This window comes from Methylomonas defluvii, assembly GCF_033949435.1.
GTDB classification, from domain to species: Bacteria; Pseudomonadota; Gammaproteobacteria; order Methylococcales; family Methylomonadaceae; genus Methylomonas; species Methylomonas defluvii.
Map to the genome: position 1 here is coordinate 1 of NZ_JAXARY010000005.1, position 230,686 is coordinate 230,686.

At 51.9% G+C, this 230,686-nt stretch carries 197 protein-coding genes, 1 other RNA gene and 2 pseudogenes (1 of these 200 cut by a window edge); 75 read left to right on the top strand and 125 right to left on the bottom strand.

Annotated elements, in window-relative coordinates; genetic code table 11:
* Positions 1 to 44: 44 nt before the first annotated feature.
* Positions 45 to 860 carry an oxidoreductase gene (locus tag QLH52_RS06760; RefSeq protein ID WP_319961014.1) on the bottom strand — a complete coding sequence of 272 codons (816 nt, stop codon included), beginning with the start codon at positions 858 to 860 and terminating at the stop codon, positions 45 to 47.
* 104 nt (positions 861 to 964) lie between these two features.
* Here QLH52_RS06760 and QLH52_RS06765 point away from each other — a divergent pair, with 104 nt between their 5' ends.
* Positions 965 to 1,408 carry a winged helix-turn-helix transcriptional regulator gene (locus QLH52_RS06765; RefSeq protein ID WP_319961015.1) on the top strand — a complete coding sequence of 148 codons (444 nt, stop codon included), beginning with the start codon at positions 965 to 967 and terminating at the stop codon, positions 1,406 to 1,408.
* Positions 1,409 to 1,550: 142 nt separating this feature from the next.
* On the opposite strand, the gene QLH52_RS06770 is transcribed toward QLH52_RS06765, so the two are convergent.
* The 13 genes from QLH52_RS06770 to QLH52_RS06830 form a co-directional block, all read right to left on the bottom strand.
* On the bottom strand, positions 1,551 to 3,035 hold the full coding sequence (locus tag QLH52_RS06770) for a cobyric acid synthase (RefSeq protein WP_319961016.1): 1,485 nt from the start codon (positions 3,033 to 3,035) through the stop codon (positions 1,551 to 1,553).
* Entirely contained in the window at positions 3,025 to 3,738 is a 714-nt protein-coding gene (gene bluB / locus QLH52_RS06775; protein ID WP_319961017.1) for a 5,6-dimethylbenzimidazole synthase, read from the bottom strand. The genes QLH52_RS06770 and bluB overlap by 11 nt, the downstream gene beginning before the upstream one ends.
* Positions 3,735 to 4,457 (bottom strand): adenosylcobinamide-GDP ribazoletransferase, encoded by a 723-nt coding sequence (locus tag QLH52_RS06780; protein ID WP_171696961.1) that lies wholly within the window; start codon positions 4,455 to 4,457, stop codon positions 3,735 to 3,737. The genes bluB and QLH52_RS06780 overlap by 4 nt, the downstream gene beginning before the upstream one ends.
* 2 nt (positions 4,458 to 4,459) lie before the next feature.
* Complete coding sequence (locus QLH52_RS06785) at positions 4,460 to 4,873, bottom strand: TM2 domain-containing protein (protein ID WP_033157528.1); 414 nt, start codon at positions 4,871 to 4,873, stop codon at positions 4,460 to 4,462.
* Between the two features lie 175 nt (positions 4,874 to 5,048).
* Positions 5,049 to 6,089 (bottom strand): nicotinate-nucleotide--dimethylbenzimidazole phosphoribosyltransferase, encoded by a 1,041-nt coding sequence (gene cobT, locus QLH52_RS06790; protein WP_319961018.1) that lies wholly within the window; start codon positions 6,087 to 6,089, stop codon positions 5,049 to 5,051.
* A 7-nt stretch (positions 6,090 to 6,096) separates the two neighbouring features.
* Complete coding sequence (cobU, locus tag QLH52_RS06795) at positions 6,097 to 6,624, bottom strand: bifunctional adenosylcobinamide kinase/adenosylcobinamide-phosphate guanylyltransferase (RefSeq protein ID WP_319961019.1); 528 nt, start codon at positions 6,622 to 6,624, stop codon at positions 6,097 to 6,099.
* Complete coding sequence (locus QLH52_RS06800) at positions 6,617 to 7,060, bottom strand: universal stress protein (protein ID WP_319961020.1); 444 nt, start codon at positions 7,058 to 7,060, stop codon at positions 6,617 to 6,619. The genes cobU and QLH52_RS06800 overlap by 8 nt, the downstream gene beginning before the upstream one ends.
* A gap of 8 nt (positions 7,061 to 7,068) precedes the next feature.
* Positions 7,069 to 7,578: a hypothetical protein gene (locus QLH52_RS06805; protein ID WP_319961021.1), complete on the bottom strand. Its 510-nt coding sequence runs from the start codon at positions 7,576 to 7,578 to the stop codon at positions 7,069 to 7,071.
* Positions 7,579 to 7,580: 2 nt separating this feature from the next.
* A complete protein-coding gene (locus QLH52_RS06810; protein ID WP_319961022.1) occupies positions 7,581 to 9,467 on the bottom strand; it encodes an ATP-binding cassette domain-containing protein in 1,887 nt (628 codons plus the stop codon).
* 291 nt (positions 9,468 to 9,758) lie between these two features.
* Complete coding sequence (locus QLH52_RS06815; protein WP_319961023.1) at positions 9,759 to 12,056, bottom strand: PKD domain-containing protein; 2,298 nt, start codon at positions 12,054 to 12,056, stop codon at positions 9,759 to 9,761.
* 475 nt (positions 12,057 to 12,531) lie between these two features.
* The gene (locus tag QLH52_RS06820) at positions 12,532 to 15,639 is read right to left on the bottom strand and encodes an efflux RND transporter permease subunit (RefSeq protein WP_319961024.1); all 3,108 of its coding nucleotides are present in this window, start codon (positions 15,637 to 15,639) and stop codon (positions 12,532 to 12,534) included.
* On the bottom strand, positions 15,636 to 16,814 hold the full coding sequence (locus tag QLH52_RS06825) for an efflux RND transporter periplasmic adaptor subunit (protein ID WP_319961025.1): 1,179 nt from the start codon (positions 16,812 to 16,814) through the stop codon (positions 15,636 to 15,638). Before QLH52_RS06825 ends, QLH52_RS06820 begins: the two co-directional genes overlap by 4 nt.
* Positions 16,811 to 18,109, bottom strand: a complete 1,299-nt coding sequence (locus tag QLH52_RS06830) for an efflux transporter outer membrane subunit (RefSeq protein WP_425257146.1) — start codon at positions 18,107 to 18,109, stop codon at positions 16,811 to 16,813. Before QLH52_RS06830 ends, QLH52_RS06825 begins: the two co-directional genes overlap by 4 nt.
* Positions 18,110 to 18,521: 412 nt before the next feature.
* Here QLH52_RS06830 and QLH52_RS06835 point away from each other — a divergent pair, with 412 nt between their 5' ends.
* A complete protein-coding gene (locus QLH52_RS06835; protein ID WP_319961026.1) occupies positions 18,522 to 19,265 on the top strand; it encodes a methylenetetrahydrofolate reductase in 744 nt (247 codons plus the stop codon).
* A 261-nt stretch (positions 19,266 to 19,526) separates the two neighbouring features.
* On the opposite strand, the gene trpC is transcribed toward QLH52_RS06835, so the two are convergent.
* The 3 genes from trpC to trpD all read right to left on the bottom strand — a co-directional run bounded on the left by trpC (position 19,527) and on the right by trpD (position 22,921).
* The gene (gene trpC / locus QLH52_RS06840; protein WP_319961027.1) at positions 19,527 to 20,324 is read right to left on the bottom strand and encodes an indole-3-glycerol phosphate synthase TrpC; all 798 of its coding nucleotides are present in this window, start codon (positions 20,322 to 20,324) and stop codon (positions 19,527 to 19,529) included.
* 380 nt (positions 20,325 to 20,704) lie between these two features.
* On the bottom strand, positions 20,705 to 21,403 hold the full coding sequence (locus QLH52_RS06845; protein WP_319961028.1) for a cold shock and DUF1294 domain-containing protein: 699 nt from the start codon (positions 21,401 to 21,403) through the stop codon (positions 20,705 to 20,707).
* A gap of 510 nt (positions 21,404 to 21,913) precedes the next feature.
* The gene (gene trpD / locus QLH52_RS06850) at positions 21,914 to 22,921 is read right to left on the bottom strand and encodes an anthranilate phosphoribosyltransferase (protein ID WP_319961029.1); all 1,008 of its coding nucleotides are present in this window, start codon (positions 22,919 to 22,921) and stop codon (positions 21,914 to 21,916) included.
* Between the two features lie 376 nt (positions 22,922 to 23,297).
* Between trpD and QLH52_RS06855 the strand changes: the two genes are divergently transcribed.
* Complete coding sequence (locus QLH52_RS06855; RefSeq protein WP_205451866.1) at positions 23,298 to 24,143, top strand: hypothetical protein; 846 nt, start codon at positions 23,298 to 23,300, stop codon at positions 24,141 to 24,143.
* Positions 24,144 to 24,209: 66 nt separating this feature from the next.
* Here QLH52_RS06855 and QLH52_RS06860 read toward each other — a convergent pair whose 3' ends face one another.
* From QLH52_RS06860 to trpE, 5 genes and pseudogenes are all read right to left on the bottom strand, one after another.
* Positions 24,210 to 25,454: a TIGR03862 family flavoprotein gene (locus QLH52_RS06860; protein WP_319961030.1), complete on the bottom strand. Its 1,245-nt coding sequence runs from the start codon at positions 25,452 to 25,454 to the stop codon at positions 24,210 to 24,212.
* A gap of 298 nt (positions 25,455 to 25,752) precedes the next feature.
* Positions 25,753 to 26,022: a DUF2442 domain-containing protein gene (locus QLH52_RS06865; protein ID WP_101053800.1), complete on the bottom strand. Its 270-nt coding sequence runs from the start codon at positions 26,020 to 26,022 to the stop codon at positions 25,753 to 25,755.
* Positions 25,982 to 26,199: pseudogene (locus tag QLH52_RS24605) on the bottom strand (DUF4160 domain-containing protein). The gene QLH52_RS06865 and the pseudogene QLH52_RS24605 overlap by 41 nt, the downstream one beginning before the upstream one ends.
* Positions 26,196 to 26,786 (bottom strand): anthranilate synthase component II, encoded by a 591-nt coding sequence (locus tag QLH52_RS06870; RefSeq protein ID WP_319961031.1) that lies wholly within the window; start codon positions 26,784 to 26,786, stop codon positions 26,196 to 26,198. Before QLH52_RS06870 ends, QLH52_RS24605 begins: the two are co-directional and overlap by 4 nt.
* Positions 26,783 to 28,291 carry an anthranilate synthase component I gene (trpE, locus tag QLH52_RS06875; RefSeq protein ID WP_319961032.1) on the bottom strand — a complete coding sequence of 503 codons (1,509 nt, stop codon included), beginning with the start codon at positions 28,289 to 28,291 and terminating at the stop codon, positions 26,783 to 26,785. The genes QLH52_RS06870 and trpE overlap by 4 nt, the downstream gene beginning before the upstream one ends.
* Before the next feature lie 185 nt (positions 28,292 to 28,476).
* Here trpE and QLH52_RS06880 point away from each other — a divergent pair, with 185 nt between their 5' ends.
* Positions 28,477 to 28,665: a hypothetical protein gene (locus tag QLH52_RS06880; RefSeq protein ID WP_319961033.1), complete on the top strand. Its 189-nt coding sequence runs from the start codon at positions 28,477 to 28,479 to the stop codon at positions 28,663 to 28,665.
* A gap of 344 nt (positions 28,666 to 29,009) precedes the next feature.
* Positions 29,010 to 29,198, top strand: a pseudogene (locus QLH52_RS06885) (IS110 family transposase); the annotation flags it as partial.
* A 161-nt stretch (positions 29,199 to 29,359) separates the two neighbouring features.
* On the opposite strand, the gene QLH52_RS06890 reads toward QLH52_RS06885, so the two are convergent.
* The 11 genes from QLH52_RS06890 to mmoX form a co-directional block, all read right to left on the bottom strand.
* The gene (locus tag QLH52_RS06890; protein ID WP_319961034.1) at positions 29,360 to 29,938 is read right to left on the bottom strand and encodes a hypothetical protein; all 579 of its coding nucleotides are present in this window, start codon (positions 29,936 to 29,938) and stop codon (positions 29,360 to 29,362) included.
* Positions 29,938 to 34,119: an RHS repeat-associated core domain-containing protein gene (locus tag QLH52_RS06895; RefSeq protein ID WP_319961035.1), complete on the bottom strand. Its 4,182-nt coding sequence runs from the start codon at positions 34,117 to 34,119 to the stop codon at positions 29,938 to 29,940. The genes QLH52_RS06890 and QLH52_RS06895 overlap by 1 nt, the downstream gene beginning before the upstream one ends.
* A 647-nt stretch (positions 34,120 to 34,766) precedes the next feature.
* Positions 34,767 to 36,554: a sigma-54-dependent Fis family transcriptional regulator gene (locus tag QLH52_RS06905; protein WP_319961036.1), complete on the bottom strand. Its 1,788-nt coding sequence runs from the start codon at positions 36,552 to 36,554 to the stop codon at positions 34,767 to 34,769.
* Between the two features lie 212 nt (positions 36,555 to 36,766).
* The gene (gene groEL / locus QLH52_RS06910; protein WP_319961037.1) at positions 36,767 to 38,449 is read right to left on the bottom strand and encodes a chaperonin GroEL; all 1,683 of its coding nucleotides are present in this window, start codon (positions 38,447 to 38,449) and stop codon (positions 36,767 to 36,769) included.
* A gap of 20 nt (positions 38,450 to 38,469) precedes the next feature.
* The gene (locus QLH52_RS06915; RefSeq protein ID WP_319961038.1) at positions 38,470 to 38,910 is read right to left on the bottom strand and encodes a hypothetical protein; all 441 of its coding nucleotides are present in this window, start codon (positions 38,908 to 38,910) and stop codon (positions 38,470 to 38,472) included.
* Positions 38,879 to 39,916: an aromatic/alkene monooxygenase hydroxylase FAD-binding subunit MmoC gene (gene mmoC, locus QLH52_RS06920; protein ID WP_171696933.1), complete on the bottom strand. Its 1,038-nt coding sequence runs from the start codon at positions 39,914 to 39,916 to the stop codon at positions 38,879 to 38,881. The genes QLH52_RS06915 and mmoC overlap by 32 nt, the downstream gene beginning before the upstream one ends.
* Position 39,917: 1 nt before the next feature.
* The gene (mmoD, locus tag QLH52_RS06925; protein ID WP_051670140.1) at positions 39,918 to 40,178 is read right to left on the bottom strand and encodes a soluble methane monooxygenase-binding protein MmoD; all 261 of its coding nucleotides are present in this window, start codon (positions 40,176 to 40,178) and stop codon (positions 39,918 to 39,920) included.
* Positions 40,179 to 40,333: 155 nt separating this feature from the next.
* On the bottom strand, positions 40,334 to 40,831 hold the full coding sequence (mmoZ, locus tag QLH52_RS06930; RefSeq protein WP_033157498.1) for an aromatic/alkene monooxygenase hydroxylase subunit gamma: 498 nt from the start codon (positions 40,829 to 40,831) through the stop codon (positions 40,334 to 40,336).
* 9 nt (positions 40,832 to 40,840) lie between these two features.
* Entirely contained in the window at positions 40,841 to 41,266 is a 426-nt protein-coding gene (gene mmoB / locus QLH52_RS06935; RefSeq protein WP_033157497.1) for a methane monooxygenase regulator MmoB, read from the bottom strand.
* A 9-nt stretch (positions 41,267 to 41,275) separates the two neighbouring features.
* On the bottom strand, positions 41,276 to 42,454 hold the full coding sequence (gene mmoY, locus QLH52_RS06940) for an aromatic/alkene monooxygenase hydroxylase subunit beta (RefSeq protein WP_319961039.1): 1,179 nt from the start codon (positions 42,452 to 42,454) through the stop codon (positions 41,276 to 41,278).
* A gap of 28 nt (positions 42,455 to 42,482) precedes the next feature.
* Positions 42,483 to 44,066, bottom strand: a complete 1,584-nt coding sequence (gene mmoX / locus QLH52_RS06945) for an aromatic/alkene monooxygenase hydroxylase subunit alpha (RefSeq protein ID WP_319961040.1) — start codon at positions 44,064 to 44,066, stop codon at positions 42,483 to 42,485.
* 339 nt (positions 44,067 to 44,405) lie between these two features.
* Here mmoX and QLH52_RS06950 point away from each other — a divergent pair, with 339 nt between their 5' ends.
* Both QLH52_RS06950 and QLH52_RS06955 read left to right on the top strand, forming a co-directional pair.
* On the top strand, positions 44,406 to 45,281 hold the full coding sequence (locus tag QLH52_RS06950) for a fumarylacetoacetate hydrolase family protein (protein ID WP_319961041.1): 876 nt from the start codon (positions 44,406 to 44,408) through the stop codon (positions 45,279 to 45,281).
* Positions 45,282 to 45,354: 73 nt separating this feature from the next.
* Positions 45,355 to 45,804: a hypothetical protein gene (locus tag QLH52_RS06955; RefSeq protein ID WP_319961042.1), complete on the top strand. Its 450-nt coding sequence runs from the start codon at positions 45,355 to 45,357 to the stop codon at positions 45,802 to 45,804.
* A gap of 21 nt (positions 45,805 to 45,825) precedes the next feature.
* Here QLH52_RS06955 and QLH52_RS06960 read toward each other — a convergent pair whose 3' ends face one another.
* Complete coding sequence (locus QLH52_RS06960) at positions 45,826 to 47,712, bottom strand: potassium transporter Kup (RefSeq protein WP_033157492.1); 1,887 nt, start codon at positions 47,710 to 47,712, stop codon at positions 45,826 to 45,828.
* 225 nt (positions 47,713 to 47,937) lie between these two features.
* Here QLH52_RS06960 and QLH52_RS06965 point away from each other — a divergent pair, with 225 nt between their 5' ends.
* From QLH52_RS06965 to QLH52_RS06975, 3 genes are read left to right on the top strand one after another with little or no spacing between them, the layout of a single operon-like run.
* On the top strand, positions 47,938 to 48,729 hold the full coding sequence (locus QLH52_RS06965) for an energy transducer TonB (RefSeq protein ID WP_225892962.1): 792 nt from the start codon (positions 47,938 to 47,940) through the stop codon (positions 48,727 to 48,729).
* A gap of 15 nt (positions 48,730 to 48,744) precedes the next feature.
* Positions 48,745 to 49,425: a MotA/TolQ/ExbB proton channel family protein gene (locus tag QLH52_RS06970; protein WP_101053835.1), complete on the top strand. Its 681-nt coding sequence runs from the start codon at positions 48,745 to 48,747 to the stop codon at positions 49,423 to 49,425.
* A gap of 4 nt (positions 49,426 to 49,429) precedes the next feature.
* Positions 49,430 to 49,840: an ExbD/TolR family protein gene (locus QLH52_RS06975; RefSeq protein ID WP_033157489.1), complete on the top strand. Its 411-nt coding sequence runs from the start codon at positions 49,430 to 49,432 to the stop codon at positions 49,838 to 49,840.
* Between the two features lie 83 nt (positions 49,841 to 49,923).
* Here QLH52_RS06975 and rimK read toward each other — a convergent pair whose 3' ends face one another.
* The 9 genes from rimK to QLH52_RS07020 all read right to left on the bottom strand — a co-directional run bounded on the left by rimK (position 49,924) and on the right by QLH52_RS07020 (position 56,296).
* On the bottom strand, positions 49,924 to 50,814 hold the full coding sequence (rimK, locus tag QLH52_RS06980) for a 30S ribosomal protein S6--L-glutamate ligase (protein WP_033157488.1): 891 nt from the start codon (positions 50,812 to 50,814) through the stop codon (positions 49,924 to 49,926).
* An 18-nt stretch (positions 50,815 to 50,832) separates the two neighbouring features.
* Positions 50,833 to 51,507, bottom strand: a complete 675-nt coding sequence (mtnC, locus tag QLH52_RS06985; protein WP_319961043.1) for an acireductone synthase — start codon at positions 51,505 to 51,507, stop codon at positions 50,833 to 50,835.
* Positions 51,504 to 52,061 (bottom strand): 1,2-dihydroxy-3-keto-5-methylthiopentene dioxygenase, encoded by a 558-nt coding sequence (locus tag QLH52_RS06990; protein WP_205451830.1) that lies wholly within the window; start codon positions 52,059 to 52,061, stop codon positions 51,504 to 51,506. The genes mtnC and QLH52_RS06990 overlap by 4 nt, the downstream gene beginning before the upstream one ends.
* A complete protein-coding gene (locus QLH52_RS06995) occupies positions 52,058 to 52,684 on the bottom strand; it encodes a methylthioribulose 1-phosphate dehydratase (RefSeq protein ID WP_319961044.1) in 627 nt (208 codons plus the stop codon). Before QLH52_RS06995 ends, QLH52_RS06990 begins: the two co-directional genes overlap by 4 nt.
* Positions 52,685 to 52,717: 33 nt before the next feature.
* An RNA gene (gene rnpB, locus QLH52_RS07000) (RNase P RNA component class A) lies at positions 52,718 to 53,067 on the bottom strand.
* A gap of 612 nt (positions 53,068 to 53,679) precedes the next feature.
* Positions 53,680 to 54,159 (bottom strand): hypothetical protein, encoded by a 480-nt coding sequence (locus QLH52_RS07005; RefSeq protein WP_319961045.1) that lies wholly within the window; start codon positions 54,157 to 54,159, stop codon positions 53,680 to 53,682.
* A gap of 21 nt (positions 54,160 to 54,180) precedes the next feature.
* Positions 54,181 to 54,834, bottom strand: coding sequence for a hypothetical protein (locus QLH52_RS07010; RefSeq protein ID WP_319961046.1), 654 nt, complete (start codon positions 54,832 to 54,834; stop codon positions 54,181 to 54,183).
* 92 nt (positions 54,835 to 54,926) lie between these two features.
* Entirely contained in the window at positions 54,927 to 55,373 is a 447-nt protein-coding gene (locus tag QLH52_RS07015; RefSeq protein ID WP_319961047.1) for an NfeD family protein, read from the bottom strand.
* Between the two features lie 2 nt (positions 55,374 to 55,375).
* Positions 55,376 to 56,296, bottom strand: a complete 921-nt coding sequence (locus QLH52_RS07020) for an SPFH domain-containing protein (protein ID WP_192392570.1) — start codon at positions 56,294 to 56,296, stop codon at positions 55,376 to 55,378.
* Between the two features lie 101 nt (positions 56,297 to 56,397).
* Between QLH52_RS07020 and QLH52_RS07025 the strand changes: the two genes are divergently transcribed.
* On the top strand, positions 56,398 to 56,661 hold the full coding sequence (locus tag QLH52_RS07025; RefSeq protein WP_033158303.1) for a hypothetical protein: 264 nt from the start codon (positions 56,398 to 56,400) through the stop codon (positions 56,659 to 56,661).
* A 109-nt stretch (positions 56,662 to 56,770) separates the two neighbouring features.
* On the opposite strand, the gene QLH52_RS07030 is transcribed toward QLH52_RS07025, so the two are convergent.
* Genes QLH52_RS07030 through QLH52_RS07040 form a run of 3 tightly spaced genes read right to left on the bottom strand, consistent with a single transcriptional unit; the run spans position 56,771 to position 60,578 of the window.
* Entirely contained in the window at positions 56,771 to 58,723 is a 1,953-nt protein-coding gene (locus QLH52_RS07030) for a transglutaminase TgpA family protein (RefSeq protein WP_319961048.1), read from the bottom strand.
* Positions 58,724 to 58,725: 2 nt separating this feature from the next.
* A complete protein-coding gene (locus tag QLH52_RS07035; protein ID WP_319961049.1) occupies positions 58,726 to 59,676 on the bottom strand; it encodes a DUF58 domain-containing protein in 951 nt (316 codons plus the stop codon).
* Positions 59,673 to 60,578, bottom strand: a complete 906-nt coding sequence (locus tag QLH52_RS07040; RefSeq protein ID WP_319961050.1) for an AAA family ATPase — start codon at positions 60,576 to 60,578, stop codon at positions 59,673 to 59,675. Before QLH52_RS07040 ends, QLH52_RS07035 begins: the two co-directional genes overlap by 4 nt.
* A gap of 146 nt (positions 60,579 to 60,724) precedes the next feature.
* On the opposite strand from QLH52_RS07040, the gene QLH52_RS07045 reads away from it, so the two are divergent.
* From QLH52_RS07045 to mltB, 4 genes are all read left to right on the top strand, one after another.
* Positions 60,725 to 61,066: a TraR/DksA family transcriptional regulator gene (locus tag QLH52_RS07045; protein ID WP_020483882.1), complete on the top strand. Its 342-nt coding sequence runs from the start codon at positions 60,725 to 60,727 to the stop codon at positions 61,064 to 61,066.
* A gap of 116 nt (positions 61,067 to 61,182) precedes the next feature.
* Positions 61,183 to 62,220 (top strand): type IV pilus twitching motility protein PilT, encoded by a 1,038-nt coding sequence (locus QLH52_RS07050; RefSeq protein WP_101053853.1) that lies wholly within the window; start codon positions 61,183 to 61,185, stop codon positions 62,218 to 62,220.
* 15 nt (positions 62,221 to 62,235) lie between these two features.
* Positions 62,236 to 63,369, top strand: a complete 1,134-nt coding sequence (locus QLH52_RS07055; RefSeq protein WP_171696916.1) for a PilT/PilU family type 4a pilus ATPase — start codon at positions 62,236 to 62,238, stop codon at positions 63,367 to 63,369.
* Positions 63,370 to 63,386: 17 nt separating this feature from the next.
* Positions 63,387 to 64,568 (top strand): lytic murein transglycosylase B, encoded by a 1,182-nt coding sequence (gene mltB, locus QLH52_RS07060; protein ID WP_319961051.1) that lies wholly within the window; start codon positions 63,387 to 63,389, stop codon positions 64,566 to 64,568.
* A gap of 500 nt (positions 64,569 to 65,068) precedes the next feature.
* On the opposite strand, the gene QLH52_RS07065 is transcribed toward mltB, so the two are convergent.
* The 7 genes from QLH52_RS07065 to QLH52_RS07095 all read right to left on the bottom strand — a co-directional run bounded on the left by QLH52_RS07065 (position 65,069) and on the right by QLH52_RS07095 (position 74,759).
* Positions 65,069 to 65,623 (bottom strand): hypothetical protein, encoded by a 555-nt coding sequence (locus QLH52_RS07065; protein WP_129871319.1) that lies wholly within the window; start codon positions 65,621 to 65,623, stop codon positions 65,069 to 65,071.
* A gap of 215 nt (positions 65,624 to 65,838) precedes the next feature.
* Positions 65,839 to 66,375, bottom strand: a complete 537-nt coding sequence (locus tag QLH52_RS07070; RefSeq protein WP_033158295.1) for an REP-associated tyrosine transposase — start codon at positions 66,373 to 66,375, stop codon at positions 65,839 to 65,841.
* 89 nt (positions 66,376 to 66,464) lie between these two features.
* Positions 66,465 to 66,875, bottom strand: a complete 411-nt coding sequence (locus tag QLH52_RS07075) for a hypothetical protein (protein WP_165385903.1) — start codon at positions 66,873 to 66,875, stop codon at positions 66,465 to 66,467.
* Positions 66,853 to 67,749, bottom strand: a complete 897-nt coding sequence (locus QLH52_RS07080) for an MBL fold metallo-hydrolase (protein ID WP_319961053.1) — start codon at positions 67,747 to 67,749, stop codon at positions 66,853 to 66,855. Before QLH52_RS07080 ends, QLH52_RS07075 begins: the two co-directional genes overlap by 23 nt.
* 22 nt (positions 67,750 to 67,771) lie before the next feature.
* Positions 67,772 to 70,549 (bottom strand): DNA polymerase I, encoded by a 2,778-nt coding sequence (gene polA, locus QLH52_RS07085; protein ID WP_319961054.1) that lies wholly within the window; start codon positions 70,547 to 70,549, stop codon positions 67,772 to 67,774.
* Between the two features lie 323 nt (positions 70,550 to 70,872).
* Positions 70,873 to 72,099: a PepSY-associated TM helix domain-containing protein gene (locus QLH52_RS07090; protein WP_319961055.1), complete on the bottom strand. Its 1,227-nt coding sequence runs from the start codon at positions 72,097 to 72,099 to the stop codon at positions 70,873 to 70,875.
* Between the two features lie 143 nt (positions 72,100 to 72,242).
* Positions 72,243 to 74,759, bottom strand: coding sequence for a TonB-dependent siderophore receptor (locus QLH52_RS07095; protein ID WP_319961056.1), 2,517 nt, complete (start codon positions 74,757 to 74,759; stop codon positions 72,243 to 72,245).
* 200 nt (positions 74,760 to 74,959) lie between these two features.
* Here QLH52_RS07095 and QLH52_RS07100 point away from each other — a divergent pair, with 200 nt between their 5' ends.
* Together QLH52_RS07100 and QLH52_RS07105 are read left to right on the top strand one after the other, a co-directional pair.
* Complete coding sequence (locus QLH52_RS07100) at positions 74,960 to 75,199, top strand: CopG family ribbon-helix-helix protein (RefSeq protein ID WP_319961057.1); 240 nt, start codon at positions 74,960 to 74,962, stop codon at positions 75,197 to 75,199.
* Positions 75,196 to 75,480, top strand: coding sequence for a type II toxin-antitoxin system RelE/ParE family toxin (locus QLH52_RS07105; RefSeq protein WP_033158290.1), 285 nt, complete (start codon positions 75,196 to 75,198; stop codon positions 75,478 to 75,480). Before QLH52_RS07100 ends, QLH52_RS07105 begins: the two co-directional genes overlap by 4 nt.
* 2 nt (positions 75,481 to 75,482) lie before the next feature.
* Here QLH52_RS07105 and QLH52_RS07110 read toward each other — a convergent pair whose 3' ends face one another.
* The 8 genes from QLH52_RS07110 to QLH52_RS07145 form a co-directional block, all read right to left on the bottom strand.
* Positions 75,483 to 76,442 (bottom strand): FecR family protein, encoded by a 960-nt coding sequence (locus QLH52_RS07110; RefSeq protein ID WP_319961164.1) that lies wholly within the window; start codon positions 76,440 to 76,442, stop codon positions 75,483 to 75,485.
* A 141-nt stretch (positions 76,443 to 76,583) separates the two neighbouring features.
* Entirely contained in the window at positions 76,584 to 77,099 is a 516-nt protein-coding gene (locus QLH52_RS07115) for an RNA polymerase sigma factor (protein ID WP_205451792.1), read from the bottom strand.
* A gap of 161 nt (positions 77,100 to 77,260) precedes the next feature.
* A complete protein-coding gene (locus QLH52_RS07120) occupies positions 77,261 to 78,511 on the bottom strand; it encodes a dicarboxylate/amino acid:cation symporter (protein WP_319961058.1) in 1,251 nt (416 codons plus the stop codon).
* A gap of 556 nt (positions 78,512 to 79,067) precedes the next feature.
* Positions 79,068 to 79,391 carry a ferredoxin FdxA gene (fdxA, locus tag QLH52_RS07125; protein ID WP_033158287.1) on the bottom strand — a complete coding sequence of 108 codons (324 nt, stop codon included), beginning with the start codon at positions 79,389 to 79,391 and terminating at the stop codon, positions 79,068 to 79,070.
* 148 nt (positions 79,392 to 79,539) lie between these two features.
* Positions 79,540 to 81,645 (bottom strand): elongation factor G, encoded by a 2,106-nt coding sequence (fusA, locus tag QLH52_RS07130; RefSeq protein ID WP_319961060.1) that lies wholly within the window; start codon positions 81,643 to 81,645, stop codon positions 79,540 to 79,542.
* Positions 81,646 to 81,864: 219 nt separating this feature from the next.
* On the bottom strand, positions 81,865 to 82,803 hold the full coding sequence (locus QLH52_RS07135; RefSeq protein WP_319961061.1) for a ketopantoate reductase family protein: 939 nt from the start codon (positions 82,801 to 82,803) through the stop codon (positions 81,865 to 81,867).
* Positions 82,800 to 83,492 carry a DnaA regulatory inactivator Hda gene (gene hda, locus QLH52_RS07140; protein WP_319961062.1) on the bottom strand — a complete coding sequence of 231 codons (693 nt, stop codon included), beginning with the start codon at positions 83,490 to 83,492 and terminating at the stop codon, positions 82,800 to 82,802. Before hda ends, QLH52_RS07135 begins: the two co-directional genes overlap by 4 nt.
* An 11-nt stretch (positions 83,493 to 83,503) precedes the next feature.
* Positions 83,504 to 83,848 (bottom strand): DUF2069 domain-containing protein, encoded by a 345-nt coding sequence (locus tag QLH52_RS07145; protein ID WP_033158283.1) that lies wholly within the window; start codon positions 83,846 to 83,848, stop codon positions 83,504 to 83,506.
* Positions 83,849 to 83,953: 105 nt separating this feature from the next.
* On the opposite strand from QLH52_RS07145, the gene QLH52_RS07150 reads away from it, so the two are divergent.
* The 3 genes from QLH52_RS07150 to QLH52_RS07160 all read left to right on the top strand — a co-directional run bounded on the left by QLH52_RS07150 (position 83,954) and on the right by QLH52_RS07160 (position 85,293).
* Complete coding sequence (locus QLH52_RS07150; RefSeq protein ID WP_319961063.1) at positions 83,954 to 84,520, top strand: YceI family protein; 567 nt, start codon at positions 83,954 to 83,956, stop codon at positions 84,518 to 84,520.
* Between the two features lie 94 nt (positions 84,521 to 84,614).
* Complete coding sequence (locus QLH52_RS07155; RefSeq protein ID WP_319961064.1) at positions 84,615 to 85,058, top strand: GNAT family N-acetyltransferase; 444 nt, start codon at positions 84,615 to 84,617, stop codon at positions 85,056 to 85,058.
* A 52-nt stretch (positions 85,059 to 85,110) separates the two neighbouring features.
* Positions 85,111 to 85,293, top strand: a complete 183-nt coding sequence (locus QLH52_RS07160) for a hypothetical protein (protein WP_319961065.1) — start codon at positions 85,111 to 85,113, stop codon at positions 85,291 to 85,293.
* Positions 85,294 to 85,479: 186 nt separating this feature from the next.
* On the opposite strand, the gene QLH52_RS07165 is transcribed toward QLH52_RS07160, so the two are convergent.
* The 3 genes from QLH52_RS07165 to QLH52_RS07175 form a co-directional block, all read right to left on the bottom strand.
* Positions 85,480 to 87,837: a TonB-dependent siderophore receptor gene (locus tag QLH52_RS07165; RefSeq protein WP_319961066.1), complete on the bottom strand. Its 2,358-nt coding sequence runs from the start codon at positions 87,835 to 87,837 to the stop codon at positions 85,480 to 85,482.
* A gap of 103 nt (positions 87,838 to 87,940) precedes the next feature.
* Complete coding sequence (locus tag QLH52_RS07170) at positions 87,941 to 88,897, bottom strand: FecR family protein (protein ID WP_033158279.1); 957 nt, start codon at positions 88,895 to 88,897, stop codon at positions 87,941 to 87,943.
* A 110-nt stretch (positions 88,898 to 89,007) separates the two neighbouring features.
* On the bottom strand, positions 89,008 to 89,532 hold the full coding sequence (locus tag QLH52_RS07175) for a sigma-70 family RNA polymerase sigma factor (protein WP_033158321.1): 525 nt from the start codon (positions 89,530 to 89,532) through the stop codon (positions 89,008 to 89,010).
* 462 nt (positions 89,533 to 89,994) lie between these two features.
* On the opposite strand from QLH52_RS07175, the gene QLH52_RS07180 reads away from it, so the two are divergent.
* On the top strand, positions 89,995 to 90,582 hold the full coding sequence (locus QLH52_RS07180) for a Uma2 family endonuclease (RefSeq protein WP_033158278.1): 588 nt from the start codon (positions 89,995 to 89,997) through the stop codon (positions 90,580 to 90,582).
* A 70-nt stretch (positions 90,583 to 90,652) separates the two neighbouring features.
* On the opposite strand, the gene QLH52_RS07185 is transcribed toward QLH52_RS07180, so the two are convergent.
* The 15 genes from QLH52_RS07185 to QLH52_RS07255 all read right to left on the bottom strand — a co-directional run bounded on the left by QLH52_RS07185 (position 90,653) and on the right by QLH52_RS07255 (position 112,961).
* A complete protein-coding gene (locus QLH52_RS07185) occupies positions 90,653 to 93,034 on the bottom strand; it encodes a TonB-dependent siderophore receptor (RefSeq protein ID WP_033158277.1) in 2,382 nt (793 codons plus the stop codon).
* 259 nt (positions 93,035 to 93,293) lie between these two features.
* Positions 93,294 to 94,286, bottom strand: coding sequence for a FecR family protein (locus tag QLH52_RS07190; protein WP_033158320.1), 993 nt, complete (start codon positions 94,284 to 94,286; stop codon positions 93,294 to 93,296).
* 69 nt (positions 94,287 to 94,355) lie between these two features.
* Positions 94,356 to 94,883, bottom strand: a complete 528-nt coding sequence (locus QLH52_RS07195; protein WP_033158276.1) for an RNA polymerase sigma factor — start codon at positions 94,881 to 94,883, stop codon at positions 94,356 to 94,358.
* Between the two features lie 180 nt (positions 94,884 to 95,063).
* Complete coding sequence (locus QLH52_RS07200) at positions 95,064 to 96,305, bottom strand: PepSY-associated TM helix domain-containing protein (protein ID WP_319961067.1); 1,242 nt, start codon at positions 96,303 to 96,305, stop codon at positions 95,064 to 95,066.
* A gap of 423 nt (positions 96,306 to 96,728) precedes the next feature.
* Positions 96,729 to 99,095: a TonB-dependent receptor domain-containing protein gene (locus QLH52_RS07205; protein ID WP_101053886.1), complete on the bottom strand. Its 2,367-nt coding sequence runs from the start codon at positions 99,093 to 99,095 to the stop codon at positions 96,729 to 96,731.
* A 129-nt stretch (positions 99,096 to 99,224) separates the two neighbouring features.
* Positions 99,225 to 100,235: a FecR family protein gene (locus tag QLH52_RS07210; RefSeq protein ID WP_319961068.1), complete on the bottom strand. Its 1,011-nt coding sequence runs from the start codon at positions 100,233 to 100,235 to the stop codon at positions 99,225 to 99,227.
* Between the two features lie 89 nt (positions 100,236 to 100,324).
* Positions 100,325 to 100,831: an RNA polymerase sigma factor gene (locus tag QLH52_RS07215; protein ID WP_319961069.1), complete on the bottom strand. Its 507-nt coding sequence runs from the start codon at positions 100,829 to 100,831 to the stop codon at positions 100,325 to 100,327.
* 268 nt (positions 100,832 to 101,099) lie between these two features.
* Positions 101,100 to 102,323, bottom strand: coding sequence for a PepSY-associated TM helix domain-containing protein (locus QLH52_RS07220; protein ID WP_319961070.1), 1,224 nt, complete (start codon positions 102,321 to 102,323; stop codon positions 101,100 to 101,102).
* A gap of 251 nt (positions 102,324 to 102,574) precedes the next feature.
* Complete coding sequence (locus tag QLH52_RS07225; RefSeq protein WP_033158271.1) at positions 102,575 to 105,010, bottom strand: TonB-dependent siderophore receptor; 2,436 nt, start codon at positions 105,008 to 105,010, stop codon at positions 102,575 to 102,577.
* 366 nt (positions 105,011 to 105,376) lie between these two features.
* The gene (locus QLH52_RS07230; protein ID WP_319961071.1) at positions 105,377 to 106,348 is read right to left on the bottom strand and encodes a FecR family protein; all 972 of its coding nucleotides are present in this window, start codon (positions 106,346 to 106,348) and stop codon (positions 105,377 to 105,379) included.
* 182 nt (positions 106,349 to 106,530) lie between these two features.
* Positions 106,531 to 107,052, bottom strand: coding sequence for an RNA polymerase sigma factor (locus tag QLH52_RS07235; protein WP_033158269.1), 522 nt, complete (start codon positions 107,050 to 107,052; stop codon positions 106,531 to 106,533).
* 368 nt (positions 107,053 to 107,420) lie between these two features.
* Entirely contained in the window at positions 107,421 to 108,635 is a 1,215-nt protein-coding gene (locus tag QLH52_RS07240; protein WP_033158267.1) for a sialidase family protein, read from the bottom strand.
* Positions 108,636 to 108,674: 39 nt separating this feature from the next.
* Positions 108,675 to 111,203, bottom strand: coding sequence for a TonB-dependent siderophore receptor (locus QLH52_RS07245; RefSeq protein WP_319961072.1), 2,529 nt, complete (start codon positions 111,201 to 111,203; stop codon positions 108,675 to 108,677).
* Positions 111,204 to 111,380: 177 nt separating this feature from the next.
* Positions 111,381 to 112,373 carry a FecR family protein gene (locus tag QLH52_RS07250; RefSeq protein ID WP_319961073.1) on the bottom strand — a complete coding sequence of 331 codons (993 nt, stop codon included), beginning with the start codon at positions 112,371 to 112,373 and terminating at the stop codon, positions 111,381 to 111,383.
* Positions 112,374 to 112,445: 72 nt separating this feature from the next.
* Entirely contained in the window at positions 112,446 to 112,961 is a 516-nt protein-coding gene (locus QLH52_RS07255; RefSeq protein WP_319961074.1) for an RNA polymerase sigma factor, read from the bottom strand.
* 419 nt (positions 112,962 to 113,380) lie between these two features.
* Between QLH52_RS07255 and QLH52_RS07260 the strand changes: the two genes are divergently transcribed.
* Positions 113,381 to 115,789 (top strand): TonB-dependent siderophore receptor, encoded by a 2,409-nt coding sequence (locus tag QLH52_RS07260; RefSeq protein WP_205451752.1) that lies wholly within the window; start codon positions 113,381 to 113,383, stop codon positions 115,787 to 115,789.
* Between the two features lie 499 nt (positions 115,790 to 116,288).
* Positions 116,289 to 117,029: a monofunctional biosynthetic peptidoglycan transglycosylase gene (mtgA, locus tag QLH52_RS07265; protein ID WP_033158262.1), complete on the top strand. Its 741-nt coding sequence runs from the start codon at positions 116,289 to 116,291 to the stop codon at positions 117,027 to 117,029.
* 7 nt (positions 117,030 to 117,036) lie between these two features.
* Here mtgA and yjgA read toward each other — a convergent pair whose 3' ends face one another.
* Both yjgA and QLH52_RS07275 read right to left on the bottom strand, forming a co-directional pair.
* The gene (gene yjgA / locus QLH52_RS07270) at positions 117,037 to 117,681 is read right to left on the bottom strand and encodes a ribosome biogenesis factor YjgA (protein WP_319961075.1); all 645 of its coding nucleotides are present in this window, start codon (positions 117,679 to 117,681) and stop codon (positions 117,037 to 117,039) included.
* Position 117,682: 1 nt separating this feature from the next.
* Positions 117,683 to 117,865, bottom strand: coding sequence for a hypothetical protein (locus QLH52_RS07275; RefSeq protein WP_319961076.1), 183 nt, complete (start codon positions 117,863 to 117,865; stop codon positions 117,683 to 117,685).
* 483 nt (positions 117,866 to 118,348) lie between these two features.
* Here QLH52_RS07275 and rdgC point away from each other — a divergent pair, with 483 nt between their 5' ends.
* Positions 118,349 to 119,257 carry a recombination-associated protein RdgC gene (rdgC, locus tag QLH52_RS07280; protein WP_319961077.1) on the top strand — a complete coding sequence of 303 codons (909 nt, stop codon included), beginning with the start codon at positions 118,349 to 118,351 and terminating at the stop codon, positions 119,255 to 119,257.
* A complete protein-coding gene (locus tag QLH52_RS07285; RefSeq protein ID WP_319961078.1) occupies positions 119,257 to 120,222 on the top strand; it encodes a L,D-transpeptidase family protein in 966 nt (321 codons plus the stop codon). The genes rdgC and QLH52_RS07285 overlap by 1 nt, the downstream gene beginning before the upstream one ends.
* A 66-nt stretch (positions 120,223 to 120,288) precedes the next feature.
* On the opposite strand, the gene QLH52_RS07290 is transcribed toward QLH52_RS07285, so the two are convergent.
* Complete coding sequence (locus QLH52_RS07290; protein WP_165385904.1) at positions 120,289 to 120,567, bottom strand: Lpp/OprI family alanine-zipper lipoprotein; 279 nt, start codon at positions 120,565 to 120,567, stop codon at positions 120,289 to 120,291.
* Between the two features lie 84 nt (positions 120,568 to 120,651).
* A complete protein-coding gene (locus QLH52_RS07295) occupies positions 120,652 to 121,206 on the bottom strand; it encodes a L,D-transpeptidase family protein (RefSeq protein WP_240348124.1) in 555 nt (184 codons plus the stop codon).
* A 72-nt stretch (positions 121,207 to 121,278) separates the two neighbouring features.
* Between QLH52_RS07295 and QLH52_RS07300 the strand changes: the two genes are divergently transcribed.
* Positions 121,279 to 122,913, top strand: coding sequence for an alpha-D-glucose phosphate-specific phosphoglucomutase (locus QLH52_RS07300; protein WP_319961079.1), 1,635 nt, complete (start codon positions 121,279 to 121,281; stop codon positions 122,911 to 122,913).
* A gap of 46 nt (positions 122,914 to 122,959) precedes the next feature.
* Here the strand turns inward: QLH52_RS07300 and QLH52_RS07305 are convergent, their stop codons facing one another.
* On the bottom strand, positions 122,960 to 125,071 hold the full coding sequence (locus tag QLH52_RS07305; RefSeq protein WP_319961081.1) for a hypothetical protein: 2,112 nt from the start codon (positions 125,069 to 125,071) through the stop codon (positions 122,960 to 122,962).
* Positions 125,072 to 125,366: 295 nt separating this feature from the next.
* Between QLH52_RS07305 and QLH52_RS07310 the strand changes: the two genes are divergently transcribed.
* Together QLH52_RS07310 and QLH52_RS07315 are read left to right on the top strand one after the other, a co-directional pair.
* Positions 125,367 to 125,573: a cold-shock protein gene (locus tag QLH52_RS07310; protein WP_033158255.1), complete on the top strand. Its 207-nt coding sequence runs from the start codon at positions 125,367 to 125,369 to the stop codon at positions 125,571 to 125,573.
* 213 nt (positions 125,574 to 125,786) lie between these two features.
* On the top strand, positions 125,787 to 126,053 hold the full coding sequence (locus QLH52_RS07315) for a hypothetical protein (protein WP_020484270.1): 267 nt from the start codon (positions 125,787 to 125,789) through the stop codon (positions 126,051 to 126,053).
* Positions 126,054 to 126,279: 226 nt separating this feature from the next.
* On the opposite strand, the gene QLH52_RS07320 is transcribed toward QLH52_RS07315, so the two are convergent.
* Complete coding sequence (locus QLH52_RS07320; protein WP_319961082.1) at positions 126,280 to 126,960, bottom strand: zinc ribbon domain-containing protein; 681 nt, start codon at positions 126,958 to 126,960, stop codon at positions 126,280 to 126,282.
* A gap of 261 nt (positions 126,961 to 127,221) precedes the next feature.
* Here QLH52_RS07320 and mutY point away from each other — a divergent pair, with 261 nt between their 5' ends.
* The 3 genes from mutY (at position 127,222) to QLH52_RS07335 (ending at position 129,242) form a co-directional block, all read left to right on the top strand.
* The gene (mutY, locus tag QLH52_RS07325) at positions 127,222 to 128,289 is read left to right on the top strand and encodes an A/G-specific adenine glycosylase (RefSeq protein ID WP_319961083.1); all 1,068 of its coding nucleotides are present in this window, start codon (positions 127,222 to 127,224) and stop codon (positions 128,287 to 128,289) included.
* Positions 128,273 to 128,542, top strand: coding sequence for an oxidative damage protection protein (locus QLH52_RS07330; RefSeq protein WP_205451726.1), 270 nt, complete (start codon positions 128,273 to 128,275; stop codon positions 128,540 to 128,542). The genes mutY and QLH52_RS07330 overlap by 17 nt, the downstream gene beginning before the upstream one ends.
* A 154-nt stretch (positions 128,543 to 128,696) precedes the next feature.
* A complete protein-coding gene (locus tag QLH52_RS07335) occupies positions 128,697 to 129,242 on the top strand; it encodes a globin family protein (protein ID WP_319961084.1) in 546 nt (181 codons plus the stop codon).
* Between the two features lie 57 nt (positions 129,243 to 129,299).
* Here QLH52_RS07335 and QLH52_RS07340 read toward each other — a convergent pair whose 3' ends face one another.
* The 4 genes from QLH52_RS07340 to aceE form a co-directional block, all read right to left on the bottom strand.
* Positions 129,300 to 129,746: a hypothetical protein gene (locus QLH52_RS07340; RefSeq protein WP_033158250.1), complete on the bottom strand. Its 447-nt coding sequence runs from the start codon at positions 129,744 to 129,746 to the stop codon at positions 129,300 to 129,302.
* A gap of 95 nt (positions 129,747 to 129,841) precedes the next feature.
* Positions 129,842 to 131,257 carry a dihydrolipoyl dehydrogenase gene (gene lpdA, locus QLH52_RS07345; protein WP_319961085.1) on the bottom strand — a complete coding sequence of 472 codons (1,416 nt, stop codon included), beginning with the start codon at positions 131,255 to 131,257 and terminating at the stop codon, positions 129,842 to 129,844.
* Positions 131,258 to 131,267: 10 nt separating this feature from the next.
* On the bottom strand, positions 131,268 to 132,563 hold the full coding sequence (locus QLH52_RS07350) for a 2-oxo acid dehydrogenase subunit E2 (protein WP_319961086.1): 1,296 nt from the start codon (positions 132,561 to 132,563) through the stop codon (positions 131,268 to 131,270).
* A gap of 13 nt (positions 132,564 to 132,576) precedes the next feature.
* Positions 132,577 to 135,249 (bottom strand): pyruvate dehydrogenase (acetyl-transferring), homodimeric type, encoded by a 2,673-nt coding sequence (gene aceE, locus QLH52_RS07355; RefSeq protein ID WP_033158244.1) that lies wholly within the window; start codon positions 135,247 to 135,249, stop codon positions 132,577 to 132,579.
* 284 nt (positions 135,250 to 135,533) lie between these two features.
* Between aceE and QLH52_RS07360 the strand changes: the two genes are divergently transcribed.
* On the top strand, positions 135,534 to 136,145 hold the full coding sequence (locus QLH52_RS07360; protein ID WP_033158243.1) for a VPLPA-CTERM sorting domain-containing protein: 612 nt from the start codon (positions 135,534 to 135,536) through the stop codon (positions 136,143 to 136,145).
* A gap of 62 nt (positions 136,146 to 136,207) precedes the next feature.
* Here QLH52_RS07360 and QLH52_RS07365 read toward each other — a convergent pair whose 3' ends face one another.
* Together QLH52_RS07365 and QLH52_RS07370 are read right to left on the bottom strand one after the other, a co-directional pair.
* The gene (locus QLH52_RS07365) at positions 136,208 to 138,361 is read right to left on the bottom strand and encodes a retention module-containing protein (protein ID WP_319961087.1); all 2,154 of its coding nucleotides are present in this window, start codon (positions 138,359 to 138,361) and stop codon (positions 136,208 to 136,210) included.
* Between the two features lie 112 nt (positions 138,362 to 138,473).
* Positions 138,474 to 140,078 carry a protein adenylyltransferase SelO gene (locus QLH52_RS07370; RefSeq protein ID WP_319961088.1) on the bottom strand — a complete coding sequence of 535 codons (1,605 nt, stop codon included), beginning with the start codon at positions 140,076 to 140,078 and terminating at the stop codon, positions 138,474 to 138,476.
* 110 nt (positions 140,079 to 140,188) lie between these two features.
* On the opposite strand from QLH52_RS07370, the gene bamE reads away from it, so the two are divergent.
* Both bamE and QLH52_RS07380 read left to right on the top strand, forming a co-directional pair.
* Positions 140,189 to 140,533 carry an outer membrane protein assembly factor BamE domain-containing protein gene (gene bamE, locus QLH52_RS07375; protein WP_319961089.1) on the top strand — a complete coding sequence of 115 codons (345 nt, stop codon included), beginning with the start codon at positions 140,189 to 140,191 and terminating at the stop codon, positions 140,531 to 140,533.
* 12 nt (positions 140,534 to 140,545) lie between these two features.
* Positions 140,546 to 141,487: a peptidoglycan DD-metalloendopeptidase family protein gene (locus QLH52_RS07380; RefSeq protein ID WP_319961090.1), complete on the top strand. Its 942-nt coding sequence runs from the start codon at positions 140,546 to 140,548 to the stop codon at positions 141,485 to 141,487.
* Here the strand turns inward: QLH52_RS07380 and QLH52_RS07385 are convergent.
* Positions 141,484 to 143,724 (bottom strand): PAS domain S-box protein, encoded by a 2,241-nt coding sequence (locus QLH52_RS07385; protein ID WP_319961091.1) that lies wholly within the window; start codon positions 143,722 to 143,724, stop codon positions 141,484 to 141,486. The two genes, QLH52_RS07380 and QLH52_RS07385, sit on opposite strands and share 4 nt — an antisense overlap.
* A 149-nt stretch (positions 143,725 to 143,873) precedes the next feature.
* Positions 143,874 to 145,073: an MFS transporter gene (locus QLH52_RS07390; RefSeq protein ID WP_319961092.1), complete on the bottom strand. Its 1,200-nt coding sequence runs from the start codon at positions 145,071 to 145,073 to the stop codon at positions 143,874 to 143,876.
* Between the two features lie 156 nt (positions 145,074 to 145,229).
* On the opposite strand from QLH52_RS07390, the gene QLH52_RS07395 reads away from it, so the two are divergent.
* On the top strand, positions 145,230 to 146,015 hold the full coding sequence (locus QLH52_RS07395; RefSeq protein WP_319961093.1) for a dienelactone hydrolase family protein: 786 nt from the start codon (positions 145,230 to 145,232) through the stop codon (positions 146,013 to 146,015).
* On the opposite strand, the gene QLH52_RS07400 is transcribed toward QLH52_RS07395, so the two are convergent.
* Positions 146,016 to 146,711, bottom strand: coding sequence for a TetR/AcrR family transcriptional regulator (locus tag QLH52_RS07400; protein ID WP_319961094.1), 696 nt, complete (start codon positions 146,709 to 146,711; stop codon positions 146,016 to 146,018).
* 136 nt (positions 146,712 to 146,847) lie between these two features.
* On the opposite strand from QLH52_RS07400, the gene QLH52_RS07405 reads away from it, so the two are divergent.
* Positions 146,848 to 148,017 (top strand): efflux RND transporter periplasmic adaptor subunit, encoded by a 1,170-nt coding sequence (locus QLH52_RS07405; protein WP_225892967.1) that lies wholly within the window; start codon positions 146,848 to 146,850, stop codon positions 148,015 to 148,017.
* Positions 148,017 to 151,079, top strand: coding sequence for an efflux RND transporter permease subunit (locus tag QLH52_RS07410; protein WP_319961095.1), 3,063 nt, complete (start codon positions 148,017 to 148,019; stop codon positions 151,077 to 151,079). The genes QLH52_RS07405 and QLH52_RS07410 overlap by 1 nt, the downstream gene beginning before the upstream one ends.
* A 19-nt stretch (positions 151,080 to 151,098) precedes the next feature.
* Here the strand turns inward: QLH52_RS07410 and crp are convergent, their stop codons facing one another.
* A complete protein-coding gene (gene crp, locus QLH52_RS07415) occupies positions 151,099 to 151,752 on the bottom strand; it encodes a cAMP-activated global transcriptional regulator CRP (protein ID WP_033158235.1) in 654 nt (217 codons plus the stop codon).
* 128 nt (positions 151,753 to 151,880) lie between these two features.
* On the opposite strand from crp, the gene QLH52_RS07420 reads away from it, so the two are divergent.
* The gene (locus QLH52_RS07420; protein ID WP_319961096.1) at positions 151,881 to 152,300 is read left to right on the top strand and encodes an OsmC family protein; all 420 of its coding nucleotides are present in this window, start codon (positions 151,881 to 151,883) and stop codon (positions 152,298 to 152,300) included.
* A gap of 4 nt (positions 152,301 to 152,304) precedes the next feature.
* A complete protein-coding gene (speD, locus tag QLH52_RS07425; RefSeq protein WP_033158233.1) occupies positions 152,305 to 153,084 on the top strand; it encodes an adenosylmethionine decarboxylase in 780 nt (259 codons plus the stop codon).
* 61 nt (positions 153,085 to 153,145) lie between these two features.
* On the opposite strand, the gene QLH52_RS07430 is transcribed toward speD, so the two are convergent.
* From QLH52_RS07430 to apaG, 3 genes are all read right to left on the bottom strand, one after another.
* Positions 153,146 to 153,466 carry a periplasmic heavy metal sensor gene (locus QLH52_RS07430; protein ID WP_319961097.1) on the bottom strand — a complete coding sequence of 107 codons (321 nt, stop codon included), beginning with the start codon at positions 153,464 to 153,466 and terminating at the stop codon, positions 153,146 to 153,148.
* A gap of 75 nt (positions 153,467 to 153,541) precedes the next feature.
* The gene (locus QLH52_RS07435) at positions 153,542 to 154,375 is read right to left on the bottom strand and encodes a symmetrical bis(5'-nucleosyl)-tetraphosphatase (protein WP_319961098.1); all 834 of its coding nucleotides are present in this window, start codon (positions 154,373 to 154,375) and stop codon (positions 153,542 to 153,544) included.
* A complete protein-coding gene (apaG, locus tag QLH52_RS07440) occupies positions 154,375 to 154,752 on the bottom strand; it encodes a Co2+/Mg2+ efflux protein ApaG (RefSeq protein WP_020484295.1) in 378 nt (125 codons plus the stop codon). The genes QLH52_RS07435 and apaG overlap by 1 nt, the downstream gene beginning before the upstream one ends.
* Positions 154,753 to 154,823: 71 nt before the next feature.
* Here apaG and QLH52_RS07445 point away from each other — a divergent pair, with 71 nt between their 5' ends.
* From QLH52_RS07445 to QLH52_RS07460, 4 genes are all read left to right on the top strand, one after another.
* The gene (locus QLH52_RS07445) at positions 154,824 to 155,345 is read left to right on the top strand and encodes an ankyrin repeat domain-containing protein (protein ID WP_319961099.1); all 522 of its coding nucleotides are present in this window, start codon (positions 154,824 to 154,826) and stop codon (positions 155,343 to 155,345) included.
* A gap of 63 nt (positions 155,346 to 155,408) precedes the next feature.
* Positions 155,409 to 156,779 (top strand): UDP-N-acetylmuramate:L-alanyl-gamma-D-glutamyl-meso-diaminopimelate ligase, encoded by a 1,371-nt coding sequence (mpl, locus tag QLH52_RS07450; RefSeq protein ID WP_319961100.1) that lies wholly within the window; start codon positions 155,409 to 155,411, stop codon positions 156,777 to 156,779.
* A 3-nt stretch (positions 156,780 to 156,782) separates the two neighbouring features.
* Positions 156,783 to 157,070 (top strand): Rdx family protein, encoded by a 288-nt coding sequence (locus tag QLH52_RS07455; protein WP_101053946.1) that lies wholly within the window; start codon positions 156,783 to 156,785, stop codon positions 157,068 to 157,070.
* Positions 157,039 to 159,084 (top strand): serine/threonine protein kinase, encoded by a 2,046-nt coding sequence (locus QLH52_RS07460; protein ID WP_319961101.1) that lies wholly within the window; start codon positions 157,039 to 157,041, stop codon positions 159,082 to 159,084. Before QLH52_RS07455 ends, QLH52_RS07460 begins: the two co-directional genes overlap by 32 nt.
* Before the next feature lie 143 nt (positions 159,085 to 159,227).
* On the opposite strand, the gene QLH52_RS07465 is transcribed toward QLH52_RS07460, so the two are convergent.
* From QLH52_RS07465 to QLH52_RS07475, 3 genes are all read right to left on the bottom strand, one after another.
* Positions 159,228 to 163,271, bottom strand: coding sequence for a hypothetical protein (locus QLH52_RS07465; RefSeq protein ID WP_319961102.1), 4,044 nt, complete (start codon positions 163,269 to 163,271; stop codon positions 159,228 to 159,230).
* A 259-nt stretch (positions 163,272 to 163,530) separates the two neighbouring features.
* Positions 163,531 to 163,917: a diacylglycerol kinase gene (locus tag QLH52_RS07470; protein ID WP_319961103.1), complete on the bottom strand. Its 387-nt coding sequence runs from the start codon at positions 163,915 to 163,917 to the stop codon at positions 163,531 to 163,533.
* Between the two features lie 3 nt (positions 163,918 to 163,920).
* Entirely contained in the window at positions 163,921 to 164,556 is a 636-nt protein-coding gene (locus tag QLH52_RS07475) for a phosphatase PAP2 family protein (RefSeq protein ID WP_319961104.1), read from the bottom strand.
* A 347-nt stretch (positions 164,557 to 164,903) separates the two neighbouring features.
* On the opposite strand from QLH52_RS07475, the gene QLH52_RS07480 reads away from it, so the two are divergent.
* Positions 164,904 to 165,209 (top strand): hypothetical protein, encoded by a 306-nt coding sequence (locus tag QLH52_RS07480; protein WP_171696865.1) that lies wholly within the window; start codon positions 164,904 to 164,906, stop codon positions 165,207 to 165,209.
* 108 nt (positions 165,210 to 165,317) lie between these two features.
* On the opposite strand, the gene QLH52_RS07485 is transcribed toward QLH52_RS07480, so the two are convergent.
* From QLH52_RS07485 to QLH52_RS07495, 3 genes are all read right to left on the bottom strand, one after another.
* Positions 165,318 to 166,022: a DUF2490 domain-containing protein gene (locus QLH52_RS07485; RefSeq protein ID WP_319961105.1), complete on the bottom strand. Its 705-nt coding sequence runs from the start codon at positions 166,020 to 166,022 to the stop codon at positions 165,318 to 165,320.
* A 384-nt stretch (positions 166,023 to 166,406) separates the two neighbouring features.
* The gene (locus tag QLH52_RS07490) at positions 166,407 to 166,841 is read right to left on the bottom strand and encodes a hypothetical protein (RefSeq protein WP_033158222.1); all 435 of its coding nucleotides are present in this window, start codon (positions 166,839 to 166,841) and stop codon (positions 166,407 to 166,409) included.
* A gap of 174 nt (positions 166,842 to 167,015) precedes the next feature.
* Positions 167,016 to 168,578: a bifunctional aminoglycoside phosphotransferase/ATP-binding protein gene (locus QLH52_RS07495; RefSeq protein ID WP_319961106.1), complete on the bottom strand. Its 1,563-nt coding sequence runs from the start codon at positions 168,576 to 168,578 to the stop codon at positions 167,016 to 167,018.
* 316 nt (positions 168,579 to 168,894) lie between these two features.
* On the opposite strand from QLH52_RS07495, the gene QLH52_RS07500 reads away from it, so the two are divergent.
* From QLH52_RS07500 to QLH52_RS07525, 6 genes are all read left to right on the top strand, one after another.
* Positions 168,895 to 169,722: an undecaprenyl-diphosphate phosphatase gene (locus QLH52_RS07500; RefSeq protein ID WP_033158221.1), complete on the top strand. Its 828-nt coding sequence runs from the start codon at positions 168,895 to 168,897 to the stop codon at positions 169,720 to 169,722.
* A gap of 60 nt (positions 169,723 to 169,782) precedes the next feature.
* A complete protein-coding gene (locus QLH52_RS07505) occupies positions 169,783 to 170,766 on the top strand; it encodes a calcium/sodium antiporter (RefSeq protein WP_319961107.1) in 984 nt (327 codons plus the stop codon).
* A 2-nt stretch (positions 170,767 to 170,768) separates the two neighbouring features.
* A complete protein-coding gene (locus QLH52_RS07510; protein ID WP_101053973.1) occupies positions 170,769 to 173,435 on the top strand; it encodes an MMPL family transporter in 2,667 nt (888 codons plus the stop codon).
* 116 nt (positions 173,436 to 173,551) lie between these two features.
* Positions 173,552 to 174,397: a flagellar motor stator protein MotA gene (gene motA / locus QLH52_RS07515; RefSeq protein ID WP_033158218.1), complete on the top strand. Its 846-nt coding sequence runs from the start codon at positions 173,552 to 173,554 to the stop codon at positions 174,395 to 174,397.
* An 11-nt stretch (positions 174,398 to 174,408) separates the two neighbouring features.
* Complete coding sequence (motB, locus tag QLH52_RS07520) at positions 174,409 to 175,380, top strand: flagellar motor protein MotB (RefSeq protein ID WP_171696860.1); 972 nt, start codon at positions 174,409 to 174,411, stop codon at positions 175,378 to 175,380.
* Between the two features lie 76 nt (positions 175,381 to 175,456).
* On the top strand, positions 175,457 to 176,170 hold the full coding sequence (locus QLH52_RS07525; RefSeq protein ID WP_319961108.1) for a class I SAM-dependent methyltransferase: 714 nt from the start codon (positions 175,457 to 175,459) through the stop codon (positions 176,168 to 176,170).
* Positions 176,171 to 176,249: 79 nt separating this feature from the next.
* Here QLH52_RS07525 and QLH52_RS07530 read toward each other — a convergent pair whose 3' ends face one another.
* The 11 genes from QLH52_RS07530 to pyrF form a co-directional block, all read right to left on the bottom strand.
* The gene (locus QLH52_RS07530) at positions 176,250 to 178,085 is read right to left on the bottom strand and encodes a polysaccharide biosynthesis protein (RefSeq protein ID WP_319961109.1); all 1,836 of its coding nucleotides are present in this window, start codon (positions 178,083 to 178,085) and stop codon (positions 176,250 to 176,252) included.
* Positions 178,082 to 179,113 carry an MraY family glycosyltransferase gene (locus tag QLH52_RS07535; protein ID WP_319961110.1) on the bottom strand — a complete coding sequence of 344 codons (1,032 nt, stop codon included), beginning with the start codon at positions 179,111 to 179,113 and terminating at the stop codon, positions 178,082 to 178,084. Before QLH52_RS07535 ends, QLH52_RS07530 begins: the two co-directional genes overlap by 4 nt.
* 6 nt (positions 179,114 to 179,119) lie before the next feature.
* Positions 179,120 to 180,073, bottom strand: a complete 954-nt coding sequence (locus QLH52_RS07540; RefSeq protein WP_033158214.1) for an NAD-dependent epimerase/dehydratase family protein — start codon at positions 180,071 to 180,073, stop codon at positions 179,120 to 179,122.
* Positions 180,074 to 180,143: 70 nt separating this feature from the next.
* Positions 180,144 to 180,602 (bottom strand): DUF411 domain-containing protein, encoded by a 459-nt coding sequence (locus tag QLH52_RS07545; RefSeq protein ID WP_033158213.1) that lies wholly within the window; start codon positions 180,600 to 180,602, stop codon positions 180,144 to 180,146.
* A gap of 10 nt (positions 180,603 to 180,612) precedes the next feature.
* Positions 180,613 to 181,032 carry a secondary thiamine-phosphate synthase enzyme YjbQ gene (locus QLH52_RS07550; RefSeq protein ID WP_033158212.1) on the bottom strand — a complete coding sequence of 140 codons (420 nt, stop codon included), beginning with the start codon at positions 181,030 to 181,032 and terminating at the stop codon, positions 180,613 to 180,615.
* 275 nt (positions 181,033 to 181,307) lie between these two features.
* A complete protein-coding gene (hemE, locus tag QLH52_RS07555) occupies positions 181,308 to 182,372 on the bottom strand; it encodes a uroporphyrinogen decarboxylase (protein ID WP_319961111.1) in 1,065 nt (354 codons plus the stop codon).
* A 21-nt stretch (positions 182,373 to 182,393) separates the two neighbouring features.
* The gene (locus QLH52_RS07560; RefSeq protein ID WP_319961112.1) at positions 182,394 to 184,034 is read right to left on the bottom strand and encodes an AAA family ATPase; all 1,641 of its coding nucleotides are present in this window, start codon (positions 184,032 to 184,034) and stop codon (positions 182,394 to 182,396) included.
* Complete coding sequence (gene aroB / locus QLH52_RS07565; RefSeq protein WP_319961113.1) at positions 184,024 to 185,106, bottom strand: 3-dehydroquinate synthase; 1,083 nt, start codon at positions 185,104 to 185,106, stop codon at positions 184,024 to 184,026. Before aroB ends, QLH52_RS07560 begins: the two co-directional genes overlap by 11 nt.
* A complete protein-coding gene (locus QLH52_RS07570; protein WP_319961114.1) occupies positions 185,078 to 185,632 on the bottom strand; it encodes a shikimate kinase in 555 nt (184 codons plus the stop codon). The genes aroB and QLH52_RS07570 overlap by 29 nt, the downstream gene beginning before the upstream one ends.
* Before the next feature lie 696 nt (positions 185,633 to 186,328).
* Positions 186,329 to 186,589: an endonuclease domain-containing protein gene (locus QLH52_RS07575; RefSeq protein ID WP_319961115.1), complete on the bottom strand. Its 261-nt coding sequence runs from the start codon at positions 186,587 to 186,589 to the stop codon at positions 186,329 to 186,331.
* A gap of 237 nt (positions 186,590 to 186,826) precedes the next feature.
* Entirely contained in the window at positions 186,827 to 187,552 is a 726-nt protein-coding gene (gene pyrF, locus QLH52_RS07580) for an orotidine-5'-phosphate decarboxylase (protein ID WP_319961116.1), read from the bottom strand.
* A gap of 301 nt (positions 187,553 to 187,853) precedes the next feature.
* On the opposite strand from pyrF, the gene QLH52_RS07585 reads away from it, so the two are divergent.
* The 15 genes from QLH52_RS07585 to QLH52_RS07655 all read left to right on the top strand — a co-directional run bounded on the left by QLH52_RS07585 (position 187,854) and on the right by QLH52_RS07655 (position 204,211).
* A complete protein-coding gene (locus QLH52_RS07585; protein WP_319961117.1) occupies positions 187,854 to 189,275 on the top strand; it encodes an undecaprenyl-phosphate glucose phosphotransferase in 1,422 nt (473 codons plus the stop codon).
* A gap of 552 nt (positions 189,276 to 189,827) precedes the next feature.
* Positions 189,828 to 190,133, top strand: a complete 306-nt coding sequence (locus tag QLH52_RS07590; RefSeq protein ID WP_064037222.1) for a hypothetical protein — start codon at positions 189,828 to 189,830, stop codon at positions 190,131 to 190,133.
* Positions 190,130 to 190,639, top strand: coding sequence for a hypothetical protein (locus tag QLH52_RS07595; protein WP_319961118.1), 510 nt, complete (start codon positions 190,130 to 190,132; stop codon positions 190,637 to 190,639). The genes QLH52_RS07590 and QLH52_RS07595 overlap by 4 nt, the downstream gene beginning before the upstream one ends.
* Positions 190,626 to 191,036 carry a VanZ family protein gene (locus tag QLH52_RS07600; protein WP_319961119.1) on the top strand — a complete coding sequence of 137 codons (411 nt, stop codon included), beginning with the start codon at positions 190,626 to 190,628 and terminating at the stop codon, positions 191,034 to 191,036. The genes QLH52_RS07595 and QLH52_RS07600 overlap by 14 nt, the downstream gene beginning before the upstream one ends.
* A 377-nt stretch (positions 191,037 to 191,413) precedes the next feature.
* Positions 191,414 to 192,406 carry an acyltransferase family protein gene (locus QLH52_RS07605; RefSeq protein ID WP_319961120.1) on the top strand — a complete coding sequence of 331 codons (993 nt, stop codon included), beginning with the start codon at positions 191,414 to 191,416 and terminating at the stop codon, positions 192,404 to 192,406.
* A 479-nt stretch (positions 192,407 to 192,885) separates the two neighbouring features.
* Positions 192,886 to 194,403 (top strand): lipopolysaccharide biosynthesis protein, encoded by a 1,518-nt coding sequence (locus QLH52_RS07610; RefSeq protein WP_319961121.1) that lies wholly within the window; start codon positions 192,886 to 192,888, stop codon positions 194,401 to 194,403.
* Complete coding sequence (locus QLH52_RS07615; RefSeq protein ID WP_319961122.1) at positions 194,400 to 195,551, top strand: glycosyltransferase family 4 protein; 1,152 nt, start codon at positions 194,400 to 194,402, stop codon at positions 195,549 to 195,551. The genes QLH52_RS07610 and QLH52_RS07615 overlap by 4 nt, the downstream gene beginning before the upstream one ends.
* A 34-nt stretch (positions 195,552 to 195,585) precedes the next feature.
* A complete protein-coding gene (locus tag QLH52_RS07620) occupies positions 195,586 to 196,806 on the top strand; it encodes a glycosyltransferase family 4 protein (RefSeq protein WP_319961123.1) in 1,221 nt (406 codons plus the stop codon).
* Positions 196,807 to 196,811: 5 nt separating this feature from the next.
* A complete protein-coding gene (locus QLH52_RS07625; RefSeq protein ID WP_319961124.1) occupies positions 196,812 to 197,444 on the top strand; it encodes an acyltransferase in 633 nt (210 codons plus the stop codon).
* A gap of 113 nt (positions 197,445 to 197,557) precedes the next feature.
* Positions 197,558 to 198,745 (top strand): O-antigen ligase family protein, encoded by a 1,188-nt coding sequence (locus tag QLH52_RS07630; protein ID WP_319961125.1) that lies wholly within the window; start codon positions 197,558 to 197,560, stop codon positions 198,743 to 198,745.
* A gap of 27 nt (positions 198,746 to 198,772) precedes the next feature.
* Positions 198,773 to 199,651, top strand: coding sequence for a glycosyltransferase family 2 protein (locus QLH52_RS07635; protein ID WP_319961126.1), 879 nt, complete (start codon positions 198,773 to 198,775; stop codon positions 199,649 to 199,651).
* Between the two features lie 8 nt (positions 199,652 to 199,659).
* Positions 199,660 to 200,607, top strand: coding sequence for a glycosyltransferase family 2 protein (locus tag QLH52_RS07640; protein ID WP_319961127.1), 948 nt, complete (start codon positions 199,660 to 199,662; stop codon positions 200,605 to 200,607).
* A 73-nt stretch (positions 200,608 to 200,680) separates the two neighbouring features.
* Complete coding sequence (locus QLH52_RS07645) at positions 200,681 to 201,814, top strand: glycosyltransferase family 4 protein (RefSeq protein WP_319961128.1); 1,134 nt, start codon at positions 200,681 to 200,683, stop codon at positions 201,812 to 201,814.
* Positions 201,815 to 201,960: 146 nt separating this feature from the next.
* Positions 201,961 to 203,121, top strand: coding sequence for a glycosyltransferase (locus QLH52_RS07650; RefSeq protein WP_319961129.1), 1,161 nt, complete (start codon positions 201,961 to 201,963; stop codon positions 203,119 to 203,121).
* Between the two features lie 19 nt (positions 203,122 to 203,140).
* Positions 203,141 to 204,211, top strand: a complete 1,071-nt coding sequence (locus QLH52_RS07655) for an acyltransferase family protein (RefSeq protein WP_319961130.1) — start codon at positions 203,141 to 203,143, stop codon at positions 204,209 to 204,211.
* Positions 204,212 to 204,458: 247 nt separating this feature from the next.
* Here QLH52_RS07655 and QLH52_RS07660 read toward each other — a convergent pair whose 3' ends face one another.
* Both QLH52_RS07660 and QLH52_RS07665 read right to left on the bottom strand, forming a co-directional pair.
* Positions 204,459 to 206,555, bottom strand: a complete 2,097-nt coding sequence (locus QLH52_RS07660) for a right-handed parallel beta-helix repeat-containing protein (RefSeq protein WP_319961131.1) — start codon at positions 206,553 to 206,555, stop codon at positions 204,459 to 204,461.
* A gap of 308 nt (positions 206,556 to 206,863) precedes the next feature.
* Complete coding sequence (locus QLH52_RS07665) at positions 206,864 to 208,984, bottom strand: right-handed parallel beta-helix repeat-containing protein (RefSeq protein WP_319961132.1); 2,121 nt, start codon at positions 208,982 to 208,984, stop codon at positions 206,864 to 206,866.
* 805 nt (positions 208,985 to 209,789) lie between these two features.
* Between QLH52_RS07665 and QLH52_RS07670 the strand changes: the two genes are divergently transcribed.
* The 3 genes from QLH52_RS07670 (at position 209,790) to QLH52_RS07680 (ending at position 212,119) form a co-directional block, all read left to right on the top strand.
* Positions 209,790 to 210,005 carry a hypothetical protein gene (locus QLH52_RS07670; protein WP_319961133.1) on the top strand — a complete coding sequence of 72 codons (216 nt, stop codon included), beginning with the start codon at positions 209,790 to 209,792 and terminating at the stop codon, positions 210,003 to 210,005.
* A 345-nt stretch (positions 210,006 to 210,350) separates the two neighbouring features.
* The gene (locus QLH52_RS07675) at positions 210,351 to 210,971 is read left to right on the top strand and encodes a hypothetical protein (protein WP_319961134.1); all 621 of its coding nucleotides are present in this window, start codon (positions 210,351 to 210,353) and stop codon (positions 210,969 to 210,971) included.
* Positions 210,972 to 211,339: 368 nt separating this feature from the next.
* The gene (locus QLH52_RS07680) at positions 211,340 to 212,119 is read left to right on the top strand and encodes a WecB/TagA/CpsF family glycosyltransferase (RefSeq protein WP_319961135.1); all 780 of its coding nucleotides are present in this window, start codon (positions 211,340 to 211,342) and stop codon (positions 212,117 to 212,119) included.
* A gap of 262 nt (positions 212,120 to 212,381) precedes the next feature.
* Here the strand turns inward: QLH52_RS07680 and gltA are convergent, their stop codons facing one another.
* The 5 genes from gltA to QLH52_RS07705 form a co-directional block, all read right to left on the bottom strand.
* Positions 212,382 to 213,677: a citrate synthase gene (gltA, locus tag QLH52_RS07685; protein ID WP_033158189.1), complete on the bottom strand. Its 1,296-nt coding sequence runs from the start codon at positions 213,675 to 213,677 to the stop codon at positions 212,382 to 212,384.
* 347 nt (positions 213,678 to 214,024) lie between these two features.
* Positions 214,025 to 215,131, bottom strand: coding sequence for a HupE/UreJ family protein (locus tag QLH52_RS07690; protein ID WP_225892970.1), 1,107 nt, complete (start codon positions 215,129 to 215,131; stop codon positions 214,025 to 214,027).
* A gap of 17 nt (positions 215,132 to 215,148) precedes the next feature.
* A complete protein-coding gene (locus tag QLH52_RS07695; protein WP_319961136.1) occupies positions 215,149 to 215,775 on the bottom strand; it encodes a hypothetical protein in 627 nt (208 codons plus the stop codon).
* A gap of 69 nt (positions 215,776 to 215,844) precedes the next feature.
* On the bottom strand, positions 215,845 to 216,222 hold the full coding sequence (locus QLH52_RS07700) for a copper resistance CopC family protein (protein WP_033158186.1): 378 nt from the start codon (positions 216,220 to 216,222) through the stop codon (positions 215,845 to 215,847).
* A gap of 23 nt (positions 216,223 to 216,245) precedes the next feature.
* Complete coding sequence (locus QLH52_RS07705) at positions 216,246 to 217,472, bottom strand: sialidase family protein (RefSeq protein ID WP_319961137.1); 1,227 nt, start codon at positions 217,470 to 217,472, stop codon at positions 216,246 to 216,248.
* A 456-nt stretch (positions 217,473 to 217,928) separates the two neighbouring features.
* Between QLH52_RS07705 and QLH52_RS07710 the strand changes: the two genes are divergently transcribed.
* From QLH52_RS07710 to QLH52_RS07730, 5 genes are all read left to right on the top strand, one after another.
* A complete protein-coding gene (locus QLH52_RS07710; RefSeq protein ID WP_319961138.1) occupies positions 217,929 to 219,155 on the top strand; it encodes a PepSY-associated TM helix domain-containing protein in 1,227 nt (408 codons plus the stop codon).
* Between the two features lie 151 nt (positions 219,156 to 219,306).
* The gene (locus QLH52_RS07715) at positions 219,307 to 221,601 is read left to right on the top strand and encodes a TonB-dependent receptor plug domain-containing protein (RefSeq protein WP_319961139.1); all 2,295 of its coding nucleotides are present in this window, start codon (positions 219,307 to 219,309) and stop codon (positions 221,599 to 221,601) included.
* Positions 221,602 to 221,857: 256 nt separating this feature from the next.
* Positions 221,858 to 223,405, top strand: a complete 1,548-nt coding sequence (gene istA / locus QLH52_RS07720; protein WP_425257184.1) for an IS21 family transposase — start codon at positions 221,858 to 221,860, stop codon at positions 223,403 to 223,405.
* Positions 223,383 to 224,213, top strand: coding sequence for an IS21-like element helper ATPase IstB (gene istB, locus QLH52_RS07725; protein ID WP_482194189.1), 831 nt, complete (start codon positions 223,383 to 223,385; stop codon positions 224,211 to 224,213). The genes istA (QLH52_RS07720) and istB (QLH52_RS07725) overlap by 23 nt, the downstream gene beginning before the upstream one ends.
* A 317-nt stretch (positions 224,214 to 224,530) precedes the next feature.
* Positions 224,531 to 225,475 carry a DNA cytosine methyltransferase gene (locus QLH52_RS07730; protein ID WP_319961142.1) on the top strand — a complete coding sequence of 315 codons (945 nt, stop codon included), beginning with the start codon at positions 224,531 to 224,533 and terminating at the stop codon, positions 225,473 to 225,475.
* Here QLH52_RS07730 and QLH52_RS07735 read toward each other — a convergent pair.
* The 3 genes from QLH52_RS07735 to QLH52_RS07745 all read right to left on the bottom strand — a co-directional run bounded on the left by QLH52_RS07735 (position 225,472) and on the right by QLH52_RS07745 (position 228,911).
* A complete protein-coding gene (locus QLH52_RS07735) occupies positions 225,472 to 226,386 on the bottom strand; it encodes a hypothetical protein (RefSeq protein WP_319961143.1) in 915 nt (304 codons plus the stop codon). The genes QLH52_RS07730 and QLH52_RS07735 overlap by 4 nt on opposite strands.
* Before the next feature lie 2 nt (positions 226,387 to 226,388).
* Complete coding sequence (locus QLH52_RS07740) at positions 226,389 to 227,465, bottom strand: ParB/RepB/Spo0J family partition protein (RefSeq protein ID WP_319961144.1); 1,077 nt, start codon at positions 227,463 to 227,465, stop codon at positions 226,389 to 226,391.
* Positions 227,466 to 227,966: 501 nt separating this feature from the next.
* A complete protein-coding gene (locus tag QLH52_RS07745; protein WP_319961145.1) occupies positions 227,967 to 228,911 on the bottom strand; it encodes an NTP/NDP exchange transporter in 945 nt (314 codons plus the stop codon).
* Between the two features lie 82 nt (positions 228,912 to 228,993).
* On the opposite strand from QLH52_RS07745, the gene istA (QLH52_RS07750) reads away from it, so the two are divergent.
* Together istA (QLH52_RS07750) and istB (QLH52_RS07755) are read left to right on the top strand one after the other, a co-directional pair.
* Positions 228,994 to 230,541, top strand: coding sequence for an IS21 family transposase (gene istA / locus QLH52_RS07750; protein WP_425257184.1), 1,548 nt, complete (start codon positions 228,994 to 228,996; stop codon positions 230,539 to 230,541).
* Positions 230,519 to 230,686 carry the beginning of an IS21-like element helper ATPase IstB gene (gene istB, locus QLH52_RS07755; RefSeq protein WP_482194189.1) on the top strand. 663 nt of this gene lie beyond the right edge of the window, so the window shows 168 of its 831 coding nt (coding positions 1–168); its start codon is at positions 230,519 to 230,521; its stop codon lies off the right edge, out of view. The genes istA (QLH52_RS07750) and istB (QLH52_RS07755) overlap by 23 nt, the downstream gene beginning before the upstream one ends.

A 230,686-nucleotide genomic window follows, 5' to 3' on the forward strand; every position in this document is an offset into this window, starting at 1 on the left:
TCTATCGCGGGTTCGTAGCCAGTCACTTTTTCATCTTCCACGGTTCAAGTCGTTGTATTCTCCATTACAAATCCAGTTAGGGACAGTATCAATACAGGGAAGTTATTTTTGGCGAAATCCTTAGCGAGACCGCCAGCGGTATATCGGAGCTTGGGACGAGTCGCTCTGGCTGCTTTCAGCACCACATCGGCCACGACTTCCGGCTCGTCGGCAATAGCCATCACTTCCTCCAGCACCTTGTCCAAGACCACGCGGGTTTCGTGATACTCCTCAAGCCGCGAATCGGGCGCCAGCAGGTTCGCGTCGAACTTCGTCTTTGTGTATGCGGGCTCGATGACAGAGACTCGGATGCCTCTGGTACGCAACTCGTGATCCAGCGATTCCGAATAGCCTTCGATCGCGTGCTTGCTCGCGGCATAAATGGCCATATACGGCATCGGCAATACGCCAAGCACGGAGCCGATGTTGATGATGCGACCGCTGCCTTGGCGCCGCATATGGGGTGTAACGGCGCGAGTCATGCGGACAATGCCGAAGAAGTTCGTATCGAAAACCGACTGGGACTGTTCGATCGAACTTTCTTCCGCTCCGGCAGGAGCAACCCCGAAGCCTGCGTTGTTCACAAGCAGGTCAATGCGTCCTTCCCGTTGCATCACCTCGCTAACGGCGGCTTCGACGGAGGCATCACTAGTCACGTCCAGAGACAGCATCTGAAAAGGATGTCGATTCGTCTGGACGGCCCGTCTGCTGGTCCCGTAGACCTTGTAGCCAGCGGCCGTCAGCCGCAGAGCGGTTGCTTCGCCGATGCCCGAGGATGCGCCGGTAACCAGCGCGACACTAATATTTTGCTTAATACTCATAACTCAAATCTCCTTGCGGGGTGGATTGTCTATCATCTAAGTGTTACTATCATTTCGGTAGTCATGTTACTACCAATTTGAAAGCAAGTCACTACCAAAATTGTATGAACGATAAAAATATTTGTGATGACCCTTGTCCAATCGCGCGCTGCCTGGCTTTTCTGGGCGACGCATGGAGTCTTTTGATTCTGCGGGATGCCCATTTCGGCCTCACCCGCTTTGACCAGTTTCGGAAAAACCTGGGAATCGGACCCGCGATCCTGACCCGCAGATTGGCGACTCTGACAGCGGAAGGCTTGTTGGAAAAAAGGCTTTATTCGGAACGCCCGCCGCGTGAGGAGTATGTGTTGACTGCCGCCGGCCGCGATTTTCTGCCGGTGCTGTTCACGATGGGTGCCTGGGGACGTCAATATCGCGGCGAGGGCCGGCTGGTGCGCATCTTGGATGCCGAAACGGGGGCAGAAATCAGACCGGTGCTTGTGGATGAGGTCACCGGGATAAAGATCGGGAATCGGCCGATACGCATTGTCGAGCCGGATGGCGACTAGGGGTTATTGCCGCTTTGGCCTGCGCTTTTATTTGGTTGCCCAGTTAAAACGGCAACAGCCCTAATCAAACAAAGGGGTTTATGCAAAAAATCCGCTGCCGGAAATTGCGTATATTTCAGCCATTAGCCGCAATGGCTGAGCGTCAGCAAGCGCGTCGGGTAGATGCCGCCAATGCTTCCAGCAAGGTGAAATTGCAATGCGTTGCTAGGCAATCGGCCAGACGCTCGATGCCGGCTTCGCGCACCGCATTGAAATCCAGGGCTTGCGCTTGCCGATAGCCTGCCCAATGCAACAGCGCATCGCAGGCTGAGGGCAAATCGAATAAACCGTGCAGATAACTGCCCGCCACCTGCCCGTCTGCCGAAACGGCGCCATCGTGACCATCCGCTAGCGAAAATAAGGGTTGTGCCAGCGCCGGACCACTACTGACGCCCAGATGAATCTCGTAGCCGGCCACCTGTGTAGTTTGCCCATAAAACGTGCCGGTAGTTTGTTTCAAGCATTTTTCCGCTTGCAAAACCGTCTGCATATCCAACAAATCCAGACCGGCAGCACTACCGGCCGGACCTTCCAGCCCCAGTGGGTCGTCTATGCTTTTGCCCAGCATCTGAAAGCCGCCGCAAATCCCCAGCAGTTTGCCGCCGTAACGCAGATGGCGGGCAATAAATCTGTCCCAGCCTTGCTCCCTAAGACGGGCTAAATCACCACGCACCGATTTGCTGCCGGGTAGTACGATCAAATCGGCACCGATTACCTGATCCGGACTTTTCGCAAAGCTGACCTGAACCCCGGGATGCAATTGCAGTGGATCGAAATCGGTATGATTGCTGAAGCTGGGCAAATGCGGTACGACGATGTGAAACGCGCCGGTTTGGCCCTGTTGGGCATGCCGAATGGATAAAGCATCTTCGGCTTCCAGATAAAGATCGTGCAAATACGGCAGCACGGCCAACACCGGCTTCCCGGTTCGCTGTTCCAGCCAATCCAAGCCGGGTTTTAACAACGCAATATCGCCCCGGAAACGGTTGATGACAAAACCGATCACGCGCTGTTGTTCGCTTGCCGACAGCAGTTCCAGCGTGCCAACCAAGTGGGCAAACACGCCGCCGCGATCAATGTCGGCGATCAGAATCACCGGACAATCCACTGCTTCGGCAAAGCCCATATTGGCGATATCGCCTGCGCGCAAATTGATTTCGGCCGGACTGCCGGCACCCTCGACGATCAGCATCTGGTACTGAGCGCCCAAGCGTTGCCACGATTCCAGAACCGCTTGCTTGGCGATTTTTTTATAATCGTGGTATTGGCTGGCTGATTGGTTTTGCAGGACTTTGCCGTGAATGATCACTTGCGCGGTGGTGTCGGTATTGGGTTTGAGCAGCACCGGATTCATATCGCTATGCGGCGGCAAACCGCAGGCTGCGGCTTGTGCGGCTTGGGCGCGGCCGATCTCGCCGCCGTCTATGGTTACCGCGCTATTCAATGCCATGTTTTGCGGCTTGAATGGCGCGACGGCGATGCCTTGACGCCGGTAATAACGGCACAAAGCCGTCACCAAAGTGCTTTTGCCGGCATCGGAGGTGGTGCCTTGCACCATCAGGGCGTGGAAAGGCGGTTTAGGATGCATCGGGCCAGCCGTTTTCGTAGACAAATGCCGATAAGGGTTGCGGCGTTGCCCAGTTTTCCAGTTCCAGCATCGGTTTGGAATAGAACTCGGCGACATGGCCCAAGCAAAGCACCGCAATCGGCCGGCTGCCGGTGGGCATTTTCAATAGTTGCGCCAATGCATCCGGATCGAATAGCGATACCCAGCCCAGCCCCAGGCCTTCCGCGCGGGCTGCCAACCATAGGTTTTGAATCGCGCAGGCCGCCGAGGCCAGATCCATTTCCGGCAGTGTGCGCCGACCGAAAATGTGTTGCTCGCGCCGGTCCGGCAAAGCGACGATCAGCAATTCGCCGCAATCGAGTATGCCTTCCACTTTAAGCTTCATGAATTCGTCGTGCCTTTCGGCGAGGGCTTCGGCGGTAAGTTTGCGTTCCTGTTCGACCAGCGCGTAAATATCGTTACGTATGCGGCGATCAGTAATGCGGATAAAGCGCCAAGGCTGCATCAAGCCGACGCTACCGGCCTGGTGCGCGGCTTGTAATAGACGTGCCAGGACTTCGGCATCGACCGGATCGGAAAGAAAATGCCGCATGTCGCGGCGTTCGGCGATGGCGCGATAGACGCCGGCGAGTTGTTGGTCAGGGAAGCGGTGCGCAGCAGAGGCGTCTTGTGGTGCCGATTTGTGCTCGGGAGTTGCCGGCGAACGTGGCGATTGCTGTGTCATTGCAGCATGGCAACCATTAGCACGGCGGCTTCCGTTAGCTCGACCGCCGCACCGTAAACGTCGCCGGTTACCCCGCCCAAGCGCGAGACCGCGGTTTGCCGTACCCAAAATAGTACACCACCGGCGAACAGTACAGCCGGTAAACCTAAAAACACCGCGGCAGTCAGGACGCTAATCACCAACACCGCTTGGATATGCGCTCTTGGCAATTGTTGCAATAGTGCCTCGGCCAGGCCTTTTGGGCGAATATAGTCGGTTGTCAGCATCAAACCCAGAATTGCGGTTCGGCCTAAAACCGGGGCCAGCAGCAAGGGGGCGAGGCGAGTTTGCTCGAACATGGCGGTCAGTGCAGCAAACTTCAGGACTAAAACCAGCACCAGCAAACTAACCGCAATCGGCCCGGAGGCCGGGTCTTTCATGATTTGCAGGCTACGCTGTTTGTCGCCGTAGCCGCCGACCCAAGCATCGGCGCAATCGGCCAAACCGTCCAAATGCAGGCCGCCGGTCAGTAATACCCAGCCGGTCAAGACGATAGCCGCCAACAGCATGGGCGCACTGCCGGCAAACAGTATCGGCGGCAGGCTTAGGAGAACACCCAGTAGCAGGCCGACCGCTGGATAGTACAAAACCGAACGCCCCAGCAAGGGAGCGCCAGCCGCGTCACGACAGCTAACAGGTATGCGGGTCAGGAATTGCAAGGCAAGCAGAAAAGCATCCACGATTATTTAAGATGACGTCCCTTGGCATCTTTGTAGATATGGCCGGTTGCAATCAACACGCCTTCGATGAAGCCCCACATGACGCCAAAACCGCCGGTAACCAGCGTGACTACGGCTTGGGTGAAGCCGAGGAAATAGAAGCCCAGATAAATGCGATGCAAGCCGATCGCGCCGAACGCAATCCCCAACAAAGCCGCGACCAACTTGCTTTTGACTGGCTTGGCTTCCATCAAATATGCGCCGACCAGGCTGACGTCGGTGACTTTATCTTCGTCGTGATCGAAATCTACATCGTCGCCGACTTTGGGCGGCGCTTCCGATGTCCATTGATCCAGGTGGAATTCGTAGAATTGACCTTCGTATTTGATCACGCCGGTCTGGCATCTTTCATCGTAACTTTCTATGTGTCCTAGCATGTTGTTTACCAAATCAGTTGTATGTTTTTATTATTATGTGCACCTGCCGTTAGGACAGTTGCCGGTCGCAAAGCAAGCTCGACGTCAGCCCAGCTTATTTTTCGCGGCTAATGATACGGGAAAGCCCAAGGCCCCGCCATTGCGCCTGACGCAGATTGCCAACGTAAAACCTATTTCAGGCAGTAGAGACTTGCGCTTGACTGAATGTGGCCATTTCATTGTGTAAACGACAGGCCATTTGCAGTAAGGGTACCGCCAACACCGCGCCGCTACCCTCGCCCAGGCGCATCTGTAGATTCAACAACGGCTGAGCGTTCAAGGCTTGCAGGATGCGGGCATGGCCTTTTTCCGCAGAACAATGGCCGTAAAAAAACCAGTCCACGCAGCCGGGATTGATTCCCACCGCCAGCAACGCCGCGACACTGCTGATAAAGCCATCTATCAACACCGGCAAACCTTGCTGGGCGGCGCTGATATAGGCTGCGGTGAGAGCGGCGATTTCAAAACCGCCCAAGGTTTTTAAAATATCCAAAGGCGTCTGCAAAGCAGCTTGGTGGTGCTGCAAGGCCGAGTCGATAACACCGGCTTTGTGGTCGATTTGTCCAGCGTTCAAACCGGTGCCGGCACCGGTAATCTCGGCGGCCGGTATCCGCAAACTGGCGGCCGCCAAAGCGCTGGCGCTGGTGGTATTGGCGATGCCCATTTCCCCGCCGATAAACAAATCGGCGCCGTTCGCCACCGCCCGCTCGACGGCAGCCCGGCCGGCGGCCAAGGCGATAGTTAACTGTTCGTCGTTCATCGCCGCTGTCCGGGAGAAATTGGCGGTGCCGGCACCGGCTCGATGGCTGATTACATTGGGTAAGGCCATTGGCTGCAATAGACCGACATCGACGACTTCGAAATAGGCATCGACATGCCGGGCCAGCACATTCACCGCGGCACCGCCGGCCGCGAAGTTTTTGACCATTTCCATCGTTACCACTTGCGGAAATGCCGAGACGCCTTCCTCGGCAATGCCGTGATCGGCGGCAAATATGCTGATATGGATTTTTTCCAGTTTAGGCATTGCCCGGCGCTGCATCGCCGCCAACCTGACCGCGCAATCCTCCAGCAACCCTAGGGAGCCGGGCGGCTTGGTTAATTGCGCTTGCCTGCTTAAAGCTTGTTGGTAATAAGCGGCATCAGGCGCGGCAATCGGCGCGGATAAACTGTTCATAATCAAATTACAGGGTTTTGAGGATTTGCGGCAAACCGGCGGTGACCAGCACCACCTTGTCGCTGATTTGCGCGAGTCTTTGATGTAAAAAGCCGGCTTCATCGACGAATCGGCGGGTCATGGCGTCGGCGGCTACAACACCCAGGCCCACTTCGTTGCTGACCATAATCACCCGTTGCCTGCCGGTCGCCAGTACGGCGCATAAGGCATCGGCTTGTTGCTGATAGCGCTGTTCTTGTAGATTACCTTGTTTATCGAATAACACATTGCATAACCAAAGCGTCAGACAGTCCACCAGCAAGCAATGTTGTTTGCCGGCATAGTCGCCAATCACATCCGCCAAGGCGATGGGTTCTTCAACGGTTAACCAATGCGGCGGCCGGCGTTGTTGATGGTGCTGGATGCGGCTGTGCATTTCGTCGTCACCGGCTTCAGCGGTGGCGATGTAGACCACGGGCAGGCCGGAGGCCAAAGCCTGTTGCTCGGCATAGCGGCTTTTACCGGAACGGGCGCCGCCCAAAACCAGCTCAATCATCCGCTAACCGCACCGCCAGTACGTCGCATTTAGCGTGATGCAGCACGCCGTTGGCAGTAGAGCCGAGTAACAAAGCAAAACCATGGCGGCCGTGCGAACCTACGACAATCAAGTCGGCCTGAATCTCTTCGGCTACCCGGACGATTTCCAGTTTGGGGCTACCCATTTCCAGATGTTGCCGTTCGGTAGGGACATTCAGTTTTTCGCCCAGCTCGTGCAGGCGTTTCTTGGTGGCATCCATCAGTTCCTGGGTCAGATCCACATCGAAGGGAATGATGGGGCCATAGGCCGGATCGGTAATCGGCAAATTATCGACCACATGTACCAAGCTCAGTTGGGCAGCGTTTTGCGCGGCGATTTGCCTGGCTTTTTCCGCAACTTGACCGCCATGTTCAAAAAAATCGGCCGCCAATAAAACATGTTTATAAATCGACATAATTCCTCCTAATCGCTAACGGCGATCTCGGTAAACAACAAAGTCATGACCTGTGTGGAAATCAGTATATATAAAAAAGCCAACGCCAAGCCGAACATCAACGGCCTATCCAGGGCATGCCGAAAAATATTGCCGTTAACCAGCCAATGCCAGCCCATCAGAGCTATCATCGCGATATAGGCCACCTGACTGATCTGGGTATACAGACTGGCGACCGCCGGAATGGCGCACAGACTAATCACCACATCGGAACCCAGTAATGCCGTCAGAGTTTGCGGAAAACGGGCGGTTTTCCCGGAAAAATAGAGTAGCGGATAGCAAAAACCTATCATCAACACCGTCTCGGTTGCAATTTGCAGCAGGGCATGCGACCAATCGCTATCCAGCAGCAAAATCAATAGATTAACCAGCAAATAGGGTATGAACATCAGCCGCATTAACCAAGGCGACGCCGGCACATCCTGCGGGCCTTTGCGCATAATGCAAATCTCAAAAAACAACACCATCAGTTGGTACATGATCACTCCGCTTGTTGTAGGTTTTCCTCCGCTGCCAGCCAATCCATTTCTGCCTGTTCCAGCGCGCTATCGATTTGGCCTTTCCGGCTCAGTAACTGCTTTAATTGTTCCTTATATTCCTCGGCATAAATGGCCGGATCGGCCAATTGTTCTTCCAGATCGCGCTGTTGCTGATGAAACTTTTCCACCGCCGCTTCGGCTTTTTTCACGGCGTCCAACAATGGTTTTAAACGCTGCCGACGCTCCGCATCGAGTTTACGCTGATCCTTGCGCGACACCCCGCCGCCATTCTCGTTGGCGACCGGTTCGTCGCCCGCTTTCTTTTGTTCGGCCAACCATTGCTTGTAATCGTCCAAATCCCCGTCGAACGGCTGGATTTTGCCGCCAGCCACCAATAACAGTTGGTCGGTCACGGAACGCAGTAAATGCCTGTCATGCGAAACTACCACCAGAGCACCCTGGTATTCCTGCAAAGCCACGCTCAGCGCGTGGCGCATTTCCAAATCCAGATGGTTGGTCGGTTCGTCCAACAGCAGCAAATTCGGATTTTGATAAACTAACATCGCCAGCACCAAGCGGGCTTTTTCGCCGCCGGAAAACGGTCCGACCGGATCGTTGACCTTGTCGCCGCGAAAATCGAAGCCCCCCAAAAAATTGCGCAAATCTTTCTCAGTCGCTTGTTTATCCAGCTTTTGCAGATGCCAGAGCGGGCTTTCTTCCAGGCTTAGCAATTCCAATTGATGCTGAGCGAAATAGCCGATATGCAAATCCTGAGCGGTTTGTAGCTTACCAGTCAATGCCGGCATTTGCCCGGAAAGTACTTTGATCAGGCTGGACTTGCCGGCGCCGTTGGGCCCGAGCAGGCCGATACGGTCGCCTGGCGCAATCGACAGGCTGGCGTTTTTAATCACCACTTTATCGCCGTAGCCGATGTCGGCTTCTTCGATTTTCAGCAGTGGATTGGGCATTTTCTTCGGCGGTGGAAAACTAAAACCAAACGGTGAATCGACATGAGCCTGAGCGATCAACTCCATGCGTTCCAAAGCCTTGATACGGCTTTGCGCCTGTCTGGCTTTGGTGGCTTGCGCTTTAAACCGGTCGACAAAACTTTGGATATGGGCAATTTCGCGCTGCTGCTTTTCGTAGGCGGTTTGTTGTTGAGCCAGTTTTTCGGCGCGCATGCGTTCGAAGTCGGAATAATTGCCCGTGTATATTTCGGCTCTGTTTTGCTCGATATGCACGATGTGGTCGGTGATGGTGTCCAGAAAATCCCGATCATGGGAAATCAACAGCAGCGTGCCGGGGTACTTGCCGAGCCAATCCTGTAGATAAATCACTGCGTCCAAGTCCAAGTGGTTGGTGGGTTCGTCCAAAAGTAAAACATCGGAACGACACATCAGCGCTTGCGCCAAATTTAAACGCATACGCCAACCACCGGAGAATGAGCTGACCGGCCGGCTTTCTTGCTCGGTGCTAAAACCCAGACCGTTTAACAAACGCGAGGCCCGAGCTTGCGCCGTGTATCCACCGACATGATCCAAAGCAGCATGCAGCTCCGCTAATTTGATGCCGTCATGCGCTTGTTCGGCCGTATGTAATTTTGCCTGCAACGCACGTAACTCTCTGTCGCCGTCCAGCACATAATCGATGGCTGAACATCCCAAGGCCGGGGTTTCCTGGGCGACATGCGCGATTTCCAGATTCGGCGGCATGGAAAAATCACCTTCGTCGGCATGTAATTCACCGCGCAATAATGCAAAAAGGCTGGATTTTCCGGCACCATTGGCTCCGGTCAGACCAATTTTTTGGCCTTTATGTATCGTGAAAGAGGCCTCGCTAAACAGCAAACGGTTGCCGCGACGGATGGCGATGTTTTTGAAATTGAGCATGATGGTCAAAAGTTGGCTGGGTGCGACGCCGCACAATAGGGGAATTTTAGCGCGGCAGGGGGTTGCGCGTCTTTTGCAGTTTACTTGACGACGCATAGCCGGCTATTTGCGGGCTTGGTGTTGAGCCGGGCAATAGAAGCTTTTGGGAGAGGAGGAATAAGCCGCTAGGGGATGTAAGCGGGAGCGGCAATGTTTTTAAGGCTATCCCGATTTCGGATGAATTATCGTCAACCGGGACAACTCCGGAATACGTCGGGGACGGCCAAGAACCAGCCGCCCCCGAGCATTAAATTACCAGGACAAACTGCGTGAAATAGCGCCACTACCATCGTACAAGTAGCCATTTTTAACTACCTTGGTGACGGTGAACGCGCAAGTACCCTTGCTGTTGCTAGGTAACAGGGCACTGCTCAAACTGGTCGAGCCCTTTGTACCGGTAATGGAATAGCTTGCCCCGGTCACATTAGTTTTGCTGGTGCCCGAGGTGACTGAGCCACTCCAAGTACCATAAACGCCGGCACCGGTAATGGTCGATGTTCCGGATTTAACGGTAATGTTGGCGACGCATTGCGATTTACCTCCGCTTAACAATTTTCGAGTCATCACGGTACTGGCAACTTTCATATTCATCGCTACGACACTTTGCGCCGCTTGAATACTTTGTGTAGTACTGGTTTTCAAACCGCTGCTATCGGTAACGGTTAGTGTTGCGGTATAGGCGCCAGGGGTATTGTAGATGTGGCTGACCGATGTGCCAGTAGTTGCCGCAGAACCATCGCCGAAATTCCAGGCGTATGAAGAGATCGAGCCGTTTTTAGTGCTTGAGCCGGCACCATTCAACGTAACATTAAGCGGAGCGTCGCCGACAGTTGGCAGGGCCGTGATCACCGCTGAGGGTGGCACCAAAGCTACAACCGGGTAATTGCCGGTAATTTGGTATTGACCAAGGCTGCCGTAGTCAGAGTAGCCCGTAGTTAAATCGCCTTTGCCTACCCCTTCGATTTTCAGGAAATATTTTCCGGCGTTGAGCGAGACGTTTAAGGATGCCGCCAAGCTGTCCACCGGATTGGCTTGGGCCACCGTTTTGCCTTGCGCGTCAATTAACGTTAACAACACATCCAAATTGGGCGCTATTGCATCGGGTGTAACATTGAACTGCGCGCTGCCCCCGCCGGTTGAAAATACGAAAACGTCGACGTCCGTTGTGCGCTCGATGATGCCACTTTGTGAAACCGCACTGGCGTCGCCGGCTAATGGTGCCGCACTGGCAGTTGTATCCGGGAAGTCATCGGGCCGCACAGACGCACCCGCAGCGTTTATTACTGCAAGATCATCCTGTAGATTGTTGGCGCCCGGATACTCGCCTTTACTCCATTGTGCGACAGGTTTGTAGTAGCCCACTCCCATGATCGGCGCCCAGCCGGTAGCACCGCTACCATGGCCGGCATAGTAGCCGGTGCTGGCATTGCCATCATGATTGAGGTTTAAGTTATGCCCTACTTCGTGTGAAATAGCTTCTGCAACATATTTGGGATAACCGTTGCCCAGTTTGTCGAAGAATACCCAGGCGGGCCGATAGCGTTCCGGGTAGGCGGCTGAATAATATGAAAACACATTAACGTAAGCCACGCCGCCGCATGTCTGGTTGCAAAGTTCCGGCATAGACCGGGTAACCACGGCTCGAGTGCCGTACTGAATGTCACTGGTGCTACTGCGCCTCAAGGCATCCAAAGTGGGCTCCTGGGTCGTCACGTCAACATCGAATGGGGCGTAGTCTTCCGCTACCCGTTGCCATATTTCCCGAATGTTATTTAATTCCGTAGTGCTGAAAGCGCCCGGGTTGCCATCTATATCATAGGCTTGAGCGGTAAGCGTAGTCATACTCCAGGCCGTGTTGGTCGCGACGTGACCATTGAAATCCAAATAAATAACGCGATTGGAACCAGGCTTGCTGTGCAGGGCGAATGGGTCGGCAGTTGCCGTACTGGCTACGCCGCTACCTGCGCTGGTGACCGTGGCGGTTTCTTGCTCGCCTTGTCCTTGAGTGATTTTGGTATGCTCGTCGATATAAAGCAGGCGGCCGCTTTCATCGATCCAGGCCGACGCATCGGTGCGCAATATATCTTCCAGGCGTTCGCTGGACATGTCGTAGGCTTTCGCCACATCCCCCAGCTTGTCGCCCAATGCGTCGATAGCTGCCTGACCGTTCTTTTTGCCTGTTAGCGTAATTTGCGGAAATGCCATTTCAGTTTCCGCTTCGGCCAAGTCGGTAATCTTGGCTGATGAACTTTGCGATTTTGCCCTGACCACGTCGAAGGGGTTTTCCATGCCCGACCCGTTTAAACCCGAGACAAATGCTTGAACCCGGCCATCGGCAAGCAGGGTCAGCCCGTAGTTATAACCGATCAAAGCGCTTTCGGCTTCTTGTTGCGAAGAAAAGTACAGTGGCTCTGCAGATATGCCGGCGGCTGAAGCGGGTAATTCGGTACTCAAATCATTTTCGATGGTCGCTTTCTGCTCAATCGGCGGCGTGGCGCAACCCACTAAGGTAGTGATGACGGCGGATGCGATGAATGTCTGTTTGTTCATGGTGGACTCCCGTGTATGGAAAGATCACTGTACCCATTCTCAAAATCGGCAGGCACAGGCGAGTAATACTGACGACAAAGTAAAGAACAATGTGCCCAAAAATTCTGAGATCAGAGTGGCTATTTTAAAAAGAACGGAAAAAACTGAACGGCGCCGACCTTTCCCAAGGTAACTCATAATAATACCTAAGCGCCGCTCCCCTGAAAGCGCGGGCCCTTTGCAATCACCTTACTAGATCCGCGCATACACAACGATGACAAATGTTTTCAGACCTCCCTAAAGCTATGTTTTGGTAAATGAAAATACCCGTCACTGCCACCGTACCTCGCAGCATAACACCGGCTTGATAGGATTGCCTTACAACGCGAATCCGCCGCTAATTTAGTAAGCGGTGGCAACATCGCTACCTGCCAAAAACCCCCGCCACCAATGTATCAGGCCAAACTTCCCGCTTTGGTTTTTACCTAGATACCACCTATCGTCTGGCCCCCAAAATCGCATAGCAAACCGGTGTCAAAATCAAGCTGGCTGCCATCCCGATCAACAGGCCGGCCGACAGCGACAAAGTCATCGGAATCAGGAACTGCGCTTGCTGGCTGGTTTCCAGTAAGGTCGGCAAAAAACCGGCAAAGTTGGTTAGAAAGGCCAGCAAGATCGGCCGAAAACGGGCGATACAGGCGGCGCTGATCAGCTGTTCCACCGGGGTATCCTCGTCGCCGTGCTGACGAATATAATCCAGCAGCACCAGGCTATCGTTTACCACCACGCCGCTAGCCGCAATCATGCCCACTAACGATTCCATCGACAAGGGCAGTCCGGCCGTCCAATGCGCCAGCACAGCGCCGCTCCAGGCCACCGGCGCGGCCAACAGAAAGATCAGCGGTTTGCTGTAAGATTTAAACGGCACCGCGATCAAAGCATAGATCACCAACAGCGCGATCAAGGTATTTTTACCGAAGGCCGCCAGCATCGCTTCCTGTTCCTGGCGCTGTTGGCCGATTTGCACATTCAATCCGGGAAACGCCTGCTCCAGATCCGGCAAAGCACTGTTCTCCAGCTCGGCGTAAATGCCGTTGACATCGGCCTTGGTCGGATCGACGCGGGCCTGCACCTTCAACACCCGATGCCGGTCTTCGCGATTCAGCCGGGAATAGCCTTGCACCAGCTTGATCTCGGCCAGATCGTTCAGCGGTACGCTGCTGCCGTTCGGCAGGCGCACCGGTTGCGCCTTCAACGCATCCAGCGATTGCCGTTGTTCCAGAGGATAGCGCACCATCACTTTCACTTCGCGGCGGCCGCGCAGGAAGCGGTGTACCTCCTCGCCGTAATAACCCTGGCGGACTTGTTCGGCCAGTTGTTCCAGGCGCAAGCCCAGGCGCTCGGCTTCCGGCTTCAGCGCTAGCCGTACTTCCGGTTTGCCCGGTTCGGAAGAGTCGATCACATCGTAAACCCCGGGAAACGTCGCCAATGCCGTTTTGAGTTGCTCGGCGGCGGGTTGCAGCAGGCTTGGGTCGCCGGCGCCCAGTAGCAACTCTATGTCGTAAGGCACATCGCCTTCTTTATAAATAAAATCCACCTTGCCCCGGCCAATATCGCCGATCCGTTGCCGCCAGTCGCGGATGAAGTCTTCAACTTTCAAACGCCGGCGGCCTTCTGCCGAGAATTCCAACCAAATACCGGCGCCATGCTCCCAAATAATCGTTTCCACACCGACGATCACACTGTGGTCGTTGGCATGAGCGGCTTGCATGTTTTGCCGGCTTGCTGGATCCACGCCGTCCAGTTCGTCGCGTAAAGCAAACAGGGCTTTTTCCACTTGGGTCGCCAGTGCTTGAGCCTCGCTGTAGGGCGCACTCTGCGGCAATTGCATCGATACCCAAAAACTGTCCTTGGTGACATCCGGATTAATCGACTGCCGCACCCGGTCGCTCAGCACCAAGGCCGTGCAAATTGCCAGCAGGGCGATGAACAAGGCCACGGTCAAATAGCGCCAAGCCAGTGCCGTTTCCAACAGCGGCTGGTAAACACGCACGACGAAACGATCCAAGCTCTGATTCATTCGCTCGCGCAAGCGTTGTAAACGGCCGGGTTTGGCCTGGGTATCGATGTCGCCGACCAGATGCGACGGCAAAATCAGCAAGGCTTCGATTAGCGAGAACACCAGCGTCAAGATCATCACCAGGCAAATCGGCCGCATCAGTTGCCCTGCCCAACCCGGTAAAAATAGGCCGGGCAAAAACGCTACCAGTACGATTAATACCGACAGGCTCACCGGCAGCGCTACCTCCTGTACCCCCTTTATCGTCGCTTGCAGCGGCGAATACCGGCCTTCTATCTGCCGGCTATGCACACTTTCGCCGATGATGATGGCGTCGTCCACCAAGATGCCCATCGCCAGCAAGAAACCGAATAAGGACAGCATATTCAAGGAAATATCCAGGGCCGGCATCAGCCAAAACGCACCCAGCACCGAAGTAAAAATGCCGACGCCGGCCCATAGCGCCACCCGCAGCCTTAAGAACAAGGTCAGCACCAAACAGACCAGCACGAAGCCGCTCAAGCCATCTTCCAATAGCGTGCCGATGCGCTCGTCGTAAGCTTGTGAATCGTCCCACCAGGTAATCAGACGCAAGCCGTCCGGCAATTGCCCGCGCATCTCTTCGACATACGCTTTGACGCGCCGCGCCACCGCCACGCTGTCCTGTTCGGCGTGAATCTCCCAACCCTGCGCAGTTTCGCCATTGTGATGCCAGGCCCATAAGCGTTCTTCCAGGCCGTCCTTGATGGTGGCGATTTGCTCAAGCCGCACCCGGTTGCCGTCCGGCAAAGTCTTGACGATCAACGCGCCGACGGCGTCGGCATCGCGGGCCCGGCCGCTGACGCGCAGTTGCAGTTCGCCGTCAGGATTCTTGATCAGGCCACCCGGCAGATCCACCGAGGCCTTACGCAAGGCTTGCGCTACGTCGTCCAGCGTCAGCTGATATTTGCGTAATTGGTGCGGCAACACTTCGATGTCGATTTCATAGGCCAGCTCACCGTAGTTACGCGCGCGGCTGACGCCCGGAATCGCCGCCAGTTGTTCCTGAATCCGGTCGCCGTAGCGTTGCAGGGTGGCGGCATCGGTAGCGCCGTGCAAGGCCAGCCAGATCACACCGTCGTCGTCGTCCCGGCCAGCCGGCAACACCTGGATTTTTTCCAGCTGTTTCGGCAGGCGCGGAATGGCTTCCACCCGGCTTTGCAGGGTTGCCATCATCTGATTTCGGTCATGGTCCGGCAGAATTTCAACTTCGATCTTGCAGTTATCGCCCCTAATCTCGCCGTGCAGATGTTTAACGCCCGGCACATCATGGATCGCTTCCTCAATCGGTACGCATACCGATTCCTCGACTTCCGAAGGACCGGCGCCTGGGAATACCGCGTCGATCACGATGATATTGGGGCTGAAGCGCGGAAATACTTCTTTATCGATACCGAGCACACCCAGCACGCCGCCGGTCAGAATCAGTAGCATCAACAGATTGGCGGCGACCGGATTGCCGGCGAACCAAGCCAATAAACCGAAACGCTGGTTGGTGGGCATCATGGGGCAGCGTCAGGCAGCGCTTCGACTGCGGTGACTTTCATGCCGGCCACCGCCACCGGCAGTTCCGACACCACCACCCGCTCGCCAGGGTTCAAGCCGGCGCTGACGACGACACGCTCGGCGTCGTGGCGCAGCACTTGCAGCTGGCGGATTTCCAAGCGTTGCTCGGCGTCGACCAATTTGGCTTGTTGCAAACCGTTCAAAGCCGTGCGCGGCAAGCTAAACAAACCTTCCCGGAGCACGCCTTCGATCTCGGCTTGCACGAATAACCCGCTCAGCAAGGGCGGCCTATCCGCGCCTTCCCGGAACGGCTCGGCGACTTGCGCGACCAGATAAAGCTGGCCGCTGTTGTCGTCCAGCGCCGCTTCGCTGCGGACGATGCGGCCTTGCCAGCTATGCGGTTTGCCGGCCAGTTCCGCGCGCAAGGTCACCGCCGGCCAGTGGCCGGTCTTACCATGTTGCCCCAAGGGCAGTTCCAAAAAGGCCAGTTGCTCGGTGCTGATCGGCAGACGTACTTCGGCGACATCGCTGGCATAAATCCGTGCTATCACTGCGCCTGATGGCAGATATTGACCCAAACCTGCTTGCTTGCTGAGCACCCGGCCGGCAAACGGTGCCCGCAATTCGCAGCGGCTGCGATTGAGTTTGGCCTTGGCCAGATCGGCTTCGGCGGCCTTGAGCTTGGCTTGCGCCTCGGCCAATTGCGGCTTACGCAGCGCCAACGCTGTCGGCTCGCCTTCGCCCAACGCTTGCCATTCGCTGTGTGCCTGCTCGACTTGCGCCTGTTCGTTGATCAAGACCCGCTGGGCCTCGGCCAGCTGGGCTTCGGCGGCAACGATGGCGTAATCGTAATCGCGCGGGTCTATGGTCAGCAGCAATTCGTTGGCGGCAAAGAAACCACCGGCAGCCATCGCCGAATGTACCTGCGCTACTTTACCGCCCACTTCGGTGACCAAGTCAATAGTCTCGCGCGGCGCGACCACGCCTTGGGACATGACGTTCAGCCGCAAGCTTTGCGGCTCGACACGAACCACATTGACCTTGGGAATCGTCGGCTCGGCATTTTGCTGAACGGTTTGCGGCTTGCCGGCGATAATCGCCCAGGCCGCGCCGGCCGCCGCCAGCAATACCAGAATCGGTAACAGGATTTTTAAATTGAGTGCTTGCGGATTCAAACGCCACCGCCTAATGCCAGATAGAGGTTGATACGATTGTTTAATAATTGCCGCTGTACGGCCAGGTGAGCGCTTTGCGCATTGAGGGTGCTGCGGTAGCTGTCGAGTAAAGTCAGGATTTCGATCAAACCCTGCCGGTAGGAATACACCGCCAGCTTACGGCTGGCCTCGGTTTGCTCGACGGCTTCGCGCAAGGCCTGTTCCTGGGTGCGCAGCCAGGCTTCGGCGGCCAGCGCTTGCTCGACTTCGCGAAAGGCGTTTAAGGCCACACTTTGGTATTGGTTAAACGCTTCCTGGACTTTAGCTTCATTAAAGCGAATTTCGCCTTGCAGCCGGCCGCCGGTCAATAGCGGCTGGGCCAGGCCGGCGGCTAAATTCCAGGCCGCCGCGCGCGGGTCGATGATCTCGGTCAAGGCCGCGCTGCTGGAGCCGCCGGCGCCGGTTAGCGTCACCCGCGGCAGCAAGGCTTTTTCGGCGCTTTCCAGGCGCGAGTCGGCGGCCCGCAAGCGTTTGAATGCGGCGATGACGTCCGGGCGGCGTTCCAATAGCTCGGCCGGCAAACCGGCGCTCAAGGTTTCCGGCGGCTGCGGTAATTGGAATGTCGCGTCGAATTCTTGTTTAGCTGGATCATTACCCGGATACCGGCCCAGCAAGGTTTGCAGGCGCTTACCGATTAATTGCGCATCATTTCTAGCCTGCGCCAGTTGCGCTTGGGCATTTGCCAGATCGGTCAGCACCAAGCGCAAATCCAGGCCGCGGGTCAAACCTCTGTTGAAACGGCCGCGTACCAGATCGACAATGGTGCCGCGGTCCTTGACCGACTGTGCCGCCACCGTCGCTTGCCATTGCGCTTCAGTGAATTCGAAATAGGCTTGGGCAATCCGTGCGGCCAGCGATAATTGCGCGGCGCGATAATCGTCGCCAGTCGCTTCGGCTTCGGTTTCCGCCGCTTGTTGTCCGGCCTTGATTCGGCCCCAGACATCCAGCTCCCAGCTCAGATTGAACAGCGCCGTAAACGCGCCGGATTCGCTGCTTTCGCCACCCATATTGGACTTTGCGCGTTGATAGCCGGGTGTTAACGACAATTGCGGCCAGCGGCCGGAACCGGCGATAACGGCTTGTTCGCGTGCCGCATCGACCCGGGCCGCGGCACTTTTTAAATCAAAGTTATCGGCCAGGCCGTTGTTTACCAACCTGGTCAAATGCTCATCATTAAAGGCCGCCAACCAGCTCGTTGCGGCTGCTTCGGCAAAATGGCCGTTGCTGCTCCAGTGTGGTGGTGCCTGAAAAGCCAAAGCATTTGGGTCCCGAGGCGCGGGTGCATCACAGCCAACGGTCCATAGCGCCGATAGAGCTGACAAAATCCATAACATCGGGCGGCAAGGTTTGGCGGGCATTAGGGCGGGAATGGCAGAAAAAATCCGATGAATAGAGGCGCGGTTATTGAGTAAGACGTTCAAACAGGCCAAATCCCCACCGCAAGCGAAAAATAATAGAGGCAATCCACTCGCCGCGATAGCTTGGGACTGACTAATTGTTCAGCAAGCCCGCTGGGTCGAAATTATTCCGCCTCTTGGTGCTTAAGCTGCGTTAACCCACTCAAAGAAATCGGCCATGTCCGCCGGGCTTTGTTTTTACTGCGTTACAATCCATACTTTGCGCATCGCGCACGTTTCCCGTCAAATCTTTTAACTACCCAGCCACACGATGAATATTTCGTTTGAAATCGTCCCGCGCAGCCTAGAGGCTTTCGACGAGCAATACGCCTTTGTGCAAACTTTGGACAAAGGCATCAACATCATTAATGTCCCGGACATCCAACGCTTCGATACCCGCAGCTGGGAATTGGCAACCCGCGTTGATCGAAGCAAATACCGCTTTATTCCGCATTTTCGGGCGATAGACTTCAAAATCGACAGCGGCGAACTCTACCGCATCATCGAAGAATACGCGCTAGACAGCGTGTTGTTGGTGTCCGGTGATCCGCCGGAAGGTTTGAAGCGGTCGTTTTACAATACCGATGTGGTGGATTTGATTCGAGCTGTGCGCCAGCGTTTCCCAAATCTGAACATATACGCCGGCTTCGACCCGCATCGCAGCGGTGTGCAGGATGAATGCAATTACATCCAACGCAAGGTCGATGCCGGCGCCGGCGGGTTCTTCTCGCAGCCGTTCTACGACAGCCGCATGATCGACATCTACGCCGAGCACATGCAAGACCTGGAAACCTATATCGGCATTAGTCCCATCACCAGCAAGGCCTCCATGAACTATTGGGAAGTGAAAAATAAGGTGAAGTTTCCGAAGCGTTTTCGGCCGGATTACGACTGGAACGTTGAGTTTGCCAATGGCGTGATTGCCTCGGCGGCGGCGAATGGTTTGAATGTCTATTTCATGCCGATCCGGATTGATTTGGCGCGGTATTTTGGGGCGATTAAATTGGGCGGGTAATGTTGACACCAGCAATAGTTCCCTCTCCCACTGGGAGAGGGTTAGGGTGAGGGGATAAATTAGAAAAAGCTTTATTCTGATCCCCTCATCCCAACCTTCTCCCGGTGGGAGAAGGGGCTGACGCTGGCGTTAGGTATCGCGTGGGAACGCCGCCATGGACGCTCTGTGTCGTCCGGTAAATACTTTGTTTACTATCCCTAAACCCGGTTGAATGCCGCTTCCAGCATCGGCAGCCGGCATCAATCTAAGCCAAGAGTTAACCTAAAAAAACAACTCGCGCATTTTTTGCCCCGGCGATTCGGCACGCATAAACGCTTCGCCAACCAGGAAAGTATAAATACCGTTGTCCTGCATCAATTTCACATCGGCAGGGGTATGGATGCCGCTTTCGGTGACAATCAGTTTGTCGGCCGGGATGGTGTTTTTCAAATCCAGCGTGGTTTGCAAGGACACTTCGAAGGTGCGCAGATTGCGGTTGTTGATGCCTATCATATTGGTGTTGAGCTTTAGGGCCCGTTCCAATTCCTCCGCGTCGTGCACTTCGGTCAATACGTCCATGCCCAAGCCGGTGGCGGTGTCGGCCAATTCCTTCAGCATCGCGTCGTCCAGTGCTGCGACGATCAACAAGATACAATCGGCGCCCAAAGCTCGCGATTCGTGAATTTGATACGGGTCGATCATGAAGTCCTTACGAATCGCCGGCAGCGGGCAGTTTTGCCGCACCATTTGCAGATTGGCTTCCGAACCCTGGAAAAACTCCTTATCGGTCAGCACCGACAAACAAGTCGCGCCACTAAACGCATAATCCACGGCAATTTCCACCGGCTTGAAGTTCTCGCGGATCACGCCCTGGCTGGGCGAAGCCTTCTTGATTTCGGCGATGATTGCCGGCTTTTTCTGATCGGCTTTGCTGCGCAGCGCCGAATAAAAGCCGCGTGGGCCTTGCACGGTGCCGGCGAGTTCTTCCAGCAGCGACAGCGGCGTGTTGCTCTTGCGGCGGGCTACTTCTTCGGCTTTTTTGCTTAGGATGGTTTTTAGGATGTCGGGTGTGTCGGTCATGTTTCTTGTTTAGTTTGTGTCGCTGTCGCGACGGTTATTTTAAAGTCGGGTCTCGGCCCGACAGCCGAGATACTTTCTTTTGTTTGGCCAAAAGAAAGTATCCAAAGAAAAAGCCACCCCAATGCCGCTTTGATCCTGCGCGCCGAAGGGTTTGAACGGGGTTGCCTGAAGGGGCTTCCCAGCCCCTGCATGCAACGCGACGCATCCATGCGTCGCCCCTAACGGGCTGCTCACTCGGTACATCCATGTACCTCGCCCTTCGGGTGCTGCGCATGCAAATCGGCAATCCTGCCGATTTGTCCGTCCAAATCCTCCGGTGCTCGACGCGGCATAGGGGAGAAAACAGACCGGTGATGTCGAATCGTAAAATCGGACGCAGGCTAATCTGACCAACGGATTTCCGCCACTCGTTTCTTATGGCCACTGCTGGCTTGTAAAAGGCCGACGTATTTACTAATCGAGGTATTTATCGCAATAGCGTCGATTTGATGAAGTAAAACTCCACCATCAGTGGATAATAACCAATTTAAAGAGCCACAATTCATCAAAACAGTAAGCCAAAAAACGATTCGAAAAGGTTGTTTCTTGGACTTATGCCGAAGTGTGGTTTGCGCTACCAAAGCCCCAGGCCAACCGCCGATAACAGAAGATAAATGCAAAGTGCTTTCCGGTGTCCGCCAATTACCATGCCTCGCCGCATGCTTATCCAGCGCATAGAGAAAAAATGTTATTACGCTGGCTAATAAATACAGGACAAAAATCAGTATCGGTATTTTTCCTAAATAAGCCCAATATCCCGCAAATACCAAAAACCCAATTGCAGCTAGGAAGTAAAACGAGCTAAGGAAAGATGGAATGGGCAAAGTTAATTTTGCAACTTCGAATTTTACTTGCTGGGCTTGTGGCCTGCCTTCCGCATCAACCCTAATTTCAAATGTTACGACATCTCCAATAACTGGTCTTCTGGATTGATTGTAAAACCCTTTAATATGAATGAAAATCTCTGGGCCGCTCTTGGGTTGAATAAAACCGAAACCCTTTTCATCATTCCATTTTTTGATTACTCCTTCTAAACGCATATTTTTGCTTGCCTATATATCGGTGATTCTGAGTTTAGAGCCAAAGGATTTGCTGAACAAACTGAAGCGCATCGGTCGCGAACGATGCGCCTCCTGACGTCGGCAGCATCCTACATCAGAACTCTTACCCAAGCTTTGAAAATTATCTGCCGCCTTCAGTTTTCAAGGCGCGAGGTTGGTCCCCTATGCCGCGCCGAGCACTGGAGAGTTTGGGCGGATCAGCCCGAAGGGGCGACGCAGGGATGCGGCGCGTTGCATGCAGGGGCTGGGAAGCCCCTTCAGGCAACCCCGCTCAAATTCTCCGGAGCGCAGGATCAAAGCGGCGTTGGGGTGGCCTTTTCTTTGGATACTTTCTTTTGGCCAAACACAAATTCGTCTGGAACGAATTTGAACAGCCGATAGGCTGGCCCGTAGGGCGAAAACCAGGGATGGTTTTCGTAGCGAAAGTATCTCGGTTGTCGGGCCGAGACCCGACACTAAAACAAATCCGTCGCGACAGCGACACAAAACTCAAGAATACCCAATCAACGCCTCAAACTTCCCCAACGCGCTGCCATCCGCCAACACCTGATGCGCGCGGCGAATGCCGGCATCCAGCGAATCGGCCAAATCGGCGGCGTAAATCGCCGCGCCGGCGTTTAATGCCACAATGTCGCGGGCCGGGCCGGCTTGGTTGTTCAATACCGCGCGCATAATTGCCAGGCTATCGGCTGCGCAAGTAATCGACAAGGTTGCCAGGCTGGCGCGCGGCATGCCGAATTGTTCCGGGGTGACGGTATAGCTGTGCACGATGCCGTCGATCAGTTCGGCGACATCGGTGGGTGCGGCGATGCTGATTTCATCCAGGCCGTCGCGCGCATGCACCACCAGCACGTGCTTGCTGCCCAGTTTTTTTAGCACTTCCGCAACCGGTACCAGCCATTGTTTGTCGAACACGCCGATCAATTGATGCGGCGCATTGGCCGGATTGGAAAGAGGGCCGATCAGATTGAACAATGTGCGCACGCCCATTTCCTTGCGCGGACCGACCGTATGCCGCACCGCGCTGTGGTGCTTGGCGGCAAACAAAAAGCCGACGCCGATGTCGTTGACGCATTGCGCCACTTGTTCGGCAGGCATATCCAGATTAATGCCGGCGGCTTCCAGTACATCGGCGCTGCCGCAGTTGCTGGAAACCGAGCGATTGCCATGTTTGGCCACCTTGCCGCCCGCCGCCGCGACCACAAAGGCCGCCGTTGTCGAAATATTGAAAGTGTTGGCACCGTCGCCGCCGGTGCCGCAGGTGTCGATCACGTGCTCGCCATGCACCGGCACTTGCCGGACCAGCTCGCGCAGCACGCTGACCGCCGCGGCGATTTCCTCAATGGTCTCGCCCTTGCAACGCAACGCGATCAAAAAGCCGGCGATTTGTGCGTCGGTCAGCTCGCCTTGCATCATGGTACGCATCACATCGCGCATTTCCTCGGTGCTGAGGTCTTGTTTATCCAGAAGTTTTTGCAGCGTGGCTTGGATTTGCATGGAGTGAATAGCCGGTGTTTTGGTCAAGGTAGGGATGATAACAAACGACGGCTCATATCGAAAACCTTGCGGGCCGTCAATCCCTCGCGAGCGAGGTCGCTTGCTTACACGATCTCGAGAATGGGTAGATAAAAAGGCGATTTTATTGCAAGCCAGCTTATAAATTTCAAGTTTTATTGACGTAGCACATTGATTAAGCCTTTATGTTTTTATGGTAATTGACGGTGGTTAACTTAGCTGTTAAATGACGGTCAAGACTAGCATTTTAAATAAGCGGCTTGTCGCAAAGAGCTAGTCTTGATCAGCATGGCAACGGTTTTTGGCCGTTTGGCCGTGCAATGAAAATTTGTGCTCGTTAATCAATGGAGACATTACCATGAAATACCTTGCCAAGCCGATTCGGCGACCTTACTTTAAGACTAATCTGTTCAGCATTCTGGTGCTATCGCTTTGCCTTGCCCAATCTGCTGAGGCGGCGACGGTTTCTGCGAGTGCGGTCATCGACTGGAGTACCTTTAAAATTACCGCCATTGATATTGGCAATGGCCTGCCAACATTGACCTGGAGTAATCAGTACGACAATAGCCAAGTGAATAATGGCTACTACAATAACGCCTATGATAGCGCGGCAAATTGGAGCTCAGGGACTTCGACTACCGAGTCACTGTCCACATCGACCTATAGCAGATCTGCTTCCAGCGCTACATCGATTAATCAAATCAACGCCAATGCCGCTCTAAACGGTTCTTTTCCGTATCAAAGTTTATCGGCCAGCAGCAGTAGCCAGCGATCCGGTAGTTTTACCGTACAAGGCAGCGGACTGTTAATTTTCGAAGCGAATTACAGTTTGATGGGGGACCTGGGTGCCTCAAGTAATGCGTCGGCAAGCTCCAACGCAAGCTTCAATTTGAGTTACTACAATGGCGGAAACTCCGGGTCAGTCAACCAAAATGTCAATCGCTATCTATCGACCGGCTCCGGGGCCGTGACGGAAAACGATATATTGTCTGTTGCTTTGGTCTTTAAAGACGGTTGGAGCGGAAGTTTTTCCGCGAATACCAGTGCATCGGTTTACGGGTACGACTACGGAACCGGAGGCGGCGGCAGCGTGCCTCTACCGGGGGCTTTCTGGCTATTTGGCAGTGTATTGGCCGGAGCCGCCTCGTTGCGGTCGGCTAATACAATGCGCAGAATGCGGCCATTTGCAGAAGTCGCACGCTAAACAAGATGTTGAAGGGGTGGCGCCGGCTACCCCTTTTTTGCGTCCGGCTATGGAGTGGGGAGTTCTTTAAAACTTTTGATGCCGGTTTAGCCAGTCACACACGCCCAGTCCGGCACTGCGGCCGGTAGCAAAGCAAGCCGAGAGCAAGTACCCCCCGGTCGGCGCCTCCCAATCCTGCATCTCGCCGGCGACAAAAACGCCGGGTAGCGCGGTAAGCATCAGATTTTGATCAAGGCTGTTAAAACTCACGCCGCCGGCGCTGCTGATCGCTTCGGCGATGGGCCGGGTGGCATTGACAGTGATGGGCAAGGCTTTGATCGTCTTCGCTAGAATGGCTGCATCGGCAAATTGCGCCTGACTGAGCACTTCGCGCAGCAAGGCTGCTTTGACGCCGGAAATGCCAACCCGGCTCTGCAAATGGCTGGATAAGGACCGGGAACCCCTGGGGCGGCTGATTTCGGCCAGCACCCGTTCCGCATCGCGTCCTGGCAGCAGGTCAACGGTGAAGGTAGCGCTGCCGTGAACATGCAGATATTCGCGCAGCCGCCGCGAAAATGCGTAAATCAGGCTGCCTTCCACGCCGTGCGTGCTAATCACCATTTCGCCCAGCCTGCGTTCGGCGTAGCCCTGCGTGTCGGTAAATGTCAGCGCTACCGATTTGAGCGGCGCGCCGGCAAACTTCTCGCGCAGATGCTCGCTCCACGCTACTTCAAAGCCGCAATTTGCGCTTTGCAAGGGTGCAATTTCCACTCCGCGCGCCTGTAACCAAGTCACCCACGCGCCATCCGACCCTAGTTGCGGCCAGCTGGCACCGCCCAAGGCCAACACGGTTGCTTGCGGCTTGACCGAAATTTCGCCATCCGGATTGCTCAGGCGCAGCGCGCCATCGTCATCCCAGCCCAGCCAGCGGTGGCGCATATGAAAATGCACACCGTTCGAACGCAAGCGGTGCAGCCAGGCGCGCAGCAAGGGCGCGGCCTTCATCTCCGTTGGAAACACGCGGCCGGACGTGCCGACAAAAGTTTCTATGCCCAAGCCTCGCATCCAGGCTCTCAGGGCCTCCGGAGAAAAGGCGTTCAGCATCGGTTCCAGTGCGGCACGCTGTGTGCCGTAACGAGACAAAAACGACTCGAACGGTTCCGAATGGGTAATGTTTAATCCACCCTTGCCGGCCATCAAAAACTTACGCCCGGCGGAGGGCATCGCGTCAAACACAGCGACGCTCAAGCCGGCCTGGCTTAGCACTTCGGCGGCCATCAAGCCGGCAGGGCCGGCGCCGATGATGGCAATAGAGTGGTTAAAGGAAGTCAATGCGTGGCTAGGCTAAAGTTTCATGTTCTAACCAACCTTTCCTTGCCAATATATGCCCAGGAGCGCTCCGACACCGACTAAGCTCACGCAATATCCCGATGTAAAAGGTTCGATGGCATATGAAAGAAAAAATGCCAAGCTGATCGAGATTAGAACGCACAATACAAATCGCCAATGTATTGCCGCCCAAATCAAGGAAAAAAGCTCATCCATGTTTTACGAAGTAGTGCCTTAGTAACAGGTGGTTTTTGAATTGACGGTCATTACGAATTGCAAATCGAGATGTCATGCAGTTTATTTAGGACTGACTACTGGCTTGCAATGGAAATCTCTCCGGATGTTTGATCATCTCCACAGTCAAGTCTATATCCATGTCAGGCCAGTAAAAATGATTAGGTGAAGGCTCTTCAACACGGAGAATGGCATTGATGGGCTGATTTTTAAACCACGGAAAGTCATCATAAGACATGAATAACTCTTCGGTCCGAGTCAGCAACCATACGCCGTGACTGGATATGTGTGTCACTTCAGCCGGGGAAATGTTGTTGCCAAGCGCTAATGAGTTCATCGTAATGTTTCTCCACTAAAGATTCGATTTCTTTTATCTGCTTTCTGGAATATCGATAATTTTTAGCCAAAATTTGGCCTCGCCGTCTTCGGAAACGATGTGAACGTGCATTCTGGGCTCTTCCCGAGAGAAGAAAAAGAAGCGGTAACCCGCTTCTTTGAAAACCGTTGGACTCATCTCACCAAAAAATTCCGCAACATGTCATGCCCATGCTCAGTCAGAATTGACTCGGGATGGAATTGCACGCCTTCAATATCCAGCGTTTTATGGCGTACGCCCATGATTTCGTCGATGTTGCCGGCCTCGTCCTGAGTCCAGGCCGTCACTTCTAGGCAATCCGGCATGGTCGCTTGTTCGATCACCAGCGAATGGTAGCGGGTGGCGGTGAACGGGTTGCTCAGGCCTTTGAACACGCCCAAATCTTTGTGATACACCGGCGATACTTTGCCGTGCATGATCTGCTTGGCGTGGATGATGTTGCCGCCGAAGGCGTAGCCTATGCTCTGGTGGCCCAGGCAAACGCCCAGAATCGGATACTTGCCGGCGTAACGGTGGATGGTCTCCACCGAGATGCCAGCTTCCTTGGGTGTGCACGGCCCAGGGGAAATGACGATCTTGTCGGGACGCAGGCCCTCAATGTCTTCCACCGTCACTTCGTCGTTGCGCACCACCACCACGTCGGCGCCGAGTTCGCCGAAATACTGCACCAGGTTGTAGGTGAAGGAATCGTAGTTGTCGACCATCACCAATCTGACGCCGCTCATGTTTGTGCTCCTTTAGATTGAGCCGCGCTGCTCAGGAGGCCGGCTTCGGCCATGCTGACGGCGCGGAACACCGCGCGGCCTTTGTTCATTGTTTCATCCCATTCGTTGCGCGGCACGGAATCGTAAACGATGCCGGCGCCGGCTTGAATGTGTAAGGTTTGGTCTTTGATGACGGCGGTGCGGATCGCGATCGCGGTATCCAGGTTGCCGGACCAGGAGATATAACCGACTGCGCCGGAATAAATACCGCGCTTGACCGGCTCCAGCTCGTCGATGATTTCCATGGCCCGGATCTTCGGTGCGCCGCTGACGGTGCCGGCCGGGAAGGTGGCCGCCAACACGTCGAAGGCATTTTTACCTTCCTGCAATTCGCCTGTGACGTTGGAAACGATGTGCATCACGTGCGAGTAGCGCTCGACGATCATCTTGTCGGTGAGTTTGACGCTGCCGATTTTGGCGACTCGTCCGGTGTCGTTGCGGCCCAGGTCGATTAGCATCAAATGCTCGGCGATTTCTTTTGGGTCGGCCAGTAGTTCCTTTTCCAGCTCCAGATCCTGCTCGTGGGTTTCGCCGCGTTTGCGGGTGCCGGCGATTGGTCGCACCGTCACTTCGTTGTCTTCCAGCCGCACCAGAATTTCCGGCGACGAGCCCACTACATATAGATCGTCCAGGTTCATGAAAAACATATACGGCGACGGATTCAAGCACCGCAAAGCCCGATACAAATCCAGCGGAGCGGCTTCAAACGGAATCGACATGCGCTGCGACAACACCACCTGCATGCAATCGCCGTCGGTGATGTATTGTTTGGCTTTTAACACCGCGTCTTCGTAGCCTTGTTGGGTAAAACCGGAGACAAAATCGTGTTCGTGCACGTGCTTAACGGCAGGATGTGCTTGCGGATTGGCTTGCAGTTCACGCAGCTTCACCACCAGTTCGTCGAGTCTGGCCTTGGCGTTTTCGTAAGCTTGGGCTTGTGCCGGATCGGCATGGGTCAGCAATAGCATTTTGCCGGACAGGTTGTCGAATATCAGCAAATCTTGCGACACCATCAACAAAATGTCCGGCGCGCCGATAGGGTCCGGCTTGCCGCTGGGCTTTAAACGCGGCTCGATATAGCCGATGGTTTCATAACCGAAATAACCGACCAGACCGCCGTTGAAGCGCGGTAAACCCGGCACATCCGGCACCTTGTAGTTTTGCCGAAATTCTTCTATCCATTCCAGCGGTTGAGCGTGCTCGAAAGTCTGGTTGTCGTGGCCGTCTTTTTCGACCGTGATGCGGTGGCCGCTGATTTTGATACGGGTTTTGCAAGGCAAGCCGATGATCGAATACCGTCCCCACTGCTCGCCGCCGTGTACGGACTCAAACAAATAGGAATAAGGGCCGTCGGCCAGCTTTAAGTAAGCGCTGAGCGGCGTGTCCAGATCGGCCAGCACTTCGCGGCAGATCGGGATGCGGTTGTAGCCTTGTTGGGCGTATGCGGTAAATTCGGCGGGTGTCATTATTATTCTCTTGAAGCAACCGGTTGTGCGACTCGCGATTGTAACGCACAACGCGCCCAGCAGCGACCCGCGCGGCTGAAAACTGAGCCTACTGCGAAATTGTAAACTGCTTGGACGTCCAAAATTAAACTGGCCGCACGTTGACAGCCTTATATTTTGCACCTCTATCTATCGGGCTGATAAAAATGGAGTTGTTACAGCGTGACATTGAGGTGTTGGAGCAGGAAAGGCATCAGCGTTTGGGACAAGACGCGGCAGCAGCTGATCAAGGGCCTTCGGCAGCTGATAGCCCTGTCGGCAAGGTTAAAACATTGGCGGTGAATAAAGAGTTTGGCGAATCCATGCGCATTTCGGGTATTGCACTTCGGTTTTGAATCTGCAGTTTGTGTCGAGCCATGCAAGGCGCAACGGTCGCGAACGATGCGCCTGTCGGCAGCATCCTATAGATCAGCGCACGTTATCGCGTTGGAACCAAAACTATAGCAAGGAAGATTTGATTGACGGGCAAGGCCGTAAGACATACGGCGCAATACGGCTTCGCCTATTGACGCCCTACCGATTGCGACTTACGGCCTTAAGAAGGCTCCAAGGCTATGGCTATTTAATTCCAGTGTTGGGCAATGAGATTACCACCTCTCCTGTCGATTGTTCTTTTACTTGTCGAGCAGGTGGGACTGTGGGATTTTCTGGATATGTTTTGCCGTTAAATATGAGTTCCGCGTTCTATATGCCGGCCATGGTGACGCTTTATAAAACAGCCTGGGGTAAACAATTCCGTGGACGATTAGCCGGTGCTGGTAAACCCAATAAGCTGATTATCGGGGCCATGATGCGTAAATTGATTCATGTGGCATTCGGTGTCTTGAAATCCGCAAAACCCTTCGACTCGGCTATTCATCTGGCTTGACTTGGATAACAGTATCTACGGCCCTGAAATCCGCAAAACCCTTCGATTCGGCTATTCGTTTGATTTGATTTGGATAACAGTATCTACGCGGGCTTGCTTATGAGAGACCAGCGGTCTTGCAGTCATGAGCGGAACCCGCCAAAAGTTCCGCTTTATGCCTGTTACAAGCGACTATTCGGTGACCAATGAATATAACCTTCTCCATCATAGGCGCCAACAACAACTTCTAGTATATTTTTGAACGAATCGTATTTTGAATTCATAACACAATCTTTAATATCAATAGAATTTTCTAACTCAAAAACAACGCACAAAAAATGCCACGAAACACCAGTTCCTCTAATTAAATCTCTCAATTTTAATTCCGTGGCTTCTGTATCAACAACCCAATGATAGACCTCGTCATTATTTGTAAGACATGAACCGTGGCCAGCTACATTTTCCGCACTTCCCATTACATCATCAAACATTGCAATAGACGGAGAATTTAACTTCAAAGCTCTTAGTATTCTATCCGGCAATGAGTTGTCAGAGCCTTTGCCAAATCCCCAAGAAAAATCAACAACATTTTCGACATTTAAATCTGCAGGAACAACAGAAAAAACACCGCCAACGCTTAAATCGACTTGAGTTTTTACAAACTGGCATAAGGAATTATCAATATCAAGAACATTTAATATGTGCTTAATAGCTTTTTCCCTCGCCAAGCCTAAGATTGATTGAACTGATGAATTTTTCATTATTTCGGCCATATCGTTCCATCAGGCCCAATTCGATAGCCAGGGCCATTTCTATCATTAAAATCCCAGTGTGGGCCAATATCTCCACCATGATCTAAGTCAGGATGCAAACTTTCCGGGCCATTTGGATTTTTATAGCCGCCTTTATCGCCACCTTGTGGTGGTTTGCCTTTCCAAGGCCATTGATTGCCATTCTTGTCTACGGGACATTGACCGGGTTTATCAAAATCAAAGTCTGGAATATTTTCCGGCAAATCAATTGGTACTGATGGACCTTCATCTCCAGAACTAAGTGAATCAGCGATCATTGCGCCGCCAAGTACAACCGTTGCAGCATCAACAAGCGCCTGAACAGCTGGTATTACAAGAGGCGCTGCAACTGCAACCAATCCTTGAGGATCGGTATATCTCAGAGGATTGTTATAAACATAGGCATAGGTATTAATGCCCCCCGCCAACCCAATCGGATCGGATTGCAGGTAGCGCCCGAGGTTAGGATCGTAGAAACGGGCGATATTGTAATGCAGGCCGGTTTCTTCATCGTAGTATTGACCGGGGAAACGCAGATTCTGGGTGATGAAGGCCGTGGTCGGCGTGGCCTTGCCGAACGGATCGAAATCTGCTGCCCAACTGATGTTGCCCGTGCGGTCCGTGGTTTTTTGGGGCGTGCCCAACCGGTCGTTGTGGTAATAATGGATAGGCCAGGGTGTCTGGTTTGGATCCGAGTCCACGTCATAGTTGATCCGCGCCAGTGGCTCGCCTTCCAGGTAAACATAACTGTGCGAGAAGGCCGTCCCTCCCCACTTGGTTTCATCCAGCAGCGTTCCGCTCAGCACGTCATAATCAAACGCGACGTTACCGCTGTTTGTCAGTTTCATGCTGCGATAGCCGAAGGCGTCGTACTTATTAGCCTGAACCGAGACTAGGCTTCCGCCCGCCTCATCCTTGATGGCCGTGACCAAATGGTCGGTGGCCTGGTAAAAATGCCGGCTGCCTTTCTGGCTCGCGTCGCCGTTCGCGTCGTACTGGTAGCTGGCCTGCTGCGCGCCCGTGAGCGCCAGCAGTTTCTGGCTGCCGAGGTCGTAGGTATACGAGGTCTGTGCGCCATTCCGCTCGCTGCTCAGACGGTTGCCTACATCGTCATAGCTAAAGGCATGGGTGTTCACGCCGGTGGCGCTGGACAGCCGGTCCAGCGGGTCGTAACCGAAATTTCGATGACGCCCCGAGGAGCTTAATTCGTCGGCCACACTGTCGAGGTTACCGTTCAAGTCATAGCCATAGGTGGCGGCCATGACGCCCGGCACGGTGCGCCCGGTTTCCCGGTAGTCTAAGTCGTAGCGACGGCTGATCTGTTTGCCATTGCCGTAGGTGAGCGATTTGACCGGGCCGAACGGCAGATGGGTGATGTGAGTTGCTAGCGGTGTTGTTATGTCGTAGACCCAGCTAACGGTACCATCATCCCAGTCGTGCAGCGATACCGAGTCGACTTGGCCGGCCGCATCAAAGCCATAAAGAACTTCACGGTATCCCGAATGCGATATTTTTTCTACTTTGCCATCGGCGTCGTAGGCATAGTAAATAAAGTTATCGTAGGTATGCGGCAAACCCTTGGCGGTGATGGAAGTCAACCGTCCTGCCCGGTCGTACTTGAGAGTCCGGTTACCGCTGGAGCCCGAACGCAAGGCGCGCGACAGCTTGCCCAAGTTGCCGTTTTCGTCGTAATAAAACTGCGCGCCGCCGTCGCCACTTTTAATCCGATTCAGCGCATCGTAGGTATATGTTACCGACACCTTGGCCACATCCGTTTTACCGATCCGGTTACCGGCACTGTCGTAGCCGTATTGAGTAATCCCGGTATTGGGACTGTCCAGTTGCATCAGGTCGCCGAGGCCGTTGTAGCTGTAGACGGTGTCGTGGTTGTTGGCATCGGTGACTTGGGTGAGGCGGTCTTGGCCGTCGTAGCGATAGTCGGTCAAGCCGGCGAGAGCATCGGTGTTGCGGATCAGCCGGTTCAGGCTGTCGTATTGGTGCTGGGTGGCATGGCCGTTAGCGTCCGTGACCTGGGTCAGGTTGCCGTTGGCGTCGTATTCGTAGCGTGTGGTCTGGTTGTAGGCGCCGATGTCTTGGGCCAAGCGGTTCAAGGCGTCGTAGACGCGACTGCGGGTTTTAACCACTGCGCCGCTGCTATCGAGAATTTCCTCTTTGGTGCGGTTCCCCATCGCATCCAGCGTGTAATGAATCTTGCCGCCCAGGGCGTCGGTGATGTCGGTCAGGCGGTGCGCAGCGTCGTAGGTAAACGTATGGGTCACACCGGCTGCCGAGGTAGTTTGAGTCAGGTTGCCGGCTTTGTCGTAGGTGTAGGCGGTGGTGTTGCCGTCGACGGTTTTTTGGGTCAGGCGGCCGCGAGCGTCGTAAGCAAAGCCAATCACCAAGCCATTAGGATCGGTCAGGCTGAGCAGGCGGCCGTTAGCGTCGTAGGCGGTAAAGGTGGTGGTGTGGCCGAGAGCATTGGTGATTTTCCACAGGTCGCCGGGATGGTGAGTGGCCGTGGTATCCGAGTAATAGCTATAGGCGGTGATGTCGCTAACGTCGGTACGCGGGCCGTCGGCGCTCAGCACTTGGCCGAGGTTGTTGTAGGTATAGCTCCACCTGCGGTTTTGCCCGGTCGCGGTATCGGTGACGGCTTTGCTTAGCAGGTTGCCGCCCGCGTCGTAATTGAAGGCGGTGCGCCGGCCGGCCTCGTCGATTTGGGTGGGCAGGTGGTAGTTGGCGTGCCACTGGGTACTGCGTTTGCGTTCGATGCTGTTCGGCGCCGGCGTGTAAGCACTGAGGTTGGCCGGGCAACTCGAACTGGGCGCCAGGCCTTCCACCCGGACGGTTTCTAGGTTGCGGCTAAGATCGTAGGCATAACAGCTCAGGTTGCCGTTGAAGTCGGTGCGGCTGGCGAGGTTGCCGTTGGCGTCGTAACTTTGGGTGTGGGTTGCCCCAACACTACCGGCTCCGGCGGGCTGGCTAATAGCGGTTAGTTTCTGAACGTTTAAGATAGTCTGAAAAGTGTAATGCCGGCTGGCATTGAAGCTATCGACGACATCGGTGCTATTGTCGTTGTTATAGCTCAGCGCTACTTGTTCAACGTCGCCGGCATGTTTGGATAAATTGGCGCGGCCTTGGCTGTCGTAAGCCCAAGTCGCATAACGGTCGCCGTTCTCGTCGGTGATGCCGGTCAGGGCATGCGGGAGGGCGGTGTTTTCGTAATGGTAAAGTTTGAAGCTGCCATCCTGATAGATCACTTTGCTGAGATTGCCGGCGCTATCGTATTGATATTGGCTACTCAGGCCGTCCGGGTAGGTGACGCTGCTGATTCGGTTAGCGCTGTCGTAAGCCAGTTGCAGACTGTGGCCGAAGGGGCCGGCGACGCTAGCCAAACGCTGGCTGCCGTCATAGCTGTATGTGGTGGTTCGACCATTGGCTTCGGTGCGGGACACGATGCGACCGGCGGTATTGTAGCGTTCCACCGCACCCAGTTGATTGGTCAAGCTGTAGCCAGTGCTATCTTGGGTTAGCCGCAATTGGCTGTCGGCATCGCCTTGCCAAAGGCCATTGCTCAAAACAAACCATTCGGCGCGGCCGTCTGCTTGATGGTCAATGATTTGATTTCCCAAGAATTCCAGTGAAGACACCAAACCGTGACTCCAACCAAATCCTAGATATCCCGCAATGAGTTTTTCATTACTGTTGTAGTGCCTGGTAAAGCTCAATCCGATGACTTTATTCTCAAAATCCAACTCTTGTTGGTATTTATTACCTGACGCGGGATCGCATGGATTCCCAACACAGAGCGCTGGCACCCCATTATTTTTCCTCGTGTCCCGCGCGTAATATGTCCCCCTTACTGTGCCACCGCCTCCGCACGTACCACGCAATGTCAAATAGACGAAATCCCCGGTTACCGAGCCGTTAGCGCTGTAACTTAAGGTGTAACTGCATCCTGGAAATGCCCAAGACCAGTCACGTTGGTATTGGGCCCAAAAATAATCCAAAACCTGTCCAGTGGAAGGGAGCGGGGGATTATCACCGTAGCGATAATCAAATCTGTAAGGCGCTCCAAAAAAAGCAAGCCCAGACTGACTAGCCAACAAACCCATAATTAAAAGAAAACCCTTGAAGTGATGGTATTGCATTAATTTTCCTGATTAGCTAGATACTTCAGCCGCCCGAAGCCATACTTCCGGACGAGGCCCAATAGTGGCGGCAGCCACCAGCAGACGTGTTGGAAGCGTTTTAAATTGGAAGCGCCGATTGAAGTGATACGCAAAAGCTGCCAAGTAGCGAGTTGTGTTTTCTGCTGATATTAATCCAAAAATATTTCCAACAATTTTGTTCGAGCGATCACCAATAGCGCTTACCACCAAAGGCTTTCTGCCGGGTGTCCGGCCGAATTCAGACAACAGCCTTGTATCTGAGCCGTTTTAGGAAGCACAACATCCAGTCCCTAATATTTACTGTCCACTCAGCTTAGCCGCAAAAACTAATTTCAAGAGTGAGGTTACCCACTAACGGGTATTTTTGTGACTGAATCTACACCAGGTCTATTATTATCAGAGCTTCAGCCAGCCCAACAAACAGAGAAAAGTCATGGGCAACAGCTCTGAAAACTAACCAAAAAACATATTAGCCAGTTGACTATCGGGTAAAACGGGACATGCAAGGGAGAATCAATGCGGAAGCTGAAAGGCAAAAATACTACCGAAAACTGTCATTTACGCACCTGTCAGCCGGAGAATGTGCAAATGGATGCAATTACGCGCCTCTCGAATCAGTGTGCTTCTTACCCGGCCTTAGAATGCTCCCGCCAATCGATTTTATCCAGACCGAAGCGCTCGATTTTCCGATATAGCGTGGTACGAGTTATCCCCAGGTTTTTCGCAGCCAAGGAAATGTTGCCCGCGCATTCCCGCAAACTGGCTTTAATGCCGTGCAACTCCCAGTCTTCCAGTGTCATGGTACGGCCCGCAGCCGCCGATATTGGGTAAGTTAGCGTGTTGTCCAAAGCGTTATTGTCGTTCCCCGGCAGCACTTTACCCAGCTCTTCGACAAAATCCAGCGGCAAATCCTCGCGGGTAATCAGCGTGTCGCCGGCGGTGTATAGCGTCGCCCTGATGACGTTGATCAGTTGGCGAATATTGCCCGGCCACGGGTGTTGCTCGATCAGGGCAATCACGCTGGGGCAAATACTGATTGCCTGCGGGTTGGGTAGATTAGCCAGTTCGCGCTGCAAGATGTGGTGAATGATGTCGAGTTTGTCTTCGCGTTCGCGCAAGGGCGGCAGATGAATTTGCGCGCCGTTCAAACGGTAATACAAATCGCGGCGGAAGCGTCCGGCTTCGACGGCTTCCAACAAGGGTACGTTGGTAGCCGCGACGATTTGCACATCCACCTTGATTGGTTTGCTGCCACCGACTGGCGTGAACTCCGAGGTTTCCAGGACACGTAACAGCGTGGACTGCAAATCCAGGCTCATATCGCCGATTTCGTCCAGAAACAGAATACCTTTGTCGGCTAACAGAAATTTCCCCGGTTTGCCGGCACTGCGCGCGCCGGTAAAGCTGCCGGCTTCGTAACCGAACAGCTCGCTTTCGATCAAGTCATGCGGAATTGATGCACAGTTGATCGCAATCAAAGACTGATTTTTCCGCGGTCCGGCCTGTTTCAGCAGATTGACGAAATGATCTTTGCCCACGCCCGATTCGCCGGTAATCAGCATGGGAATCTTATGGTGTTGCAGCTTCACGGCCTTATCTACCAAGGCGGTCAATTGCTCTGACATTGCCGATTCGTATTGGCTGGGCGGCCTTTTGGCGGGTTTGAACGGGATTTTTTCCAACACCCGCGCTTGCGCAACCGGACTCTGGGTTAAGGGCAGATTGGTATTTAGGAGTACGCACAACAAATGCAAGAATGCGAACAAGGAGTTCATGCTTTCCTGTCTATCGCTGATCAAGCCGATCACGGCTTGCACGTTGTCGTCCTCATCCAGCAAGGGGTAACCGACCGTGGTGAAGGGGTGCAACAGGCTGACAAAATGCTCCATGCCCTGAAAGGCAATCGGTTTTTTCAATTGCGCGGCGGTGCCGATGCCGTTATTACCCAACACCGCTTCGCTCCAGCGGCTGTGCTTTTCGTACAAACTCAGCATGAAAGGGCTGGCAAACGGATTTTCGCCCAAGACTTGTAACAGGTGTCCGTCGGCATCGGTCAATACCAGCATGACGCCGGCTTCTTTCAAAAACACGTCGAACTGATGCCCCAAATGCCGGAGCATTTCGGCAATATCGTGAGCGGCACGGTTGATGCGCGGCTCCGGATCGGTGGTGAAACGCCAATGATCCCAGCGCGCGTAATTGCCCAATGGCAATTGGTATTCTTCCAGACAGCGGCGCCAGGATTCCGAGACTTCCGGGCGTACCCAGTCCGTGTGATCGGGCACGCAACGGCTCTGTGCCATCCAGCGCCAGGCCTGTATCGGGCGGTCAACTTCAAACGCTAGTGAGGTTTTGAACGCGCAGGCTTCTTTGATGATTTTAACGTTGTGGGGCAAGTGCAAGGCAATATCCATTTTTCCTCTTGTATTTTGGTGCGCCAATTTAGTATCGGCACAAAACAAAAATATAAAAAACAGAGGTTTAGCTGCTTTTTACGGCGATGTTGTCCAAAATAACAAAATCAAAAAAAGAGGCAATGCGACATAACGTCACATTGCCTTACTCCATTGCAGAATAATGGATAGCTCTAACTTTCGGAGAGAGGAGGTTGAGGTAGAAATAACAATTACATACGGGGATCTTCGCGGGTGGCGGCAGCCCATTCCGGCGAATAACCGGCCATGATGGACAAGTCCGGCACGTTCATGATCACCGTCTCGCTGCTGATCAAAGTAGCCACCACGCTCACTGCATTGCGCAAGGCGGTGCGCAACACTTTGACCGGATCGATAATCCCAATATCCAGAAAATGCCCGTAGTTTAAATACTGCATATCCACGGCAAATGCCGGGTCAGCCTGGGTAGCTAAGCGCATCAGCACGTCTTCGTTGTTCAGGCCGCCATTGTTCAACAATTGCCGGAGCGGCGCGCCCAGTGCCTGCTTGACGATGGCGATGCCTTGTTGCTGCTCGGCATTTTCGGCAATCACTTCGTCCAGCACCGTGGTGCAACGCCACAAACCGATACCGCCGCCGGGTAACACGCCTTCTTGCAGCGCAGCCTTGGCGGACAAATAGGCATTTTCGATGCGCACCAGCCGCTCTTTGATTTCCACGTCGGAGATACCGCCGACCTGGAAGCTGCCGGTCTTCCCGGATAGGATAGCGATGCGCTCTTCCAGCTCTTCGGCTTCGTGTAAATTGCCGGTGGCGGAACCTTCGCCGGGTTTACGGGCGCGAACCAGTGCCAACTCGCGCCTTAAGGCCTCTATGCGTGCGTTCACGGGTTCGCGCGTACCCGCCGCGCCGATGATCGTCGTATTACCTTCCGAGATGACCGCGCGCTGCGCCTGACCCAGTTGCGCCAGCGTGACGTCTTCCAGCCGCATGGCCCGCTCCTGCAAAATAGCGGTGCCGCCGGTCAACAGGGCCAAATCGCTCAGCCTGTTGATGCGTTTGTCACCGAAGCCTGGCGGCTTGACCGCCACCACTTTGAAAATGCCGCGCACATGATTCAGCAACAAGCCCGTTAACGCTTTCTCGGCGACCGCTTCGGCGATGACCAAAAGCGCGCGGCCTTCCGCCGCGACGTCTTCCAGCAGGGGTACCAGATCCATGAAGTCGCTGATTTCCCGGTCGTACAACAGAATGTAGGGCTGCTCCAAAACCGCTTCGGCGCGGGTTTTATCGGTGATGAAATAGGGCGACAAAAAGCCCTGCTCGTAATGGATACCTTCCACAATCTCCAGTTGGTCTTCGCGGCCATTACCCAATTGAAAGGTCAAGGTGCCGGTTTCGCCAAGCTCGGCCAGGGCCTGTTTCAGGAGCTTGCCGACACCGGCTTCGCCTTTACTGGCGACCCGCGTAATCTTTTCGACCCAGTCTGCCGCGCTGTCGGTGACAGCCGATTTTTGTAAATGCTGCTCCACCAAGATCAGCGCCAACTCCATGCCTTTTTGCAATTGCAGGGGATGAAAACCGGCCGCGACGCTTTTCAGCGCTTCCTCCGCCAGGCTTTGCGCCAGCACAATCGCCGTGGTGGTACCGTCGCCCACTTCGCGAGACACCGCGCCGGCGACGTCCCGCAACATGCGGGCACCCAAATCGGCAATCCGGTCTTCCATGATGATGGCATTGGCAACAGTAACGCCATCTCGGGTAAAGACGGGCATGATGCCGTCGGTTCGGTGTTGAATCATCACGGCAGGGCCGGCGCTACCCAGCGTAACGCTCGCCGCGCGTGCTACCGCATTGATGCCTTGCAGCAGACGTTGGCGAGCTTCCGGGTTGTAAATAACGTGTTTACTCATTTCTAGGGTGTCCCCATTGGTTAGAGGTGCGAATTTAATTTCATCAAGGTTTGCCCTACCTGGGCGCGGGTTTGACGAGCACGTTGCGCATTGGCCCAAGTACGAATCAGGATTTTGTCCCAGTAATCCAGGCTGCGTTTAAAGTCCTGCTCTTCTTCATCCGTGAATTCCTGATTCCAGAATGCCTTTAATTCCTGAACTCTGGCATCGCCCAATTTTTCAAAAATCTCCTGCTCATCTATCACCAGTTTTCTGATCGTTTCGTCTAGTTGCACCGCCATACCAACCAGAAACTCTACATCGTCGGCTTTCATAGTCGCCTCAGCGTGGTTGCGCGATTTTTCGATAGGAAAAAAAGGCTGATTTGGATCGGCAAACAGGGTGGCTGCGCAGGGAAACGGCAGCGCAGCACCCTGTTTGCCCGTGGCGTTAAGGCGAACCGCTAGGCAGGAATTTTTCAAGGTAGATACGTTCCTTAGGGATGCCCATTTCGGCGCACACCGCAAAGGTGGCGTCGACCATGCCCGGCGGCCCGCACAGATATAAATCCGGCTTGGCGCCGGTATCCTGCAAATCGCGGCGCAGGATGTCGACCACACTGCCTTTTTCGCAATGCCAGTCGTCCGAACATTTCCAGACGCAGTTTCTCAGCTCCAGCGTCGGCATTTGTGCGGCCAGTTGATTCAGTTCATCCAGATGGAAAATTTCGGCTTCGGTGTTTACCCCAAAATAGATGATGCACTTTTGCGGTTCTTCCCATTCGTGCATCCGCCGCACCATCGATAATATCGGCGCCAGTCCGGTGCCGCCGGCCACAAAATAGCGCGGGGTAAAACCGTTTTCCTTCAAACCGAAAACGCCGGACGGGCCTTTGACGTTTAATTTCTGACCCAACTTGGCGTCGTTTTTTAAATATTCTGAAAATTTGCCGCCATCGACGATGCGAATCAAAAACTCCAGATCGCCGGTTTTATTGGACGTGTTGGCGGGGGAGTATGAACGGGTGATGGTGGTGCCGGGAATTTCCAAATCAAAAAACTGCCCGGAGTCGAACTTGATGGTTTGATCGTCGCCCGTGCGCCGCAGCAGCAGTTTCACCACGTTGATGGAAATTGGCGTTAGCTCAATGACTTCCGCTACAAACGTCAAACCTTCCGGTGAGAATGAAATCCGGTCGTAGGTATAAGGTACTTCGACTTCCAAATCGCTCACGGGGTAGCAACGGCATAACAACACTTCGCCGGCCTCTTCTTCTTCGTAGGGCAAAGCCTGCGAACTGCATTTGCCCAAAACGTAATCGCCTTCCGCGCAAAATCCTTTGCAAGTCGCGCAACCGCCTTCCCGGCAAGAAGACATCAAATATATATCCTGCCGCACCGCTGCCGTGATGACATCCTCGTCTTCGTAACAATCAAAGCAAACGGATTCCCCGTCTTGCGTAATGATTTTAATTTGATGGGCGCTCATGTCATTCTCCCAGGCATTGGTTTTTGGCCGACACGCTGAAAAACGCCAATACGTGCTCAACCGCACGCCGCGATGCGTCCAGGGTTAGCGAGCAACCTTCCTGCACCAGTTTTTGGTCGCGGTAGATGGTCCAGCGCCACATGAACTCGAGATCTTCGCAGAAGGCAGCGTAGGGCGCGGTGTCGTATAGCGTGGTGAGTTTGTCGGCTTCACTGGGAAAAGCGGGCGCAACCGCCGACTTAAAATTTGAGAAAAAATCCATAATACTGATTCTATGAAATGGTTCGTTGAGATCGAAGCGCACACACAGGCCCTCTCGCTCACGGCGATGTAAGCGACGAGTAGGTTTTGTCCGCTATCGGTTTGTTGGCTATAAAGGATGCGCCACGCGCAAGTGCGGCGCATCCTGCCGAACGATTACTGCAAGGTGACCACTTTCACGCCGCGTTTCTGACGCAATGCCTCTAACGGCAAGGCGTAGTAGTCGGTGTTGCGCAGTTCCATCAACTTGGTCCCCAACTGGCGGTCGGTGTCCAGAAACACATTGACCGGCATCACAGGCGGTTTGCAGGCCAGTCTGAAGTTGATGTGAATGCGCTCTGCTTCGTACATGTCCGTGCATGCCTCCATTTTGGCAATTACTTCATTTGCCACTTGCTGGGCATTGGCGCCGCAGGTGCAGTTGTTGAGCAGTTGAGTGTCGTTGAATTCCTTGTGCTTCAACAGCGCCAGCTTTTCTTCGATTTTCAACTCGATCCACAAGCCATCCAATTCCAGCGACCAATCGGTTTTGAACGGACTCATGTGCTTGGCGCGGAAGTCGGTAATGAAGGCGTGCGCCTTTGCCAGGGTATCCAGCGTGGCAATTTTGGCCATCCAGGCATTACGGGTGGGGTTGTCATGAATATTTGCCATGGTGTTCTCCTACGCCGCAGCCAAGTCTTTCAGTTTCACGTCAAGACCCATCAACTCGGAAGTGATGGTGAAGGTCTCGCCCAGGGTATAAGCACGGCCGATGGTGGACGACACATCCACCAACAGGTCGTAAACACTGTAGTGCTTGCCCAGTAATTCCGAAACTTCGACGCAGTCGATCTCGATTTTGCCGGTCGCTTTCAGCCACCAGAAACCGGCGCGGTCTTCCACCACCAGCGTGGGGTTGTCCGCCTTGTGCGAACCTTGCAGAATTTCTTCCACCACGGTGTTGAGTTCATCGGATTTTTTCAGAACCAGCACCACTTCGTGGCTTTCGTGCACGACCTGGTTATCTTCGGCAAAGTATTCATCGGCAAAGGCTTTGCCGGTTTTTTGCATAATGCCTGCGTTGTAAGCATTTGAACTTTTCGACATGAGTTTTCCTTATTTGAGTCCGCTTAACACGGTTTTGACGAGGGCATTGGTATCGACTTTAAAGTTGATCGGATCGGCAAAATCGCGTTTCCAATCGGCAAACACCCTAACCAGCGCCGCTTCGATGGCGGCTTTGTCGCTGACGCCTTTGATTTCCGGAATGGTGGCGTAAATCGCCATGAAATCCTTCAGTGCATCGACGGTTCTGGGCAGCCACTTATTGGCCCAAGCCCGCATCAACCGGTTGTTGTAATCGCCGAATTCCACGTCGGCCCCCAGACAGGTATGGAACATGTCGGTGGTGATGCCTTTGGTTTGCGAGAAATACAACTGCATTTGATTGATAAAGAACGGGGTCAAGTTATCGCCGTAATAAGACGACAAACGCATAAAGAACTCTCTGCGTACAAATTGCCCGAAGATGGGGTCGCAAATCATATGGCCGGAGAACAAGATTTCATTCCAGTCATAAGTGGCTTGCCAAATATCCTGGACCAGTTCCCTGGCGCCTTTGAAAATCGCCCCCTTAGTCCATTCTTGTTTGGGAATGTCGGTGGACTCGGGGAAACCCGGTACCAATTTAGACAAAAAGGTTCTTTCCGCTTGAATCATTTGCGCGTTGTCTACCTTGTCCAAACCGATCATCGCGCTGCTCATCCGCAAGGTGTCGCCCAAGCAATCGCGCACCACGGAAGAATGCGCATTGAACAATCCATACTCGTAAAAACCGAAAGCGCCGAGATAATCGCCCAATACTTCATCGCGCCAAACCGGATCGATCGACCGTACGTGGCCGTCGGCGGAATAGGCTTTCAGGAAGCGGTCGGTATAACGCCACTCTTCGGCTTTATCCTTGACATACAGCGCATGCCAACGGAAAGCCGGGTCGCGGTGCGCCAGCCAATCCGAGCTGCGCATTTCGGTGGATTCGTTACTCCAGGACGGACGACCGCCATGGAATTTTTGGGTCCAATCGCCCCAGTCCAAGCCGCCGGGAATCCAGTCTGGTGTCGGCTGGCTATAGCAACACAACACTTCATATTCATTGATCCGCTTACCGCGCGGCTTCATGAAGTAATTCATTTTGCGCTGGGTTTCCAGAGGCTTGTCCGGCACTGCGGCCATGATTACTGCGGCAATTTCCGGGTCGGTCAGGCCACGTCTGCCACCATTCACTTCTATGGTCATAAGTTTGTTCCTTAAAGAGTTGAAACGATTAGAGGGCTTTCAATGGATCGGAAAACACGCAGTTAATCCGTTTGATGTCGTCCAGTGTCCACAGCTTGCCGTCTTTATTGGTGTGTGGCTGGCTGATCAGGGTTTTGCCGTCGCTGCGCACGCCAAAGCCTTCGGCAATCACATCCGACAATTCGCGACCTTCGTATTGTTCGAAGATGTTTTGGCATTCATAGCGCTCGGGTTCCGACAGCCACATTCTTTCGCCCCATTGGTCGCTGAAGGAGTGTTTTTTGCCGTTGTATTCCAGAACGCGCAATGTGCTTTCGCCTTTGCAATAGCTGGGGCAGAACGGTACTTGAGAAACCCGGTCGATATAGATCGGATGGTTGTTTTCGATGAACCATTGGATGGGCAGGAAGCCGCTGCTGGGATCTTCGCAGCCGCGCGCGCGCCATTCGTCGTAGACTTTACCGTACATGTCGTACCAGCCTGGGTAGTTGGCTTCATACCATTCCGCTTCTTCCTGGGTTGGCAAGCTCAAACGGAAAAAGCCAGTGGGCCACAAGGCATAAGCGATCAGGAACAAATCGTGATGCGCCCAGTAAGCGTCTTTTTTCGCATCGCGCAGGCTGCGTGGCGATTCCACGCCGTATTTGCCTAGACGGCCGATCCAGATGCCGCCCCAATCTTCGTACACCCAACGGTTCCAGGTTTTCACCCAAGGCTCGACTTTGAAATGACTGCCGTACTCGAACATCATGCCCAATACCGGTGTGAAGTATTTTTGTTGGGTCCAGAAAGCGTTGTTCAAATCGGTATTCAGATATTTCGAAGCCGCTTCGTCGTTGGCGATGGACACCACGGTTTGATATCCGTTAGCCATATGGCGCAGCTCGTCGGTTTCGATGGACAGGAACACGGTCGGAGTCATCTCGTCGCCGTTGGCGGACGCCCACTCGGTCACGGCCACGATCAATGGATTGGTAAAGCAGGCTTCGCCGACCAATTGCAGGTTGATGGAGCATTCCACCGCATCGCCGGAAATAAAGCCGTCCGAGAATACCCGTTTCATGCCTTTCCACAGCGGACCAATCGCTCGAGTGCGGCGGGCATCGTTATGACCGGCGGCGTCTTGGCCTTGTTTGGCAAAGTAATAGTTGATGTAAGCACATTGGTTGGTGTGACGAATTTCGTCCAGCACTTGGCCCAAGTAACCGTTTTTTTGTTCGGGCGCGGTCGCGGAATCCCACAGCATGCCGGTGGCGGCAATGGCGTTGTATTCGCCCACTTCCAGGAAGTTGGAGATGATCTTCATCGATTCATTCCATTTCGGATGCACGCGGTTCGCCGCATCCACCCGCGTCAACACGTCTTGCAAGCTGCCGAATTGACGCTCGTCCTTCACCGATTCCATGCGGGCATATTCTTTCGCGATCAGCTTGAATTGCTCCTTGGTATCGTTGGCCATTTTGTATTTGGTCGAATACTTGGTGCGATTTTTATCAAAATCCCAGGTAAAGCTCTGCATCCAGCGGTGAACTTCCTGCGCACCTACACTGACGGGCGCCGGATTGGCGGCCAACGCATCGGTTGCGGCTTTTGTGGCGGTACTTATAGCCATATTGAATCCTCGTTGTGGTGTTATAAGAATGGCGAGGCTGTCGTCATTAAGCTAAGCGGTGACTTTCCGTTGCCTTAAAGCGCTGATTGGCCTGGACTGACGCCAGCCTCGGTGGTCAGATTGCAACACGTGTGCCAGTATTGCGTTATTTGATTAAGCCTTTTATTAACAATGCCTTAGATGGCATTGCTTATGGCTCTGAGTCGGCGCTTTTTAAAGAATGAGCGTCCAATAACTGGACAGTGCTTAGAAATAAGACGTCCAGTTCGCGGGTTTTGCTGGGCGACACCGGCACTGCGATACAATGCGGATTTTGTTTGGATGAAGAGTTGATTCGGTATGAAACTACTGAGCTATAAATACAATGGTCAAGTACAAATTGGTGCACTGGTTGGCGCGCAAATCGTCCCGGCCGGCGCGGATTTGCCCGGCAATATGCTCGATTTTCTGGCGGCTGGAGAGTCGGCGAAATTAGCGCTGCAAAAGCAGATTGCTGCCGACGGCGAACGCATCGCTCTCAGCGACGTGCAGTTGTTGGCGCCGATTCCACGTCCCGGCAAGCTGTTGGGCGTTGGTTTGAATTACGCCGATCACATCGGTGAAACCGGAATGGAAAAACCGGAATATCCAACCTTTTTTACCAAGCAAAGTACCTGCGTCATCGCCGATGGCGACGCGATTCATCTGCCGCTGGTGTCGGACAAGGTTGATTACGAGGGCGAGTTGGCGTTTGTGATTGGCAAGCGCTGCAAACAGGTGCCTGTCGAGCAAGCGCATGAAGTCATCGCCGGCTACACCATTTGCAACGATGTGACGGTGCGCGATTGGCAGCAACGCACGCCAACCTGGACCTTGGGCAAATCTTTCGATACTCATGGTCCACTGGGGCCATGGATGGTGACGGCCGACGAAATCGCCGATCCGCATAATCTCAGTTTAAAAACCTGGGTGGGCGACGAGTTGCGGCAAAACGGTAGTACCGGCGACATGATTTTTAATTGTTACGAGTTGATTGCTTATCTGACACAAGTGATGACGTTGGAGCCGGGTGATGTTATCAGTACCGGTACACCGGCTGGGGTGGGAGTAAAAATGAAGCCGCGCGGTTATCTGAAACCGGGACAAACTGTGCGTATCGAGATAGAAGGCATCGGCGCGCTAAGCAATCCGGTGATTGCCGAGCCGGAACATTTTTTGGTCGGCGCCTCAGGTTAAGCATCGATTAAGTCTGACTCGGATATGCTAAGCCCAACTTTAGATTAGAGGGCCAACCAGCCAAGAGGCAGTCATGAAAACCATACAAGTCGCCATTCTCACCATCGCCGCATTAACCCTGTCGGGTTGCGCGACCGGCTATTATCAGCGTGCCTATGTGGGTTACGGTGGCGGCTATTCATCGCCCAGCTATTCGCAAAATTATGGTCGCGGCTATACCAGCCCGAGCACCAGCATCACGTATGGCCGTTACTATGTGCAGCCCAGTTATCGCTCGGAGCATCATCACGACGATCACCATGACTGGCATCAACCTGCGCCGCATTTCGATCATCGTGTTGGCGGCTGGCAAGGACGAGACTTTGGGCGTCGGGACTTTGATCGTGAACGGCATGCCGAACAAAGATCCCTCCAACAACAATCGATGCCGGAGCGGCAGGAACGCGGTTTCGGGCGCAGGGACAGTGACGGCGACCATCAGCGCGGCGGCTGGGGCGGCCGTTTCGGCAGACGCGGAGACTAAGCGCGACTAGGCAGTGGATTTCTACAATTCGATGCGGATTCCCAGCTCGATCACACGTTCGACGGGGATTTTGAAATACTCTATCGCACTACTGGAATTATGCGTTAAGAAACTGAACAAGGAGCGCCGCCATTTCGGCATCGGGCTTTTGCGGCGGAACGACAATTTTTCACTACCGATAAAAAACGATACGGTTTTTTGATCGATATCCAAGCCTTCGTGGCAGCAAAGTTGCAGGGCGCGGCGCACGTCCTGTTCCTCCTGAAATCCAAAATACAATTTCACCCGGTAAAAGCCACCGCTATCGCCGAACATGCGGATTTTTACCCTATGCGCTTCATCCACGTAAGGTTCCTCGCGGGTCACGATGGTCAGCACGATGAGTTTTTCGTGCATCACATGGTTGTGCTCCAGGTTGTGCAGCAAGACCTGCGGCACACCGTGTACGCTGCGGGCCATATAGATTGCCGTGCCGGGTACCGTAACCAGGGGCCGGTCTTTCAAACGTTCGTCCAAGTCCTCGAACAATACCCGTTTTTCGTCCAGGTACCGGGCTAACAATTCCTTGCCTTTGATCCATGTGGTCATAATCAAGAAAAACACCGTACCTACCACCAGCGGCAACCAGCCACCGTGCGGGATTTTCAGGCTGTTGGAAGACAGAAACAGCAGGTCGATAATCAAAAAAGTCGACAGAAAAGCAATGCTGGTGGCTTTGTTCCATTGCCAGAGGGCCTGGATGACGATAAAGGCCAGGATGGTATCGACAATCATCGTGCCGGTTACGGCAATGCCGTATGCCGATGCCAATGCGGACGACGATCTGAAGCTGAGAACTAAAATAAACACCGAGACCATCAGCAGCCAGTTGACGGCAGGCAAATAGACTTGGCCCATTTCGTCGCCGGAGGTGTGGCGGATGTTCATTCTTGGGCAGTAACCGAGTTGTATGGCTTGCCGAGTTACCGAAAACGCCCCGGAAATGACGGCTTGCGAGGCGATCACGGTGGACAGTGTTGCCAGGACCAGCAGCGGATATAGGGCCCAATGCGGCGCCATCAAATAAAACGGATTTTCGACGGCCTTGGGATTGCCGATCAACAACGCGCCTTGGCCAAAGTAATTGAGCAGCAAGGCCGGAAATACGAAATAGAACCAGGCGCGCCGAATTGGTTTCAAACCGAAATGTCCCATATCGGCATATAGGGCTTCGGCGCCGGTTATCGCCAACACCACCGCGCCCATGATTAAAAAGCCTTTCCAGCCCAATTCTATTAATAAGCTGACCGCGTAATAGGGGTTGATCGCCATCAATACATCCGGATGCTGGACAATACTGATGCCCCCCAAAAGACCCAGCGTGGCAAACCAGAAACACATAATGGGCGCAAACATTCTGCCGACTTTGCCGGTGCCTTTGGTCTGGATAAAAAACAGCACGCTGAGCACGATGATGGTGATCGGCAAAACGTAATGTTCCAGGCGCGGCGCCACGATTTGCAAACCTTCCACGGCGCTGAGTACCGAAATGGCCGGGGTAATCATGCTGTCGCCATAAAACAACGAGGCACCAAGCAGGCCGATGGTGACGATGAACGCTTTGCGTTCCGGATTATCTTTGGACCCCTGCAAGGCCAGCGCCATCAAGGCCATGATGCCGCCTTCGCCCTTATTGTCGGCGCGCATGATAAAAATGGCGTATTTGGTGGTGACCACCAAGGTGATAGCCCAAAAAATCAAGGACAGCACCCCGAGCACATGGGTGGTATCGGTCGGCAAGCCGCCGTGAAAAACCTCTTTTACTGCATACAAAGGACTGGTGCCGATGTCCCCAAACACGACACCTATCGCGCTTAAAGCCAGTGTGTTGACTTGACCCTGGGGATGATCGGATTGTTTTACGGACATATGGAATCAATCGGAAATACAAGACGGGAGTGGAAATTATGCCACAGATTGTAATTTAGCCCGAAACCGTCATCAGCCAGTGGGGATTTTGACGGCTGAAACGTCTTAGTAAGGAATGGTTAGATAGTGTTGTTTCCTGTAAGGATGGCTGTCGCGCTAAGACGTATTAATTTACAATGCCCGGCTAAATTCGAATCGCGCTTAATTTTGTATTCAACAGTTTATATGTATTTATTTAAAAACCACGAGGATGCTTTGCAAAATAAAGAGTTAGCGTCGTTCGGCGGTTATCTGCCGGCAGTGGCAAGCGGTTCCGGCTCATTTTGGCGGACGCTATTGGGAGAGGAACGGCCCGCCAGCATGCTGAGGCTGTTAACGCTATTAGTCGCGTTGCTGCATGTTTGGGGTTTGCAGCAATTGCTGAAACCCGAGGAAAAAGTCACGCCGGCGCAACCTTTGATGATGGAAGTATCGATGATTGCGATGTCAGCACCTAAGCCCGCCGCCGCCCCGCCGCCTCCCGCCCCGCCGCCGCCCAAAAAAGAGCCGCCGCCGAAAAAGCCGCAGCCCAAGCCGGTTCCCAAAAAAGCGCCGCCCATCGTGCAAAAGGCGCCCGAATATGCGCCGGTTGAGCCGGTTTCCGAGCCGCCGCCGACACCGGTAAGCAATACAGCGAGCAGTGCGCCGGTAACGACTACGACGACCAACACGACCGCGACCAACGCCGAGCAGTTTACCGAAGCCAATTTTCGGGCAAACTACGCCCACAACCCCAAGCCGGAATATCCGATGATAGCGAAAAGCCGCGGATGGCAGGGCAAGGTGATGTTACGGGTACAAGTCTCGCCGGAGGGTTTAAGCGATTCGGTGGCGGTCGAGCACAGCAGCGGCCACGAGATGCTAGACGAATCGGCGGTGGAAGCCGTGAAAAAATGGAAATTCATTCCGGCCAAACGCGGCGAAACGCCGGTGGCCAGTTCGGTGATTGTGCCAATAATTTTTACTTTGCGTGAATAGAAATCGGAGAGATTAATGCCCTACCATATAGCCCCGGAAGCGGTTATCGACGCTACCCTTTACACATTGCTAGTGTTTTCGTTGATAACGTGGACGTTGATTTTTTTCAAAATCTGGCAGTTTGCCAAGAACAATTACTATAACAAACAGTACAACAATGCTTTTTGGGACGCTACGGATTTAAAGGCCGCAGAGCAACTGCCTCCAGAAACTGCACGCGGTCCCAAAGCCCGGGTTGCAGCCTGCGGCTTTGCCTGGTTGGCGGAAATGACTCATCCGGAAACCTGCACCAGCCTTAAGTTTCGTGGCTCTCCACAAGACTTGCTGGAACAAACCTTACGTAAACAGACTCAGGACGAGCAACGCCGAATGGAAAGCGGCTTGACCATGCTGGCCAGTATCGGTAGCACCGCGCCGTTCGTCGGCCTGTTCGGTACCGTGCTTGGCATCATGCACGCCATGCACGACATCAGCGCCAGCGGTTCGGCCAGTTTGGACGTAGTGGCCGGGCCAATCGGCGATGCGTTAATTGCTACGGCTATCGGTATCGCCGTAGCCGTACCAGCAGTGTTGGCCTATAATTTCTTCCAGCGTCGCGCCAAGCACCATCGGGCTTCGCTGGAAAATTTCGTCGAGGGTTTTCTGCATATCGCCTTCGGCGACTCAAACATCAATACCAGTAAAAACAAGGATTAATTACATGGGATTCAAAACAAACTCAGACGACGATGGGCCGGTTAGCGAGATTAATGTTACGCCGCTGGTAGATGTGATGTTGGTGTTGGTGATTATCTTGTTGGTCACCGCACCGTTGTTGACCCAATCGGTCAACGTGGCTTTGCCGAAAACGGCCTCCACGACCCCGGATTTGGAAAAGCAGCCTATGCAACTGGGTATCGACGCGCAAGGTGCCGTAACCCTGAATAAAAACGCCGTGGCCGATTTAGCGGCGTTGGATACCACGCTGAGGAACGAATTGGCCGGCAACCCCGAGCTAATCATTCACATTTATGCCGATCAAGGCGTTAATTACGGCAAAGTGGCGGAAGTGATGGCGACAGTACAGCATGCCGGGATTTCCAAGTTGGCATTCGTGACATTGGAAAAATAATCCATATCGGCTGGGTTTCTCGCCCAACCCGCGATCCCCCTCCAACGCTTTAACGATTCTGTTGACTAAATCCGGGTTACCGATTACCCGGATTTATTTTTCCCGACATGCTTTTCAATATATTCAATCATCAAGCCGGCAATATCCTTGTCGCTGGTTTTTTCTATGCCTTCCAAACCAGGCGAGGAATTGACTTCCATCACCAGCGGTCCGCGTTTGGAACGCAGCAAATCCACGCCGCAGACGTTGAGCCCCATGATTTTCGCGGCGCGCACTGCCGCCGAGCGCTCCTGCGGGGTCAATCGGACCAGCGTGGCCGTGCCGCCACGATGCAGATTGGAACGAAATTCACCTTCACGGCCCTGGCGTTTCATTGCCGCGACCACTTTGTCGCCGATAACAAAGCAGCGAATATCACTACCCGCCGCTTCCTGAATGAACTCCTGCACCATGATGTTGGCGTTTAGACCCATGAACGCCTGAATCACACTATGCGCGGCGTTATGGGTTTCGGCCAGCACGACGCCTATGCCTTGCGAACCTTCCACCAGTTTGATCACCAGCGGCGCGCCGCCGACTTCGGCGATTAGATCTTCGATATTGTCCGGATTATGGGCAAACGCGGTAATGGGCAAATCGATACCCTTGCGAGCCAGCAACTGGCTGGACGCCAGTTTGTCGCGGGAGCGGCTGATCGATGCGGAATTGTTGAGGACGAAGGTGTTCATCACCTCGAATTGCCTAAGCACCGCCGTGCCGTAAAAGGTGATAGACGCACCGATGCGGGGAATGACCGCGTCGTAACCCACCAGATTTTCACCCATGTAATGAATGGACGGCTTCATGGAAGTGATGTTCATATAACAGTGAGTCGGGTCCAATACCCTGGCCTCATGGCCGCGAGCGGCGGCGGCCTCCAGCAGCCGGACGCTGGAATACAGCGTCGCGTCGCGCGACAGGATCGCTATTTTCATAGGTAAACAGTGCCAGGTTTACAGATGAATGCCATCAAAATCGCTGACTTGCACATGTTCAGTGTCGGAGTCGGGATTCTGGTCGCGCACCAGCCAGCAAGTGGCGAAGCCGGCCTGGCGGGCGGCGTCCAATTCGTCCTTAATATCCGACAAAAACAGGATTTGTTCTGCCGGCAAGCCAAGCTCGGCGGCAATTCGCTCATACGACGTTGCCTCTTTCTTGCCACCGATGTGTGTATCGAAATAACCGGAAAATAAAGGGGTAAGATCGCCGAAGTCGCTGTACCCGAACAACAGCTTTTGCGCCTGCACCGAGCCGGAGGAATAGACATACAGCTTGTAGCCCAGGCCAAACCAGTTTCTCAAGTTGCGCACAGCGTCTTCATAGACATGGCCGGTGAAATCGCCATTGCGATAGCCTTCCAGCCAGATCAAGCCCTGCAAGGATTTTAACGGCGTAATCTTTTGATCGGTGTCTATCCAGTGGATGAGCTGTGCAATCAGTGCATCGTCATCCAGTTCACCGCCGGCTAACTGGTTGGCATCGGCCAATAATAGCTTGATCTCGGCTTGCTCTTGATGGCGGCTCACAAAATCCGGCAAGCGGGCGCGGGCGTACGGAAACAACACATCTTTGACGAACGACAATGACGATGTGGTTCCCTCAATGTCGGTAACGATAGCCTTGATCATAAGCTGGCGACGTATTGGTCCAGCGTCGGAAAACTTTCTGCAATCGGATTGCCGGTAAACTCCGCTACCCAACCGTCTTCGGTGGTGAACAAGCGTATGCATTTAAACGCCGGATTTTCCCCCATATCGAACCAATGCGTGGTATTGGCCGGCACGCTGATCAGATCGCCTTGCTCGCACAACACGGCATAAACTTGATCGCCGACGTGCAGATAAAACAGCCCTTTGCCTTCCACGAAGAAGCGTACTTCAAAATCGCTGTGGGTATGCTCGGCTAAAAACTTCTGCCGCAAGGCATCTTTATTGGGATGATCGGCGTTCAGGCTGATGACGTCCACCGATTGAAAGCCATATTCTTGTTTGAGTTTGTCTATCGAGCTTTGATAGGCCTTTAGTACCGCATCGGCATCATCCGTCTGCGAAAATTCGCAATCGGCCTGCCAGCGCTCGAACTGTACGCCTATGCCTTGCAGCTGCTCGGCGATGGCTGCAAAGTCGAGAAACGTATGGCCTTGGTGCGGTTTATCGGCAGGGTAAAGGGTTAATGCGCTCATAATCGTGTTACTCCATGTAGGCGAATTTCAACGTCGAATAAAAATTCCAGGGCTTCCAGGTGGCGCAAGGCATCATCTACCGATGCGCCCCAAGTATAAAAACCGTGGCCGGCAATAATATAGCCGTAAACGTCGTGCGTGTGATGGTCCAGGTAATTGTCCACCTTGTCGGCCAACCGGGGAATGTCCTGATCGTTAGCAAAAATCGGGATGGAAATGCGGGTCTCATGGGTATTGATGCCGGCAAACGCCTTGAGCAGTTCGTAATCTTTCAGCACGATCTCATGCTTGAACAAGCGCGCCGTCAAAGTGGCGTTGATCGAATGGGGATGCAGCACCGCCTGGACGTCGGGAAAACGTTGGTACAGTGAAGTATGCAATAGTGTTTCTGCTGAGGGCTTCTTGCCGTCCAGGGAATTGCCTTTGCTGTCGATCAACATGATGTCATCGGTTTGCAAGCGGCCTTTATGGCGGCCGGATACGGTAATCGCGATATTGCCGTCGCTGAGTTTGGCGGAAAAATTGCCGCTGGTGGCGGGCACCCAGCCCTTGCCGTCGATGAAGCGGCCGGCGGCAATCAACTGATCTGCCTTGCGGAAAAATTCGTCGGTTTTTGCTGTCATGGAGTATTTTGCGGATTGCAAAAGAAAAAGAAGAGAAAGAGTTGGCCTGTAAGCCGGGTTCTGTCTTGAACAGCCATTCATCTAGGCGTCAGATCACTCTGACGCTCAAGCAATCTACCCAGGAGCAGCGCGGGCCACGCCAATGCTCCTCTATTTGATCTTGCTCCGGGTGGGGTTTACCCTGCCACACCTGTTACCAGTTGCGCGGTGCGCTCTTACCGCACCATTTCACCCTTACCGGGTTCCGAAGAACCAGGCGGTATAATTTCTGCGGCACTTTCCGTAGGCTCACGCCTCCCAGGCATTACCTGGCACCCTGCCCTATGGAGCCCGGACTTTCCTCCCTTTTATTTGCATAAAACGGCGACTGTTCGGCCAACTCTGTTGTGGATTATACAGGCAAAGCCGGGAAATAGGAGTAATTGCACACTTTAGCTACTCAGAGAGGAATCAGACGGGATGCGATGGATTCGGCAGCCGTAAAAATCGAGTATTGGAGATCGAGAAAGTTTGCTTGATGGGTGATCTCATCTTACCCGAATGTAGGAGTGCTCTAAAGGCTGGAGCTTCCGGCCAATTTGATCCGTAGAACATGTATAACCCACTGACTACAACTTGGCTCAAATCCAACTAAATAATGGTTGGATCCATAGTCTAAATGCGTAACAAGCTTCAAATCACTGGACGGGGGTTTCTCCCGTATGCCGCGCCGAGTACCGGAGCTTTCGGCGGGATTAGCCCGCAGGGGCGACGCATGGATGCGGCGCGTTGACGAAGGGGCAGGAAGCCCCTTTCGTCAACCCTCGCCGAAAGCGAGGAACGCAGGGAACAAGCGGCATCCGGGCCGCCTTTTCTTTGGATACTTTCTTTTGGCGGAGCAAAAGAAAGTATCTCGCCTTCGGGTGCGAGAACCCGATTAAATTAAGCCGTCGCGGTAGCGACACGCATTATTTTGCAAAATATCAAATCCACATGGGCAAAAAATACCCGGCGAGCTATAGGCTATCTGTCCATGGCAATATCTTCTCGTCTTTCGTTTTGTATTGCCAAGTAATAGGTGTATTAGGAAAATACTTCTTTAAAAAGGGCCGTACGTTTGGGCTACCATAATAGGTTAAGCTCCTATCATGATTCCATGACCCTATTGGCTCATAGAACTTAAAATGCACCGAAGCGTTAACGTTAGTGAAAGCCAACACGTCAATAGCCTCTACATTTTCAACCGAAAAAGAAACCCAAGTTTTTAAAGAACTAATAATATTTCCGTTCGTGCTCTCCAAATATATATTAATATTTACCAACATTATTTTTTGAGTTTGAATATTTATAGCCATAGCTGATTGAGTAGGCCCAACCACAACTTCAGTTGCGTTGAATCCGCTCAAAATATCTAAGCGCCTTTTTCTTGCCAACAACGTTGTAACAGTTAACCAAGCAATCAACAAAACGAAAAAAAATTCAAACAAATTAATCATTAGCTTCTTAAGGTTTTAAGGTTAATTAAAGTCATATCGGTTTTCCATAAAATCCATTAACTCACATACAACATTCTCAACGCAATCCATAGATATTTTGAGAAAATCATATGAAACATTAATCTGCGATGAACTCAAATCGAGGCCAACGGCCTTCAGTCCCCTGATCTCCTTTGCCTTATCCTCTGGCATAGAGGATAGGTTAGCGTTAGCATGAACGATACAGTTACGAACTTTATTAAGTTTGTTTAACTCATCCCTACTTGAATCTGATATTTGGAAATCGAACTCCAGCACATGCTTCATGTATTTATTAAACTTTGAAACGAGGGATTTCCCATTAAGGTCTCTGAGATTTAATGCCTTTGATTCCTTAGATTGAGCATAAGAAAGTAACTGAGTTATTGAGTTTTCAAAAAGCGTATAAATTGAAACAACCAGCGGCAACCTAATCAATTTAGGAAACTCCTCTTCAGCAATATCGTAAATGTATCTGTATTCGTAATATTCAGAATATTCGTATTTCTTTAACTCTTCATCCAAATACGCATTACAAACGGCCTTGATCCCAAACTCCAATTGGCTGATATATTCCTGCATCACGAGAAGCTCTACCTTGATCTCAATACCTGGATATCCAATATCCATATTCAAAAAGCCATTCGGTGAGCTCATGTTGTTACGAACGCATACCAAGTAATTACATAACTTTTCATTTATTTACCTCAAAACTTGCTTGTTTGACATAAATATGTACAGTAAAAAATTCACTCACAAACCTCCACCTCAAACACCGTCCCCTTAACCGCCACTACCTTAACCTTAGCCCCAAGCGGACTATCCTCCCCATGCACCTTCCAAACCGTATCGTCGGCCTTAATCTTGCCCTGACCATTCTCGATAGGCGCGATCAGAAAAAAGGTGCGTCCAATGTACTGCGCACCGCGTTGATTTAATAAGGGATGATCGGTGGCATCCACGGCGCGGGTGCGGGCGTATTTACGCCAGCCCAATACCGACAACACCGCCAGTAAGGAAAACATCAATAACTGCACGTTGAACGGCGTGGCCGGCACTAACAGCACTACCGCGCCGACGATGAACGCCGACACCGCCAGCCAGAGAAAAAAGAAGCCGGTAACGACAATTTCCAGGGCTAAAAAGCCGACCGCCAGCACCCACCAGTACCAAAACACGATATCTTGCTCCAACATGATCAGGCCTTTTTGTTTAAGGCTTCTTTAGCCAGTTCGCCGATGCCGCCCAGCGCGCCGATGACGCTGGAGGCTTCCAGCGGCATGAAGATCAGTTTGCTGTTGTTGGCCGAGGCGACGTCTTTTAAAGACTCGATATATTTTTGCGCGACGAAGTAATTGATGGCTTGTACATCGCCTTTGGAAATGGCTTCCGACACCATCATCGTGGCGCGGGCTTCCGCTTCTGCCAGACGTTCGCGGGCTTCGGCGTCGCGGAATGCGGCTTCTTTGCGGCCTTCCGCATCCAAAATCGCACCTTGTTTCAAACCTTCGGCTTTCAGAATTTCCGCTTGCCGCAAGCCTTCGGCTTCCAGAATCTGTGCGCGTTTTTCCCGCTCGGCTTTCATTTGCCGGGCCATGGAATCTACCAAGTCCTTGGGCGGGGCGATGTCTTTGATTTCGATACGGGTGACTTTAATCCCCCAAGGCGAGGTGGCTTCGTCGACCACGTTCAGCAGGCGAGCGTTGATTTCATCGCGGCGCGATAACAGTTCGTCCAGGTCCATGGAACCCATTACGGTACGGATATTGGTCATCACCAGGTTGATCACCGCTACGTCCAGGAAATTGACTTCATACGCCGCTTTGGCAGCATCCATGATCTGGTAAAAAATCACCCCATCCACCCGCACCATGGCGTTGTCTTTGGTAATGACCTCTTGCGACGGCACGTCCAGTACCTGTTCCATCATATTCAACTTGCGACCGATGCGGTCGATGATCGGCATGATGATATTTAAGCCAGGCGTCAAAGTCGCGGTATATTTACCGAAGCGTTCGACGGTGTATTCCATGCCTTGCGGAACAGATTTGACGCTCATGAACACCATCAAAACCGCAAATACCAACAACATTATTGCGAATAAACCAAAGCCGCCCATAGCGCCTCCTAAATTATGAAAATGAATTGTGTATTGCCAACGGTCACGCGGCTAATAATAATGTATGTCTCTTTAACTTGCTGGAAACAGGGTTCCGATTCATGAATACTTTGATCTACTACAGTTTTAACGTGATGATTTTGGCGGCGATTATATTGGTCGTCGGTCTGATTAAACCGAAGTGGATATTGTTGTGGATGGATAAACCCGGCCGCCTGCCTATCATCGCGATTGCCGGTGCCATATTCATGGCCGGCGCGGTGATGTTCGGCGAAGGCAACAAACAAAAACAACAGGAACAAGCTGCGGCCGCGGCCAAGAATCCAGCCCTAAAAGGGGCTGAAGAAGTGCCGGATTTACATTAGTTAGTCAAATGAGTTCGCGCTGCAAATTTCGCTTTTTTGCCCCCCTCTCTCCACTGCCCTTGATGCCGATGGTGTAGTTATGCCGAAATTTGCGGTGGGAATGGTTTGGTTAAACCCTAAAGCTCGCGACCAATTTTTTTAGAATCCGCAAATCGCTGCCTTGGAAGTCGGCTTGGTAGCGTAAGCGAATATAAATCGCGGTGATCCGCTCAATGGCTTCGGCCAAATCCGGGCGCAGTTTTTTGGCGCGTTCCGCAACGGTTTTCGGGCCGTCGCCAATTTCAACTCTTAAGCCGGCTTTACCCAACTTGGCGCAAAACTGCCGGTACAACACTAGGGCAGGGTCTTGGCGGCGCAGGTTGGGCCGCAGCAAGCGCCAAGCCAATACCCCGCCGATACCGGCGACGCTAATCAACAGCCAGTAGCCAAGCTTGACGAAATTATCGACGCCTAAGCTCTGTAAAAACGCTCTCTGATTGACCGTGTCGTAATTGATGATCCAGCGTTGCCAGTTGTAATCGACGCTTTGCCAGAGTTGCCGGCCGCGTTGCAGCCAGGACAAGGTCTTGGCGTCGAGTTGGATCGGGCTGAAATTCACCGCGCCGCTGGCAATTTGTAGATCCACATTCACCCCGCGTTCGATGCGTTCCGGAGCAATGGCGGCAGTCGGATCGAATCTGACCCAACCGCGCCCGTCCAACCACGCTTCCGCCCAGGCATGCGCGTCGGCCTGCCTGATCTCCAGAAAGCCGCCGACGTCGTTGATCTGTCCGCCCTGATAACCGCCGACCACCCGGGCCGGAATCTCCGCCACCCGCAGCAAATACACGAAGGCCGTGGCGTAATGGCTGCAAAAGCCTGCGCGGCGCTCGAACAAAAAGGTCTCTATGGGTTTATCCGGCATCGCCTCCGGACTAAGGGTGTAATGAAAATCTTCCTGGCGGAAATGTTGTAACAAATTACCGATGAACAATTCGGGCTGTGCTGGCTGTCCTTGTAACTGCTTAACCAGTTCGACCACTCTGTCCGATGGTTTGCCAGGTAGTTGCAGGTTTTCCCGGCGCTCGAATTTGCTGATACCGCCGGTGTTATAAACAGGCGACGAGCTGAGTCGATACTCGGCGCGGTCGCCGGGGTTTTTGTTAGTGATTAATTGGTATAAACCGTTGCGGCGTAACCCGCCGCCAAACTCGGTGGGCATCTCGAGTGCAAAAACCCAATTCTGTTTTTGCGGTTCCATCATTAAGGTGTAATCGTAAGTCGCGCCAGTAAAAACTGGTTGATCCGGATTATTCTCCCGGCCTAACACCGGCGGTGCTCGCCAACTTGTGCCATCGGTATTAGCATACACCGGTCCGCGCCAATAGCGCTGGGATGGCGGCGGCAGATCCCCATCGAATTTGACCCGGAAAACCAGTTCCGGCGACAGACTTAATTCGGCAATCGAGCCGGGTTCCAAGGTATTGCTCAGACCACTCTTGGCGCGGGTATCGTCGTCCAGCCAACTCCAATGCGGTGCTTCCAGGCGCGGAAACAACACAAACAAAACCAAGGCCAGCGGCAAACTTTGCAGAATAATCGTCGCCGACGTTCTTAAGGCCGCCATAGTTTGCGGCGTGTGGCTGTTTTGCGTAATCAAAGTAGCCAGCAATACCCCGCACACCAGCAGGATATACACCGCCATCAAGATACTTTCTTCGTACAAAAACTGCGTCACGGCAACGATGAAAGTCAGATAAACGATCACATACACATCGCGCCTGCCGTGTATTTCCAGCAACTTCAAACCCAAGGCCACGACGAACAAACTGGTACCGGCATCCCGGCCAAATACCGAGTGTTGCTGACTGTAAAGCAAGCCAATACCTGTCAACATCAACAAAAAGACGACAACCCGGTTCGGTAAATAATGAGGTCGCCAGATGCCGAGCAAGCGCCAAAGCAGCAGTAGCGTAAAAAAACCGAACAATAGCGGCGGGATATGCCAGGCATGCGGCAACGTGATTAGCCCTATCGAACCCAGCATAAACAACATCAAGCGCGTGGAAGGCAGAAACGGCATGCTCAAAACAGCGCCAAGGCTTGCAGACAGTTACGATAATGCGCGGCGCCGTTGTCCGGCGGCAGACGCAAGCCAGGCAGCAGCAAGCCGTAGCGTAACCCGGTCTGTTCGGCGTCCACCAGCCAACGGCATAGCTGACTGAGGCGCTCTTCGGTGTGATGGCCCGGTGCCTGTTGATAATCCAGCCACAACTCGCTGGAACTGGCACCGCTGTAGTATTTGCTGTGCACACCCTGGCCTTTGGCGAAAGCTTTCCAATGAATTTGCCGAATAGCATCGCCGCGCTGATAGACTCTTACGCCATCAAACTCATCGCCGCTACGGCGGTTTTGACCTGGTCTATCCTGACCGCCGTCGCTGTCCGGAAACGGCAGTTGCTGACTGGCCGGCTTGGGATACACCAGCAAAGGACTATCGAAACGCAAGGGCGCCCAAGCCCGAAACAAGCCCAGAGGGTAGGTGCTGGAAAGGGTTAGGGTGCCAGGCAGCTGCCAACCGCGCTGCCGGGTGGGTTGATACAGTGTGACGGTTTGGCTTTGCTCGGCGGCTAAGCTGATAGACAGCTCGGATTGCAAAGTCAGATCGACAGCAAAACGCGGCTGTGAACCCGGATTGCTGATCTGGAAACTAAACGGTCCGGCTTGGCCAGCAAACACTGCTTGCTGGCGGGCGGGTTGGATTGTTAATCCCGCCAAGGCTTTGAAGCTGTGCAGGATGGTCACAAAAAAAACGCTGGCCAGCAAAAACCCCAGTAAATAAGCCAGATTGTTGTTGTAGACAAAGCCGATCAGTACCTGCAACAAAATCAACAACACAAAAGCGAGACCGCGTTGCGTCGGCAAAATAAACACCCGCCGCTGGGTCAGCACAATCGGCCCGGCGGTTGGAGCCTCGCCGCTAAAAAAGCGCGACAGGTTAAGGCGCTGTTTTAAAGATAAGGCCGCTTCGTTCAAAGTACCGGCACATGCTTGAGAATAGGGGCGACGATGGCCGCCGAGTCGTTGGCGCCCACGTTCAAACGATGCCCGGCCACCGCCGGCAATACCGCTTGCAAGTCTTCCGGCAGCACGGCCTTGCGCTTATCGATCAGCGCCCACGCCTTGGCGGCGGCCAGCAAACCCAGGCCCGCGCGCGGTGAGAGACCGGCGGCAAAGTCCGTGGATTGGCGGCTGAAGGCCAGAATGGCTTGCAGATAATCCAGCAAGGCCGGCGACACATGCACCTGATCCGCCTCCTGTTGCAAGTCCGTTAATTGCGCGGGCAGTAACGCGACTGGCAATTCGTCGATCAATACATGCCGGGGCTGGCCACTCAGCAACTCGCGTTCGGCCTGCCGGCTGGGATAACCCAGTTCAATGCGCATCAAAAACCGGTCTACTTGCGATTCCGGCAATGGGAAAGTGCCGATTTGATGGGCCGGATTTTGGGTGGCTATGACGAAAAACGGTTGCGGTAAGGGATAGGTACGGCCTTCGACCGTCACCTGCCGTTCTTCCATCGCTTCCAACAAGGCACTTTGCGCCTTGGGTGTGGCCCGGTTGATTTCGTCGGCCAGGATCATTTGTTTGAAAATCGGCCCCGGATGAAAACTGAATAGCTGCTGATGGGCATCGAATACCGAGGACCCGACGATGTCGGCCGGCAAAATATCGCTGGTGAATTGAATCCGCTGATATTCCAGACCAAACAAGCGCGCCAACGTGTGAGACAGCGTAGTTTTGCCGACACCGGGAATATCCTCGATCAGCAAATGTCCCCTGGCTAACAGACAACAAACCGCCAGGCGAATTTGTTGATGTTTACCGAGAATGACTTGATTGGCAGCGGCGAGTAAGCGATCGAGAGCAATGTCCATTGTGCAAAAGGCAAGAAAGGTCAATGACTCGAGTATAGATCAGCTTGGTTGCACCTGCTATCGGCTTCATTGTATAAACCAGGGATTGACTATCCGGCCGGCAGAAGCCGGTTATTAAACCATGCAGCCTTGCTGCGGAGAGTGCCATGAAAGACTATGCAGATGTACGCGACCAATTATTGAATATGCTGGAAGACCTGGACGACAGACTGGGAAAAATCACCGAAGACGTCAGACACACCGACAAACCGCTGGCCCAGGACTTTTCCGAACAGGCCGTCGAAACCGAAAATGACGAGGTATTGGACGCACTGGGCAACGCCACGCGCGACGAAGTCGAAAAAATTAAACAAGCCATTTCCCGTATCGATGCCGGCACCTACGGCATTTGCCTGAGCTGCGGCGAACCCATTAAAAAGGAACGCTTGGCTGCGGTGCCCTACGCTAATCAATGCATTCGCTGCGCCGAAAAAAGCCAGCACCGCTAAGCCGATATACCTCTCGCCGGCATAAGGATTGATGCCATGGACGAATAAGCCGGCCGGTTTTGAATTGTGTACTATCCTTGCCGACGATCATTCCTTTTATTGCCGGGACATAAATCATGGATATCGCCGAACTATTGACCTTTTCCGTCAAAAACAAAGCCTCCGACTTGCATCTTTCCGCCGGCTTACCGCCGATGATCCGGGTGGACGGCGATATCCGCCGCATCAATATCCCGTCCTTGAATCACAAGGAAGTCCACGCGCTGATTTACGACATCATGAACGACAAGCAGCGCCGCGATTACGAAGAATTTCTGGAAACCGACTTTTCTTTCGCGTTGCCCGGCGTGGCGCGCTTCCGGGTGAATGCCTTCAATCAGGATAGAGGCGCCGGCGCGGTATTCCGGACCATTCCGTCCAAGGTTTTGACCCTGGAAGACCTGGACGCGCCGAAATTTTTCGCGGAACTGTGTACCAAGCCGCGCGGCCTGATTCTGGTGACCGGTCCGACCGGTTCCGGTAAATCCACCACGCTGGCGGCGATGGTGAATCACATTAATACCAACGATTACGCACATATCCTGACCGTCGAAGACCCTATCGAGTTTGTCCACGAAAGCCAGAAATGCTTGATCAACCAGCGCGAAGTACATCGCGATACCTTAGGTTTCAACGAAGCCTTGCGCTCGGCATTACGGGAAGACCCGGACATCATTCTGGTGGGTGAGATGCGGGATTTGGAAACCATCCGCCTGGCATTGACCGCCGCGGAAACCGGGCACTTGGTATTCGGCACGCTGCATACCACATCCGCAGCGAAAACCATAGACCGGATTATCGACGTATTCCCCGCCGCCGAAAAAGACATGATCAGGGCCATGCTGTCCGAATCCTTGCAGGCGGTTATCTCGCAAACGCTATTGAAAAAAGTCGGCGGCGGCCGAATCGCCGCGCACGAAATCATGGTCGGCACTCCGGCGATTCGCAACCTGATCCGCGAAGCCAAGGTGGCGCAAATGTATTCCGCGATCCAAACCGGCCGCAAAGACGGCATGCAGACCCTGGATCAAAACCTGAAGGAATTGGTCGACAAAGGCTTGATTACTGCGAAAGGCGCGATGGTTAAGGCCGTCAACAAAGATATGTTCCGTTAATTTTAAGGAGGCATCATGGACTTTAAAGCCCTGTTGGCCCTGATGGTGGAAAAGAAAGCGTCGGACTTATTCATCACCGCCGGCCGGCCGCCGTCGATGAAAGTCAACGGCAAGGTCGTCGAAGTGTCCAAAACCGTTTTAACTAGCGAACAGACCATGATGCTGGTGCTCAGCATTATGTCGCAACGCCAACGCGACGAGTTTGAAAACACTCACGAATGCCAGTTTGCCTTAAGCGCCCACAGTTTGGGCCGGTTCCGGGTCAGCGCCTTCACCCAACGCGACTCGGCTGGCATGGTGTTACGCCGTATCGAAACCACCATCCCCAGCGCCGAGGAATTGCACCTGCCGCCGGTGTTGAAAGAACTGATCATGTACAAGCGCGGTCTGGTGATGTTTGTCGGTGCCACCGGCACCGGTAAATCCACCTCGCTGGCGGCCTTGATTCGGCACCGCAATGAAAACAGTAGCGGCCACATCATTTCCATTGAAGACCCTATCGAGTTTATCCATCCGCACAAGGGCTGCATCATTACCCAGCGCGAAGTGGGCCTGGATACCGAATCGTTCGAAGTGGCTTTAAAAAACACCCTGCGGCAAGCGCCGGATGTGATTCTGATCGGTGAGGTCAGAAGCCGGGAAACCATGCAACATGCCATCACCTTCGCGGAAACCGGCCATTTGTGCGTTTGCACCTTGCACGCCAATAACGCCAACCAGGCCATCGACCGTATCCTGCATTTTTTCCCGGAAGAAATGCACAGCCAGCTGTTCATGGATTTGTCTTTGAACCTGCGCGGCATCGTCGCCCAACAATTAATTCAACGCGCCGACGGCAAGGGCCGCTACCCGGCTATTGAGATTTTGCTGAATACCCCGCTGGCATCAGACATGATCCGCAAGGGAGAGGTGCATAAACTAAAAGAGTTGATGAAAAGCTCCCGCGAGCATGGCATGCAGACTTTCGACCAAGCGCTTTACGATCTGTATACGGCGGGTAAAATTGGTTACGATGACGCCTTGCACGCTGCCGACTCCCGCAACGAGGTGCGCCTGATGATTAAACTGGGGGCCGAGAACGTCAACTTCGAAACCGCCGGCATGACCCTGGCCGAAAATGACGACGAGGGAGGCAGTCTTTTTAAATAGCCCTGGATATAACTCGCTTGTATACATTTAGTACTAGTAAAGTCTCGCTACAAAGTGCCGGTTCGGCACTGTTAATTGCACTGTTGGTCGGTTGTGCCTCGCAGCCGCCGGCCGGTGATAAAGCCAATAATCGCGTCCGCACACCCACCCAACAAACAGCACCCAACCAGTCGCGCCAAGCCACCCCGGATTTGCGGCCGTTCGCCAGCGTCGGCGGCTATCACGCTACAGCCGTCACCGGTGATTACGCCGGCTATCCGGCTTTGAACCAGTTCATCGAACAGATGGTGCAAAAGCACGGCTTTAACCGCGAATATCTGCAAGGCCTGTTCTCGCAAGCCAAACGCAAGCAATGGACGCTGGATTATCTGGCCAAATCCGATCAGGGCATGAAAGGCAAACCCAGCAAAGGCGGCTGGACCCGCTACCGCGCGCAATTTCTGGACGACCGGCATATCAACGCCGGCATCAGCTTCTGGCAACAGCATCATATGGCCCTGCAACGCGCCAGCCAGCAATACGGCGTACCTGCCGAATACATCCTGGGCATTATGGCGGTGGAAACCACCTTCGGCAGCTTCGTCGGCAACCATAGAATCATCGACGCCCTGACGACATTGGGTTTTGATTACCAGCGGCGCGGCGAATATTTCCGCAGCGAGCTGGAAAATTTTCTGGTGATGAGCCGCAGTGAAGGCCTGGACCCCGGCAAACCGGTCGGCTCGTTCGCCGGCGCGATGGGCCTGGGCCAATTCATGCCCGGCAGTTTTCTGCAATGGGCGGTGGACTTTAACGGCGACGGCCGCCGCGACCTGTGGAACCCGGAAGACGTAATCGGCAGCGTGGCCAATTATTTTGCTCAGCACGGCTGGCAGCCAGGGCAACCCATCGTCTCGGCTACACGCGGCAGTTTCAGCGGCATAGACAGCCTGGAACCCGGCGCTGACCATGCTTATTCTTTGGATACCTTGGTTAAAGCAGGTGTGGAACCGGCTGACACATGTGCTTGCGATTATCCGTTGCGGCTGTTGTTGCTCAGGCATCAAAGCAAAGACGAATACTTGCTGGGACATCCTAACTTTTATGCGATTACCCGCTACAACCAGAGCACGCACTATGCGATGGCGGTGCATGAGTTGGCGTTGGCGATTAAGAGGGGGTATCAGAGGGTGGCTGTTAATCGGTCTGATGCTGGGTAGGATTTTTGTGTCGCTGGCGCGACGGCTTGATTTAATGTCGGTTCTTGGACCGACAACCGAGATACTTTTCTTTGCTTGTCCAAAGAAAAGTATCCAAAAGAAAAGACACCCGGATGCCGCTTTGATCCTCCGCTCCTCGCTTTTGAACGGGGTTGCCGAAAGGGGCTTCCTGCCCCTTCGGCAACGCGATGCATCCCTGCATCGCCCCTGCGGGCTATTCCGCTCAAAAGCTCCGGTGCTCGGCGCGGCATACGGGAACAAAACCATCCCGATTTCACGATACCCCGTAGGTACGATTAGCGGAGCGTAATCGTACGCAAGACTCACATCCCCCCGATTACGCTTCGCTAATCGGGGCTACGATGCTATAGATAAGTGTCAATCCTTTAGTCTCCATCGGGTAAAACCAGCTGGATTTAATGAGTTGGCCTTTTTGGTCATCGGTTACCGTTGTCATAGTTTTCCGCTGTTTGTATGTAAGTTAAAATTTAAAGTAAGCTTCATGGTTCCATGTATTTTCTAAGGCCCTGTAAATCATCGGGTATATTGGATACATTGGTGCCACATTCATCTTGATTGTTTTCACCGCAAAGCAATTGTTTTAGATTGCTATATTTACTCATTTTTTTTTCAAAAAATTGAAAAAAAATAGAGTCTTGAATAGTAATATTAATGAATTTATCTTTATAGGCGATAAAAACACGCCAAGGTACACTTACACTTTCCTTTGCCCGCTCAAGCTTTTTTGAGGCATCAAATGGAAGCGATAAAAATACATCCACCAGTTCATTCAACTGCTCTGCTGTCATCTGTGCATAGCGGTCTTCGGATTCACTACCAAAATCAGTTTTGTTGCGGTGAAAATGGACTTTGCCATCGGGATATATTTTGATAACGGAAGTAGGAACGCCGCCCCAGGTATGCGTCAACTCGAAAACAGGCTCGGGATTAGTTTCTGCCAAGCTGTTTTGGCATGACAATAAGGTGAAACAGAAGGCTGCAAGGCGCAATAACCAACAGGCATTGCGCTGTATTTTCAAACTATTCAAAATCATATAAAACTCCATCAATTACCGTTATCACGCGCAATAGGGGCCAGGTCTTGCATTAACGCATTATTATTTTTCATGCGGATAATCTCCAGGTTTTATCATTTGCCGCATTGCCAACGGCGGAGGCGTTGACTCCTGTCCATCCGTTGAGCCGATCAACGGTATTATCTCGTTCCCACGCGCCGCGTGGGAATGCAAACCAGCCGCGCTGCGGTCAGCTAAAACCAATCCCGATAAACCGGCAACAATCCATCCTGCCCCGCATAATTCCGGGCACTCGAATACCGCCAATGCTCCGGTAAATCGACATAGCCGCGTTTGACCGGATTCAGGTGGATATAGTCTAATTTCTGCCGCAAGACGTCGGGGTTGTCGATCAACTGCGGATGACTACCTTCTTCCCACAACTGATAATCCCGGTCGGTTTTATGAGCCTTGCGAAACCAGTTCAATTGCTTCAATAAGCGCTCGGCGTTAATGGCTTGCAAATAATCGATCAGCTGGCGCGCGGTGTATAATTTGAAGTGGGCCAATTGATGGGATAAATCGTCAACTTGTACCAGCAAATGCAAGTGATTTTCCAAAATGACGTAGCCGTAAATTCGCCAATTGTGCTGCTGTTGACGGTAAATCAAGGCGTCCAGCACGATTTGCACGGTAGCCGGGCGCGTGAATAACGGTATCCAGTTAAGTACGGTACAGGTTATGAAATGCGGCTGCTGGGATTGGAGAATGCGGTAACGACTGCGGCCCATGGGTTTGACCTCGTTTGCTTGCTTTGTCGTATGTTACCGCTGGCGCGGATAGTCTGCGTTCCCACGCGGCGCGTGGGAACGAGGAAATACTAAATAACATCCAAAGCGAGGTACGGTTTTCTCCCGTATACCGCGCCGAGCACCGCAGCTTTTGAACGGAGCAGCCCGTAGGGGCGATGCATGGATGCATCGCGTTGCCGAAGGGGCAGGAAGCCTCTTTCGGCGACCCCGTTCAAAAGCGAGGAGCACAGGGAATAAGCGGCATCCGGGTGGCCTTTTCTTTGGATACTTTCTTTTGGCGAAGCACAAATTCGCCGGGAGCGAATTTGAACAGCCGTCAGGCTGGCCCGAAGGGCAAAAACCAGGGATGGTTTTCGTAGCGAAAGTATCTCGGCTGTCGGGCCGAGACCCGACTTACAAATAACCCGTCGCGCCAGCGACACAAAAAAACCAAACTCCAGCAAAATCAGGCTTAACTTATTCGGACTGACCAGAGTCATCCAACAACTCAAACTCCTCCCCCTCCCGAGCCAAACAAACCGAAACCTCACCAGCCTGCAACAGCGATGCAAAAATCGCCTCCAAATCCGCATCACTCCGCGTCGGCTCATGATGCGTCAAAAATAACTGTTTAGCGCCCGCCTGCGCCGCGAAATTCATCGCCGAACGATAAGTGCCGTGGCCCCAACCATGCCGGTTGGCGTATTCGGCGTCGGTGTAGGAACTGTCCATAATCAACGCATCGACCCCGGCCATCGCCGCAATCACTTCTTCGTGCTTTTGTTCTATTAATTCCTGCATGGCCGGGTAGCCGGGATGATCGGGCTGATAAGGATTAAGCTGTGGCTCGTAATCGCCGGTAAAAAATAAGGAGCTGCCGTCGGCGTCATCCAGACGATAGCCAAAGTTGTAAACCGGATGATTCAGTACCGTCGGCGTCACCCGTACGCTACCCACGGTAATCGGCGCGCCGGCTTTCAGTGTGAAATAACGCACCTCGGCCTTTAACTGCGCTTCGCTGATCGGGAAGTAACTGTGCTGCAACTGCACATGCATCGCCCGCTCGATGCCTTGATGCGTCAAAGGTTCCAGGCCGCCGTAGATGTTGATGATATTGCCGGGCTTGAACATCGGCAGGAAAAACGGCAAGCCCTGGATATGATCCCAATGGGTATGGGTAATCAGGATATGCGCGGTCAAGGTTTGTTGGGACAGGCTTTGCGCCAGCGCATGGATGCCGGTACCGGCATCCAAAATGATTAAATCGCCAGCGCTACTGGTCACTTCGATACAAGTGGTGTTACCGCCGTATTTGACGGTGCTCGGTCCCGGCGTAGCGATTGAACCACGCACGCCCCAAAATTTGAATTTCATGGCCTGACAGCCTCTGTAGCACTCAATGCGCTTCGTCCCAGTTCTCGCCGCTGCCTGCCTCCACTAATAGAGGCACGTGCAGTTCAGCAGCGCCGGACATGATGCCGCGAATGGTTTCCATATGTTCGTTCAAGCGCGCTTCGGCTACTTCGAATACCAGTTCATCATGTACTTGCATGATCATTTTAACGTCCGGATTATCCGTGCTTATCCAGGCATCGCAAGCCAGCATCGCCCGTTTGATGATGTCGGCAGCGGTGCCTTGCATCGGCGCATTGATGGCGGTGCGCTCGGCATATTGGCGCATCGCGGCGTTGCGGGAGTTAATCTCCGGCAAATACAAACGCCGGCCGAAGATAGTTTCCACGTAGCCTTGCTGTTTGGCCAGTTCCCGGGTGTTGTCCATATATTGCTTCACGCCGGGATAACGGCTGAAGTACAGATCGATATACGCCTGGGCCTGGTTGCGCGGCAAGCCCAATTGCTGGGCCAGTCCAAACGCCGACATGCCGTAAATCAAACCAAAATTGATGGCCTTGGCCGAACGGCGCAAATCGTGAGTCACCTGATCCAGTTCCACTTCGAATACTTCCGCCGCCGTCGCGCGATGCACGTCCACACCTTGCGAAAACGCCGCCAGCAGGCCGGCATCGCCGGACAAATGGGCCATGATCCGCAGTTCGATCTGCGAATAGTCGGCCGCGACAATCTTATAGCCGGGTGGGGCGATAAAAGCCTGCCGAATCTTGCGGCCTTCTTCACTGCGAATCGGGATGTTTTGCAGATTGGGGTCGGATGAGGACAAGCGCCCGGTCGCGGCTACCGCTTGATGATAAGAGGTATGCACCCGGCCGGTGCGATCATTGATCTGCTGCGGCAATTTGTCGGTATACGTGGATTTGAGCTTGCTCATGCTGCGAAAATCCAGAATCAGCTTGGGCAAAGCGTAATCCACGGCCAGTTCCTGCAACACCGATTCATCGGTAGACGGCTGGCCTTTCGGGGTTTTCTTCAGCACAGGCAGGTTCAAGCGGTCGTACAAGATTTCCTGAATCTGCTTGGGTGAACCGAGATTGAACGCCGATCCGGCTAGATCGTGTGCTTGCTGTTCGATGCCTATCATCCGGTTCGCCAGCTCCAGGCTTTGTTGGGCCAGCATCGCGCTGTCGATCAACACGCCGTTTTCTTCGATGCGCGCCAATACGCTAATCAGTGGCACTTCGATCTCGTTATACAACTCCCACAAACGAGGGTGTTGTTGCAATTGCGCGGACAGGGTTTGATGCAGGCGCAAGGTGATGTCGGCATCCTCGGCGGCATATTCGCTGGCTTGCTCGATAGCCACTTCGGCGAAGCCGATCTGCTTGGCGCCCTTGCCGGCCACATCTTCGAAATGAATGGTATCCACCCCCAGGTAATGCTTGGCCAGATCGTCCATATTGTGTTTGGTCGCGGTGCTGTTCAGCACGTACGATTCCAGCATGGTGTCGTGTTGAATGCCGCGTAGTGCGATGCCGTGGTTGACCAACACATGGCTGTCGTATTTCAGGTTTTGGCCCAGCTTGGCTTTTTTTGGATCTTCGAGTAAGGGCTTCAAGGCATCCAAGACGCTTTGCCGGTCAAGTTGGGCCGGTACGCCGGGATAATCGTGCGCCACCGGCAGATAAGCGGCCTGCCCGGCGTCTACCGCAAACGACACGCCGACGATTTGCGCGTCGCTGTAATTCAGGCTGGTGGTTTCGGTGTCAAAGGCAAACAGCTCGGCTTGCCGGAGTTTTTCCAGCCAGGTATCGAAATCGGTTTGGGTGAGGATGGTTTGGTAGTTTCTGGTAAGCGCGGCCTTCGGCTCATTCTCCTCCGCGGGTAAAGGCTGAAATGAGGGGGGGCTACTTTGATTTCCCCTCACCCCTCCCTCTCCCGCTGGAGAGGGGGTTGAACCGTCGCCGTTCAAAGTTTTTAGCCAGCTGCTGAAACCCAAATGGCCCAACTGATTTTTCAGCGCGGCGATGTCCGGCTCCTTGCGTTTCAAATCGTCCAGACTGTAATGCAAGGCCACGTCGCACTTAATGGTGGTCAGTTCGCGGGACAAGGGCAGTTGGCCCAAGGCTTCGCGCAAGTTATCGCCGATTTTGCCCTTGATCTCGTCGGCGCGGGCGATCAGATTATCCAGCGTTTCGTACTCCTGCAACCATTTTGCGGCGGTTTTTGGCCCAACTTTCGGCACGCCGGGAATGTTATCCACCGCATCGCCCATCAGCGCCAGATAATCGATGATTTGCTCCGGCTTTACGCCGAATTTGTCCTGCACACCCTGAATATCCATGCGGGTGTTGGTCATGGTGTTTTCCAGCGTGATTTGCTCGTTGACCAGCTGCGCCATGTCCTTGTCGCCGGTGGAAATAATAACCTCAAAACCTTGCCGCGCGGCGTTTTGCGCCAGACTGCCCAGCACGTCGTCGGCTTCCACGCCGTGTTCGATAATCAGCGGCAAACCCAAGGACCGGATCAAGTCGTGCAAGGGCGCAATCTGCACCCGCAAATCGTCGGGCATCGGTGGCCGATGCGCTTTGTATTGATCGTACAAATCATGTCTGAAAGTCTTGCCTGGCGCGTCGAACACCACGGTAATATAGGGCGTGTTGTAGTCATTGATCAGCTTGCGCAGCATATTGGACACGCCGTAAACAGCGTTAGTCGGTTCGCCCTGGGCATTGGTCAACGGTGGTACGGCGTGAAAGGCGCGAAATAGAAACGACGAGCCGTCGACCAGGATCAATTTGTTGGGAGAGGAATCGGACATGTAAAGTCAACAAGCAAGAATTAGGGTTCCCGCAACGATACAGGGCCACGCTGATGGCTGCAAGTGCGTTATTACCAGTTGGCGCCGGGATGCTTGACTGCTAGGCCGGCTATCGACGATGTTGCATCACACCGTTTGAAAACCGCTTTCTTCGTGAGTTCAGCCATGGCATTACCGCAAACCCAACGCAGAATTAGCCCGGAAGAATATCTTCGGGGATAACTACAGCCCACAATCAAACTCAATTAATCGATGGTGAGGCTTATGCGATGGCGGACGCCAGCGAAAACCATAACTTACTCGCTGGCATCGGCCTCTTAAGCTTAATCCTGCAACACCGTTTTTTGCAGTCTGGCCCGGCGCTTTTTCAGCCAGATCACTACGCCCGTCACCGATAGCATCACGATCACCAGCCCCAGCAGGCACACAAAAATCCGGTAGGGCATGCCGAAGACGTTAGCCATGTGCAAGGCCCCCAACCAGTTAGTCACTGTGTTGCCGGCATACTGGCCGCGGGGCAGTAACAGCAATTTTTTAGCTCCGGTGGTTGCGTCGATTACCAAACGGGTAGTGCCGTGCTTGTCTTGTATATCCAGGCTAGTGCGCACCTGATAAACATAAAACCCTTTGGCCGGGTTATAGCGAAAGCCTGACGGAGACTGAATCACAAATCCTTGCTCACGCGCCGCTTGGTCCATCTGCTCGACGGCTATCCGGTAAGCGTCAGACCAGGCAATTGCTGGCTGCTCCAAGGGTTTGTCCGGATCAGGAAAATCGATCCAGGGTTCGTGATAATCGGTGAATACCGCCCGGGTGACCGGCGCGTAAACAGTATCCGCCAGATTCATATAAACGCTGGACCAGGCGAACACCAACAGCATGGCCCACACCCACAAACCACCGGCACGATGCAAATCAAAGTTTATGCGGAAGCGGGAACCGCGCGCTTTGATTTTCCAGGCCGGCGCCCAGCGTTGCCAAAACGAACGCGGCTTTCCGTGGACAGCCGGCGAGGTGTGTCGTTTTGCAACGGGCAGTGTCAGATAAAATCCCACGAAGCAATCCAAGGTCCACACCAGTGCGGTAATGCCCAAAATCCAGCCGCCGATTTCATCCAACGCCAGAGCATAATGCAGCTTGTAAACAAAGGGCATCAGGTTGATCCAGCCTTCGGAAATCGCTCCCCAAGTGCGGCGGCCCAGTTCTTCGCCGGTATAGGGATTGAGGATCAACTGGGTGAAGCCGAGTTCATAAGGTTTACCGTTAGCAGGATTGCTAAGGGGCTCCAGGTCAACATTCGCGGCATCGTGCTCCAGCCATATTGCCGCGACGCTAGCTTGCGGCACCAACTGTTCGGCCTTGGCTTTCAGCAACGGCGGACTCAAGCGCGGCGAAGCGGATGCCGGAGCGAATAACTGCGGACTGATCAGCTGTTCCAATTCGCTGTAAAACGCCAATAGACTGCCGGTCAAACCGACGATGATCAAAAACACCGTCATCGCCAAACCGGCATAACGGTGCACAACTACCCAAAAGGGGCGGATTTTCATAGCAGCTCCAGGATTTCCATTTCAAGCCGGCAAAGTGCCGGCCATCAGCGGATAAGACGTATCAGACAGTGAAATTCCCACCGGGCTAGCCTAAAAATTTTTGGATCGGGGTTGGAAGCCCGGAGCCGCTATGGCGTGAGGCATCAAAACTCTACCCGCACCGAACCCAGAAACGTCAACGGTTCGCCGGGGCGAATATTCAGCCGATTGCTGGAATGGTCGTAATAGGTTTTGTCGAGTAAGTTGTAGACATTGAGTTGCGGGGTGATTTTGGTGCCACCGTGTTTGAAACTGTAACTAATGCTGGCATCCCAACGCGCATAACCGGGCAATTGAAAGCTGTTGGCGTTGTCGCCCTGCCGTTGGCCGCGGACATAAACGCCGGTACCGAAGTTCAAGCCCCGCAAAAGGCCGTTGTCTATGTCATATTTGGCCCACAGACTGCCAGAATGGCGCGGTGCCGTGGGCAGTTGGTGGCCGGTGTTGCCCGAGTTCGTGGCAATGGCGTTGCCGTCAGCATCATAGATCGCCGCCGAATCCTTGGTGATTTTGGTATCGGTATAGGCATAAGTGCCGATCAAACTCAGGTTCTCGGTAACCCGGCCGGTTATGTCGAGCTCCACGCCACGGCTACGGGCTTCGCCCACCGCTACGCTAAACAAGGGGTTGTTGGGATCGGTGGCCAGCGTGTTTTGTTTAGTCAGATGAAAATAGGCCAGTGTGGAACTCAGGCGGCCATCGAAAAATTCGGTTTTAATACCGCCCTCGAATTGGGTCGCGGTCTGCGGTCCGAACGGTTGGCCGGACGCGGAGCGGCCGCCATTATTACTGCCTATGGACTCCACGTAATTACCGTATAGCGCCAGCCATTGCCAAGGCTGGTAGAGAATGCCAACCCGCGGGCTGAAAAATTCGCTACGGGTATTTTTCATCGAGATTGCGGCATGCGAATTCGACGATTCGCCGCTACCATTTTCTGCCCAGTCGTGACGGCCGCCGCCCAGAATATGCAGCTTATCCCACAAGGTGATTTGGTCCTGAAAATAGACGCCGTACCAGTTATCTTGGGATTTATAGTAAAAGTTTTTCGCGCCGGCCAACGCCGATAGATCGACGCCGTACGCCGGGTTGTTGATATTGATATCCAGGTCCGAATAAGTATCGGCATAGCCCGAAAATCCGCCGCCGTCCTGACTGTTAAAGCGATTTAAATCGAAGCCGACCAGTACGTCATGGTGGGCAAATCCGGTATCGAACTTGCCGGTCAAATCCAGATTGGTGCTGTAGGTCATCCGGTGTATGGGTGTATGCCACAGGCCGCGAGAAAGCGTTTGATTGTCATCAGCCAAGCTATCCGCCCAGAGTATCGATTGATGATATTGCGCGTCGATGTATTGGAAGCGGTTTTTCAACTTCCAGTCTTGGTTGAACTGATACGACCAATCGAAACCCAACAGCACCTTATCCTGAGTATTCGGGTTTTGGCGATTGAACACTGCATCGCCCAGATAGCGATTAATCGGGAGATTGGCCGGACGGTTGCCGATAGCCGGAATGCCGCTATCGCTACCGTCTTCCACCCAGGTATCGTGCTGATATTCGATGTCGAGATTGGTTTCGAAACGGTCGTTGGGACGCCAGGTTAGCGAAGGCGCGACAAACACATGCTCCTGATGCGCGAAATCCCGAAAGGTATCGTTGTCTTTGTATGCGATATTCATCCGATATAACAGCGATTTGTCCGCCAAGAGCGGTCCCGTCGCATCGACCGTGGTGCGGAAGAGGTCGTAAGAGCCGAATTGTTGTTGTACGGAATAATAAGGGGTGTCGAGCGGACGCTTGGTCGCCAGGTTGACCAAACCGCCGGGTTCGATGCGGCCGAATAAGATCGATGCCGGCCCTTTCAGGACCTCCACCCGATCCAGATTGGCGGTTTCCAGGTTGGTGATATAAGGTTGGCGCAGCCCGTTACGATAGGTGCTTTGCCCGGCATCGAAGCCTCGGATCGTGGCGTTGTCGTAAAAACTATAGCCCCCCGATTGCACGCCGCTGACGTTTTTTAAGGCATCGCCGACCGAAATTGCTTGTTGATCGTCCAGCACCGCGCGCGGAATCACTTGGATCGACATCGGCGTTTCCATGATGGGGGTATCGGTTTTGGTCGCGGTACTGGCGATGGGCCGATTGTAGTCGCGGCTATAAGGGTCCGTGAGGTCATACGCAGCCTTACCGGCCACCGTCACCGTCGGCAAAGTATTGGCGCCAGATTGCGGCTCGGGTGCGGCGGCTTTTTCCAAAGTCACCGTGCCGTTGCGGCTGGATTGCACCGCCACGCCGGTGCCCGCCAGCAATTTTCGTAAAGCCTGCTCCGGCGCATATTGGCCGGATACGCCAGGAGAAATAGCGCCGGCGGTCAATTTGCCGTCGGCCACCACTTGAATGCCGGATTTCAGCGAAAACTCCACCAAGGCCTTGTCCAGAGTCTGCGAGCGAATCCGGTAGTCGGCCGCTTGCTCGGCCAGGGCTGTCAAGGCCGGTTCCGCAGCTTGCGCGGCAGAGGATGCCGCCAGCGAAAGCAGCAACAGGCCGCCGGGCAGTCGCGCAGGTGTCTTGAATTTGCGCCGTGGCAAGCGGGTGGCGATAGGTCGTTGATCAGGCATTTGCATCTCCGCAAGATAAATCGTCGTCAGGGTTGCTGGGCAATTCGGCCCATTAACCATCAAGGACGATGGCTTAGCGCATATCCCTAGGCAAAATTAAAAATATTTCACCTCTACGCCACGCTGTATTTATTGTGTTAAGAAACGCGAGTCATTAAACTGGTATTCACGATGTTTTTCGAACAACGGAAGAAGCCGCCATGCCTGTTACCTTACAAGTAAGTCCCGAACTAAAAGCCCAATTGAGCGCGCTTGCCAAGCAAACTCATCGAGATGAAACGGAGCTAGCGAATCAAGCCATCGGCAATTTCATTGCGTGGGAAAATGGCATGCTGGATAAAATCAAGGAAGGGCTTGCTCAAGCGGACCGTGGAGATTTCGTTGACGACGCTGAAATGGCCGCGTTTTTTGAACAACATTCGTTGCCATCAATGAAATGAGACTCCGCTATACCCGGCGAGCCAAGACCGATTTGAGCGAGATATACGACTTTGTGGCTCAAGACAACCGCAATGCTGCAACACGAATTATTACCAAAATTCACGACACGCTGAATAGCTTACTCGCAAATCCTTTCATGGGCCGTCCGGGCCGTATCGACGGCACCCGAGAACTGATCATTACGCATTTTCCGTTCATTGTTGTTTACCGTGTACAGGATAAGGACATTCATGTGCTTGCCATTATTCATACGGCCAGACTTTGGCCGGACACACTCTAACTTTATCCCAGCAACACCCAATAATCGGCAATGCGCCGGGCCCGAATGCCGAAGGTTTGCTCCAGCGCGGATACCGCATCGTCCAACTTGTCGATATTAAACACCGCCGTGATTGGCCGATTTTCCAATTGCGGGTCCGTGACGATCAAACGGCCGGGGCGATAACGATTGATTTGCGCCACCACTTCGGCCAGCGGCGCTTGCACGAAGACCATTTGCCCTTGGCGCCAGGCCAATTCGCGCGCTATGTCGGCCGTGTGCTTGGCGGAGAGCCGGGCGCCTCGATAATGCGCCGACTCGCCGGGCGTCAAGGGTGTGATCTGGTCGGGGTGACTTTCGGTGCTGGTTTCCACCCGGCCCTCGGCGACGGTGACGGCAACATTTTCCGAACGGCGGCCGACGCTGAACGCGGTGCCGGTGACTCGGGCGCGGGCGTCGCCGGCCACCACCCAAAACGGCCGTTGCGGCGCGCGCGTTACTTCGAAAAACGCTTCGCCGCGCAGCAGCGTAATCCGGCGTTCAGCGGCGGTCATTTCGATGCCGACCGCGCTGTCGGTATTCAACAGCAGCCGGGAGCCGTCGGCCAACGTTACTAGGCGCTGTTCGCCGGTGGCGGTGTGATAATCGCTTTGCAGGTTTTGCAGAAGTGTCGATTGCGGGAGCACGGCGATCAAGCCCACACAAGCGGCCAAGGCCGCTGCCATGCTAGCGGTTCGCCGGCGTCGAGGACGCTTGGCGGTCAAGGGTGCCGCGGCTTGCCGGCGAACGGCCTTGGCGGGGGCTTCCAAATCCGCGAATAACGCTTGCACCGTGTCCCAGGCCTCCGCATGCAAGGGGCTGGCGGCCAGCCACGCGGCAAACCGTTCTCGCTCGGCGGCGCCGACATCGTCCGCGCGCAGCCGAAAGAACCAGGCATTGGCTTCGGTAAAGATGCGGTCGGAAGAGGATGCAATCGGGTTAATGGTGGGACTCCGGGTAGTCGGCGGCTAAAAGCTCGGTTGAAAGGGATTGTAAAGCAAAGCCCGAGCCGCTTCGACCGGGTATATTTTCAGCATGGATACTTGAATGGGGAGCGGCTGCGCCGAGAGCTATTTAAACAGCGCTCAAGTATTGGTCAAAAAACTTCGGCACAGCAGCAGCGCTTGGCGCAGATGATATTCGACGGTGCGTTCGGAAATATCCAGTCGCGCGGCGATCTGTTTGTAGCTCAGTTCGTCGGCGCGGTATAACAGAAAAATTTCCCTGGTTCTGTCTGGCAAGCTGGCGATGGCTTGTTGCAATTGTTCTCCCAGATATTGCCTGGCAACGATGTCTTCCGTGTGCGGTTTCGAGTCGGCTATGTCGGTATCCAGCGGCACCATCTCGCGATGTTGCTGGCGTTTGATGCCGCGCAGATGGTCTCGCGCCAGATTGGCGGCGATGGTAAACATGAACGCATTCAAATCCAGAATTTGCCGGGGCTCTTGTTTCAAAAACCGCAGATAGGTTTCCTGCGCCAGCTCCTCGGCCACTTCCCGCGAGCGGACCTGCCAATACAGATATTTTTGTAGTTGCGGGTGGCTGGCGTTGAAAAAATCGGCCAATTCCTGACTGGTGACGGCGTTGTGTGGTTGTGTCATGCCAAATCGAATTCATGCGAGAATTCAATTTTCAGCAAGCTACATGCCATGGCGGCGGAATGCCGGCAATATGAGGTGTTCCGGTAGCCGGGGTCGTTAAATTGGGGCTAAAAACTAAGGCATATGGCCAATCCTATGGGCGATATGACACAGTTGGTTTGTTAGTTTCGCTGCGGTTCGGGTTGGTCGACCAAGGCTGCAATCACCAAATCGCCGCTCACGTTCAAGGTGGTACGGCACATATCCAGAAAGCGGTCCACGCCCAAAATCAAGCCCATGCCCTCGGCCGGAATGCCGACCTGCTGGGTCAATATCATGATCAGCGGCAGCGAGCCGCCGGGCACGCCGGCCGTGCCAATGCCGGCCAATATAGACATCAATACCACTTGCACCTGCTGCGCCAGCGATAAATCGACACCATAAACCTGCGCCAGGAACAGCACGGTAATGCCTTCGAACAAGGCCGTGCCGTTCTGGTTGGCGGTAGAGCCTATCGTCAACACAAAGCGCGCCACTTCCGGCCGCAGTTTTAAATCGTGTTCCGCCAGTTCCAGCGAGCGCGGCAATGTGGCATTCGACGACGCTGTGGCAAATGCGTAGAGATAGACATCCCGGCATTGCCGAAAAAAACTCAGCGGCTGGATCAGAGTAAAAAAGCGCAGTAGCATGCTGTACACCACCACTTGCTGTAGCAGCAGACCGGTTACCACCACCAGCACGTAAAACCCCAAGGAAAACAATATGTGATGCCCGAATTTGAAAGTCGATTGAAACACCAGCGCAAACACGGCAATCGGCGCCAGTTTCATCGCGGTATCGACGACCAACAAGCAGGCGGCATAGGTTTCTTCCAATAAGCCAACCCAACGCGACGGCTTGTCACCATTGGTCGCCGCCAGCGCCGCGCCGAAGGCCAAGGAAAAGAACATCAACGACAACATCTCGCCTTCCAGTGCTTGAGTGGCACTGGCGAACGGATTTTTGGGGATGATCTCCAATAAGGATTGCACCACCGGCTTGGCTTGCGCCACGTTTTGCTGGATTTTATTCACGCCGCCGCTATCGCCCAACATCTGCGAAATATCCAGCCCCACCCCAGGCTGGGCCAGATTGACCAACGAAATCCCCACCGCCACCGACGCCGAACTGGCCAATAGGGTAAAAAACAAAGTACGCTGGGCCACCCGCGCCAATCCGTTATGATTGCTAAGTTGATACACCCCCAGCATCAAACCACTCATCACCATTGGCACCACGATCATGAAAATCAGCCGCAAAAAGACTTGACCGATGGGTTCCATCAAGTAGCGGTTAAAGATTTGCAATGCCTCGCTGTTGGCAAAGCCGTGGCAGACCAGTCCTGCGCACGCGCCCAGCACTAAACTCAGCAGTAATCGGTGGTGGTTTTTCATGACGGAATTAGAACAGTTAGCGGGGATGCTTTGATCTTAGGGGTTTTGTGGATGCTTTGCTTGATTTCTCGCCATGATGGGTTTTGGGTCGAATGAAAATGCTCTGACAATCGACACCACCCCCGCAGTTATTCGAGTCCGCATTTAGCGAGGTTAATGGCGGTGAACATGGCACCTGAATGACGGGAAACAACAAACCAATAAAACTAACGGGAGAAGTACCAAGCAGTCAGATGGAGAATGGGATCGGAAGGGGGCATAAATGGTGGTAAAAGTACCGCCGCTGTAAGTGACTCCGTAGCGAGTGTCGATGTGAATTATTAACTGCTAATAATGTAATCTTGGCGGGGTGTCACGAGCAGCCTAACGCGAGCAAAGTGCAATCCAATGACTACATCTTTTCAATGGCGAAAACGCGAGGGTCGTAGTGCGTAACCACGAAATACTATCGCTAACTTGCGGGATTAAGTGCTAGTGACTAGCGAGTGCTTTAACGCTGGGTTGAGCCCATGCCGGAAAGGCATGGGCTCGGTATTTCATTAATCAATGGCAGTTCTTACTTTTCCAACAACGCAAATTTACCGGGTTTGCCGTTCCATTCGTCGGCGTCTGGTAGAGAGTCTTTCACTTCCGTAATGATAGGCCATTGTTTGGCCAGTTCCGCGTTCAGCGCTGCGAAGTGTTCTTGGCCCTCGGGCAGTTCGTCTTCCGCGTGGATGGCGTTGGCTGGGCACTCGGGTTCACAGAGGGTGCAATCGATACATTCGTCGGGATCGATAACCAGAAAATTGGGACCTTCATGAAAGCAATCGACGGGGCATACGTCAACGCAGTCGGTAAATTTGCATTTGATGCAGTTTTCGGTGATTACAAAAGCCATATTGTTCTTCCAAGGTTAGGTAAATGAACAAGCTGCCGTGCATGGCGGAAGCTTTATGGTTAAAAATGCACCTGCCGCTTAACGCGGCAGGTGGCTGATCGGCAATATTAAGCAGAATAAGGGCCGACAAGATCAGCCCGTATCATGCTTATTTGTCTTTGTTACGTTCCTTAACTTCCTTGATCACCTCTTCCGCGACATTGCGTGGGCAAGCGGTGTAATGCGAGAACTCCATGGAGAACTGGCCGCGACCGGAAGTCATGGTGCGCAAATCGCCAATGTAACCGAACATGTCGCTCAGCGGCACGTCGGCTTTAATACGCACACCGGTAACACCGGCATCTTGCGATTTGATCATGCCGCGGCGACGGTTCAAGTCACCGATTACGTCACCGACATGCGCATCAGGTGTGAATACGTCCACTTTCATGATCGGCTCCAGCAATTGCGGACTACCTTTTGGGATCGATTGACGGTACGCGGCACGGGCAGCGATTTCGAAAGCGATGGATGAGGAGTCAACCGCGTGGAAAGCACCGTCGGTCAGAATGACTTTGAAGTCCAAGCACGGGAAGCCTGCCAACACACCTTTGTCGATACTGGCTTTAAAGCCTTTTTCGACAGCAGGCCAGTATTCGCGAGGTACGTTACCACCGGTCACTTGTGATTCGAATACGAAACCGCTGCCTGCTTCGCCTGGCTCGATGACGTAATCAATTTTCGCGTATTGACCGGAACCGCCCGATTGTTTTTTGTGGGTGTAGCTGTCTTCGATGCGTTGGGTAATGGTTTCGCGGTAAGCCACCTGTGGTTTACCTACGTTGACGTCTACACCGTGGGTACGGCGCAAGATGTCGACTTTAATGTCAAGATGCAGCTCACCCATACCTTTGATGATGGTTTCGCCGGATTCTTGGTCGGTTTCAACGCGGAAAGAGGGATCTTCTTGCACCATTTTGCCCAGCGCAATACCCATTTTTTCGTTGCTGCCTTTGTCTTTCGGTGCAATCGCAATGGAGATAACGGGATCCGGGAATACCATCGGCTCCAATGTGGCCGGTTTGTCGGGATCGCACAGGGTGTGGCCGGTTTGCACGTTTTTCAAACCAATCAACGCGACGATGTCGCCGGCTTGTGCGGTTTCGATCTCATTACGGTCGTTGGCGTGCATTTCCACCATCCGGCCCACACGTTCGGTTTTGCCGGTGTAGGTGTTCAATACCGAGTCGCCTTTTTTCAGCTTGCCGGAATAAACACGGACGAAGTTCAAGGCGCCGAAACGGTCGTCCATGATTTTGAAAACCAGCGCGCGGAACGGACGTTCTGGATCGACAATCGCGTGTTCGCCGGTTGGCACGCCTTCGATATCGGTTTCAGGCTGTGGGTTAACTTCGGTAGGATTCGGCAGGTATTCGATAACGCCATCCAACACCAATTGCACGCCTTTGTTTTTGAACGAAGAGCCGCAATAGGTCGGGAAGAAATCCATCGCGATGGTGCCTTTGCGGATGCAGCGTTTGATTTCTTCGATGGTAGGTTCTTCGCCTTCCAGATATTTTTCCATGATCTCGTCGTCTTGGTCCGCGACTGAATCGATCAGTTTCGCGCGCCATTCTTCGACTTGTTCCACCATGTTGGCTGGAACATCTTGGATTTCGTATTTCATTGGATCGCCGGAGTTATCCCAAACCCAGGCTTTGCGGGTCAACAGGTCGACCACGCCGACGAAATTATCTTCTTCGCCGATAGGCAAGGTCATGACGACCGGTTTTGCACCCAGTACGTCTTCGACTTGCTTGATGACGCGATAGAAATCCGCGCCCAATCTGTCCAGCTTGTTGACGTAAATGATACGAGAAACTTTCGAGTCGTTCGCATAGCGCCAGTTGGTTTCGGATTGAGGTTCAACGCCGCCGGAACCGCAGAATACGCCGATGCCGCCGTCCAATACTTTCAAGGAACGATAAACTTCGATAGTAAAGTCAACGTGGCCCGGGGTGTCGATGATGTTGAAGCGGTGTGGTTCAAATTGCTTGGTGCTGCCCGCCCAAGAACAGGTAGTGGCCGCTGACTGAATGGTGATACCGCGCTCGGCTTCCTGAGCCATGAAGTCCATGGTTGATTCGCCTTCGTGAACTTCACCGATTTTGTGGATTTTTCCGGTCAGCTTCAAAATCCGCTCGGTGGTCGTGGTTTTACCGGCATCGACGTGAGCGAAGATGCCGATGTTTCTGTAAAGCGATAGATCAGTCATGGTTATACTCTAAAAATGGACATAAAAACTTTTAAACCCCAGCACCATTGCCACGGTTGGTTGTGGATCACATAGCTGCTAGTCTAGCGAAGTATGCGGCCGGTCTTCGCTTTGCAAGGTCTGAGGCGAAATTCACACGGCTTCTTCAAAGACAGGGTCAATGAAAATCTTCACATTCTAACCGAAAAATAACAAAAAGCAGAATGTCAATTGTGTGAATTAGCTAAGAAGGCTATTAGAACGGATTTGCAGCTCCCGGAGTTGCATCAATACATAAAGCGACTGCAGGCAAGGACAGTCTAAACCTTGCCGCTGGGCGGCGCGCACCGCGTTGCCGAGAATGGCTTCGGTTTCCATGGTCTGTCCGCGTTCGAAATCCAGTAGCATGCTGGTTTTATAGGGCGGCATATCACGGGTCAGAGCAATGTGATTTTCGATAATATTGGCCGGTAGCGGGTGGCCGCAAGCCGCGGCAATACTGCAGACTTCCTGCATCACGCGGCGCACAAAATTTTCCTGATTCTGCAATATCGCCTGAGTTGCCAATCCGCCGGACAGTACCGATAGCGGATTAAACGGTGCATTCCACACACACTTTTGCCAGCGGCTGGCGACAATATCTTCACTAATCGCGCATTCGATGCCGGCTTGTAGGAACAAATCGCGCAAATGCGATGTTTTAGGTTCGTGGCTATCTGACAGATTACCCAGAATCAACTTGCCGTAAGCCAAGTGGCTAATCTCGCCGGGAGTCAGCCGGTTACAGCAAATAAATGCCAAGCCGCTGATTAACAGATTGTCCGGGAAAGCTTGCTGCAGCTCCTGTTCAATCTCGACACCGTTTTGGATCAGCACAATTACTGTTTGCGGAGCGACTGCATCACGAATCAGCGCAACTCGATCAATGTCCAAGGTTACCTTGCTGCATAAAATCAGGTAATCGGCTTGACCATCGTAGTTCGCGGCATCGCGCAATACCAGGCTAGGCATGAATTGCCAGCAGCCCAGAGCATGGCTTTTTATACGATACCCATGCTGTCTGATGACATCATAATCGGAGCGGCACACCACTGAGACTTCCGCGCCAGCCTTAGCCAACAGGCCACCGTAAAAGCCGCCGATAGCGCCGGCACCCACGATCAATACCTTGTTGTTCATGTTTCGTCAGCCAGGATCTGCTTTAAAAACGGAATGGTTAATTTGCGTTGCGCGGCCAAGGTGGCGCGGTCGATTTTTTCCAGAAGTAACCATAGCGCTGCTAAATCGTGAACATAATGATTCAGCAAAAATCGCCCCACTGCCGGCGGAATGTCGAAGCCCAAAAAATGGGCTTTATAAGTCAGCGCTTCGATTAGCTGATCGTCGCGCAAAGGCTGGATTTTTAAGGTCAGTCCCCAAGCCATCCGGGTTTTCAGGTCGGGTAAGTCAAAGCCCAAAAACTTTGGCGGGCAATCGGCAGCCAGCAGCAATTTATGATTGTTCTGCCGATGCGTATTATAAAAAGCAAACAGCGCGTGTTCCCAGTCGAGGTGGCCGGCCAGCGCTTGCATATTGTCGAAACAGACCAATTCCAGATCTTCCAGGCCGTCCAACAAGGTCGGTGCCGGCAAATGGTCGATGTCAAAAGCCAGATAGAACGGGTCTTTACCCGCCAGTTTGGCTTGCTGGCAACAGGCCTGCAACAAGTGGCTTTTCCCGCTGCCGGCATCGCCCCAGATAAAAATTTGCTGTTCCTGGCCGTTCTCTGCCAGGGCCTGCAACTGCGTGACGATTTCGGCGTTATTGCCGGGAAAAAAACTGGCAAAGGTCTGATCGTTCTGAAACTCGAATTGTAACGGGACTTGCATGCCGCTGGTGCTCAGGCTTTTTCCGCTTTGTAGACATACAGGCCGGCGCCGAAGCACAGCAGCAGGCTGAACAACACTTCCAGCAGCGCATAAGGCCGTTCTATTTGATTGACATAGGCTTCAGCGGCGCCATGCGCGAAATACGGTAGGCTCAAATAACACATCCAGGTGCAGCTTTTCAGGTTGCGGTTTAATAAGCCTTTAAACGGCAGCAATAGCGGTCCGGCCGAGATTAACAACAGCAAAGCAGTGGGCAACTTGTTCGATGGTGACAATAGCGTATGCCAAGCCATCATTAACAAAAACAGGCCGAAGAAGCCCATCAAGGCCGCGTAATAGTAATAGATTCGTTGCATGAGAGCGGCAAATGGCCAGAGTGATAGAGTTAAGCTGATCTATTATCACAAAGTCTCTGCAATAATGCAGTGTCGCTCGTTTTTTAACCCACAAAGGAGATAGTCATGATTCGAAAACTTTGCTCCATAACCGCTGCCGGCTTGCTGAGTTTTAGCGTGCTGGCCGCCGATAGCTATACCATCGATAGCCATCACACCTTCCCCAGCTTTGAAATCAGCCATTTGGGTTTTTCCACGCAACGCGGCCGTTTTAACGAAACCAGCGGCAAAGTAACGCTGGATACCGCAGCGGGCAAAGGCAGCATAGACATCAGCGTCAATACCGCGTCTATCAGTACCGGTTTGAAGGATTTGGAAGAGCATTTGCGCGGTAAGGAGTTTTTCGATAGCGAGCAATATCCGCTGATGGTCTTTAAATCTGACAAGCTCAGTTTTCAAGGCGAAAAATTGGTCGGTGCGGATGGCATTTTGACCTTGCACGGCATCAGCAAGCCGGTGCATTTGGACGTTGAGCACTTTTACTGCGGGATGAATGTCATCAGATTAAAGTACACCTGCGGCGCCGATGCGGTCGGCACGATAAAACGCTCGGAGTTTGGTATCGACAAATATGTGCCGGCAGTGGGCGATGAGGTCAAGGTGCTCATCCAGGTTGAAGCTGTTAAGGATTAAGTTGCCCAGCGCTTTGCTCAATGCCGAGCCAATCTTTACCTCGCGCCGAAATCGGGTGTTACACAACGCTTTTAATGCTTAGCCGGGGACGGGGATGGAAATAAGCTTAGCCAATGCGGCCGACATCCCGGCGCTTTGTCAGCTACTAGGCGAATTATTCAGTCAAGAAGCCGAGTTCCAGCCCGATTATGCGGCTCAACATCGGGGCTTGGCGCGCATCATCGCCGACCCAAACATCGGTCATATTCTGGTGGCGCGGCATGAATGCCAAATTGTCGGTATGGTGAATCTGCTTTACACCGTCTCCACCGCGCTGGGCGAACGGGTGGCCTGGCTGGAAGATATGGTCGTGTCAAGCGAGGTTCGCGGCCTAGGCCTGGGTAGCCGGTTGTTGGAACACGCGGTCGCGTTTGCCCGCCAAAATGGCTGTCGCCGGCTCAGTTTGTTGACCGACGCCGATAATCTGCATGCTCAGCGTTTTTACCAGCGACAAGGTTTCAGCGCGTCTCAAATGTTGCCCATGCGCTTGGTTTTTTGAATAACAGTGCCGCATTGCGCAAAAATGGCCCGTTTTTGTGGTCGGGGGCAACGTGCGGATGGGTAATGATGTTTATCCCGCTTTATCCCTGGGTTGCAGAAAAATGGCTGGCGACGATGTTTTTTCCATGTCGCCGGTGATCATCAAGGACGTGCTGCCGGCCCTGCTCAACAACTCGCCCGGTTTGTCGCCGATTACTACCCGGCCCTCAGCTCGAACGGAATGTTCGGGATAAATAGGGCCTGGTTAAGAGGATTTCGCTAAAAAATAACGTCCCGAATGACTTTTCCCGCCAAACCGTTCATGCTCGATTCGCATGGATGCAGGAGTGAGAGCAAGTGTCGAGAATTCAGTCGATACATGAACGGTTTGGGGTGGTGGATGCGCGGAGTTTTTCGTCCATCCTTATCCTTAGCGGCTTTTAGAACTCATATTTCAACGAACCCAATACGCTGATGGGTGAGCCGGGAATACTGGTGTGGCGTCCGCCCGACGTATTTGCGTAGTAATCCTTATCCAAAACATTATTGATGTTCAGCTGCAAAGTAAGCTCGTGTTGACCAATGCGAGGGCTATACGACGCCATCGCATCCACACGAGCATAGCCGGGCAACGAGCAGGTATTGGCGGTGTCGCATGGCCGGCTACCAACTGCAACAGCACCTAAGCCCGCTTTAAAAGTATCGGTAAACTGCCAGGTACCCCACAGGCTGCCCTGGTGCTCGGGTACATTCTCCAAGCGATTGCCTTTTAGTCCGCTGAAGCTTTGCACATAATTAACTTGGGTATAGGCATAAGTCCCCAACAAATGCAGTTGCTCGGTAATTTGCCCAGCCAGATCCAACTCAATACCTTTACTGCGGATTTTGCCGGCCAGAATCTGGTAGTCGGGATTGGCTTCGTTAGGATCGTCGGTTAGCAGATTGCTCTTGGTTAAATGAAAAAACGCCAGGGTCGATGAAAAGCGCTTGTCCTGCGACTCTGTCTTCAGGCCGATTTCATATTGCTTACCAATCTGCGGCGCAAAACTGGTGCCGCCGACGCTCACGCCATTGTTGCCGCTGAAAGATTTAGTGTAACTGCCGTAAATCGACAGCCAATCCTGGACTTGGTAAAGAATACCGGCTCTCGGGCTAAAAGCGTTGTCTTCCCGCTCTATCCGTCCGGCTTTGGCCGCATCCAGGGACGTAGTCGAGGCGATAGCGCCGGTGGTGACGTTGTCGTAGCGACCGCCCAACAAAATGTGCAGCTTATCAAATAGCGTTATCTGGTCCTGGGCGTATGCGCCCACCCACGATTCCTCGCGATAAAAGAATCTGTTGTAGGTCGACAAAGCGGCAAAGTTTACTTGCCCATAAACCGGATTGTATATGTTGATAGAAGCAGCCGAGCCATTTGCCGATGGTGCCTCGGTCGTGGCGTGAAAGCCGTCGACACCAACCAACAGGTTATGCTTGCTGCCCAGGAGGTCGAATTTACCGTTCAAATCGATGTTGCCGGAATGGGTCCTTACATCTTGTACACCCACGGAGGCGGAACGATTAAGAATGCGGTTGTTAGCCTGTAAGCCACCGTTGAAAATGGCCGGACCGCTTAGCGACCAATCCTTAAACAGATAACGCTGGGTGATTTTCCAATCGTCGTTAAAGCGGTAAGTCCAGTCGTAGCCCACCAGCGTACTTTCCACGGTTTGGCGCTGAAAGCCATCTTTTAGACTGCGGTCGAAGGGAATGGCTGCCGGGCGGTTGCCAATCGCGGGAATGCCGAAATCCGCGTTGAAATTATCATGTTTATATTCCAGCTCAAGATTGGTTTCGAATTTTTCATTCGGCCGCCAGGTAACGACCGGTGCCACAAACACGCGCTCGTTGCCGACAAAATCCCGGAACGACTGATTGTCCGTGTAAGAGCCATTGAATCGATAGAGCAGCGTTTTGTCGTCATTAATTGGTCCGGTGGCATCGACCAGGCTGCGATATTGATCGTAAGAGCCGAACTGTTGTTGCAGAGAATAGTAAGCAGTATCCAGCGGTTTCTTGGTCACATAATTCACCAAGCCGCCGGGCTCGATCCGGCCGTAAAGCACTGCGGCCGGGCCTTTTAATATCTCCACCTGCTCGATATTGGCAATATCGTAAATGTCTTGGCGATTGAACAAGCCATTGCGGTAGGCATCGCCAAAACCGGAACCGGCAAGGCCGCGAATGATGAAGTTGTCGTACAAAAATCCCCCGCCCGTGCGGCCCAATACGCCGCTGACATGGCCGTTTACTGCGTCGGGCAAGGTCATGGACTGTTTGTCCGCCAGCACGGCTTTAGGCACTACCTGAATCGAAACCGGGGTTTCCATGATTGGTGTATCGGTCTTGGTGGCCGTCGTGGCATTGGGGCGGTTGTAATCGGTATTGTAGGGATCGGTGGCGTTGTAAACCGTCTGACCGATAACATTCACCGGTTGTAACATCGTCGCGTCCTTGCCCGCCGCCTTGATCGATACCGAACCGTCACCGGCAATCGCAAAACTCAGGCCGCTGGCCGACAGCAGTTTACTGAGTGCTTCGTTTAGCGTCATCGTGCCTCGTAACGCCGGTCCGTTGCGGCCTGTCACACTATCGTGAGCGTAAAAAATTTGTACGCCGGATTGCGCCGCCAGTTTTGGCAACGCCGCCGCCAGTTCCTGGGCCGGGATGTCAAAGCTGTAGGTAGTTTCGGTTGCCCGCACTTCGCAGGCAGTGGCCAATAAGGCGCCGAGCAACGCTGGTTGTATTAAAAACTTCATCCATCTTCTCCTTTTGCTTGGGTTTCCAGAATGAAACGTACCAAGCCGAAAAAGACGCCAAAAATTATGGGAGGGGAAAACGCGCTGTGTGGTCTTAGCGGCCTCAGCGTCCGGCCAATATTACCTGTCCCGGCGAAGGCCGCTGAATATTGACCGGCAGCGTCATCGCGATCACATTCAGCGCGCCGTCGAGATTACCGATATGGAAGGTGCCGCTGACCCTTAGCTTGGCCAGGCTCGGGTCGGCCAGGGTCAAGCGCGTGTCGTGAAAGCGTTCCAGTTCGCTTAATACCTCATCCAGCCGCCGGTTTTCGAACACCAGTTGGCCGCGTAGCCAGGCTGTGATAGTGGCCGGTTTGTCTTGGCTTTCCAGAAAGTCGCCGCGCTGATCGTAAGCGAGTACTTGATTGGCGCTGATTTCCCGGCTGCCGCTCGTCACAATCTTTACCGCGCCTTCCAGCACCGCGACAGCGACCTGCCGATTTTGCAAGCGCACGTCAAACTCGGTGCCAATATCAACGATACTGCCATGGCCGGCCTGCACCTCAAACGGCTGTTGCGGGTTGTGGGCCACACTAAAAAATGCCTCGCCCTTGATCAATTCAACCGAGCGCCGCCAACGGTTGACTCGCAGAGTCAGCTCGGTATCGCCGCTCAGTTCCAAACGCGAGCCGTCGGCCAGGTGTACGGTTTGGCGGCTGCCGCGCTCGGTTGCATAGTGGCGAGGGTAGCCGTACCAGCCGTACTCGGAAAAAGTCGCTATGCCCAAGCCCAATAGCAGCGAAGCGGCTAACGCCAGCGTGCTAAGGCGGCGCGTTCGCTTGTGAGGTGCCCGGTAGCTCAGCGCTTGCCGACGCACCGGAAAATCCCGGCCCTTATAGCGATCCAGTTTGTTCCAACGGCTGGCCAACTGCTGATAAATGCGTCGCCGGTCTTCGCCTAGCGCCAGCCACTCTGCGAAGGCCTGGCGATCTGCAGGCGTGCAGGTAGCCGAATCCAGCCGCAGAATCCACTCTATGGCTTGTTGCTGCAAAACGGTTGAGGTCTGGATGTTGGGCATGTTAAACAGAGGACATTAGGTTGCGCTTGCCGAGCATTATCACGTAGCCGCCCAACATTTAAAATCCGGCAAATGAAGCGGTGAGAAAAACCGCTGCCCCGCCCATGCGCTTAGTCATCCAACGAAGCAAAGCGCAGCAGAACGTGTTGCGCGGCGATCCCGAGCAAACGCACGGAATTACGTTCGGAAACGCCCAGTCGCCGGCCAATTTCCTTGTGTGACAATCCTTCCAGCCGGTAAAGCACGAAAACGTTGCGGGTTGCCTCCGGCAATTCCTGCAAAATGCTGTTTAAGGCATGCAACTCCTGCTGCGAGGCTAATTTATCTTCCGGTAATGGCTCGGGAGTCGGTATGGCATGCAGTACCTGGTCGTCGCCGTTGATTTCGGCATGAAAACGGTCGCGGACGTTTTGCCGGCGATGTTGATCGACGCTGAGATTGGCGATCGTTCGATATAGAAAGGCTCTGGCATTATCGATTGACTCCGGTTCGGGGTGCTGCATCAGCCGCAAATACGCTTCCTGTACCAAATCGTCGGCAAACTCATTGCCGCTACGCAGGCCGGCAAACACCCGGAGTTCCTGGCTATGCCGCTGAAATAGCCGATCAAACAGCGATGGTTTGGATTTTGGCACTAACAAGACTCGGTGACGAAAAAGATAACGGTTAGGCAAACTACCAAGCTGGGCTGGACTTAACGGCATGGCAGCCGGACCAATTCCGGTTTGGTGGGGTTGATCGAACGGAATACCTCGCAAAAAACATTCCATCCGGCCGGATTCAAATCGATAGACAGGTTTTGGCTGCGATTAAACCGTTTGCAAACAGTAGCTTGAGTTACCCGTAACGGTGGTTGCTTGTGTTTGGGCGGCGGGAGTTTTTGTGGAACCGGGTGCGTTAGATCACGCAAAATGGCTTTTAGATACGCCAAATCACACAGGCTTTTTCCGCATTATCAATTTCAGGGGCAATTGCCGAGCGCGGCATGCTCAAACCTGAGCAATCCTGCTGCCGTTAGTCGAGAATTCCCCCTTGTATTCCCAGGCCAGGTCCCTAACAATATCTTCAAGCAACGCAAGCATAGTTGGGAGCGAGTCATGGCGTTACAGCAAGAGCAAGACAGTTTTTATCTGAGCGAAGAGGAGTATCTGACCACGGAGATCCATTCCGACGTTAAGCGCGAATATATCGACGGCCGGATTTATGCGATGGCCGGGGCCGGCTATAACCACAACTGTATCTCGGCCAATATTTTGGGCGAGTTCCGAAACCATTTGAAAGGCACGCCCTGTGCAACGTTCATGGCCGACATTAAAGTGCGGATGGGTAAGGATTACGTTTATCCCGATGTACTGGTGGATTGCAGCAAAATGGCCGGCGACGATGTTTTTTCCACTTCGCCGGTCATCATCGTCGAAGTACTGTCGCGCTCGACCCGCAAAACCGACACCACCACCAAACTGCTGCGCTACATCAATTTGCCGTCCTTGCAGGAGTATGTGTTGATAGAACAGGACATCGTTTCGGTGCAGGTGTTGCGCCGGAACAAGCACTGGCTGTCGGAATATTATTTTTTGGGCGATGCGGTGACTTTCGAATCCATAGGTTTGACCTTAAACGTGGAAGACATTTACGACCGAGTCGATAACCGTGATATGAACGAATTCAGGCAAGAAAAGGGTTGATCCGTCGTCGGTGTGGGCGTCATAAACGTAAGTCGGGTTAGCGCGATAGAGCGTAACCCGGCCTATGTGACTAAAACTCCACCTTTACCGAGCCCAAGAAAGTCCGGGGCGCACCAGGCATGGTTTGGTAAATAAAATTACCGTAACCGTTGCTGGATGCGATGTATTCCTTATTCAAAAGATTTTCTATGTTGAATTGCCAGGTTATACGGGAAGGTCCGGCTTTGTGCTGGTACTTCAACATCGTATCGACGCGGGTATAGCCGGGTATTTCGAAGCTGTTATCGACATCCCCTGAGCGCTTGTCAACCACGTATACACCTGCCCCGGCGCTGAAGCCCTGTGCCCCCAGACCTGAAAAATCATAGGTGGACCATAAACTGGCGGTATTTCTGGGGATATTCTCCAGGCGATTGCCGGCTTTGCCCACGCCGCTGAACGGAGACTCGTTGCCGCTGGTGACAACTGCGCCGATGTAGGTATAAGTGCCAATGATGTTCCAGTAATCGGTCAACTGCCCTTGCAAGTCGAACTCGATGCCTCGACTGCGTGCCGCGCCGATTGTGGCGTAAAAGCTGTTGTTAGGGGCCGGCAGTTGCGATTTGATATTGCTTTTGGTCAATTCGAAGAACGCCAGATTGGCGCGCAATTGTCCATCCAACCATTCGCCTTTCAAGCCAAACTCCATTTCCTTGGATTTTTCCGGGGCGAAGGCGGAACCGTCGATAGGCCGTCCGGCATTAAAGGCGTTGAAGCCATTAACGTAATTGACGTAAGCACCCAGCCACGGCACGGGTTGGTACAACAAGCCTATGCGCGGACTAAAGTTGTCGTCGTCGGTGTGATTAGTGGAAACGCCTTGCGCATCGTAATTGCTGTGCATGGCATTATCGAAGCGTCCGCCCAGCAATAAATGCCATTGATTCCATAACGAAATTTGGTCTTGAACGTAAATGCCGTACCACTCATTGACAGTATCGTTCTGTCCTCCTAGCGGCAGGTCCAGCAACTCGGTATATCCGTATTGCGGGTTGAAGATATTGATATGGGGAGCGGTCGCATAAGCGCTAAACAGATTTCTGTTTTTGGAATGGTAGTAATCCGCACCCAGCAAAACAGCATGTTTCAACGCTCCCGTCTCGAAGTGACCGGTTATATCCACGGTGCCATAGTGATTTTGAAAATCGTCGCTGGTTTTGATAAACCCTCTAGCCAAATTTCCCAAAAGATCGGTATTTTCATTCGAAGAAGTCTGCGCGGTTAAAAACGTTTGGTTATGGGTTGAATATTTTGCCCGCACTTTCCAGTCTTGATTAAACTCGTGGGTCAGGGTTAAGCCGCCGGTATAAGCCTCTTTGTCGGCAAAGTCGGTCGGTTCGTTGCCGGAAAAGTGAAATGGAATTTTGCCGGGGATTGCTCCCGACTGCTGCAAGCTGTAAGGGATGCCGGAATCGGCGACGTCTTTAACGTTCTGATACATAAAATCCAGATCCAGCCGGGTATGGTCGGTAATGTTCCAGCTTAGGCTGGGCGCTACAAAGTCGCGGGTGACCGGATGATTGTCCCTAAACGTCGCGCTGTCCAAATGCTCGTAATTCAGACGATAGGCCAATGCACCGTCTGCGGTGATTTTATTGGTGGCATCCAGCAGGGTGCGGTAAGTATCGAAGGAACCAAATTGCTGTTGAAGCGAATAATAAGCATCGGTACGGGGCCGTTTGGTGACGATATTGACCAGACCGCCCGGTTGGGCGCGGCCGTACAACATGGCCGAAGGCCCTTTAAGCACCTCAATGCGTTCGGCGTTAGCCAGTGAAATAGGCGTGTTGGGAGTTAAAACGCCGTCACGATAAATATTATTGGTGTTGGCGAAACCGCGAATATAGAGATTTTCGTCTTTGTCGTTGCCGAAGCCCCAGCCTTTCGCAACGCCGCTGACGTTTTTCAGGGCGTTTTCCAGACCGATGGCTTGCTGGTCGTCGATGACGGCTTTGGGTAGCACTTGTACGGAAATCGGGGTATCGAACAGCGGCGTATCGGTTTTGGTCCCGGTCACGGCGTTGGAGACTGAGTAATCCTTGTTGTAAGGATCGCTCGGGTCACTCGTGCCTTTGACTAACACAGCGCCTAACGTTGTCGCATCGCTGCCGGAGGATGCTGGTTTCAACGTCACAGTACCATCTGCGCCAATACTATAAGTCAAGCCGCTGCCGTTTATTAACTGACGGACCGCTTCCTCGACGCTAAATTCGCCTCGCAGCGCCGGGCTGGTCTTGCCGGCGGCGGATTGTTCGGCATACAGCATCGCTCTGCCGGATTGATTTGCCAGTTGTTGAAGCGCGGAGGCCAAACTTTGGGCGGGAATATCGAAATGGCGTTTGTCGTCCTCGGCGTAGGCTTGCGCCGAGATCAGCGCGATTGCGGTCGCCAGGCGTTTTATCGTCAATGTCATGCTCCATGTCTCCATTGGTTAAGGGGTCATGGGCATAGACGCAGTCGATCAAAAAAGCCGCCAGCAAAACGATAGTTTATTTTGTGACGACCGGCGTTAAGGGCGAATGATTGAGTCGGCCTTAGGTATGGCAGCTATTCCCGTTTGGGCTAGGCGCTTTGGCTGTGCTCGGGGCTGGTGTTGTCAACGCCCGTTGGGTCACGTCTTAAACGGGTATGTAGCCAAGCTGCATAAAGGCGAACAGTTTTCAAACCCCGAGTCAATCATTCGCCCTGCGCGATGATGCCGCTTCCAGCACGATTTCGCGCTCGCCGACATGTTTGACTTTGACCGGCAATAACATGGCAACCGCGTTCAGCATATTGTCCAGTTGCTCGGTGCGGAAGCTGCCGTTGACGCGCAGTTCGGCCAGTTTAGGATCGGGCAGGCGGATTTGTACGTCGTGATAACGGCCGATTTCCGCCAGCGCTTCGCCAAGAGGCCGGCCGCGAAAAATCAGCTGGCCCTGCCGCCAGGCGGTTACGGTGGCGATGTCGGATTGCAAGGCTTCGACGAAGCGCTGGTCATGGCTATACGCCAACTGCTGACCGGCGTGCAATTCGCGGCTGCTGCCTTGGCCGGTCATTTCCACCAAACCGTCCTGCACAGCGACGCTGACCCGGTCGGATTGTTTGTAGACATCGAATGCCGTACCGATGTCGCGCACGCTGACATTGCCAACATGCACGGTGAATGGCCTTTCGGCATCGTGAGTCACGTTAAAAAAAGCCTCGCCGCGCACCAGATCGACATGGCGCTGACGACGGTTGAAATGCACTCGCACCTCGGTGTCGGTGTTGAGTTCCAGGCTGGAGCCGTCTGCTAGCGTCACGGTCTGTCTTTGGCCCTTGCCGGTGCCATAGCTATGGGGGAATCCGTACCAACCTTGCGGCGAGAATAACGCCAGGCCGACGCCCAGCAAGACAATCGCGGCAGCGCTATAGCTTGCCCAACGCAGCCAAACCGGCTTGCGAGTAGGCGGCCGGTAACGCAAGGCCTGGTTGCGCGCCAGGAAGGCCTGTTGTTTGAAGGGTTCCATCCAGGCCCATTGCGCTTCAACCTGTTGGTAAGCCTGCCCATGCAGTGGATCGGCTGCCAGCCAATCAGCAAATTCCTGGCGGATTTGCGGGTTGCCGGGCGCATCGCGCAGACGCAGCAACCAGCTTATCGCTTGCTCGCGGGTCGCTTGGCTGCAAGATTGAATGCTGGTCACGCTGGTCTTCTGTTCAATTGAGTGGGGCAGCAGTTTACCGGACATAGGCATAGACGGGCTAGACGGCAATTACCGCCAAGCGTGCTCCGGTTCTTCGCTGAGCTTGGCGCTGATGTGCTGCATTGCCAGCATCACGTAACGCTCGGAGCAACGTACCGAAATGCCCAGGCGCTTGGCGATTTCGGCATGGGAACAGCCTTCTATGCGGTATAACACAAAGGCGTGGCGGCGCAATTCCGGCAGTTCGTCCAACCAGCTGGAGAATTTCTCCAATTGCTGATGAGTTTGCCAATAATGCTCGGGCGAAAGGCTTTGGTCGGCAACATGCTCGATGTCTGCGTCGGCTTCATCGAAGCGTGCGCGCGTTGCGCGGCGGCGATGCCGGTCAACCGTTAGATTGGCGGCGGTCTGAAATAAAAACGCCCGGGGGTTTTGAATGGTTTGCGGATCGGGATATTGCGATAAGCGCAGAAAAGTCTCCTGCACAATGTCGCTTACATCGGGCTCTCGCGGCCAACGGCCGCGTAAAAAGCTGCCGATTTCGTGCGCGTGTTGCAGAAACAGCGTGTGCAGAAATCCGGAAAGGTCTTTGGGCATTGGCGATTGTTTGCGGAGGGACAGCTGGCGCGAAACCAGCAATGTTCAGGCCATGACGCTGAAAACGATCTGAGGTAGCGGTTTGCGCCGACCGCTACGCTAGCTTGCGTCGGTGCTTGGTTATACCCACTGATTGAGCGCTGTGTGATATGCCGCAGTTTTTGAAAAAGTCGCGGCATATCACACGGCAAAATTTTTGCGGTTATTTTGGCCGGCTCTACGCTTTTGCCGCCAGCGGATCACGCCGGTGACGAATAGAACCGGACAGGCCAGACCGGTGATAAACACCAAAATCCGCCCGGTCATGCCGAAGGCCTGGCCGGAGTGCAAGGGCCATTGCCAGTGGGTGAAGATTTCACAGGCGGTAGCAGTCGGCAGGCTGGGGTCGTCCAGGTCCAGAATCTTGCCGCTGTAACGGTCGATCACCGTGCAGCGGCGCTGCAAAATGCTGCCTGGCGCATCGACGCCGTCCTGGCACACCGTATAGGTTTTAGTCGGTTCCGCAGCCCCATAAATCCAGTGCGGACGGCCTTGCGGATACTGCTTAAAGGCAATCGCCACCGCCTCGTCCATGCCGATGGCCGGTGCATTTGGATAAGGCGGTTTGGATTGAAACCCGTAGCGGTAAGTCACCGGCGAGAACAGTTCCAGCACCGGCACCACGTTATGCGGCAGCACCATGTAAATCCCTGAGAACAGCACCGGCACCATCACCAGTGCTGTGTAAAAACCGCTGGTTTTATGCAGATCGTAATTGAAGCGCACCTTGCCGGGCTTGGCTTTAATCGTCAGCGCTTGCCGCCATTTGCCGGTCAGCGGCCACCAGACGATGAGACCGGACAGGGCGGAAATGATCAACAATGCCGCCGAGACGCCGACGATGACGGTGCTGATGTCTTCGGACGGAATCAACAACGCATAATGGAGTTCAAACATTAAGTCTATGAAGGTATTGGGTAACCAATCATCCGAGTTCCTTATCAAGCGTTTGCCGGTAACGCGGGCGGTATAAGGATCGACATACACTTGCCAGTTTTGCACGACATTCTGGCTAATCAGCAGGGCATAAGAGCATTGAAAGGCGGCCTGCTGGTTACGGGGATAGGTGGCGAAGGTGGGTTTAGCAGGCGGCGGCATGACAGTTCGTGCGGCGGCGAAAATCTCCGCCAAAGGTTCGTAATCTGCGGTTTGACTGGGAGGAGCAACCGTCAGCAGTTCGCTGTTTAACCACTCGTCTATTTCGGCGTGAAACACCAAAATGCTGCCGGTGATGCCATAAATCGAAAGCAAAAACCCCAAAGTTAAACCCAGCCACAAATGCACTCCCAGCCAGCGTTTGCGGCGGGCTTTCAGGCGGGACAAGGCCGAATTTTGCGGATTCGCCGGAATGGTCGAGCGCGGTTGTTGGGAGATGGCGGTCATGGCGATAGTGAAAAGGTCAGGTAAACAGTGCGAAAACAAAAGGCGCCGATGCCTGAATAAGACGTTTAGGCCCCGGAAAATCCCAGTTCCATTTTGCCAGGACAGCGTAGGTTGGGGTGACGATAGGAACCCCAACACAACAACCTCAAAATCATCCTTCAGCTATCGGCAACAGAACATCAAAGATACCGGTAATTTAGAGTCCAAAAATGTTGGGGTTCGTTACCTCACCCCAACCTACAGATAACGCCTTACCCGACCTATGTGACTGGCCGCCTTTCTTGCATAAGACGTTTAGGCGTAGGAAATCCGCATCGTATCGACCGGGTTTGGCGGGAACTGTGTGCCATTCCCGCCGCCATTTCGGGCCGGAGCGGCATGCCCCGCCCCGCTTAGGCCTTAAAATTGGCAACCCGCCAGTGCTTAAAACCGGTATTCCACGCCACCGAATACCGAGCGGGTCGCGCCGGGATTGAACTGGTCCAAATCGGCACCATTCGCATTGCCTAGAACCCACACCGACGACGCATAATGCTCGTCGGTCAAATTTCGGCCATCGACGAACAACTTCCAATGTTTGCCGTCATCCCAACCCATGCGTGCGCCCAACAGCGCATAAGGTTTGGCGGCCAGGGTGTTGGCGAAGTCCGCATAATTGGAACTGACGATGCGGGCATTGGGGCCGATGTAAAAGCCGCTGGGATGCTGGTACAGCGCTTCGACGAAAGCATTGTGTTCGGGAATGCCGGGCAAGCGGTTATTGCGAAGCGCGGGGTCGCTGTCAAACGTAAAGTCATTCCAGGTGTAGTTGCCGCTGAGCCGTAAGTTATCGCCCGACGCCGCCAGATTTAGCGGTAAAGTGGTTTCCAAGCCGAGTTCGACACCACGATGCAAGGTCGTGCTATCGGCGTTGGTGGAGGAAAAGGCCGTTGGATTTCTGGGATTGGAAACAATCAAGTACTCGTTGTTAACCCAGGACTGATAAAAAGCCAAGTCCCATTTCAAGCGCTGGGCTTGCCCGCGCGTGCCAATTTCCACGGTGCTGGCAGTTTGCAGATTTCGTTTGGGTTGGAGATAAATGTTGGCAAGATCGGCCATTTTTGGCGGTTCAGCGCTACGGCTGACATTGCCGTAAATCTGTGCTTCGTCGGTGGCTTGCCAAGTAAAGCCCAGCTTGGGGTTAGCCGTGAAGAAATCTTGATTGGCTTGGTTGCTGGGTCTGGCGGCACTAGCCACATAACCTTCGTACCGTTCGTAATTCACATCGCGATAATTCAATTGAATGCCGGCAATCAAGGTAAACCTGTCGGTCAAACTCAATTGATCTTCCATAAACGCTTCGACATTCAGCCAGCGGTCACGCTCCGCCGTCAACAACGGCCCAAGCTGTCTGCCGACGATGCCGTAGTTTTTATCGTTGATAAATTGCCATTGGGTCAGACCGCCCCAAACTACCCGGTTATTTAAACCCAATAACTGGCCGTTGATCTCATGCCGCCAGTTAAAGCCGACATCCTGCCACTGGTCGTGATTGCCGCTATCGGTATAGTCGTAACGATAGTTATTGATCGAGTAATAAGTGCCGACATCGAGTCGATCGCCGCCATGCAATTTTACCGAATGCTTTAGATCGAAGCGGTAAGATGAAAAGCCGTTAGGTAAGGACCAATCGTTGGGGTTTTGCTGGGGATTTTGGTCGATTTGTCGCTTGCTCAGCGTTGCCGGCCACAAGAAATTATGGTTTTGCGCATCGAAATACAAACGGGTTTCGTGATTTTCGTTCCAGCGGTAGCCGACATTGCCATGGCCTAAAAACTGCTCTTGATGATTGTTTTCCCGGGTCGTATCGGTATTGACGTAGGAAAACGTGCCGAAAACATCCAATCCGTTTTCAAACGCTTTACCGCCGCTGAAATAAGGTCGGTAATAATCGTTGGTGCCGCCGACGATGCCGATTTTCAACCCATTGGCGGTATACCCGGTCGGCGTGATGTAGTTGATGGCGCCGCCCAAATTGCTGCCGCCGTATTCCAAGGCATTGGCACCGCGATAGACTTCGATATGCTCGATAGCATAAAGATTGAGCGCCTCGACATCGAACGTCCCGTTGGCGTGAGTAAACGGCATGCCGTTGCGCAGAAATTTTATTCCGCGAATCGGCGAAATATCGGAATTGCCGTCCGAACCGCGGATGGAGATGCGCGATCCACCGGTCGCGCCGGCACTAATGTCGCCCACATAAACGCCCGGCGCCGTCGCCAAGGCATCGCTGACCGACAAGGGCGCGCCTTCTTCGATCCGCTTGCCGTCGATCACCGACGTACCGCCCGCCACGCGATTCAGTTTGATTTGCGATTCTTGGAGCGATGGCGTAGTCAGGCTTGGGCTTTCGCTTGCTAAGGCTTTACCCGTCACCGTCATCGTCGGCAAGGTTGTCGTACCGGCGGCGGACTGCGGTTCCACCGCCGCCGCCTTTTCCAAGGTGACGGTATTGCCGTTGCTGAACCGGTACTGCAGCCCGGAGCCGCGCAGCAAGTTCCGCAGAGCCTGTTCCGGCGTATAACGGCCGATTAATTCCGGCGCGGTGATGCGCTCGGCAATGTCGCCTTCATACAGCACTTGCAAGCCGGTGAGTGCGGAAAACCGGATCAGCGCGGAGGACAGCGCTTGGGAGCGAATATCAAAGGTTTGCGCGGTTTGCTCGGCAGACAGGATAACAGTAGGCGTCAATAGGCCGGCAGCAAGTGCTACGTAGAGTGGGGCACGGCAAGTGTGTGCGGGGTATTTCATGCGTCTATCTCCTTTGTCGATGGCAGGTGTTACCGACAAAGACGACGCGGGTTCGGGCTTACCCTTAGTGCCGAGAAAAATATTTTTATATTCGTTGGCTAACGGCGCAAGGCGCGCCCATCTATTACGTCAATACAACAACACCCAATCGCCCGGCATCCGCAAGGCCTTGGCTTGCAGCGTGGTGGTCAGCGCGGCCAGCACAGCATCGGGGTCGGCGTTGTTGAAGACACCGTTGACCACCCGCTCGGCCAACCGCGGATTGACCGCGACAATCCGGCCGCTGCGATAGCGGTTAATTTCTTCCAATACTTGCGTCAAAGGTTGGCGGTGAAACACAGTTTGGCGTCGTCGCCAGGCCAATGCATCGTCGTTGTCGAGCCGAGCAACGGCTTGCAGCCGGCCTTGCCGGTATTCGGCTTGCTCGGCGGCGTGCACCAACGCCTTAGCACTATCGGCGTCAACTTCTACGGTGCCTTCGCTAACAACGACGCGCAACTCGTCGGCTTGTTTACGAACGCTGTAGGCGGTACCGACGGCGCGCGCGGTCGCCTGACCGCCGTCGACGACGAACGGCCGTTGCTTATTAGGCGCGACTTCGAAATAGGCTTCGCCGCGCAACAATTCGATCTCCCGCAAGTTGTCGCTGTAACGGACCGCCAGTGCCGTATCGGTGTTCAAAGTCAGCCGAGAGCCGTCTTCCAATTCGATACTGAGTTGCTGACCGGCTGCGGTATGGTAATCGCTGCGCCAGTTTTGCCAGTGCTCCGGTAAGCGCCAGCCGGCCACCAGCAACAACAGCCCCAGGCAGGCTGAAGCAAAACGCAGCAGGTTTCGGCCGCTCGCCGACGATTGTAAGCGCCCCACACCCAGCGCCCTTCCGGTGGAAAAAGTCTCGGTTTTAAATTGGGCGGCATCCGCTTGCAGGCGTTGTTGAACCCGCTCCGCCGGCTGTTGCAGCAGGCTCCATAGCTTGTGGGATTTATCGTAGGCTTCGGCGTGCCGAGGATCGGCGTGGTACCAAATTTCAAATTGGCGGCGCACATCGTCGCTGACGTCATCCGCTTGCAAGCGGGTAAACCAGGCGAGTGCCTGGTCCGAGAGCGAACCGGAAGGCGCGGATTGGAGCTTATCGGACATGGTTGGGAGCGCGAAGCGTTGAGCCGAGGCAGGCATGATGCCACGATTTTAGAACGGGGTTAAGTTGCATGATACAAACGCACGGCGCATCAAAGGAAATCGATGCGGTCTTTCAAATGCTTCAAGGCCTTGTACATATGGGCCTCCACGGTACGCGCCGATATGCCCAGCTCGGCGGCGATTTCGGAATAACGCTTGCCTTCCACTCGGCACGACAAGAACACCTTGCGGCATTGCGGCGGCAGTTCGTAGATAAGTTTTTCGAACAATTCCATTTGTTGTTGCCCCTCCAGCATGCTGTCCGGTTGCGGTTGTCTGCAAACGAGGTCTTCCTCGACCAAGCCGCCGTCGCGTTGCTCGTGTCTGGCCCGGCTGCGCAAATGGTCCAGGGCCAGATTGTCGGCGATGCGGAACACAAACGCCCGCTGGTTGACGATCTCGCCGTCGGCGGAATAGCGGGCGATGCGCAGATAGGTTTCCTGAATCAAATCGGCCGCGGTTTCCGCGCAATTGACCTTATGCGTCAAAAATTGCTGGAGCTCCTTCTGATAGAGCAGAAAGCTGGCCAGTAAATCGGAATCGGTAATTGCATCCATGAACACATAGTCGGCAATGAAACGTCTTCCGCTGCAGCAACTTTTAAGCCACTAACCTGGGAAGTCAGTGTTGTACGGCGCTTGATCCGTCAGTCGGCGGGATTGATGCCAAAACCCTCGAAAGCGCGACGAGCAAAGTGCGGCATATCACGCACTTTTAAATTGCGCATCCTGCTTCTAAGCACGCCTTGCGGAGCGGCAAATTCAGGCACCTCGTGTCGGTCGAAAATATTGACCACTCGTTTCGGCACCTGATAACGGATCGGAATCAGCCCTTCCGTACTTGCTTGGTCCTGGATTTTTGCCGCCAGCGAATCACCCCGGTGACGAATAGCACCGGGCAGGCCAGTCCGGTGATAAACACCAAAATCCGCCCGGTCATGCCGAAGGCCTGGCCGGAATGCAGCGGCCATTGCCAATGGGTGAAGATTTCGCCGGCCGTGGCGGTCGGCAGGCCGGGGTCGTCCAAGTCCAGAATCTTGCCGCTGTAACGGTCGATTACCGTGCAGCGGCGTTGCAAGATACTGTCGGGTGCATCGACGCCGTCCTGGCATACAGTGTAAGTCTGGCTGGGATTCGGCGCGCCGTAAATCCAGTGTGGCCGGCCTGTTGGGTATTGTTTCAATGCAATAGCCACGGCTTGATCCATGCCGATGGTCGGCGCATCCGGCGTAGATGGCGTGGAATGAAACCAGTAGCGGTAAGTCACCGGCGAAAACAATTCCAGCACCGGCACCACGTTATGCGGCAGCACCATGTAAACCCCGGAAAAAAGCACCGGAATCATCACCAACGCGGTGTAAAAGCCGCTGGTTTTATGCAGGTCGTAATTGAAGCGCACCTTGCCGGCACCGGCTTTAAATACCAGTGCTTGCCGCCATTTGCTGGTCAGCGGCCACCAGACGATTAGGCCGGTCAGCGTGGAGATGATCAATAATATGCCGGACAGGCCGACCACTACTGTGCTGATGTCTTTGGGCAACAATAAGGCATAGTGCAACTTGAACATTAGGCCGATGAAGGTGTTGGGCAACCAATCGCCGGATCGTTCCTGGAGCTGTTTACCGGTGACTTTCGCGGTGTAAGGATCAACGCCTACTTCCCAGCGTTCCACCGCACCGTTGGCATCCGCCACCGCGAAGCGCAGCTTGAAGCTCGCAAACTCGTTACGCGGATACGTGGCGAAGTTGTGTTTGGCTTGTGGTGGCATGGCAGCTTTGCCGGCCGCGAAAATTTCAGCCAGGGGCCGATACTCGGCATGTTCCGGCGGTTGTACCGTCAACATCTCGGGATGCAACGATTCGTCGATCTCGGGATAAAACACCAAGACGCTGCCGGTGATGCCGTAAATAGACAGTAACAAGCCAAGCGTCAGCCCCAACCAAAGATGCACGGTTAGCCAGCGTTGGCGGCGGGCTTTGAGGCGGGCAAGCGAATGGTGCTCTGGTTCGCTGCGAACGATAAGGCCGGATTGAGGATTGGTTACATTCATCGCAGTAACAGATTTGAGTTGAGAATTTGAAGAGTCAGGGCTTTGTATCCAAGCTCACCAACCCTTGTTTTTATGTGTTTCATTTGGATAAGACGTTTCCCGGCCAAAATTCCTCACGCGCTACGAGTTAGACCGGCAAGGCGTTAATCGGAATTTCTCCAAGCCAAATACCTTTACCTTGAAACCAAGCCGATCATGGTTTGAACTGGCTCACCATGATCGGCTTGATAGGATTACCGAGCCATCCGGCGTCAGAACTCCACGCGGATCGAGCCCATGAAGTTGCGCGGCGCGCCCGGCTGAGTCAAATAGCTGTTAAATGCCGATGTTTCGTAAATCGTCTTATCCAACAGATTATTGACGTTCAACTGCGCGGTCACTTTAGACTTGCCTATCTCCCAGGAATAGCCGAGCAAGGCATCGACTCTGACGTAGCCCGGCATTTGCCAATTATTCAAATTATTACCTTGGCGCTCGCCAACCAGATACGCGCCGGCGCCAACATTTAGGCCACGCAAAGCGGGATCTTGAAATGCGTATTTGGCCCAGAAGCTGCCCGAATTTGCCGGCACGTTCCATAGCTTGCGGCCTTGATTACCGCTGTTATCCTGTGTGATGACTGCGTCGGTATAGGCGTAAGTCGCGATCAAGTTCAGGCCATCGGTAATCTGGCCCGATATGTCTACTTCGATACCACGGCTGCGGGCCTCGCCGGTTTGCACGGAAAACCGGGTATTTACCGGGTCCGGCGTCGCGATGTTTTGTTTGGTCAATTCGTAAAAGGCAACGGTGGTCATCAGCCGCTTATCGAACCATTCGGTTTTGAATCCAACCTCGTGCTGCTGCGCGGTTTCGGCATCCAGCGGTTTGCCGGTTGATGCCAACGCGCTGTTCGCCCCGCCCAGCGATTCCGTATAATTTCCGTACAGTGATAGCCAGGGCCAGGGTTGATAGACCACACCCACGCGCGGACTGAAAGCCTCGTTTTTAACTTCAGTCTCACTGTTTCTGGCAGCTGCGATGGAAGTCGAGGCTGCGCCGCTGCTGCGCGTTGCCCAATCGTAGCGCCCGCCACCCATGATATGCAGCTTGTCAAACAGGGTGATTTGATCCTGAAAGTAAGCGCCGTACCAATATTGTTCTAAGGTGCTGAAATTATTGAAACCCCGGCTGGCAGCGGATGGAACCTGTCCGTAGACCGGATTAAAAATATCAACCACCGGCCTATGGCTGGCGGGAGCGGGCGCACCAAAGAACCCCTGACCTTCAAAGTCTTCCCAAAAGTAATCGAATCCCGCCAATACCCGATGCTCGGTTCCAAATAGTTTGAATTTGCCGGTGAGATCGATACTGGTCGCGACGGTATCGGTAATGTCGATGGGCCTATCGGTCACATTTCTTACCGAGGTGCGATTATTCGCGGGATTGACCGGTCCTGGGAAAAATGAAGAATTGTTGATTTGGTAATCCAGCTTGTAGTAGTGAAAGCGATGCTGGATTTTCCAATCGTCGTTGAATTGGTGCGACCAATCAAACCCGATCAAAAACTTGTCGAATACCGATTTTTCATTATCCGAGCCAAAACCGTAGTAACGGCTGATCGGTACATTGGCCGGACGGTTGCCCTGTACCGGCAAGCCGGTATAACTGGTGCGGGTATCGTAGAGATACTCCAAATTCAAATTGATTTCGGTGCGGTCGCTGGGCTTCCATGTGAGGGACGGCGCGAAAAACACCCGTTCCTGATCCATTTTATCGATGAAAAATTCATTGTTTTGATAGGCCAAATTGACTCTGTAAAGCAAGGAACGGTCTTGGTTGATCGGTCCGGTTGCATCGGCTGTAGTACGGAACATATCGTACGAACCAAACTGCTGCTCCAATGCGTAATAAGGGGTATCCAACGGTTTTTTGGTAACAATGTTGATCAAGCCGCCCGGCTCGATCCGACCATACGCCGCCGCAGCCGGACCTTTCAGAACTTCCAAGCGTTCCAGATCGGCAACCTCTTGTACGGCACGCCGGATGCGCAGTCCGTTCCGATAAACCGTGGTGGTGCCATCGGTCTGAAAACCGCGTAACTGAAAGCCTTCGTACATCGGGTCGGTCGCCCAGTTTATGCCGCTGACATTTTTCAGCGCATCCTTGATTCGAATTGCCTGTTGGTCTTTCAATATCTGCTTAGGAATGACCTGTACCGACATCGGTAATTCCATGATCGGCGTATCGGTTTTCGTGGCGGCGCTGGCGTTGGGTAGGTGATAGTCCGAGTTATAGGGATCGTTAGGGTCCGACAGGGTTTTGCCCAGCACCGTCACACTCGGCAAAGTTGTCGTACCGGCTGCCGATTGCGGTTCGATTGGCTTTGCCGACTTTTCCAGCGTCACGGTGCCATCGGTCGCGGTTTGTGGTGTCAGACCGGTTCCGCTCAACAGTTTGTCCAGCGCCTGTTGCGCTGTAAAGCGGCCTTGTACGGCGTTGCCGCGCAGGTTGCCGGCCAATTGAGAGCTGAAGAACACCTTGATGCCGCTGGTTTCGGAAAATTGCAGCAAGGCATCCGCCAACGGTGCGGCCGGGATGGCAAACTCGATGGCAGTTTCCGCCGCACACCAGGGGCTGGCGCTCATCGCGACGGCAAAAACGGTTAAACAGAACGGGTTAAAGGGCGGTATTGTGCGCTGACTCATTGGGCATCCTGGCTTGTGATTGTGATGACGGCGGTTGGCGAGGGAAGGTGTTCCGTCGGCGTATCCGCAGGGGTTCCAAAGCAAAGACGAAGGGAGGGATGGGTTTTATAACCTGGCTGAGAAAATATTTTTGGCCGAGGGCGCAGCGCAATGCCCTCAGCGACCGGATGGGGCCTAGGCTCGGCGCCACGCCGCTCCGTAAAAGCTATGAAATTCACCCGGTCAATAATCCCGTGTAGGCAGTACTGGCGAATTTATCCAGGGCTTATTGGCAGGGGCTAAAAATTATTAATCCGGCCCAAAAATGCCGTTCACCTTTATGCCCCTGAGGGTGCGAACGGCATTTCACCGATAAATAGGGCCGGGTCAATAATGGCGGTGCAGAACGATTAATGCGTCGGTCAGACGGGTTTCGCTAACCGCCAAGGTGGTCTCGATAACCGTCAACGCCGCTTCCGGGTCGTTGGCGTCGAATACGCCGGTCACCAAATGCGCGGCCAAGTCGGGATCGGCGATGACGATTTTTCCCGGACGGTAGCGGTTTAGATCGTCGATGACTTGTTGCAGCGGCTTTTCCTTAAACACCAGGCGCCGCTCCTGCCAAGCGGCGGCTTGCCTGAGATTGGCCTGTTCCGGCGCGCCGCTTTTACCGTCGAGCGACGCGACGCGCTGACCCTCCGGCAGGCGCTCGATGGTCGCGCCGTCGGCAAACGCAACGCGCACACTGTGCTCGTAAACGGTGACTGCCAGGTCGCCTTGCCACTGTTTGACGTCAAATGCCGTGCCCAAGGCGCGAACCCTACCGCCGCCGGCAACGACCTCAAACGGTCTTGCGGCATCGGCGGCCACTTTGAAATAGGCTTCGCCGCCGTGCAATCGAATCACCCGCTGCTGTTCGGAAAAATCCACCGACAGCGACGAAGCGGTATTCAGAATCACCATCGAGCCGTCGCTGAGCTGAATTCGGCGCTGCTCGCCGGTGCCGGTGCGGAAGTCGGCAAAATAGCCGGCGTTAAACGCCCAGCCCAAACATAATGCCAGCATCAGGCAGGCGGCAATGGGCCAGCGCCATAGACCCGCCCCGGCCGCAGCTGCTCTGCCGGCTTTTTGTACTGATCGTTCGATTCGGCGAACTTGGGCCGGATGCAAGGTCTCCACGCGCCGAAAAAAAAGCTGTGTTTGTTGCCAGGCTTCCAGGTTCTCTCGGCTGGCCGCCAGCCAGGCCAGCCACAATTTTTCCTGCTCACTGTCGTAGAACGGCGATTCGCGCAGGGCCAGCCAGTATTCGGCTTGCTCTTCGGCGCTGGCGTCGGGAAAAGGCGGGAAGGAAGGGTTCATATCGAAAGTGGCTGTGCTGTCAACTCGGTGTCCTGATTATAAAACGCTTGTTGGTAAACTCAGGCCCGATGGGCAAAAACTATTAATTCGGCCCAAAATGCCGCTGGCCCTGCGGGTGTTGAAGGATTCAGGGTCAAAGGCGTTCCGGAAGTTGTTATCGACGGTTTGATAAACAAACCCGGTCAATCCAGATCGCCAACCTTCGCTCGGCAGTGGCGCATGGCCTGGGTCAAATATTTAAAGATCATGGTTTGTGATATGCCCAGCCTTTGTTCCACCTCTGCGTAACTGCAATGCTTGAGTTTGAGCAAGATAAACACTTCTCGGCATTTGGGCGATAAATCATCCAACGCAGTGACCAGTTGCTCTAGTTGTTGTTGCGACATGACAGTCCGTTCGGCGGATAGCGCAGATTGTACGCCTACTTCAGCCTCGTCATTTTCGGCGGCTTCCAGATCTGGGCCGGTATGGCGGCTGTGGCTGCGCAGATAATCGGTAGCCAGATTGGCGGCGATGCGGAAAATGAAGGCGCGGGGATTTTCCACGCTATCTTTGCCGCCGTAACCGGCATAGCGAATGAAGGTTTCTTGAAAAATATCCTGCGCCGTATCCGTACAGCTGATGCGTTGCGATAAAAACCGCAACAATTCGTGGCGATGCTTGTGCATCAGATCGGCAATGTCGGCGGCAGTCAATTCAAGCATGGGATAGTTTAGGTAGGCGGCCAAATAGGGTGTTGATTAAACCGGCCCTATTTGTCGCGGGTATGCCGTTCGGGCTGGCTCAGTACCTTAAGAGCGCTAAGGCGAGCGACATTAAGGGCTGGGTTAATAAGCAAGCAATATTTGCACCCAAACTTAGAAAAGAGAGGTTTTTTAGCGTGAGATTGTCCGGAAAGCCCGCCGGGCTTGAGGGACGGCGAAAATCGCTAAAGGCAATTGGGAGAAGTCGGCGGGCAATACGCGGCGAAACAACTGGATAAACTGTGTCATATGCCGCGTTTGGGAATGCTGGCGAAGGGCTCGGGACGAGCGGAATATCTCAAGGTCAATCTGCTCTTTTAGGGGCTTGTTTAGTCGAGGGATAAACTGACCAGGCGTACTTTCTTCTGAAGCGGATCGGTCCAGGCCACAAAAGCTTGCTTGCCGACGCGGGCCAGCGCCAGGTATTTGCTGGGCCATTTCGGGAAGCTGCCGCGATATACGGTGGTTTGCCGGCTGATTTTGCCCTTGCTGGTCACTTTCGCAACCCTTAGCTCATCGTCGGGACCATTGCGGCCGCGCCAGCTGACCAAGGCCGAGCCGTCGTCCAGCAGCAAGGCGTTGGTATAGCCGCTGGCGTCGGCATCCAGCTCGATAGGCGAATTAAAATGCGCGCCTTGGTCAGTGGAGAAAGCCAATTTCACCCGGCCTTTGCCGTCGGCGGCAGTGAACCAAGCCGCCACACCGGCGGTGGGCGTCAGATCAATGGATGGCCCATTACTGGGGCAACCGCCGATCACCCAGCCGTCCGCATGCACGTTAGCGATTTGCGGATTGCCGCCAGCCTGCCAGCGCACCGCGCTGATGTCGCGAATTTCCCCGGTGGCATGATCACGGTAGACCGTGACCAGTTGCTCGCCTTGTGCGTCGGTATAGCTGCGGCAGCAGGAGCAGACATCGTCATCCAGCACGATCTCCGGGCTGGCTTGCCAGTTTTTGTCGATGACGCTTGCCATCAGTTGATAGCGGTTGGTTTTTTTATCAGCCGCCGGGTCGTGGCTGGCGTGGCGCATGTCGGTCCAGACCAGCGCCAGCCGTGCATCGGGAAGCGCGGCCAAAGACATTTGTGCGTCATAAATTCGTGCCGCGTCGCCGTATGGTTTTAACGCCGGACTCCAACTCAAGCCACCGTCGATAGAACGTGCCAGTAAGATGTCCGCCGCATAACGATCAGTAGCACCTTGCCGATAAGGCATCCAGGCCGCCGCCAGGCTACCGTCGCTCAAGCCGATCACCACCGGCGGATCGGCCAGCTTGCCTTTCACTTGGACGACGGCGAGCGGGATGCTCCAACCCCCTTCTTCCAATATCGCAAACTTGGCGGTACTGGTTTCGGCGTCGGTTTCCACCCAGCTGACAATCAAATGCTCATCGGCGGTCTTGGCCAAATGGTGCTGCTGGCTGAAACCGGCCACCGGCAGGTCCAATTCGCGGAACGGCAGCGGTTTGGCCAATAGCGATTGGCTGATGCCGGCAAACAGCAACAGGCCGGCAAGGGTGTTTGTAATCAATTTGGCGTGGCGCATGATGGTTCTCGACGGTGGCGGACAGGTGGGCAATTTACCTCAATATTCCACCCGAATCGAGCCGATAGCCGTCAGCGGCGCACCGGGATACACGCCGAGGGCCGGCGCGACGTTGGAATCGGGGTCGGTGGACTCGTAATATTCCTTGTCCAGCAAATTGCGGATGTTGAACTGGGCGGTGATGCGGGAACCGCCGACTTTTTGCTTATACGCCAAAAAAGCGTCCAGCCGCACATAGCCCGGCATTTGGAAAGTGTTGGTATTGTCTCCCTCGCGTTGGCCGGCAGCAACACCGCCAAAACCCGCGCTCAAACCGTCCTTGGCGGCGTAGCCATTCATGTCGTAACGCAGCCACAGGCTACCGGAATGCTCCGGCACGTTGCTCATTCGATTGCCCTGAGTGCCGCCGCTGTAGTCCTTGATGATCCTCGCATCAGTAAACGCATAGCTGCCGATCAAACTGAATTTGTCGGTCAAATACCCGGTGGCGTCCAACTCAATGCCTTGGCTGCGTTGCAGGTTGGCGATACGGTCGAAAGGATCGGGGGTTGCATTATTGGCAACCAGAATATTGTCTTTTTCCAGATGGAAATACGCCAAGGTTGCCAATAGCCGTTGGTCGAACAATTGGGTTTTCAAGCCCACTTCGAATTGTTCGCCGATCTGCGGATCAAAACTGCGGCCATCAGCGGCTGGCGCGTTGTTAGCGCCGAACGAAGTGGTCCAGTTGCCGTAAAGACTGAGTTCGTCCATGGCCTCATAAAGGATGCCGACTTTAGGGCTGAAACCTTGGTCCTCACGTTTGAACTGGTTAATACGGCTCTCGGCGGTGGCGAAGTCAAAGCCGTTGCCGCGCCCGGTTTCAGTCCAGTCGTAACGGCCGCCGCCCATGATGTGCAGTTTGTCCCACAGCGTGATCTGGTCCTGAAAGTAAGTGCCATACCAGTTGTTGTAGATTCTGGCGTGGTTGCCAACCCCGCTATTGGTCGCGCTACCGAAGGTGTTGGATGTCAAAAATGCGGTATCAAAGGTGGATTGCGGAATGCCGTAGCTGGGCTCCGGATTGTATATATTGATAGCCAGCGCTGGGTTCGCTACTTGCCAGCGGCCGTTGACATTGTAATTGTTATAAGTCCGGTAGTAATCAAATCCCACCAGAACCTCATGCAAAATGTCACCCGTCTTGAATTTACCGGTCAAATCCAGATTGGTGGCGTAATGCTCCTGATCGGTAAACTGTTGAAAGATGTTGCGCTGCATCAAGCCGGTGGTTTGATTCAGCGCCGCCGCGGCATTAAAGGCCGGGCCCGGATTGACGAAGGTGGTATTGCCTTCCGCCAAGCTGGCCAGGAAACGATTGTGTATCGCCCAGTCGTCGTTAAAACGGTGGTTAATTTCGCTGCCGACTTTGACGCCGGATTGCTCGCCGTTCGGTGTATTCGGATCGCCCAGGTTGCGGCTGATCGGAATCGGCGCCGGGCGATTGCCGATAAACGGAATCCCAAAGTCGGCCGGCGCGGTTTTATCAGTGCCCTCAATATCAACGGTCACATCGGTGTCATCGCTGGGCCGCCAAGTGATGCTGGGGTTGAACACCATCCGGTCCACCGACACAAAGTCACGAAACGAACCGTTGCTTTGGTAAGCGCCGGAAAAACGATATACCAGCGATTTGTCGCTGGTCAGCGGCCCGCCGGCGTCCCATTGGGTCCGGTAGTGGTCGTAGTTGCCAAACTGCTGTTCCAGCGAGTAGTACGCCGTATCCAGGCCGCGTTTGGTGGTGAGATTGATCATGCCGCCGGGTTCGGTGCGGCCGTAAAGTTGTGCCGGGCCTTTGATTACTTCGATGTTTTCCAGGTTGGCGGCGTCGAAGTCGCCAAAGAAAGCCTCGCTGGCCATCAAGCCATTACGGTAAACGTTGCCGTTACGAAAGCCGCGAATAATGAAACCGGTACCGCCACCCAGGGACGGATTGGCGCGCACGCCGCTAACGTTTTCCAAAGCGTCCTTCACCTTGGTGGTTTTTTGGTCGTCCATCACCGCTCGCGACACCACTTGCACGGATGTGGGGTTCTCCATCAACGGCGTGTCCGTTTTAGTGGCAGCGAAGGATTTTGTCACCGCATAGTCCTTGCTGTAAGGATCGGCGGCGGTGCTGCGAGTGCGATTGCCGGACACGGTGACCGCCGACAAGGTTGAAACATCGTTGTGCGAGTCCGGCGCTTTTTGCAGGGTAATGGTGCCGTTACTGGTGGCACCGGCTACTACGCCGGTGCCGGCCAGCAGTTTTTGTAAGGCTTGCCGGGCCGTCAATTGGCCGCTGACACCGGGCGATTTCAAGCCCGCCGTCATTTCCGCCGGATAACTAAGCTGTATGTTGGCGGCGTCGGCAAAGGCATTTAATGCGCCGCTTAAGCTTTGTGCGGGGATGTCGAAAGCGATGTTTTGTTCGGCGGCAATGACGGCAGGTGTGCCGAGCACAGCGGCGATTGTCAGCGACAAAGGCCAACGATTATATTGGGTCGGCTTGCCTTTGCGGTGGGCTTTGCGGAACGGATAAGATGCCATTAGATTCTCCCTTAGCGAATGAATTGATCCCCCGAAAGATTGGGGTTGCAATGGAGACGGGCGAAATGCGTTTTCCCTCAGCTTGACGGTAAAACTATTTTTTGAAGCTAAGAAGATATGGCTGAATGGCGGCGAGCTTTGTCGGGCGATTTGGCTAGGCAATAAGCTTTGTGATGCTCAAGCGATCACCACCAGCCACGGTGTAAATCGGTAAATCCGGATTGGCAGGGTTTGTTGTAACGACTCCAGGGTTTTATCGGTGTCGCGAATATCGAAACGGCCGCTGACTTTCATGTCCTGCAATACCTGATTGCGGATTATCAGGCTACCGCGCCGATAGCGGCCAATTTCCGCAATCACCTTCTTGAGCGGCACATTATCGAACGAGACGCTGCCTTTTAACCATGCCGTGGCATTGTCGGCGGGCTGGTGGCGGATTTCGCCTTGGTGGCGAGCGCTGACCTCCATGCTGTCATTGGCGTTCAAGGTGGCCGGATTTTGCCGATCCCGGCTGACTTCCACCACCCCATTCACCACGCTGACCGTGTCGCTGTCGGCGTCTTCCTTAACCACGAAACGTGTACCCAGTACCCGTGTGTTGCTGTAGCGGCCATCCACTTGAAAAGGATGTTGAGCGTCGTGTTGCACCTCAAAAAACGCTTCGCCCCTGGCTAGCTGGACATAGCGCCGGCCATTACGCATGTTAACGTTAAGCGCGGTACCGGAGTTTAAAGTGACTTGGCTGCCGTCGCTGAGCTGTACGGTTTTTATTTCGCCGACGGCGGTGCAGTAGTCGGCCTGCCAGCAGCTTAATGCCGGCTGATAAATAAGCGCGGGGATGACTAGGCAGGCGGCTGCGGCTAACAACGGTTTGGCGCCGGGGGCGATATCTAAACGCCGCCTTGGGCTGTTGACTGGTTTACTATTCAGCGAAATCTGTGGCGACAGCGTGGCGGCGTCCAGCGTGGCGTGGAAATCGGCATCCTCCCAAAATGCAGTGATTTCGGCATAGGCCTCGCGGTGAGCAGGGTCGGCTTGGTGCCAGATTTGAAATAGCCGGCGTTCGTCTACCGTTACCGACTCGGCACGCAGCCGGACAAACCACATTATCGCCTGCTCGCTAATGGCATCGGGCTTATCAGAGTCTGCGGGCGGTTGGTTTTCAGTCATGGCTGCATTATAAGACGCTGGGCTAGGCGTATACCTTGGAGAAAAGGTAAGACGGTTTAGGCCGTAAAAACCTCAGTCGGTCCGATACGGGCGGCCAAAATGACTGCCTAGCTGTTTGCGGCAATACATTAAGCCTTTGAGGATGTGTTTCTCAACGGCGCTCTCGGAAATATCCAGAAAATTAGCCACTTCCCGATAACTCAAGCCATGAATTTTATGCAGGATAAATGCATCACGGCAGCGCGGCGGTAACTCGTAGATGGTTTGGTGCAACAGGGTGCGCCATTGTTGATCGGCTAATTCGGCTTCTACTCCGGCCAGTTGCGGCTCATCCAGATGCCGCGCCGCTTCCTGATGACGCTCGACGACTTTATGGTGGCGCAGGTGATCCATGGCCAGATTGCTGGCGGTGCGGTATAAAAATCCGCGCGGGTGGTCTATGGAGGTATCGTTGGCGGTGCGGGCCAAGATCAGATAGCTTTCTTGCAGCAAATCTTCCGCGGTTTCCGGGCATTTGACTATTCGCAGCAAGTGGTGCAGCAGCTCCTTGCAATGCAGTCGATACAGCGAGCTGATGTCCGGGGTCATGAGGTGGGGCTGGGCTTTAGTCGTTTGAGAAGCTCTGTCCTATGCCTGATTCGTGCCAGTAATGATTCAAATGCCGGCCAAGGCGCCGAATATCCTGATATTGCTGGCTTGGAGCAAAGATCGGCGGTTCGCATTCGCGCTACCCGCACAGATTTAACCGGTGTTGAATAGGTTATATGGCGCATCTGGCGCGGCATATAACCTATTTTTGATGGTGGCCGGTACGATACCGGAAAGCAAAATAGGGGGACTGATTAGCGGCTTAGCGAAATGCCGAGAAAAGCGTTCGATGTGTCGGGACCTGTAATGTCAGCGGCAGCCACTTAGTTGCCATGAATTTTTGTGCCTCACCTCCTGTTTTATGCCTGTCGTGCGTCAAAACAACGATAGTCATTATTTAACAACAGCGAGGGAAATTCATGGCGTTGAAACAAACATTTAGCGGTGGCCTGTTTGGACATGCTTCGGCACTGGTATTGGGGGCTGTGTTGGCGGTTTCCGGTACCGCGGCGGCAGATAGTGTCAGTCGGGCTTTCAGTATCCCCGCAGGCTCTCTGTCTACCGCGCTGAATCGCTTGGCGGAATCGGGCGGCTTGCAACTGGTCTACGACACGGCAATCACCGAGGGTCTGCAAAGCAAGGGCCTTAGCGGCCATTACACCCCGGAAGCCGCGTTGCAACGGTTGCTGGCAGACAGCGGATTGAGTTACCGCATGGCTGAGAACGGCAATATAGTGATCGAAAGGCAGTCTCTGAATTACAAACAGGACCCTACGGCCTTGCCGGCGGTGAATGTGGTTGGCAAAAAGGTATATGACCCTAACGACCCTTTCAGCCAGTTCTATGCGGTGCCGAATGCATCAACGGCGACCAAAACCGATATTGCGATCATGGACACCCCGGTATCTATCCAGGTCGTCCCCAAATCGATCATGAACGATCAGCAGGCGATCCGCATCGAAGACGCCTTGACGCAAAACGTCAGTGGGGTGCAGCGGGCTTACGGTACGGCGGATATGTACGAAAGCTTCATTATTCGCGGCTTTGCTTCCGACGATCAAATGTACCGCAATGGTTTCAGGCGCTCGATGGGCAAGTTCGATCCGGCGAATATCGAACAGCTCGAGGTGTTGAAAGGCCCGGCATCCGTGCTTTATGGAAGGTTGCAACCCGGCGGTATGGTTAATTATGTGACCAAAAAGGCGTTGGATGTGCCTTACTATTCCTTGCAGCAGCAATTTGGCTCCTTCAGTGAATTTCGTACCACGGTGGATGCAACCGGGCCGCTGGATAAGGATAAAACCCTGTTGTACCGGTTTAATGCCGCTTACGATGAAGGTAATTCTTTCAGAGATTTTGTTGATCACGAGCGGGTATTTATTGCGCCGAAATTGACTTGGCGGCCCAACGACCGCTTCGAAGCCAATGTCGAAATAGAAAAACGCCATGAAAATTACACGGAAGATTATGGTGTGCCGGTATCGGGCAATCGGCCTATTACAAACCGCAGATCCTTATTTACCGGCGATCCGGCCATTAAACCCAGCCAAGACACTACGCTGATTTATGCGGATTGGAGCTTCAAATTTAATGATGACTGGGGGCTAAGGCATAAATTTCAGTGGGACGAGACCGACATCGTATTCGGCGGCGTTGCGCCTAATAGTAAAATTAACGCGGATGGGCATACTCTGGATCGATTTGGCATCCTCGGCACCAGTAACCGCCGCTCTTACTCAACCAGCCTGGATCTCACCGGAAAGTTTCAAACTTTCGGCCTCAAACATAATGTTTTAGTGGGGGGCGATTGGTTCTTTTTTAACCAGGATGCGCCGGACAATAACTTTAGTTACGGCACCATACCGACATTCGATATCAACAATCCCCAATACGGCAATTTCGACATGGCGGCTCTGCGCGCCGAGCCCGCCAATTGGTTTTGGCGCTCGCGCGACGATTGGTACGGGGTGTATTTTCAAGACCAAATTACCTTGTGGGATAAGCTGCACATCATGGGCGGCGGGCGTTACGATATGGCAGGTTACGGCGGCTACGGCGGTACCTCCTGGGATGAAACCAAGGCTGGATTCAGCATGCAACACGAAGACAAATTCAGTCCGCGGGTAGGTATCGTTTACCAGCCTTGGGATTGGTTGTCTGTATATGGCAATTACGTTGAATCATTCGGTACGAATAACGGCCGTTCCGCTACCGGCGGCAATTTTGCACCGCAAGCGGCCGAGCAGTATGAAATCGGTTTCAAAACCGAGTTTTTCGATAAACGCCTGTCGTCAACAGTGGCGTATTATCATTTAACTAAAAATAATCTGATGACTTTCGACTTGAGCACGCCGGACCCCACCGATCAAAAAACTATCGGCGAGGCGCGTAGTCAGGGCATTGAAGTGGATATTAAAGGTCAGATCACCGACGAATTCAGCTTGGTGACGACCTACGCTTACACCGATGCAAGATATACCAAGGATTACAGCGGCTTGCAGGGCAATCGGTTGTTGAATGTGCCTGAGCATCAAGCCAGTCTTTGGGGTACTTATCAATTCACTGAGCACTTCAAGGCCGGTCTCGGCGGTGTAGTCGTCGGCAAACGCGAAGGCGACAACACCAATACCTATCAATTGCCAGGCTATACCCGGCTGGACGCCATGATGGCCTATGTGCAACCTATAGGTAAAACCCGTCTGACCGCGCAAGTCAATGTCTATAATCTGCTGGATAAGGAATACTACACCGGCTCAACTTCTTGGTTGCCTACCGCCAACGTTGGTGCCCCTATTTCCGCCATGGGATCATTGAAATTGGAATATTAATTCAATACGGGTTGATGGTGCTGCTGATAGAGCAGTGCCGTTAGCCCCTTTCGAATATCGTCGTGCAAGAGCTTTATTTGGGATAGAGGATGGGCGTATGGACAACTCAGTCTTGCGGCTCACGCTACGTTGAGTTGGATATTTACTGATTATTTGGAGCAGGCAGGAGGTGTAGAGGGCTTGGCGTCATCCCTGCCCGGATAAAAGCGGTTTTCCGCGCTTTTATCCAGGTATCCTTGGCGTCTTGTTTTCCATGTTCACGGGGGAGAGAACTTAAACATCCTTGACACCGGTCTTTATATAACAATATCCATGCCAAACTCTGGAGGCTACGTGATCCAGGATTTTTCGCTAAAATCGACGGCCATTCTGTTAATTTCTATGTTATTTGCCTCAATAAAGGCTTTGCTTTGCGGCATTTCCCGCAAAAGCCGCAGTTAGTCAATTCCGTGTTCAATCATGGATAATAAACATCCCAGTCACAACGCTCGAATCGCTCGTGAAGCATTTCCGTCATCCGGCCCGCTATCGCCAATTTTGGCGCCAACCCAAAACGGCGCTTTCTTTGCCGCAACGTTGCAAGCGCGGATTGGTTTATGCGGCGCTGTTTTTTGTGCTCAGTTCGCTGCTGCTGGTAGGCGTATTGCGGTACCTGCCCGCGCCGACGTCGGCATTCATGCTGCATCAGCATGTTGACGACCTGGTCGAAGGCCGACACTATAGAGGCATTGATCAGCGCTGGGTCAGTCGCCGGCATATTTCGCCGCACGCCTTTGCTGCGGTGGTCGCGTCCGAAGATCAATTGTTTTATCAGCATAACGGCTTTGATGTTGACGCCATCACCAAGGCTTTTAACCAATATTTGCGCGGCGGTAAACTGCGTGGGGCCAGTACGATCAGTCAGCAAGTCGCGAAGAATTTGTTTTTAAGCCCGGCTAAAAACTTCGGCCGTAAGGCCTTGGAGATCTGGTTTACGTTATTAATAGAGGCTATTTGGGACAAGCAGCGGATTCTGGAAATGTATTTGAATATTGCCGAGTTCGGCGATCATTTATTTGGTATAGAAGCGGCCAGTCGCCGTTATTTCGGTATTTCCGCCCAGCAGTTATCTGCCAATCAGGCTGCGCTGTTGGCGGCGACATTGCCGAACCCAATATTGCTAAAAGCCGATCAGCCCAGCGCTTATGTACATAAACGCCAAAGCTGGATCTTGGGCCAGATGCGGGTATTGGGGAATTGATCGCGTGTTAATCCTCGGCATCCTGATTATCCTGCGCGTCCTCGTCAGAGAGCGGCAGGCCGGACGCATCGGCAATCAGTTCTTTCAGGTATTTGTATAACAAGCGCGCCGACTTAGGCGGTTTGGCTTCCTTGGCTTCTTTTTGCGCGTTGCGCTGCAATTGGCGCAAATGTTGGCTATCCGCGCCCGGAAATTCTTCCATAAATTGGGTCAGTTGCTGATTGCCATTGGCTGCCAGCAACAAATCGCGCCAGCGTTCGGCCTGATGATGTTCTCTGACCGCATGGGCGCTGCGATTTTTCATCCGCGCCAATTTTTCATGAATCGCGGCGGTATCCAGCTTTCTGAGCTGCGCGGTGATGTATTTCAACAAGCGCTTTCTGGCGGAGTTTTGCCCCATTTTGCCGGCGTCGCGCAGGGCTTGTTCTATGCTCTCGGGTAATTCGAATTCGGCAATATGTGCAGGGGATAGTGCGCAAATTTCCTCAGCCATCGCAAACACTTCGGCTATTTCTTTTTTAATGCGAGTCTTGTTGGGACGTACTGCGTAAAATTCGACTTCCTCGTCTTCGCTTTCGCCGTCGTCCTCATCGTGGGGTTCGTCGTAATAATCTTCTTCTTCGAATTCTTCTTGGTAATCTTCGTCGTTCATGTCAAACCATTGCTATTAATAAAAGCACGAACATCACCACCATCAGCAGAGGCCCAATAACGCTGGGCCAATCGGATGGTGTTTGTTTGCTGCGCGCTATTGCGGCTTTGATGCCTGGCTGCATCCAGAGCAAAATCAGCAGCGCCAGGGCGCCGAGTATCAGGTTTTCCCAGGTTGACAGCATGATGTGACCGCTTTGTTGTGAGTGAGGGACTTTGCTATGCGGCATTCTAGCAAACCTTGCCACGCAATAAGACATTGCTTGCTGCGACACATTAAAAGTTGTTTGTCTGGATTTGTCGCTAAGCGATTATTGCAGTTGGGTAAATTCAGTTATTCACAGAAGCTGTGGATAACTCTGTGTATTAAATGTCGAAAGCCTTTGCTGGTCCCCGGTAGCTCTGGGCTGCGGTCAAATTGTATATTATTAGGTCACTATCATTAGTTAATAATAATCAATGATTTACAAATGATACTTTGTATTTCAACGAGTTATTTTGTCAAGCGTTTTCTGGTGTTGTCGTAAACAGTTTTATGTGTATAACTTGTTTACACGCCAAGCAAATTTGCGGCCAAAATGTGTTTTTTGGCGAGTCTTTAAACGGGCTGGCTTATATGGTGTGCGTAAATTTGCGATAATGGCCGGTTTTTAAAAAAGAGTCATTTCATGTGGTTTAAAAATCTTGCAGTCTACCGTTTTACCGAGCCATTTACTTTGGATGCTGTTGCTTTGGAGCAAAAACTGCAACAACAGCCGTTTCGTTCCTGTGGCAGTCACGACGAGTTTAGTTTCGGCTGGACCGCGCCACTGGGTAGAGCTTCGGATGCGCTGGTGCATGCCAATAACGGCTTCTTGATGCTATGCGGCAAAAAAGAAGAAAAAGTGGTGCCTGCATCGGTGATCAACGAAATGTTGCAAGAGCGAATCAATGAAATTGAAGAACGCGAGGCGCGCAAATTACCCGCGAAAGAGCGTAGTCGGATTAAGGATGAATTGATATTCGAACTTTTGCCGCGGGCGTTTTCGTTTTCCCGCAAAACCTATGCTTATATCGATAGTCAAGGTGGCTGGCTGGTCGTGGATGCGGCATCCGCTAAAAAAGCCGAAGATATGCTCAGCCAATTGCGTAAATGTCTGGGTTCCTTGTCTATCGTACCGCTCACCGCCACCGCCAAGCCGGCTAGTGTGATGACGCAATGGTTGATCGACAACACCTCGCCTAAAGATATTTTGATCGAAGACGAATGCGAGCTGCGTTCGCCGGAGGAAGAAGGTTCGATTATTCGTTGCAAGCGTCACGACTTGGCCTTGCCGGAAATCAAGAATCATTTGGATAGCGGCAAGCAAGTGATTAAGTTGGCGATGAGCTGGGCCGAACGCATTTCGTTTGTGTTGGATGAGAATTTGGCGGTCAAGCGGCTAAAGTTTCTTGATCTTATTCAAGAGCAAGCCGCGGATATTGAGGCATTCGACGAGGTCGAGCAGTTTGATGCCGATTTTTCTATTATGACGGCGGAACTTGCTCAGTTTTTGCCGCGTCTGCTTGAATTATTTACTGCTGAAGGTAACGCCTAATGAAAACCCGTTTGTTATTCAGTTTGCTGCTGACAGCCAGCACTGTGGCGTCTGCGCTGACGCTGCCGGCACCGGATAGGCCGGGTGACAGTTTGATAGGCAATCCGCCGCATGAGGTCAAATATGTCGCGGCCAAGCAGGAAGACACGCTGATTGACATCGCCGTCAACTTCCGACTGGGACAGGACGAAATCGTGCTGGCCAATCCCCATGTTGACCGTTGGTTGCCGCGCGAAGGCACGCAGGTGCGGATTCCCAGTAGCTTTATACTGCCCAATGCGCCGCGCCAAGGGATTGTGATCAATCTGCCGGAAATGCGTATTTATTATTTTCCGGATTCTAGCAGGGTCGTAACCTATGCGATCGGCATCGGCCGGGAAGACAACTGGAAAACACCGCTAGGTAAAACCCATATAGCCGGTAAAACCGAAAATCCTTCTTGGACTCCGCCAAAATCGATCATTGCCGAGCACTTGGCCGATGGTGATGTATTGGAACCTTATTATCCACCCGGCCCCGATAACCCGCTGGGTCTGTTTGCGTTTAAACTTGGCATACCAGGCTATCTGATTCACAGCACCAACAAAACCAACGGTGTCGGCATGCGGGTAAGTCACGGCTGCATTCGAATGTATCCGGCCGACATCGAGCAGTTTTTTCCGATGGTCAAGGTTGGTACTCAGGTCAATATTGTTAATCAATCCATTAAGGTGGGCTGGTATCACGACACGTTGTATATGGAGGTCTATCCGGAAATGGAAGAAACGCCGGCTACTTATGAACAGCGCTTGCATACGGCATTGAATTTGATAGAGCAAGCCAACGGTGGGCAAATGCCGGTAATCAAAGGTTCTGTTTTAAAAGCGGCAGTAGAAAAAGCGACGGGTATTCCGGTGGCTATTTATGAGCGTCCTACCCAGACGCCTCCTGTCGTGCAAGGCCAAGCTGCTCCGGCAGCAAAATAGAGGCAACAAAAAAGCCCGTGGCCTTGCGGCTCACGGGCTTTTTAAAATCAACAACAGCAATAATGCTTATTTGTGTTGTGATTTTTTGAACATACGGTCCAATTTGCTGTTGGTGTCTTGAGCATATTGAGCAGCACGGTTAGCAGCAGCTTCAGCAGCAGCAGCTTTTGCAGCAGCTTCAGCAGCAGCGGCTTTAGCAGAAGCAGCGTCAGCAGATGCAGTAGCAACTTTGCCTTCCAAAGTGCCTACTCTTGCGTCCAAAGCTTCCAGGTCTGAAGTGCTCGCGCAACCGGTTGCCAAAGCTGCAATTGCAACAACTGCTGATAATGTAATAGCTCTCATCATGGTTTTCCCCTTGATTGTGGTTTCAAAAAATAATAAATGAAAAACGGTGGTAATTGTCCAACATTTTTTTGGATTTTACCAACATTATTTCACCGTTACGAGTGTCCCTTTTTCTACCCATTGACTTAACTGATCAATTTGATCATTAGTCAACGCGATACATCCGTGTGTCCAATTCATGGATCTGTGGATGGACAGACTACCGCTGCCCAAGCCATGAATACCGATTTGCCCACCGAGATCGGTATTTTGCGGCGGAATTTGTCCGGCAGAATGCGCTCTGGCAATAGCTTCGTAAGTGTCGAGATCGATTTTGCCTTTTTTCAAGGCATTATCGGCATTGTCTACATTGGGGTAGGTTAGACCGAAGAATTTACGGAAAGCGCTTCTTTCGTTGATCCAGCCGATCCGATAGTTACCGAGCGGCGTGATGTCATCGCCGCGATGATTCTTTTCGCCGGCGCCATTGCGGCCAATAGCGATATTTTCCAGCACGGCAACTGTCTTGTCGCCCTTCCTGACTTCCATGCTTTGCGTCTGTGTATCCACCAGCAACCAAACATCCTGGTCAGCGAAACTGCGCGCCGATACGGTGCAGCCCACCACAATCAAAACACCTAATAATTTTTTCTTTATCATGGCAATCTGTAAATAATCAAAGTTTTGGTGTAATTTAACCCTTTCGAAACGAGGTATTACAAAGGGTAGCATATGACAACAACAATCACCAAAACGACTCCCTACGATGATCAAAAACCCGGCACATCGGGCTTACGCAAAAAAGTCAAAGTCTTCCAGCAACCCAAATATCTGGAGAATTTTGTCCAATCCATCTTCGACAGTCTGGAGGATTTTCAGGGCAAAACCTTGGTGATTGGCGGCGATGGCCGCTACTTTAACCGTAAGGCTATCCAGATCATTATAAAAATGGCGGCAGCCAACGGTTTCGGTGAGCTCATTATAGGCCAAGGCGGCTTGTTGTCCACTCCTGCCGCATCAAATATTATTAGGAAATACAATGCTTTCGGAGGTATTGTTCTATCAGCTAGTCACAATCCCGGCGGCCCTGAAGAAGATTTTGGGATCAAGTACAACGTCGGCAACGGCGGCCCGGCTCCGGAAAAGTTTACCGACAAACTGTACGAGAATACCAAAACCATCACCGGTTACAAAAAAGCCCGTTTCGGCGATATAGATTTAGACCTTATCGGTGAAGTCGAGAAAGGTGGCGTGAAAATTCGAATTATCGATTCGGTAGCCGATTACGCTGAATTAATGGCCAAGATATTCGATTTCGACCTGCTCAAACAAAGCATCCATAACGGCTTTATCACCTTGCGTTTCGATGCGATGCACGCCATCACCGGGCCATACGCCAAGCATATTCTGGAAGACACCCTGGGCGCGGCGCCCGGCTCGGTATTTAACGCGGTACCGCTGGAAGACTTCGGTGGTGGCCACCCCGATCCGAACATGGCTCACGCTCACGAACTCTGCGAAATCATGTTCGGCGCCGATGCGCCTACGTTTGGTGCGGCATCCGACGGCGATGGCGACCGCAATATGGTGATGGGCGCGAACATATTTGTTACTCCCAGTGACAGCTTGGCGATTATGGCCGCCAACGCCAAGTTGATTCCGGCTTATGCCAAAGGCATTAGCGGCGTAGCCCGCTCGATGCCGACCAGCCAGGCGGTTGACCGTGTTGCCGATAAACTAAGTCTGCCTTGCTACGAAACCCCAACCGGCTGGAAATTTTTCGGTAACTTGCTGGATGCCGATAAGATTACTATCTGCGGCGAAGAAAGCTTCGGCTCCGGCTCCAATCATGTCCGTGAAAAAGACGGATTGTGGGCTGTGTTGTTTTGGTTGAATTTAATCGCGCGCAAACGCGAATCGGTGGAAGACATTGTCCATGAACACTGGCAAAAATACGGCCGCGACATTTATTGTCGCCACGATTACGAAGCGGTCGATTCGGAGATCGCCAACGGCATTGTCGCGCATTTGCGTAGCCAGTTAAGCAGCTTGCCTGGTAAAAGCTGGGGTGATTACGAAGTCAAATTTGCCGACGAGTTCAGTTACACCGATCCGGTCGATGGCAGTGTCAGCAGCAACCAAGGCATCCGTATCGGTTTTGTGAACGGCTCGCGCATCGTGTTCCGGCTGTCCGGCACCGGTACGGTTGGTGCGACTTTGCGTATTTATTTGGAACGTTACGAGCGTGATGTCAGCAAGCACGATCAAGACGCACAAGTGGCGTTGGCGGAATTAATAACCATCGCCGAACAGCTCTGCGAAGTTAAAAAACGTACCGGCAGAACCGAGCCTGACGTTATCACTTGATCGAACCTGGCGGAATAATACGTTAGGTCTGGCTGAAGCGCCTGACCTAACGGCTCTGCCCGTAAGCATCCCGTAAAATCTGCTCCTCAGTTCGACCGCCCTCCGCCAATGCCTGAGCTCTGTCGATGGATAATCCCAGGCCGTGTCCGGCGCCTATGCCTGCAAATTGCCAGGTCTGACCATCGGCAGCTGTTACCGAATCAGGGCAAGAAGGTAGCTTCAGGGTATTACGAAAAATCTCGCAACTGAGCAGCTCTTCGCTGGTCGGATAAAATAAGCGGATAAACAACTCGCCGTCCTTGCGCCGTTCGCGGCGAATATCCAGAATTTGATTTTCCGCAAATGCCCGGCTGAGCTCCGCGCTTGAGAGCTGCCGTTGCCAGTGCTGATCACCGCCGTTGGCAAACGGCAACCAGTTCAATCCGGATTTGGCCGCCAGTTGGTCCAAAAGCGTCAGTAACGCAATATCGGTGTGGCTGCTGCGTCGCGGCTTGTCCTCAGGCAACTCGCCGAGATAGACCATGCAATGCGTGGTGTCGCAAAGTGAGCTTGATTCATTGTGCCTATGGCTGCCGTGACTGCCGTTCCAGGCAATCACAGCCCGCATCGCTTCGCGTGCACTGCCTGCTAAATTTTGGGCCTCGGCAGCCAATACGCCATCGACATAGCTGTCGACATCAGTTTCCAGCACGGTTACTCCGTGTTCATCAGTTTGTCGTAGAACACCTTTTACAATCCGCTCTGATCGGCTGGCCCGCGCGGTCGAAGTGATTCTAAATTGTCCGCAAATTGTAAAACGCCGGTATTGGTCCGCGACCAGCGGACACTCCGCTTCCGCATTCCAGCTGGCAGGATTGGTAGAGCTTAACAAGCTAACCCTAACTGCCGCAAAGCGGCTTGGATAGTCGCGTTGCCAAGTGCTTAGTAAGGCGGCAGCTTTGCTTAATATTGCTGCGCCACTGACGCCGCGTTGCCGAAATATCGCCAGAAATACCGGGTGCGTAGCTGGCCAGGCTAGCATTAAGTGGCCTGCCAAGGGGTGGCCGTCAACAGTCGATACCGTGCCGGTTTTTGCTAGAACTTGAAGTTGGCGCAACAATTTTTTATCGGTTTCGCGTTGCCCCGCCAAGGTGGAGTTAGGCAGGATACCGTTTTGACTCAGGCCTCGAAAATATTCAGGCTTGGATAGCAAGGCCGCCCGCATTGTCAGTGCCAGTTCGGGCAAGTTGGCCTGTAAAGCAAAATCGCCGTCGGCGTTACGTTCTCCCAGGTAAGATCGCCAGGTCTGCAGGTCCGATGGTTCAGTTTGCGCCGGAAGTTTTAGGTCTTTAATGGGCGACAATAACAGACGATAGCGTTCGCCTTGAAATTGCTCGCGGCGCCGCAAAAGCTTTTCAGTATCGCTCACCGCCAGTTCTGTACCTAGCAAATCAGGATCGGCTTGCGCTAATGCCGCGGTATACGGAATTTTCAACAACGAACCCGGGGGTAAGCGGCTGACTTGGTCGCCGCCGCTTGTCAATATCCGCCCGGACAGTAGGCTCATCAAGAGGAAGGAGCTATCCCCCGCATCGTCGAATGCCTGACCGAGCATTTCATTTAATTTTGCCGACACGGCACACGGTTCGCTTGGCCAGCCGGTATTGACCAACATTCGGGCCAATGCCTCGCGGTCATTGCTATCTAACTCGGCGCCTTGCCTAACCCGGTTCTTGATGCGTTGCAGTTCAAGCGAGCCGGGCCAGTCTCCAGGTGCTAGGCTCGCCAATTCGCCGCTAAAATACATCGCCCCCGCTTCTTCAGCCCAAGCCGGTAAGCGGCCGCCACAGCTACGATGACTGGCTTCGTGAAATAGTTCGTGACGCAGATATACCGCCTCGCTCAGCCCGCCTTGCGGTTGTTGCCGCAGATAAATACTGCCGGGCCGCCAGCCGCCGGCATGGCTGCCGCTGAATGCTCCACTGGTCAACGCGGGAAACACCCGCACCGGATCGCCCTCGCTAGGTATCTTGTAGCCCTGCGCCGCTAGTTCACTAACGGCAATAGTCGCGGTTTGCCGTAATTCAGCTTGCTGGGTTAGCGCCCCAAAAAACAAAATCGCCGCGCCAACATCAAACAAGTATTGCCGTCTGATGCATCGCTTTGTTGAAGCATTCATTGGTAGTTAAAGGTTTATGCTGAGCATGAGGAATCCCGCAAATCGCCGAATAGCGAAGATAAGTCCAGAAGTATCTAAATATTGGATTTTACGATTTAAATTGACAATCAGTCGAATCAGCCTAGAATGCAAGTCAGCTAGAAAATACGATTTACCCTTTGTCTACCAGCTCGATGTCTCTTCAGTAGTCCTTCGTCCTAGTTTTTCATTAAGTAATTTCCACATTTACCAGCGTGACCCGCCTTACTTTAGCTAAGGCATTATCTAAATTTTAATAGGACTTATTATGTCTACAATGACAACTGGCGTCGTAAAATGGTTTAACGCAGACAAAGGCTTCGGCTTTATCGAACAAAAACAAGGCCCTGACGTTTTCGTACATTTCAAAAACATTTTGAACCCAAACAACAGCTACAGAACGCTGGACGAAGGTCAGCATGTACAGTTCAAATTGGGCCGCGGCCCTAAAGGCCCACAAGCCGAAGAAGTAACCATCGTTTAAAGATTAAGCCGTAGTTGCCAATTGGTACCTACGGCTTTTTTGTTAGATAGAGTGGAAATCAACCGCGGTTTCCACTTTCGTTCTTCCCCCCGTTTCATTTCAACGCACTGGATTGCTTTTAAAAGCTTCTAGCAAAGCATTCAGCAGACTAAACTTTAATTGTCCGCATTGGTCCAAAGTCTTTGTAATTTTAATCAAGTAAAGAGGTGGGGCATGTCGTTAAAAAACGAATTTGAAAGTTTGCTCGTTAATCTGGATTCGGTTCGCGAGGAACTGCAACTGAAGTTGCATCTGGCTTCAATGGATGCCAAGGATGAATTTGCAGAAGCGGAAAAACAGTGGTTGCAGATTAAAAGTAAAGCCGCTGAAATTGCCGACGAATCGATAGAGACTTCCGAAGAGTACATCGCCAAGGCCAAAATCGTTGGAGAGGAGTTGAAGGAAGCTTATCAGCGAGTAGCCAAGCGCCTTTCCGAGTGATCTGCCAAAACTCAAAAAGCTGGCAAATTTAATTTGGTACCAGCCTTGCCGCTAGTGCGGGCTGGTTCATAAGGCGATTGCCTTTGGTATGAAATAAGTTGGGAACAGGTAGCCGCCAATTGTGCTGACTATGGCGGCTTGGAGCCTATCAACGCAACGGCGATTTTTGCCGTGTGGTTAAGCTATTGAATTAGCATTGCGACTTCAGCTGTAGATCTAGTTTTCCTCAGCTGTCCGTAACTGTTGTATTGCCAAGCTTAGATCCGCAATTTTGGCAATATTGTTGATCAACCGAAACCTTCGCTTCGCACGCGGGACATGTATTGGATGATTGGGTTTTATGTCCGCAGGCATTACAAAAATGAGTATTTGCGCTAATGTCGGCGCCGCATTGCTGACAGGCCGGGTTTTGCTGGGGGAGAAGCCGTGATAACATTTTAACCAGCTTGGCAACGGTATCGACCAAGTAAGTTGCATGGCTATACGCCCTGACCACAAACCAAATACTGACACTTACGATCAGAATGATCGCGCTACTATGGTAAATCGTTCTACCCAAGCTATCGACGAACGGCGCCAATAACTCCCAAAACAATGCCTGTACGGTAATCAAAATCAACAGAGCGGTTAGCGGCTCGGCGATACCTTTGGCAAATGACAACGCACCGCCGCTGTTGGGAATGGCCTCTATCACGTAGCCGGCAAAAAAATAAAACAAGATTAATGCTGCCAGCCTGGCAAAAAACCAGACTACGGCCGCGGCCTTGAATACGCCGGCCACTTCCAATTCCGTCATTACCGGTACTAGCGTAATTAATTTGCCTATTGTCAGAATGCTGGCAATCGTAATGAATAGCTGGGCGGCCCGCTGCCATGCATTGCTTGATGAGGAAATCAAAGAAAACATAGGCGTTTCAACTCCAGTTTGTAGGGGACTGCATTTGAATCAATCATTAGCTCGTTGAATGGGCGTGATTCCTTAGGTAGAGAATATCACACAAAAAAGCGGATAACCCTCAGTGCTAAACTTTAGAAGTTCAAACACTGTCTGGCTGTTTCCGGCTCAGAGACCACAGACGAAAACCGGTTTTTTGCCTTATCTAAATCCTTTACGGTACTATTCAGAGGCAATGCGTAATTGATTTTTTCCCTTCTCCCAAACGGCATCATGTCCCCCGAACAATTCCAACAAAAACTCTTTAGCTGGTTTGATAATCATGGCCGTAAGGATTTGCCATGGCAACGGGACATTAATCCTTATCGAGTGTGGGTGTCGGAGATTATGTTGCAGCAAACGCAAGTAGTCAGCGTGATTGCATATTTCAATCGCTTCGTCGCCAGGTTTCCGACGGTGCAAAGCCTGGCAAGCGCAGAACTGGACGAAGTCTTACAGCACTGGTCCGGGCTTGGCTATTATGCGCGCGCCAGAAATCTGTACAAAACCGCGCAAATCGTTGCCGGCAATGCCGGCGTATTCCCGCAAACCGTCGCAGAGCTAAGTGCCTTGCCTGGCATCGGCCGCTCCACTGCGGGGGCGATACTCAGCATCGCTTGCGGGCAAAGCCAGCCCATATTGGACGGCAACGTCAAGCGCGTGTTGGCGCGGTTTCATGCCGTGCATGGCTGGCCAGGTGACAATAAAGTGGCTGCGCAGCTTTGGCAAATTAGTCAGCGCTATACGCCGACGCAAAGAACCGGCGACTACACCCAGGCAATGATGGATTTGGGCGCTACGCTCTGCACCCGCAGTAAGCCGCTATGCGAGATCTGCCCCGTTGCAGAAGGCTGTCAGGCTAGGCAGTTGGCCTTAGTAAAACAGTTACCAGGCCCCAAGCCTCGCAAGGACGTACCGGTCAAACAATTATATTTTTTGCTGTTGCTAGACAAGGAAAACCGGATTTTACTGGAAAGGCGGCCGCCGACCGGTATTTGGGGTGGGCTATGGAGTCTGCCGGAATTTGATGATCCGCAGGCTTTGCAAGATTGGTGTCTGCAACGCCATTACCAAATGCACGCCTTGCAGACTTTGCCAGACCAGCGCCACAGTTTCTCGCATTATCATCTGGATTACACACCGATCCTGGCAAAGTTGGAAAACCCCATAAACAATGTGATGGAAGGCGAGCGGGCGGTTTGGTATAAAACCGCCGAGATTACTACTTTAGGTTTGCCGGCGCCGATCAAGCGTCTGCTGCAACAACATGTCACAGAGGATCAAAATGACGAGAATGATTAAATGCGTAAAACTGGGCGTTGAGGCTGAGGGTCTGGATGCGCCACCGTTTCCGGGTGTCAACGGCCAACGCATTTTCGAGCATGTGTCGAAACAGGCCTGGAAGGACTGGTTAGCGATGCAAACCATGATAATTAACGAGCAGCGGCTGTCCAGTTTCGATCCGGCTGCGAAAAAAATATTGGAAGCCGAGCGCGAGAAATTTTTGTTTGCCGGTGGTTTCGAGTTGCCGGAAGGCTATGTGCCGAAAAAATAGTGCCGTTTGGGCTTTAGGTGCTTTGTTAGCTGGTTAGTATTTGTAAAGTTGCGTGTACGGCTTTTGTATAGTGATAATCCGGTTAAAAGGTTGACAAAAGCGCCGTGACTGGAAAGCTCAGGATGTATATTAAAACTATCATCCGGAGAAAAATATGAACGCAACTGTAGCACCTCATATCCATGCCTTGCGCGCCGCTCTCAGCGACCACGTCCTGATGGGTAAAATAGTCGATGTGTTTTATGCAAAAATGCTGGACGACTATCGGATTAACCGCTTCTTCTTTACCCGCCCGGCTGCTGAGCAGGCTGATGCGCTAAAAGCCTATTTGAAAGCTTACTTCAATAGCTTAAATAGTGACGATGATAGAGTATTAGAGGCATTGGATGGGTATTTTACGGCAGCGTTTGCCCGCACCAACGCCAAACCGAGTTTGGTTACCGGCAACGATTTTGCCTTCCTGCTGGATATCGTTGGCGGGCAAGAGATAAGAAGCATCACGTTGTTAACGCCGGCTCATAGTTTTTTGATCAAGCTCGGTCCTGAAGATTTCCATTACGACATCGTGATGGAGCATTTGGCCGCTTCTTTAAAGCAATTGAATATCGCCGAAGATTTGGCTTATCAAATCCTGGCTTTGGCGGAGAAGGGTAGAGATGGCTTGTTGGCTAGAGGCGTAGAAGTTAAGAAAGCCGCTTGAATAGCGTTTTAGTGGTTCGGGTTTCGTTCGCTTAGGCATTGCCTAAGCGAACAATCACTAGCTGTCTTCCTTGATCATGGCAACAAGAAAATCTACGAAGCTCTGAATGGCTAAGCCGGTGCCCACTGCGGTTGCCATGTTTGCCAGTAATTTGCTGACAACACCTAAAAGTCTTTCAAGCAGTTTGTGGCCGCCGATAATTTCTATTCCGTACAGCAAAAACTCGCCTAAAAAATGATTGATGACGGCGAGCTTTAGATTTAGCTGGGTTCCCAATAAGCCTTGCGCTAACAAGGTGTGGGTTTCCGCACGTTGCAAGCCGTCTTTTAGCGCCGAAAAGTTCGGATTTAGCTCGATCCAGGCTTTTTTATAATCGTCGCGAAATTTCGGCTGAAAATACTCGCCGTTATTTATCACCTTCTCTAAAAACTGCTGCAGAGCATCAACGAAATTCAATAACCTTTTTCTGTCATCTTCGCCAGCCCCAAAGACAAATTTTTCCACTCGCTGTTCCTTCTATATGACGTCGGCGTTCTCACCAAAAAATGGCAGGCTGACGTTGAACCCACTCACGAATTTTGCGTTTAGCAAAATAAGCACTATTTCTTTACATACAGGTCGGTAATCGTCCCCTCTATCATTTCCGCCGCAAACGCAAAGGTTTCCGATAAAGTGGGATGTGGGTGGATGCTGAGGCTAATGTCTGTCGCATCTGCACCCATTTCCAAAGCCAACACAGCTTCTGCCACTAATTCGCCCGCACCTGGCCCGGTAAAGCCGGCGCCGAGAATACGGCCGGTGGTTTTGTCGGTCAGGATTTTGGTAATACCTTCGCTACGGCCCAGCGCCAAAGATCGGCCACTGGCGGCCCATGGGAATACGGCTTTGTTGAATTCCACGCCTTGCTGCTGCGCCTGGGTTTCGGTTAGGCCCATCCAAGCTACTTCCGGATCGGTGTAAGCGACCGAAGGAATGGTTAGTGCGTCGAAACCGGCTTTGTGCCCGGCAATGACTTCGGCGGCGATTTTACCTTCGTGAGTGGCTTTGTGGGCCAGCATCGGATTGCCGACGATGTCGCCGATCGCAAAAATATTGCTTACGTTGGTGCGGCCTTGCTTGTCCACCGGGATGAAGCCACGCTCGTCAACATTGACACCCGCCTTATCGGCGTCGATCAGTTTGCCGTTGGGACGGCGGCCCACCGCCACTAAGACCGCATCGAACACTTCGGATTCCGGTGCGCCTTTGCCTTCCATCGTGACTTTAATGCCGGCATCGGTAGCTTCCATCGCCTTAACGCTGGTTTGTAGCCATAGGTTTTCATACTGCTTTTTGATTTTGCGTTGCAGCGGTGTGACCAAATCTTTGTCGCAGCCGGGGATAATCTGATCCATCAATTCCACGACACTGATTTTCGAACCCAGCGCATGGTAAACAGTCGCCATTTCCAGGCCGATAATACCGCCGCCGACGATCAATAGTTTTTCCGGTACTGATTTCAATTCCAGTGCGTCAGTGGAATCCCAAACCCGAGGATCGTCATGCGGAAAGCTGGGGATTTTGGTCGGCTGCGAACCGGCGGCGATGATCGCGTTGTCGAACGTGATGGTTTGCACGCCGGCCTCACTGGTCACCGTCAAACTGTTGGCCGAGGCAAATTTACCCACGCCATTGATTACGGTGACTTTGCGTTGCTTGGCCAATTTGCCCAAACCTTGATTCAGGCTTTGGCTGACGCTTTGTTTCCAGCCTCTGATTTTATCCAGATCGACAGCCGGTTTGCCAAAACTGACGCCGTGTTCTGCCATCGCCTCGGCTTCGTGGATGATTTGCGCGGCATGCAGCAAGGCCTTGGACGGGATGCAGCCAACGTTCAGACAAACGCCGCCTAACACAGGATAGCGTTCGACCAGCACCACTTGTTTGCCCAAATCGGCAGCGCGGAACGCCGCAGTATAGCCACCAGGGCCGCCGCCCAGAACCAGTACTTCGGCATGCGTGACAGAATTGCTCATATCCCTACTCCTACAATAACAGCCGGCGAATGTCGCCCAGATAAGATTTCAATGCTTCCATAAAACGCGCACCCTCTGCGCCGTCTATGACGCGATGGTCGTAGGTAATGTCCAATGGCAGCATCAATTTCGGTTCGAATTCCTTGCCGTTCCACACCGGTTGTACCTTGGAGCGGGTCACACCCAAAATCGCCACTTCCGGCGCGTTGACGATGGGGGTAAACGCGGTGCCGCCGATGCCGCCCAGGCTGGAGATGGTCATACAGCCGCCTTGCATATCGGCAGGTTTCAATTTGCCGGTTCTGGCCAGTTCGCTTTTTTCGGCTAGCTCGTTGGATAATTGGAAAATACCTTTTTTATCGACATCGCGAATCACCGGCACGACTAAGCCGTTCGGGGTATCCACGGCAATACCGATATGGAAGTAATGTTTGAAGATCAGTTTTTCGCCGTCTGGAGACAATGAGCTATTGAAGGATGGGTATTTTTGCATTGCCGCTACCAGCGCCTTCATGATGAAGATTAGGCCGGTGACTTTAACGGCGTCCTTCGCTAAGCCAGCGTTGACCGATTTGCGGAAGTCTTCCATCGCGTCGATGGCCACTTCGTCGTGATAGGTCACCAGAGGCAGGTTTAACCAGACACGGGTCAGGTTTTGGCCGGTCAGACGCTTGATTTTGCTGAGCGGTTTTTCCTCGATTTCGCCAAATTGGGTGAAATCTACTGCCGGAATGGCCGGTATGCCTGCGCCACCGCTGGTCGAACCTCCGGAGGCCATGACTTGCTTGACGAAGTTTTTCACATCGTCTTGCAGGATACGGCCTTTACGGCCGCTGCCGGTTTGGATTTTGCTCAGGTCCACGCCCAATTCGCGGGCAAACAGTCTGACGCTGGGGGTGGCGTGTGCTTTAAACCCTTCATTGCTACTTGCCACGGGCGCAACAGGCGCTGCGGCTGGTTGGGCAGGTTCTACTTTTGGGGCTTCCGCAACCGGTGCAGAGCTCGGTTCAACTGGGGCAGGTGTTACAGTCTGTGCCGGTTCGGCGGGAACTGCAGCGGCTGCCTCGCCTGCTTCAAGAGTAGCGATCAGTGTGCCTTCGGAGACTTTATCGCCGGGTTTGATATGCACGGTTTTGATGGTGCCGGCCGCGCTGGACGGTAAATCCATCGTCGCTTTGTCGGTCTCCATCACCGCCAGGGTTTGTTCCACCGCGACCACGTCGCCGGGCTTGATCAGCACCTCGACGATGTCGATTTCAGGGACATTGCCGACGTCGGGGACCTTTATTTCAATTACAGAACTCATATGTCGCTTTCCGTTAGATCAACCAAGGGGCGGTTGCGTCAGGGTTGATGTTGTATTTAGCAATGGCTACCTCGACTTTCGCGGCGTCGAACTCGCCGGCTTGCGCCAGGCTGTGCAAGGCGGCAACGGCAACGTGGTATCTGTCCACTTCGAAGAAGCTACGCAGCTTGGCGCGGGTGTCCGAGCGGCCGAAACCGTCAGTACCCAACACCGTGTAAGAGCGATTCACCCAAGGGCGAATTTGTTCGGCAAATGCGCGCATGTAATCGGTAGCGGCGATGATCGGACCCTTGGTGCTATCCAGGCAATGCTCGATATGCGTGATGCGCGGCTTTTCGGTCGGATGCAAACGGTTCCAGCGCTCGCAGGTTTGGCCGTCGCGAGCCAGCTCGGTAAAGCTTGGGCAGCTCCAGATGTCGGCGTCCACGCCCCAATCATCGTGCAGCAGTTTGGCGGCTTCAATGACTTCGATAAAGATGGTGCCGGAGCCCAGCAATTGCACGCGCGGTTTTTTGCTGTTCGGACCTTTCTTGAACAAATACATGCCTTTCAGAATGTCGGCTTCCGCGCCTTCGGGCATGGCCGGCTGGTCGTAGTTTTCGTTCATCAAGGTGATGTAATAGAAAATATCCTCCTGTTCTACATACATCCGGCGCAAACCGTCCTGAATGATCACTGCTAATTCGCAGGCAAAGGTCGGATCGTAGGAATAGCAGTTTGGCACGGTCGCCGACATCAGATGGCTGTGGCCGTCTTCATGCTGCAAACCTTCGCCGTTCAAGGTGGTTCTGCCGGCGGTGCCGCCCAGCAGGAAACCGCGGGTACGTTGGTCGGCCGCGGCCCAAATCAGATCGCCGACCCGTTGGAAACCGAACATCGAGTAATAGATGAAAAACGGAATCATCGGTACGCCGTGGGTTGAATAGGCGGTACCGGCTGCAATCCAGTCGCACAGGCCGCCCGCTTCGTTGATACCTTCCTGCAACACCTGGCCGTGCTTGTCTTCCTTGTAAAACATCAGTTGCTCGGCGTCTTGCGGGGTGTAGAGCTGGCCGACTTGAGACCAGATACCCAACTGCCGGAACATGCCTTCCATACCAAAAGTGCGCGACTCGTCCGGGACAATCGGTACTACGCGCTTACCGATTTGTTTGTCCTTGACCAGGATGTTCAAAATGCGCACAAAGGCCATGGTGGTGGAAATCTCGTGACCTTCGCCGGTGCCGTCCAATAGCGCTTTGAAAGCGGATAAGGCCGGTACTTCGAGCGGGTAGGACTTGGCGCGGCGAGCCGGCAGATAACCGCCCAGATCGACGCGGCGTTGGCGCAGGTAATTGAGTTCCGCAGAGTCTTCCGCAAAACGCAGGTAAGGCAGATTGATCAACTCTTCGTCGCTGACCGGCAATTGATAGCGGTCGCGGATGTATTTGATCGATTCCATGCTCATCTTCTTTTGTTGATGGCTGGTGTTTTGCGCTTGTCCTGAGTCGCCCATGCCGTAACCCTTGATGGTTTTAGCCAGAACCACGGTGGGTTGGCCGGTATGGTTGACCGCCGCGTTGAAGGCCGCGAAGACTTTGATCGGGTCGTGGCCGCCGCGATTCAATTCCCAGATGTCGCGGTCGGTGTAATCCTTGACGAGTTCCTGCAGTTCGGGGGTGTTGAAGAATTTTTCCCGGACGTAGGCGCCGTCCTTGGATTTGAAGGTTTGGTAGTCGCCGTCCACGCATTCCATCATGCGTTTAACCACCAAACCGTCCTTGTCGCGGGACAGAATCGCGTCCCAGCGCCGGCCCCAGATCACTTTGATAACGTTCCAGTTGGCGCCGCGGAAGTTGGCTTCCAGTTCTTGAATAATCTTGCCGTTGCCGCGTACCGGACCGTCCAGACGTTGCAGGTTGCAGTTGACGACGAAAATCAGGTTATCCAGTTTTTCCCGGCCTGCCATGCCGATCGCGCCCAGAGTTTCCGGTTCGTCGGTTTCGCCGTCGCCCAGGAAGGCCCAGACTTTACGGCCTTCGGTGTTGGCAAAGCCGCGGTTTTGCATGTAGCGCATGAAGCGGGCTTGGTAGATTGCCATGATCGGGCCAAGGCCCATCGATACGGTGGGGAATTGCCAGAAGTCCGGCATCAACCACGGGTGCGGGTAAGACGATAAGCCGTTGCCGCCGACTTCTTGTCTAAAGCTGTCCATTTGCTCTTCGCTCAAGCGGCCCAGCAAGAAGGCGTGAGCATAAGTGCCGGGCGCGGAATGACCTTGCGAGAAAATCAGGTCGCCGCCGTGTTTGTCCGAGGGGGCGTTCCAGAAATGATTTTGCCCGACATCGTATAAGGTGACGGCGGAAGCGAAACTGGCGATATGGCCGCCGACATTGGTGTATTTGTTGGCGCGCAACACCATCATCATCGCATTCCAGCGCACGTAAGAGCGGATGGTGCGCTCGATGTCGGTGTTGCCGGGAAATTTGGGTTGCCTATCTATCGGGATGGTGTTGATGTAAGGCGTATTAGCCGAGAACGGAATGTCCATGCCGGCTTGTCTGGCGGTACTGAGCAGGGTTTCAATCAGAAAACTGGCGCGGTCGCCGCCTTCTTTTTCTATCACCGCTTGCAGTGCCTCCATCCATTCTAGGGTTTCAGCAGGATCAATATCGTGTTTGGCGGCAATATCGGTATTGTTGGTCATTACGGAACCTTGGAAAACGTTGGATTAGCTTAAAAAGGATACCCGAAATGGCTGGTTTGAGCATATTTTTTTAGTAATCCGCTGCCGGCAAATCCGGCTAGAATCCAGGTAAAACCTGGGTGTAGCCAAAAAACGCAGCGGTTTAGTTTTTCGAAGCAGGCAAAAGGTTATTGTATGGTCAGAATTGCATTGGGTTTAATGAGCTTCAGCCCTTAAGTACAGGTGGCTTTGCAAGCCGACATGACGTAAAATTTGTGCCAGTACTCATTTTTAAGGAAATCCCTATGCGTAATCAACTAGTTAAACCCTTGGTTGCCTTGTTTCTTTCTACGGCAAGCATAGAAGCTAGTGCTGGGCTGGTCAGCTTTACCTCCACTGAGTTCCAGCAAACCCTGGATGGACAGGTTTTTACTTTCGCTATTGATAATGCGCCTTTGGCGGATTTAGTGGCCGGCAGCTTCACTGTCCATGCGCGTGGAGATTACTCGATCAACGCATCTACTGCCAATCCTGAGAACATCGCCGTTACATTCGAAAGTGTGATCAGCAATCTGAAATTTGCTCCTATTGCTCCACCCGTTAACTCTAGTTCTGTCTTTGTGGACGCCAACAATTACAGCACGGTTACAAACGCCGATTTGGTCGAGTGGTCGCGGAGCACGCTGCTACCGGGTGCTTTATTGCAGAGTTGGACACAGGACAACAAAATCCTTATCACCTTGGCACTGTCACCTGATGTGACCGCGGACTTGAATGCTGGACAAGGCAGCAACCCTTTTGTCCAGGCCACTATTACGTATACGACTTCGGCAGTACCTTTGCCGGCCGCAACATGGCTGTTTTTGTCTGGTCTGATTGGTATGGTAGGCTACGGAAAACAGCGCAAAGCAGATTAAAGCTGGTTCCCAGACAACAAAAAGCCGGCTTATGCCGGCTTTTTGTTGCGAAATGCGCTTGATTAATGAATAACGCTATCGGGGTGTTGCAAATCAGGCAGCACACTGCTGATGCCAGTATTGAGCAATGCGCCGGTATCGACGGTAAAGCTACCAACGCGGGTGCTATCGCCATCACCATCTGTTGCACTAAAACCAAACTGTAATTGCAGGTTTTGTGGCGCTACGCTGGTATATTGCAGGCCTCCCACCGCGAGCTTGCCAAAATTAACCTGGATTTCCAGCCTGTCGTATCCACCAACCACATCAATCGGGTCCGTAAGCCCACCTCCAGCAGGCGTGCTAAATACAACCGTTCCAGTATCAACTTGGGTTAGCCCCCTATAAGCTGTCCAGCTAAAAACATCCAAAGCACTACCAACATCGGCTTCATTGAGTTGTACCGAGTTTACTAATTGCGGAGATGTAATATCGAAACCGCCGACAGTACCAAACCTGTAGGTTATTACTTCCGATGCATCCAAAAATCTATCACCCACACCGACGTCATTGTTTGCTGAGTCGATAAACAAGTTGCTGCCCTCAACAAGCAGAGAATTCCCTACAGCAACTTTTCCGGCACCGAAAGCCAGCGCGGCGCTGCCAAAATCTAGAGTGGTGCTCGGCGCAGCAGGCAAATCCAAAACATCGTGCAATTCCAATTTGTACGCACCATCTACGGCGCCGTTAACTGTAGGCAGCAGCGAAAATACCATGCGGTCAGCGCTGAGGTCGGCAAATGTGGTCGTCAGGGCACCGTTATCGACAAAAGCATAAAGTTCTTGTAACTGGTCGCCGTTGCTATCGACAATCAAATAAGAAATACCGTCTGCTCGAGACGTTAACGCCCCATTATTGTTTGTCAAATTTACACCACCGGCACTCCCAAAGCCGTCAAAACCCAGATCGTAATCAATCAAGCCCGTTAATGTTTGACCTGCGGCATCTTGTAAATTCCCGTTGCTGTTTTTGACGAAGGGCGCATCATCAAACACGTTCGCACTAAACGTCGTATTCGCGACCCTTCCGTCCTGATCGGTTAACGTCGCGGAAAATGTAAAGCCAATAGCCGGCGATTCCGGTGCGCCTGTGTTTATGTGGGTCAAAGCGTTTAGCAAGGTAAAGGTGTAACTGTCATTGTTCACAATTACCTGATAAGAACCGTCGCTGGCTGTCAGGGTTTGCGTAGCGGCGTCCCAGGTTGCCCCGCTGGCCGACAAGACAACCGATGTTGGTGCTTGGCCGTTAATACGCAGAGTGCCGGTCTCGGCAGGGGGTAAGCTAGCGTCACTTTCGTCCACGATGACGTCGCTGACACTGACAGTAGGCACGTAAACAATGCTGACCTCGGCGGGATTGGACTCCAGGCCCAAATTGTCCTCTACGGTGTAGGTGATCAGAGTCGGATTACCGGTAAAGCCGGGGGTTGGCGTAAAAGTAATCGAGCCTGTAGTCGTGTCGACAGTCCAAATACCCTGGCCAGGCACAACTAGTGGTTGACCGGGTCCGTTACTGCCGACGATTTGCACGCTGGCGGGGTTGAGCGTGCCATCCGGGTCATTGTCGTTGCCTAGCACGTTGATCGTAACACTGCTGCCGGGTGTTAAGCCTGTAACGCTGTCATTGCCTGCAATAGGCGGCTGGTTGCCGGAGGTTGCCGCGGCCTGCTCCGGATTCAAAATCAAAACTTCGGGCACAATCGGCGGAAATGCGACATTGGGACCTGTGGTATCGAAACCATTCGTGACCGGTGCTACTGGGTTGAGATATTCGACGATAACAGGCACATGGCCTTCGTTACCTGCCCCAGGCGCGCCTCCTGCTGCCGGCGCACCGCCAGCGGCAGTCGCTTCAGCTATTGTGGTTGGATCGGCGCCAGCCAGTAAGGCCGCCTGAATATCTTCCGCGCTGGGACCGGCGGGTGTCGGATTCTGGGTGATCTGAGCCGGCTCGCCTTGTTCCTGCAGCGCTGCAGCAAGCTGCATGCTGTCGTTGCCGCCCATATCAATAAACGAGCCATTGGCAAGTTGTATCATCACCGTGCTGCCGTCGGCAGTGGTCAAAAGATCGGTTGGGTAAACGCGGTCGCCGACCTGCAAAATACGTTTACTGCCGTCGGCGGCAATGGCGGTAACGGTGCCAGTTGCGATTTTAACGATGCCGATTTCTTTGGCCATGCTTTGCTCCGAAGTTTATTCCAAATAAATAACGTGATTTTGTGACCGAATAATAAGCTAATTTGAACAAGTTGACATAGTACCTTGGTTCGAAATTTGCCGAGACGAGTCGTTAGGAGCTGCAGGACAGCATGGAGCAGCCGGCGCGCTGCTTAGCCCAATCGGGCCGTTTAGCGGCAAAACTCTGTTTATCCGCTTGTTCGACGTAAGGATGGCGCAGCACTTCGAGCAATTCTTGAACTAAAGAAAAATCGCCTTGTTCGGCTTGGTCAATAGCCAATTGCGCCAGATAATTACGCAATACGTATTTCGGATTGACCGCGTTCATCGCTGAACTGCGATCCAGCGGTAGCCTGCCGTCGCGCTGACTGCGCAGGCGGTAAATGGCGAACCAGCGGCTAGCTTGTTCCATGAGGTCGTCGTTCAACGGCTCGTAGCTGGTGCGCTGCAACAGCGCTAAAAATTGCGCCGGCGAATTGGCTTCCGTGCTGACATCGACATCAGCCAACTGCCGATAAAACAAGGTCATATCGGTTTCAGCGGCTTGCATGAGCTGGGTTAAGTCGTTCACCAAGGTCTCGTCTTCGCTGGGCTCGAACCTTGTTAGGCCCAATTTGGCGGCCATCATCGCCTGCCAGCCGGCGTCGAAGGTGTCGGTATAAGCCGATAAAGCTTGTTGCAAACTTTCGGCGCGCATAATCAAGGGATACAAAGCGTTGGCGAGTTGTACCAAATTCCAATAGGCGATTTTCGCCTGATTGCCGAACCGGTAGCGCCGGCCCTGAGCATCGGTGGTGTTGGGGGTCCAGTCCGGATCGTAATTTTCAAGCCAGCCGTAAGGACCATAATCGATGGTTAAGCCCAGGATCGACATATTGTCGGTATTCATCACCCCATGTACGAAACCGACCCGCTGCCAGTGCACGATCATCTCGGCGGTTTTGCGGCAGACTTGTTTAAACCAATCGAGGTATACAGGAATCGATGGCTCACCCAGCTCCGGAAAATCGGTGCGAATGGTGTAATCCACCAGTTTTTTCAGCGAGTCGATGTCATCGCGCGCTGTGAATATTTGAAAGTTGCCGAAGCGGACGAACGACGGCGCCACCCGGCAGACCACCGCGCCAGGTTCCATTTGCGGATTACCGTCATAGAACATGTCGCGCACCACTTGCTTGCCGGTCAGGATTACACTCAAGGCGCGGGTGGTCGGCACACCGAGATGATGCATGGCTTCGCTGCACAAAAACTCGCGTATTGAAGAACGCAGAACCGCCAAACCGTCAGCGCTGCGGGAATAAGGCGTCACGCCTGCGCCTTTCAGTTGCAAGGTGTAGCGTTGCTTACGCTGATTAACCACCTCGCCCAAGTTGATGGCTCGGCCATCGCCGAGTTGGCCGGCCCAATGGCCGAATTGATGGCCGCCGTAGCACATCGCATACGCTTCCATGCCTTTTGCCAGTCTGCTGCCGGCGAATACTTGGCAAAAATCTTCCGATTCGCAGAGTTCGGCAGACAATCCCAAATCTTCCGCGACTTCTCTGGAATAAGCGACCAATCTGGGTTGCTGCGCCGGCGTCGGATTGGCCCGGGAATAGCAGGCTGCATAAACTTGGCGCCGAAAATTATCCGGTTCGGGATCACCAGGCAGCTCGCGGATAAAGCGATTGTCGAAGTTCAGATTATCGAGGGCTGAATTGTGGTTTTCGGTAGGCATGATGACATCTTATCGGAGGCTAAAAAATTTTCGAATCGCGGCTGGAACCGGCTAAGATAAGCCACTAGCAGCTAGTTTATATAAATCAACTTTTCAATCAGGGAATACCAATGAACAATCTTCTTGCAAAACGCGGACCACGCGCTTTTGGCTTTAGTTCACTTCTATTAGTCGCCAGCCTTGCGACGACGCAACTGACCGGTTGCTTTACTGTCGGCCAAGAGTTTTCCCCCGTCAGAGTGCCGGAAATCAAGGTCGGCCAAACCCGTAAGCAAGATATTACCGAAATGTTCGGCACGCCTTGGCGTACCGGTATGGAAGATGGTAAGCCTACCTGGACTTACGGGATCTACAAATATGCTTTGTTCGGTGGTAACGATTCCCAGGATTTGCTGATTCGTTTCGACGCACAAGGCGTAGTGCGCTCTTACACCTTTAGTTCTACCCGCAAATAATCGTGGCGACCAGTGTTTGCTCGCGGTATTTTGGCGATTTCGCTGTTACTGGCGTCCAGTAGCGGCGTAGCTAAAAAGCTTTATAAATATCAGGATGCCGAAGGTACCTGGTTTTTTACCGATCAGGCCCCCGCATCGAATCAGCCGGTAGCAGTCAGGCAGTTAAAGGCGGCCAATCCTAAGCGCGTTTGGCTGGAAAAAACGGCCGATGATTTGCAACCGAGTTTTTTTGCGCTGAACGCTTATCCGGGGCCTATCGAACTGGCCGTCGATTGGCGTGAGCGGGAAAATGTCAGCGCCAATCCGGATTTGCCGCGCCGCTTTGTCGTTGAATCAGGACAGTCCGGCAGCTTGTTTTCGCTTATTCCCAACCAGAGCGCCGGTTTTTATAGTGTCAATCTGCAATATAGCTATGTGGTTGGGCGGCCTTTACCCGGCTATGTGAGTCAAACCCTTTATAAACCACCTTTGCCGGCCGGCGCACAGTTTCAAATTACCCAAGCTTTTAATGGACCATACAGTCATAACGATGAACAGAATCGTTATGCGGTAGACATCATGATGCCGGTTGATACGCCGATTTACGCAGCCCGGGGCGGTATCGTGCTGGAAGTGGAAAATGACTATACCAGTCATGGTACTAGCCAGGCTTACGCCAGCAAGGCTAACAGTATCAGGATCTTGCATGAGGACGGCTCCATGGCTGTGTACGCGCATTTGGCTCTGGAAAAAGCCCAAGTCACGCCAGGAATGCGGGTGGCAACCGGGCAGCTGATCGCTTACTCCGGCAATACCGGTTTGACGACCGGGCCGCATTTGCATTTTGCGGTGCAGATCAATCGCGGTATGGAGCTGATTTCCGTACCGTTTCAATTTACCGACGTGAACGGTCTGGCGGTGGAGCCAAGGCTTGGCCTGTGGTTGTCCGGGCCGGCGGCTTCCGTCGGTAATTAGCCACCAGCCGTTGAACTAAAAAACCGAAAGCAGCCCCGCCCCGCGCATTTGGCTTGATACATGGCATTGTCGGCGTTTTTCATCAGGCTATTTGCCTCCAGGCCGTCATCGGGATAAACGGCAATGCCGATACTGGAAGAAATATCCAGCGTGTGTTGTTGAATCACAAACGGCTGATTCAGACTGCTTAAGATGCTTTCGGCCACCAGCCCGGCCGCGGAGTGTCGGTCCAATTGGCAGAGTAAAATTACAAACTCATCGCCGCCCAAACGCGATACGGTATCCGTTTCCCGCTTGACGCAAGCCTCCAGACGATTCGCCACCTCTTTCAGCAATAAGTCGCCGACATCGTGACCGAAGCTGTCGTTGACCGGCTTGAATTTATCCAGATCCAGATAGAGCAAGGCCAGCAAACTGCGTTCGCGTCTGGCCTGAGCGATAGCCTGATGCAAACGGTCGATCAGCAAGGTACGATTGGGCAAGTCGGTCAGTGCGTCGAAGTGGGCCAGATGATGAATGTGTTGCTCTATGGCTTTACGCGCCGTTATGTCCATCATCGTGCCGACATAATGGGTTATTTTGCCATCCGGGTTTTTCACGGCGCTAATGGTGAGCCATTCCGGAAATATATTGCCGTTCTTGCGCCGATTCCAAATTTCACCTTGCCAGACGCCTTTGTTATCAATGGATTGCCACATTTCGGCAAAAAACAGCGCATCGTGAATGCCGGAATTGAGGATATTCATTTTTTGACCGATGGCCTCTTCGCTGGCGTAGCCGGTAATCTCGGTAAAGGATTTATTCACCTTTAAAATGACGGCATCGGCATCGGTAATCATCATGCCCTCCTGCGATTCAAAAGCGGTCGCGGCAATTCGCAGTTCGGTGTCCAGGCGTTTGCGTTCGCTAATATTTTGCGCGAAGGTAAAACTCAGTTCCAAGCCATTGTGAGCGATATAGTGGCAGGTGAGCTCAACTGGGAAAATCGTGCCGTCCTTACGCCGATGGCGGCTTTCGTGGCTGACAATTTCGCAGTCGCGCAAGCGCTGCCAGATGTTTGACCAGGCGCTGGCCAAAAGGTCCGGATCGAATTCCCAGGGTGCCATACCCACCAGTTCGTCCCGCGAATAGCCCAAGGACTGACAAGCGTAATCGTTGACGTAAGTCACCATGCCCTTGGAATCAAGACAGAAGAAAGCGGTCTTGCTTTTATCGACCATGGTTTTGGCCAGCCACAACTCGTTTTCGATCTTCTTTAGCTCGGTGATGTCATCGTATACTCCCAATACCCCGATGGTTTCGCCCAAACTATTGCGCAGTGGCGCTTTCGATGTTCTCAGTAGAATCTCTTTGCCCTCAGGCGTGGTTTGCGGCTCTTCGTAAGCCAGCTTAGGCAGATTGGATTGCATGACCTGGCGGTCGTCGGCACGATAGCGCAAAGCCTGGTTTCGCCAGGATAGTTGCTGATCGACTTTACCGAGGAGGTCTTCGGTTCTCGTGAAACCGCCATCTCGCGCGAACTGCGAGTTGCAGCCGAGATAGCGCGAGTGCAGGTCTTTCCAAAATACCCGCATGGGTATGGTTTCGATCACCGATTGCAGCAAGCTGCGCGACTCGGCGAGCGCGTTCATTGCATTGATGCGTTTGGAAATATCGTAGAGCAATACCAGTTGCATTTTCTTGCCGGCCCCACCTATGCGGGTGGCGGTGGTCATGACGTGCTTGTTCAGACCGTTTTTGCAACGAACTTTGATTTCCAGGGGCTGAAATTCTTGGTCGTCATTTTCGAAGCGCTTTTGCCATTCCGCGCCAATCGTTTCACGGTAAACAGGATCGGGGAAGGCCTGTAATTGCCACGCGGACAGGTTGGGAATATCCCGGAGCCGGTACCCGAAGACCTTGGTAAATTCCGGGTTCAGCATTTGCAGATTGCACTTGTCGTCGAATAGCGCCAGTGGAATGGGCAGTGCGGTGACAATAGTGCTTAATTGGATATTGTCGTCGTTCAAACTGCTCAACTGGTCTAAAAAAACAATGATCATCGCGCAGATCAAAGAGGCGACCAGTAGCGAAGCGACCAAGCCGGTAAGTAGATAATCGAAGCTGATTTCGCGTTTCAGCAGCCATTCCATTATCGCCACAATCGATTCGGTGAGCATTGTCGCCAGAGCAACCGAAATCAGCCAAAGCTGGTATTTATTGATACGCTGTAACCGGCTGAGAAGGATGTATTTCAAACTAGGCTTTAAGTACTTATTCGGCTGAAACGCGCAGTCGTTGACGAGATTTTTTTGTACGCTAAAGCTTACATCTTTGTAGGCCTATTTCAAAATCTTTCGAGGATTTTTCCTGTTTTAATCTGCGGCTGCTCCAATCCAATAAACACTCAATGAGCTGCTTTACCCCGGCGACGAGCGATGAGGATGCATAAGGCCATTAAACAAAATCCGGCCCCCGCGTAAAACGTAAACTCGGCGCCGTAGCTATCCCACAGCAACCCCGCCAAGATGCTCGCCAACAGCATGGCGATGCCGCCGACCAGATTGAAAAATCCGTAAGCGGTGCCGCGCAGGTCGGCCGGTGAAGTGTCCGCGACCATTTTGGCCAGCAGGCCTTGAGTCATGCCCATGTGCACCCCCCAAAGCCCAACGCCGGCCAGCACTATCCGCCAATCCGCGCTGCTGGCCAGTACCAGGTCGGCGGCGACGAGTACCAACAGCCCCCAAGCCAGCAATTTCCGGTGCGATACGCGGTCGGACAGACGGCCAAACGGGTAAGCCGTGGCCGAATACACAACATTCATCGCCACCATTGCCAAGGGTAACAGCGCAATCGGAATGCCGCTTTGTTGGGCGCGCAGCACCAAAAAGGCCTCGCTGAATCGCGCTAGCGTGAACACCGCGCCTATCATCACTACCCGCCAATAGTCGGCATTTAAGCGTTGCAGATTGGCGCGCTTGATGGGGTTGCCGTGTTGCGAACGCTGCAGATGCTTGGGTTCGCGCACACCAAACAGCAACATCAGCACCGACAACCCGCCGGGGATCACGGCCACCCAAAAAACCGCCCGAAAATCGTTGGCCCACAGTAGCATGAGTGCCACCGCCAGCAATGGCCCCAAAAATGAGCCGACCGTATCCAGCGATTGCCTGAGGCCAAAGGCCGCGCCGCGAATTTCCGGCGGGGTGATGTCGGCAACCAGTGCGTCGCGCGGTGCGCCGCGTATGCCTTTGCCGACCCGGTCCAGCAGTCGCGCGCTTAAAACCATGCCGCTGCTGCCGGCGATGGCAAACAGGGGTTTGGTCAACGCTCCCAGGCTGTAACCTATCAAGGCCAGACTTTTGCGCTTGCCCAAATAATCGCTGAGCACCCCGGAAAATACTTTGACGATCAGCGCGGTCGCTTCCGCTGCGCCTTCGATTAAACCGATGCTCAAACTGCTGGCATGCAGAGTGGTGAGCATGAATACCGGCAGCAGGCTGTGGATCATTTCCGAGGAAATATCCATCAACATACTGACAAAGCCCAATGCCCAAACGCTTTTCGGGATTTGTCGCCAGATAGGTTTTGGGCCGGAATGCGTCATGGAGTTTATGTTTGCCGATCGTTTAAAGGAAATCACAGCGCCTAGGTTGCTGTAAAACCCGCCGCCCCGATGGAATTTTATTGTCGCAAGGCCCTAGAGATTGACAACGCCCGTTAGCAGTGTAAACGTAAGGCCATTTTTCAACAGGAGGTTTTTATGATGCGTAGTTTATTCTTTTTGGCCTTATTGTTCAGTTCCGGTTTGCAAGCGGCATTGCAGGAGCAAGCCGTGAGTTATACCGCTGGCGATACCACGCTAAAAGGCTATCTGGTTTGGGACGATACGAAAGGCGACAAGCAGCCCGGCGTGCTGGTGGTTCACGAATGGTGGGGCTTGAACGACTACGCCCGGCAGCGCGCGAAGATGCTGGCGGAACTGGGTTATACCGCGCTGGCGGTCGATATGTACGGCGACGGCAAATCCAGCGAGCATGCAGCCGAAGCCTCAACCTTCATGAACAGCGTTGTGGAACGGGCGGGCATTTCGCAATTACGTTTTACCGCGGCTTTAGCCTTTTTACAAAAACAAGCCAGTGTCGATAAGGGCAAGATTGCGGCGATAGGCTATTGTTTCGGCGGTGCGACAGTCTTGAATATGGCGCGCTTGAGTACCGATCTGGCGGCAGTAGTGAGTTTTCACGGTAATCTGGCCACGCAAACCCCGGCGCGGGCCGGGCAGGTGAAGGCGCGGGTATTGGTATTGAACGGCGCGGCCGACGAGTTTGTCAGCGCCGACAGCATTGCGGCTTTTGAAAAAGAAATGACCCAAGCCGGCGTGGATTATCGTTTGGTTAACTATCCCGGCGCGCGCCACGGCTTCAGCAATCCGGACGCCGATAGGTTGGGCAAAGCCAATAATTTGCCTATCGCTTACGATGCCGAGGCGGACAAACAATCTTGGGAAGCCATGCAACAGTTGTTTCGCGAAGTGTTCAAGCAATAGCTAATCGTCAGTCAAATCGGTGGTTGTCGGCGCATAGGCTCTGATAAACGCGCTGACGGCGCGTTCGACTGTGGCTTTAACTTGTTTGGGTTTCAATTCCCGGCGGGCGTTGAACAAGCCCGATTCGTAGACTTCCGATTCCAGCAAACCGCGAAAATGCGCGGCCACCACATGTGGGTCGGCATGCCGCAACTGGCCGGCATTCATCGCTTGTGCGAAAAATTGCGCCGTAAATTGCATGCCCTTGGCGGGGCCGTTTTCGAAAAACAGGCGGCCGGCTTCCGGCTGAGTGGCGGCGGCTGCGATCAACATGCGTCGGGCCGCCAAACTTTTCAAGGACAGAAAGTTGCTCATCACGCCTTCGCCGAAACGTTGCAAAGTGGCCGGCAAGTCGTCGGAAGGTTGCAACAGTGCCAGGACTTGGTTGACCTGGTCTGGCAGTGTATCGAGAGGCGCACTGCCGCAGTCCGGCATCAGCAAGGAAAATAATTGCTCGCTGTGGCGATCAGCGGAACGGCGCGCCAATTCCAGAAACAACTGCTCCTTGGAGCTGAAATAGTTGTACAGCGTGGCCTTGGAGTGGCCGGCAGTAGCGGCGATTTCCGCCATCGTCGCTTGTTCGAAACCGACTTTTTCAAACAGGGTTTTTGCCGCATCCAGAATGGCTTGGCAACGTTCTCCACTTTTCTTTCTCATGGAACCTTCCTTATTCGAGCGAGTCGGCTGAGTTTCGAGCACTAGGCCGCTGTTTGGCTTATTCTAGACCCGATGGTTCAGTTTTAAATTGTCGTATAGACTTGGAGCTGAGTAATGTTTGCCGAGATTTTTCGTCATGATGACACACCTAGCCCGCCGTATAAGCTTTTATACCCTTTATTCCCAGCGTGGATTGGCACGCGGTTCATTGCTTATCGGGATTTTTACCGTACTGGCATGCTGTGCGGTGCTAATAGTTTGGTTGTTAAACCGCGAAAGTCCAGGCGCAGCAGCGCCGGGAAAAACGGTGCCGGCGCTGACGGTGACGCGGGCAGTGCCGCAATGGCGGCAGTGGCCGACCACCCTGGAAGCGTCGGGGGCGATTACGGCCTGGCAAGAAGCCGTCATCGGCGCCCAGCAATCCGGATTAAGGTTAATCGAAGTCAATGTCAATGTCGGCGATCAGGTCAAGCGCGGTCAGCTATTGGCGCGTTTCGATGCTGATATGCTGCGCGCCGATCTGGCGCAATTGCAGGCCAATCTGGCCCAGGCGCGGGCCACCGCCGCGCAAGCCGAAACCAACAAACAGCGGGTGCTGAAACTCAAAAACGCAGCGACGCTGAGTCAACAGGAGTTGTTGCGGTACGAAACCGAAGCGGAAACCTCCCGAATTCAGGTCGATGCGATCAAGGCCCAGTTGGCTGCTAAACAGTTGCAACTAAGCTATGCCGAGGTGCGGGCGCCTGACGACGGCGCGATTAGCGCGCGAATGGCAACCCTGGGCGCGGTGGCCGGCAGCGGGCAGGAGTTGTTTCGGTTAATTCGGCAAAATCGCCTGGAATGGCGTGGTGAATTGACCGCCGGGCAAATCGCGCAAATTCAGGCGGGGCAAGCGATACAACTGAGCCTGCCGGACGGCAGCGTTGCCCAAGCTAGGGTGCGGCAACTGGCGCCGGCCTTGGACGAGCAGTCGCGATTGGGCGTCGTGTACGCCGACATCCTGCCGGGCAGTCAGGCGCGGGCCGGCATGTATGCCAATGGCCGGATCGAGTTAAGTCAGCGTCCGGCATTGGTGGTGCCGGCCGCCAGCGTGGTGATCCGCGATGGCCGCAACTATGTGCTGAAGCTGCTCAGCGATGCCGATACCTCCCCGGTAAGTTTGCAGGCGGTCGCTACCGGCCGTCAGTACGGGGTGGATATTGAAATCGTCCACGGTTTGAGCGAAGCAGAGCGCGTGGTATTGGAGGGGGCCGGCTTTCTCAATGATGGTGATCTCGTGCACATCGCGCCGGCGAGGGTTGATTGATGAGTTTTGCCTCTTGGTCGATTCGCAACCCCATTCCATCGATTTTACTGTTTATCTTGCTGTCATTGGCCGGACTACGCGGCTTGCAGCAGTTGTCGATACAGAGCTTGCCGGATCTGGATTTACCCAGCGTCATCGTTAAGCTCAACCAACCGGGCGCGGCGCCGGCACAGCTGGAAACCGAAGTGGCGCGCAAAGTCGAGGATTCGATTGCCACGCTGTCCGGGTTGAAGCATATCCGCACCTCGATTACCGATGGTTTGGTGCAAATTAATGTCGAATTTATTCTGGAAAAAAAGCTTTCCGATGCCTTGATAGAAACCAAGGACGCGGTGGACAGGGTGCGCTCGGATTTACCGAGCAGTGTGCTGCAACCTAGTATCAGTGCGGTGACCGTGGGTGGCGCGCCGATTTTGACCTATGCGATTGCCTCGACCAAACTGGACGAGGAAGCCTTATCCTGGCAGGTAGACGATAACGTCAGCAAGGTCATGTTGGGCGTGGCTGGTGTCGGTCGCTTCGAACGCCTGGGCGGTGTGCAGCGGGAAATACAACTGGAAGTCGATCCGGTGCGCTTGGCTTCGCTGGGCGTCACCGCAACCGATGTGTCGCGAGCCTTGAAACAGGCGCAGCAGGAGTCTTCCGGCGGCCGGGGTAATGTGGGCTTGGCGGAGCAATCCGTGCGCACACTGGCCACGGTGCGGCAGGCCAGCGAACTCGCGGCCTTTCCGGTACCGATAGCCAACGGCGGCGAGGTGCGCTTAGAGCAAATCGCCACGGTCCGCGACACCGTTGCCGAGCGTACGCAATTGGCAGCCTTGGACGGCAAACCGTTGATCGGTTTCAACATCTACAGGGCCAAGGGTTTTGACGAAACCCGCATCGCCAATGATGTGGATCAGGCCTTGGCGCGGATGCGCGAAGCCGATCCTTCCTTGAGTTTTACGCTGATTTCCGGTTCGGTGGCGTATTCGCAAGAGCAGTATGAAGGTTCGATGATGATGCTCTACGAAGGGGCGTTATTGGCGGTGCTGGTGGTCTGGTGGTTCTTGCGCGATTGGCGGGCAACTTTGGTGTCGGCGTCGGCCCTGCCTTTGTCGATTCTGCCGACGTTTGCGGTGATGCATTGGCTGGGGTTTTCCATGAACATGCTGACCATGCTGGCCTTGGCCATCGTGGTCGGGATATTGGTGGACGATGCGATTGTGGAAATCGAAAACATCGCCCGGCATGTGCGGATGGGCAAAAGCATCCGTCAGGCCGCCGCCGAAGCGGTTGATGAAATCGCGCTAGCGGTGATCGCCACCACCTTGACGTTGGTGGTGGTGTTTATGCCTACCGCGCTGATGAACGGGGTTTCCGGGCTGTTTTTCCGGCAATTCGGCTGGACGGCGGTGGTTGCGGTGCTGGCATCCTTGCTGGTGGCGCGCTTGCTGACGCCCATGCTGGCGGCTTATTTACTCACTGAAGGTCATCATCCGGCCAGCGTCGATGGTAGATTGATGCCCATTTACCTGCAAGCCGTGCACTGGACGCTACGTCATCGCCAAGCGACGATGCTGCTCTCCACGCTGTTTTTTATCGGCGCTTGCTTATTGCTGCCCTTGATCCCGGCGGGATTCGTGCCGCCCGCTGATCGCGGTTACACCACGGTGCAATTCGAGTTGCCGCCGGGTAGTTCGATAAACGATGCCGGTCGAGTCGCCGAAGCGGCGCGAACGGTTCTGCAACCGCTGGCAGGTGTCGAACACATTTTTACCGCGGTCGGCAGCAGTCAAATAGTCGGTGGCGGTGTGACCAGACCGGGCGAACAACGTAAGGGCGCGCTGACCTTAACCTTGAGCGAGCGAGGACAGCGGCCGCATCAATCGCAGATTGAACAGGCGGTGCGGGAAGTTTTGCGCGAAGTGCCCGGCGCCCGCTTCTCCATTGGCATCGGGGGGCCGGGCGAGAAGATGTCTTTGATACTGTCCAGCGATAATGCGGCGGCCCTAAAGGCCAGCGCACAGGCCTTAGAGCGCGATTTGCGTAATATGGGTAGCTTGAGCAGCATCAGTTCCACGGCCAGCCTGGAACGGCCGGAAATCGCCATTCGGCCGGACTGGCAGCGCGCTGCCGAACTAGGCGTGACAGCCGAGCTGATCGGTGAAACGGTGCGGATTGCCACCAGCGGTGATTTCGACGCCCAACTGGCCAAGTTGAATCTGGATAACCGCCAACTCGCGATTCGGGTAAGGATAGCCGATGCCGCGCGGCAGGATTTGCAGGTCTTAGCCAATCTAAGAGTAAGGGCGGGGGATAGGTTGGTGCCGCTGTCCAGTGTGGCGGAGCTAACGTTAGCCAGCGGTTCGGCGCAGGTTGACAGGTATGACCGTCGCCGCTATGTCACGGTCAACGCCGAACTGGGCGGCATGTCCCTGGGTGAGGCACTGGCCGCTGCCAAAACTTTGCCGGCAGTGGTTAATATGCCATCCAGCGTTACATTGATTCGTACCGGCGACGCCGAAATCATGGCCGAATTGGCCAGCAGTTTTGGTATGGCGATGCTGACCGGATTGCTGTGCGTGTTTTGCGTATTGGTGTTGCTATTCAAGGATTTCTTTCAACCCTTGACCATCCTGTCGGCGATACCGTTGTCAATGGGCGGCGCGTTTGTCGCACTGTTGCTGACCGGCGGCGAGTTGAATATTCCGTCGATGATAGGCTTGATCATGCTGATGGGCATCGTCACCAAAAACTCGATCCTGCTGGTGGAATATGCGTTGCTGGCGATGCGCGAACATGGGCTGAGTCGGCACGAGGCCTTGCTGGATGCCTGCCATAAACGCGCCCGGCCTATAGTCATGACCACGGTGGCCATGATTGCCGGTATGTTGCCGATTGCGTTGGGATGGGGGGCGGACGCCAGTTTTCGTCAGCCGATGGCGGTGGCGGTGATTGGCGGCTTGATTAGCTCTACTTTGTTAAGTCTGCTGGTGGTGCCGGTGGTGTTTACCTATGTCGATGGTGCTCGGCAAAGTTTGGTAAAGCCGTTTTTCGGTAGTGTCTCAAAGGGCGAATGAATTCGCCCTTCACGCGGCGTTAACGTGTGCCGAATACCACGATGGTTTTACCGTGTGCGGTGATCAAGCCCTTGTCTTCCAGCTCTTTCAATACGCGCCCTGCCATCTCGCGGGAACAACCGACGATGCGGCCGATTTCCTGGCGGGTGATATGCAACTGCATGCCATCCGGATGGGTAATCGCGTCCGGCTCCTTGGCCAAATCCAACAGGGTGCGGGCGATACGGCCTTCTACGTCCATAAACGCCAGGTCGCGGTATTTGCGGCTGGTAATCAGCAAACGTGTCGACAGCTGTTCTCCGAGTACCGTCAAAATCTCCACCGCCTGATCGCGCAACTCGGCGTTGAGCAGCATTTTGAAGCGTTCATAACCGATTTCCGCCATTTGGCATTTGGTGCGGGTTTTCACCAGTACGCTCCGCGTTTCGGCATTTTTGAACACCCCGATCTCGCCGACGAAATCGTGTTTGTTCAAATACGCCAAAATCAACTCTCGGCCTTCCTCGTCCTCGACGCTGACGCTGACCGAGCCGTCGACCACAAACAACAGCTTGTCGCCTATATCGCCGGGGCGGACTATGGTGATTTTGGCTGGATAGCTTCTAACATGGCAGAAGCGTAAAAAGGCATCCAGGGCAGAGGGTGAAATCTTGTTTTGTTTAACAAAGCTCATAATTTGTAATAATTCTGTGAACTAGATTGGTTACCCTATCAAGGTGCAGTAGTTTTACAAAAAAATCAAGACATTTGACGGGTTCGTTGTAAAATTCGCGACAATTTTGAATTTGGTTGGGGTTTAACATGCAGGCAACGATTAAATGGGTCGACGGCAGATTATTCGTCGGCGAATCCGGCAGCGGGCACACGGTTGTGATGGACGGTCCGCCGGATCACGGCGGTCGTAATCTCGGGGTGCGCCCCATGGAAATGCTGTTGTTGGGTGTGGGCGGCTGTTCGTCGTTCGACGTTGTGGATATTCTGCAAAAAGGCCGCCACGAGATTGTGCATTGTACTGCCGAGCTGACTGCGGAACGGGTGGATACAGTGCCTGCCGTATTCAGCAAAATTCATTTGCACTTCAAGGTGACGGGTAAAAATCTGCCGGCTGCCGCAGTGGAACGGGCGGTGAAGTTATCCGCCGAAAAATATTGCTCGGCTTCCATTATGTTGGGCAAAGCGGGCGTGGAAATAAGTCATGATTTTGAAGTTATAGAGGGTTGATCGGTTGAGCAAATTACAGTTACACGGGTTTAATAACCTGACCAAATCGTTGAGTTTTAATATTTACGACGTTTGCTATGCACCCAAAGAGCAGGAAAAAGCCTACATCGAATATATCGACGAAGCCTATAACGCCAAGCGTTTGACGCAGATTTTAAAAGACGTAGCCAACATCATTGGCGCGCAAATTTTGAATATCGCCCATCAGGATTACGATCCGCAAGGTGCCAGTGTGACGATGCTGATTTCCGAAGGTGCGGTCATTCCGGCCGGCATGAATTCCGAGTCACCCGGCCCGTTGCCGGAAACGGTTTTGGCGCATTTGGATAAAAGCCACATCACCGTACACACTTATCCGGAAAGCCATCCGGATACCGATATTTGTACGTTCCGGGCCGACATCGACGTGTCAACTTGTGGGCAAATTTCCCCGCTGAAAGCCTTGAATTATTTGATTCACAGTTTCGAGTCCGACATCGTGATCATGGACTACCGCGTGCGTGGCTTTACCCGCGATGTATCCGGGCAAAAACATTACATCGATCATAAAATCAATTCCATCCAGAATTACATCGCGGAAAGCACGAAAGAGCTGTACCAGATGATCGACGTCAATGTGTATCAGGAAAACATCTTCCACACCAAGATGATGTTGAAAGAAACCGAACTGGAAAATTACCTGTTCGAAAAGGAAAGTAATTTCAGCGACGAGGATCAGGAAGAAATCCAAGGCATGCTGCAGGAAGAAATGGCCGAGATTTTTTACGGTCGAAATTTCTCTTAAAAAATACGCTGGTTCAAACAGCGGCCTCAGCAGTCACAGCTACTGCTGAGGCTTGTTTTGTTTATGGGGCCGGTTTACGAGGGGCTTGCTCGCGCATTTGTTCTTGATGTTGTTTGCGCAAGTCGTCCATTTTTTGCATTTGTTCCGGGCTTAACACTTCTTTCATTCGGCTGTGCGACTCTTCGTGGATGGCGCGGAATTTTTCGTGCTGTTCTTTAAAAATCGCTTCCAGTTTGGATTTTTGCTCAGGGCTGAGTTGCAGCAGTTTATTCAAATGTTCTAGCTTGTGGTCCACCGGTTGGCCATAGTCGTTTTCACTAGGGTAAGCGAAGGCGGTTAATGGCAAGGCCAGGATGATGGCGAGGAACAGGTTTTTTCGCATGGTCTAATCTCGAGTTAAATTGATGTGGTGCTTGGTGTGCGAGGGAACTGATGCCGGAACGCCGGCAAAAGTTCACTACTCTGAAAAAGCCTTGGGGTTTTGCACGGGCGCGCAGTCGATGCTGAAACGTCTGGGTTGTTCTGACAGTTCAAGCGCCGTCAATTGTCCGCCCCACAAGCAGCCGGTGTCTATTGAGTAACAGTTATAGCCGGCGAAATAGCCCAGCGTCGACCAATGGCCGAAGATGATGCGCATATCGATACTTTTGCGGCCCGGCACTTCAAACCAGGGCATCAAGTGGTCGGGCTGACTGCCGGGCGCGCCTTTGGGCCCAAAATCCATCACGCCGTCGACGGTGCAATAGCGCAGCCGGCTGAAACAATTGATCGCAAAGCGCAGCTTTTCGGTTTTCAGTAAATCGTCGCGCCAGACCACGGGCTTGTTACCGTACATGGAACGGAAAAAGCGTTCGTGATCCGGGCTTTGCATGGCTTGCTCGGTTTCACGCGCCATGCGCAGCGTGGTTTCAAAATCCCACTGTGGCGGCAGGCCTGCGTGTAGCATGCAAAAATCGTCATTGTGATGGAACAGTTTTTGATGGCGTAGCCAGGTTATCAGCTCTTCGCAATCCTCGGCCCTTAAAACGTCGCTCAGCGTGTCTTTTTTACCGGCCTTGCCCAGCGAAACCACGGTCGCAATCAAGTGCAGATCATGATTGCCCAGTACGGTAACGGCCGCAGAACCCAAGCCTTTCACAAAGCGCAGCGTTTCCAAGGATTTTGGGCCGCGGTTCACCAAGTCGCCGGCCAGCCAGAGTTGATCCTGATTCGGATCGAAGCTTATATGGTCCAGCAAACGACGAAACTCGTCGTAACAGCCCTGAATGTCACCAATTGCATAAATCGCCATTAGTGAAGTGTTCTGGGTATCGATAAAGTGAATTTGGGAATGGCTGCGTTAAAATTTTCGCCGGCGTCCGATTGCATTTGATACTTACCTTGCATCACCCCGACCGGAGTTTCTATCATCGCCGCGCTGGTATAGCGGAACGAGTCGCCGGGGCTAAGATGCGGGTTTTCTCCCACTACACCGTCGCCGTTGACTTCCTGCACCTTGCCGTTGGCATCGGTGATCAGCCAGTGGCGAGTCAGCAATTTGGCCGGCGTGGAACCGACGTTGGTGATGGTGATGGTATAGGCGAACACATAGCGGTTCTGTTCGGGGGACGATTGGGCCTCGATATAGTAGGGTTGGGCTTCAACTAAAACTTTGTTTTTTTCGCTCATTGATAGATGATGTAAATCAGTATTTGCCTTATTTCAACCCAACTCATACCCAAACGCAAGCAAGCAATCCGATGAATATCCGCAGATTCCTGAGCGCAGCGCTAATCGTCTGGTCCGTGCAGGCGCTTGCCGAAGATACTAAAGATTTATTTGCCGCCGCGGCCACCGGCAAGCTGGACCGCGTCGAAGCGCTATTGGCGCAAGGATTGGACGTCAATGGCAAATTGGAGACCGACCGTACCGCACTTATGGCAGCCAGTTTTAACGGCAATTTGCGGATTGTCAAGGCGCTGCTGGCGTATGGTGCCGACGTCAATTTGGCGGACAAACTGGGTTCCACCGCATTAACGGATGCAGTGATGTTCGGCAATGCCGACATAGTTGGTGTGTTAATCGCAGCCGGTGCAAACGTTAACGCGGCGGACAGCCAGAGCGTGAAAATACTCGATAAAGCCAAAAAACTCGGCCGGGAAAACATCGTAAAGCTGTTAGAAGCGGCTGGGGCCAAAGGTTCGGAAGCCAAAGTCGAAGAAAAAATCGAAGGCGAACCCAAAGTCGAGGAAGAAAAAAAGCCGGAAGAACCGAAAAAATGATCCAATTCGCTGACGACCGAATTTCCGGATTTGCATCTAATTAACCCCGCTACAATTATCAGAATGACAGAATTACAAAAGCCACTACACATCCACATCCTCGGCATTTGCGGCACCTTCATGGGCGGCTTGGCCTTGATCGCCCGCGAATTGGGTTATACCGTCAGCGGCTCCGATCAAAACGTCTACCCGCCGATGAGCACGCAACTGGAAGAGCAAGGCATTCGGTTGATGAATGGCTATAAAGCCGAAAACCTGGACTGCAAGCCGGACTTGGTGGTCGTCGGCAACGCCATGTCGCGCGGCAATCCGGAAGTGGAAGCGGTATTGAACCTAGGTTTGCCGTATATCTCCGGCCCGCAATGGCTGGCAGAGCACGTGTTGCAACAAAAATGGGTATTGGCGGTGGCCGGTACCCACGGCAAAACCACCACCAGCAGCATGCTGGCCTGGGTGCTGGAATATAACGGCTTTAAACCGGGCTTTCTGATCGGCGGTATTCCGCTGAATTTCGGCATCTCCGCCCGTTTGGGGGAATCGGATTTTTTCGTCATCGAAGCCGACGAATACGACTGCGCTTTTTTCGACAAACGCTCCAAATTCGTCCATTACCGGCCACGCACCGCGATCTTGAACAACCTGGAATATGACCACGCCGACATCTTCGAAAACCTGGACGCCATTAAAAAACAGTTTCACCATCTGGTGCGCACCATACCCAATGAAGGTCTGATCATCGCACCGGCTTGCGAACAACATATCACCGAGGTGCTGGAAGCAGGCTGCTGGACGCCGGTCGTGAAGACGGCTATCGACGGCGAAGGTGATTGGCAGGCGCACTTGTTGAAAGCCGACGGCAGCAGCTTTAGCGTCAGTTTTGCCGGTGAAGAGCAAGGAGTAGTCGAGTGGACTTTAACCGGTCGCCATAGCGTCTACAACGCCTTGTCTGCTATCGCCGCCGCCCGGCATATCGGCATTCTGGCAAAAGATGCGATAGCGGCTTTGCAACAGTTTCAAAATGTGAAACGACGCATGGAAGTCATCGTCAAAAGCGCCGGCGTTACCGTTTACGACGACTTCGCTCACCATCCCACCGCCATCAAAACCACATTGGACGGCTTGCGCCAACAAGTCGGCAGCGAAAAAATCCTGGCCATCGTCGAGCCGCGCTCCAACACCATGCGGTTGGGTGTGCATACGCAATCGCTCGCAGAATCCCTGGGCCAGGCCGACCGGGCCATCGTCTATCAGCCGGATAATCTTGGCTGGGATTTAAGCCAGCTACTCAAATACGCCAACAACATCGAGATTTGCAACAGCTTGGAAAGCATTATCGCTACCATCAAAGCCCAAGCCGGCGGCGTTTGCCATGTGTTGCTGATGAGTAACGGCAGTTTCGGCGGTATTTACAAACGCCTGCGCGACGAGTTGTAAGCCATGAACCGCGTCGAAATCCGCTACTGCACGCAATGCCGCTGGCTATTGCGCGCGGCCTGGATGGCTCAGGAATTGTTAAGCACTTTCGAACAAGAACTGGACGAACTGGTAATGCAGCCCGATACCGGCGGTATCTTTGAGGTGCGCGCCAACGGCGAGTTGGTCTGGTCCCGCAAGCAGCAGGGCAGGTTTCCGGAGATTACCGAGTTAAAGCAATTGGTGCGCGATCAAATTGCCCCCGAGCGCGACCTGGGGCATGCCGACCGCAAGCCCGCGCCGCAGTCTTGATCAGGCTGCGCAAAGACTAAACAAGGCTAAGCTGTCTGAGATGATGCTCCCGGAAGACGACGCCACCCTCATCAAACCGCAAGACGACGATCTGACCCGGATCAAGCCTCGCCCCTACCCACAGGTGTTGAACGGCAGTCCGGAGCAGGACGGTAAATTCAACGATGATTATTCTCTACGCGGCGCCGTGGGCGTGGGCGGCGGTGGTCAGGTGTTGCTGGGTTTTGACGAGCGCATCGGCCGCGAAGTGGCGATCAAGGAATTACTGGATCAGGCTGCGAATGATGATGTCGAGCTCAGCGCACGTTTTCTGCGTGAAGCCCGCATTACCGGCCGCCTGGAACATCCGGGGATTGTGCCGGTTTACGATCTGGGAACGAAGCAAAGCGGCGCGCCCTATTATGTGATGCGCTTGGTGCGTGGCGATACACTGGCCAAAGCCCTAAAAGCCTGTAATGACGAGGTGTTGGCCGAGCATGCGCTGTCGCGGCGCCTGGGCTTGTTGGACAGATTAATCGACGTTTGCGAAGCGGTGGCGTACGCCCACTCCAAAGGCGTGATTCATCGCGACATCAAACCCGGCAATATCGTGCTGGGCCCGTTCGGTGAAACCATTGTGTTGGACTGGGGTTTGGCCAAGGTGGAAAACGAAGCCGATCTGGCGCCACTAATATCTGCCGCACCGAAACAGGTGGCCGACGATGCGGATTTGACCCGGATCGGCGACATTCTCGGCACCCCGGCCTATATGGCGCCGGAACAAGCTAATCCCGATTTCGGTGTTGTGGATACGCGCTCCGATGTGTTCGCGCTTGGTTGTATTCTCTATTATTTATTGGCCGGCCATCCGCCGCTAAGCGGTAGTGCTGATGAAATATTGGCGCAACTCAGTTCGCTGGCGTCTATGCCCTCGGCGCGGGATCCGAAGCTGCCCATGCCGCCGGAATTGATCGCCATCTGCGACAAGGCATTATCCAAGGACAAATCGCTACGGTTTCCGAATGCGGCTGCGTTAGCCGACGAGTTGCGGGCCTATCGCGACGGTCGCTTGGTGAGTGCCTATGCCTATTCGCGCGGCGAACTGCTCCGCCGCTTCATCGCCCGCAACAAAGTCGTGCTGGCGGCCAGTCTGGCGGTATTGCTGGCGATTTTGATCGGCGCCGGACTGGCCTTCAAATTTGGCGTGGAGGCGCATAAAGCCCGAAACTTGGCGGTGGCTGAAGGCGAAATTGTCAAGCAGGAAAAGCAGCAGGTGGAGCGTGCGCTAGCCGATGTCACCCGTATTTCCAACCAGAACCTGACGGCTGCCAACCAGATCGCGGACAGTATCTTGGGCAACCTGAACGAAATGCGCATGGGCATGCAGCGAACCGCCGAGTCCTTAAACAGCAACTCCGATTTAGCCGCATCCAGCGGCTTACTGGAGAGCTTGCTGCAACGTTATCCGCGCGGTGAAAGTTTCGCTACCACCCGCGCGCCCGGCACTATCGTGGCGGTGGCGCCGGGCAAATATCGCCAAGCGCTGGGTGCCGATACCTCGCAACTTGAGCACAACCGAATGACTTTAGAGCGGGGAGTGCCGATTCTGAGCCGGATTTATCAAGCCCCTGAGGGCTTTCCCGCCGTCACGATGGTGGTGCCGATCAAACAGGGTAAAACCATCCCGGGCTTTATTTCCATGCGCATCAAACCGGTCGATTTTCTGGGTGGTTTGCTGGCCGAGGATACTCAGACCCAAAAACGCACAGTGTGGGTCGTGCAAGATGATGGCCTGCTGCTTTACGATAGCGACCCGCAGGAGATTGGCCTTAATTTGTTCCGTGAGGAGCGCTTCAATCAGATACCGGAATTGCGCCAGCTCGCGGCTGAAATCGCCGATCAAGACGCCGGCGTGGGCTATTACCAAAGCCAGTCAGCGGCTCAATCCGCGCCGTCAAGGCAGATCGCCGCCTGGGTAAGTTTGCGGCCGGCGGAGAATCGGGGCTGGAAAGTGGTGGTTTTAGAAGCTTGGTGACGCGGCTTTATTACACAGTGCTGCACTTGGAACTTATAAAAGGCGTGGCGAAAGCATTGCGTTGAAGCGTAGCCGGTTAGAGAAAGCCTTGAAGGTCATTGCGCGTAATAAAGCCCCCGGCTGTGCCGGGGGTATCTGCTATGTCAAGCCTCTGATTTCGGCACGGCCACTTGAGGCTGTGATTTTTTCCACAGCCCACCACCGGTAAAACAGTTCCAGCCCCAGCGCAGCCAATTCAACAACGCTGCGGCCATCCACAAAGACCAAGCCAACATCAAAATCCGGTAGGCCAACAAAGGCAGGCTTACGATGGTGGCAACGGCCAACTGCGGGCCATTGCGATCCTGATACCAATTCAACAAAGTTGCAGAGGATTGATTTCCGGCAATTTGCATATCCGGATTTCCCAACAAACCTTGTTCGACCGCAATCGCTATTGACAACAGCGACAACAGCGTCAAACCGGCCAAGCCGATTTGCGCCAGATTGAACCAGCGCGGCCGCTGCGGTGCATGATGGGCGCGGAATCCCAACGCAAACAACCAGCCCACCACTAAAAATGCGGCAGCAATATGCAGTTGGCTCAGACCGATCAATAATAAAAACCACTGCCAATGCCGCAACGGCGTGATATTCAGCTTACCCAGCCCGAACGCCAATAAGGCCAGTACGATCAGCAAACCCCAAATCAACACGGCCGGACCAAATTTTGGGCCGAAGGTCCACAACAACCAACGCTGCTGCGGCATCAGTAATTGAATACGGCTGTTGACGCTGGTAACGCCAAGATCGACCAGCGGCGTGCGCAACAGCACGCCCGGTTCTTTAGCCGTTTGCCAATTAAGCACAATTTGCTGGGTGCCGGGATGTATCGGCAAACTGACCGCCGCGCCTTGCTGACGAATCGGCTGACTGACACCATCTATCGTCACGCTTTGCAGCTCCGCCAGTTCCGGCAGTTTTACGGGGTGTTGTCCGCCTTTGGAGCTGCGGATGCTCAAAATCAGTTCGACTGTTTCGCTGCGTTGCCCCGGCTTGACCGCTAATTCGCTTCTATCGATAGTCAGGGTTGAGCCGGCCACCGCTTGCGGTCGGCCGATAGTCAGATTGACCTTTTCGCCTGGCCAGGGCCGCCACTCCGGTAGCCACTGGCCCTGCCCGTCCTGGTGATGCACCACCGCAATGCCATCGGCTTGTAAATGCCAGATCGGGCTGACATCGGCGCGCCACACCTCGGTCCATTGCGGCGTGTCTGCGGCTTGCAAGGTCAATTGCTCGGTTTTTGCCAGTGCCGACTCCCATTCCAAAGTGGCTTGACCGGCCGCCATGTTCACCAATACTTTACCGTCCTTCACCCGCACCTGCGGACTGGTAACCGCTTCGCCCGGCAACAACGGTAGCTCCAGTAACACCGGACTGAGTGCGCCGGCCAATTGCTCGACGCGGGTGGTCACTCGCCAGTCCAAGCCCAAATGCAGAGTTCTTTCCACCCGCACGAATGCCGGCAAGGCAGTTTGCTGCAATTTATTTCTCGGCCCGCTATCGGGTTGCAATCGGCTGAACTCCAGTTGTGGACCCACCTTGCCGTCCTCGTATAAACCATCCACCCGCCAGCCGTCGGCAATGACACCAGCGTGTTGCGGCGGCAATGGCAGCGGCAAACTAAATTTATCCTGCGCGGTATAGCGGCCCTGCATCGTCACTTTGTGTACTCCAGGCGACACAGCCAGCCACAAGCTGCCGTCATCCTGCCGGATCAAGGCTTGCGCCTCGCCGCCATCGACGCTGACCTGCTCCGGAAACCATTGCTCAAGCTGAGCCGGCAACGGTACTGCCAAATCCTGCTGCGCGTGCAATTGCAGTTCGATACGCAGCACTTCCGGCTTGACCAGTAATTGCATATCGGCAATCTGCGCGCAATTGGGTAGGCACTGCGGTGCTTGCAGCAAACGGGTTTTCAATTGCTCCAGCATTGGCGCGTCGGGCAGATCGGCATAGGCCTTTTGGTTTGGCGCCATCAACAGCGGCAGCAGCAACAGACAGGTCAAACTCGGCAAGGACAAGCGCCAGTTGGTGGCGATGGCTCCCAGCATTTTTAACACCAACACCGCCACCAACAGGGCTTGGGCAAAGTGCAGCAACATCAGCATAAATGGCGACAAATACCAGAGGCGGATTTGCTGATTACTATCAACCGCGCCGTTCCAGCTTAACTCCACGCGCTGCCAGCCCCAATGCGGCAAGCCGGGACCGGTTTGCAGATTGGCGTCCGGATCGATCCGTTGCAAACTGGCAGCGCTGCCACCATAAGCTCTCGACATCTTGGGTTTAGCGGAATACTCGGACTCTGTTTTAGCAAGTTCTCTTATTTCCGGCTCCGGCGCCATCGCCGAATCCGCCATTTGTTCTACTTGCATCGCCATTGGTGCGGCGGCGCTCACCATCGAATGCAAACGTTGAATAGGCTGCCGGGGCAATTCCAGTTGCGGATAAATGCCGATACGAATCTGCGCTATCATGAATGGAATCGTCAGCATCAGCAGCGCCAGCCAACTGGCGTTGCGATACCATTTCAACCATTGCCAAAAGCTACCCGCCGGTAATACCCGCAACAGTGCCAGCACCGCCAGCACATTCAGCCAAATCAAGCGCGGCGCATCGGCCTCATGCCAAATCAGCGTCAAACTGAGCAAGGCAAACGCGCCCCATTGCGGCGACCAGAGCCGGCCCACGGCTAATGCGGCAATCAAGACCAAAAACAAGTCCAGCAAGGTCCAGCGGTTTAACCAGCTATTCGGTACATTGTCCACGCCGCTGACCGCCAGCAGACGCCAGCCCGGCGGGATATTCAATTCAGCCTGTACTTGTTGAAAACGCTGTTGCCAGCCGCTGGCGCTCAAGCTACTTAAATCGGCTTCGATCCGGCTGTCGGCATTCAGCTGGATGGCACCGCGGCGCACTTCCACGCCCTGGTTGCCGTCCGCCAGTTGCGTGATCAATTGGCTCTGACCGTCCAGTTGCACTTGGCCCAGTCCCAGCTCGGGCACCGCGTTCAAGCGCCAGTCGCGACTCATCGTACCGGTGATGTTATCGCTGACCGTGTAACCGCCGCCCTCGAAGTCCAGCCACAGCGTGCGCTTCAACTTGAGTTGATTCGGCTCGGGCTCCGGGTCGCCGCGGCGCACAACCTTAAACTTCATACTCTCGCCTTGCTTGAGTTGATAGGTAGGTAAATGCTGCCATTCGGCGGGCAGATTGGTTTGACTGCCGTCTATCGCGGTCAAATTCTCGATCTCCACCAAACGCAAGGCAGGCACGGCCTGGAACGCCCACAACTCTTCCGCCGGCCAGTTCTCGTCCTTTACGGTCAAATCCAGTTGCGTCAAGGCTTGTGGATGGCGGGCATGAATGTCTATGCTCCAGCGTCCCGGCCGCACTTGCACCAATAGTCGTCCGTTTCCGTCCAGACGAGCGGGCAACGGGCTATTCAACGCCACCGGGATAAAGTTAGGCAGTAAAGCATAAGGAAACTCAATCTCGCGGGCCTTGCCGGAGACTTCCAAATCCAGCCGGGTAATGACTTGCAGTGGCACCTCGTCCTGCACCTGCCGGAATACTTGCAGGTCCAGCCTATCCTGCTCCCGGTCGGCAGTGTCGGCGTTCTCGGTATTCAGCCACAAGGCACCTTGCTTGATGGGGGGATACGCGACCGGCTTATCGTTGACGCTGAGCTGAATCAAGCCGCTGGCTTCGGGTAAGGCTAATTGTTCCGGCAGGCTTTCCCAGAAAAATTCGCCGCTGATCTGGTAGCGGCCCGCGGGAAAGTACAGGGCCGGCTTACCGTCTTTTTCTACGACCGGCTGGGTTTGTTTGTTGACGGTGACCGTCTGCGGCCAATGTTGCGTGTCGCCCGGCAAGCTAATCCAATCCTGGCGATACACGGTCCATTCGGCAACGAAGCTACCGTGCTTGGCTTGTAAATTCAGGTGCAGAGCGCCCGGCCAGGCACAATGTTTTTGTTGAAAATCGTCGAAGATAAACGGGCAACGATACTGGGTTTCATCCGCCAACACCCAGTTGACCCAGGGTTTTAACGGCTCCGGAACGTCTTGCATGTCCAACGCCCTTGCCGTTTGCAACGGTGCCAGCCCAAGCAGTAGCCACAGCATAAAAACCAATCGTCCCATATTATCCTCCCGCCTTCATCCCATTTAAGGGATTTGATAAACATCATAGAAAACTCTCTCCCTCCGCACCCAGGGATATGAAGGGATTTATGTATCTTAACATTCGTCATGCTTATCTAGCGTGGGGGCGATTTATCCCCAGCCGGGCTAAAGCTGGTGAAATTGAGCAATCTCCGGTTTTTGCTTTTAAGGCACTGCGCCGTCTGCCTCTTGTAGCTATTTGTTTGATGGTGCCGGGGAAATCTTTATCAGCGGGGGATCAAGCGATTAACGACCCTAAGTAGCTGAGCTCCCAGAGCATGACCACTGCCCAAATCAGAATGCTGATGCCTGCAGCGGCTGCGGCAATATCCTTGATGACGCGGATTTTTTCATTTTGCCGAGTTTCCACGAAATCGCAGAGCGCCTCTATCGTGGTGTTAAACATTTCGCATATCAGCATCAGCCCGGTGGCGGTTAGTACCGAGATGAAATCCACCCATTGGCGAAAATAAAAGCATACGGCCAAAATCAACACGGACAGTACGACTTTATAGGCCACACTAAAATCATAAACAACCGCGTAGCGCAGACCTGACAAACAGACCTTCAATTTTCTAAAAGGGTGATAACCGCTCTGTCCGGTATTAAGAAATTTGTTTCGCATGACTCACCTGATGAAGATGCCGCCGTTTTGCAGCAGATTAATTAAACCCAGCACCCACAATAGTCCCAGTAAGGCGCCAGCTAGTACATCCGAGGGGAAATGAACTTGCAGATAGACTCGTGAGACGGCAACCAGGGATACCGTCAATAGCGTAAACCCGGTCAAAGCGTAAAAGTTAAGCCCCAGTTTGTCGGGTTTGCACATCCAGCATAAGGCCGTAGCAAAGGCAACGATTTGCGCGGTGTGGGCACTTGGGAAGGAGGCGTCCAAGGGGATTTCACCCACAACGGGGAAAAAATCGGGCCGCGGGCGAGCGAACCAAAGCTTGGCGAGACGGCTGAACAGGGCAACACCCGTTAGGCTCAAGACCATCAGCCCTGCCTCTTTGATACGGCTGTTTCTCACCAGAACACCGCTTAGCACTGCGGTTATCGGGGCCAGAATGAACAGCGAACCAGTCCAGGTGATGGCTGCAAAAAAACGATCCAGCAACACACTTCTGATGCCGTGCGCGGTACTCATTAGAACGCGATCCCACGGGTGCCAATGCACACTGAAGCGCTCGATAAAAACCAGCAATGCGATTGCCGCTAACCAACAACCAAACGTCGGGAGATATTTCAAACCTAACATTTTCATTATTTTGCCTCCGCGTTAGCCAACCACTAATCCGGCCGTCGAATCTCGCTGCTTTCGGGCAGTCGAGAGTTTTATTGTTACCATGGATTCCGGCTTTTGCCGGAAACATCTATTTCCACACCGCGGCTTGCCGCTTCGCCTGTCATGCTCCTTGGCGTATTACCGACAAATTGTTGGGAAAACGGCAGGGTTTTAGGTGCTGATAAATTATTTGTTAATTATTTAACAATGACTTATGCGTTTTTAGTGGTGGCACTCTAATTGCTGGGCAAGAGTCGCCGGCACCGGCCTGGTTGACTTTGCAACCTGGTTTGGCCGGTATTCTTTATTAGTCATGAGGTGTTGATATGTTCGAAGCCATTGTATTGTTCATACTGACCGGCCTGGTCGCTGCGTGCGCATACTCGTCTCAGGGTTGCGAACTTTCCTTTTTCGGCAAACTATTTCGTTCCGCTAAAGGCCAAACGCCAGCAACTTCGACCAGCCAGTCTGTCGCTACTGACAGCACGGAACCAAGCTCCAGTTTTCTGGAACAGCTGCAAAGCGAAATTGAAGCCACTTTATTTCCGCGTCCTACGGACTCGGTATTGCGGCGTCATTACGATGCCTTGGTTGCTGTGGAAGTGAAAAACCGGTTGAGCTTTTTTAGCTGAGAGCCGAGGATTCTATATGCAGCCCAGGCGGGCTGCATATAGAGTCAGTCTCCAGCTTGGTTTTAGTGCCTCGCTGGTGGTAGCGAAAAATCCCCGCATTTCTCTGGCTTAGAAATTGACATTGATATTGGTTAGCCAAACGTGATTGGTAACATCGGGCGAGCCGTAGTTATGGATGTATTGCAATTGATAGCCGGTATCGACATTCAAATTTTTGGTTATTTTGTAGCCCACCCCGACATAACTGCGATTTTGGTTGATACCGGTCTGCACGGATCGCGCCAGCCGGCCCTCGTCTATCGAATTGAAATACACAAACAGCTCATCAAGCGCGATTAGATAAGCTTGGCTGTCCGGTATTGAATAGACTAAACGGAAGCGGTGCCGCATGCGATGACCGACGTCGCCTTCGTGGGCAAAGAAGCGTTGCTCTAGACGAAACCGGTACTGAAAATTCAATTGCGACGTCCAGTTGTCTATCCACTGCACCTGCTGCATCGCATCGTTGGTGGCCATTTCAAAGTCGGTTTGTTCGCTGTATTCGCCTTGCCAGGTATAACCTAGCCAGAGCTGCAATTTGTTGGTTAGCTTATAGCCGAGCAGCGGACGGACAATAATTTGATTAAACAAGGTATTGTCGGTTTTGGTGCGCGGTGCCAATTCCAGAAAAACTAAATAGGGGCTGCCGCCGAAATCGGTTTGATAGGTATTGCTGATCCAGGTGCTGAAATCGTCTTGCACGGGGCCGGCTTCAACTGCGAACGATGTCAGCGTAAGGCCGGTGAACAGCAGGGCTAAGTGAGTTTTTTGCATGTGTTGGTACCGAAGAACTTGATTTGAAACGAACGGCGTCACGGTCAGCGGGGCTTTGCGTGTGCGGGTGCACGGTTTATCTGCTGGGGATAAGCTTATCTCAATTCTTGATAAATGTGCTTACTCAGGGCAGGTATTCTGCGTGCTACGCAGAGGCTTAGGTTTATAAGTTTGTTGATTCAGGGAGTCGGGCGTAAGTCATCTGCTTGCCGCCATGCGGCTTTGTAGCAGCGGGAAAACCTGAAAGAGGGGTTACATTGCAGACAAGCTGTTTGCCAAAGAAGTCTGCAACAGCAAAAGGTATTAAACGGTGACGTGATTCATAGCGGTTTTAGACAAACCCTCCGGTTGCCGGAGGGGGTGTGTCAGCGAAATGAATTCGGCTTAATCGGTCAATCCGCTTACACCTTCGACAGACCAATTTTCGAAATCGCTGGCTCCGGAGGTGTCGTCGCCTTTGCCGTATTGGATCCGGCAAGCGTAGTGACGCATCACGTTGGGGCTGTCTTTCCCGCTGATTTCCACGTCGGCATTGACAATATATTCGTAGTTGCCGAGAGTCCAGGCATTGGTCGGTTGGCTGGCAAATGACAGGCTTTGATCTTCGTCGGCTTCGTTTTTGATGTAGGTGTTGCAGTGGGCGAACGCCATAGCGGTCATGTCTGTGCTAATGGACATAGGGTTGGCCGCGTCCTTGCTTTCCACCAAAAATAAATCGGAAGCGGCGATGTCGTACATAAACGGCAGGAAAAACTTAATCTGAATGGCTAGCAGGCCTGCCAGACAGACGGCAAATATTATAATTTTCTTTTTATTCATGGCTCAAATGGTGGTTTTTATTGGTTTAATTATCTAGCGATCACCCGCGATTCTAACAAAGATCGTGGACAGTAGGAAATGCCAACCCTCGCCGCCTAATTTACCGTGAATTTAATATTGTCCAAGCGCACAGTTTTACCGCGTCCGTTTCGGCAAAAGCCGGTCTGGCTTGGTTTATTCCAATGTTCGCGCCAGCTCGTGCCAAGCTGCTTGTTGATCGATTTCGTCCAGGCCGTCGCTATTGTTGGTCAATACGAGGTTGTACGGCAGCTCTTCGGTTTGCAATGCTTCGGCGCCTGTCTTGGCTTTGTCCAATACGTTCAAGTCGGCTTCCGATGGGTCGCCGCCTTGTTCTTGTCTACGTTGTATGCGTTGCTGCAGCACCTTGTCCTTAGCCTGTATCGAAACAATGACGAAAGGAATTCCCAGGCTTTGTGCCAGTAACTGGAACGGGTGGCGTTGGGCGTGTTGCAAAAAAGCGGCATCGACAATAACCGGAAACCCGTACTTAAGCAGGGTTTGCGCTAGGTCTAGCAAACGTTGGTAGGTTTTTTGGCCGGCTTGTGGATGGTATATGCCTCCATCGATTGCCGAACTGCTTTTTTGCAGGGCGCTTAACCCAAACAGCCGTTTTCTCTCGACATCCGAACGCAAGCGGATCAACTGATGTTTTTCCAATAGTAATTGCGATACCGCGCTTTTACCGCAACCTGGCAGGCCATGGGTCAGAAGCAATGCCGGTTTGCGCGGGCTTAAACTGCTGTCGGCCAAATTTAAATAACTTAGGCATGCTTGTCTGGCCGTTTCTGCGCCGGTTTGCGCGAACCTGAACCCGGCAATCTTCGCGCGCACCGCGGCCCGGTAACTGAGATAAAAGCGCAACACGCCGAGGCCGGCATAATCGCCGCTGATTTGCAAATAGGCGTTCAAAAATCGATATGCCAGATCGGCGCGCCCGCGATGGAGCAAGTCCATGATCAGGAATGCCGCATCGCTGATCGTATCTATCCAGCGCAATTCCGGCGAAAACTCGATACCGTCGAATGCGACCGGCCGACCTCTTAACAGCACGATATTGCCCAGATGCAGGTCTCCGTGGCATTCACGAATAAAGCCGGCTTGTTGCCGCTGCGAAAACAGGTTTTCGGCCGCCAAAAATGCCTGTCGACAGTTATCTTGCATTGACTTGATCAATGCGGCATCTTCGGGTTTCATCAACTCAAGCAATTGCTGAAAATTTTGCCGGGCCGGCGCTTCAATGGTGGCCGGAGAGCCGTAGTTCGAGTCCGGACTCGCCGGCGCCAAGCCCCTATGAAACCGGGCGATAGTGTCGGCCAAGCTGTCGATATGCGTTGGCGTAACTTCCGCTTGGGCCAGTAACGTATCCATCAACTTATCGGCTGCAAAGCGGCGCATTTTTACCGCATATTCAAACGCCGGCTCCACGTTGATTCGGGGTTGTTTGGGGCACCCGCCAATAGCCGCCACCTGCAAATAAATGCCGGGCGCCAGACGCCGATTCAAGCGAATTTCTTCCTGGCAGTAAAAGTAGCGCTGGCTAAGTTGGCTGAAATCCAAAAAGCCCAAATCGACCGGTTTTTTAATCTTGTAAGCATAGCGGCCGGCCAGCAACACCCAGGAAATATGGGTTTCCAGTACGGTGACCCGTTTGACCGGATGCGGGAAACAGGCCGGATCGCAAAGAGCGCTTATCAGTGGGGGATATGCAATGGCCATGGTTAAACACCTTCCCAGACTGAGCGGGATTAATACTGCAACGGCAGTGCCTTGTACTGCCGGCGATTCTGGCAGACCGGCGAGCGCTATGCAAAGCACGCCCAAACCTAAATTGCTGCTAGGCATGTCGGTCATAAATGCCAGGATTTGCCGTGCCTTACAGCGTAAAGTTACGTAATGGTTGAGATTTCGACTATAATCCCGCCCCGCTTATATGGCTTTTTCATAGGCTTACCAAATTCGACTGGTTTACATCAACTTCATCGACATGCTGATTTCGACCCTGGTACCTGACTGGTACGGAGCCTGATAAAAAATGGACATTACCCTCATCATTAAATCCCTGATACTCGGCGTAGTTGAAGGATTAACCGAATTTCTCCCCATTTCCAGCACCGGCCATTTAATTCTAGCCGGCGATTTGCTGAATTTTAATGACGACAAGGCCAAGCTGTTTACCATCGTCATTCAGGTAGGCGCGATCCTGGCGATTTGCTGGGAATACCGGGCCAAGATCGGCTCGGTATTGAGCGGATTGACCAGCGACAGGCAAGCACAAAAATTTGTGTTGAATCTGGCGATTGCGTTTATGCCGCTGGCGACGCTGGGCTTGTTGTTTGGCAAACATATCAAGGCCGCGCTGTTCAAGCCGGTGCCGGTGGCGTTGGCGTTTATCATTGGTGCGTTCGTGATTATCTGGGCGGAAAAACGCGAGCATAAAATCCGGGTCGATAATGTTGACGATCTCAGTCCGCTGGATGCCTTGAAATTGGGTATCGCCCAAGCTTTTGCCTTGATCCCCGGCACCTCCCGTTCCGGCGCGACCATTATCGGCGGCTTGCTGTTCGGTTTGTCGCGTAAGGCGTCTACCGAGTTTTCTTTCTTTTTGGCGATTCCCACCTTGGTCGTTGCCAGTCTGTACGACTTATACAAGCACCGCGACTTACTGCATATCGAAAGCGATGCGCTGTCGTTCGCGGTGGGATTAGTCGCGGCTTTTATCAGTGCCTTGCTGGCGGTTAAAGGTTTGCTGCGTTACATCAGTCATCACGATTTCATCATTTTTGCCTGGTATCGGATTGTGTTTGGCGTGGTGGTGATTGCCAGTGCTTACAGCGGTTTGGTGCAGTGGACGGTGGATTAGCATTCGGCGTCACGTAGGGCAGTATTTCGGTTTTTTGATCTTTAAAATTAAGGGTAGGTTATGGCTTTGCCACTGTTGATGATAGTCATCGGTCTGATTGTGTTGGTTTGGAGTGCCGATATTTTTGTCGAAGGAGCTGCGGCGATAGCGCGTTTTCTGGGCATGTCGCCGTTATTAATAGGTATGGTGGTGATCGGTTTCGGCACCTCCGCGCCGGAGTTGTCAGTGTCCGCCTTGTCGGCCTGGCAAGGCAATCCAGGCTTAGCGCTGGGCAATGCTTACGGGTCGAATATCACCAATATTGCCTTGATTCTGGGGATGGTCGCCTTGATCAGTCCCATTACCGTCCATTCGCAAATCGTTAAAAAAGAACTGCCGGTATTGTTTGCCGTGACCCTGTTCGTGCTCGGTCAGGTATACGACGGCGATCTGTCGCGGATGGATGCGGTGCTGGAACTGGCGGTATTCGTTGGCGTGATGACCTGGATGGTCCGGCAAGGGATGAGTAAAACAGCCGAGACGACCGACGTGTTAGGCGAAGAAGTTGCTGAAGAATTGGAAGAGCATGCGATGTCCTGCGCTCAGGCTGTCATCTGGCTGGTTTCCGGTTTGCTGTTATTAGTGATCAGTTCCCGCTTATTGGTTTGGGGTGCGGTATCGATTGCCCAGGATTTGGGCGTCAGCGATTTGGTGATTGGTTTGACCATCGTCGCCATCGGTACCTCCTTGCCTGAGTTGGCGTCGTCGATTGCCGCCGCCCGTAAAGGCGAGCACGATCTGGCCTTGGGCAATATCATCGGCTCCAATTTATTCAACACGTTGGCGGTGGTGGGTTTGGCCGGGGTGATTCAGCCGATGTCGATTCCACTGGAAATCGTTAATCGCGATTGGCCGCTGATGGCCTTGTTAACGGTGTCGCTGTTCTTTTTGGGCTACGCCAGAAAAGGCGAGCAAGGCCGCATCAATCGGGTTGAAGGCGGCATCTTGTTGGCCATTTACGCCAGTTACACCGTGTACTTGATTAACACCGTCGTGAGCGCTTAAGTATGTCCTTGGAAAAACGTTTGGGAAATATCGCTTTTCGATGGGGCAACTGGTTGCTGTATTCGCCGGGGTTAGTGTTACTGGCTTCGGTAATCTTGGCTTATCTGGCCGCGCAATACACCGGCAATCATCTGACCGTCAACACCGATACGGCGGAACTGATCGCTCCGGAAGCGCCGTTTCAGCAAAACCGCCGCAAATTCGAACAGCAGTTCGGCCAGGAAGTCCATACCTTGCTGCTGGTGATCGAGTCTTCCAGTCCGGAGTTGACCAAGGCCGCTGCCCAACGCTTGAGCCGGGAGCTTAGAGCGGATACCGAACATTTCACCAAAGTCTATCGGCCGGATGAAAATGCGTTTTTTCAGCGCAATGGCCTGCTGTATCTGGATACTGATAAGTTGCAGGATTTTTCGGTGACGCTGGCGCAAGCCCAGCCGTTTATCGGCCGCATCTCGCAAGATCCCAGCCTGAATGGCTTTTTCTCGATCTTCGAAGACGCGCTGAATGCAGAAACCAAAACCGAAGAAGTGCCCATCGATCTGATGTCTTTAATCGACAAGGTCAGCAACTCGCTGCATAAGACCCTGAACGGCGAAACCGACCTGCTCTCCTGGCAAAAACTGATTGCCGAAAACAAGATCAGCGAAGAGCAATCGGACAAAGCCTTTATCTTCGTCACGCCAAAATTCGATTACACCCAAATTTTGCCGGTAGAGCCGGCGATTAATGTCATCCGTCACGCTGCTGACAAAATTCAAGACCCCAACATGCCGGCCGTCAAAGTTTGGGTGACCGGCGAAGTCGGTTTGGAACACGATGAAATGGCCGGCATGAGCGAGGGCACATTTACCGCCAGCATTTTTTCCATCGTGTTGGTCTGCGGCATTTTATTGGTTGCTTACCGTTCTTGGCTGTTGATGCTGGCTACCTTGCTGACATTGGCTTTGGGCATGGTGTTTTGCGGATTGTTCGCCTCCGTGGCGGTGAAACAACTCAATCTGATTTCGGTGGCCTTCGCGGTCTCCAATATTGGTTTGGGCGTGGAATATGCGATCCATTTTTGCCTGCGTTATCGCGACAATCTGGACCTCTACGGCAGCGACAAGGGCAAAGCGATTCGTTCGGCCTTGTTGGCGACCAGCCCGTCTTTGATTCTGTGCGCCGGCACTACCTCCATCGGTTTGTATGCCTTTATTCCCACCGACTACCAAGGCATTTCCGAGTTGGGTTTGCTGGCCGGTACCAGCTTGTTTATTTGCTTATTCATTACGCTGACTGTGCTGCCGGTGCTGCTTAAGGTACTACCGAATCCGCCCGTGCATCAATTGCATGGCGAGCAACCCGGCGAGTCGAAGTTTACCCACGTGTTGGCTCATTATACGTTGCACTATGCCAAACCGATTTCCTTGTTGACTTTGCTTGGCGCGGTGGTTGCCGTGTACTTTGTGTTTCAGGTGCAAACCGATTTCAATCCCTTGAATCTGCGCGATCCGCATACCGAGTCGGTGATTGCCTTCAAGGACTTGATGAAAGAGCGCGAAACTTCGCCGATGACCTTGACGGTTTTGGTGAAAAACGAAGACGAAGCCAGAGCGGCGCAGAAAAAGCTGGAGAGCCTGAAGACTGTCGACAAAACCATCAGCTTGTTCGACTTTGTGCCTGACGATCAAGAAAGCAAATTGGGTATCATCGACGATATGGTGCTGACGCTGGGTCCGCAGAGCCAGTTTTTCCCGCAATTGAAAACCGGCACTGATCCCTTGCCGGCCATCAAGCGGATGATCGCCGCGATTGATGCCAACCTGCCGAAAAAAACCAATCCGGCGGACATCAAATCCCTGCAAACCTTTAAACAGCAGTTGCAAGACGTGATGGTGGAGTTGGAAGCCAGATTCCAGCCTGATCGCGGCGTGTTTATCGAGAAGATTCAAACCTCGTTGCTCGGCACTTTGCCCACTGTCATGAACCAGCTTCTGATCGGTTTCCATGCCGAGGAAATTGTACCGACCAGTATCCCGGCGGAAATCAAGGAACGCTGGTTGAGTAAAGACGGTTTATACCGTATCCAGATTTTTCCCAAGGAAGATTTGAACGATCTCGGTAACTTGCAGGCTTTCATCACCGACGTACAGGCCGTAGCGCCCAACGCCACCGATTTGCCGGTCATGTATTGGGAATCCATGAAAGCGGTGATCGGTGCCTTCCAGGAAGCCATCATCATTGCCCTGGTGGCGATTGCCTTGCTGCTGATGTTTATTCGCCGCAGCATCGTCGACACGCTGTTGGTGATGACACCCTTAGTGTTGGCCGGCTTGTTCACAATGGCAACTACCGTGTTTACCGGCACGCCGATCAATTTTGCCAATATTATCGCCTTGCCTTTATTAATGGGGCTGGGTGTCGATAACGGCATCCATATGGTTGAAAAATTGCATCATTCGTTGTCCGAGGATCAGAATATTTATCAATCCAGTACCGCGCGCGGCATGTTCTACGGCGCGTTGACTACCATTTCCAGCTTTGTTGGTTTGGCATTTTCCCCGCATCAGGGCATCTCCAGCATGGGCTTGGTCATCACTATCGGCATTTTCTGGATCATGACGTGTACTTTTGTGGTGCTGCCGGCTATCAGCAAGCTGGTTTTAAAAAAAACTGAGCATTTAGCCTGAGAGTTTGAAAACCATAGCCTAGACTTATCCGGCAACTTACATGGCGGCCGGTAAAGGTAGCGAACCCAGGGTAAGTTTGATTTTTATAATTAACTTTTAGTTTTTTAGAGGCAACCATGTTTGTAATCATTGGTTATGTGATTATTTTAGGCTGTGTATTGGGCGGCTTTTTGATGGCCGGCGGCCATCTGGGCGTGCTTTGGCAGCCGGTTGAGGTGCTGATCATCGTCGGTGCCGCCTTCGGTTCCTTCCTGGCCAGTAACTCGCTGGCCACCAGTAAAGCGGCGATGGCCGGCGGAACCGCCACGCTGAAAGGTAGTACCTACACCAAGGAGTACTATATGGAGCTGCTGATGAGCTTTAACGCGCTGAGTCAGAAGGCCCGCAAGGAAGGTTTGTTGTCCCTGGAAAAAGTGGTGGACGATCCGGAGGGTAGCTCCATATTCGGTGAAAAAATCGTCCACGATCACCATCTGATGGAGTTCATTTGCGACAAGCTCAGGCTGATCCTGACCGGTGTCGATGTCAACCAACTGGAAGACATCATGGACGCGGAAATCGAAGTACACCACGCCGAAGGCAACGAGCCGATCAAAGCCGTGCAAAAAGTCGGTGACGGCATGCCGGCTTTCGGTATCGTCGCGGCGGTAATGGGGGTGGTACATACGATGGAATCGGTGGGTATTCCGCCGGCGGAACTGGGCAAACTGATCGCGGCGGCGCTGGTCGGTACCTTCCTGGGTATTTTGGTGTCTTACGGCTTTATCGGCCCGGTAGCGTCGGTCATGGAAGCGCGGCTGGAAGAAGAAAGCAACGCCTATAAATGCACGCAAAAAGGCCTGCTGAATTGCGCGAAAGGTACTTCGCCGGCCATGACGGTGGAATTCATGCGTACCGCGATTCCTCATCATGCCAGGCCGACCTTTACCGAGCTGGAAGAACAATTGAAAGCCGGCAAATAAGGTAAACGACAATGGCCGAACAACCCATAATCATCAAGAAAATCAAGAAGGGTGGTCACGGTGGGCACCACGGCGGGGCCTGGAAAATTGCCTATGCCGACTTCGTGACGGCGATGATGGCTTTCTTTCTGTTGATGTGGTTACTCGGTTCCACCGACGAGAAAACTAAAAAAGGCATTTCCGAATATTTCCAAAACCCGTTTGGCGTCGCGATTGTCAGTAACCCCGGTGAGGGCTCCGGCGACCGGACCAGCATCATCCAGGCCGGCGGCCAGGACTTGAAATCGCAAGACGAGGGGCAAGTGCATCAAGGGGAAAATACCCCGGCCGAGCCAACGCCTGAGGATATTGAAAAACTGGCGGAAGAGCAGGAAAAACTCAAGCTGGAAAAATTGCAGGAAAAAATCGAGGACATGCTGAAAGCCAATGACAAGTTGGCGGAATATAAAGATCAGATCAAGCTGGAAACCACCCCGGAGGGTTTGAAAATCCAGATTATCGATGCGCAAAATCGGCCGATGTTCAAACTGGCCAGTTCCGGTATCGAAACCTATGCGCAAGCCATCCTGCGCGAGTTGGCACCGGTGATCAACGAATTACCCAACAAAGTCACCATCAACGGCCATACCGACGCATTGCCGTTTCCCAGCAATCGCACCGGTTATTCCAACTGGGAGCTATCCAGCGATCGGGCCAATGTGGCGCGCCGTGAGTTAACCCAAGGCGGACTCAGTGAAGACAAGGTGTTGCGCGTGGTCGGCTTGGCATCCAGTATTCCCTACAAGGGCGACGTGCCTAACGATCCGATGAATCGGCGGATTTCCATCGTCGTGATGAATAAAAAGACCGAAAATCAGGTGCTGCACGATGGCGCTGAAGATAAGCCCGGCAGCAGCGATACCTCTGTGCCCGGTTTGCCGGCCATATCGCCGACTATTCAGCAAAATACCAAAATTACAGGGGCGGACGGCGCTGCGCATTAATTTGGCCCGGTCAGTACTAGGCTGAACGTACGGTAAGGATCTGATGCAGTTATTCAAGGCTCTCCTGAGTCAGCTAATGGCCTGTGTCGCTGTGATGGGCTTACGCGCACAAATCCTGCCCGTTAGCGTTTGGCAAGCTGTCGCTATTCAGGCCGGCTTGGCCGCACTGTTCTCTCGCGGTTTTCGCCAGCCTGTCTGGTGGCTGCCGATTCATTTGCTATTTTTGCCGACCGTGTTAATGGGGCTGAGCTGGCAAGTGCCTGCTTGGCTGTATCTGCTGACATTGCTGCTGCTGACCCTATTATTTTGGGGTACAGTGAAAGGCGATGTACCGTTGTTCTTGTCCTCTTCCGCAGTCAGCGAGGCGCTGATCGAAATAGTAAGCCGCGAGCAGGCGCAAGCGTTTATCGATATTGGCGCCGGTCTGGCTACCGTTGTCGTGCCGCTTGCAAAAGCCCGGCCGGACATGGTTGTGGTGGCCTTGGAGCGGGCGCCGCTGCCCTGGCTGCTGGCAAGATGGCGTTGCCGCAATCTGGCTAATGTCCAGGTCGGCAGATACAGTTTTTGGGAGCAGGATTTACGCGGGTTCGATGTGGTGTTCGCCTTCCTGTCGCCGCTGGTGATGGCGAAAATCGGCGAAAAAGTCCGGCGAGAAATGCGGGCCGGCTGTTTGTTTATCTCGTCTTCTTTTCCGATACCGGATAGCCACCCCGAATCGGTGCTCGAACTGAACGATAGCCGCAAAACCAAGCTGTATTGCTATCGGATAGGTGGATCTCTGAAAAGTTAAGAACCCTATAGCTTTTTTCAGCAGGAGGGGGCTTAGCTCAATGACATTGCCTGGAGCGAGTGATCTTTAGCGCTGATATTTAAGCCGTCGGCGTATTCGTAAATTCGGGGACCAACTGCTTCAAACCGGCCAACAGCTGTTGGTTATCGTAGCTCTGGCACTGCTTCTGCAAATCCTCAATCTGTTTAGCCCATTCCACCGAGTCGTAGAGTCGGGCTTTGGCCAGGCGCAATTTCGCATGGCTGGTTGCCATTAATTGTTCCTGATCGTGGAATAATTCTTCGTAGAGTTTTTCGCCGGGCCGCAAGCCGACAATCTTAATGGCAATGTCTTTATTCGGGACTTTGCCGCTCAGCCGGATCATCTGCTCCGCCAGGTAAGTAATTTTGACCGGTTCGCCCATATCCAATACAAACACTTCGCCGCCCTGGCCTATGGTTTCCGCTTGCATGATTAACTGACAAGCTTCCGGAATCGTCATGAAGTAGCGGGTAATATCCGGATGCGTCACCGTGATAGGGCCGCCGGCCTTGATTTGCTCTCTAAACAGCGGCACCACGCTACCGGCCGAATCGAGCACGTTGCCGAAGCGTACCGTGGTAAAGCGAGTGCTGCCGGTCTGATTCAGGTTTTGGCAGAGGATTTCCGCCGCCCGCTTGGTGGCGCCCATCACGTTGGTCGGATTGACGGCTTTATCGGTGGAAATTAATACAAAGCGCGCCACACCGGCGGCAATCGCCGCTTCCGCCAGGATTTTGGTGCCGATCAGGTTGTTATGCACCGCTTCGCGGATCTGATTTTCCAGCAAAGGCACATGTTTATAAGCGGCGGCGTGAAACACGATTTCCGGTTTTTGCCCGGCAATTAATTGCTGCACCGCAACGGGATCGGCGACATCGCCCAACACCGCTTGGTGCGATAACTCCGGAAACAGCCGATTCAAGTCGGCGTTGACTTTGTACAAATTAAACTCGCACTGATCGAATACGATCAGCTTGCGCGGCTGGGCTCTCGCCAGTTGCTTGCAAAGCTCGGAACCTATCGAACCGCCGCCGCCTGTCACCAAAATGACTTTGTCGTGTAGATGGTTTTTAATGCCGGGCCAATCCAGCTTCACCGGCGTGCGCCCCAGAATATCTTCGATGGAAACGCTACGTAGATTGGCGGTGGTGACCGCGCCGCTCAGCAATTCTTTGACCGAGGGTAGGGTCTGAAAATCCACCGAGCAGTTTTCGCAGATTTCCACGATCCGGCGCATTTGCTGATCGCTGGCGGACGGCACGGCAATCAGCACTGTTTCGATATTCCAGCGTTCGATTAACTCCGGAATTTGCTCGACCGTGCCGGCGACGCGGATGCCGCGAATTTCGCGCTTGTATTTACCATGGTTGTCGTCGACGAACACTATCGGCACATAATCGCTATCGACATTGGCCAATAAATCTCTCACCAGCATTTCGCCGGCGGAACCGGCACCGACGATCAATGCGCGCTTACCCACGCGCTCCGCGAACGTCTGTTCCTTCCAAAAGCGATATACCAAACGCGGAATGCTGAGCAAGGAAAACAGGATCAGCACGTAAAGGGGGACGACCGAACGCGGCACGCCGTGCAGGCGGTCGTATAAAAACAAGGCGGAGGCAATAAAAAAAATCCCGGTCAACACCGCTTTGCCGATGCGGATCAGGTCCGGCAGCGAGGAAAACCGCCAAACGCCGCGGTACAAACCATACACCCAGAATAAACTGACTTGGATGGCTATGACCCAAGGCAGGAACAATAAGGCCGAATAAAAAAATTCGTCCGGGATGTTTTGCAGATTAAAGCGTAGCCAGTAAGCGCCGAACCACGCTAACGGGATCATGGCCAGATCGTGCAAAAAGATGGTGGTGCGGGAGCGGAATCTTAAGGTCACGAAATAACCCACTCGGATTTGCCGGCCTTAAACCGGTAAGCCAGATAGATTAAGGGCAGATAAGCCACGATAACGCCGGCCAAAGCATGGCTGGGATGCTTGAATATCCATAGGGAGACAGGCAGCAGCCAACCGCAATTAATTGCCCAGGTTGCCAATAACACCGGCAAATGTCCGTAACGTTTGGCTGCATGCTGATAGGTATGCGAGCAATGCGCCGCGTACCATTTTTGTCCGCTGAACATTCTGACCGCCAGGGTATAGCTGGCATCCACGATAAACGCACCGAATAAAATCAGCCCGCAATACAGCAGAACGGCGGCCTGTTGTGCGGCCAGTAAAATTAATAAACCCAGCAACAGCCCGATAAAGCCGCTACCGACATCGCCCATGAAGATTTTCGCTTTCGGCCAATTCCACAGCAAAAAGCCGCCGCACGCCGCCGTCAAACTCAAGGCAACACCGCATAAGCTTTGGTCGATAAAAAACAGATAGCCCGCCAATGCCGAGGATACAAACAGCGCTTCCGAGCTGGCAATGCCGTCGGTACCGTCCATGAAATTGAACAGGTTTAAGCTCCACACCAAAAACAGTGCTCCCAAGGGGTAGCCCAACCAGCCTGGATTGACGCTTAAGCGCCCGAAGAGAGCGTCGAATGGCGCGGGGACCAATACCACGGGAAGGCCGCCCAACAATTCCAGGGCGATGATCGCCGCCAGTAAATGCGTCAAGAAACGCCAGCGCGCGGCCACTTCGCCGTGATCGTCACAAAAGCCGATAGCGGCTATCAATAGCGTGGAGCCCAACAAGGCCAGGGAAGTGCCAGTCAGTTGCCGGTCAAAAAACAACCGGAGCATCGCCACGCTGAAGGCCAGCACGATAGCCAAGCCGCCGCCGCGCGGGGTTGGCACGCTGTGTGAGCTGCGTTGGTTGGGAATGTCCAGCACCTTGTAAGTTAAGGCGTAACGGCGAATCAGGCCGGTCAATACGGCGGCGAGCAGCAAGGTAACAGTAAAAAGCAGTAGCACGCTAGATTAACTTAGATGGCGAATAATATCGGGCAGGGCTTTCCAGAGAGTTTGGCGAGGTTGAAAACCCAATTCGCGGGCGATTTTAGCAGACGAATACCACGCCGAACCGGTTAATTTTTCCAGGCTATCGCTATCGATAGGAAAGCGTCGCCCCGTCAGCCGGCCAAAGCCATCGCCCAATTTGGCTAAGCTGGTTAGCAATGGCATCGGTATCGACCAGACGACAGGCCGCTTGCCGAGCGCGGCTCTGATCGCGTCGTAAATCTGCCGGGTAGAATAGCTTTGTTGATCCGTGACTATATAAACCTGCCCGGCTGCTTCGGGATTTTCTGCAGCCAACAATGCCGATGCCACCACATCATCGACATGCACCATGGAGCGCTGGTTACCGGATTCCGGTAGCGGCGGGAATATGCCGCGGCGAATTGCGTGGATCATGCGCGGCAGATTGCCTTTCCCGGTGTCGCCGTAGACCATGCTGGGCCGTAACACCACAGGATGCGGGACGTAGCCGCCGTTCAGCACCAGTTGTTCGGCTTCGTATTTGGATAAACCGTAGGGATCTGAGGCGGGGGCGTTGACCGTTTCATCCATGACTTGTCGGCTAGTGTGGCTGACGGCTTTAACGCTGCTGAAGAACACAAAGGCTTTCACTCCGGCCTGTTGTGCGGCTTCCAGCAGTTTGCGCGTGCCTTCGGTGTTGATTTGCCGGTATTCGGCCTCATCCTGCCGACTTTCCGCCAAGGCGTGGGCTTTGCCGGCCAGATGAAACACCACGTCTATGTCGGCGCACAACTCCGGGGGGCAAGCTCCCAGTGCTGCCAAATCCAAGGCGATGTTGTTCTCACCATTCCCAGCGCGGCCGCATGTTCTGACCGTATAATCCTGATTGACCAAGGCTTGGCATAGGTGCGCGCCGATAAAACCGCTGGCACCGGTGACGAGGGCCTTAGTCATGCTATATGTTGGCGAAAAGACATAATGGTTGGCAGCGATTTAAACGGACGGCGAGAGTACGTAAGTTGAGTTATTGCTTGCTGCCATGCTCTGCAAACACTTCATACTTACCTTCTTTATCGAAGGAAACCACCTTGTACGCATCTTGCTGCCCGCCCATTTCCATGCCGGGGCTGCCCATCGGCATGCCCGGCGCGGCGATACCGACTATGTTGGATTTGCTTTGCAAAAGCTTTTGAATATCGGTAGCAGGCACATGGCCTTCGATCACGTGGCCGTCCACGACAGCAGTATGGCAGGACGCCAGCTTCTCGGGGACACCGAAACGGGCTTTGATGGTTTCCATGTCGTCGCTAACCACATCGTTGATTTTAAAGCCGTTTTGTTTGGCATGTTCCAGCCATTTACCGCAGCAGCCGCAAGTGGGGCTGCGATAGACTGTCATTTCCAGCGGCTTGCCTGCTTCTTCAGCGGAAAGGTTTTGGCTGAGAGCCGCCAGTAATAACATGATTGATTTCGATGCGTTCATAAATACCTCTTTATTCGCCGTGTAGCGTTACGATGATGGTGCGATTGCCGGCACGATTGCGATGCTCGCATAAGTAAATGCCTTGCCAAATTCCCAAGGCCAATTGGCCGTCGCTGATCGGGATGCTTAGCGAGCTGCCCAATATAACGGTTTTTATATGGGCAGGCATGTCGTCCGGCCCTTCGAGTGTGTGCCGGTAGTATGGTTCATTTTCCGCTACCGCCCGGGAGAAATAACTTTCCAGGTCCCGGCGTACATCCGCATCCGCATTTTCGTTGATGGCCAGCGATGCCGAGGTGTGTTGCAAAAACACATGGGCCAAGCCTATTTCAATTTTATCCAGTTCGGCTAGCTGACTGACGATTTCCCGGGTGATCAAATGAAAGCCACGCGGTTTCGCGGCTAGCTGGATGCGTTTTTGAATCCACATGTCGAGAATGTTACAAATTGATAAATGCTGGAAATTTGGATGGCTGCAAATTATTCAGCGAATCGTAAAACTCCGCAATTGGTCCTCTAATCCCGGAGCAATACCGCAAAGTTGAGGTAGATAATTCCTTCTCCCGCCGGGAGAAGGTTAGGATGAGGGAGATTAAAATCAATTATTTACACCCCTCACCCCAGCCCTCTCCTTTATGCCCTGTGGGTGCAAGGGAGAGGTAGGCGTAACTTAGCGGCATTGCCCTCAAGTATAAACGCCCTTATTTAGCGATGATATTGCGGACTCAATTCCCGCACCGCATCGACCATGGCTTTGACGTGTTCCGGATTAATGTCCGGCAAAATGCCGTGGCCCAGATTAAACACATGTCCTGAGCCATTACCGAAACCTTGCAGCACTTTGCCGACTTTTTCGCGGATCACTTCCGGTTGCGCGTACAAAGTAATCGGATCCATGTTGCCCTGCAACGCTACCCGGTCGCCGACGCGGGTGCGGGCTTGGCCGATGTCGGTTTGCCAGTCCAGGCCCAGCGCGTCGTAGCCGGTGTCGGCCATCGCTTCCAGCCATAGACCGCCGCCCTTGGTAAATAATATGGTCGGAATTTGCCGGCCGTCGCGACGCGTGTTCAATAGCTCGCGCACTTGCCGCGCATAGCGCAACGAAAACTCCAGATAATCGTTATGGCTGAGCATGCCGCCCCAGGTATCGAACACCATGACCGCGTCAGCGCCGGCGGCAATTTGCGCATTCAAATAGGCGGCTACCGACTGCGCCAGCTTATCCAGCATTTGATGCATCAGTTGCGGCTGTTCGAACATTAGGCTTTTCACTTTTTGAAAGCTCTTGCTGCTTTTGCCTTCCACCATGTAAGTCGCCAACGTCCAGGGACTGCCGGAAAAGCCAATCAAGGGTACCTTGCCGTGCAGATTGGTTTTGATCAAGCGCACGGCGTCGATCACATAACGCAATTCGGTTTCCGGATCGGGAATCGGTAATTTGGCAATGTCGGCGGCGGTTCTGACCGGATTGGCGAATTGCGGGCCTTCGCCTTCGGCAAACGAGAGACCCAAGCCCATGGCGTCGGGGATGGTCAAAATATCGGAAAACAAGATCGCGGCGTCGAAGTTAAAACGCTCCAGCGGTTGCAGCGTCACTTCGCAGGCCAATTCAGGGTTGGTACAAAGCTGCATGAAGCTGCCGGCCTTGGTGCGTACTTCCCGGTACTCGGGTAAATAACGTCCGGCTTGGCGCATCATCCAGACGGGGGTGCGGTCGACGGGCTGTCTTAACAGGGCTTTTAAGAATAAATCGTTTTGTAAGTTGGTCATTCGTTTCGATTGGGATGAGAATCAGCGGCGGCTTTCTTTTTGCACGGCCCGGAAGCGTTTTTCCATGGCCTGCTTAAACTCGCCGGGCATAACGGCTTTAAGCTGTATCGCTTCGGCGGCAGATTGAAAAGAGCCGTAAATTACCACGTATTTTTCCTGTTCGCCCTGTTTGATGGGGTAGAACTTCAGGCCGTCGCGGTAATCGGCGTATTTTTTTTGAAAACGTAGTGCCGCATCTTTAGTGGACAGCACCATGACTTGCAGCGTGAAGTTGTTGGCTGGTTGCGCCATGATCCAGTCCTGATCACTACCTTCGAAGGCGGGTTTGGCGGGTTTATGTTCGACGGGTTTAGCCGGGGTTGGCACAGCAACCGGCGCTATCTCCTCGGCCGGCGCAGCGTTGGCTGGCAACGGTTTTTCAGCTTGCTGCTCGGGCTTGGCTTGCTCAGGGTTTGGTCCTTTCGCGGGCGCCGTCTGTTTGTCGGCAACAATGCTCTGAGTGCTTGGCTGCGTGCTTATGGTCTCGGGCGACGGTTTGCTCGGTGCTTTCGGGCTGGGTGTTGTTGAATTATTTGACGATTCGGTGTCGGCAGAGCGGAGCGGAGCTTGGCCGGTCACTTCGGCTTCGATCAGTGCACGGCTTGACTCCACTGTATTGTTTGCCGGGCTGAGGGCGGCAGACACGATTGTCGGCGACGATTCCGGCGCTTTGGGATCGGGTGGTGGAACGATCTGTGGCGGTGCCAGGACGGTTTCGACTGCCGGAGTAGATGTCGGCTGCGGAGCGCTTGTGTTTTCGGCGGCAGGTTTGTCGACACTTTCGGTTAAAACAGCAATAGGCAGGTTGCCGGCGGATTGCCCGGTGACAATATCCGGCGGTAATAAAGATTTCAGCGCATAGCCGGCACCGGCTAGCACACCGGCGATTGCCAGCCATAAGCCCAGTTTGCTGCGTTTATGGCTTTGGGAATGAGCGAATTTAGGCAATTGCGCGAGTATTTTGCCGGGGATGCCGTTGCTGGCGCGATATAAATCCTCGATCAGGCTGTCGCTGATGGCGTTAAACGAGACCACTGCGCCCGGTTGCGCCGACAGGTTTTGTAAATATTCGCCACATTGTTTTTTGCTGAGCGGCGGCAGTTCGATGAAATGGCACTCCTCCACCAATTTGTCGGTACCGCTTTTGATGTGGAATTGATCGTGATTCATCGCCAACACCAGCCGCAAGCCCGGTAGCGAGTCGGCAAATTCGATCAGCATCGTCATCAGGCCGGGTACCAAATTGCCGGCATCATCAATCAGCAGCACTACCTTTTGTCTGGCGCATTTGTCGCGTAGTGCGCTTAAATCGAAAGCGGAACCTTTGGCGATGTTCAGGCCGCGCAACAAATCGTTGATCAGGCTTTCGAAGCTGGAGTCTGGTGAAGCCGGCAACAACACGACTTCCCACATATCTTTGCGATTTTGCCGGACAGTTTCCAATAAGGTGGTTTTACCGATGCCTTCCGGGCCGCAGACGATCAGCGATTGCTGCAAATTGGCCAGCAAGTGCAGCAGCAAATCCAGTTTCTGCGAGCGCTCCAGCGTAATCAAGGTCCGTTCGGCGTTGTTGGCCACCGAGCGTTTTTGGTAACTATAAGTCAGGTCGTCGTTATCCAACATAGCCGTTCAAAGTTGCCTGCAATTGCGCCAGATCGACGTTGACGGGGAGAGAGGCTTTGCCGACCGCTTCCAACAGAATCACGCGGATTTTGCCGTCGACATTTTTTTTATCGACCGCCATCAAATCCACGTATTGTTCGGTCGTCATTTCCGTAGGCGGTGTCACGGGTAGCTTGGCGGCCTGGAAAACGTCGATAATCCGCTTAACGTCGGCATCGTTCAGCCAGCCCAGACGCCGCGATAAATCGGCGGCAAAACAAGTGCCGATTGCCACTGCTTCGCCGTGCAAATAATGGCCGTAGCCGCTGCCGGTTTCGATAGCATGGCCGAAGGTGTGGCCCAAGTTTAGAGTGGCGCGTACGCCGGATTCGAATTCGTCTTCACCAACCACTTCCGCTTTATTGATGCAGGAACGCTCAATGGCATAAGCCAAGGCGTCTTTGTCGCGAGCCAGCAATTTCGGTATATTCGCTTCCAGCCATTGCAAAAAATCCGGGTCGCGAATTAGGCCATATTTGATCACTTCCGCCAAACCGGCGGACAGCTGTCTGTCGTCCAAGGTGTCCAGTACATCGGCGTCGGCAATCACGCATTGCGGCTGGTAAAACGCGCCTATCATGTTCTTGCCCAGCGGATGGTTCACACCGGTTTTACCGCCCACCGAGGAATCGACCTGAGCCAACAAAGTGGTGGGAATCTGGATGAAAGCAATGCCGCGTTGATAACAGGCCGCCGCAAAGCCGCCCATGTCGCCGATCACGCCGCCACCCAAGGCAATCAAGGTGGAATTGCGGCTAAATTTTTTGGCAAGCAATTGATCGAAGACTTTCTCCAAATATTGCAACGTTTTGTATTGCTCGCCGTCCGGCAGGATGGCCGTTTCGACTTGATAGTCGCCCAATGCTATCTGTAATTTGGCCAGATACAGTGGCGCGATAGTCTCGTTGGAAACGATCAGCACCTGTTTGGCGCGAATATGTTTGGTCAATAGTTCCGGCTGAGCCAGCAAGCCGGCGCCAATGTAGATCGGGTAACTTCTGTCGTTATTTAGTGCAACTTGCAATTCTTTCATGATCTTCTAGGGCAGCCTGATATTGCTGCAAAATGGTTTTAACCACGGTTTTAGTGGGCAGTACGCCGGAATCAATTTTAAAATCGGCACATTCCGTATACAGCGGGTCGCGCTGCGCCAACAAGGTTTGCAGGCGTTGTCTGGGATTTTCGGTACGCAATAGCGGACGTTGCGTATCGTGTTTGGTGCGATGTAGGATTTTGTCTATCGAACAGTGCAAATAGACGACGAAGCCGTTTTCCTTGATGGCTGCCCGATTCTCCGGCAATAACACTGCACCGCCGCCGGTGGCCATTACTATCCCTTGCAATGCTGATAAATGCCGAATCACGGTTTGCTCGCGCATCCGAAAACCCTCCTCGCCCTCGTAGGAAAAGATAGTGGGAATATCGACCCCTGTGCATTCCTCAATGACTCTATCGCTGTCGTAGAACGGCCATTGCAAGGCTTTAGCAAGCTGTTTGCCTATGGTGGTTTTACCCACGCCCATCAGGCCGATCAAATAGATGTTTGCCGCTGGTTTCATTGCATTGGCTGGTTGCGCGCATTAAAAACCGGAGCATTATGCCCACTTTTTGCAGGGAGTTAAATTTTAGATGCCGAACACCCGCTTTTGGGCGGCTCAACAAATAACCACTTCCTCCGTGGGAGGGCCTGCAGTTAATTGATTTTATTCTCCTCACCCCAACCCTCTCCAGCAGGAGAGGGGCATTCCCTTTACTTACGGGGTAAGGTTAGGATGCAGCGTCATTAAGTCTAGGGAAACATTCCCTTCCCCAGCAGGAGAAGGTTAGCGGGAATAAATACGGCAAAAGATTTATTTGATACCCTCATCCCAATCTTCTCCCGGAGGGAGGAGGGGTTGGCCGTTTTTAACTTAATGGTATTGGGTTTGGGTGAAGGGCGGCAGTTAATTGATTTTTTCTTATCACCGCAACCCTCGGCAATTACTCCCAGCGTTGCCCTATATCCTACATCCATGCAGTCGTCCAGCAGGAGAGGGGGTGAATTGACGTTATTACTTCTCCAGGCCAAAGCGAATAAGTTTGGAGCATCTCCTCTCCCTCCGGGAGAGGGCTAGAGTGAGGGGATCAACTATTTTAATTCCCTGATCCCAGTCTTCTTTAAGAGGGGGCTAGGTTTTTACAGCTTCTCTTAACTCAATTACAGCCAGACGAATTACTTCCATTACGGCAAGCCTGTTTTGTAAAACCTCATGATTCTAAAATCGCAGCACCCGATACCCCAGCCGCTGTAAATAATGGCTTCTGTTTTGATCGTATTCTTGTTGCTCGGCATGCTGCCCGCCATCAACTTCAATTACCAACTTGGGTTCCAAGCAAACAAAATCAACGATAAATGGGCCGATAACCTGCTGTCTACGAAATTTACAGCCCAACAATTGCCGATTCCTCAGCTGTTGCCAAATCACTCGTTCTGCGTCGGTTTGATTTTTGCGTAATGAACGGGCCAAATCTTTCATTGCAAAAGCCTTTTTTGGATTCCCTCACCCCTGCCCTCTCCCGGGGGAGAGGGAGTTATATTTCCGAGCTAGATGAGGCGATCCTAATTTAGTCTAGCTAACAAAAATACCGGTATTCCCCCTCTCCCCTTGGGAGAGGGCTGGGGTGAGGGGAGTTAAAAGCCCCGGCAAATTTAATTTTTGCCCTTCAAGCAGAAATACCGAGAATAAAATTCCAGAAAGCTTTGGCGCAAATACTCAAGCAAACTGCGCCGCAATCTGTCCCTGGATTTTTTCCGCCATCGCCCGGCGATCAGTCGCGTCGCGGATAGGCCTGCCCACTACTATGTAATCCGCGCCGTTTTGAATCGCTTGCTCGACACTGACAGCGCGTTTTTGATCATCGTTTTCGCGGTTATCCACCGGCCGGATACCGGGAGTGATTACCAGCAGCTTTTCGCCCAGTTGTTCCCTAATCATTGCTACTTCCAGGCCTGATGAGACGATACCGTCGCAACCAATTTGCAACGCCCGCTTAGCGCGGGACAACACCAACTCGCGCACATCGCATTGAAAGCCCAAGTCGTCCAAATCGCCGCGATCCAGGCTGGTTAATGCGGTGACGGCCAACACTTTTAAGTCGCCTTTCGCTGCTGCCGCTGCTTCCATAATGGAATCGTTGCCGTGGATAGTGGCCAGATCCACGCCTTTGTTACTCAGCGCTTTAATTGCCCTGCCCACCGTGGCTGGAATGTCGAAGAATTTAAGATCGACAAACACTTTTTTGTCACGGGCCTTCAGCCATTCGATAAATCCGAAATAATCACCCGACATGAATAGCTCCATGCCCACTTTGTAAAAAATCACCGCTTCACCTAGTTCTTCAACCAAAGCTTGCGCTTCTGCAATGCTGGAAACATCCAGCGCCATGATCAGGCGTTCACGAACGGGAATGGCTTTATTTGATATGAAAGATTCTGTCATAAGGATTATGAAATAGTCTGTTTACTGGGTTAAGGGTAGCGTTTTTATTGGTGAGCTTGGCAAGACCTGCTAAAGTGGTTTACAAGCAACGTTAATTTTTCAGTTGGTGTTTAAGTAACAATTGTTGCGCCTGCGATGTCACTAAGAAGCGGCATGCGTGAAAAACTTGTAGGCACCGAACGGATTACATGCCACCGCCGGTGTAGCATTAAACTTTCATTAAGCTGAAATAATCTTGGCTTAAAGTCCTATAATCAGGCAGGCAAATGATCAACTCATTAAGCTAACCAGTATATTTGATATGAATCAGTTTCGCCCAAAAGGATTTATCAGGCCGCTGCAGCCGGAATTGCAGAGCATTAAGCGGGCCATGGATACCGCGTTGATTTTTATCACGCTATATGTCTCGCTACACATCTATGGCGAGCCGTTCGACCGTGAATACCTGGGCTTATTTATTGTCTGTACCGTGCTGTTCGGTATTTTTGCCGAGCATCAAGAGATCTATCACGGCTGGCGCGGTGATCCCCTGTTTGACGATGCAGTGCGGATATTATTATCGTGGATAGTGGCCTTTGCACTGATTGCCAGCAGTTTTTTCGTATTTGACCTTGGCTTTGAATACTCTCGGCAAGTCTTGGAATTGTGGCTGCCGTTGGCGCCGCTCAGCATCATTATGCTGCACTCGCTACGCCGCTCGACATTGTCTTATTTACGGATGCACGGGCTTAATACCCGTAACTACGCGATTTTGGGCGGCAATTCGCTAGGCAAACGCCTAAATGCCGCGCTGACTGAAATGCCTTGGCTGGGTTACAGCTTTGTTGGTTTTTTCGACGACCGCATCGAGAACAAGCAGCGCAGGCAGGATGAAGACATGGTCGACGTCATCGTTGGCGACTTTAAAGAGCTATTGGAAAGAGCGCAGCGCGGAGAAATCGATCACATCTATATCACCTTGCCCTTGCGAGCGGAAAAGCGAATCAACCAATTGATTCGAGAGCTGGCCGATAGCACCGTGTCGGTCAACATTGTCCCGGACTTTTTTACCTTTAACCTGATGCAGTCCAAACTCAGCAGCGTAAAAGGGATACCGGTGGTCAGCGTCTTCGATACACCGTTAAATTCGTCGCTGGACGGCGCGGTCAAACGCCTTGAAGATTTACTTTTGTGCGCGATCATCCTGCCGATTATCGCGATACCGATGCTGATCATCGCCATTGCGATCAAGATTACTTCGCCGGGGCCGGTCATTTTCAAGCAAATGCGTTACGGCGTTAAGGGTGAGCAGATTGAGGTTTGGAAGTTTCGATCTATGTCGGTGTGTGAAAATGGCGACAGCATCAAACAAGCCACGGCCAACGATAGCCGCGTAACGCCCTTGGGCGGTTTTCTGCGCCGTACCTCGTTAGACGAATTACCGCAATTTCTAAACGTGTTGAGCGGCACTATGTCCGTGGTTGGCCCACGGCCCCATGCAGTGGCGCACAATGAATACTACCGCAAACAGATCCAGGGCTATATGCTGAGGCACAAAATGAAACCTGGCATCACCGGTTTGGCGCAAATCAGCGGTTGTCGCGGCGAAACCGAAACCATCGACAAAATGGAAAGACGAATTCATCACGACCTGGAATACATCCGCCAGTGGTCAGTCATTTTGGATTTAAAGATTGTGATATTAACTGTTTTTAAAGGATTTGTGGGGCAGCAGGCTTACTGACTAAAAGCTCCTCTCGTTTGAAGAAAAGAAAGCTATTAAGTTTAGCCCTCTCTCCTTGCGGTAGAGGGTTGGGGTGAGGGGAATTAAAAAGGAAGCTCTGACTAAGTCCTTACTCCGGCTAACCACGAACAGTATATTTCATTAATTCCGGTCGGGGTAACCTGTCGAACCACCTGTACTCTGAGGGGCTGACCGGAACCAAATTGTTTAGAGCGTCCTAAGGTGAATTACTCGTTTTGGTTCCCTAACCCCAATCTAACCCCAATTTTCCATTTTGTGCCCTTTGGGTATGTATGAAGGCAATGTAGTTAAGTTAAGAGTTAAATATGTTGGAGGGTCGAATTTATTCGACCTTTGGTGCCCATAGTGCGAATAAATTCGCACCTACAATTTCTTAACTTAACGGAATTGGGGTATGACGGACTTTCTTCTAATCTGATCAATTAGCTTAAAAACCCCCAACAGAAATCGATAACTGGAATGTGGAGACCAAGAAATGAATCAAAGACATCCACGGCCGATACATGGCGTTGCAACATACGGACATAAACCATGCGATTAACGCCACAACAAGCCGACATCTTAAAGTGCATCGCCGCTGACGTGTTTGGAACGCAAGCAAGCTTGCAATTATTTGGCTCGCGTACCGACGATACTAGACGTGGCGGCGACATAGATTTGTATGTAAAAGGATTTAATCAAAACCTTGAAAAAACCTTAGATGCCAAACTGCGTTTTCTGGTCAAAGCCAAACAGGCACTTGGCGACCAACGTATCGATTTAGTATTTGCCCCGGCAGAGGGGCGGGAGCAACTGCCCATTCAGCGTGTTGCGGAACAGACAGCTATTCCGTTATGAATAAACAAGAACGCATCGAATTTAAACTTCGTCCAGCACTACAGGAATGTTGGTTGCATCAGACGCGATTGCATGCAGCTTGGCAAGAAGCCATAAATTTCCCCGCCATTAAAGATATCGCAATCCACGAACTAAACGATGCGGAAGTTCGTACACTCGACCAACTAGTGTTCCGTTTCGGCAAATTGCAGGATGCTATCGGATCGAGATTATTGCCTGCAATTTTACAAATACTGCAAGAATGGCAGGAACACGAAGCTTTCCTGGATAAGCTAAACCGGGCGGAGAAAATTGGTTTATTGCCATCCGTAGACAAATGGTTATTGTTGCGCGAATTGCGTAACCAAACAGCACATGAATACCCTGAGCATCCTGAAGTCGTAATAGTCAACCTGCGGCATCTTGTGACACATGTACCCATGCTCGAACAGAGTTTTCTGCATTTAGCGGGCGCCGCAAATGCGCGGATTTTAACCCCAAATCAACAAGACAATGGCTCACACTGAAAGAAATCGCAATTTAGCAATGGTGTTTATCGTGTCGAGTGTTGCATGGATAGCAATACTTTTCATCGAATCATCACAGCCGCCGGCTGCAATAATGGGTGAAGTTTCTGGTCTGGATAAAGTGGCACATTTTCTGGCATTTGGCGTACTGGCCTTATTAGTATTTGGGGCTTCGTTTAATTTGGGTTTGGGGCGGCATTTGCCAGCGTTTTTTATGCCATTATTGATTGTGACAGTTATTGGTGTGGCCGATGAGTTATATCAGTTATCCAATCCTAGCCGTGCTTTCGAGTTGTTAGACTTGGTCGCTGATATTAGTGGTGCCGTAATCTGTTTGTATGTTTATAAATTGATATTAAAGAGCAGATTGATGCGTCGCTTCAATTTATCAAAATAATTTATATGACTGGCTGAGATATTTTTAGGTAAAAAAATTTGAAAGGCTTTCAAAAAGTTAAAGAAATGTACTTCTTACTTCTTACTTCTTACCCTTCGGGTATAAACGAGAAGATTAGGATGAAGGAATTAAAAGAATATTTAACACCTCTCTTTCAGCTAGTGTTGTTAAGGAACCTGTGATTTATTCGTTGTTTCAAATTTCAACATCTTGGAAATCAATGAGTTGCGGCCAAGGTTTTCTTGAAAAATTGATTTAATCAGAGGATCCTTAAGTTGATTCATTTTAATTGCTATTATTGTAAACCCAGGGTGAGGTGATTTTAACAGGTCACCTTAGGCTATTTTCATTAATATTTAGTAAGACGGATAATCATTTTGGATAAAAAAAATAGACTCGTTGATATAGATAAAGCCAAGGGTTTTGCAATTTTTCTCGTTGTATTAGGGCATATTGTTGCAACAGATATGCCTGCAGGGAATGAGTGGTATGCGGCGCTTAAATTTTATATCTATAAGTTTCATATGCCATTTTTTATGTTTATATCCGGGATAATAATGGCATACACCTTTCGGGGTTTTAATGATTTTAATGGTTATTTAGGATATATCGTTAAGAAGTTAAGGCGGCTTGCTCCTGGATATTTATTTTTCGGATTTTTGATATATGCCGGAAAATTAAGCATGTCTAATTTAATGCATGTGGATGATGTTCCCGGTGATATAGGTGATGAGCTATATAATCTTCTCGTCTTCCCTTCTAAAAGTGCAGGCGGATCTCTTTGGTTTATTTATGTTCTAATGGAAATGTATGTGGTATTTCCTTTAGTTATAGTGTTTTTCAGTAAAAAGTTGCCGTTAATTGTGGTTTTTGGGTTCGCGTTGGAATTTGTGCCTGTTACAAACGCCTTTATGCTTGATAGGTTTTGCGAGTACTTTTTGTTTTTCTCCTTGTGGGTCTTCATAGTGGCTAACTATGAGGTATATTTGAGTGTGATAGAAAAGTATTCATATGTTTTTATTTTGTTGTTCTTTTTGTCATTTTTGACGATACCGTTCTTTGCTGATAATGTTTCTAAAGTTATTATAGGAATATGTTCGTTGCCAGCTCTGCAAGTGATTATGCGTAGGGGTGGCTTTTCAAATATGAATGTTTGGCAAATATATGGGCTTTATACATACAGCATATATTTAATGAACACCATTTTTATAGGGGTTGTGAAAGGAATAATTCTGAGTTTTACTACATGGGATGGATTGAATTTTATTCCAATATCAGTGTGTTTGTTGATTGGTGGGGTATATGGGCCCATTTTTGTTAAAAAATTCATATTTTCTCGAGCGCCGTTTTTAGATCGTATAACAAGTTAGGTATGATGGTTTTTGAATAAAAACTTGGGTAATAGCTTGGTAGTCGTTTTATTTGATTTTATTTTGGTCCGATAATGAGATGGGTTAGAAGTGTGCGGATTTAAAGTATTCTGTATAAAAAGATTAATATCCTCAGTAATCGATGTTATTTTTCTATCTAATTTTATTTGATGCCCGAGTGGCAAATTAACTTGAGATAAATTAAGAGCACCTCTAAAAATATCCCACCCCTCCGGGAGATGGTTAGGGTGATAAATTATAAGTAATTAATTTTCTTTTATCTGTTCTCTGCCTGAGGAGGAAGGAGGGTTTCGAATTTTTTGAAGTCCTCTAAATGGGCAGCGCTTTCGACCAAGAAATCCGACAAGAAAATGCAGTCTTAAAAAATATAGATAGAACGATAATTGGGGTGTTGACTTAGTAAAACCATTTCGGCAGAAATGGGCGAGATAATAAATTCCTAAATTTTTTCCGATAATATGAATACTAAATCAGTACATCCTTTACAAAATATTACCCAAAAGAGTATTTCTGCACTGAAATGGAACTACTTTGGCAGATTGATTTCGTTAACGTTGCAATTTTCAATTGGTATTGTCCTTGCGCGTATATTGGGGCCAGAGCCTTTTGGGCTTGTCGCTATAGCCTTGCTGGTGCAAAGTCTTGGTAACCTCTTTGCCGAAGGTGGATTAGGGGCAGCATTGATTCAAAGCCAGGAAATATCGAATCATGATATTCGTAGCGTATTTTCCACCCAACTCTTAATAGGAGTTTTGATCAGTAGTGTCGTTGCCGGACTGGCACCATTTCTTGCAGTATTTTTTAATGAACCCAAAGCTACACTTGTCATTCAGGTAATGGCACTTTCGTTTAGTATCCAAGCCTTGGGGCAAACTGCAAATGCATTAATTAGGCGCAATCTTGAATTCAAAAAAATTCAAATTACAGGTTTGATTTCCTATTGTATTGGTTATTTGGGGTTAGGATTGCCGCTAGCCTATTTTAATTATGGAGTATGGAGTTTAGTCGTCGCTCAGCTTAGCCAAGTTAGTATCAATGCATTGCTGACCTATTTTTATGTGCGACATCCTATTTTTCCATTAATTGGGCCGTCGAACTGTAGGTTTTTACGTTTTGGTGCAGCGATAACTCTAAATAATATTACCAGTTGGGGTATAAGCAATCTGGATACTGCTATTATTGGGCGTAGTTTCGAAACCTCAATTCTTGGGGTCTATAATCGCGCGTTTAATCTGGTTAATATGCCGATGTACGCGGTTACCTCAAGCATGCAGTCCGTTTTGTTCAGTGCATACGCGAAATCCCAAAATAATCCGAATGTCTTATTGCGTACCTATATCACTTCAACTAGCCTAATGGCTTTGATATTCTTTCCAGTTTACGGAGCGATGGCTGCTATTCCGGACTTAATTATTCCAGTTCTCTATGGAGACAAGTGGAACGCGGCTATTCCTCTGATGATGCCTCTTTGTTTTGCTTTAGCGATAAATGCTACTTTATCCATGTCAGGTCCGCTATTAAGCGCTATAGGCATGCCCCAAATTGAGTTAAAAGCCCAGCTATTAACATTGTTGATAGGTATCCCTAGCCTTATATGGGCTGCACAAGAATCGGTATTGACAGTAGCATGGACTGTTTTAGGCACATATATTCTTAGGCTAGTTTTATTAGTCGTGGCAACACTTAGAGTTTTAGAGGCTAAGCCTTATTTGCTGATGACGATAATTATTATGCCTTTAATATTAGGAAGCTTCCTGTACGGATTTTCCTGGTATATAGGGCAGTTTTCATATTTACAGATATATCCTAGAGCCCTAAGGCTGGTAGTAATTGTTTTCGCTTGTGCAATTACGTATCCAATATTGTTGTTGTGTTGCAGAAAGATGATTGTTAGGGGAGCTGTTAAAGAGTTTTTAAAATCCATTCGTAACAAGTTGCCTGAAAGGTTTTTTAAACTAACAGGATTGCCAATATGAACTCAAAATGTAAGCTGGTCGTTGTGACTATGATGACCCCACATGGTGAAACAGGTGTTCAAACGCACTTTAATGCAATTCTCAACGAAGCAGCTAAACGTGGGGTAGAAGCATATTTAGTTCACCCCTATAGTGAAGATGTATTGGTTGCTAGAAAAATTGCTGGCGCAATAGCTAAGCTATTCAGAGTACTGAATAAGGAATGGATGATTTTATGGAATAGGTGGACGCACTATTTGCTAATTACACATCTTCTCAAACGGCAACTTAAGCAATGTCCGGGCGAGATAGTGATGTATGCTCAGGACACATTAAGTTGTAGAGCTGCGTTAGCCTCAAAAGGGCCAGGACATAAGGTGGTTACTGTGGTGCATTTCAATATCTCCGAAGCTCATGAAGCTCTTACGAAAGGACAAACAATTGAAGGGGGGCCGCTATATAACCACCTACAAAAAAGTGAAAGAGAATCGCTTCCGTATGTTGATAAGATTTTGTTTGTTTCAAACTTTATGCAGACGGAGGTAAAGCTCAGGCTGCCGTTAGTAAACTCCATACCAAAGGTTGTAATTGCCAACTTCATACAAGACCAAAGTTCAGTAAAACACAAATCCGAACTACAAGGAGATCTAATTACCATAGGAACATTGGAAAAACGCAAAAATCAAATATTCATATTGAAAGTCCTAGCTAACGCTCACGCTCGAGGCCACAAATACAAGCTAACGATTATTGGAGATGGTCCAGACCGAATAATGTTACAAAACAAAGTGTTGGAACTCAATCTGGAAGATAGTGTTACTTTTTTGGGTTTTCAATCTAACGCTTCTAAGTATATGCCTGGGCACCGCCTATATGTGCATTCTGCAATAATGGAAAATTTAAGCATCACGCTGATAGAGGCTTTGTCGAATTCGTTACCTATCATCGCGCCAGCAGTTGGCGGAATTCCAGAAATTTTTAGTGAAGGTGAGCAGGGCTACTTTTGGCCCCTGGATGATGAGGAGGAGGCAACGAACATACTGTGCTCCGTTTTGGAGAATAAGTCTGATTATGCAAAATTTGCAGCACAAGCGCGCGTTAAGTTTGTCGAAAGCTTTTCAGAGAACATATTGGCGTCAAGATGGATAGACGAATTGACTAATACCTAAGGCTTTTAAACTTTAAAATTTGTTTCGAGAAATAATGAATATAGGGATTGTAGGCCCAATAGCGACTGAGTATGTTGCTGATTTTTTAGCGACTAACACTGATAACCTGCCTCGAGGATACCCTGGTGCACCGCTTATGGGGGTTCTGATTGGTCAATTACTAAAGCAAGGACACAAGGTTTCAGCTTTTACAACAGACTCTTCGCTTTATGCGTCCGGAGCCACAGTAAAAGCAAGTGGCCCAAATTTTGATTTTTATATTTGCCCTTCCCGTCCTCGAGCCTGGCGATTTAACAGCTATCGTTTGGGCCGCGCTATTGATGGTTTTGCATACGAGATTCAACAGCTAAAAAATGCAATTAAATTAGCGAATCCAGAAATTGTTCATGCCCATTGGACTTATGAATTTGCTAATGCAACTATTAAAGCGGGAAGGCCTCACCTAATTACCTGTCATGACGCTCCAGCAGTAGTGTTTCGCTATACGCGCAGTCTATATCGGGCAATTCGTTATCTTGTGGCTCGCCAAGTATTCCGTAACGGAAGTTATTTTACTACGGTGTCTACTTATATGGCTTCATCATTACGGAATTACGTAAAAGATGATATTGAAGTCGTCCCAAATCCGCTGGCTGATTATGTCTTGGAAAAAGGTGCTCCTAGGGCGCGACCCGAAACAAGACGTATTGGGTTAATTTGCAATGGTTGGGATTTGCGAAAAAATCCGAAACCGGCATTAGAAGCCTTTGCAAAGTTGCGATGTCGCCAGCCCATTGCAGAGCTACATCTCTATGGCGTAGATTTTGAAGTTGGTGGGCATGCTCAAACTTGGTGTATCCAACAAGGATTGAATTCGGGGATGGTGTTTCATGGTGTGACGCCCCATAAACAACTCATTGAGCAATTAGAACAGCTAGATTTGTTACTGCATCCCGCTCTTGAGGAGTCATTCGGTGTAGTTATTGCCGAAGCGATGGCATTAGGACTGCCGATAGTTGCGGGGCAAAATAGTGGAGCCGTGCCTTGGGTTGTAGGGAGTGAGGGGGTTATGGATATTGATTGTTGTGCGGTTCTAACGGACGTATCTGATTCACTCAAGATTTCAGCTGCATTAGATGAGGTGTTTGACGAGGGTTATTTAAAACGCTCGTTGGCTGGTTATTTACGTGCCCGTAAAATGTTTTCTCCAAAAGCGGTCACAGACTCTTATCTGGCAATATATAAAAGGATATTGCTTGGTTCTGTAAACGAATAGGTGTAATGCAGAAAATGTATATGTTTATTGAAAAATTAATTCTGTTTGCAATACGTGTAAAACTTTTTATTTTAAAGCGGTGTTGGAATTATTCAGGTAGGATTTATTTAAAAGCGATTGGCGTAATTACTGCTGGCCCTCCAATGCTTTATGGTTACCCTGTTATCACTTTAAAACCAAAAAGTAAAATAATCTTGGGTGAGGGGGTTGTGCTTTGCTCGGATTCGCGTTTTACTGATTTAGGTGTGTGTCGGCCTGTCGTTATTCGCACTTTGAGACCGGGAGCGCTCGTCTCAATTGGTAATAATACCGGGCTTAGCGGAGTGGCAGTATGTGCCGCGATTAGTGTCGAAATAGGTTCTGAATGCTTGTTGGGGGCTGATGTACAAATATTTGATACTGATTTTCATCAAGTGGCTGCAAATAATAGGCGATTCAATAAATCCCCTGAAAATGTTAAATGCGCACCAGTTATCATTGAGAATAACGTATTTATTGGTGCGGGAAGTAAGATTATGAAGGGAGTGAAAATTGGAAGCAATAGCGTAATTGGAGCCGGTTCAGTTGTTACTAGAGATATACCTGAAAACTCTATTGCAGCAGGTAACCCAGCTAGGGTGTTAGGGCGGGTTTGTTAGTAATGATAGAATATAAAGTCGCGATTTTATTTGTTAATTATTGATTATTATGTTGATAATAATGCAAAATGCTATAGAGATTATGCTGGTGTGTTTGAAGGCAGGGAGTTATTTTGATTACACAATTTAGGTTCAGATCACTAACGTTTTTTGTATTATGTACATATATTTTCTGGGGTTCTTTTGGATTAGATATTACGCTGAATCCGGATGCATTAAGATTTCCGTTGCATAGGTATTTTATAGCTCTAACAGTATTCGTATTTCTATTTAATTTTCAATCTGTTTTGATGGTCTGCGCTAAAAACAAAGTCTTACTGCTGTTGATATTTTATGTTCTTCTTACGGCGTTATGGGCCAATAATCCATCTGATATATTAAAAACCTTTACATATTTATTGGCAGTTACAATCATAACAATAATGGCTGCGTTGGCGTCAGTTGATAATAGAGTAACTTTAATTAGATGGATGTTTTGGTTATTTTTGCTATTGGTTTTGGCTAGTATTGCTGTAGGTATCTACTATCCTAGGGTTGGGATAAATCTAGTAGACTTTGGTAAGCCTCGATGGATAGGTATTACTAATCATCCAAATGCAATGGGTGTGCAAGGCTTAGTATTGATATGGTTGTCTGTAAATCTATTTTTCATGTGCAAGAGCAAACTTGAAAAGGTTATTATTATGTTTGGAGCATGCGCTGCATTTTATGCGATGATCAAAGCGGACAGTATGACTAGTTTGATTACATCGTTAGTCTTGATAGGTTATGGCTCTTATCTGTATTTGTTTAAACGGGCGAGTATTTCAATCAAGGTAGGTATTGTTTTTGTTTGTATATTAAGTGCTTTCTTTATGACAGTTTTTTATATTAGTACATCAGAATTAACAAGTGTGGCTGCAGAGTCAACAGATAGAGATACTTCTTTTACAGGGCGTAGTCTTTTGTGGAAAAGGTCTCTTGCATCACTATCAGATCATTATGTTTTTGGATATGGGTTTGATGAGCTTGAGCAATTAACTAGAAAATATCGTCTACAAATGTCACATTTGCACAATGGGTATGTTGAGACATTAGTTAAGGGTGGCCTTGTTGCTATTCTCCTGTTAGCAATACTGTTAATAAAAACATTTATTAACCAATTAAAAATAAAGGATCAAAAAGATTTTATCTTATTAAATACTGGCTTGGTTATGATTTTGCTGCATAATGTCACCGAAACATCAATGTTAAGGGGTTTAAGCACTTTAAGTATACTGGTAACCTTTATCGTTGTAACCACTAGCGTAGCCGCAAAATAATATACCTTAAACAACAGGATAATAACTATGCGCATCTGGATATGCATTCCCGTATTTAATCGTGTTGATTTTACATTGAGATGTCTTTCTTCATTGAATATGCAGACATTTCAAAATTTTACATTGATAATTTGTGACCATGGATCTACTGATGGAACTACCTTAAAGATAACGACTGAATATCCAAATGCCGTTGTTATTAATGCCGATGATAGTTTATGGTGGACTGGTGCTATTAACCTTTGCGTTAAGTATGTTTTAGAACATGCTGGGCGAGACGATTATCTGCTAACTTTAAACAATGATAATGAATTGCCGGAAGACTATTTGGAAGAGCTCTCGATCTATTCGAGGAAATACCCTCATGCAATATTAGCTTCGGCAAAGTATGATATTGTCACAGGTAAACTCGTAGCCGAAGGGCATTGGCAAAGCTGGATTACAGCCAAAGCCAACGTTGTAACCTTTGAAAAGGATCATTTGCCTGGAGATGAAAATGTGATCGCTGTGAATCACACATCAGGCAGGGGGGCAATGTTTCCTATCGAGGTTTTTCGAAAACTCGGTTTATACGATGAGGTGCATTTACCACATTATGGTGCGGATTATGATTTCAGTCATAAGGCTATGCGCGCCGGATTTCCAATTTACGTATGCAAAACCTGCCGGGTAATGGCTCATGTCGATGCTACTGGAATGACTGCAGTTCGTAATAGGTTTTCTCTAAAAGGCTTTATCGATTATCTAACCAGTACAAAGTCACCAGCCAATATCAAAGTGCATTGGTGGTACGGTTGGAATAATTGCCCGAAAATATTATTTCCAACTTATATAGTGTTGGATATTGGAAGGGTAATTGGCAGTTACTTCAAATATTTCTTACGCCAAAAAGCCTCTAATATTTGATATTCGATATGATAACTGTCGTCATTCCTTTATATAACAAAGCCTCGTCTATCAATCGTGCCGTTGCTTCGGTTTTAACTCAAACTATATTCGATTGGGAGATGGTTGTTGTAGATGACGGATCGAATGATAACGGGGCTGAATTGGTTGAGGCTTTTAATGACAGCCGTATTCGATTATTTAAACAAGCCAACGCTGGTGTTGCTGCTGCGCGTAATAAAGGTGTTGAATTGGCAAAAAATGATTTCTTAGCATTTTTAGATGCCGATGACTACTGGGCTCCAACCCATCTTGAAAACTTGCAGCTGCTCATTATGCAATACCCGCGAGCCGCTTTATATGGAACTGCTTATTTTAGAGTCGGTGGTGATGGCATAGCCAAAAAAAGCGAATATCGTAATCGCACTGGTGATCAAGATCAACTATTGATTACCGATTATTTTGCTGATGTGGTTGAATTTGGTCATTTTGTTTTCACCTCATCAGTTGCTATTAAACGCTCTTGGTTTATGTTGGTAGGCGGGTTCCCTCTGGGCATAAAATCTGGTGAAGATACGCTGACTTTTGCTCGATTGGCTTGCGCTGGTGAGGTGGCGTTTTCAAAATTGGCGACGTCATATTATATGCTTCCCCCGGTCGCTATCGGTGAAAGACAGAACTACTTGCGTCGTCCCCAGTGTCCAGATTATGTGGGAATAGAGTTAATAAAATTATTAGAAAAAACGCCAAGATATAAGTCTAGCCTTCGTCGATATTTAGCTCACTGGTATCGGATTAGGGCAATGATGTTTCTGGAGTTAAACGAACGATTATATAGTTTTCCTGAATTGTGGAAGGCAATACGATTTGATCGAATTACTCTAAAGGATATTTTGTGCTGTTTTTTGCTTGTACTGCCGCTCGCTATTAGGCGACGTGCTCTTGCAAGAATACGGAAGTTGCGTGGTCGCGTTTAGCTAGGATTATTGAATAAAAGGCGATGTTCATTTTAGTGATGATATCAATTAAATATAAAATGCTATCAGGTATATGAAAATAGTTATCTTCCAGCCAATGCTGAAACAGTACCGTGTGCCGTTGTTTGATAATATGGGGGTGTTATTGACGGAACAAGGTCATGAGGTAAGAGTTGTCTGTGGTACTCCGCCTGCAAATGAGGTTAGAAAAGGAGACAATATAACTGCTAGTAAAGGGATTTGTATTGTTGAAAAAAGCAATTGGTTTTTAAAAGGGAAATTGCATTTTTTACATCATGCGCTATCGCATATTTTATGGGCCGATTTGATTATTACCGAACAGGCTAATAAACATATTCATAATTACCTTCTCATAGTGTTTCGATTTTTGGGGTATAAAAGATTCGCTTACTGGGGGCATGGGCAGAATAGGCAGGGTAATCCTCGGAGTTTGGCAGAAAAAATGAAGAAAATACTGTCAACTCAATGTGATTGGTGGTTTGCTTATACACAAGGTGTAGCCAACTATATGATTGAGCTGGGTTATCCGGCTTCAAAGATTACCGTGTTAAATAATAGCATTGACACATCGGAGTTTAAAGGGCAGTTGGCTCAGCAATCTCTTAAGAATGTAGCGGAATTTAAGAATAAATTAGGCATTGATGATAACGCCAGAGTCGGTATTTATTGCGGAGGACTTTATTCTGATAAAAAGCTTGATTTTCTATTAAAATCAGCCGCTAAAATCAAACAACTAAATCCAGAGTTTGTGCTGTTGATTGTAGGCGATGGCACAGATAGATCAATGGTGGAAATATTCATCCAAACACATCCATTCGTTAAATATCTGGGGCCTTTATTCGGTGAACAAAAGGCGTTGGCTTTTAGATCGTCAGAATTGTTCCTGTGTCCCGGTCTGGTCGGCTTGGCTGTTTTAGATGCCTTTACTGCTTCATTGCCGTTGATTACTAGTAATATACCAAATCATAGCCCTGAGATAGAGTATCTCAGGCAGGGGTATAATGGATTAATAACAGAACATAATGAAGAAGATTATTCTGAGGCTGTTGCAGGCATTCTTGCGAATGCCGATGAATTGAGCAGGTTAAAAGAAAATTCGCTAGAAAGTAGTCGTCAATATTCAATTGAGAATATGGCTTCAAATTTTGTCGAAGGTATTCACGCATATTTTAATATTAATGCGTAATCGTGCTTGCGAGGAGCGTTCAAAATCGCCTTGATGAAAAACTGTTTTGACTGATGGGTTACTCCCCCTAGCCCATCCTTTCGACGCGGGCGAAGGTATTTTTAAGTTTTTATATATTTCCTTTCCACTATTGTTCGAGTATTTCGATGAAAGTTTTGTTAATTCATAATCGCTATCAACAAGCTGGTGGAGAAGATAATGTGGTGACTGCCGAGGCCAATTTGTTGGCAGAACATGGTCAAGAAGTAAAATTATGGTGCGTCGATAATAAGGATTTGCCGTCAGGATTAAGTGGCAAAATAAGTACTGCGATATCCACGAGTTATTCTGCGGATAGTTTGGCGACTGCGAAGGACTATTTACGCAGACTTAAGCCCGAAGTGGTGCATGTGCATAATTTCTTTCCGCAAATCACCCCGTCCATATACGACGCATGCATATCTGAAGGTGTTCCAGTAGTGCAAACGCTACACAATTACCGTCTTATTTGCCCCGGTGCCATGCTGATGAGGGAGGGCAAAATATGCGAACAATGCATAAGGGGTACACCTTATCAGGCCGTCTGGTATAGGTGCTATCGGGGTTCAAAGCTCGGTAGTTTGGTGGTCGCGCATATGGTGGCAAAGCATCGTCAGAAAGGTACTTGGTCGAATAAGGTCAACCGCTTTATTGCGCTAACGGATTTTGCCAAAAGCAAATTTGTTCAAGCCGGCTTTCCACAGGATAAGATCGTGGTAAAGCCTAATTTTCTTCATGATCCTTACGCGGGTATAAACCGACTTGCTAGAACTTACCCGGGCTTTGGGTTATTTGTAGGTCGCGTCAGTGAGGAAAAAGGCATCAAAACTTTGCTGAAAGCCTGGTCTGGGTTGGAAGGGGATGCAGTGTTAAAGGTTGCTGGTAGTGGTCCTTTAGAGGGCTTACTGCATGGTAAAAATAACATTATGGTTTTAGGCCGACAAAATGCATCAGAAATTAGTCTACTAATGCAACAGGCGGCGTTTTTGGTTTTGCCTTCAGAATGGTACGAAGGCTTTCCGTTGGTCTTGGTGGAGGCTCTTGCTCATGGATTACCGATCCTGGCATCAAGATTGGGAAGTATGGCAAACATCATTGAAGACGGTAAAACAGGAGTGTTGTTTACTCCGGGTGATGCAAAAGATTTAGCCGAGAAAGCTAAATGGTTGTTAGAACATCCCAAACAAGTTGAACAGCTTGGTGAAAACGCTAGGCATGTTTTTCTTGATAAATATACCTCCGAGCAAAATTACGCCGAATTGATGGCTATTTATGAGGCAGTGCAATGATAGTTAACGGCGAATACGCATGAAAACCAGAGAATTATATTTGGACTTTATTAGAGGGATAGCCATTTTGCTTGCAATGGGATGGCATTTTAACAACACAGACACCGGTATACGGCTGTTAGATTATCTGCTAATACCTGGCCGAGTGCTGGGTTGGGCTGGTGTCGATTTGTTTTTTGTACTCAGTGGATTTTTGATCGGAGGACTTATATTTAATGAATATAAAAAGACCGGAGGCTTTCGGGTTGGGCGATTTTTGATTAGAAGGGCGTTTAAAATATGGCCTATTTTATATGTGTATCTAATGTTGCTGATCATTAGTGGTCGCTATCCTTGGGAGTCGTTTCTGCTTCAAAATTTATTCCATGTGCAAAATTATTTTCTTACGCCTCTTGCGCATCTATGGAGTTTAGCCGTTGAAGAGCATTTTTATTTGCTTTTTTCATTTTGTCTTTTGATATTGACTAGGTCGAAAGCTAAAAGCATGAGGGTATTTTTAGTTATTATTCCTTTAGTTATGTTAACTTGCCTTTTGCTTAGATTTGCGGCGTATTCTTATCCGGTTGATCTCGATAAAATTTATATCCAGACCCAGTATAGAATTGATGCTTTGGCATTTGGAGTAGGGTTGGCTTATATAAAAACATTTGATCAAGATAAATTTGAAACTTTGGCTAAAAATAAAATAATTTTGGCGGCTATACTATTCTTAGGTATTACTATTCTGGCTTTGTTCCAAGAAGATATTTATTTTAAGGTAACAATACGCTATACGATAACCTATGTAACGGCAGGGGTGATGCTATTGTATTTTTATCGCCTTAAGTTTGTTTCTGAAAGAAACTTTGTGGTAAAGGGAATTGCTTGGATAGGGGTATACTCTTATGCAATGTATGTTTATCAATTTGTGGTAATGAGGGTGGTAGAGGCACTATTGAAAAAGCTTCAAATTACCGATCTCCCTGTTGTAACCGATTTAGTGATAAAGTATGGTGGAGCTATCATGTTAGCCGTTGTACTTACAAAGCTAATTGAAAGGCCGTTTTTATCGTTGCGCGAGAGGATGTTTCCCTCCTACGCTGGTAGTTAGATGTCCTTTCGTAAAATAGATTAATGTATTACAGTGATATACTAGATCCGTTAGATGCCAACTTTTTGTGCTCGATATTGTATATGAGGGTGGCTAAAATAGTCTATGTTCTAATGAATTGGTTTTATTAATTGCTTGCAGCTACTTTGGGTGACTTTCGGTCATTTGTTATAAACAAATAGCCTGAGAGTTTTCGGAAATATTTTTAATTTGACTGCTATTAAAGAATTGGTCTATATGTTTAAAGCTATTGCTTTATTAGGCCGATGTCGTTAGATATTGCCTCGAAACCAATTTTACTGATAGGTGATTCTGGGCAAAACGTTATAGAGTTTCCTGTGATTTTGTAGCATGGATCGGCGTTTATACTGCCATTTTCTAATCCTTCTGCCATCCATTCTTGCCAGGATGCTCCATTACGTTTTGCTACGCTATCTAGAATGTTGTAATCGATGGTAAGTTGACTGCTAGTACTCCAAACTAAATTATTGGCTAATGAGTTAGTTTGTTTCGGTAGAAGATAGTGCAAGGCAGGTCTTAAATTCTTAGTTGATATGACTACATTTCGCCTCAGAATATTGCCTTCAGGCCAAGTTTCATTTTGCATGGTTGCGCCAAGCTTGGGATATTTCTTTGACCAAGTTTGGTTTTTAAATGGGACTTCAGACAGGCGTTTCCTATTTTCATTCCAGTTATAGTTTGGCCAGCGATTATCAATCCATAGGCCATAACTATCTGTAATTATAAAATTATTTTCAATAATATTGTCGCGCCCTCCTCCAACTAAAATTGCGGCGAAGCCAGCATTATTAAATATATTGCCAGTGATGTTAAAGCCGCTGACTGCATCGTCAAGATAAATTCCCCGAGCGCCGTCTGGGCTTCCATAAACGACACTATCTTTCGAAATATCAACGCTTTTAAGGCCGTAGCCAAATATGTCATGAATGCTATTATTGCGTATAATATTTCCGCGATATGTCCAATCTCTTCCTGAGTATATGGCACCACAGTCTGATGCTTGCTCGCATACATGATGAACTTCGTTCTTTTCAAGAAAGTGATCATTGCCACCTATCAATATTCCTGTCCCAGGCCCATGTTCAACTAGATTGTGCGTTATCCTAGTACCAACACCGGAGGCTTCGATCCCTGGAGTGTATGTGAATATTATTCGCCCGAAGTCATGGATGTAATTGTTATGAACAATATTATTGGATGATTCCAGGGTTTTCCTGTCTCCGCCTTCTAGTAGAATCGCCCCTTCCCCGGTATCATATATATGACTATTTGAAATAATAATGTTATTGCTATTATTGGACTCTATGCCTCTACCTGCGGCGTTATTAATTACAATGTTATCAAATGTTAAATGGTTGGCCTTATTTATATTAATTGCAATATCCGTGCTATTACTAAATGTAATGTTATTGAAGCTTATATAGTTTGCGCTGTTGATAACCAATAGGTTTCGGATTGTCGAGACTTCAATCTGAAATGGTTCATAAGTATTTGGAGGAATAAAAGATATGTTATCAATAAGTTTGTTGTAAAACCATTCCCCTGGTGCGTCGAGCTCTGAAAGAATATTTTGTAAATAAAATCTTCTTCCACTTTCCAGCGGGTAGTTTGTTTGACTCTTGAGGTTGATCTGGTTCTCATGGGCTTCTGATATGGCTATATATTGATCAAACCAGTCATTGCCAGGCATTATATGGACTTGTGCGTCAGTGATGTCATTTGCCAAAGGAGGGATTTTTTCTAAGCTACTGAAGCTGGTGTTTTTATTTAAAGGTACTTTAATATGAGCCCAATCAGTGTTTGGCCATCTAGCAATATGCATTGGTTTCTGATTAACAAAAAGTTCAAATCCTACTATGCTTCCTTGTTTGCGATAGTTTTGCAAATATTTAATCTTATCTAGATTTAACCCAGCAGTTGGGCAGTTCCAAACTTTATCGTCACCCTTAGTGCAATTTTTTAAAGCTAAACCGCCACTTATAATTACAGAGCCGTTTTCACCTATCCAATGAATTTCTCGGTCATGGAAGCCGGAGTCTCTAATATCAAATGATAAAGGTTGTGGCAGAGTATAAGTTCCAGGCTGAATATGAACCGTTATAGTTTCATTGAAAAGACTATTTTTCTTTAAGTCTCTTATGGCTTGTTGGGCTCGAGCAATAGTTCGAAAAGGGCCTGCAGAACCTAATTCGTTTGCTGTAACAGTTAATCCATTTGCTTGATCATTCCCCGATATGGCTACGTATATGTCATATGAATTAGCTGCGTTTGATATGCAAAATAAAGCTATGATTGAAATAAAGGGTGGTTTGCATTTTCTCATATTGACGTAAAGTTATTTTTAATAGCCGATAAGCGATATGGAGTATTGAAAGCAGAGACGTAGTACAAAATAAGCTAAGGGTCGATTTATGTCCAACTTATAGTTGTTCAGTAGTTACTCAAGTATCTCGACCATTCACTATTGCGAGCATGCGAGTTAAAAATTTGAAATAAGTCTACCTTTTATAATATTTGGCTTCATTTGTAATGAAGCCAAATATTTTAGCGATGAATTTGATAATCAAAAAATAGTTGGTGGTTTAAATAGATCTTTTTAGACTTTTTACGGATTTACTGTTGCTTAGTTACCTAGTTAATTAAACCTATTCCAGCAGGTATTGGTTGATAGCCAATCTGGTATGCAGGCGAATTGGTACAGGAAAGTGTAATTGTTTTAGTAGATATGTTGAAGCATGGGTCCGCAATTATGCTATTCGTTTCAAGTCCGTAACTCAACCATTCATTCCATGTGGCGTTGCTTTTCACAGCTACTCCTTGGCCTTTGTCCAATATATTGTAATCTAAGCGTACACTTTTGTTTGTGCTCCATACAATATTGTTGCCTATGTTATTAGATTCGTGAGGCATTCGATACTGTAAAATGCTCCTATTTGCGCTTGTCGAAATCATGACGTTACGTTGGATTGTGTTACCTTCCGGCCATGTGTCATTAGACATGGTTATTCCTAGGGCTGGATATTTTTTCAACCAAGTAGGGTCATTAATAGGCATGGTAGTCAAGCTATCTCTAGGTAATGTCCAATCAAAATAAGATCCACGAAAATCTACTAAAACTGCATATTTATCAGTTTTAATAGCATTGTTTTCTATTCGATTATCACGGCCTCCACCTAACTGTATGCCTATTAGGCTTATATTGTATATGATGTTGCCAAATATATTCGCGCCACTTGCTGCATCATCAAGATAAATTCCACGAGCACCATCATTAACATATTCTATAAAATTTTTATCTAAGTTTAATGTGGCTGCGTTTAACTGGTAGCCAAATATATCATGCACACTATTATGTCGAATAATGTTGCCTCTATAAGTCCAATCGCGCCCATATAAATATATCGCACCGCAGTCGCCACTTTGTAAGCATACTTGAGTAATTTCGTTTTTTTCAACCAAATGATCATTGCCAGAAATGGTTATACCGGCACCGTTACCGGATTCTACAAGGTTATTTGTTACTGTGACACCTACACCATTTAGTTCAATAGCTGGTGAATTCGTTAGTAAATTGATATCGTAATCATAGATATGCGTATTCTGTATTTGATTACCAGATGCTGTTAAGGTAGGTCTATCTCCTCCAGAAAGTAAAACTCCACCTAGCCCCGTGTCATGTATTTTACAATTAGAAATAATTGTGTCGGTGCTATTCCAAGCATAAATACCTTTTCCCCCTACATTGCTTACTTCTATATCATTTAACTTTATATTCTCTGCATCATTTATAGAAATCGCTGAGCCGACACTATGTTTAAGTGTAATTCCATTGAAATTTAGATGCTTTGAAAGTCTAATATTAATAATATTTGTTGTGGTGGAAATTACTATTTGTTTAGGATTTGTACCAAGGGGGGGGATAAGTTGGATACGCGAGTTTTGTTTATCGTAATACCATTCTTCACTGACATTTAATCCAGACTGGAAGTTTTGTAAATAAAATCGTCTCCCGCTGGCTAGCTTTTGTTCAGTCTCATTCGATAATTTTATTATGTTATTAATAGGGTTAATGTTTGTGACTCCAATATATTCATCGAAATGATCGGAGCCAGCAAATATATGTACTTGCGTATTACTTAGGTCTCCTGTGAAATTTGGAATTGCTTCGATTACGCTAAAGTTCGTATTTTCATCTAACGGCTTTTTAATGTGTGCCCAATCTTTGTCAGGCCAGCGGGCTGGATGCATTCGATGTTCGTCTATAAAAACTTCAAAGCGGGTTGTAACTTCATCCATGCGCCCAATATTTTCTGGCATTATGCTTGAGATAATTGAATTGTTGACAGGGCAGTTAATGATCTGGGTAGGATTTGTGGGATCAAATTTTTGGCAACCATTTAATACAATACCTCCTGATAGCACTGAGGTTCCCTTTTCACCCAACCAAGTAATTTCCTGCCCAGGTAAGCCAGAGTCTCTATCGTCTAATTCCAGCGCAGACTGCAGTTGGTAAGTACCTTTGCCGACATGTACCGTAATCGCTTCATCAAATTTTCCCGTTGCTTTTAATTGCCGAATGGCGTTTCGGGCGCGAGTTAAGGTTTTGAAAGGCCCGGTTTTGGTCCAGAAATTGACGCTGGGGGACAGGCCATTCAGCTTGTCGCTGCCCGAGGGTGACACGTAGAAATCCTTTGCCGCCGCTGCCGAGCAGAACGTCGCAAAGGTTAGGGTAATGACAAATTTTATAAACATAATTTTCTCCTTTTATTAACTCATGCTCCAATAGCCTGACAGACCACGGAATACAGTCAGCTAATTCAGTTAATATTTGAGGGGTAGTGTTCCGGTCCTTGGTTACGAAGATACTTGGAAATTGTTTCAGAATTGGGTCAACTGCGGGCTAGTCCATTCAGCTTGCATCGCCAACACGGAATCAATACTAGCAGCTCTTTTCAATAACGAAATAGGTAACCTCACGAATACCGCTTTTTCAACTGCAGTCAGGGTGTAATAAATTTTGACGAGCCAAATTGGTGCGCTGGGCTAGCATCTGAACTAAAGCGCGCCGTTCTGACATGCTGTTGAAACGTGTTGGTAACAGCCTATCTCGATAGCATGTGTCGACAATGGCGTTTTATGTGCCCATCCAAACTTATATCGGGGGCCTCTAAAAATCCCTTTTCCTACGTAATCGCAGGACATAAAGGAGAGGGTGAGGGATGAACATATTTCATATTTAATTCCCTCATTCCAACCTTCTCCCGGAGGGAGTAGGAGATTTTTTAATTTTTAAAGGCTCCCTATAGCTATGTGCCACCAGTGATTACATTCGTCAGGTTTGGCGAGAGTGGTGTTGTTGATGCGTGCATCAAGCCAACTGTTTCGAATTATAAGCGGATGATATTGGTGGCTAGGTACAGCCTAAAACATAATGGTTTGATAACCAAGCCATTTTTTTATTTTAATTAAATCTTAATGGTGTGCCTAAGCCTGCTTCATAGGCTGTTCTGGACGATGTGTGAGCATTCATAGATAGCTCGTAGGCACGCTACAGGCCTTGATTGGTAACGCCGGACGCTTTGTGGGTACCGATGAAGCGTCTGGGGTTACCGCCAAGAACTTTGTCGGCACCGCTGAGCCTTCTGTGGGTACCGCCAGATGCTTTGTGGGTGCCGATGAGTCTTCTGTGGTTGCCGCCAATTGGTTTGTCGGCAACCATGAGTTAGTCGTGGGTGCGGACGCGACATTTAGCCGCACCAGCAACGGCTTGTAGTGCTTCTTAAAATGTATATAGAATTAATTAAGCCGTTAGATTTATGCCGTCGATTTTGGTTGGCTCTACGGTGAAGTCTGCCGCGTCGATGTCTGTGCGGTATTGCGTTTTTTAAGCGTCTAAAAATCCCTTCTCCTCCCGCGCCTACCGGGCATAACGGAGCGGGCTAGGGTGAGAAGGCAATAAGCTAGTGTTTTATATACCCTTATCCTAACCTTCTCCTTTATGCCCTGCGGGTACTGGGGGAGAAGGGACTATTTCGGTTTTTTACGACATCCCCCTAGAGTGAGAAGGCTGTTTCTTAAATTTTGAGGTTTCCTCTCGTAACAATATGGAGAATTGAAAATGGCTAAATCCGATTACTTTCCACATCCAGATAGCGATTTATTGATTTGGCATGATCGTTTTAAGGTCAATCTCGCCGCGCGTCAGGCTGAATTTGGTTTATCCTCCGAGGATATTGCCAGTGTCGATAGCGATAACCAGGAGTTACATACCAAGATCGGCGAAGTAAATGCCGCTTCAGCGGCAGCAAGGCATGCCACGGCAGCTAAAACTGCCAGTCGCAATAATATCGAAAGCCGAGTGAGAGCTTTAGTCAGGCGAATCAAGGCGCATCCGGCTTATTCCGATGCTTTGGGTAATTTGCTCGGCATTATAGGCTCGGAAGATACCACCAAGCTTAACGACGCTAAACCGGTTTTGACCGGTGTAGATCAAACGGGCGGCGTGGTGGTTCTCAATTTTGTTAAATCCAAGAGCGACGGTATCAATATCTATTGTCAGCGCGAGGGGGAACCGGAGTTTGTGTTTTTAGCCAGGGATACGATACCGCCGTATATCGATAACCGGCCTTTACTGGTTGCCGGCAAGCCGGAATTGCGCCGCTATACAGCGGTTTATATCTTGAAAGACGCCGAGGTTGGTCAATATAGTGATGAGCTGGTGGTTAATTGTGCACCTTGACCGCGTTGGTTTGCGGAGCGCTTTAGCAATGGCCGCGCTCCTTAAACTTATAGGGGGCTGCGAAAAATTTAATATCTCCTGCTCCCTCAGTACCCGCAGGACATAAAGGAGAAGGTTGAAGTTAGGGGATTAAAGTCAATTATTTGATCCCCTCACCCTAGCCATTTCTCGGAGTGAGAGGGAACTATCATGGTTCAACTTACGTTAACGGCTTTTCCGCAGGCGGAATGCAGGCATGCTTGATTGATACCTCGTTGATTTTGGCGAATTGGTCTGCTCTGAATTGACTCTGGAGGTAAATATAGCGATGCTAAGGGTGACAAAATTAAAAACATCACTTTTCAATTAACCGCCCGATGGAGCACGGAATGCAAGCAATCAAGTCAGTAGATATTTTCGGAATACGCTTCCCTATCCTGGATTACGAGCTTACGTTACAACTATTTCAGGAGTGGATCGCCAGCGGCCAAGCTCATCAGGTGTGTATCGCCAATGTGCATACCACCGTGGCCTGTCTCACCGATAGCGAATTGCGCGATATTTCCAACAAAGCCTTATCCACCATGGATGGCCTGCCTTTGGTTTGGTACGCCAAGCTGGTGCATCAAGCGCCGATTAAAACCCGAGTTTGCGGGCCGGACTTGATGTTGAAATGCCTGGATCACGGGCAGCAGTTGGGCTGGAGGCATTTTTTTCTCGGCGGCAAGGATGAGGTATTGACGGATTTGGTTGCCAACATCCGCAAGCGTTATCCGCAAGCCGAGCTTGTGGGCTGGCATTCTCCGCCATTTCGGCCCTTGTCCGCAGAAGAAGATCAACAATTGGTGGATCTGATCAACGCCGCCAGGCCGGATTTTCTCTGGGTGGGCTTAGGTGCGCCCAAGCAGGAAAAATGGATTGCGGCGCATCTGGATAGAGTGCATGTGCCGGTGCAATTGGGTGTGGGCGCGGCTTTTGATTTTCACTCAGGACACATCAAACGTGCCCCGCTGTGGATGCAAAAAAGCGGTTTGGAATGGTGCTATCGGATGGCTAAGGATAGGCGGCTGGTTAAGCGTTATTTTTCCACCAACCCGGTGTTTCTACTACGTTTTGCCTGGGATTTTTTGCAGATTAGAGTGTTGAAGCGCTCGGCGGTTACTTCTTGAAGGTCATCAACCAATGCGCTAAATAACCTCCAAAAAATCCCCCTTACTAAGGGAGAGAGCTAGAGTTAATACCGTTTAGTTAAGCCCCCTCTCCTGCTGGAGAGGGTTGGGGTGAGGAGAATAAATAAGGCAAAGAACTTTATTGATCCCCTCATCCCAGCCTTCTCCTTTATGCCCAGTGGGTACTGAGGGAGAAGGGGCTGCCCGTCTTTAAGTTAGGTGCAGTTGTCCAGAAGGATAGGGGACTTAACTATTTGTTTTATCACCGATTAGAAATCGATTTCACGTCCCTAGTCGTCACACCTTTATATAACTGCCGCGGCCGGCCGATTTTCAATTCGGGATCGGAGATCATTTCGTCCCATTGCGCGATCCAACCCACCGAGCGGGCCAAGGCGAAGATGGCGGTAAACATCTCGGTGGGGATGCCCAAGGCCCGCAACACGATGCCGGAATAAAAATCCACGTTGGGGTAGAGTTTTTTCTCTACAAAGTAAGGGTCTTCCAGGGCAATCCGTTCCAGTTCCATCGCCAGTTTGAACAGCCGGTCGTCGTTCAGATTCAATTCGTCCAGCACTTCGTGGCAGGTTTGCCGCATCAGTTTGGCGCGCGGGTCGTAGTTTTTGTAAACCCGGTGACCAAAACCCATCAAGCGGAATGGGTCGTTTTTGTCCTTGGCTCTGGCGACATATTCGCCAATTTTCGACACATCGCCGATTTCTTCCAGCATATTCAACACCGCCTCGTTAGCGCCGCCGTGTGCCGCACCCCACAGGCAAGCTATACCGGCCGCGACGCAAGCGTAAGGATTGGCGCCGCTGGAGCCGGCCAGTCGCACGGTGGAGGTAGATGCGTTTTGTTCGTGGTCGGCGTGCAGGATCAGGATTCTATCCAACGCTCTGACCAACACCGGATTGGCCAGATAATCTTCGCCGGGGTCGCCGTGCATCATGCGCATAAAGTTTTCCGCATAGCCCAGTTTGCGTTTGGGATAGATAAACGGCATGCCGATGCTGTATTTGTAGCACATCGCTACCATGGTCGGCATTTTTGCGATCAGGCGGATGGCGGAGATGTACCGGTCTTCCTTGCAGTTGATGTCCATCACTTCGTGATAGAACGCCGACAGTGCGCCGACTACACCCACCAATACCGCCATCGGGTGTGCGTCACGGCGGAAGCCGCTGTAGAATTTGATCAGCTGTTCGTGCACCATCACATGCTGGCTAATGGTAGTGACGAAGCCTTTCATTTCCGAGCCGTTGGGCAGGTCGCCGTTCAGCAGCAGATAACAGACTTCCAAAAAATCGCATTTTTCCGCCAGTTGTTCGATGGGATAGCCCCGATACAACAGTACGCCGGCGTCGCCGTCGATGAAGGTGATTTTTGACGTACAGCTGGCGGTGGAGGTAAAGCCGGGGTCGTAAGTAAAATGGCCGGTCTGTGCGTATAAAGACCGAATATCGATGACGGACGGACCCATGGTGCCGGGTGTGACCGGTAATTCGATTACGCGGTCTTGGTCTTCCTGTTTTAACGTCACTTTTTTATCAGTCATGTCAAATTCTCCGGAGAGCTAGCTGTTGAGAAGGGGATGGTTTGTATTCTATTGCAAATAGCGAATAAACACAGCTTTAGATCGGGATTGTTTACAATTTAACGAAAAACGAGGGCCTGATTGATGGATTTCGCGTTGCGCTACCCGGCCTAAGGGACTGGGATGGCAAATTTCGAGGATGGGTAGCGCAATGCGAAACCCGTTGCCTGCGCTGTCACAGTTGAGGGCGCAGGCGTCTTTGCAGACGTCAATGGTCTTGGCTATTCAAGACGTCCCGGAATCGCTAAAATTCTGGGGCAACTCGGTGTTTGCCTCTTCTGATGCTAGGCCCCCCCCTCAAGGGCGGTTTACAAAACCGTCCGCTCCAACAGCCAATAGGCCCCCATCAAGGCTACCATGGCCGAACAACCTTTCAAGAATTTCTCGGCAAATGCAGGCTTGTTGTTTAGCCACCAGATGATAGGCAACACCACCGATGCCACCGCGATTTGGCCGGTTTCTATGCCTAGGTTAAACGACAGCAAGGGCAATAAGATGCCGGTGTCGCCGCTGGAAATATTCATTTCCCGCAGCACACTGGCAAAGCCAAAGCCATGGATCAAGCCAAAGCCGAAGGTCAGCCATTGCCGGCCCTTGGGGTGGTCGCCGCGCATGATGTTTTCCACGGCCACATAAATAATGGTCAACGCAATAACAGGTTCGACGAAGCTGCTGGGTAGCTCAATGATGTTCAGCCCTGCACACGCCAAGGTGATGGAATGGGCGATGGTAAAGAAGGTGACGATCTTGATCGCCGGCCAGAAACTATGCGTGACTGCCAGCAAGGCAAACAGGAATAACAGGTGGTCGTAACCGGTGAGGATGTGCTCGATGCCCAGCTTCAAAAAATCGGCAAACGCGGAAAATCGGGAATCGTTTTGCGCCACGGATTGATCGGCAGGAGACAATGCCCATTGCAACTGGTCGTCGGCCCTGCTTAGCATTTTCTCGCTTAGCGTTTTACCGGCGGCGTCGCGCACCGTGACATACTGCTGATGCCCGTCAGGTAGCCAGGCCAATAACTTGGATTGCACCTGTAACTGTTGGTGCGGCACAGATTGAAAAATAAATTCGACATGGGCGTTGTTCTGTTCGTCGTAAACGACAGCCCCCGGCGCCACGGCTTGCACATCAACGCTATCAATATTAACCCGCAACTGCGCAGCCAGCATTTTGGCGATGTCCGGCTTGGCCGCTTCGCGCTCCGCGGCGCTGACTTCCGCATCCAGGTCGCTGTCCATCGGCGCAAAGGCTTCGATGTCTTGCAGGGCAAAGGTCAATTTAGCGATAACTTGGTCGGATTTGACAGTCACATCGATTGAGCTAAGGCCAGGGGCGTGCGCCGCTGCCCAGCCCGATGGCAGCAGCAAACAAACCAGCAGCAGGCATTGCCAGCAGGCAAACAGCCTAAGCATTTTCCATCCGCTCGTCATTAGGGCTGTTCCCCATTACCATTGATTTGCGCGGCTTTTCTACGTTTGTGCAGGTAAACCAAAAATCCCAGCACCAGCAGCACCAAGGCCACCACGCCACCTATTGCCACTAGTGGTAAATCGGCGCCCTGGGGATCGACACCCACTTCCAGCGCAATGCGGAATTTATCATCGTCTTCCATCGCTTCGCCGATCAACAGATACAGCACATAATCGCCGGTTTTATCCACATCGGCTTGTGCTTCTACCGCGCCTTTCGGATACAGCTTGGACGGGATTTCGGCGACTGTGCGGATTTCGCGCACATCATCCGGCGCTTTCTGGCCGGTTTTTTCCACTTCCACCAATTTAATGCCAATCGGCGTGGCGCGAATATCGCGGTCGATCAAATCGGCAGTGAAAAACATCTTGCCGGCTCTAGGAATTTTCTGACAAAACGGCACAAAAGCGGCTTTGGCGTCCGGAGCTTTATCGTTCTTATCCGGCTGCAAATACGCACTGAAATGTACGGCGTAAAAATCGTTGGCGATGATGCAGTCCAGGTCCGGGCGGTTGCCCAGCGCGTTGGATTGCTTATTGCTAAATCCGAGTTTGTCGCAACCGCTGAGTAACAAGACGCAGGCCATGAGCCCGGCGATAAAAAAGACGGGAAGTCGCTGAATATTCATAGAAATAAACCGATGGAAGAATGCAGACTAGGGTTTGACGGTAAATTCAAACTTACCGGTGACTATGTGAGTGTCCTCGGAAACCACGCGGTAGCGAATAGTGTAGGTGCCCGGCGCCAGTGTTGGCACGGTGGCGTAGATATTGGCGCCATTGGTCAGGCTTTGCGCGACATCGTGGTTATCCACACGCTTGCCGGTGCTATCGATGACGGCCAACGCTTTGTATTCGCTACGCACCGCATCGTTAAACCACAGATCGATTTGCTTGGGCGATTCGGTGACGGTCTCGTCCTTGGCGGGTTGCGATTTCACCAGAATCGCGTGCGCAAATACTGAGACCGGGCTGAATAACGCGAGCGCCAACAAGCCGGGTTTTATTATTTTTGTTATGTCTAACTTGGGCATGACCACCTCTTAAAGTATAAAAATCATTGTAAAACCGCCGCCGACCATTGCTTGCCGGCCGCTGTTTGCTCTAACCACATCGCCAACAAGCCAGTCGGTGTGGCGACGATACGTGGAAAGGTCGCCGAAGTGTTGGCGGATGATAGCAACTTGCTCGCCGACCAATGTTCGCCATTATCGACGGATTCCGAGACAAACACTTTAGAGCCTTCCGGCCCCAGCGCATCCCACACCGCGACTAAGCGCCCGGCGCCGAACACAATGTCCGCATGAAACGCGCCGGCTTCGCCCAGCCGTTGCGGCGGCGTCCAGCTTTTGCCGCCATCGGCGGACTGCATATGATACAGCCCCACCTGATTTTCCGCGCCGGTCCACACCAGGCTATGCAAGGAACCATCGCCGGCCACAGCCAGGCCGCCACCGTTATGCGGACAACCGTCGAAAATCCAGTTGAACTCACCCACGGTGCTCAGCCGTTGCCAGCTGGCGCCGCCATCGGCGCTTTGCGCCAGCGCCATGTCGCGCGGCTTCATATCCCGATACAACGTATTCAATTTACCGTCTGCACCCAGAATCATGCGGTTCCAACAGCACGAGCAACTGGAATCGTCGATAGTCTGTGCCAATTCCCAACTCTTACCGACATCGCTACTGCGCGCATACCGCACCCCCTGATAACCGTTTTCGTCCCTATCATCCAACCAGACAGCATGAAAACGACCTTCCTGATCTGCCAGCAATTCATGATGGGACTGATCCGCATCGCTGCCGGTCGGCTTGACACCTTGCTGCCAAGTTTTGCCGGCATCATTCGAATAAATAGTGAATAACGGCCCCATGCCGGGCAATTCGCCGGTAGTTTGCCAGACGATCAACAATTTGTCGCCGGCTGCGGCAATTTGTATATCGTTGCCGATTTTCGCTTCAACGGGCTGGTTAAATTGCGCGCTCAACGCGCTGGGTTGCGACCAATGCAGGCCGCCATCTTCGGAATGCAGATAGCCGATGTAGGGTTGCTTACTAGCATTCAGTGTGGCTACGAACACCGCATACACGGTTTGCCCATCGCCATACACATCAAAACTCACCAGGTTTTGCACCGGCAACAGTCGTGTATCGATAGGACTACTGGGGTTGACGCTCAGAGCCGGCTGGGGGGATGAAAAGCCGGCTCGTTGCGTGTCGCACCCCGACAGCAATCCAGCCAGGACCAAACAGAAGGCAAAACCAAGCACCTTGACATTCAACATAACAGCGACGGAAACAGATTCAAAATGGGGCAGATTAGACCATATTTGGCGGTAATTGCAGAACCACAGATGATTTCGGTACAGCGCAAACAGATTCTGCATCGCGTCGGCCCTAAGTGTGGCGAACAACCGTTGATCGATCATCAAAAAATTTGGCCGTTTAAATAATCGGCCTTCATGCAGTAAACCTTGTCCGACGTACTCCGCTCAGTTCGGCCTCCCGGAGCCGGGTTGTTGATTTTTCAACACCCTGTAGCGGTTATCGCGTCATTTAAAACCACTAATAGGGTATTTCACGCATCGCAAAACCCAGGGTGCGTGAAATAACCCACTCTGCTTACACGCTAGCCCCATTAACACAGAGTAAACCACTGACATTATTTGCATTTCCAGTTGTGGCACGGACCTCGCTGAATTGACACACCCAAGTTGTGCTGATTCCTAAGGGAGCTTGTTATGTCTGTCATTGATCCGTTTACCGCGAAGGAAAACTCAATCGTTCATCGTCCTGTCGCCTCTACAAAGCGTTTAGAGTGGCTGCAGAACATCACCTTACGCAAGGTTTTGCTCAAGCTGCATTTATACATCTCCTTATGGCTGGGCTTGTTTCTGGCCATTGCCGGATTAACGGGCAGCATCCTGGTTTATGGCGAAGAGATTGATCATTGGCTGAACAGCGACATCCTGGCCGTTGAAGCCGGATCGTCCCTACAACCCTTGCAAAACATCCTGGCCACTGCTGACCAAGTTTCCCCCATCAAGCACCCTGCCCACCATATTCAACTTCCCAAACATCCCGATGAAGCACTGATTGTGCGTTACCAAGTGCCTCATCAAGGCCCCGGACACAATCATCACTTCCACGAAGTCATGGTTAATCCCTACAACGGTCAAGCGCTGGGACATCGCGACCGCAGCGACTCTCTGATTAACTTTATCTTGCGCCTGCACTACAAGTTATTAGTCGACCCGTTCGGCAAATGGCTGATGGGCATTACCGCCCTGCTGACCTTGGTTTTGACCATGACCGGTATTTACTTATGGTGGCCCAAAACCGGCAAATGGCTGCAAGCGCTGGTCATCAAACGCAATGCCAGCTTTACCCGCTTCAATTTTGATTTGCACAAAACCGTCGGCATCTATACCGCCGTGGTCTTATTCGCCGTCTCGCTTTCCGGCTTTTACTTCAATTTCCCGGATGTGTTCAAACCGGCGGTCAACGTGTTTTCCAGTGTGCACGAAGTACCGCGTGCCGTTAAATCCAAAACAACCGGCACCGAGGCCTTGGCCTACGAAACCATTCTCAGCAATGCACAACGTCGTTTTCCCGAAATGCAACTGCAACGGTTGTACCTGCCTGCCGATGCCCATGGCAGTTTCATGGTCAGCGGCAAGCAGCCCAACGAAACGCGCAGTAAAGGCGCAACCATGCTCTGGCTGGATCAGTACAACGGCGAAATACTGACGGTGCGCGATCCCAATCAATTTGCCGCTGGCGATGCGTTTATCAATATCCAGTTACCTCTTCATAACGGTGAAATTCTCGGTACACCCGGCCAAATTGCGGTGCTGATTGTCGGCTTTGCGCCGTTGGCCTTATTAATTACCGGCATCATCCATTGGCTTAAAAAACGCGCATCCCGACGCATTCATCACCAGCGACTCAGCGCAAAAACACAGTAAAAGGAGCTACTGAAAATGCCCAACAAATACCGGTTAAAACTAATCCTGACTGGTTATCACCAGTCGCGCCACAGCCAATAGTGGTCAATCAGCCGTCAGCGCGTCCGTCAAATTCTAAATAAACCCACCCTTTACTGTTATGAACAACCCTATGCAATACCCTCAACTGGCGGCTGCCATCAGTCTGGCACTATGCTGCCAGGTCAGTTTGGCCGAGCCGGAAACAGACGATTCCAAAGACCAGCCCGCTGCGACATCGGAAGCACCCAAAAAAGACCAAGCTACCGAACTGAGTACTATGGTGGTTTCAGCAACTTTATCCGAACAATCAATCGACGACGCTCCTGGCACCTTGCACTTGATTGACGATAAACAAATCGCACTCCGCGATGTACGTCGCATCGGGGACATTGTGCGAGAAATGCCCGGCGTCTACATGGCGATTGGTGCCACCAGTGCATTACCGCCTGCCGCTAACCGTGCGGTACGCCAGTCCATCCGCGGCATTAGCGGCACGGCACGTACTGTTGTCTTACTCGACGACCAAAAAATGAACGATCCGAGTTTCGGTACCGTTAACTACGGCGCGATCTTTTCAGAGGACGTCGAACAAGTGGAATTGGTGCCCGGAGCAGGCTCGGCGCTGTATGGCGGTAATGCGTTTGCAGGCACCATGCGTATCGTCACCAAAAAACCCACCAAACGCGAAGTGCTGGTAAAAGGCACCTATCAATTTGATGCCGCCGAAGGCATGACAGCCAGCGGCATCTACCGGGATGTATTCGACAACGGCTTGGCCATCAGTTTGGGCCACCACCACGAACTGAATGACGGCATTCGTGACATCTGGGGCTTTGCTAATCCGGGCGGCGGTGGCCCAATTACCAATGTCACAGGCGCAATCCCCACGACCACCGCGCAAGGACAAAGCGCTTATTTAGTTGGCGATCATGGCCGTGCTCCTTGGGAATCGCACAACAGTCACATCAAAGCCTATTATGACTTTAACGACTACACGCGTCTTTCGGGCGGTCTCCATTACTTTTACTCCGACATTGGTTACAGCCAGGATCCGTTTAATAGCTATTTGCGCGATGCAAACGGCAATCCAGTCACCAGCGGCAGAATTCGGCAGAATGGCACAGTATTGGGGCAAGTAACCCCAAACGTGTTTCTGAATTCGCCATCGCATGAAGACGATTTGCGCAGCTTTTTGAAGTTTGAACACAATTTCAGCGCGGATACTGCATTAACAGTCAATTTCAACCACACCTCCCGGGACACCTGGTTTACCAACGTCATTAACACCTCGGGCATAGGCGGCGGTCCAGGTACGTCAAATCACACACGAAGCACCATGGTCAACGGTAGAGCGCAGCTCGTGTTTCCACTGACCAAAAGTCAAATTATTACCACGGGATTTGAAGTGGATCATGGTGAAATGGATCGTAACGATTACGATCTGAGCCAATGGAACGATCGCGACAGTCGGACAGGCACTCGCTTGGTGGCCGATGCGTCGACTGACACCACTTCATTTTTTGCGCAAGACGAAATCCGCTTTACCGATCAATTTACCGCTTATTTGGGCACGCGGGTCGATTGGTGGCAAGCCACAGGAATCAGCAGAGATTACGCATTTAATACCTACGATCCCGAATCGTCCCAGGAAAGTGTCGAAGTCAACCCCAAACTGTCTTTGATTTATAAAGATGCCTGGGAAGGTGCCACCTTACGCGCATCGGCAGGTAAATCGTTTCGCCCACCCACCTTGCAAGACCTGTATGTTGATTCACGCCGTGGAGTGGTCGCCACGGTCTTGTCCAATCCCAATCTAGTACCCGAAAGCAACTTATCTTGGGAAGTGGGTGTTGACCAGAAAATCGAGAAAACCGGCACCCAAATTAAAGCCACGTTTTTTGAAAACCATTTATCCGATTTAATTTCAAACCGGGTGATCGAACGCCGCGCCAACTTTACCGGCTCGCAACGCGTTAATGCCGCTGAAGCACTTACCCGAGGCGTGGAATTATCAATTGACCAGAACCTGACGAATTGGCTGTCGCTATTCAGCAATTACACCTGGACCCCTACCGCAACCACGCTTTCCAGTCCTGGCATACCCGCCTCAGAAGGCAAGCGCTTGCCTAATTCACCGGAACATTTATTGACCGTGGGTCTGGAAGCCAATTGGAATGAGTGGTCTGGCAGTTTGATTGGCCGGCATGTGTCGGAATCATTTGATACGGCTGAAAACATTGACGTTGTGCACGATGTGTACGGTGGTTTTCAGGCCTTCTGGTTAATGGATGCCAAAATCAAATACAGTCCCACTAAAAACGTCAGTGTCGGCTTCATGGCCAACAACTTAAGCAACGAACAGTACTTCCAATTTGCCCCCAATCCAGGGCGTAACTTTCTGGTGGAGCTCAGCTTTAATTACTGAATACAAAAGCAGGTTTTTGGCTTTTTTTCTCAACAGCTAAGGCCAAAAGCTGAACTTCAGTGTCGCCATCCGATTTCAACAGATTAAGCCAATTACGGACGATAGCATTTCGACTTGCAGTGACAGCAACTGAAGGGACACCGGACTTGTTGACGCCGGTTGAAAATTGACCATGTAAGAGGCCGAATTCCGGACGAAAATTGACCAGGGTTATTAACCTGTCCTGTCTAAAAATTAGACAGGAACTTAGAAGGTGATGACCGTGATCTTATTTTCAAAAATCCGGCGGATGTATTTCCGCGACCAGTTATCCATCAACGAGATTGCCAGGCGCACCAGCCTGTCTCGCAACACCGTCAAAAGGTGGTTGCGAATGCCCGGCGAGGCCAACCCGAAATATAAACGCTGTCCCCAGCCGACCAAGCTATCCCCGTTTGAAGATCAGCTCAAACGCGCGCTGATCGCCGATGGCTATCGTCCCAAACGAGAACGGCGGACCGCTTTGAGGTTGTTGGAAGAGTTGCAGAAAGCGGGCTATGAAGGCGGCTATACGCAACTCACCGATTACATCCGCGTCTGGCGCCGAGAGGCGAGTAGTCTTGCCGGCAAGCACGCCTTTGTGCCGTTGAAGTTCCGCTGGGGCGAAGCCTTTCAATTCGACTGGAGCGAAGAGTCGCTGGTCATCGGTGGTGTTTATCGGCGCATTCAGGTCGCCCATACCAAACTGTGTGCCAGCCGCGCTTTTCTACTGTCTGCTTATCCAAGCTACAGCCATGAAATGCTGTTCGACGCCCATCGTCGTGCGTTTCAGGCATTCGGTGGCGTGCCGCTGCGCGGGATATACGACAACATGAAGACGGCGGTCGACAAGGTACAGAAAGGCAAGGAACGTATCGTCAACACCCGGTTTGCAGCGATGACGGCGTATTATCTGTTCGATCCGGACTTCTGCAACGTGGCGTCCGGCTGGGAGAAAGGCATCGTCGAGAAGAACGTCCAGGACAGTCGGCGCCGGATTTGGCTGGATGCCCGTCAACAATGCTTTGCCAGCTTTACCGAGTTGAATGACTGGTTGGAAGCGCGTTGCCGACAACTGTGGACGGAGCTGTCTTGGCCGGAACGCCAGGAGATGACACTCCAAGAAGCGCTTGAGCTGGAACAGCCTGCGTTAATGCCCATGCCCGGCGTGTTCGACGGTTACATTGAGTTTTTAGCCCGTGTGTCCAGCACCTGCCTGGTCACGGTGAAGCGCAACCGCTATTCGGTGCCTTGCCGTTGGGCCAACCGACGGATCAGTGTGCGCCTGTATTCGGAACGGCTCGATCTTTATGGGGATGATGCCTGGATTGCCAGCCATGTGCGGCTGCTGGATCGCGATCAGGTCAGCTATGACTGGCAACACTATTTACCGTTATTGGAACGCAAGCCCGGTGCGTTACGCAATGGCGCCCCCTTTACCGAAATGCCGAGCCCGCTGCTGTCTTTGAAAGGCGCGTTGAACAAGCGCCCTGGCGGTGACCGAGCAATGGCCGACCTGTTGGCCTGTGTACCCCGACAAGGCTTGGACGCGGTGCTGACGGCGGTTGAGTCTTTGCTGGCAGCCGGAGTGGTCAGTATCGAGCAGATCAAACATCTTGTGTTTACGCTCGCCGGTGGCGGTCAACCGCCTGCCGAACCGCAGACGGTGGTGACACCCGACGTCTTACAGATCAAGGATGCGCCCATCGCCGATACTGCGCGTTACGAGCAATTGCGCGTAACATTCGACTTGGCTTTGGTGGATCAGGAGAACGGCGATGCGTGATCTGGAAGCCGAATTGAAATCACTCAAACTCTTCGGTATGGCATCCGCTTATGCCGAAGTCGCCAGCGAACGCGGTGCGGTCTTACAATCATCGGAATGGCTGATCTGGCATTTGCTGCAAGCGGAAATCGAGGATCGGCATATTCGTTCCATTCGCTACCAACTTCAGAGTGCGCGTTTTCCGGTGCATCGCGACTTGGCCGGCTTCGACTTTGAGCAGGCCAAGGCCGATCGCGCCTTAGTCGAACAACTGGCGAGCGGCGCCTTTATCGATGCCGCGCATAACGTGGTATTGGTGGGCGGCACCGGTGCCGGCAAGACCCATTTGGTCACGGCTTTGGGCGTCAAAGCCATTACTGACCAAGGTAAGCGAGTCCGCTTCTATTCCACCATCGATCTCATCACGCAACTGGAACGGGAAAAAGCCGCCGGCAACCAAGGCAAATTGGCCTATCGCTTGATGCAAGTCGATTTGGTCATTCTGGATGAACTGGGCTACTTGCCGTTTTCCAAGGACGGTGGCGCCTTGCTGTTTCATTTGCTATCGAAACTGTACGAGCGGACCAGCGTGGTCATCACCACCAACTTGACCTTTGCCGAATGGTCCAGTGTGTTCAACGATGCCAAAATGACCACGGCGTTACTGGATCGACTGACACACCATTGCTACATCATCGAAACAGGCAATGAATCCTACCGCTTCCGACAAAGTTCAGAAGAAGCCAAGGCGCGCATACAGGCCAGAGAGAAAGCCAAACGTAGCGGCAAAACACCGGAAGATATCTTGTACGAGGAGAATCCGTTCTAAAAATCCTGCTGAGAAACGGATGGCAACGCTACCGATTGCTATCCGATTCCTTTACACTTATCCACAGCCGGCGACTCCAAAAACCGGCCCCGCTCCCTGGTCAAATTTCAACCGGTACGGTTGGTCAATTTTCGCCCGGTATCAACACACCGGACTGTCAAATTTGCCATGGATGCATGATTGCAAGACCTAATAATGTCTTACGCGCAAGGCTGGGTTTTGCTTAGACATATCAAAAATGGCGTTAAACCGTTAGAATGTTCACTGTTTATAACCGTAGTGCGCCGTTGTTATGCTTCAAAACGCAAGGAAATCGCATGCCTAAGGCTGTTTCGCTATTCTCTGGTTGCGGCGGTTCGGACGCAGGGCTTTTGGCCGCCGGTTTTGAAGTACTGATGGCCAACGACAAATTGCCCTACGCGAGAGACGTATATGTCGCCAACCATCCGGAAACCGATTATGTGCTGGGCGACGTTAGGAAAATCGAACGTTTCCCCGATGCCGAGTTGTTAGTTGGATGCTACCCGTGCCAAGGTTTTAGCCAAGGCGGCGTGCGCGACCCTTCCCGGAAAATTAATACTCTTTACCTTGAATTTGCCAGAGCACTAAACCAAATCAAGCCGAAAGCGTTTATTGTTGAAAACGTCTCCGGCATGGTGAGATCAAATTTTCGCCACTTGCTAGATGCCCAATTTAAAGTTTTTTCCGAGGCCGGTTATAACGTGAAGGCCGAGGTTTTGAATGCAGCCGATTACGGTGTACCGCAAGAGCGAAAGCGAATTTTTATTGTGGGCTTGCGAAGCGATTTGGGATTGGAATACGAATTTCCCGTGCCAACGCACGGCGACGGGCGAAGCGAGCCAACTGCAACTATTGGTGGTGCGCTTGAGGGCATGCCCGAATGGCCTGAGGGCGACTTTTACGATTTGGACTTCCATTGGTATTACTTATCGCGCAACCGTTGGAGGGGATGGGGCGAACCTTCAAAAACCATTGTGGCCAATCCTCGCCACATGCCGTTACACCCGATGAGCCCCCACCTCATTAAGTTGGAACACAACGTTTGGCGCTTTGCCAGCGAAGGTAGAGCCCGGCGCTTTAGTTACCGGGAGGCTGCCAGGTTGCAAGGCTTTAAGCGAGATATGGTGTTTCCCGATACGCCGGCGGGCAGCTTAAATAACCGGTACACGGTTATCGGTAACGCTGTGCCACCGCCATTATTCGAGGCAGTGGCAAGGTCATTACCTGCGGTTTGGAATTAAGCATATTGAATTTGCAAAGCTTCATTTACATAAGACATATCGGGTAACTTTTGATACAGGTTGTTCTGTTCGGCCAGCCGAAGCAACCTTAGCCTGTCGACAATGATCGCATCACCTATGTCGCTTTTATAAGCCCAATCGCCATCCGAAAAACGCAAGTCGAGAGGCAAAAAATAGTATGTCGCCCATAAGTGCATTACTGGAAAATGCCTACGATGTTTTGCTGGAGATGCTTCCAACTGCTTAAAAACCCAGTCATCTTTGGAACAACCACATTGAGCAAACGCTATGGGCATCCCTTGTCTATCATCGGCCATAGGATGCCAAGCTATTAAATCGATACCACCGTCCCCAGTATCCCGCTTGTTAAAATCTCGTTCTTCGAACGTTGGAACACAACGCAAATCTTTAGCGAGTGATTTCATTTTTTCAAATAGCGTTCCGGTATATACAGCAGCATTACCAGCATTCGCCCAAGTTGCTCTGACTTCTGAACCGGAAGGCATTAAGGACGAAAAAATTTCAAAGCATGTCTCTTCAAAGACTCTTGCGACTTCCGATTTCCTGGTGTTTTCGATGTTTCTCATACAAGAAGCAATTAGCAAACTAACATAAACTATGTGAGCTTGGTTTCCTTCATAATCAAACTCAATTGTGTCTTGATCGGCTGAAATATTGAATGGATAGAAATGATCGAACTCCTTTTTACGATTCCCTGAAAAATTAACTATGTCTCTCCAGCGATTCTCGACATTAAACCCCTCACCAATATCACGATCACGTTTTTCAATACTACTTAGCTCACCTCGAGAAAAACATTTGTCTGGATGAAGAATAGCTCGTAACTCTATAAAATCTGCCCAAATAAAAGGATCAGCACCCTTTGGAGGAGTATCTAAGTTTTTTAACAATCCTAATCCTCCAATTTTTCCCTGATATGATTGCGAATTGATTTTATCTCATCAAAGAGATCGGTCGCTTTATCTAAATGCCCATTAGTTAGAGGCTTTGTTTTTGGTAGCATGTTCCACACTATCCTTGCATCCTTTATTACTTGGTCCAGCGCATTTTCCAAAGCCACTTGAGGCCCATCAGTATAAAGGTAAGCCTCCGAAAGCCTACCAGTTTCCTCAAGCACCTCAATTGCGTCAGTACTTTGAACGACTGCAGCTAAATCTTTAAGCTTACGAGATTCTCCAAGGATCGTATTACCTTGTTGGTCCTTGGAAAACATCCAAGCAAACGCGCGCTTTAAATTCTCCTCTTTAAGACCAGACATGGAAATATCTTTTCTGCTTTCCAAGCCAAGCCAATTTGAAATGTCGCTATAACTAAGCGCTGTTGTTATTAAAGAAAATTCTACATCTTTTGCTTCAATCGGAAGGTCAAAGAAATTTTTACCTTCAGCTCGAATATATAACCTTAACGCTGTTAATAATTGAGCAACATAATCCGGTCGACTACCAATATCTTTAGACAAAGAACGCATTTGTGCAGCGTCATCCAAGTCTGCATAAAACTCTTCTCGTAACTGGGCCAGATATTTTGCCTTAGATAGCGAATCCCATTCTTTAATACCTGTAATATGCCTATAGCCGAGATATCTAAGAATCTCGCGGCGACCTTCATAAACTAAGCACGGAAGTTTTTTGGGTGGCGGTTCAACAGTCTCAGATAGGATAAACGCAATACTGTTTTTTCTTCTATTTGGTGGTGGTACTTCGCCATTAAGCAGTTTGACAGCAGCAAGCCTGCGATTACCCTCAATTACGGTATACCTTTCACCTTCTTTGATAACCAGTAATGGTTCCCCCTCGAAGTAGCCTTTTTGCCCGATAGACAACATAAGGTCCTGAACACTTTCATCGTCAAGCATTTCTTCAATGACAGCCACCACTGAATGGGCATCGTTCAGCCGGTAAAAACGCGGGTTTTCTGGGTCAAAATCGATCTGACTGGTATCAATCAATTCGACTTTCTGGCTAGGCATTGTTCGCTCCGATGATTAGTTTCTTCGTAATTTAAAAATTAGCCGAGTATTATCTATTATCAACTAGCCGTTGGTGAAGCTTTCACCCCTATCAAACCGCCGTTACTTGCAAACACCTTTCGTCCTTATGTTTGTTGCGGTTCGTAAACTCACCACATTCTACGCCTACTTTTGGCTAAACATTTGCCATTGGAGCTTTTGTCCTGTCGATGTCGCCAACAACTGCTTTATAGACCGCCAGCTTCCAGGATTTAGCCTTGTTCGACTGGCCGATTTTGAGATGCATGAGTGACAAAAATACGCTGATCACGCCATTTAGACCTCGCCCAAAAGCAGTCATTCAGTGCTGCCGCAATCGTACCAGAATCGACGGCAGGCTTTTGGGGCGGGACTGATGGCGGTCTTCAACCGGAATGGGGGTTGGTTTAGAAAGAAATCTGCGGCTTAACGGCATGGGACAAAACCAGAGCTTGATTTAATCGCAACTAACCAGCCAGCTTTTCAGCGGTGTGTCTGTTGATGTCGTCGGCCCAAAACGAATCCCAAGCCCGCCCATGCGCTGGCAATAACAGCGGCGATCAAGCCGATGCCTAAGGCGCCGAATGGCGCATATAGCCAACTGGTCAGGGCATCACCCCCGCGAAAAACGACGGTATCGATAATGTTTTTGGCCTTGTATTTGGTGACCCGATCCAGTGGCGCGAACAACATTTCGCGTGCCGGCCGCAGAATGGCGTAATCCCCGACCCGGCGTAAAATCATCAATACCAGCAACAAGGGCAAACTCGGGTTCCAGCCAAATGCGGCAAAGCCGAGTGCCATGATGATGGGAATACTCGCCAGTGTCCAGGCCGCACCCACCGTGGCGATAATGCGGCGGGTGAAGATCAGTTGCACTAGAATCGACAAGCCGTTCACCACGCTATCTATCGCACCGAAGACTTGAGTCTGCTGGGTTTTGTCGGTAAAGGTGTTGGCCACAAAATCGGCCTGTAACAAATACAAAAACGTGCCGTTGGCACTGGCCAGCAAAATAAAGCCACTAATACCCAACAGATAAGGACTGCGCAACAGCAAGCCCAAACCGGACAAGACACCACCCGCCACGGGCTGATCCCCGGCAAATCGGGCTGAATGGTCGGTGGTCTGTCCGGCTTGCCAGCGCAGCAAAAAATGAATGCAGGGTAAAGTCAAAGCCAGCAATAGGGCGGACAACAGTAATAAGCTTGCCGGGCCAATAGCGCCCACCAGACCGGTTGCCAGCAACGGGCCCACCATCGCTCCCAAGCTACCGCCGGCAGAAATAAATCCAAACAAGCGTTGTGCGAGCTGCTTGTCGAACACGTCGGTCATAAAGCTCCAGAACACCGAAACCGTAAACAGACTAAACACGCTCAGCCAAACAAAAAAACCTCTGGCTGTTGACGCCGGTTGAAAATTGACCATGTAAGAGGCCGAATTCCGGACGAAAATTGACCAGGGTTATTAACCTGTCCTGTCTAAAAATTAGACAGGAACTTAGAAGGTGATGACCGTGATCTTATTTTCAAAAATCCGGCGGATGTATTTCCGCGACCAGTTATCCATCAACGAGATTGCCAGGCGCACCAGCCTGTCTCGCAACACCGTCAAAAGGTGGTTGCGAATGCCCGGCGAGGCCAACCCGAAATATAAACGCTGTCCCCAGCCGACCAAGCTATCCCCGTTTGAAGATCAGCTCAAACGCGCGCTGATCGCCGATGGCTATCGTCCCAAACGAGAACGGCGGACCGCTTTGAGGTTGTTGGAAGAGTTGCAGAAAGCGGGCTATGAAGGCGGCTATACGCAACTCACCGATTACATCCGCGTCTGGCGCCGAGAGGCGAGTAGTCTTGCCGGCAAGCACGCCTTTGTGCCGTTGAAGTTCCGCTGGGGCGAAGCCTTTCAATTCGACTGGAGCGAAGAGTCGCTGGTCATCGGTGGTGTTTATCGGCGCATTCAGGTCGCCCATACCAAACTGTGTGCCAGCCGCGCTTTTCTACTGTCTGCTTATCCAAGCTACAGCCATGAAATGCTGTTCGACGCCCATCGTCGTGCGTTTCAGGCATTCGGTGGCGTGCCGCTGCGCGGGATATACGACAACATGAAGACGGCGGTCGACAAGGTACAGAAAGGCAAGGAACGTATCGTCAACACCCGGTTTGCAGCGATGACGGCGTATTATCTGTTCGATCCGGACTTCTGCAACGTGGCGTCCGGCTGGGAGAAAGGCATCGTCGAGAAGAACGTCCAGGACAGTCGGCGCCGGATTTGGCTGGATGCCCGTCAACAATGCTTTGCCAGCTTTACCGAGTTGAATGACTGGTTGGAAGCGCGTTGCCGACAACTGTGGACGGAGCTGTCTTGGCCGGAACGCCAGGAGATGACACTCCAAGAAGCGCTTGAGCTGGAACAGCCTGCGTTAATGCCCATGCCCGGCGTGTTCGACGGTTACATTGAGTTTTTAGCCCGTGTGTCCAGCACCTGCCTGGTCACGGTGAAGCGCAACCGCTATTCGGTGCCTTGCCGTTGGGCCAACCGACGGATCAGTGTGCGCCTGTATTCGGAACGGCTCGATCTTTATGGGGATGATGCCTGGATTGCCAGCCATGTGCGGCTGCTGGATCGCGATCAGGTCAGCTATGACTGGCAACACTATTTACCGTTATTGGAACGCAAGCCCGGTGCGTTACGCAATGGCGCCCCCTTTACCGAAATGCCGAGCCCGCTGCTGTCTTTGAAAGGCGCGTTGAACAAGCGCCCTGGCGGTGACCGAGCAATGGCCGACCTGTTGGCCTGTGTACCCCGACAAGGCTTGGACGCGGTGCTGACGGCGGTTGAGTCTTTGCTGGCAGCCGGAGTGGTCAGTATCGAGCAGATCAAACATCTTGTGTTTACGCTCGCCGGTGGCGGTCAACCGCCTGCCGAACCGCAGACGGTGGTGACACCCGACGTCTTACAGATCAAGGATGCGCCCATCGCCGATACTGCGCGTTACGAGCAATTGCGCGTAACATTCGACTTGGCTTTGGTGGATCAGGAGAACGGCGATGCGTGATCTGGAAGCCGAATTGAAATCACTCAAACTCTTCGGTATGGCATCCGCTTATGCCGAAGTCGCCAGCGAACGCGGTGCGGTCTTACAATCATCGGAATGGCTGATCTGGCATTTGCTGCAAGCGGAAATCGAGGATCGGCATATT

What these genes read in the sequence shown, in the direction of transcription:
- QLH52_RS06760 (WP_319961014.1), bottom strand. Translation starts at nt 860, where the DNA reads ATGAGTATTAAGCAAAATATTAGTGTCGCGCTGGTTACCGGCGCATCC.
- QLH52_RS06765 (WP_319961015.1), top strand. Translation starts at nt 965, where the DNA reads ATGAACGATAAAAATATTTGTGATGACCCTTGTCCAATCGCGCGCTGC.
- QLH52_RS06770 (WP_319961016.1), bottom strand. Translation starts at nt 3,035, where the DNA reads ATGCATCCTAAACCGCCTTTCCACGCCCTGATGGTGCAAGGCACCACC.
- bluB (WP_319961017.1), bottom strand. Translation starts at nt 3,738, where the DNA reads ATGACACAGCAATCGCCACGTTCGCCGGCAACTCCCGAGCACAAATCG.
- QLH52_RS06785 (WP_033157528.1), bottom strand. Translation starts at nt 4,873, where the DNA reads ATGCTAGGACACATAGAAAGTTACGATGAAAGATGCCAGACCGGCGTG.
- cobT (WP_319961018.1), bottom strand. Translation starts at nt 6,089, where the DNA reads ATGAACAGTTTATCCGCGCCGATTGCCGCGCCTGATGCCGCTTATTAC.
- cobU (WP_319961019.1), bottom strand. Translation starts at nt 6,624, where the DNA reads ATGATTGAGCTGGTTTTGGGCGGCGCCCGTTCCGGTAAAAGCCGCTAT.
- QLH52_RS06800 (WP_319961020.1), bottom strand. Translation starts at nt 7,060, where the DNA reads ATGTCGATTTATAAACATGTTTTATTGGCGGCCGATTTTTTTGAACAT.
- QLH52_RS06805 (WP_319961021.1), bottom strand. Translation starts at nt 7,578, where the DNA reads ATGTACCAACTGATGGTGTTGTTTTTTGAGATTTGCATTATGCGCAAA.
- QLH52_RS06810 (WP_319961022.1), bottom strand. Translation starts at nt 9,467, where the DNA reads ATGCTCAATTTCAAAAACATCGCCATCCGTCGCGGCAACCGTTTGCTG.
- QLH52_RS06815 (WP_319961023.1), bottom strand. Translation starts at nt 12,056, where the DNA reads ATGAACAAACAGACATTCATCGCATCCGCCGTCATCACTACCTTAGTG.
- QLH52_RS06820 (WP_319961024.1), bottom strand. Translation starts at nt 15,639, where the DNA reads ATGATGCCCACCAACCAGCGTTTCGGTTTATTGGCTTGGTTCGCCGGC.
- QLH52_RS06835 (WP_319961026.1), top strand. Translation starts at nt 18,522, where the DNA reads ATGAATATTTCGTTTGAAATCGTCCCGCGCAGCCTAGAGGCTTTCGAC.
- trpC (WP_319961027.1), bottom strand. Translation starts at nt 20,324, where the DNA reads ATGACCGACACACCCGACATCCTAAAAACCATCCTAAGCAAAAAAGCC.
- QLH52_RS06845 (WP_319961028.1), bottom strand. Translation starts at nt 21,403, where the DNA reads ATGCGTTTAGAAGGAGTAATCAAAAAATGGAATGATGAAAAGGGTTTC.
- trpD (WP_319961029.1), bottom strand. Translation starts at nt 22,921, where the DNA reads ATGCAAATCCAAGCCACGCTGCAAAAACTTCTGGATAAACAAGACCTC.
- QLH52_RS06855 (WP_205451866.1), top strand. Translation starts at nt 23,298, where the DNA reads ATGAAATACCTTGCCAAGCCGATTCGGCGACCTTACTTTAAGACTAAT.
- QLH52_RS06865 (WP_101053800.1), bottom strand. Translation starts at nt 26,022, where the DNA reads ATGAACTCATTAGCGCTTGGCAACAACATTTCCCCGGCTGAAGTGACA.
- QLH52_RS06870 (WP_319961031.1), bottom strand. Translation starts at nt 26,786, where the DNA reads ATGAGCGGCGTCAGATTGGTGATGGTCGACAACTACGATTCCTTCACC.
- trpE (WP_319961032.1), bottom strand. Translation starts at nt 28,291, where the DNA reads ATGACACCCGCCGAATTTACCGCATACGCCCAACAAGGCTACAACCGC.
- QLH52_RS06880 (WP_319961033.1), top strand. Translation starts at nt 28,477, where the DNA reads ATGGAGTTGTTACAGCGTGACATTGAGGTGTTGGAGCAGGAAAGGCAT.
- QLH52_RS06890 (WP_319961034.1), bottom strand. Translation starts at nt 29,938, where the DNA reads ATGAAAAATTCATCAGTTCAATCAATCTTAGGCTTGGCGAGGGAAAAA.
- QLH52_RS06895 (WP_319961035.1), bottom strand. Translation starts at nt 34,119, where the DNA reads ATGCAATACCATCACTTCAAGGGTTTTCTTTTAATTATGGGTTTGTTG.
- QLH52_RS06905 (WP_319961036.1), bottom strand. Translation starts at nt 36,554, where the DNA reads ATGGATATTGCCTTGCACTTGCCCCACAACGTTAAAATCATCAAAGAA.
- groEL (WP_319961037.1), bottom strand. Translation starts at nt 38,449, where the DNA reads ATGAGTAAACACGTTATTTACAACCCGGAAGCTCGCCAACGTCTGCTG.
- mmoC (WP_171696933.1), bottom strand. Translation starts at nt 39,916, where the DNA reads ATGAGCGCCCATCAAATTAAAATCATTACGCAAGACGGGGAATCCGTT.
- mmoD (WP_051670140.1), bottom strand. Translation starts at nt 40,178, where the DNA reads ATGGATTTTTTCTCAAATTTTAAGTCGGCGGTTGCGCCCGCTTTTCCC.
- mmoZ (WP_033157498.1), bottom strand. Translation starts at nt 40,831, where the DNA reads ATGGCAAATATTCATGACAACCCCACCCGTAATGCCTGGATGGCCAAA.
- mmoB (WP_033157497.1), bottom strand. Translation starts at nt 41,266, where the DNA reads ATGTCGAAAAGTTCAAATGCTTACAACGCAGGCATTATGCAAAAAACC.
- mmoY (WP_319961039.1), bottom strand. Translation starts at nt 42,454, where the DNA reads ATGACCATAGAAGTGAATGGTGGCAGACGTGGCCTGACCGACCCGGAA.
- mmoX (WP_319961040.1), bottom strand. Translation starts at nt 44,066, where the DNA reads ATGGCTATAAGTACCGCCACAAAAGCCGCAACCGATGCGTTGGCCGCC.
- QLH52_RS06950 (WP_319961041.1), top strand. Translation starts at nt 44,406, where the DNA reads ATGAAACTACTGAGCTATAAATACAATGGTCAAGTACAAATTGGTGCA.
- QLH52_RS06955 (WP_319961042.1), top strand. Translation starts at nt 45,355, where the DNA reads ATGAAAACCATACAAGTCGCCATTCTCACCATCGCCGCATTAACCCTG.
- QLH52_RS06960 (WP_033157492.1), bottom strand. Translation starts at nt 47,712, where the DNA reads ATGTCCGTAAAACAATCCGATCATCCCCAGGGTCAAGTCAACACACTG.
- QLH52_RS06965 (WP_225892962.1), top strand. Translation starts at nt 47,938, where the DNA reads ATGTATTTATTTAAAAACCACGAGGATGCTTTGCAAAATAAAGAGTTA.
- QLH52_RS06970 (WP_101053835.1), top strand. Translation starts at nt 48,745, where the DNA reads ATGCCCTACCATATAGCCCCGGAAGCGGTTATCGACGCTACCCTTTAC.
- QLH52_RS06975 (WP_033157489.1), top strand. Translation starts at nt 49,430, where the DNA reads ATGGGATTCAAAACAAACTCAGACGACGATGGGCCGGTTAGCGAGATT.
- rimK (WP_033157488.1), bottom strand. Translation starts at nt 50,814, where the DNA reads ATGAAAATAGCGATCCTGTCGCGCGACGCGACGCTGTATTCCAGCGTC.
- mtnC (WP_319961043.1), bottom strand. Translation starts at nt 51,507, where the DNA reads ATGATCAAGGCTATCGTTACCGACATTGAGGGAACCACATCGTCATTG.
- QLH52_RS06990 (WP_205451830.1), bottom strand. Translation starts at nt 52,061, where the DNA reads ATGAGCGCATTAACCCTTTACCCTGCCGATAAACCGCACCAAGGCCAT.
- QLH52_RS06995 (WP_319961044.1), bottom strand. Translation starts at nt 52,684, where the DNA reads ATGACAGCAAAAACCGACGAATTTTTCCGCAAGGCAGATCAGTTGATT.
- QLH52_RS07005 (WP_319961045.1), bottom strand. Translation starts at nt 54,159, where the DNA reads ATGATTAATTTGTTTGAATTTTTTTTCGTTTTGTTGATTGCTTGGTTA.
- QLH52_RS07010 (WP_319961046.1), bottom strand. Translation starts at nt 54,834, where the DNA reads ATGAGCTCACCGAATGGCTTTTTGAATATGGATATTGGATATCCAGGT.
- QLH52_RS07015 (WP_319961047.1), bottom strand. Translation starts at nt 55,373, where the DNA reads ATGTTGGAGCAAGATATCGTGTTTTGGTACTGGTGGGTGCTGGCGGTC.
- QLH52_RS07020 (WP_192392570.1), bottom strand. Translation starts at nt 56,296, where the DNA reads ATGGGCGGCTTTGGTTTATTCGCAATAATGTTGTTGGTATTTGCGGTT.
- QLH52_RS07025 (WP_033158303.1), top strand. Translation starts at nt 56,398, where the DNA reads ATGAATACTTTGATCTACTACAGTTTTAACGTGATGATTTTGGCGGCG.
- QLH52_RS07030 (WP_319961048.1), bottom strand. Translation starts at nt 58,723, where the DNA reads ATGCCGTTTCTGCCTTCCACGCGCTTGATGTTGTTTATGCTGGGTTCG.
- QLH52_RS07040 (WP_319961050.1), bottom strand. Translation starts at nt 60,578, where the DNA reads ATGGACATTGCTCTCGATCGCTTACTCGCCGCTGCCAATCAAGTCATT.
- QLH52_RS07045 (WP_020483882.1), top strand. Translation starts at nt 60,725, where the DNA reads ATGAAAGACTATGCAGATGTACGCGACCAATTATTGAATATGCTGGAA.
- QLH52_RS07050 (WP_101053853.1), top strand. Translation starts at nt 61,183, where the DNA reads ATGGATATCGCCGAACTATTGACCTTTTCCGTCAAAAACAAAGCCTCC.
- QLH52_RS07055 (WP_171696916.1), top strand. Translation starts at nt 62,236, where the DNA reads ATGGACTTTAAAGCCCTGTTGGCCCTGATGGTGGAAAAGAAAGCGTCG.
- QLH52_RS07065 (WP_129871319.1), bottom strand. Translation starts at nt 65,623, where the DNA reads ATGATTTTGAATAGTTTGAAAATACAGCGCAATGCCTGTTGGTTATTG.
- QLH52_RS07070 (WP_033158295.1), bottom strand. Translation starts at nt 66,375, where the DNA reads ATGGGCCGCAGTCGTTACCGCATTCTCCAATCCCAGCAGCCGCATTTC.
- QLH52_RS07075 (WP_165385903.1), bottom strand. Translation starts at nt 66,875, where the DNA reads ATGACTCTGGTCAGTCCGAATAAGTTAAGCCTGATTTTGCTGGAGTTT.
- QLH52_RS07080 (WP_319961053.1), bottom strand. Translation starts at nt 67,749, where the DNA reads ATGAAATTCAAATTTTGGGGCGTGCGTGGTTCAATCGCTACGCCGGGA.
- polA (WP_319961054.1), bottom strand. Translation starts at nt 70,549, where the DNA reads ATGTCCGATTCCTCTCCCAACAAATTGATCCTGGTCGACGGCTCGTCG.
- QLH52_RS07090 (WP_319961055.1), bottom strand. Translation starts at nt 72,099, where the DNA reads ATGAAAATCCGCCCCTTTTGGGTAGTTGTGCACCGTTATGCCGGTTTG.
- QLH52_RS07095 (WP_319961056.1), bottom strand. Translation starts at nt 74,759, where the DNA reads ATGCCTGATCAACGACCTATCGCCACCCGCTTGCCACGGCGCAAATTC.
- QLH52_RS07100 (WP_319961057.1), top strand. Translation starts at nt 74,960, where the DNA reads ATGCCTGTTACCTTACAAGTAAGTCCCGAACTAAAAGCCCAATTGAGC.
- QLH52_RS07105 (WP_033158290.1), top strand. Translation starts at nt 75,196, where the DNA reads ATGAGACTCCGCTATACCCGGCGAGCCAAGACCGATTTGAGCGAGATA.
- QLH52_RS07115 (WP_205451792.1), bottom strand. Translation starts at nt 77,099, where the DNA reads ATGACACAACCACACAACGCCGTCACCAGTCAGGAATTGGCCGATTTT.
- QLH52_RS07120 (WP_319961058.1), bottom strand. Translation starts at nt 78,511, where the DNA reads ATGAAAAACCACCACCGATTACTGCTGAGTTTAGTGCTGGGCGCGTGC.
- fdxA (WP_033158287.1), bottom strand. Translation starts at nt 79,391, where the DNA reads ATGGCTTTTGTAATCACCGAAAACTGCATCAAATGCAAATTTACCGAC.
- fusA (WP_319961060.1), bottom strand. Translation starts at nt 81,645, where the DNA reads ATGACTGATCTATCGCTTTACAGAAACATCGGCATCTTCGCTCACGTC.
- QLH52_RS07135 (WP_319961061.1), bottom strand. Translation starts at nt 82,803, where the DNA reads ATGAACAACAAGGTATTGATCGTGGGTGCCGGCGCTATCGGCGGCTTT.
- hda (WP_319961062.1), bottom strand. Translation starts at nt 83,492, where the DNA reads ATGCAAGTCCCGTTACAATTCGAGTTTCAGAACGATCAGACCTTTGCC.
- QLH52_RS07145 (WP_033158283.1), bottom strand. Translation starts at nt 83,848, where the DNA reads ATGCAACGAATCTATTACTATTACGCGGCCTTGATGGGCTTCTTCGGC.
- QLH52_RS07150 (WP_319961063.1), top strand. Translation starts at nt 83,954, where the DNA reads ATGATTCGAAAACTTTGCTCCATAACCGCTGCCGGCTTGCTGAGTTTT.
- QLH52_RS07155 (WP_319961064.1), top strand. Translation starts at nt 84,615, where the DNA reads ATGGAAATAAGCTTAGCCAATGCGGCCGACATCCCGGCGCTTTGTCAG.
- QLH52_RS07165 (WP_319961066.1), bottom strand. Translation starts at nt 87,837, where the DNA reads ATGAAGTTTTTAATACAACCAGCGTTGCTCGGCGCCTTATTGGCCACT.
- QLH52_RS07170 (WP_033158279.1), bottom strand. Translation starts at nt 88,897, where the DNA reads ATGCCCAACATCCAGACCTCAACCGTTTTGCAGCAACAAGCCATAGAG.
- QLH52_RS07180 (WP_033158278.1), top strand. Translation starts at nt 89,995, where the DNA reads ATGGCGTTACAGCAAGAGCAAGACAGTTTTTATCTGAGCGAAGAGGAG.
- QLH52_RS07185 (WP_033158277.1), bottom strand. Translation starts at nt 93,034, where the DNA reads ATGACATTGACGATAAAACGCCTGGCGACCGCAATCGCGCTGATCTCG.
- QLH52_RS07195 (WP_033158276.1), bottom strand. Translation starts at nt 94,883, where the DNA reads ATGCCCAAAGACCTTTCCGGATTTCTGCACACGCTGTTTCTGCAACAC.
- QLH52_RS07200 (WP_319961067.1), bottom strand. Translation starts at nt 96,305, where the DNA reads ATGACCGCCATCTCCCAACAACCGCGCTCGACCATTCCGGCGAATCCG.
- QLH52_RS07205 (WP_101053886.1), bottom strand. Translation starts at nt 99,095, where the DNA reads ATGAAATACCCCGCACACACTTGCCGTGCCCCACTCTACGTAGCACTT.
- QLH52_RS07210 (WP_319961068.1), bottom strand. Translation starts at nt 100,235, where the DNA reads ATGTCCGATAAGCTCCAATCCGCGCCTTCCGGTTCGCTCTCGGACCAG.
- QLH52_RS07215 (WP_319961069.1), bottom strand. Translation starts at nt 100,831, where the DNA reads ATGGATGCAATTACCGATTCCGATTTACTGGCCAGCTTTCTGCTCTAT.
- QLH52_RS07220 (WP_319961070.1), bottom strand. Translation starts at nt 102,323, where the DNA reads ATGAATGTAACCAATCCTCAATCCGGCCTTATCGTTCGCAGCGAACCA.
- QLH52_RS07225 (WP_033158271.1), bottom strand. Translation starts at nt 105,010, where the DNA reads ATGAGTCAGCGCACAATACCGCCCTTTAACCCGTTCTGTTTAACCGTT.
- QLH52_RS07230 (WP_319961071.1), bottom strand. Translation starts at nt 106,348, where the DNA reads ATGAACCCTTCCTTCCCGCCTTTTCCCGACGCCAGCGCCGAAGAGCAA.
- QLH52_RS07235 (WP_033158269.1), bottom strand. Translation starts at nt 107,052, where the DNA reads ATGCTTGAATTGACTGCCGCCGACATTGCCGATCTGATGCACAAGCAT.
- QLH52_RS07240 (WP_033158267.1), bottom strand. Translation starts at nt 108,635, where the DNA reads ATGCGCCACGCCAAATTGATTACAAACACCCTTGCCGGCCTGTTGCTG.
- QLH52_RS07245 (WP_319961072.1), bottom strand. Translation starts at nt 111,203, where the DNA reads ATGGCATCTTATCCGTTCCGCAAAGCCCACCGCAAAGGCAAGCCGACC.
- QLH52_RS07250 (WP_319961073.1), bottom strand. Translation starts at nt 112,373, where the DNA reads ATGACTGAAAACCAACCGCCCGCAGACTCTGATAAGCCCGATGCCATT.
- QLH52_RS07255 (WP_319961074.1), bottom strand. Translation starts at nt 112,961, where the DNA reads ATGACCCCGGACATCAGCTCGCTGTATCGACTGCATTGCAAGGAGCTG.
- QLH52_RS07260 (WP_205451752.1), top strand. Translation starts at nt 113,381, where the DNA reads ATGGCGTTGAAACAAACATTTAGCGGTGGCCTGTTTGGACATGCTTCG.
- yjgA (WP_319961075.1), bottom strand. Translation starts at nt 117,681, where the DNA reads ATGAACGACGAAGATTACCAAGAAGAATTCGAAGAAGAAGATTATTAC.
- QLH52_RS07275 (WP_319961076.1), bottom strand. Translation starts at nt 117,865, where the DNA reads ATGCTGTCAACCTGGGAAAACCTGATACTCGGCGCCCTGGCGCTGCTG.
- rdgC (WP_319961077.1), top strand. Translation starts at nt 118,349, where the DNA reads ATGTGGTTTAAAAATCTTGCAGTCTACCGTTTTACCGAGCCATTTACT.
- QLH52_RS07285 (WP_319961078.1), top strand. Translation starts at nt 119,257, where the DNA reads ATGAAAACCCGTTTGTTATTCAGTTTGCTGCTGACAGCCAGCACTGTG.
- QLH52_RS07290 (WP_165385904.1), bottom strand. Translation starts at nt 120,567, where the DNA reads ATGATGAGAGCTATTACATTATCAGCAGTTGTTGCAATTGCAGCTTTG.
- QLH52_RS07295 (WP_240348124.1), bottom strand. Translation starts at nt 121,206, where the DNA reads ATGATAAAGAAAAAATTATTAGGTGTTTTGATTGTGGTGGGCTGCACC.
- QLH52_RS07300 (WP_319961079.1), top strand. Translation starts at nt 121,279, where the DNA reads ATGACAACAACAATCACCAAAACGACTCCCTACGATGATCAAAAACCC.
- QLH52_RS07305 (WP_319961081.1), bottom strand. Translation starts at nt 125,071, where the DNA reads ATGAATGCTTCAACAAAGCGATGCATCAGACGGCAATACTTGTTTGAT.
- QLH52_RS07310 (WP_033158255.1), top strand. Translation starts at nt 125,367, where the DNA reads ATGACAACTGGCGTCGTAAAATGGTTTAACGCAGACAAAGGCTTCGGC.
- QLH52_RS07315 (WP_020484270.1), top strand. Translation starts at nt 125,787, where the DNA reads ATGTCGTTAAAAAACGAATTTGAAAGTTTGCTCGTTAATCTGGATTCG.
- QLH52_RS07320 (WP_319961082.1), bottom strand. Translation starts at nt 126,960, where the DNA reads ATGTTTTCTTTGATTTCCTCATCAAGCAATGCATGGCAGCGGGCCGCC.
- mutY (WP_319961083.1), top strand. Translation starts at nt 127,222, where the DNA reads ATGTCCCCCGAACAATTCCAACAAAAACTCTTTAGCTGGTTTGATAAT.
- QLH52_RS07330 (WP_205451726.1), top strand. Translation starts at nt 128,273, where the DNA reads ATGACGAGAATGATTAAATGCGTAAAACTGGGCGTTGAGGCTGAGGGT.
- QLH52_RS07335 (WP_319961084.1), top strand. Translation starts at nt 128,697, where the DNA reads ATGAACGCAACTGTAGCACCTCATATCCATGCCTTGCGCGCCGCTCTC.
- lpdA (WP_319961085.1), bottom strand. Translation starts at nt 131,257, where the DNA reads ATGAGCAATTCTGTCACGCATGCCGAAGTACTGGTTCTGGGCGGCGGC.
- QLH52_RS07350 (WP_319961086.1), bottom strand. Translation starts at nt 132,563, where the DNA reads ATGAGTTCTGTAATTGAAATAAAGGTCCCCGACGTCGGCAATGTCCCT.
- aceE (WP_033158244.1), bottom strand. Translation starts at nt 135,249, where the DNA reads ATGACCAACAATACCGATATTGCCGCCAAACACGATATTGATCCTGCT.
- QLH52_RS07360 (WP_033158243.1), top strand. Translation starts at nt 135,534, where the DNA reads ATGCGTAATCAACTAGTTAAACCCTTGGTTGCCTTGTTTCTTTCTACG.
- QLH52_RS07365 (WP_319961087.1), bottom strand. Translation starts at nt 138,361, where the DNA reads ATGGCCAAAGAAATCGGCATCGTTAAAATCGCAACTGGCACCGTTACC.
- QLH52_RS07370 (WP_319961088.1), bottom strand. Translation starts at nt 140,078, where the DNA reads ATGCCTACCGAAAACCACAATTCAGCCCTCGATAATCTGAACTTCGAC.
- bamE (WP_319961089.1), top strand. Translation starts at nt 140,189, where the DNA reads ATGAACAATCTTCTTGCAAAACGCGGACCACGCGCTTTTGGCTTTAGT.
- QLH52_RS07390 (WP_319961092.1), bottom strand. Translation starts at nt 145,073, where the DNA reads ATGACGCATTCCGGCCCAAAACCTATCTGGCGACAAATCCCGAAAAGC.
- QLH52_RS07395 (WP_319961093.1), top strand. Translation starts at nt 145,230, where the DNA reads ATGATGCGTAGTTTATTCTTTTTGGCCTTATTGTTCAGTTCCGGTTTG.
- QLH52_RS07400 (WP_319961094.1), bottom strand. Translation starts at nt 146,711, where the DNA reads ATGAGAAAGAAAAGTGGAGAACGTTGCCAAGCCATTCTGGATGCGGCA.
- QLH52_RS07405 (WP_225892967.1), top strand. Translation starts at nt 146,848, where the DNA reads ATGATGACACACCTAGCCCGCCGTATAAGCTTTTATACCCTTTATTCC.
- QLH52_RS07410 (WP_319961095.1), top strand. Translation starts at nt 148,017, where the DNA reads ATGAGTTTTGCCTCTTGGTCGATTCGCAACCCCATTCCATCGATTTTA.
- crp (WP_033158235.1), bottom strand. Translation starts at nt 151,752, where the DNA reads ATGAGCTTTGTTAAACAAAACAAGATTTCACCCTCTGCCCTGGATGCC.
- QLH52_RS07420 (WP_319961096.1), top strand. Translation starts at nt 151,881, where the DNA reads ATGCAGGCAACGATTAAATGGGTCGACGGCAGATTATTCGTCGGCGAA.
- QLH52_RS07430 (WP_319961097.1), bottom strand. Translation starts at nt 153,466, where the DNA reads ATGCGAAAAAACCTGTTCCTCGCCATCATCCTGGCCTTGCCATTAACC.
- QLH52_RS07435 (WP_319961098.1), bottom strand. Translation starts at nt 154,375, where the DNA reads ATGGCGATTTATGCAATTGGTGACATTCAGGGCTGTTACGACGAGTTT.
- apaG (WP_020484295.1), bottom strand. Translation starts at nt 154,752, where the DNA reads ATGAGCGAAAAAAACAAAGTTTTAGTTGAAGCCCAACCCTACTATATC.
- QLH52_RS07445 (WP_319961099.1), top strand. Translation starts at nt 154,824, where the DNA reads ATGAATATCCGCAGATTCCTGAGCGCAGCGCTAATCGTCTGGTCCGTG.
- mpl (WP_319961100.1), top strand. Translation starts at nt 155,409, where the DNA reads ATGACAGAATTACAAAAGCCACTACACATCCACATCCTCGGCATTTGC.
- QLH52_RS07455 (WP_101053946.1), top strand. Translation starts at nt 156,783, where the DNA reads ATGAACCGCGTCGAAATCCGCTACTGCACGCAATGCCGCTGGCTATTG.
- QLH52_RS07460 (WP_319961101.1), top strand. Translation starts at nt 157,039, where the DNA reads ATGCCGACCGCAAGCCCGCGCCGCAGTCTTGATCAGGCTGCGCAAAGA.
- QLH52_RS07465 (WP_319961102.1), bottom strand. Translation starts at nt 163,271, where the DNA reads ATGGGACGATTGGTTTTTATGCTGTGGCTACTGCTTGGGCTGGCACCG.
- QLH52_RS07470 (WP_319961103.1), bottom strand. Translation starts at nt 163,917, where the DNA reads ATGCGAAACAAATTTCTTAATACCGGACAGAGCGGTTATCACCCTTTT.
- QLH52_RS07475 (WP_319961104.1), bottom strand. Translation starts at nt 164,556, where the DNA reads ATGAAAATGTTAGGTTTGAAATATCTCCCGACGTTTGGTTGTTGGTTA.
- QLH52_RS07480 (WP_171696865.1), top strand. Translation starts at nt 164,904, where the DNA reads ATGTTCGAAGCCATTGTATTGTTCATACTGACCGGCCTGGTCGCTGCG.
- QLH52_RS07485 (WP_319961105.1), bottom strand. Translation starts at nt 166,022, where the DNA reads ATGCAAAAAACTCACTTAGCCCTGCTGTTCACCGGCCTTACGCTGACA.
- QLH52_RS07490 (WP_033158222.1), bottom strand. Translation starts at nt 166,841, where the DNA reads ATGAATAAAAAGAAAATTATAATATTTGCCGTCTGTCTGGCAGGCCTG.
- QLH52_RS07495 (WP_319961106.1), bottom strand. Translation starts at nt 168,578, where the DNA reads ATGGCCATTGCATATCCCCCACTGATAAGCGCTCTTTGCGATCCGGCC.
- QLH52_RS07500 (WP_033158221.1), top strand. Translation starts at nt 168,895, where the DNA reads ATGGACATTACCCTCATCATTAAATCCCTGATACTCGGCGTAGTTGAA.
- QLH52_RS07505 (WP_319961107.1), top strand. Translation starts at nt 169,783, where the DNA reads ATGGCTTTGCCACTGTTGATGATAGTCATCGGTCTGATTGTGTTGGTT.
- QLH52_RS07510 (WP_101053973.1), top strand. Translation starts at nt 170,769, where the DNA reads ATGTCCTTGGAAAAACGTTTGGGAAATATCGCTTTTCGATGGGGCAAC.
- motA (WP_033158218.1), top strand. Translation starts at nt 173,552, where the DNA reads ATGTTTGTAATCATTGGTTATGTGATTATTTTAGGCTGTGTATTGGGC.
- motB (WP_171696860.1), top strand. Translation starts at nt 174,409, where the DNA reads ATGGCCGAACAACCCATAATCATCAAGAAAATCAAGAAGGGTGGTCAC.
- QLH52_RS07525 (WP_319961108.1), top strand. Translation starts at nt 175,457, where the DNA reads ATGGCCTGTGTCGCTGTGATGGGCTTACGCGCACAAATCCTGCCCGTT.
- QLH52_RS07540 (WP_033158214.1), bottom strand. Translation starts at nt 180,073, where the DNA reads ATGACTAAGGCCCTCGTCACCGGTGCCAGCGGTTTTATCGGCGCGCAC.
- QLH52_RS07545 (WP_033158213.1), bottom strand. Translation starts at nt 180,602, where the DNA reads ATGAACGCATCGAAATCAATCATGTTATTACTGGCGGCTCTCAGCCAA.
- QLH52_RS07550 (WP_033158212.1), bottom strand. Translation starts at nt 181,032, where the DNA reads ATGTGGATTCAAAAACGCATCCAGCTAGCCGCGAAACCGCGTGGCTTT.
- hemE (WP_319961111.1), bottom strand. Translation starts at nt 182,372, where the DNA reads ATGACCAACTTACAAAACGATTTATTCTTAAAAGCCCTGTTAAGACAG.
- QLH52_RS07560 (WP_319961112.1), bottom strand. Translation starts at nt 184,034, where the DNA reads ATGTTGGATAACGACGACCTGACTTATAGTTACCAAAAACGCTCGGTG.
- aroB (WP_319961113.1), bottom strand. Translation starts at nt 185,106, where the DNA reads ATGAAAGAATTGCAAGTTGCACTAAATAACGACAGAAGTTACCCGATC.
- QLH52_RS07570 (WP_319961114.1), bottom strand. Translation starts at nt 185,632, where the DNA reads ATGAAACCAGCGGCAAACATCTATTTGATCGGCCTGATGGGCGTGGGT.
- QLH52_RS07575 (WP_319961115.1), bottom strand. Translation starts at nt 186,589, where the DNA reads ATGAAAGATTTGGCCCGTTCATTACGCAAAAATCAAACCGACGCAGAA.
- pyrF (WP_319961116.1), bottom strand. Translation starts at nt 187,552, where the DNA reads ATGACAGAATCTTTCATATCAAATAAAGCCATTCCCGTTCGTGAACGC.
- QLH52_RS07585 (WP_319961117.1), top strand. Translation starts at nt 187,854, where the DNA reads ATGAATCAGTTTCGCCCAAAAGGATTTATCAGGCCGCTGCAGCCGGAA.
- QLH52_RS07590 (WP_064037222.1), top strand. Translation starts at nt 189,828, where the DNA reads ATGCGATTAACGCCACAACAAGCCGACATCTTAAAGTGCATCGCCGCT.
- QLH52_RS07595 (WP_319961118.1), top strand. Translation starts at nt 190,130, where the DNA reads ATGAATAAACAAGAACGCATCGAATTTAAACTTCGTCCAGCACTACAG.
- QLH52_RS07600 (WP_319961119.1), top strand. Translation starts at nt 190,626, where the DNA reads ATGGCTCACACTGAAAGAAATCGCAATTTAGCAATGGTGTTTATCGTG.
- QLH52_RS07610 (WP_319961121.1), top strand. Translation starts at nt 192,886, where the DNA reads ATGAATACTAAATCAGTACATCCTTTACAAAATATTACCCAAAAGAGT.
- QLH52_RS07615 (WP_319961122.1), top strand. Translation starts at nt 194,400, where the DNA reads ATGAACTCAAAATGTAAGCTGGTCGTTGTGACTATGATGACCCCACAT.
- QLH52_RS07620 (WP_319961123.1), top strand. Translation starts at nt 195,586, where the DNA reads ATGAATATAGGGATTGTAGGCCCAATAGCGACTGAGTATGTTGCTGAT.
- QLH52_RS07625 (WP_319961124.1), top strand. Translation starts at nt 196,812, where the DNA reads ATGCAGAAAATGTATATGTTTATTGAAAAATTAATTCTGTTTGCAATA.
- QLH52_RS07635 (WP_319961126.1), top strand. Translation starts at nt 198,773, where the DNA reads ATGCGCATCTGGATATGCATTCCCGTATTTAATCGTGTTGATTTTACA.
- QLH52_RS07640 (WP_319961127.1), top strand. Translation starts at nt 199,660, where the DNA reads ATGATAACTGTCGTCATTCCTTTATATAACAAAGCCTCGTCTATCAAT.
- QLH52_RS07645 (WP_319961128.1), top strand. Translation starts at nt 200,681, where the DNA reads ATGAAAATAGTTATCTTCCAGCCAATGCTGAAACAGTACCGTGTGCCG.
- QLH52_RS07650 (WP_319961129.1), top strand. Translation starts at nt 201,961, where the DNA reads ATGAAAGTTTTGTTAATTCATAATCGCTATCAACAAGCTGGTGGAGAA.
- QLH52_RS07655 (WP_319961130.1), top strand. Translation starts at nt 203,141, where the DNA reads ATGAAAACCAGAGAATTATATTTGGACTTTATTAGAGGGATAGCCATT.
- QLH52_RS07660 (WP_319961131.1), bottom strand. Translation starts at nt 206,555, where the DNA reads ATGAGAAAATGCAAACCACCCTTTATTTCAATCATAGCTTTATTTTGC.
- QLH52_RS07665 (WP_319961132.1), bottom strand. Translation starts at nt 208,984, where the DNA reads ATGTTTATAAAATTTGTCATTACCCTAACCTTTGCGACGTTCTGCTCG.
- QLH52_RS07675 (WP_319961134.1), top strand. Translation starts at nt 210,351, where the DNA reads ATGGCTAAATCCGATTACTTTCCACATCCAGATAGCGATTTATTGATT.
- QLH52_RS07680 (WP_319961135.1), top strand. Translation starts at nt 211,340, where the DNA reads ATGCAAGCAATCAAGTCAGTAGATATTTTCGGAATACGCTTCCCTATC.
- gltA (WP_033158189.1), bottom strand. Translation starts at nt 213,677, where the DNA reads ATGACTGATAAAAAAGTGACGTTAAAACAGGAAGACCAAGACCGCGTA.
- QLH52_RS07690 (WP_225892970.1), bottom strand. Translation starts at nt 215,131, where the DNA reads ATGCTTAGGCTGTTTGCCTGCTGGCAATGCCTGCTGCTGGTTTGTTTG.
- QLH52_RS07695 (WP_319961136.1), bottom strand. Translation starts at nt 215,775, where the DNA reads ATGGCCTGCGTCTTGTTACTCAGCGGTTGCGACAAACTCGGATTTAGC.
- QLH52_RS07700 (WP_033158186.1), bottom strand. Translation starts at nt 216,222, where the DNA reads ATGCCCAAGTTAGACATAACAAAAATAATAAAACCCGGCTTGTTGGCG.
- QLH52_RS07705 (WP_319961137.1), bottom strand. Translation starts at nt 217,472, where the DNA reads ATGTTGAATGTCAAGGTGCTTGGTTTTGCCTTCTGTTTGGTCCTGGCT.
- QLH52_RS07710 (WP_319961138.1), top strand. Translation starts at nt 217,929, where the DNA reads ATGTCTGTCATTGATCCGTTTACCGCGAAGGAAAACTCAATCGTTCAT.
- QLH52_RS07715 (WP_319961139.1), top strand. Translation starts at nt 219,307, where the DNA reads ATGCAATACCCTCAACTGGCGGCTGCCATCAGTCTGGCACTATGCTGC.
- istA (WP_425257184.1), top strand. Translation starts at nt 221,858, where the DNA reads ATGACCGTGATCTTATTTTCAAAAATCCGGCGGATGTATTTCCGCGAC.
- QLH52_RS07730 (WP_319961142.1), top strand. Translation starts at nt 224,531, where the DNA reads ATGCCTAAGGCTGTTTCGCTATTCTCTGGTTGCGGCGGTTCGGACGCA.
- QLH52_RS07740 (WP_319961144.1), bottom strand. Translation starts at nt 227,465, where the DNA reads ATGCCTAGCCAGAAAGTCGAATTGATTGATACCAGTCAGATCGATTTT.
- QLH52_RS07745 (WP_319961145.1), bottom strand. Translation starts at nt 228,911, where the DNA reads ATGGTCAATTTTCAACCGGCGTCAACAGCCAGAGGTTTTTTTGTTTGG.
- istA (WP_425257184.1), top strand. Translation starts at nt 228,994, where the DNA reads ATGACCGTGATCTTATTTTCAAAAATCCGGCGGATGTATTTCCGCGAC.